Consider the following 224,152-nt stretch of genomic DNA (forward strand, 5'->3'; position numbering starts at 1 on the left):
CCTTCATCGCCATCCTTGAGATGAAGGAGCCGGTCGTAAAGCTCCTTGCGCGCCAGCCCCGTGCGGCGCGCCGCCTCGGTCGCGGCCTTGCCCATCGGCAGGTCGCGGGCGAGTTCCTTGAGCAGTGCGTCGACGTCGGCCGCCTCCGGCTGGGGCTTTGCCTCTGGCGGACCGACCACGAGGACGATCTCGCCTTTCACATTGGCGCTTTCGCCGTAAATCGCCGCGAGTTCGCCGAGCGTTCCGCGGCGGAACTCCTCGAAGGTCTTGGTCAGTTCGCGGCAGACGGCCGCCCTCCTGTCTGCGCCGAGGACCTCGGCCGCAGCAGTGACGGTCGCAGCAATGCGATGCGGGGACTCGAAGAAGATGAGAGTGGCGGGAACGGCCGCGAGTTCGGCGAGCCGGTCGCGCTTCGCCTTGTCCTTCACCGGCAGAAAGCCTGCGAAGAGGAAGGCATCGCTCGGAAGGCCGGAGCCGACGAGGGCCGCAAGCGGCGCCGAGGGGCCAGGTATGGGAACGACCCGGTAGCCCGCCTCGACCGCCTGCTGCGCCAGGCGATAGCCCGGATCGGAGACGAGCGGCGTACCGGCATCGGAGACGAGCGCCACCGATTTCCCATCGCCAAGTGCTGCAAGCAGTCGCGGCCCCGCCTCGGCGGCATTGTGCTCGTGATAGGCGGTGGGCCGATTGACGATGCCGTAGCGGTCCAAAAGCACCCGCGTCACCCGCGTGTCCTCGCAGGCGAGCACATCGGCCCCGGCAAGCGTCTCGAGGGCTCTCAGCGTGATGTCGCCGAGATTGCCGATCGGCGTTGCCACGAGATAAAGGCACGGCTCCAGCGGGCGCGCAGGAATGTTCGTATTGTGCAGGCGAAAACCGCGCTGCCGTTCCTTTTCGGATGCATCCGTCGATTGCTGCTTTTGCAACGCCGCCTTCCCAATCACTCCTGGCCCGATCATTCCGATCGACCATTCCGGCCAGCCGGGTTCGCGCCCTTTATGAGTGAGCGGGGAGCCCGGGGCAAGGGCGGGCCGCGCCTGCAGTCTCGCATTTGGGGAAGAGGGCTCAAAACCCCTTGCTTTTGCGGCTCTCTTTCTGCCATTTTGCCCGTCCACATCCTTCCGGCCGAGCGGCCGGGGCACGCAGTTGACGCCGCGGCGGTCCCCTCGCCCGCGCGGCAATGGTTGAAAGCGGTAGCATCCATGCGTATTACTCTCGAGCGGTCCAACCTTTTGAAATCGCTGAACCATGTCCACCGCGTGGTCGAACGGCGAAACACCATCCCCATCCTTTCGAACGTGCTCCTGCGCTCCGACGGCGCCAGCCTCGAAATGAAGGCGACCGACCTCGACCTGGAGATTACCGAGGCGACGCCGGCGCAGGTGGAACAGGCCGGCGCCACCACCGTTCCGGCGCATCTGCTCTACGACATCGTCCGCAAGCTGCCGGACGGCTCGGAGGTGCGGCTCGCCACCAATGCTGAAGGCACGGCGATGACCGTCGCCTCCGGCCGCTCCAAGTTTTCGCTGCAGTGCCTGCCGCAGTCGGATTTTCCCGATCTGACCGCCGGCACGTTCTCGCACTCCTTCCGCCTGAAGGCGCCCGATCTGAAGATGCTGATCGACCGCACCCAGTTCGCGATCTCGACGGAAGAGACACGCTACTATTTGAACGGCATCTTCGTGCACACGGTCGAGAGCAACGGCGACCTGAAGCTGCGCGCCGTCGCGACCGACGGCCACCGGCTCGCCCGTGCGGATGTCGAAGCGCCGTCGGGCTCCGAGGGCATGCCCGGCATCATCATTCCGCGCAAGACCGTCAGCGAACTGCAGAAACTTCTCGACAGTCCGGACGTGGTGGTGACGGTCGAGGTCTCGGACGCGAAGATCCGCCTGACGATCGGCTCCATCGTCATGACGTCGAAGCTGATCGACGGAACCTTCCCCGACTATCAGCGCGTGATCCCCGCCAGCAACGACAAGGAGCTGCGCGTCGATTGCCAGTCCTTCTCGCAGGCCGTCGACCGTGTCTCCACGATCTCTTCCGAACGCGGCCGCGCCGTGAAGCTCGCGCTTGCCGACGGCCAGATGACGCTGACCGTGAACAACCCGGATTCCGGCAGCGCCACCGAAGAACTGCCGGTCGGCTACGAAAGCGATCCGCTCGAGATCGGGTTCAACGCCAAATATCTTCTCGACATCACCGGCCAACTGACCGGCAGCGAGGCGGTCTTCCTGCTGGCCGATCCCGGTTCGCCGACGCTCGTGCGCGATCTTGCCGCGGAGGATGCGCTCTACGTGCTGATGCCGATGCGCGTGTAACGCATGCCGCAGACTGCGATAAAGGCCCGCCGTTCGGCGGGCTTTTTCATATGTACCCGTCGTGCATCGTTCATGATCTGTCGCTTTTAGACGCAGTCGGACTTGTTTTTGCCGCAGATGGAAGCACATTATGAATAAGCGCTCACGCAGCCACACGAATCACGATAAGAGCGCAACTGCAAATCATACTGCGAGGGGATTCGATGAGCTTGCGCTTGAGGGTGAAGGAAAAATTCGGTCGGAAATTCGACGAAGAGATCCGCTTCTTCAAGGGCTGGATGAGCAATACCCGCGCGGTCGGCGCGATCCTCCCGACTTCCGCCATCACGGCACGCCGCATGGCCAGCGTAGTCGATCCGGAATCCGGTCTGCCGGTCCTCGAGCTTGGCCCCGGCACCGGGGTGATCACCAAGGCGATCCTCGAGCGCGGCATAGAGCCTGAAAAGCTGGTTTCCATCGAATATTCCACCGACTTCTACAATCAGCTCAAGGCGCATTTCGACGGCGTGCATTTCATAAACGGCGACGCCTTCGATCTTTCCCGCACGCTTGGGGCCTTCAAGGATCAGCAGTTCGACAGCGTCATTTCCGCCGTACCGTTGTTGAATTTCCCGATGCATCGCCGCGTCGAACTCATAGAAGACCTGCTCTCGCGCATTCCCTTCGGCCGCCCGGTCGTTCAGATCTCCTACGGTCCGATGTCGCCGGTGGTCGCCATGCCGGACCGCTACCGAATCCAGCATTTCGACTTCGTCGTGCGAAACATTCCGCCGGCGCAGCTGTGGATCTACCGCAAGACGCACTGACGGCGCCAAGTCCGGTGTTCGGCATATATCTCACCCATCCGCAGGTCAGAATCGATCCCGCCGTCTCCGTGCCCCAATGGGGTCTGTCCGAGCTGGGCGAAGAGCGCATGCGCGCCACGGCGAAACAGCCATGGGTCCGTTTGCTCGGACGCATATTGGCCAGTGGCGAGAAGAAGGCGATCGAAACGGCGCGGTTCCTGGCCGACGCTGCCGGCATCCCGGTCGAAACGGACGAGGAGATGGGCGAGAACGACCGTTCGGCGACCGGCTTCCTGCGGCCGGAGGAGTTCGAGAAGGCGGCCGATCAGTTCTTTGCCCGGCCTGAAGAGAGCTTCAAGGGCTGGGAGCGTGCCGTCGACGCCCAGGCGCGAATTTCAAGGACCGTCACCCACATCCTCGACCGGCACGATCCGACCATCCCTATCGCCTTTGTCGGCCATGGCGGCGTCGGTACGCTGCTCAAATGCCGGATGACGGGCACGGCGATCGCCCGTAGCGCCGATCAGCCGCCGGGCGGCGGCAATCTCTTCGCCTTCCGTCTTGCGGATCGCGCCGTCACATGCGACTGGACGCCGATGGAGTTCTGGCAGGGGTGATCTCGATATGAGCACAAGCGCGCGCGACCGGCTGATCGTCGGCCTTGATCTTCCAACGGTGACCGAGGCCGAGAAAATCGTCTCGACGCTCGGCGAGGAAGTCCTCTTCTATAAGATCGGCTATCAACTGGCCTTCGCCGGCGGCCTCGACTTCGCGCGCGATCTCGCCGCGAGCGGCAAGCAGGTCTTCCTCGACATGAAGCTGCTCGACATCGACAACACGGTGGCCAAGGGCGTGGAGAACATCGTCAAGATGGGCGTGTCGATGTTGACGCTGCACGCCTATCCGAAGGCGATGAAGTCGGCGGTCGAAGCGGCCAGGGGCTCGAACCTCTGCCTGCTTGGCGTGACGGTGCTCACCTCGATGGACGAACAGGACGTCATCGATGCCGGTTATGAATATGATCCGCACAGCCTGGTCCTGCGCCGCGCCGAACAGGCCCGCGCCGCAGGCATGGGGGGCATCGTCTGCTCGGCGGAGGAGGCCGCCGCCGTGCGAAAGATCATCGGCGGCGACATGGCGCTGGTGACGCCGGGCATCCGCCCGGCCGGTGCGGAAAAAGGCGACCAGAAGCGGGTGATGACGCCGGCCGACGCGCTTCGCGCCGGCTCGAGCCACCTCGTCGTCGGGCGGCCGATCGTTGCCGCGCCCGACCCTCTCGCAGCAAGCCGCGCGATCCTGGCCGAAATGGAGAGCGCCCTCTCCCGTTGATCCGCCGTATAGCGCTCGGGCGACGTTCGGGCCTGCTTGACCTGGGGCGCATTTTGCCGGAAGTAACCATCTCGTCTGCATTTCGTGAAAGACGAGGAGTTCATCATGGCCAAAGGATACTGGATCGCTCGGGTCGATATAAGGGACCCCGAACGCTATAAGGACTACGTGACAGCGGCGACGCCCGCCTTCGAAAAATACGGAGCGACCTTCCTCGCGCGCGGCGGGCAGTTCCATCGGCTCGAAGGTGCCGCTCGTACCCGCAACGTCGTCATCGAATTCCCCTCGCTGCAGGCGGCCGTCGACTGTTACAATTCGCCCGAATACCAGATTGCCGCGGCCATCCGCCAGGAAGTCGCCGATGCCGAAATGGTCGTCGTAGAGGGTGTTTGAGGCGAGGTTCCGCGACGCATCGGGGCACGCTTCCGAAGCGCGCGGATTGGCCTTCACCTCGCTCGACGCTTGGGCTATGTAGCAAGCAATTCTACCATTGACATCAGGAGTGCGTTTCTCATGACCTTGTCCAACCTTCCGCCGCTGGTGACGATTTTCGGCGGATCCGGATTTGTCGGCCGTCATGTGGTGCGCGCGCTCGCCAAACGCGGCTACCGCATTCGCGTCGCGGTTCGCCGTCCGGATCTCGCCGGCCACCTGCAACCGCTCGGCAATGTCGGGCAAATCTCCTTCGTTCAGGCCAATCTGCGCTACCGTAGGTCGGTCGATCGCGCTGTCGACGGCGCCGACCATGTGATCAACTGCGTCGGCGTGCTCTTCGAAAGCGGCCGCAACACCTTCGAGGCGGTCCAGGATTTCGGCGCGCGGGCGGTCGCCGAGGCGGCCCGGGCGACGGGCGCCACGCTCACCCATATCTCGGCGATTGGCGCCGACGCAAACTCCGAGTCGAGCTATGCCCGGACAAAGGGGCGCGCCGAGGCTGCGATCCTCGAAACGCTTCCGGCCGCGGTGATCCTCCGCCCGTCGATCATCTTCGGCCCCGAAGACGGCTTCTTCAACAAGTTTGCCGAAATGGCCCGGTTCTCGCCGGTCCTGCCGCTCATCGGCGGCGGCAATACCAGGTTTCAGCCGGTTTACGTCACCGACGTTGCCGAGGCCGTGGCCCGCTCCGTCGACGGCAAGCTCACCGGTGGGACGATCTACGAACTCGGCGGGCCGCAGGTGCTCTCGTTCCGCGAATGTCTCGATTTCATGCTGAAGACGATCGACCGCAAGCGCTCCTTCGTGTCGCTACCCTTCGGCATCGCCTCGCTGATGGGCAGCGTCGCCTCGCTCGTGCCGTTCATCACGCCGCCGCTCACCGCCGACCAGGTGGTGTTGCTGAAATCGGACAATGTCGTCTCGGCAAAGGCCGAAGCGGAAGGCCGCACGCTTGCAGGTATCGGCATCGAGCCGACGATGCTCGAGTCGATCCTGCCGACTTATCTCGTACGCTATCGCCCGCATGGGCAATATACGCGCAGCGGCCGCGCCGCCTGAGCCGTCGCATCACTACCGTACGCATTCAAGCCGCCGGCTCCGCCGGCGGCTTTTTTGCGGCCCCCCGCTGTGCCCGTTCGGCAACAGCGTTGCAGTTCTGCCGCAGTTGCAAATCCGAATCCCGTTTACCGCAGATTCAGCCCGCCCTGATATTGATCATGACATGATCGCAGAATAAACACCGCTCGCACTGACCGCTCGGCGAGCGCCGCCGGTGCAGACATCACACTCGAAAGGCATGACGTCCCATGGGCAAGTCGATCGCAATCTTTTTTGCGTCTGCGGCACTGATCATTCTGGCTGGCTCGTTCATGGCACCCGGCACCGTGGCCAGCAGCAACAAGGGCTGCACGCCGGCCTACGGTGTCAACCCTTGCACGACGGCGTCGATCGGGTTTGCCGGCGAGTAAGCCGGACATTTTCGCCTCGGCTTCGAGCCGGGCATGTTGAGTTTTGGCGGGGGCCAGGAGCCGGGTGCGTTTCGAAAGAGACGCATCCGGCTTTATGTTTCCGGACTGCGTTATCCGAGCAGCCACAGGCCGACCAGCCCGGCGGTGCCGACGAGGATGCGCCAGATCGCAAAGGGCGTGAAGCCGCGATGCGAGACGAAGTCGAGCAGCGAACGCACCACGAAAATTCCGGCGATGAATGCGGCGATGAAACCGGCGGCGATCAGTCCGACATCGTCGAAGGAGAGCGCATCCCGGTTCTTGTAGAGGTCGAGCGCAAAGGCTCCGACCATGGTCGGCATGGCCAGGAAAAAGGAAAACTCGGCGGCGGAGCGCTTGTCGGTCCCCATCAGCAGGGCCCCGGCGATGGTCGCGCCGGAACGTGACGTCCCCGGGATCATGGCGAGGCACTGGAAGAGGCCGATCTTCAGCGCGAGCGAAGGCGGATAGTCGAACACGTCGGTGTAGCGGGGCGTTAGAGGGAGCCGGTCGATCGCATAAAGAATGATGCCGCCGACGATCAGCACGACGCATATGAGCATCGGCGTCTCGAAAAGCACCGACTTGATGAACCCATGCGCTGCAGCACCGATAAGCGCCGCCGGCAGGAAGGCGAGGAGAACCGAGAAGACGAAGCGGCGGGCCTTGACGCTCGTGGGCAGGGCGAGCGCGATCGCCAGCAGCTTCTGGAAGTAGACGAGCAGGATCGCCAATATGGCGCCGAGCTGGATCAGAACGGCAAAGGTGTTTCCCGGCGATTTGAATCCGAGGAAGTGTCCGGCAAGCAGCACATGCGCCGTCGACGAGACCGGGATGAACTCCGTCAGCCCTTCGATGAGCCCGAGGACGAGCGCGCTTATGATCGATTGATCCGCCATGTAAAAGCTATTCCTGATATAATTGGATGTGGGAGGAGAAGGTCGATTCTCTTGTGTTTGCCACCGCAACTACCTATAGCTCGTTGTAACGAGCCGTGGCCAGTTGCATATGCCGCGACGCCGATATCCCCGAAAACAGCTGCAATCTGATCATCGATGCCGACATTGTATCATCACCCCATGTCCCCTGCTTCGCGGTTCGTACGCCTTATTCTCTCAGAATATGGCTATCAGACGGAACTGAGCGAAGAACAGCCATGGGAGAACCGGCGCGACTTCCTGACGCTGAATCCCGCCGGCACTCTGCCCGTCTATGTCGATGACAGCATGCGCGCGCTCTGCGGCGCGACGATCATCTCCGAATATCTCGACGAGACCAGCGGCATCATGAAGCGCGACCGCCGCCTTCTTGCCGAGGACCCGTTTCAGCGCGCCGAAATCCGCAGGCTCACCGAATGGTTCCTGCAGAAGATGGAAGCCGACGTGACGCGCCCGCTCGTGCGCGAGCGCATCTTCAAGCTGCAGATGACCCCGGACCAGGGCGGCGGTGCGCCGGATTCGAAAATTCTCCGCACCTCGCGCAGCAATATCCGCCAGCACATGAAGTATCTCTCGTGGCTCGCCGGATCGCGCCCCTGGCTTGCCGGCGATCGCATCTCCTATGGGGATCTCGCCGCAGCTGCGGCGATCTCCGTGCTCGACTATCTCGGAGAGATCGACTGGTCCGATGCGCCGACCGCCAAGGAATGGTACCAGCGGCTGAAGTCGCGCCCATCCTTCCGGCCGCTGCTCGCCGAGCGGGTGCGCGGCGTGACCCCGGTCTCACATTATGCGGATCTCGACTTTTAAGGACCAGATCATGCCCGGCGACGCTGCAAAAGCGGACAACCAGGGCAGGAAACGACGGACCCTCACCGCCTTCCTGAAAGAGGAAGCCGCGGCCAAGGGGTTCGACATCTGTCGCATCACCCATCCGGACGCCATACCCCAGGCGCCCGAGCGGCTGAGGCAGTTCCTGGCTGCCGGCGCCCATGGTACGATGGACTGGCTTGCCGAGACAGCCGAGCGCCGGTCTGATCCGCGGGTCCTCTGGAGCGAAGTACGCTCGATCGTCCTCTTCGGCATGAATTACGCTCCCGAGGACGACCCGCGCGAGGTCCTCGCCAGACGCGATCGCGGCGCGATCTCCGTCTATGCCCGCAATCGCGACTATCACGACGTGGTCAAGGGCCGGCTGAAAGAGATCGCCACGCGCTTTGCCGCCCGGGCGGGCGAGGACGTGAAGGTCTTCGTCGACACCGCCCCTGTCATGGAGAAGCCGCTTGCGGAAAAGGCCGGCATCGGCTGGCAGGGCAAGCACACCAATCTGGTCAGCCGCGAATTCGGCTCCTGGCTCTTTCTCGGCAGCCTCTTCACGACAGCTGAACTGGACCTGGACGAGCCCGAGCGCGACCATTGCGGCTCCTGCCGGGCCTGCCTCGACGCCTGTCCGACCGATGCCTTTCCGGCGCCCTACCGCATCGACGCGCGACGCTGCATCTCCTATCTCACGATCGAGCACAAGGGATCGATTGCGCCTGAGTTGCGGCCGCTGATCGGTAACCGCATCTATGGCTGCGACGACTGTCTCGCCGCCTGTCCCTGGAACAAGTTCGCGCGCTCGGCATCGGAAATGAAACTCCAGCCGCGGGACGATCTCAGGGAACCGGAGCTCTCCTTCCTGCTGACGCTCGACGACCCAGGTTTCCGGGCCTTCTTTTCCGGATCACCGGTAAAGCGCATCGGGCGCGATCGTTTCGTCCGAAATGCCTTGATCGCCGCCGGCAATTCCGGTGAGAAGAGCCTGATAGAGGTCTGCAAGGCGCTGGCGGCCGATGCATCGCCGACCGTCAGGGGGATGGCGGTCTGGGCGCTTTCGCGACTGATTTCATCCGCCGATCTGGCGGTCTTCGCCCGGCAATGCGGGCCTGAAACCGATGACGAGGTTCTTGCGGAATGGCAAATGGCGGGAGTGAACCGATGAATGTCCTGATCCTTGGTGCGGGCTATTCCGGCACGGCGATCGCGAGCGCGCTCGCTCCCCTGGCGATGTCCGTGTCCGGCACCACCCGGTCGGCAGAAAAGCTCGGCCGCCTGCAGGCTGCCGGTATCCGCCCGATCCTCTTCGACGGCGCGGAAATATCGGACGAGCTCAAGGATGTGATGAGGGAAACCACCCACCTCGTTCAGTCGATCGCGCCGGGCCGCGATGGCGACCCGATGTTTCGCGCCGGAACGCCGCCGCTTGCCGAACTTCTGCCGCGGCTGGAGTGGGTGGGCTATCTTTCCACGGTCGGCGTCTATGGCGATCACGGCGGCGCCTGGGTCACCGAGGATACGCCGCTCAACCCGGTCTCCCAGCGCTCGCTGGAGCGTGTGGAAGCCGAAAACGCCTGGCTCGAGCACGGCGCACAGCGCGGCATTCCGGTGGCGGTGCTTCGGCTTGCAGGCATTTACGGCCCGGGTCGCAATGCCTTCCGCAATCTCTCCGAAGGCACGGCGCGCCGCGTCATCAAGCCGAACCAGGTCTTCAACCGTATCCGCGTCGAAGACATCGGCGCGGCGACCACCCTTCTCGCAAAGCGGGGCATGGGCGGCGTCTTCAACGTGACCGACGACGAGCCGGCGCCACCACAGGATGTGGTCCAGGAAGCCGCCCGGCTGATGGGCGTCGAACCGCCGCCCGAGATCCCCTTCGAAACCGCAGATATGTCCCCCATGGCGCGTTCTTTCTACGGCGAGAACAAGCGTGTCTCCAATGCGCGACTGCGCCAGGCGGGCTTCGATCCGGACTTCCCGAACTATCGCGTGTCGCTTGCACAGCTGTGGACATCAGGAACCTGGGACCGGAATTAAGCACCTATTTCCTCAAGGCCGACCAGAATATCGCGCGGGATGTCAAGCAAGTCTAACGCCGTTTTGAAAGTATTGATTTCACGCGAATCGCCTTGACACGATTATGCTGTCATTATTCGGTCTATACTTCGCCATTTTCCACAACCTTGACGCTAGAGCGCGTCCGATGAAAGCGGAATCGGCGTGAGGATTCCTTTTCAGAGCGTTCTGTGATTCCCTCCTCCTGTCTTTGATTTGTCGGAGGGAACATGGCCCGAGCATTGAGTGATGATCTTCGCCACCGGGTTCTGGCTGCGTCGGCTGGTGGGATGTCCGCGCGGTCGGCTGCAGCGCGGTTCGGGATCGGGATTTCGACGGCGATTGCCTGGATCGCGAGCGCCCGGCAGGGTCAGGTGAGCGCTGCCAAGCAGGGTCGACCTGGAGGTTCCCGTCTCGACGATCATGAGGCTTTCATCATCGGCATGATCGAGGCGTCGAAGGACATCACGCTGAACGAGATGGTTTTGCGTCTGGAAGAGGACCGATCCGTCTCTATCGGCCGCAGCACCCTCGACGTCTGGCTGCGCAAGCGCGGCTTCACATTCAAAAAAAGACCGCACATGCATTGGAGCAGGAGCGGCCAGACCTCTTGAAGCGGCGTCAGGACTGGTTCGATGCCCAGCTTGATCTCGATCCAGCCCGCCTCGTCTTCATAGACGAGACGGGTCTTTCCACGAAGATGTCCCGGCTTCGCGGTCGCGCGCCGCGCGGAGAGCGTTGCCGATCGGGCGTTCCGCACGGTCATTGGAAAACCACGACGTTCACCGGGGCGCTCAGGCTCTCCGGCATGACCGCGCCGATGGTCCTTGACGGGGCGATGAATGGAGTGGCTTTCCGGGCCTATGTCGAGCAGGTTCTCGTGCCGACCCTCACGCCCGGCGACATCGTCGTCATGGACAACCTGCCGGCCCACAAGGCAGATGGCATCCGACAGGCCATAGAAACCGCCGGCTGCACGCTGCTCTATCTCCCGCCCTACAGCCCCGACTTCAACCCGATCGAAAACGCCTTCTCAAAGCTCAAGGCGCTTCTGCGGGCACGGGCCGAACGCTCCGTCGACGCCCTGTGGAACACCGTTGGCGACATCGTCAAACTCTTCGAGCCGCAAGAGTGTGCGAACTACTTCGCAGCAGCAGGATATGACCCGGTTTAAAGTGGACGTGCTCTAGTAGCAAGAATTCAACGGTCGCGATTCCCGATTTTTCATGCAAGGCGAAAATTTTAATGATTTTATTTGCGAGAGGCGCCGCTGCGCGGGCCGGCGCGCCGCCAGCAGCGCTTAGTTGCTGATTCCAAAGAACTTCCCTCGCAATTCTAAACTAATTCAATCTGTTGGTTATTTTTAAAATCAACAGGTCTTCAGACATTCCTAATGAGAACTTAACGGTTGAAGCACGTTTTTGCCATGTTTCACCTCAATTAGCTCGATCAACAAAGGGAACTGACGAATTTTTCAAACCGAAGGGGGCATCGCTTGACGCCAGCGAAAATCAAGACTGCTGCCGCGGCAGCACTATTCACCGTCGGGATGGGCTTGGTCACGGCATCCGAGAGTCAGGCAGCAGGCGCTGGTTGCGGGGGAGCATCCTGGTACGCGCTTTCCTCCAAAACGGCCTCCGGCGAAAGAATGAATGCCGCGCACCTGACCGCCGCGCATCGCAAACTGAAATTCGGCACGAAGGTCCAGGTGACCAACAAGCGCAACGGCAAGTCCGTCGTCGTCCGGATCAATGATCGAGGCCCGTTCATTCGCGGCCGGGTGATCGATCTCTCCAAGGCGGCCGCCTCCAAGATCGGCATGATCCGCTCCGGCACCGCCAGCATCTGTTACACGGTCGTCAATTCCTGACGATGCGCAGGATTCGCCCGGTTCATCTCGGGCGAGCCAGACTGCAAGGGCCGGTCGCGCCCCTTACATAATGCGGCCGCCGTCTTGCTCTTCGATGTCATCGCCGCTACCACGGCGAAAAAGGAGTTCATCGAAGATGCGATTGGGCGGAAGGCTCTCCGGAGCCATCGAGGTTCTTGACGATATCGAAAAGCGCAGGCGACCCGTCGCCGATGCCCTCAAGGATTGGGGCCTGTCCCACCGCTTCGCCGGCTCCGGCGATCGCGCCGCCATCGGCAACATCGTCTATGATGCCCTGCGGATGAAACTCTCCCACGCCTACCTCATGGACAGCGACACCCCGGTAGCCCTCGGCCATGCGGTCATGTACCGGCAATGGGGCTTTCGCGCCGACACGCTTGCGGCGGAACTCGCCGACGACAGGTTCGCGCCCGAAGCGCCTTCGGAAGCGATGATGAAGGCCTTCGCTCAGCGACGGCTCGAAGATGCTCCCCTGCATGTGCAGGGCGATATTCCGGAATGGACGCAAGGCTCGTTCGAAGAGAACTTCTCCGACGACTGGCTCGCCGAGGCGAAGGCTCTTGCCGGCCGGCCGACTCTCGACCTGCGCGTCAACACGCTGAAGGCGACGCGCGAAAAGGTGCTGAAGGCGCTGGAGCGCAGCGGCGCCGAGCCCGCGGCGATTGCCCGGCACGGTGTGCGCATTCCCGCCGGCGAGGGCGCATCGCGCCTGCCGAACGTAACGGCGGAAATCTCGTTCCAGAAGGGTTGGTTCGAGGTGCAGGACGAGGGCTCGCAGATTGTCGCAGACCTCGCCTTGCCCGGCGAGGGCGAGCAGGTCCTCGATTACTGCGCCGGCGGCGGCGGCAAGACCCTGGCCATGTCGGCGGCGATGAACAATAAGGGCCAGGTCCACGCTTACGACGCCGACCGCAAACGGCTGGCGCCCATTATCGAGCGTCTGAAGCGTGCCGGCACCCGCAACGTGCAGGTGCACGAGTCGACCGAGTCGCTCACATCGCTCATCGGGCGGGTCGATCGCGTGCTTGTCGATGCGCCATGCACCGGGACCGGAACCTGGCGGCGCCGCCCCGACACGAAATGGCGCCTGACGCAGAAGAACCTCGAGGAACGACTGGCCCAGCAGGAGGAGGCGCTTGCCGGTGCCGCCCAGTTCGTGCGCCCCGGCGGACATCTGATCTACGTCACCTGTTCCGTCCTTCCGGAGGAGAACGAGGCGCAGGTCTACGGCTTCTGCGAGGACAATCCGGAATTCGAGGTCCTCTCGGCCGCCGACAACTGGGCGGCGCTCTTCGGCACCGATAAGCCACAGCCCTGGTCCGCCGATATGAAGACCGTCACGCTGACACCGGCATCGACCGGAACCGACGGATTCTTCTTCTGTCTCATGGGCAGGAAGCGTTAGGCCGCCCGGGGATTCCGGCCGTTCGAGGCGGGCGGCAACTTCAAGCCGTTCTAAACTATACACTTTGACACCAGTTTACTTTTGGTCCATGACTCTTGCGCTTTTCACGGGGTTGGAGCTGTACGCTCTATCGACGAGCAACAAGGAGAGGGTCATGTCCAAGAATTTCATCCGCGCCGCGGCGCTGGCGCTCATGACGGCGACATCGGCGCTGGCGTTGCAGCCGGCGAATGCGGCGACGGACGCAGCCGCGGTCGTCAAGCATTACGCGGCCGTTGCGCACGCCAAATACGAAGATGCACTGGCCACGGCAGAAGCGCTGGAAAAGGCCGTGGATGCACTGATCGCAGGCCCGAGCGAGGAGACCTTGAAGGCCGCGCGGGAGGCCTGGCTGAGGGCACGCAACCCCTATCAGGAAACCGAAGTCTATCGCTTCGGCAACACGATCGTCGACGAATGGGAAGGCAAGGTGAATGCCTGGCCGCTGGATGAGGGCCTCATCGACTATGTCGACGCCAGCTACGGCACCGAGAGCGATGAGAACGCCCTCTTCACCGCCAATGTGATCGCCAACAAGACGATCAAGGTCGACGGACAGGATGTCGATGCCACGAACATCACGCCGGAGCTCCTCTCCGGCACGCTGCAGGAGGCAGGCGGCATCGAGGCGAATGTCGCGACCGGCTATCACGCGATCGAATTCCTGTTGTGGGGGCAGGATCTGAACGGAACGGGCCCGGGCGCCGGCAACCGGCCCTATACGGATTTCGACACCAAGGCCTGCACCAACGGCAATTGCGACCGCCGCGCCGCCTATCTGAAGGCAGCGACGAGCCTGCTCGTCTCCGACCTCGAGGAGATGGTCGCGAACTGGACGCCGGACGGCGCTGCGACCAAGGCGGTCGAGGCGGATCCGAAGGCCGGCCTCGTGGCGATCCTTACCGGCATGGGCTCGCTCTCCTATGGCGAACTCGCGGGCGAGCGCATGAAGCTCGGCCTGCTCCTCCACGATCCGGAAGAGGAGCACGACTGCTTCTCCGACAATACCCACAACTCGCACCTGCACGACGCGATCGGCATCCAGTCGGCCTATAGCGGCGAATATACCCGCGTCGACGGCAGCAAGCTTACCGGCCCTTCGCTTTCCGAGCTCGTCGCGGCCAAGGACGCGGCCCTCGACAAGGAAATGAAGGATGGTCTCGCCACAACGGTCGAGAAGATGCAGGTGATGGCCAAGCGCGCAGAAACGGGCGAAGCCTACGACCAGATGATCGGCGAGGGCAACGCGGAGGGCAATGCGACGGTTCAGGCGGCGATCGACGGGCTGATCGCCCAGGCGAAGACCGTCGAACGCGTCATCGCCGCGCTCGATCTCGGCACGGTGGAACTTGAAGGTTCCGACAGCCTGGATAATCCTGGCGCCGTCTTCCAATAAGCTGAAAAGACGGGCCGCGACGGACAGGTGGCGGCCCGGCCTCCCTCGATGAGAACGATCGCCCGCTTTCTAGCGCTAACCGTTGCCGCGCTCATTGGCTTCGCCCCCGCGGCGTCGTGCGATGGCGGTATCGCGCAAAGGGCGGGTGTCGGGTGCGCGCCTGTTCGCGACGACCTTTCCGCCCATGACCTCGAGCGCGTCCTGACGGTCACGCGCCCAACCACCGATTTTTCCAGACCTGAGCCATTCGAGTCGATGCCGGGCGGCGCTGCGACGACGCCTGCACCTCCCGACCGGAGGGCCTTTTCGCACGCCTCCGCCAATCTCCCTTTCGAGGACGAGCAGGATTTCCACCTCGGCAAGGCGCTCTTCGAAAAACTCTGGGTCTCCTCGCCGTCGTCCACGCAGGCCTCGGACGGGCTTGGGCCGCTCTACAATGCGAGGGCCTGCGAGAGCTGTCATGTCCGCGACGGACGCGGCCGTCCGCCCGAGGGGGCCGTCGACGCGACGTCGATGCTCTTTCGGCTCGCCCGTGCCCCGCGCGACGATGCCGAGCGCGCGGAGTTCGCCTCCCATGCACGGCTCAACTTTCCCGACCCGGTCTATGGTGCTCAGCTTCAGGACAGCGCCGTGCCGGGGCTTGCTGCCGAGGGCCGCCTCGACATCACCTATACGGAAGAACCGGTGACGCTTGCCGGCGGCGAAACGGTCCCGCTCCGCAAGCCGCATTACGCGATCGCCGATCCCGGTTACGGACCGCTCGATGCGGCCACGACGCTGTCGCCGCGCGTCGCCTCGCCGATGATCGGCATCGGTCTCATCGAGGCCATCCACGAGGCCGACATTCTGGCGCGCGCCGATCCGGAGGATCGCGACGGCGACGGCATCAGCGGACGGCCGGCCCTCGTGCGCGAGCGCCGGACCGGCCTCGTCACCCTCGGCCGCTTCGGCTGGAAAGCGCAGAACCCGTCCGTGCGCCAGCAGGTCGCCGATGCCTTTGCCGTCGATATCGGCATCTCCACCTCCGATCTCGACCGCAGTCATGGCGATTGCACGGCTGCCCAGACGGGCTGCCTCGATCTGCCGGACGGCGTGCAGCCGCGGCTCGGAGCGGTCGAAGCGCCCGACCCGGTGCTCGACCTCGTGACGTTCTATTCCTCCAATCTTGCCGTGCCTGCTCGCCGCAAGGCGAGATTTCCGGAAACCTTGAGGGGCAAACGGCTCTTCCATGACGCCGGCTGCGCCGCCTGCCACGCACCTAAATTCGTGACCCGCCGCGACGCCACGCACCAGGCGCAGGCGTTTCAGCTCATCTGGCCCTATTCCGACTTCCTCCTGCACGACATGGGCGAAGGCCTCGCCGACGGCCAGCAGGTCGGCGAGGCCAGTGGCCGCGAATGGCGCACACCCCCGCTTTGGGGCATAGGCTTGACCAAGACCGTCAGTGGGCACAGCTTCCTTCTCCATGACGGACGCGCCCGAAATCTGGCCGAAGCCATACTCTGGCACGGCGGCGAAGCGGCGAAGGCACGCAATGCCTTCGCCGCCATGCCGAAGGACGACCGCAAAGCCCTGATCACATTCCTGGAGTCCCTCTGATGCGCCTTCCCTTCGCGAGCCTTCCCCTCGCCCTTGGCCTGATATTCCTGGGTGCCCCCGCGGCGGCGCAGGAAGGCGGTGCGCTTTCCCCGCGCGTCGTCGAGGAGGCGGCCGTGCCGAGCGTGATGACGCAGGCCGTGGACGGCTTCATCATTCCCGGCTATCGCGATCTCGCGCGGGCGACGAACGCCCTCTCCGAAGCGAGCGCCGCGCTCTGCAAGTCACCTTCCGAGGCCGCGCTCGAAGCCGCGCGGTCGGCCTTCTCCGACGTCGTCGAAACGTGGTCCACAATCGAGATCATCCGCCTCGGTCCGGCCCTCGAGCAGAATCGTTTCGAACGCTTCCTCTTCTATCCCGACCGGAAGAGCACGGGCTTGAAGCAGGTGCAGGCAATCCTCGCCAATAAAGACGAGAGCGCCGCCAGGGCGGAAAATCTCAAGGGGAAGAGCGTCGCGGTCCAGGGGCTCGGGGCGCTCGAATTCGTGCTCTACGGCACCGGTGCGGAAGCCCTCTCCGGCGAAAACGGCGGCTTTCGCTGCCGCTATGGGCTTGCCGTCTCGGAAAACCTGAGGAGCATCGCAGGCGAGTTCCTTGCGGAATGGGAAAAGCCGGACGGCATCCAGGCCGCATGGAAGGAGCCAGGCCCGGGCAATCCGCTCTTTCGCGACAACAAGGAAGCCGCGACCGCGCTTCTGGGCGTCCTCGTCCACAGCGTCGAGATGATAAAGGATCAGAGGCTGCGGCCCTTCTACGCCGGAACGGTCGACGGGAAGCCCGATAAAGGCCATCCGAAGCTTGCGATCTACTGGCGCTCGGCCAACACGATGCCGGCGATCTCCGCCAATTTCAGCGCCCTGCACAGGCTCTTCGATACGGCCGGCATGGAGCGCCTTCTGCCGGCTGACAGCCGTTCGATCGCGGGCTCGATCGACTTCCTCTTCAAAGCTCTGATCGCCGCTGCCGACCGGATCGAAGGGCCTGTCGGCGCAGCGCTTGCCGATGAGAGGCAGCGCGCCACGCTCGATTTCATCGCGCTCAACACGGCCGATCTGCTCGACCGGCTCAATCGCGAATTCGGCGGTTCGATCGGGCTTGGCGCCGGTTTCTCCTTCGCCGACGGGGACTGACACGGGAACGTGAAAACGCTGCGGAACCCGATGGTTGACAAGCAGGGCATTTCGGAGCAAAGCGCACCCATGGCCGCCCGCGCGGACATGTCTCACCAACAAGGATCAACTCAAGATGAACCCCGACAGTCGAAGTCGAGCCTTCATGCTCACGGCCGTCCGGACCTGATTTGATCAGGGCTCCGCCGGTCGGATGACTCGGCCCCATGGAGCCCTGAAATGCTGCGCATCTACAAAAGCCAGAACAGCCGTCTTGTGCTCGTCGACCTCCTCGACGGCCTGGCATGCCAGGAACCGGTGATCTGGTTCGATCTCTTCAATCCGTCGAGCGAGGAAACGCGCCTTGTCGAGGAGCGCCTCGGCATTGCCATCCCGACCCGTGACGAGATGCAGGAAATCGAACTTTCCGACCGGCTGTACCAGGAGGACGGCGCCGAGTTCATGACGATGACGGCGACCGCCAAGCTCGACAGCGATTACCCGGCCAAGGTGCCCGTCACCTTCATCCTCAAAGGCGCGACACTCGTGACCGTCCGCCACGCGGAACCGAAGCCCTTCCAGGTCTATGCCAACCGCATCATGAAGCCGAACGGCGCGGCTTGCGAGACGGGAGAGCTCGTGATGCTCGGCCTGCTGGAGGCGATGATCGACCGTACGGCGGATGCCCTGGAGCGCGCCGGCAACGACGTCGATCAGATCTCGCGGGAGGTCTTCCGCAAGTCGAACGCCAGCGCCACCAAGAAGACGCGCGACCTGCAGTCGCTGATCGAGCAGATCGGCCAGAAGGGCGACCTGTTGACCGTCATCCGCGAAAGCCTCGTCAGCATTGGCAGGCTCGTCGCCTATCACGTCGCCATCGAAGGGAGCACGCCCCGCAAGGCGGCCAAGGAGAGCCGGCAACGGATAAAGCTCGTTCAGCGCGACGCGGCATCCCTTGGAGACCACGCGCTGTTCCTGTCGAACAAGATCAATTTCCTGCTCGACGCGACGCTGGGGCTCATCAACCTCGAGCAGAACCAGATCATCAAGATCTTTTCGGTCGCCGCCGTCGTGTTCCTGCCGCCGACGCTCGTCGCCTCGATCTACGGGATGAACTTCGAGGTGATGCCGGAACTCACCTGGCGGTTCGGCTATCCCTATGCGCTGATACTGATGATCGCCTCGGCCCTGTTGCCGTATGTCTATTTCAAACGCCGAGGTTGGCTGTAAGGTGGAGGTCGAGCCTAAGGTCAAAAGACCCCTCCCCACAAGGGGGAGGGGCCGGCAAGGCCACCCCGCCCCGATCCACCAATCCGTCGCGCCAAGCGCGACGGTGGAAAATGGCTGGGGTCGCCGCGGGGCAAAGCCGCTCCCCCTTGTGGCCTTGTGGGGAGGGGTTTTCGCCTCGTCTCCGCCCGTTGCAGGAAATCGCATGAAGACCAATACCCTCATCGACCGCCGCAGCTTCGTTAAAATGGCGGGTGCCGCCTGGGCGGCGGCGCTTTCCCCCCGGGGCGCCTTTGCCCTGGAAAGGGCCGATGCCGTCTTCGCCTCGGCCTTCATGGCGCCGGACGGCAGCTACGGGGTCGCGACGCTCACGGAAGCGGGCGAGATCGTGGAGCGGAGGCTGCTGCCGGCGCGTGCGCACGGCATGACCTTCTCCCCGGCAAGCCGGCGGGCGGTCGCCTTTGCCCGGCGGCCGGGCACCTATGCCATGATCTTTGCGCCGGACGGCGCCGCCGAGCCGGTCGTCATCACCTCCGCCGAGGGCCGCCACTTCTTCGGGCACGGCTGCTTCTCGGCCGACGGCCGTCTGCTCTATGCGACCGAAAACGACTTCTCCGCCAATCGCGGCATGGTCGGCATCTATGACGGCCGCCGGGGTTTTGCCCGGATCGGCGAATTCCCGACTTACGGTATCGGCCCCCACGACATGACGTTGGCCGCCGACGGACGCACCCTCGCAATCGCCAATGGCGGCATCGAGACCCACCCCGATTTCGGCCGCACCAAGCTCAATCTCGACCGCATGCAGCCGAGCCTCGCCCTCGTAGACGCCGCGACGGGGGCGCTCATCGAGAAGCATGTGCTGCCGCCTGATCTCAACCGCCTTTCGACCCGCCATGTCGACATCGGCGCTGACGGACGTGTCTGGTTCGCCTGCCAATACGAGGGCGCGCGCAACGACCTTCCGCCGCTGGTCGGGCACTTCGCCAAGGGCGAGGACCTGACCTTCGTCGGTCTGCCGGAACGCACCACGGCGGCGCTCGCCAATTATGTCGGTGCCATCGCGGTCAACCGCCGCGACGGACTGGTCGGCCTCACCTCTCCCAAGGGCAACGTCGCCGTCACCCTGGACGCGAAAACGGGCGCCGTCCTCAGGGAGGAACAGGTAACGGACGCAGCAGGCGTTGCCGCGGCGAAGCACGGTTTTGCCGTCTCCACCTATGGCGGCCGGTTCGAGAAGCGCGTGAGTGCCGTCGCCTGGGACCAGCACATCGTCCGGCTCGGCGATCAGGTCGACGCACCGAAGTCCGAGAGCGTCACGAGATCATCCCAGCGATAAGCAACCTGATCCAGGCTTTCTCTGCCGACGCCGACCCGGCCCTCGCCCACCGCGCGGGCACCGAGCCGCTCGTAGAAGGCCCTGTTGGGGTTGTCTTTCAGCACCCAGGCAAAGAGCGACGTGCCCCCCGTCTCGCGGCAATGGGCGGCGACGCTGCGCACCAGGGCGGAACCGAGCCCGGCGCCATGGAACTCCGGCAGGAGATAGAGCTCGTAGAGTTCCCGATCGAAAGCGGGCGGCATGCCCCTGGCCTTGCCGTAATTGGCGAAGCCGATCACCCGCCCTTCGGCCATGTCGGCGGCGGCCATCATGAAGGAGCCCGGAAAGCGCATGCGCCGCGCGTGCCGGATGGCCTGATCTTCAACGGTCATGGCGTCGAGATAGGCATCCGCGATGATGCCGCGAAACGTCGCACGCCAGGTGCTGACCAGGACCGAAGCGATCATCATGAGATCGTCGGGAACGGCCGGCCGGATTTCGATGCGCCGGAAGCTCTTCATAGGCAACATATAGGTGTCGCCGCTTCGCCGCAAAACCATGAACGGCTGGAAATGATCGTCCCCGGTGCGTTTGAATTACGCTTGCCGCGCTGCAACCGGCATGCCAGTGTCCGGAAAACTCGCACAGTGGTGCTCCGAGGAAATCAAGGCCGGCCGACCGATGGATGAGAGCGATCCCCCCGACTTCAAGAAGCGCATCCGGGAAAGCTTCAGGCGACAGGCCGCCATGCGCACGATCGGGGCCGAGCTCACGCGCGTCGAGCCGGGAACGGTCGAGATCGAGCTGCCCTTCGATGCCAAGCTGACGCAGCAACACGGCCTTCTCCATGCCGGTGTGATTTCCGCCGCGCTCGATGCGGCGGGGACCTATGCCGGCTATTCGGTGATCGACCCCGAGGCATCGCTGCTGACGATCGAGTTCAAGGTCAATCTTCTCTCGCCCGGACGCGGCGAGCGGTTCCTGTTTCGCGGCGAGGTGACGAAGCCCGGCACGACCATCATCGTTTCCGACGGGCGGGCCTATGCGGTCAGGCCCGACGGACCCGCCAAGCTCATCGCCTCGATGACCGGAACGATGATGGTGGTGCGGGGACGCGAGGGGATCGAGGGATGAATTTCGAGCTGAAGGCCATAGCGGGGAGAAGCATCCTCTATGCGATGGCCGTGGATGCGGAGTACGGCCCTTGCCTCCGAGCCCGGATGGCGCCGCTGATGACGGGCGTCGGTCCGGTCGAAGCGGCCGTAACCCTGACCCGGGCGCTTGCGGAGCTCGACGCCAAAGGCAGCCTGCCGGACCTCGTCGTGTCGCTCGGCTCGGCCGGCTCCGCGACGCTCGAACAGACCGAAGTCTACCAGGCGATCTCCGTCGCCTATCGCGACATGGATGCCTCTCCGCTCGGCTTCGAGAAGGGCGCAACGCCCTTTCTCGATCTGCCGGCGGTCGTCAAACTGCCGCTCAGCATTCCCGGCGTTAGGAAGGCCCGGCTTTCGACCGGCGCCGATATCGTCTCCGGCAACGCCTATGAGCAGATCGACGCCGACATGGTCGAGATGGAGACCTTCGCAGTCCTGCGCGCCTGCCAGGCTTTCGGCGTTCCGCTCATAGGGCTCCGCGGCATCTCGGACGGCAAGGCGGAACTGAAGCATGTCGGCGACTGGACCGAGTATCTGCACGTCATCGACGAGAAGCTTGCGGCCGCCGTCGACCAGCTGGAGGCGGCGCTGGAGAAAGGCGAGATCCAGCTCTGAGCGTTCTGTAGCGGATGCTTGATTGTCCGGGTGCAATGTTATCGTTGCGCCGGCAGCGGGCTTTCATTAAAGGCTCGCCATGATCAAGCTTGCTTGAAGGCCCGCTATGACCCAGACAGCCCATCCCGATACCGTCCTCATCGTCGATTTCGGCAGCCAGGTGACGCAGCTCATCGCCCGGCGCGTGCGCGAATCCGGCGTCTATTGCGAGATCGTGCCGTTCCAGTCGGCCGAGGAAGGCTTCCATCGTCTGAAGCCGAAGGCGGTGATCCTGTCCGGCAGCCCGGCCTCGACGCTGGATACCGGCTCGCCCCGCGCGCCGTCCGTCATCTTCGACAGCGGCCTGCCGGTCTTCGGCATCTGCTACGGCCAGCAGACCATGTGCGCCCAGCTCGGCGGCAAGGTCGAGAGCGGCCATCACCGGGAATTCGGCCGGGCCTTCCTCGAGGTCGAAAAGGATTGCCCGCTCTTCGACGGCCTCTGGTCGCTCGGTTCGCGCCACCAGGTGTGGATGTCGCATGGCGACCGGGTTACCGCATTGCCCGAGGGCTTCGAAGTCGTCGCCACCTCGTCCAATGCGCCCTTCGCCTTCATCGCCGATGAAAAGCGCAAGTACTATGCCGTCCAGTTCCACCCGGAAGTGGTGCATACGCCTGACGGCGCGAAGCTCATCGCCAACTTCGTCCACAAGATCGCCGGCATTACCGGCGATTGGACCATGTCGGCCTATCGCGCTAAGGCGGTCGAGGCGATCCGCAAGCAGGTCGGCGACAAGAAGGTGATCTGCGCGCTTTCCGGCGGCGTCGATTCATCCGTGGCGGCCCTCCTCATCCACGAAGCGGTCGGGGATCAGCTTACCTGCATCCTCGTCGACCATGGTCTGATGCGCAAGGACGAGGCGGCGAACGTCGTCGCCATGTTCAAGGAGCACTATAACCTCCATCTGCTCCATATCGACGCTTCCGATCGCTTCATCGGCGAGCTCGAAGGCGTCAGCGATCCGGAGACCAAACGCAAGATCATCGGCCGTCTCTTCATCGAGGTCTTCGAGGAAGAGGCCAAGAAGCTCGGCGGCGCCGACTTCCTCGCCCAGGGCACGCTCTATCCTGACGTCATCGAAAGCGTCTCCTTCACCGGCGGCCCCTCGGTGACGATCAAGTCGCACCACAATGTCGGCGGCCTGCCGGAGCGCATGAACATGCAGCTCGTCGAGCCGCTGCGCGAGCTCTTCAAGGACGAAGTCCGCGTGCTCGGCCGCGAACTCGGCCTGCCCGAAAGCTTCATCGGCCGCCATCCCTTCCCCGGCCCCGGCCTTGCGATCCGCTGCCCCGGCGGCATCACGCGCGAGAAGCTGGAAATCCTGCGCGAAGCCGATGCGATCTATCTCGACGAGATCCGCAAGGCCGGCCTCTACGACGCCATCTGGCAGGCCTTCGCCGTGCTGCTTCCCGTGCAGACGGTCGGCGTCATGGGCGACGGGCGCACCTACGAATTCGTCTGCGCGCTGCGCGCCGTCACCTCCGTCGACGGCATGACCGCCGACTTCTACCACTACGACATGGAATTCCTCGGCCGCGCCGCCACCCGCATCATCAACGAGGTCCGCGGCATCAACCGCGTCGTCTACGACGTCACGTCGAAGCCGCCGGGCACGATCGAGTGGGAGTGAGATAAGAGGCTCCCGGCAGTCAGTCGCGATCAAACCATAAGTCGCGTCGGAACGCCGAGCGCTGGCCCCGCCTCGGCAAGTCGACGATCGAGTGTGTGAACCGTAGCGCCATGCTCCGACGCCACGGCAAGATGCAGCGCATCGCCGGCGCGAAGCCCGAGCATGTGTTGATCGGCGAACTTGGCGGCAGCCCGAAACTGTCCGCCCGTCACGGACAGCACGGTCAAGCTCTCGGCGACCAGCTTGTTGAATATCGCAAGCGCCGCGGCGCGCTGCTCCAGGTCGATCTGGCCGGTCCGCAGCTTGATCGCCATGGCCGAGGAAACCTCAGTGACGGTCCAGTCGCTTATCAGCAGTTCAGCCGGATCCTGCTCCGCCAGCCAGCCCTGGACACGCGGCGTCATCGCTTCGTTGGAAAGGGCCGCGACAATCATCGACGTGTCCAGATAGAGCATCAGTAGCGATCGTCATCCCGCATCGAACGCACCAGATCGGCGGCGCTGCCGGACTGTAGCGGCATGGTCGCCGTAAGCGACTGGAGCAGGGCTGCATCGATCCGCTTGCGCGGCCTGGCCACGGCCGTAAGCCGGGCGACAGGCTTTCCGCGCCGGGTGATTTCGATCGAATCCCCCGCCTCGACCCGATCGACAAGCTCACTCAGATGTGCCTTGGCATCCGCTAGATTGATTGCGGCCACGTCATTCTCCTGACCATGTAGATAGTCATATAGCGTATTGAATTTAAGAATTCCAGTGAATGTCGCCGCCAGCGACGCGGAAACTATCGGCGAAGCGCGAATGACGCTGGTAACGTCCACGGCGATCTGCTGCTTGGCCGACCCTGGTGAAGGGATCGTTGGTGCGGGCGTAGTCGTTGAGCGCGCCCGCGCCGCGATCGAGGCGGACTTCCGCTGCCAGCAGCGCACTTTTCCTCATCCAGCTCTTAGCAGATCTTCGCTGAGGATATCCGTGCGACGGCCATTGTCTCGGAAACGCTACTATATAGTCTGGCTTCGCCGATGCCGCCGGAGAGGAGCCCATGGCAAAGCAGGAATGGAAATGGGTGAGGGTGAAAGCGCTATCCGATAACGACAAAGCCGACATCGCCACCGCATGCGAACGGTTCATCGCCGAGACACGAGGAAGCCGCTCGATTGCTCGCGCGCATCGGCGGCTTGCGTGGCGCGGCCGAGCAAGCCATCTATGTGGAATCGCTGAAGACGCGCTGCGGTCGCAAGCGCAATTTCATGAAGCTCTTAGGGTGAACCCGTGCGGCGCTCCGAGATAGACAGCCAGAATCGATATCTTCTCAAGCTGCAGCATGATTACCGCCTGGCGGCGGATATCGTCGCCCGCGCGTGGGCCGAGTTCCCTGAAGTTCAGGCGATCGCCGTCATCGGCTCGGTCGCAAAGCCGCTCTGGAAGGAGGTCCCTCGCTTCAGGGAGTTCCGCCGCAGCGGCATCGAGGTCTGGCACGAATGCGGTGATCTCGACATGGCGCTCTGGCTCGACACGCAAGAGCGGCTCGCCGAACTGCGCAAGGCATGCGCCCGCTCCTTGCGCCAGGCATTCGAAGCCGGAGCCGGTATGAGTGTTCCGGACAACAGGGTCGATACCTTTTTGTTCGAGCCGGGAAGCGATCGCTATCTCGGTCGCCTCTGCCGCTACAACGAGTGTCCCAAGGGCAAACGCGATTGCTTCACGCCCGGTTGCGGTGCGGTTCCTTTCAACCAAATCATCCCCGGATTTGCGCCCCGGGCCGATCTGCTGGCGCCGGCGCGATATGCGATGCTCTACAAGCGCGGCGTCGGCGTGCTGCGCTCGGCTCTCGACCTTCCGACGGTCGAAGAGGATTGAGATCGGCGGCAGCTACGGCCTACAGCCGTTGTCGGGGCTTGCAAGACGACGATGCCAAGCCTCATAACCGGTTTTCCGAATTTGAGGACGAGACGAAGTGGACATTTCCGAGATCATCATCGACGGCGATACCCCGGGTGTCGAATGGAGGCTGCCGGTGTTCCGGTTCAAGGGGGCAAGTGCTGCGGCGCCGCGCACCTATATCCAGGCGGCGCTGCATGCCAACGAACTGCCGGGCACCGCGCTTCTGCATTTCCTGCTTGAGAAGCTCCGCCAGGCGGATGAGGACGGCGCTATTCTCGGCGATATCACCATCGTTCCGCAGGCAAATCCGATCGGCGCCGCGCAAGCGCATTTCGGCGAGCTGCAGGGCCGCTTCGATCTCGGCTCGCGCACCAACTTCAACCGCGACTTCCCGCTGATCTCCCTTGGCGAGCGTGACGGCCTGCTCGATGAGCCGGACCGATATTCGGCCATCGATCGATTGAAGCGGCACCTTCTCGACATGGCGCTCGGCGCCGAGCTGGTGCTCGATCTTCATTGCGACGACGAGGGGCTGCAATATGCCTATATCGACGAGGCCTTCTGGCCGGAGGCCGCCGACCTTGCCGCGGCCCTCGACATGGAGGCGGTGTTCCTCTCCGACGGGCAAAGCTCGGCCTTCGAGGAGGCGGTCGCCCATGCATGGAAGCACGAGAGCGAAGGCGAGCGCAGGACCGCCCTGCCCGGCCGCCTGTCGGTGACCGTGGAACTGCGCGGCACGCGCGACGTCTATCCGGACATTGCGCGCAAGGACTCCGAGGGCATGTTTCGCTTTCTTGCCGGCCGCGGAGTCGTTGCGAGCACCGGCGCCGGCCTTCCGGCTTTCGCCGGCAAGGCCGTGCCGCTCGACAATATCGAGATGATCCGCGCACCGGAGGCCGGTGCTATCCTCTTCCACCGCAATATCGGCGACAGCGTCGAGGCCGGGGAACTGCTGGCGACCATCCTGGTCAGGCCCGGCGTACCGGGGGGCACCGTCGAGGTCCGGGCGCCGCAGGATGGGCTCATCGTCACGCGCGTCTCCACCCGTCTCGCCCGCCGCCGGTCCGACCTGATGAAGATCGCCTGCGCCGAGCCTTCGCGTGCGGCGCGAAAGCCGGGGACGCTGGAGGCCTGAGGCTGTCGTTTCGACCGGTCGCGGCGCGGAACCCGCTTGCCTTTCCGGCTGGGGGAAACGACTATGATCCGATCCACTGCTCCACAAGGAATACCGGATGTTCGACGCCCTCGCCCGCCAAGCCGACGATCCCTTGCTGGCCCTGATCGGCCTGTTCAGGAAGGATGAGCGCCCTGGAAAGGTCGATCTCGGTGTCGGAGTCTATCGCGACGAGACCGGACGCACGCCGATCTTCCGGGCCGTCAAGGCGGCGGAAAAGCAGCTTCTCGAAACACAGGACAGCAAGGCCTATATCGGCCCCGAAGGGGACCTCGTCTTTCTCGATCGGCTCTGGGAACTCGTCGGCGGCGACACGATCGAGCGGAACCATGTTGCGGGCGTCCAGACGCCGGGCGGCTCCGGCGCGCTCCGCTTGGCGGCGGACCTCATCGCGCGCATGGGCGGCCGAGGCATCTGGCTCGGGCTGCCGAGCTGGCCGAACCACGCGCCGATCTTCAAGGCGGCAGGGCTCGATATCGCCACCTACGACTTCTTCGACATTCCGTCGCAGTCGGTCATCTTCGATAACCTGGTGAGCGCGCTGGAAGGCGCCGCATCCGGCGATGCGGTGCTGCTGCATGCAAGCTGCCACAACCCGACCGGCGGCGTCCTGAGCGAAGCACAATGGATGGAGATCGCCGCGCTGGTGGCCGAGCGCGGCCTGCTGCCGCTCGTCGATCTCGCCTATCAGGGGTTCGGCCGCGGCCTCGACCAGGATGTCGCGGGCCTCCGGCATCTTCTCGGCGTGGTCCCGGAAGCGCTCGTCGCGGTTTCCTGCTCGAAGTCCTTCGGGCTTTATCGCGAGCGCACGGGCGCAATCTTCGCGCGGACCAGCTCGTCTGCCTCGGCGGACAGGGTGCGCTCAAACCTCGCGGGCCTCGCACGCACCAGCTATTCCATGCCGCCGGATCACGGCGCAGCCGTCGTGCGGACGATCCTTGACGACCCGGAACTCAGGCGCGACTGGACGGAGGAGCTCGAGACGATGCGGCTCAGGATGACGGGCCTCCGGCGGTCGCTTGCCGAGGGACTCCGCACCCGCTGGCAGAGCCTCGGCGCAGTCGCCGATCAGGAGGGCATGTTCTCCATGCTGCCGCTTTCCGAAGCGGAGGTAATGCGGCTCAGGACCGAGCACGGCATCTATATGCCGGCATCCGGCCGCATCAACATCGCCGGGCTGAAGACGGCGGAAGCCGCCGAGGTTGCCGGCAAGTTCACCAGTCTCTGATCTCTAGATCACGATGCTTTTAGGCCGGGTCGACCTAAAAGCATGAACGTGACCGGTTCCGATAGGTTCGAGCGGGATGCGGGCGGAAAACCGCACACACTTTTCCTCAACCCGCTCCTGTCCTGTCTCCAGGCCTTTTCCGACGCGCGGCGCCCGGCTATGTCTTCCCGCATCTGGAAGAGCGGGAAGATTCGGCATGACGGTTACGATCTACGGCATCAAGAACTGCGACACGATGAAGAAGGCCCTGAACTGGCTCGACAGCCGCGGCATTTCCTACGATTTCCACGACTACAAGGCGGAAGGCATCGATCGTGCGCGACTCGAGCGCTGGTGCGCCGAACTCGGTTGGGAGGCGCTGCTCAACCGCTCGGGCACCACCTTCCGCAAGCTGGATGAGGCCGACAAGCGGGACCTGACGGCCGACAAGGCGGTCGCGCTGATGCTCGAGCAGCCGTCGATGATCAAGCGCCCGGTGCTCGAGGCCCACGGCAGGCTGCTCGTCGGCTTCAAGCCGGAACTCTACGAAGCCGAATTCGGGACGTAGACCATGTCGAAGACGACCCGGGCGACGCAGGCCCTCGCAAAGGCCGGCGTCATTTTCACCGTTCACAGCTATGACTACGATCCCGGCGCCGAACGCGTCGGACTGCAGGCGGCGGAGGCGCTCGGCGAGGACCCTTCCCGTGTGCTGAAGACGCTGATGGCCGAGGTAGACGGCAAGCCGGTCTGCTGCATCGTGCCCTCGGACCGGGAGGTGAGCATGAAGAAGCTCGCCGCAGCCTTCGGCGGCAAGTCGGCGAGCATGATGAAACCGGCGGACGCCGAGCGGCTCACCGGCTATCACGTCGGCGGCATCAGCCCCTTCGCGCAAAGAAAGACGGTCCCGACTGCGATAGAGGAAGCGGCCCTTGCCGAAGCGCTGGTTTTCATCAATGGCGGGCAGCGCGGCCTGCAGGTGCGGCTTGCGCCCAGGGATGCGCAAGCCGCATTGCGTGCGGTTGCCGCATCTCTGATCGCCTGATTTCTTTAAAAAGGACGAGTGCGGGATGAGGAAAAGTGTGTGCGGTTTTCCGCCCGCATCCCGCGTCTCAACTTCTTGGAATCGATCGCGGTCATGTTTTTAGGTCGACCCGACCTAAAGACATCGTGATCCAGGTGTCAGCCGAGCCTTGAAAGCAGAGAGGCAAGCGCGCCTGCCTCTTCTTCGCCGAGCTTTGCGCCGACGTGACGCGCGATCGATGGCCCGTAGGTCTGCCACATGCGCTCCCGCATGGCACGGCCCTTCCCGGTGACGACCACCCAGCAGCCGCGCGCGTCCTCATCGAATGCCTCTCGCTGCACGAGGCCTTCCTTCTCCAGCCGGTCGATCAGGCGGGAGAGGTTGTATTGGGCAAGCAGCGTGCGGGCTTCGATCTCGAAGGGGCGCAAACGGCCGCCTTCGGCCTTCACGAGCTCCCATAGCACGTCGTACCAGCCAAGCGGCGGCAGGCCCGCCGCCTTGAAGTCCCTTTCGATGGCCGAAAGCGCGCGTCGCTGCGCCCGCATCAGACCGATCCATGCCCCCGTCGCGGCCGCGGTCGGCTCGCTGCTATCCGTCCTTTTTACGCTCATAGATGCAATTACATCTATGTTGACGCGTTTGGCAAGCTGCGTTATATGCAGATGCATCTAAATACAGACAGGAAACGACCATGACGGCGCAGCTCACCCTGATCAGCCACCATCTCTGCCCCTATGTGCAACGCGCTGCGATCGCGCTGCACGAAAAAGGCGTACCCTTCGAGCGCGTCGATATCGATCTCGCCAACAAGCCCGACTGGTTCCTGAAGATCTCGCCGCTCGGCAAGGTGCCGCTGCTCCGCATTTCACAGGATGGCGGCGAAGCGATCCTCTTCGAGAGCACCGTCATCTGCGAATATCTGGAGGAAACACAGGCCGGACCGAAGCTGCACCCCGCCGATCCGCTGGCGCGGGCACGCCATCGCGGCTGGATGGAGTTCGGCTCCGCAATCCTCTCCGACCTCTGGGTCTACGAAACAACGCAGGACGCAGGCACGCTCGAAGCCAAACGCAACGTGCTCAAGTCGAAGTTCGCGACCGTCGAGGCGGAACTCGGCAGCGGCCCCTATTTTGCAGGCAGCGCCTTCAGCCTTGTCGACGCCGTCTTCGCGCCGATCTTCCGCTATTTCGACGTGTTCGACACGATTTCCGACAGCGGCGTCTTTCAGGGCCTGCCGCGCGTCACCGCCTGGCGCGAGGCGCTGGCCGGGAGGCCGAGCGTGAAAGCCGCGGTCGGCGAGGACTACCCGCAGCGGCTGATGGCCTTCCTCGAGAAGCACGAGGCAGCGCTGCTCAAGACGGAAAGGGTGGCTGCCTGAAGGAGCTTCTGTTTTCGGCGGAACCGGTCTAAAACCGCTGACATCCGCAAGAAGACGCGCAGGAGCAGCCATGAACGCCCCCCTCCAATCCACAAGGAATCCAATCGATCCGGTCAAGCTCGAAAAGCTCGCCGAGGTCGCCATCAAGGTCGGTCTGCAATTGCAGAAGGGCCAGGATCTGGTGATGACCGCGCCGATCGCGGCGCTGCCGCTCGTGCGCCTCATCACCAAGCACGCCTATATGGCAGGCGCCGGACTGGTGACGACCTTCTATGCCGACGAGGAAGCGACGCTTGCCCGCTATGCCCATGCGCCGGACGAGAGTTTCGACCGCGCCAGCGACTGGCTTTACGAGGGCATGGCCAAGGCCTATGCGGGAGGTGCTGCGCGCCTCGCCATCGCCGGCGACAACCCGATGCTGCTTTCGGCTCAGGATCCGGCGAAGGTCGCCCGCGCCAACAAGGCGAACTCGATCGCCTACAAGCCGGCGCTCGAGAAGATCTCCAACTTCGACATCAACTGGAACATCGTCTCCTATCCGAACCCCTCCTGGGCGAAGCAGATGTTCCCTGACGATCCCGAGGCGGTTGCCGTGGAAAAGCTGGCAAATGCCATCTTCGCCGCCTCGCGCGTCGACGTCGGCGATCCGATCGCCGCCTGGAAAGAGCACAATGCCAATCTGCACCGCCGTTCGGCCTGGCTGAACGAGGAGCGCTTCGCCGCGCTGCATTTCACCGGCCCCGGCACCGACCTCACCGTCGGGCTGGCGGACGGCCACGAATGGCATGGCGGCGCCTCGGTCGCCAAGAACGGCATCACCTGCAATCCGAACATCCCGACGGAAGAGGTCTTCACTACGCCGCATGCGCTGCGCGTCGAAGGCCATGTGTCGAGCACGAAGCCGCTCTCCCATCAGGGCACGCTGATCGACAATATCCAGGTGCGCTTCGAAGCCGGCCGCATCGTCGAGGCCAGGGCGTCACGCGGCGAGGAGGTGCTGAACAAGGTGCTCGACACCGACGAGGGCGCCCGAAGGCTCGGCGAAGTGGCGCTGGTGCCCCATTCCTCGCCGATCTCGGCCAGCGGCGTCCTCTTCTACAACACCCTCTTCGACGAGAACGCCTCCTGCCACATCGCGCTCGGCCAGTGCTATTCGAAGTGCTTCCTCGACGGGGCGAGCCTCAGCCAGGAGCAGATCCGCGCCCAGGGCGGCAATTCGAGCCTGATCCATATCGACTGGATGATCGGCTCGGGCGAGGTGGACATCGACGGGGTTCGTGCGGACGGCGCCCGTGTGCCCGTCATGCGCAAAGGCGAGTGGGCCTGACACTGCGGGCCCGATGAGCCCCTCAACCGCCTGCCGGCAACCTTCTCCCCGCAGGCGGGGAGAAGGGACAAGCGGCCCCAACTGAACCCCGTACTCACCGCCCCGCCCGAGGGAGCGAACGGGCGCGGCATATCCCTTCTTGCTTCCTTGTGTTGGTTACGCCGGCTTGTTGCCGCCAAGCGTGGAAGCGGTTCCCGCCAGAGGAGTATATGTCCCTACTAGCTCGCTCGGGGGAGAGGGTTAGGGGGCGGCTGCCGCGCGGCGAGCGGTCTGTGCGTACTGGCTCATCCACACGCTTGCGAAGACGGTTGCGATCCCAAGCACCTGCACCGCCGTCAGCTGCTGATCGAGCACGCCCCAGCCGATGAGGATCGCGACGACGGGGCTCAAGAAGCCGAGCGGCGAAACCTGGGAGGGTTCGAGCCGCGACAGCCCACGGAACCAGAGAAGGTAGGTGAAGGCGGTGCCGATCAGGCCGAGATAGGTAAAGCCCAAAATATTCGCGGCTGTGAGCGGTGGCAAAGAGGGTTCCAGCAGCAAGGTGACCGGCACCAGAAGCAGCCCGCCGGCCGCCAATTGCCAGGCGGTGAAGGTGAGCGGCGAGACCGGCGGCGTCCAGTGTCGGCTCAGCACGGTGCCGAAAGCCATGGAGACGGCGCCTGCCAAGCCGGCCGCGACGCCCACCGGATCCAGCGCCGCTTTTGGCGTCAGCACCAGGAGCGCGACCCCCGCCATGCCGGCAATGCCGGCAACGACGCTCAACGCCCGGGCCGGCGAGCCGAGAACGATGCGCGACAGGACGATCACGATCAGCGGCTGAATGGCTCCGACGGTTGCGGCTACACCGCCGGGCAGCCGGTAGGCGGATACGAAAAGCATCGTTTGAAAGAACGAGAAGTTGAGCGCGCCGAGCACGAAACTGCGCGCCAACCACACACCCGTCGGCATCTGCCGGACGACAAGCAGCAGCAGCAGTCCTGCCGGAAGCGCCCTCAGCATTGCGACCGTGACCGGGTAACCGGCCGGCAGGAATTCCGTTGTGACCAGATAGGTACTGCCCCATATGGCCGGCGCTATGGCCGTGAGCAGAATATCGGTGCTGCGCGTACCCATCTCTTCACCTCAAGAATCTTTAGATCAAGATAACTCTACTCCAATTTATCTTGACGTCAAGATACATGGAGGCTACGACTTCGGGAAGGTCGAAACGTTCACTCAGGCCGCTGATGCAGACGGATATGGATCACGTTGACAAAATCCTGGCGCAGTGGCGCAGAGAGCGGCCGGAGCTCGATGCGACAGCCATGGGTCTGCTCGGTCGACTGTCGCGGCTCCGGGCTCATCTCGCTCGTGAGGTAGAAAGCACCCTTGCCGATCACGGCTTGAACTCGGCGAGTTTCGACGTGCTCGCAACGCTGCGGCGCTCCGGTCCGCCCTTCCGGCTCTCGCCGGGCGATCTGCTGGGAACGACGATGGTCACCTCCGGCACGATGACCAACCGCATCGACCAGCTCGAGAAAGCCGGGCTGGTCGAACGCCTGGACAATCCGGAAGACCGGCGCGGTGTCCTCATCGCTCTGACACCGGAGGGTCTCAAGCGCGTGGACGCGGCGGTCACTGCCCATGTCGCCAACCAGCAGCGCCTCGTTGCGGGCCTCGAACCCGATGAACGGGAGGCACTGGACGCGCTACTCAGGAAATTCCTCGCGGTCTTCGAATAGGTCGCCGGTCAGATGCGGCTCACCAGAGCCCTCACACGCTCGATATGGCGCTTCCGCTTCGCCTCCGTCACCCGATCCATGTCGTGCAGAGTGATCATGCGGAAGTCGAGGCCCTTGCCGCAGAAGGCGGCGATGCCGCGCTTCAGCAGCCGCCGCACCGGATTTCCCATGTAGAGATGCACGACCCACCAGGGGGACCCGGTACTGGTCAGCGCCCAGAATAGCCTGATGTCGCCGAGGCGAGGAACGATACGGCCGCCTGCCGCATCATGGTCGAAAGCGACCCCGGGCGCGAAGACGCGATCGAAGAAGCCCTTGAGTATCGCCGGGAAATTGAACCACCATTGCGGAAAGACGAGCACGAGTCCGTCCGCAGCCCTCAGCCGCTCGATCCAGGGGGAGACCCCGGAGGCGTCGTAATCTTTATCGAAATAACTGCCCCGCTCGGCCACGGTCAGCCGCGGATCGAAGCCTTCGCGATAAAGGTCGAGCAGATCGACCGTATGGCCCCTGGCCTCGAGCGTTTCCCGGGCAATGCGGGCGACACTCGCAGCGAAGCTCTCCTCGAGCGGATGGGCGAGCACCATCAGGATATGCATCAGAAGAGGCTGCCCTGCTTCGTCGGCTCGCCGGAGCGTGCAGGCCGCTTCTTCGGCGACTGCGGCGCAGTGCCGTCCTCGCCGGCGACCGCCGCGATGCGGCCATCGGCGAATTCCAGCGAAAGCGCCATCCCGGGATGCACGGCAGCCGCCTGTTTAACCGGCTCGCCCGCGGCATCGCGCACCAGCGCGAAGCCGCGCTGCAGGACGCTGTGATAGGAGAGCGACTGCAGCACGCGGTCCTGTGCTGCCAGCGCGCTTTTCATCCTGCGCAGATCGGCGGCGATCGCCGCATCCCCACGCCTGCCCAGGCTGGAAACGCGATCCGATGCGCGATGAATCTGGCCGATCAGCCGCGACGGCAGAACGCGGAGCGAGGCATCGGCGGACGAAATGCGCTGAGCGCCACGTTGAACCTTACGCTCGACGATGCGCTCGGCCCGGTTGACGGCATCCAAGACGCGCTGACGGCGATCGACGATCCTTGCCGTCAGGAGCTCCGGCCGGAGATGGGCCGCATTGCGTTCGAAGCTTCGCCGCTTGTTGGCGGTGTTCATCTGCAGGCCGCGGCCGAGTCCGGCGGCCGCCTCGTCGAAGCGACGCCGAGGCAAGGCGAGCAATTGGTCGAGCGAGGGCAGCGCCCGCGCAAGCGAGCGCAGCGCCTGGCGGCGATTGTCCATCTGCCGCGCCGCGGCGCCCTTGAGCCGGGCTGCGAGACTGGCGAGCTGGGCCTCGAGATCGGCCTTCACCGGCACCGCCATTTCGGCCGCACCGGTCGGCGTCGGCGCCCGCTGGTCGGCCGCATGGTCGATCAGCGTCCAGTCCGTCTCGTGACCGACGGCCGAGATCAGAGGGACGGCGGAAGCCGCCGCGGCGCGCACCATCGCCTCGTCGTTGAAGCACCAGAGATCCTCGAGGCTGCCGCCGCCGCGCGCGACGATCAGCACGTCGGGCCGGGGAATGGAGCCGCCCGGCTGCAGCGCGTTGAAACCCTCGATCGCCGCCACGATCTCCTCGCAGGCGCCGTCGCCCTGCACGCGCACCGGCCAGACGATGACATGGACCGGGAAACGGTCGGCAATGCGGTGCAGGATGTCGCGGATCACAGCTCCGGTCGGCGAGGTCACGACGCCGACGACCCTCGGCATGAAAGGCAGCGGCCGCTTGCGGCCCGCATCGAAAAGGCCCTCCGCCGCAAGCTTGCGCTTGCGTTCCTCGATAAGCGCCATCAGCGCCCCGGCACCGGCCGGCTCAAGCGAGTCGATGACGATCTGATATTTGGACGAGCCGGGGAAGGTCGTGACCCTGCCGGTCGCGATGACCTCCATCCCCTCCTCCGGCCGGAACTTCAGCCGCGCGAAGGTGGTCTTCCAGACGACCGCATCGATGCGGGCGCGATCGTCCTTCAGGGCGAAATAAGCGTGTCCCGAGGAATGCGGGCCGCGGTAGCCGGAAATCTCGCCCCGCACCCGGACATGCTCGAAGGCCTGCTCGACCGTGCGCTTGATCGAGCCGGACAATTCCGACACCGAATATTCGGCGACGTTGGAGGGAGATTCGGAATCAAAGAACGAAGTCATGCGTCACTTGTAGCCGACACCGCGGCGAAGATCAGCAGTGAGGCGTAGCTATCTGCGGATTTTCTGCATCGTTTCACTGTTTCATCGAACCAGCGAAACGATCTTCCGGACGGAAAACCTATTGGACGTCGCGCCCGCCCTGCCCGAAGAAGCGCCGGGTCGCGTCGTCGGCCGGAAAGAAGGATTCGATCAGAACGCCCTCTACAAGCGCGTCCTGAGTCGAGCCGAAGGTCGAGAGAGTCGTGATGAAGCTAAGCGCCGCGTCACCGAGGCGCAGCTCGATGGGCAGCACCGGCAAGCGGTCTGTCGCCGGGAAGTTCTCGATCGCCACCGCCACCGCCGGGTCGGCAACCAGCCTGTTCAGCCTGCGCTGCAAGGGGCTGCGCGGCCCCTGCAGCCACGCCTCCATGCGAACCCGCTGAACGAGATCGGCTGCGGCGGCTTCCCAATTGACCACGAGGCTGCGGACGCTCTCTGCACCGAGAAAGCCGTCGAGGAAGTTCTCCCCCGGCTTGAACGGAACGCCCGTGGCGTCGACGAGCGCCTGGAAAGCCGGATTGGTCAGCAGCACCGTATACTGGTGGTCGAAAACGAGGCCCGGATAGGGATCGTGCCGGTCGAGCATCAGCCGGATGGCATGGGCGACGGCCGGAGGCATTGCATCGAGGCCCGTTGCCGGCCGCGCCGCAACGCGCGGCCGGTAGCCCGCCGCGGTGAAAAGCGTGCCCTGTTCGCGCGCGGGGACGTCGAGAACCGAGGCGAGCCGCAGGATCATTCCCTCGGACGGCTTGGAGCGGCCCGTCTCCAGAAACGATAGATGGCGCGCGGAAATGCCCGCCGCCATCGCGAGATCGAGTTGGCTCATGCGGCGATGTCCTCGCCATTCCTTCAGGCGGCTGCCGAATTCCATTGATATCTTCCCTGTTGCGGGGGGCAGCCTCGCCCGAACGCGGCACAAAATCCATTACCTCGGAGGTAATTGGTTTGATGACCGCTCTGGTCCAGCATCTGCCCATCGACAACCGATGGAGACAGACATGTTCGATCTTTCCACCCGCTCTCTTCTCAACAAGACGTTTCTCGCCGACGGCATCTTTTCGCTGATCGCCGGCTCGGCTCTCCTCGCGGCAGCGCAGCCGCTGGCGGCGGTCGTCAGCCCCGCCCTATCGCCTGCGGTGATCATGGCGCTCGGCGCCGGGCTCCTCGTCTGGGGCGCCTTCCACCTCGCCACGGCCAGAAAAGGAGGGCCGAGCGCCCTCGCAACACGGATCAGCATCACCGGAGACATCCTGTGGCAGGTCGGAAGCCTCGCCATTCTTGCGTCTGCCTATTCCGCCTTGACGGTCGCAGGAATGGCGCTGATCGTCGTTGCCATGGTCGGTGTCGCCGACTTCCTCTTCTTCAAGATGCGGGGCGCGTCTCAGGCGCGGCTGCTCCAGGCCGCATGAATGGATAGGCCCGGCGCAACGTGCGCCGGGCCTATCCTTTAGCCGGCTTCAGACGGGCTCCCAGCCGTCTTTTTCGCTGGCGCGATAGATCGCGTCGATGAACATCTGGTTCAGGCGCGAGTTTTCCAGTGTCACCACGTCCTCCGCTTCACCTTTCGCAGCACGTGCGAAGGCCTCGGCCTCGAGCTTGTACTGACGCGCATCCTGGAAGCGGAAGAGCTGCGACTGGCCGTGGTTCTGGTTGGTCAGTTCCACCTCTTCCCGGCCGTAGCGATCGGCATTGAAGGGCGACTTCACCTCGATGTAGCCCTTGTCGCCGTGGAAGACCATGACCTGGCGGGCGGCGAGCTGTGTCGAGATATAGAAGCTCAGTTCGAAATCTCCGAAGTCGGCACGAACGCTCGAATAGATGTCGGTGCCGAATTCCGGATCGCGCTCGGTATTGGCCTGCACGCGCAGCGGCTCCTTGCCGGTCGAAAACCGGGTCGTGATTGCCGGATAGACGCCGATATCCGGCAGACCTCCGCCGCCGAGCGACGGGACGTTGCGCATGTTGCCGGGATCGCGGTTGTAATAGGTGAAGGCGCCCTGGACATGCCTGAGGCGCCCGATGGCACCTTCCGCGATGAGCGAGCGCACCTTCCGCCAGACGGGGCTGTAGGTCACCATATAGGCTTCCGAGATCAGCACCTTGTTGCGCTCGCGCGCCGCGATCACGGCGTCGATCTCTTCGGCCTTCAGCGCCAGCGGCTTCTCGCAAAGTACATGCTTGCCGGCATCCGCCGCCTTGATCGCCCATTCGACATGTTGCGACGTCGGCAGCGGGATATAGACGGCGTCGACCGTGTCGGAGGCGAGCATCTCCTCATAGGAGCCGAAAGCATGCGGCACGGAGAAACGGTCGGCCATGGCCCTCGCCTTGGCGAGATCGCGGCTCGCGATCGCCGTGACAACGCAGTTCTCGGCGTCCTGGATCGCGGGTACGACGAGCTCGCGGCCGATCTTGGCCGTCGACAAAATTCCGAAACGCAGCATGAGGCAAACTCCTTTTCGTGCGCGGCGCGAAGGACGCGCGACACTCCCCTGGGCACAAGCTGCGCGAGACTATCCCCGAGGTACGTACCTAGCAAGCCGTGGCGAGGTCAGAAAAACCACGAATGCAGGTGTCATTCGATGGCGAGCTGGCCTATGTTTTTGCCGCAATCCTCCCAATCGCAGCTTGTTTTCATCCAACCACATGGAGCGAAACCATGGAAATGCGCAGACTTGGCCGTACCGGCCTCTCGATTGCCCCGCTCGTCTTCGGCGGCAACGTCTTCGGCTGGACCGCGGATGAGAAAACATCGTTCTCGCTTCTCGACGCCTTTTTCGATGCGGGTTTCAATGCCGTCGACACCGCCGACGTCTATTCCTCCTGGGCGCCGGGCAACAGAGGCGGCGAATCGGAAGCGATCATCGGAAAATGGCTGAAGCAATCCGGACGCTCGCGCGATAGCGCCGTCATCGTCACCAAGGTGGGTTCGGAACTCGGACCGGACCGCAAGGGCCTCTCGCGGCGCTGGATCATGCAGGCAGTCGAGGATTCACTGCGACGCCTGCAGACCGACTATATCGACCTCTATCTCTCCCACTGGCCGGACCCCGACATACCCTATGACGAGACGCTTGCCGCCTACGATACGCTTCTCTCCCAGGGCAAGCTGCGGGCGATCGGCGCATCGAATCTCGACGCGCAGCAGATGCGCGATGCTCTCGACGTTGCGGCGGCGAAGGATCTGCCCCGCTACGACGTGCTGCAGCCCGAATACAATCTCTACGACCGCGCTTCCTATGACGGTCCGCTGCGCAATCTCTGCATCGCCGAGGAGATCGGCGTCATCACCTATTTCAGCCTTGCGAGAGGCTTTCTTTCCGGCAAGTACCGCTCGCACAAGGACCTGGAGGGCTCCGCCCGCGGCGGCGGCGTCGAAAAATATCTCGACGGACGCGGCATGCGGATTCTCGGCGTCTTGGATGAAATCGCCGAGGAGACCGGCGCGAAACAGGCGGAGATCGCGCTCGCCTGGATCATCGCCCGCGAGGGCGTCACCGCACCCATCGCCAGCGCCACCAATCCCGACCAGCTGGCAAGCCTGGTGAGATCGGCGGAATTGGCGTTGCCGGAAGAGGCGATAAGGCGGCTGAACGAAGTGAGCGAATAGAGGGACGTTCTCGATTTTCCCGAAGAGGAAGGCCCCTCCCCACAGGGGGGAGGGCTAGGCCGGCGGACCGGGCGGCATCTAAGCCCCTCCCCCTTGTGGGACCCTTGTGGGGAGGGGTTGGGGAGAGGCGAGTGCCCCGAACGCAATCGTCGGAAAGCCTTCGTAAAGATGCGCATGGCTGCCTTCGTGGTTGGCCATGCCGGGCTTGGTCAGCAGCCCGCGCGGCTCGGCATAGCTGCTGATTCTGCGCCGCGGCCTCTCGTGCCACTGGATGTTGACGGCCCAGAGCTTGGGAAAGAAGCAGAGCGAGGCGTAGGGAAGGTGGTCGTGAATCCACCACGCCAGGCTTTGCCAGCCGCCTTCGTGACGCTCCCGGTCCCAGACCCAGGGAATGGCGATGCAGGCGGTGGCCCCCATGCAGCCCTCCGCATCGCGCATGTCCCAGATATGGTCGGCTGCCGTTGCCGCATTGGTCGAGCAGTTGAGCCTGTTGGCGTTGCCGAAGGCGTTCACCGCGCGGTTTCGGTAAGCAGAGCGGATGTGCAGCCGACCGAAGGTCGCCTCGAGCGGCTCCAGAAGTTCCTCGCAAAGTTTCCGTCCGGCCTCGATCGCCAGTTCCGGATCGTCGGGGATATTCGGGATCCGGTAGAACTCCGCGATTTCGGAGTGAAGAAAATCGCGCAGGAAAAAGTTCTTCGAGAGGCGTACGCGCCCGAGGTCTTCGAGCGATTTCATCGACCCGGGTTTCTTCATGCTTCCCCCGCTTCAGAGCACTTCCAGGAAAAGTATGTAACGGTTTTCCGTCCGGAAGTGCGTTAGATCAAACGGTTAGAGCATTTCAGTGTTTCCCTGAAACAGTGAAATGCTCTAGCTCCTGTGCTCACGCTCTGCGCTCACGCCTTCGTCACCGAAGCGCCGCCGTCGGCCAGCAGCGCAGCGCCGGTCACGAAGCTAGCACCGTCCGAGGCGAGATAAAGCGCCGCTTCGGCAATTTCCTCGGGTCGCGCGATGCGCTTCAATGCATGCAGCCCTTCCACGAAACCGCGCGTCTCGGGCGCCGCTCCCGGCAGGTTCGCGAAATTGGCAGGCGTGTCGGTGCCGCCGGGCAGCAGCGCGTTCACGCGAATGCCGCGCGCGCCGAGTTCGACCGCCAGCGCCTGCACCAGCCCGATCAGCCCCGCCTTGCTCGCCGCATAGGGGGCGACCCCGGCAAAGCCGGCCGTGTGGCCGACGAAGCTCGAAGTGAAGGTGAGCGAACCGCCGCCCCGTGCCGCAATTGCCGGAACCTGATATTTCGCAGCCAGGAAGGCGCTCGTCAAATTGGTATCGAGCGTCTCGCGCCAGCCTTCTACGCTGAGCGACGAGATCTCGCCCATCGCACCGAGCGCCCCGGCATTGTTGAAGGCGGTATCGAGACCGCCGAAGCGGCGCATCGCCAGTTCGACCAGCGCCTCATGCAGGGCTTCGTCGCCCACGTCGCCGGCAAGCGCTGCCGCCTCACCGCCCTCTCCGGCGATCTCGTCGGTAAGCTCCGCAAGTGCATTCCCGTTGCGGGCGGTAACGACGACCTTTGCCCCCTCGCGTGCAAAGAGCAGCGCCGCGGCGCGGCCGATACCTGAGCTTGCGCCGGTGACGATCGCGATTTTACCTTCCAGTCTCGACATGGTTCTTCTCCGTCCGATTGCGTTTACGGCGGGACCATTGCCGATGCGCCACGCTGCAACCACCCGATTTCCGCCTGAGGTGAAACGGACACCTATCGCGCAAGCGGCGGAATTGACCCACGCCTCACGCGCTTTTTGCAGTCGCGAGGAACAAATCTTCGCCCTTTGCTGTTGATTGCGGGTCGAAGGCAACACGAAGCAGACGAGGAAGGAAACGGAAATGGCCAAAGAAAAGACGCTGGACGACCTCTTCCACGATACGCTCAAGGACATCTATTATGCCGAGCGGAAAATCCTGAAGGCTTTGCCGAAGATGGCACGCGCCGCCCAGGCCCCTGAGCTCAAGGCCGCGTTCGAGAAGCACAAGGAGCAGACCGAGACCCATGTGGAGCGGCTGCAGCAGGTATTCGAAATGATCGGCAAGCGCGCGCAGGGCAAGACCTGCGAGGCGATCGAGGGCATCGTCGCCGAGGGCGAAGAGATCATGGACGAATTCAAGGGCACCGCCGCGCTCGATGCGGGCCTCATCTCCGCCGCGCAAGCGGTCGAGCATTATGAAATCTCCCGCTACGGCACCCTGAAGACCTGGGCAAAGACCATCGGTCTCAAGGATGCAGTATCGCTGCTCGACGCGACTTTGAAGGAAGAAGTCGTCACCGACGAGGACCTGACGAAACTCGCGATGGCCCAAGTGAACAAGAAGGCCGCGTAAGCTGCCACGACGGCCGGCGCTCCCCGCCGGCCGTCAGCCGCTGTGCCGGAAGAAATCGATGAAGGCCCGGAGCGCCGGACGCATCAGCCGGCGGGTCGGATAATAGAGGAAAGGCCCCGCATAGGGCGCGCACCAGTCCTCGAGCACCCGGACCAATTTGCCCTCAGCCACATATCCGCTGACGCGCGGCTCGAAGAGATAGGCGAGCCCCGCACCGCCGATGGCGGCCTCGATGATCGGCCGGTCCTCGCCCAGAATGAGCGGGCCGTTCACCGAAACGGTCAGTTCCTCCCCCTCTTTCTCGAACTCCCAGCGATATATGGTGCCGTTGGAGAAGCGGCGGCGGATGCAGCGATGGCCCGCCAGATCGCGCGGGTGCCGCGGCCGCTGGAAGCGCTCGAAATAGGAAGGTGCGGCGACGACCGCGCTTTTCAGTTCCGGCCCGACCTTCACCGCCACCATGTCGGCCTCCAGGCTTTCGCCGAGCCTTATGCCGGCGTCGTATCCCTCCTCTACGATATTGGTGAAGCCGTCTTCATTGGCGATTTCGAGGACGATGTCCGGATAGCGCCCGAGAAAGTCGCCAAGGCGCGGCGCAAGAATGAGGTCGGCGGCAAAACGAGGGGCGGTAATGCGCAGTTTCCCGGCCGGACGATCGCGCGCCTCCGCCGCCCGCTGCAGCGCCTCGGCAATGTCGTCGAGCGCCGGACGCAGCCGCTCCAGCAGGCGCTTTCCCTCCTCCGTGGCGGCGACGCTGCGCGTCGTGCGCGCGAGGAGACGAACGCCGAGGCTCGCTTCCAGACTGCCCACGGCGTGACTGACGGCCGATGGGGCGATGCCGAGTTCCTTCGCCGCGCCGCGGAAGCTGCCATGGGCGGCGACGGCGGAAAGGACGGCCAGTTGGGAGAGCTGTGTGCGGTTCATTGATCGAAATAATAGAACAGCCCGTGAGAATTGACAGAGATTTTCAACCGGCCGTGCGGCACCTATCTTCGCCTTGTCGTTGGGCCCGTGGCGAAAGCTTCGGCCCGACAGGCTACTCCATCTTCTTCGCTAACGCCGCAGGCGACCCTAAGCCGCGCGTTCAGCCCGAAAGGACATCCAATGAAGACCCGCAAGCTCGGTAACGAACTCACCGTTTCGGCCGTTGGCCTCGGCTGCATGGGCATGAGCTTCGCCTATGGCGAAGCCGACGAGAGCCAGTCGATCCGCACGCTCCACCGCGCCATCGAACTCGGCGTCGACTTCTTCGATACGGCGGAAGTTTATGGACCTTATGAAAACGAGAAGCTACTCGGTAAGGCGCTGAACGGCCGGCGGGACCGGGTGGTGATCGCCACCAAGTTCGGTTTCCGCATCGACCCGGGCAAGCCCGCCGCCGAGGCGATCAAAGGCGTCGACGGCCGGCCGGAAAATGCGAAGGCCGTCGCCGAGGCCTCCCTCAAGCGACTCGGGACGGACGTCATCGACCTCTATTACCAGCACCGCGTCGATCCCGCCGTGCCGATCGAGGAAACCGTCGGCGCGATGGCGGAACTGGTGAAGGAGGGCAAGGTGCGCGCAATCGGGCTTTCCGAGGCAAGCGCCGCCACCATCCGCCGCGCCCATGCCGTGCATCCGATCGCAGCGATACAGAGCGAGTATTCGCTCTGGTCGCGCGACCCGGAACAGGAGGTGCTCGACACCTGCCGCGAACTCGGCATCGGCTTCGTGCCCTATAGCCCGCTCGGGCGCGGCATGCTGACAGGCACCATCCGCAAGGTCGAAGACCTCGCTGCCGACGATTTTCGCCGGTCGCTGCCGCGCTTCCAAGAGGAGAACTTCGAGGCCAACGCCGCGCTGGTCGCGACGCTCGAAAGGCTCGCCATGGAGAGAGGCGTTACAGCCGCCCAGCTCGCGCTCGCCTGGGTCGTCAACCAGGGCGAGGACATCGTTCCTATCCCCGGCGCGCGCAGGATCGAGCACCTCGAGCAGAACGTCGCCGCCGCCGGGATCGTCCTCACCGGCAGCGAACGCGCCGAACTCGGCGAAGCGCTCTCGCCAACGCTGGTCGCCGGCAATCGCTACACCGATGCATCGCTGGCGCTGACGAACAGGTGAACCGATGAACCGGTGGCTCTAACGGTTGGATGGGGCATCGCAATTTCGTTGCGATGTCCTACCTATGAGGGTGTCCGCCTTCATCGGGACTGGAACGGCCTGGGGGCGGATAGTCACCACAGGCGTCTACCGTTCCGGAAAGGAGGGATCATCCATGTCCGAAGAGCAGGCCATCAGCGCGGTTGTCCATCTCTATGTCGACGGCATGGCCTTCGCCAATGAGGGAGCGTTGCGCAAGGCTTTCCATCCGAGCGCATCGATCGTCGGCAATTCAGGCGATGCCGTCGAGTGGCTGACACGCGACGCCTTCATCGCCTCCATCGTCAGGGAAGGCGCGGCGCCGCCGGATGCGCAGCCGCTCATGGAAGTGGAGATGGTCCACATCACCGGCGACGTCGCCAGCGTGAAGGTAATCGATGAATTCGCCGGCGCGCGCTATTCGGACTATCTGTCGCTCTTGAAGGTCGACGGGCGGTGGCTGATCGTCAACAAGGTCTGGCACCGGCACGGCTAGAGCTGGATGAGGAAAAGTGTGCGCGGTGAACTCCGCCCCTCATCCGCCTGCCGGCACCTTCTTCCCGCAAGCGGGGCGAAGGGACTCGCGGGACCCTCCTGCTCCTCCATCGGCTACCGGATAGCTGCTGGCGCGCCGCTTGCCCCTTCTCCCCGTCAGAACGGGGAGAAGGTCGCGGCAGCGGGATGAGGGGCCGCACACGACGTAAAGCGCACGTCGCGTCTGTCGAAGGGAACTCCGTCACCCTGCCGGCACCTTCTTCCCGCAAGCGGGGCGAAGGGGAATCGTGGCCGCCTTGGCACCGTCCCCCTCCATCCATCAGGCGCGCAGCACGCCGCCTGTGCTCTTCGCCACATTGGCGACGATCCGGGCGGTCAGGGCCTCGAAGTCCTCGTCCGTCAGCGTGCGCTCGACCGGCTGGATCGTTACCTCGATCGCTACCGACTTGCTGCCCTCGCCGAGAGATGCGCCTTCGAAGACGTCGAAGACGTTGACTGCCGTTACCAGTTTCCGGTCGGCGCCGGAGGCGGCCCTGACGATCGCGGCGGCCTCGACCCCCTTGTCTACGACGAAGGCGAAGTCGCGTTTGACTGCCTGGAACGGCGAAAGCTCCAGCGCCGGCTTGGTGCGGGTCGCCTTCTTCTTCGGCTCCGGCATGGCATCGATATAGATCTCGAAGCCTGAAAGCGGTCCGGAGACATCGAGCGCGTCGAGGGTCTTCGGGTGGAACTCCCCGAAAGCGCCGAGGACGATCTTCGGACCGAGCTTGATCGTCCCCGAGCGGCCGGGATGATACCAGGCCGGGCCGCCGGCTTCGAACTGGACATTGGCCATGGGCACGCCGCAGGCCTCGAGCACGGCGATGGCATCGGCCTTCGCGTCGAAGACATCGACCGGCTTGCCGCCGCCCTTTACGGCGTTCGACCAAAGGCGGCCGGTGCCGTTGAGCGACGCTGTGCCGCGGCGCACGCCGCCGGCGACACGCCGCTGCGCCTCGGGCGTATCACCTTCATAGGTGCCGGAAACCTCGAAAATGGCGACATCGCCATAGCCCTTGTCGGCATTGCGCTGCGCCGCGGCCAGAAGACCCGGCAGAAGCGACGGACGCATGTCGGACATGTCGGCGGCGATCGGATTGGCGAGCTTGAGTTCCGGCTGGCCGCCGCCGAAGAGCTTCGCATGCCCTTCCGGGATGAAGGACCAGGTGACGGCTTCGAGCATGCCGCGGGTTGCAAGCGCGCGCCTGGCCTGGCGCGTGCGGATCTGCAGGGTCGTCAGGATCTTGCCGTTGACGGCATTGTGGCTTGCAAGCGGCGCGGCGACGATGTTGTCGACGCCATGGATGCGCATGACCTCCTCTACGAGGTCAGCCTTGCCGTCGATATCCGGCCGCCAGGAGGGAACGGCTACCGTCAGGCGTTCGCCGGAGCCCTCGACGCCGAAGCCGAGCTTCCTGAGGATGGAAACGCTCTCCTCGGAGGAGACCTCGAGGCCGGTCAGGCGCCTGACCTCCGAGACCGGGAAATCGACGGACCTGGGCTCGTGGCCGTCATAGCCGACGACGTCCATCTTGGCCGCGGTGCCGCCGCAGAGCTCCAGCACCAGCTCGGTCGCCCGTTCGAGGCCGGGCGCCATGTATTCCGGATCGACGCCGCGCTCGAAGCGGTAGCGCGCATCGGTGATGATGCCGAGCGTGCGGCCGGTCTTGGCGATATTCATCGGATCCCAGAGCGCCGATTCGATCAGCACGTCGGTGGTGTTCTCGTCACAGCCGGAATGCTCGCCGCCCATGATGCCGCCGATCGACTCGACGCCTTCTTCGTCGGCGATCACCACATTGGCCGGCGACAGCGTATATTCGCGCGTGTCGAGCGCCAGTACCTTTTCGCCTTCCCTTGCACGGCGGACCGTCAGGTTGCCCGCGACCTTCGCCGCGTCGAAGACGTGCAGCGGCCGGCCCTGGTCGAAGGTCAGATAGTTGGTGATATCGACCAGCGCGTTGATCGGGCGGAGGCCGATGGCCGTCAGCCGTTGGCGCATCCAGGCGGGGCTCGGGCCGTTCTTCACGCCGCGCACGAGGCGAAGCGCGAAGCCGGGGCAGAGATGCCTGTCCTCGCCCAGATCGAGTCGAACCTTGACGGGCGTCTCGCCTTCCACGGCGAAGGACGGCGCCGGGCGCGTCTTCAAGGTGCCGAGACCGGATGCCGCGAGATCGCGGGCGATGCCGTGGACGCTGGTGCAATCCGGCCGGTTCGGCGTCAGGTTGATCTCGATGACCGGATCGTCGAGGCCGGCATAGTCCGCATAGCTGGTGCCCAGAGGCGCATCCTCGGGCAGGTCGATGATGCCGGTGTGATCGTCGGAGATCTCCAGCTCCTTTTCCGAGCACATCATGCCGCGGCTCTCGACGCCGCGGATGTTGCCGACGGAGAGCGTCACGCCGATGCCGGGCACGTAGGTGCCGGGCGCGGCGAAGGCGCCGACGAGGCCCTTGCGCGCGTTCGGCGCGCCGCAGACGACCTGCACCGGCTCGCCGGAGCCGGTATCGACCATCAGCACTCTGAGCTTGTCGGCATTTGGGTGCTGCTCGGCGGAGATCACCCTGGCGATGACGAAGGGCTTGAAGGCCGCCTTGTCGTCGACATCCTCGACTTCCAGCCCGATCATCGTCAGGCGGGCGCAGATTTCCTCGAGCGAGGCGTCGGTTTCCAGATGGTCCTTCAGCCAGGAGAGCGTGAACTTCATGATGTCACCTGTGTCCTTGATTTTCTGCGCGGGTCACGCCGAGAGGCCGCCGAAGAGCGTCGGCATGTCGAGCGGGCGGAAGCCGTAATGGGTCATCCAGCGGACATCGGCATTGAAGAAGTCGCGCAGGTCGGGCATGCCGTATTTCAGCATGGCGATGCGGTCGAGGCCCATGCCCCAGGCGAAGCCCTGATATTCGTCCGGATCGAGGCCGCCGGCCCTGAGCACGTTCGGATGCACCATGCCGCAGCCGAGGATCTCCATCCAGTCCTTGCCCTCGCCGAACTTGACGATCGGGCCGGAGCGGTCGCACTGGATGTCGACCTCGAAGGAGGGTTCCGTGAACGGGAAGAAGGACGGGCGGAAGCGCATCGTCACCTGATCGACCTCGAAGAAGGCCTTGCAGAATTCCTCAAGCACCCAGCGCATGTTGGCGACATTCGCCGTCCTGTCGATGACAAGGCCTTCCACCTGGTGGAACATCGGCGAGTGGGTCGCGTCGGAATCCTGGCGATAGGTCTTGCCGGGAATGATGATGCGGATCGGCGGCTGCCCGGCCTCCATCGTGCGTATCTGCACCGGCGAGGTGTGCGTGCGCAGCACCTTGCGCTCACCCTTCTCGTCGGGCGCGAAGAAGAAGGTGTCGTGCATCTCGCGGGCCGGATGACCTTCGGGGAAGTTCAGCGCGGTGAAGTTGTAGTAGTCGGTCTCGATATCCGGTCCCTCGGCAATTGAGAAACCCATGTCGCCGAAGATCGCGGTGATCTCGTCGACGATCTGGCTGATCGGATGGATGCGGCCGCGCTCGGCCGGCGAGGACCGGACGGGCAGGCTGATGTCCACCGTCTCGCGCGCCAGCCGTTCGGCGATCGCCGCATCCTTGAGCGCCGTCTTGCGGGCGGAGATCGCCTCCGTCACCGTGTTCTTCAGCGCATTGATGCGCGCGCCGCGGGTCTGGCGTTCCTCCGGGCTCATCGAACCGAGCGTCTTCAGCAATTCCGAGATCGATCCCTTCTTGCCGAGCGCGCCGACGCGCACCGCCTCGATCGCGCCCTCGTCGGCGGCAGCGTCGATTTCCGCCAGCAAGGTCCGTTCCAATGTTTCCAGTTCGCTCATTCTGTCCTGCCTCGATGCGGTTCGTGTATCGGTTCGACCCTTCGGCGATAGGATCGCGCCGCGAGCCGAACAAGAAAAACCCGCGCCAGCCCTGCCAGCGCGGGTTTCCCAACAATTTCAGAAACGGTCTTGGGAAAACGCTGGCTTAACGGACAGCGCTTTCAAACTCGTTTGCCGTGCCGGCTTCCTTGAGATAGGCGAGCGCCTTCTTGGAAGCTTCGACCAGGGCGCCGAATGCTGCCGGCTCATGGATCGCCATGTCGGACAGAACCTTGCGGTCGACTTCGATGCCGGCCTTGTTCAGACCGTCGATGAAGCGGCCGTAGGTCAGGCCGAACTCGCGGACGGCAGCGTTGATGCGCTGGATCCAGAGTGCGCGGAAATTGCGCTTGTTGACCTTGCGGTCGCGGTAAGCAAACTGCTTGGAACGATCCACCGCTGCCTTGGCGGCGCGGATGGTGTTCTTGCGGCGGCCGTAGAAGCCCTTGGCGGCCTTGAGCGTCTTCTTGTGCTTGGCGTGGGAGGTTACGCCGCGTTTTACACGTGCCATGTCATGATCTCCTTAAAATCCAAATCGCCAGACGTCTTAAAGACCGTTAGGCAGGTAGTTCTTGACGACCTTCTTGCCATCAGGCTCAGCGAGAACCATGGTTCCGCGCGCGTCGCGAATGAACTTGTTGGACCGCTTGATCATGCCGTGGCGCTTGCCAGCAGCAGCAGCTCTAACCTTGCCGGTTGCGGTGATTTTGAACCGCTTTTTGGCAGACGATTTCGTCTTCATCTTGGGCATTTTGCTACTCCATTGTTCTTGATATGCGAAACAGGCAGACGAAGCCCATTTCCAGCGTTAAGAACGGCCACGGCATGCCCTGCCGGACCGTTCGGACGGGGGCTTATAACCGCACATCCCGGAAAAGGCAAGCGGTCCGGAGGCCGCTCGCGCGTAAGCCTTGCCAAAAAGGAAAGCCGCCCCACGAACTCCTCCCGGGGCGGCTTCACCAAGCGTGTCTGGTCTATCAGGCTCCGCCGATCACTTCGGCGCAAGCACCATCATCATCTGGCGGCCTTCGAGCTTGGGTTCGGCTTCCACCTTGGCGATTTCCTGGGTGTCGTCCTTGACCTGCATCAGAAGTTTCATGCCGAGTTCCTGGTGGGCCATTTCGCGGCCGCGGAACTTCAGCGTCACCTTGACCTTGTCGCCTTCCTCGAAGAAGCGGTTCATGGCCTTCATCTTCACCTCATAATCATGGGTGTCGATGTTGGGGCGCATCTTGATTTCCTTGATCTCGACGATCTTCTGCTTCTTGCGCGCCTCGGCGGCTTTCTTCTGGTTCGCGTATTTCAGCTTGCCGAGGTCGAGGATCTTGCACACCGGCGGATCGGAGTTCGGTGCGATCTCTACGAGGTCGAGACCGGCCTCGTCCGCCATGCGGAGCGCCTGGTCGATCGGAATGCTGCCCAAGTTCTGGCCTTCGGCATCGATAAGCTGAACCCGGGGGACCCGGATTTCCTTGTTTGCGCGCGGTCCTTCCTTGACTGGAGCGTCCGCTTTGAAGGGTCTGCGAATGGTCGTACTCTCCTCGAGCTATTGATAGTAAATATTCGGTCAAACGGTCAGCGCGATCTCAAACAGAAGCGCTTGAAACAGTCACTGACGGCAATGTGTGAATTGCGGCTCCAGAGTCAATAGCATGGCCCGCAATGAAAATCATCCTCTGTCGATACCCGAAAGAATCTGTTTTAGAAGGAAATCCGTCATTACCAGGCCTTCAGGAGTTACTCGATGTCGACGACGCCGGCTGAAACCGAGATCACGCGGATCGAAGTAGGAACGGGCGCTGCGGCGAGAAGCATCGCCATGCGTATCTTCCGCACGGGAAATCCGCCGGATATGAAAGACGGGGATCCGCGGCATCCGGCGCTGGTCTGGCTCGGCGGCTACCGATCGGACATGACCGGGACGAAGGCGGTGGAGGTCGAGCGGCACGCGCGCGAGGCCGGCACCGACTGCATTCGCTTCGACTATTCCGGCCACGGCGCGTCGGACGGCGACTACAGGGACGGCACGATCTCGCGCTGGGTCGAGGAGAGTCTCGCCGTGATCGATCACGCCGCGACGGGGCGCATGATCCTGATCGGTTCCTCCATGGGCGCCTGGGTCGCGCTGCGCCTTGCCGAGAAGCTCAAAGGCGGCGCCCATCATGGAGAAGGTGGGGTCGGCCGCCTCTGCGGCCTCGTGCTGATCGCCCCGGCCCCGGACTTCACCGCCGAGCTCATCGAGCCCAATCTTACCGAGGCCGAAAGGACCTCGCTCGCCGAACGGGGTTATTTCGAAGAGCCATCGGAATACAGCCCCGAGCCCAATGTCTTCACCCGCGCGCTGATCGAGGATGGCCGCAACAACCTCGTCATGAAAGGGCCGATCGAAACCGGCTGCCCGGTGCATATCCTCCAGGGCATGCGCGATCCGGACGTCCCCTACACGCATGCCCTCAAGCTGATGGAGCACATGCCGGCCGACGACGTCGTCATGACCCTGATCCGCGACGGCGACCACCGGTTGTCCCGCGAGGAGGACATTGCCAAATTGAAACAGGCGATCGACGCCATGCTGACCAAAGCCTGAGCGCTCGGTTAATCCATCCGGCCTAATCAAAGTTCCCTGAGATCGCTTCGCAAGGCACAGCCAAGCCCTTGCGCTGGCGGGCTTCTGCGTCCGCCTGCCGCGAACCTTAACCATAAAACGGACTAGTCCGAATCAGGCGATTGACTCCGACAAGCGGAGTATATTAACTCTTTATTAACGATTAGAGCAGCGCAGGGGAAATTCCTAATAAAGCTGTCGACAACTTTTGATTGCGCGGATCGATCCGGAAGGTACGGATGCGGGCGCGTTGCAGGGGATCTGTATGGCGTCTTGGACCGGGGTTAAGGCAAGTTTCGCAGCGCTGTGTGCGCTTTTCATTTCAACGAACACGGCAATTCCCGCACAGGCGGGAGCTACTCCCTGGATGCAGACCGGCGCGGTGACCTCGCAGCCGATCGGGCATTACGAGTTCTGTCAGAAGTACAGGGGCGAGTGCAACGTCCGTTCGAAGGCTAAGGTGCCGCCGCGTGTCACCGCCGGCGGCTGGGCCGCCATTCGGCAGGTCAACGCCTCCGTCAACCGGCAGATCGCGCCGGTAACCGACATCGAGCTTACCGGCCGGGACGAGGTGTGGTCCTATCCGGGGAGACAGGGCGATTGCGAGGACTTCGCGCTCGAAAAGCGCAGACGCCTCATGCAGAAGGGCTTCTCCGCCGGCAACCTGCTGATGACTGTCGTGCGCAAGCCCGATGGCGAGGGCCATGCGGTGCTGACGGTCCGCACAGCTCAGGGCGACTTCATTCTCGACAATCTCGACGATGGGGTGAGGCTGTGGACGCACACGCCCTACCGCTTCCTCAAGCGCCAGGCGACGAACCACAGCGGCCGTTGGGTCACCATCGACAATAGCGGGGAAGTGCTCGTCGGTTCCGTCGGAAACTGATCCTGCCGAAACAGCTCCTTTCAAAAAGGCCGCATCCTGCGGCCTTTTTTGTTGCGTGTCGGTGAAATCGCTCGGATACCCGCAAGCGGACGCTGGCGTAACGCGCACGCCTCCACAAAGCTCCTCATTCCTGTGCTCCTTGGGCTGACAGAACGCTTCCCGCGTCACGGACGTGGCGCTGCCGGATCTCTGTGACAAGCACAGAGAATGAGGGAGGAGCGGTTGCGGTCTCTAAGCATTCCCTATGACGATGCCGGCGGCAAGAACCAGCCCGCCACCGAGCACCACCTGGAAGGCGGCCCTCAGGAAGGGCGTTTCCATGTAGCGGTTCTGAATGAAGGCGATTGCCCACAGTTCGAAGAAGACGATTGCCGCCGCCGTCATTGTCGCGGTCCAGAAATGCGGAATGAGATAGGGCAGAGCGTGGCCGAGACCGCCGAGTGCCGTCATGATGCCCGAGGCAAGCCCGCGCTTGACCGGCGAGCCGCGGCCGGAAAGCTTGCCGTCATCATGCGCCGCCTCGGTGAAACCCATCGAGATGCCCGCGCCGACGGAGGCCGACAGGCCGACGAGAAAGGTCTGCCATGTATCCTGCGTGGCGAAGGCTGCGGCGAAGATCGGCGCGAGCGTCGAAACGGAGCCATCCATCAGGCCCGCGAGGCCCGGCTGCACATAGGTGAGTATGAACTGGCGGCGTGAGGTCTCATCTTCCTCGTGGCGCACGTCGACCGGCGTATGCTTTTCGCCGAGCCGGCGGGCGAGCGATTCATGCGACTTCTCGGCAATCGCCAGATCGCCCAAGAGCTTGCGCGTCGCCGCGTCCCGCGTGCGCGCCGCGGCCTCGACGTAAAACCGGTGCGCCGCCTCCTCCATCGCCTCGGCTTCCGCGCGCGCCTTCTCGATCGGCATCTCGGCGATCAGCCAATCGGGCTTGCGCTCCGGGAAATCGCGCACGTGCTCGCGCCTAACGAGCGGGATGCGGTTGCCGAAACGGGCGACATGCAGGTCGATCAAGGCCTGACGGTGATGGCTCTCCTCCTCCGCCATTTCCTCGAAGACCCTTGCGGAATGGGGATATTTTGCGCGCAGAGCGTCGGCATAGGCGAGATAGATGCGCCCATCGTCCTCTTCCGAGGATATGGCGAGGGCAAGGATTTCCTGTTCGCTCAAGGACAGGAACGGTCGTTTGTAACGGGAGAAAAGTCGGGAGAGCATCACGAAGCCTTCTTTAGAATAATTCTAAATAGGCGCCGATTCATGACGCGTCAAGGCGGCGGATCGGCGGCACCGCGTCTTCTTCGACGGTGTCCGAACTATATGATCGGCGTCCGCAACCCCTCCCCAACCCCTCCTCACAAGGGGGCTTCCCCGCGGCACTCTCCGCGCCAAAACGATGGCGACGCGGTGACGGTGAGGCAAGTTAAACCCCTCCCCCTTGTGGGGAGGGGTTGGGGAGGGGTAAGCCTGGGGTTGAGTTAAACCGCCAGATCGAGCGCCTTTTCCTTTTCGATATAGGTGCGCTGCAGATCGGTGACGTAGTCGCGAACGATCGGCGCCGCGTCTCGTGAACGCGACAGCTGCATATGGAAGACGAGCTGGCTGCCGGTGCGGAACATCATTTCCGCGCTGATCAGGTAGAACTCCCACATGCGGGCGAAGCGCTCGTCGTACATCGCCACCACCTTGTCGCGATTCTCATCGAAGCGCGCGCCCCAATGGGCGAGCGTCGTCGCATAGTGCACGCGCAGGAATTCGAGATCGGTCACCCACAGGCTATTGCGTTCGACCACCTCGAACACCTCCGACAGTGCCGGGGAATAGGCGCCGGGGAAGATATATTTCCGCAGCCAGGCGCTTGCCATGCCGGGCGGGCTCATATGGCCGATCGAATGGAGCACGGCCAGCCCGTCATCCGGCATCAGCGCATTCAGTTTCTTGAAGAACTCGTCGTAGTGATGGACGCCGACATGCTCGAACATGCCGACCGAAACGATCCGGTCGAACGGCCCCTCGACATCGCGATAGTCCTTGAGCTCAAAGCGCACGCGGTCGGCCATTCCGGCCGCACGTGCCCGCTCGGAGGCGAGCGCCTGCTGTTCCCTGGAAAGCGTGACACCCAGAACCTCGACGTCTTCGAGCGCGGCCAGATAGAGGGCGAGATCGCCCCAGCCGCAGCCGATGTCGAGCACCCTCATGCCCGGCTTCAGACAGAGCTTTGCCGCAAGCAGCCGCAGCTTGTTGCGCTGCGCAGCCTCCAGCGTCTCGTCCGGCTCGCGGAAATAGGCGCAGGAATAGAGCATGTTCTCGTCGAGGAACAGCTGGTAGAAATCATTGCCCAGATCGTAATGATGCGCGACGTTCTGCTGCGCCTTGCCCTTGGGATTGGCCTGCTGGCGCTTGCGGAAACGCATTTTCACCGCCCGCAACAGCTTCTGGGTCGGATAGGAGCCGAGCGACAGGCGGTTGATCGAAAAGAGCGTCAGGAAGTCCCGCAGCGTCGAGCCTTCCTCGAACCGCATGGTCCCGTCCATATAGGCTTCACCGGCGGCCAGCTCGGCATTGAAGACGAGGCTGCGATAGAGTCGCTTGTCGGTCAGCCGCATCGTCACGCTCGGCCCCGGCTCGCCGGCAAAGACGTGCCTCTTGCCGTCGGCATCGATTACCGTAAGCGTCCCCTTGCGAATGAACGACTTCATCATATGCGATAGTGGAAACATGCAGTGCCGCACCTCTCATCCCGATCCAGAGGGCGGCATCCTAAAGCACATCCAGGAAAAATGTGTAGCGGTTTTCCGTGCGGACGTGCGTCGTTTCAACGTGCTGGAGCGTTTATGAAATGCGGGCCGGATTTGCGGCTACGCACGGGAAACGAAAACGGGGACGGCAGTCAAAGACTGCCGTCCCCGTTTCGACTTCTGCCCGGACCAGATCAGTCCTTGGCGCGCTCGACATAGGAGCCGTCTTCCGTCGCAATGACGACGCGGGTGCCAGCCTGGATGTGCGGCGGCACCAGGGTACGAACCCCGTTCGAAAGCACGGCCGGCTTGTAGGAGGAGGAGGCCGTCTGGCCCTTGACGACCGGCTCGGTCTCGGTGATTTCGAGAGTGACGTGGCGCGGCAGGTCGATGGCGATGGCAATGCCTTCGTGGATCGACAGCATCACGGCCATGCCTTCCTGAAGATAGGCCTTCAGGTCGCCGATGTCTTCGGAGCTCATGACGAGCTGGTCGTAGCTTTCCGGGTTCATGAAGTGGAAGCCTTCGCCATCTTCATAAAGGAAGGTGTGCTCGCGGTCTTCGACGAAGGCGCGCTCGACCTGCTCGGTCGTGCGGTAGCGCTCGGAGACCTTCACGCCGTCGGAGATGCGGCGCATGTCGACCTGCGTGACCGGCGTGCCCTTGCCCGGATGGAAGTTCTGCGCGGTGAGCACGACATAGAGTTTGCCGTCGACGTCGAGAACGTTGCCCTTGCGGACCGAAGAAGCGATGACCTTGACCATTAGTCTTCCTTGTAACAGAGGTATCAGCGACACGAGCGGGCCGGAGATCGGCCCGGAAGGGACGCGAAAATTCAGTTTTCGCGCCGCCACTATCCTAATTTCGCGCAAATAGCCAGCCTGAGCGGGCATTCGCGCGGAAGAAAGCCTGGACCGAACCGACCATGCCGCATGCTTCTCCCTGGTGGACTCCCGACGTCCATGCCGACCGGCGCCCCTTCCTGATCGGGCGCAACCGCATCCAGTCGGCGCTCCGCCGGTTCTTCGACGAACGCGACTTCATCGAGGTCGACACGGCAGCGCTGCAGGTGTCGCCGGGCAACGAGGCGCATCTGCATGCCTTTGCGACCGAGGCGCTTGGGCTCGACGGCTCCGTCCAGCCGCTCTATCTCCACACCTCGCCCGAATTCGCCTGCAAGAAGCTCATCGCCGCCGGCGAGCGGCGCATCGCCTGTTTCGCCCATGTCTACCGCAACCGCGAGCGGGGCCCGCTGCATCATCCGGAATTCACCATGCTCGAATGGTACCGCGCCGAGGAGGGCTACGAGACGCTGATGCACGACTGCGGCGAGATTCTCGCGCTCGCCGCAGAGACAGTCGCCGCTCGGTCCCTCGTCTATCAGGGGCATGAATGCGATCCTTTCGCCGAGCCGGAGCGGCTCTCCGTCGCCGAGGCCTTCGCGCGCTTCGCGGGGCTCGACCTCCTCGCCTCGGTCCGGGAAGACGGCTCCACCGACCGCGAGAGCCTGGCGGCGGCCATGCGGGAGGCGGGCTTGCGTGTCGCCGGAGACGATAGCTGGGCCGATCTCTTCAGCCGCGTGCTCGTCGAAAGGATCGAGCCCAATCTCGGCTTCGGGCGCGCCACGATCCTCGACGAATATCCGGTTGCCGAGGCAGCGCTTGCCCGGCCTGCAGCCGCAGACTCTCGCGTGGCAGAGCGTTTCGAGCTCTATGCCTGCGGCGTCGAACTCGCAAATGCCTTCGGTGAATTGACCGATGCCGCCGAGCAGCGCCGCCGGTTCGAACTGGAAATGGCGGAGAAGGCGCGGGTCTACGGCGAGACCTACCCGATCGACGAGGATTTCCTCGCGGCGCTCGCCGGCATGCCCGAGGCGAGCGGCATCGCACTCGGCTTCGACCGGCTGGTCATGCTGGCAACGGGCGCATCCCGCATCGATCAGGTCCTTTGGGCCCCGGTCGCGGAGGCCACGCCATGACCGCGGAACGCGCCATCAGAACAGCGCGTGAGCTCGCCGACGCCGGTCTGGTCGGTCGAGAGCAGGAAGAGGCGATCTCCCGGGTCGCGTCCCGCTACGCCGTCGCCATCAGCCCGACGATCGCCCGCCTGGTCGACCGGGACGATCCGAACGACCCGATTGCGCGGCAGTTCGTGCCCGACATGGCCGAACTCACGCTCATGCCTGAAGAGCGTGCCGATCCGATCGGCGACGGAGCGCACAGCCCGGTTGCCGGTATCGTCCACCGCTATCCGGACCGGGTGCTCCTGAAGGCGGTTCATGTCTGCCCGGTTTACTGCCGCTTCTGTTTCCGCCGCGAAATGGTCGGCCCCGAGGGTCTCGGCACGCTCACGCCCGCGGAACTCGATGCGGCGCTCGCCTATATCGCCGGGCGCCCGGAAATCTGGGAAGTGATCCTGACCGGCGGCGATCCGCTGGTGCTCTCGCCCCGGCGGCTCGGCGATATCATGGTGCGGCTCGCAGAAATCGACCATGTCAAGGTCGTGCGCTTCCACACGCGCGTGCCGGTGGTCGAGCCGGACCGGGTGGATGCGGGGCTGATCGCCGCTTTGAAGAGCAGCGGCAAGGCGACCTATGTGGCGCTTCATGCCAACCATCCGCGGGAACTCACCGCCGAGGCCCGCGCCGCCGCCGCGCGGCTGATCGATGCGGGCATCGTCATGGTGAGCCAGTCGGTGCTGCTGAAAGGCGTCAATGACGATCCGGACGTGCTCGCCGCACTGATGCGCGCCTTCGTCGAGACACGGATCAAGCCCTATTACCTGCACCATCCGGATCTTGCGCCCGGCACCGGCCATTTCCGGCTGTCCATCGAGGAGGGCCAGGCGCTCGTCGCCTCTCTGCGCGGACGCGTATCCGGCCTCTGCCAGCCCGCCTACATCCTCGACATTCCCGGGGGCCACGGCAAGGCCGTCGTCAGCGCCAGCGCGATCGAGGCGGAGGGCGGCGGCTGCTACACGGTCACCGACTTCCGCGGAAACAGGCACGACTATCCGCCGAAGGGGTGACGCAGCATCGCCCCTCATCCGGCTGCCGCCACCTTCTCCCCGCAAGCGGGGAGAAGGGACAGGGGCACCACCTTCGCCTCCTAGACTGAGACCAGATCACGATGCTTTTAGGTCGGGCCGCCCTATGCGGGCGGAAAACCGCGCACACTTTTCCTCATCCCGTCTAGGTCGATCGAGGGACGGAGACGGCGCCGCGAGTCACCTTCTCCCCGTCAGCGGGGAGAAGGTGGCCGGCAGGCCGGATGAGGGGCATTTCGGAAATTGAAAAGGCCGCCCGGACAATCCGCGCGGCCCTTCGTCATCACGTTGAAGCCGTTCAGCCCTGTTTGATCGGCGCGATCGAGATTTCGACGCGGCGGTTCTGGGCACGGCCGACCTCGGTGGCGTTCGACGCAATCGGCCGCTCCAGGCCGTAGCCTACTGCCGACATGCGCCGCTGGTCGACGCCGCGGCTGGCGAGATAGTTGGCGACCGAGGCCGCGCGCCGCTCCGAAAGTCCCTGGTTGTAGGAGGCGCTGCCGGTCGAGTCGGTGTGACCGTCGACGTCGATCAGCGTCTTGTTGAACTTGCGCAGCACGATCGCAACCGAGTCGAGCGTCGAGTAGAAGGCCGGAATCACCTGGTCGCGGTCGGTCGCGAAGGTGATGTTCGACGGCATGTTCAGGATGATGCGATCGCCGGCGCGGGTGACCGAAACGCCGGTGCCCTGCAACTGCGCCCGCAGTTCGGATTCCTGCTGATCCATGTAGTTTCCGACCAGGCCGCCGCCGAGAGCGCCGATGCCTGCGCCGACAAGAGCGGCATCACGCCGGCCCGCCGCACTGCCGCCCACCAGAAGACCGGTCGCAGCGCCGAGACCCGCGCCGATCAAAGCGCCTCCGGCCGTGTTCGACATCTTCTGTTCTCCCGTATAGGGATCGGTGGTGGTGCATCCGGAAAGATAGACGGCCACGACAGCCAGGATGGCGCATTTCTTGATCATCGAATCAATTGTCCCCATTGGTGCTCAGGATCGGTTCATACTATCGATTGCGGCAGGAAGATGAAGGGGCCTTCTACTTTCCTCTATCGGGAGTATTGCGGTGCACCATTTCTGCCGGACCTCGCCACATTGCTGACCAGAGGGCCCGCTAACCGGAGGTTCATGCGCCTGGCGCTATGGTCTGCCAGGCCCGGTTCGGCGTAAAGAATGCGAGCCGCGGGCACCGCATGGAGCGCCCGCAAACCGTGAAGGGAAAAATTATGGCGGTCGAGTTCGGCGATTCGCAACGCAGCCTCAGCGACACGCTCACCGGCATGATCGCGTCGATCAGAGGCAACACGATCACGCTGCGCGAGCTGATGATCGAGATCGGCGAGCAGGGCTTCCTCCTTCTCTGCGCGCTGCTGACCCTGCCGTTCCTGATCCCGGTTTCCATTCCGGGCGTCAGCACCGTCTTCGGGGCGGCCATCATTCTCATTTCGCTCGCGATCACCCTCAATCGCATGCCCTGGCTGCCGAAGCGCATCCTCGACCGGGAGATCGCCACGGAAAAGCTCGTGCCGACGCTCCGAAAAGGTGCGGCACTGGTCTCGAAGCTCGACCGCTATGTGCGCCCGCGGCTCAATTTCCTGACCGAAGGCGCCCTGATGAACCGTTTCAACGGCCTGATGATCATGGCCGGCGGCGTGCTTCTCATGTTTCCGCTCGGGCTGATTCCGCTGTCGAACACCCTGCCCGGCATCGCCATCCTGCTCCTGTCGCTCGGCATCATCCAGCGCGACGGGCTGATGGTGGCCGGCGGCTATTTCTTCCTGGTCGCGACCACCGTTTATTTCGCAGTTCTCGGCTATGCCGCTTTCGCCGCCGGCCAGGGCCTCTCGCACTTCTTCGTTTCGTGATCGCGGCAGCACCGGATGAGGCCATCCGAGCCGCCCTATGTGGCAAGGTGCTTGTAGAAGAACGTCGTTGCGCAATAGCGGCCGTCCGGCATCAACGCATAGTCGGGAACGATACCGGCGCGCGTCCAGCCAAAGCGCTCGTAGATCGCTTCCGCCGGCTCGCCGGTCGCCGTGTCGAGGACCAGCACTCTTCTGCCGCGCCTGACGGCTTCCGCCTCGGCCGCATCCATCAGGCGACGCGACAGGCCGAGACCGCGGGCGTCGCGGTGGACGAGCAGCTTTCTGACGTCGGCGCGATGCGGCTGGTTCGGCATGGTGCTGACGCCGAGCTGCACGGTGCCGACCATCCGGCCGTCGACTTCGGCCGAGAGGAGCACCGTTTCGCTGCGCCCGACGGCCGCGGCGACGCCCTCCCAGAAGTGAACGGCGTCATTCGGCGAAAACGGTTGCATGAAGCCGACCGAAGCGCCGCCTTCGACGCAATCGGAGAGAATTTCGGCCAGAGCCGGCAGGGCGGCCAAGGTGTCTCCTGCGGTGAGCACGCGGATATCGACGTCGGGCATGTCAGACCTTGTTGCGGCAGAGGATGACGGCGTAATGCGCCGGCTCTTCGTGGGGATTGTGAAAGATGTGGGCCTCTTCAAGCCCCATGAACAGGCAGTCGCCCGGCTCCAGGAGCTGCCGTCCGCTTTCCATCGTCAATTCGAGGCGGCCGGAGAAAAGCCAGAGGTGCTGGGTGATGCCGCGGTCCATGGGCTGTCGCTCGAAGACGACACGAGCACCGGGCGGAAACTCGACCTCGACGATGTCGACCGGCGAACCGACGCCTTCGGGTGAAACCGAACGGCGCAGATAGCCGCTTTCGGGATCGCGCCACAGCCGCTGCTCCGCGTGCCGGGCCAAGGGCGAGGCCTCGCTCCTTTCGGAAGCAAAAAGCGCCGAAAGCGTCGTGCCCAACGCGCTGCAGAGCTTCGCCAGAAGCTGCGCCGTCGGGCTCGCCTCGCCGCGCTCGATGCGCGAAATCATAGCGCGGCTGACGCCGGAGCGGCCGGCCAGGTCGTCAAGCGTCAGGTCCCGCGCCATGCGCAGCTCGCGCAGGCGCATGGCCATGGTCTCTTCGAGAGGGGCAATCGCGTTTTCCATTATCAGAGATTGCATTTCTCATATAGTGGAGTCAAGACGATCGGAGCGAGAAATAAGTTTTGCGCATGCCGCTTTGACGACAGCCCCGGGCCGCGTCCTGGCTTATCGTCCGGATTCTGCGCCGGTTCTGAAAAACATTCAACTTCAATAATTTAGATCAGCTTCAGACGATCGGCAGGAGGACAGGCAGATGCATCGATCTCCTTCGTCGCTGCTGTCGATCGCGAGCATAGTCGCCTCGATGACATCTGTCGCGGTCGGCAACGGCATGATGCTCGCCTATGTGCCCTTCGTGCTGACGCGCTCGGCGGCGCCGGATTGGGTCCCGGGAGCCGCCGTGACGGCGATTGCCTTCGGCGGGCTGATCGGCTGCCTCATGGGCGGCTCGCTCATTCGCCGCGTAGGCCACGCCCGCGCCTTTTCCTGCTCGATGGCGCTGGTCATTCTCGCGGCGCTGATGATCAGCCTCGGCGTCCACCCGCTGCTTTGGGTCGTCGCACGCGGCCTCTACGGCATTGCGGCCAACATGAATTTCATCATCACGCAGAGCTGGCTCAATCATGCCAGCGAGAACCACTGGCGCGGCCGGGCGATGGCGCTCTTCTACATGGCCTATGTCATCGGGCTTGGCGCCGGCGCCTGGCTCTTCGGGCAAATCCCGGTCGAGGGCAATCTCGCCCCGATCGTCACGATCTTCTTCACCGCGGTCGCCATCCTGCCGATCGGCCTCACGCGGCTGCCGACGCCGCCCGCCCCTGCCAGGGTCAGCATCGACATTCCCATGGTCTGGCGGATTTCTCCGGTCGCCTTCATCGGCGTGCTTGCCTCCGGCGGCCTTTCCATGCTGGTGCAAGGCTTTACGCCGATCTACGCCGCCGCCAATTCCGTCAGTCAGAAGGAAGTAGCGGCATTGATGTTCGTCATGCAGTTCGGCCTGCTCTTCATCCAATATCCGATGGGCGCCCTTTCAGACCGCACCGACCGCCGGATCGTCCTCATCGCCACCTGTACGCTCGTCATCGCGGCGGGCATCGCTGCGCTCGCCGTCTCCTTCGACAACCTTCTCCTGCTCATGCTGGTTTTCGCGATGTTCGCGGGGGCGGTCGAGACGGTCTATTCGATCGCCAATGCGCATGCCAACGATCGCACCGATCCGGCAGATTTCGTGCCGCTCGCCAGCACCATGCTGGTCGCCTGGTCGGCGTCGGCGACCCTCGTGCCGATGCTCGTGACCTTGCTGACGCCGGCCTTCGGCCAACGGACCTTCATCTATGCGACGATGACGGTGGCGCTCCTCTACGCCCTTTTCGTGCTCGTTCGCCTCCGCTCGCGCGAACGCGTCCCGCCCGATCTCTGCGACAGCTTCGAATTCAAAAGCGCCCAGGTGCCGAATGCCGTGGCACTCGCAGAGACGGAAGCGCGAGCGGAACGGCCGGTCAGGCGCCCGGATTTATAGTGAACGAAGCCTTCATTTCCCGCTTTGCGCCGCCTGATCGCGCTGCTATATGCGGCCCATGAGCACACCATCTTCCAAGACGCCCCTGTCGCATATCCGCAACTTCTCGATCGTGGCGCATATCGATCACGGCAAATCGACGCTCGCCGACCGGCTGATCCAGTCGACCGGCGGCCTTGCCGAGCGCGAAATGTCCGAGCAGGTCCTGGACAGCATGGATATCGAGCGCGAGCGCGGCATCACCATCAAGGCCCAGACCGTTCGCCTGCACTACAAGGCGAACGACGGCGAAACCTATGTGCTGAACCTCATCGACACGCCCGGCCACGTCGACTTCGCCTACGAGGTCTCGCGCTCGCTTTCGGCCTGCGAAGGTTCGCTGCTCGTCGTCGACGCCAGCCAGGGCGTCGAAGCCCAGACGCTCGCCAATGTCTACCAGGCGATCGACAACAATCACGAGCTCGTCACCGTTCTGAACAAGATCGACCTGCCTGCGGCCGAGCCGGAGCGGATCAAGGAGCAGATCGAGGAAGTGATCGGCATCGACGCCTCCGACGCCGTGCTGATCTCTGCCAAGACCGGTCTCGGCATTCCGGACGTGCTGGAGGCGATCGTCCATAAGCTGCCCGCCCCGAAGAGCGAGGGCGGCGACGCCGCGCCCCTGAAGGCGCTGCTCGTCGACAGCTGGTACGACGCTTATCTCGGCGTCATGGTTCTGGTGCGCGTCATCGACGGAACGCTGAAGAAGGGCATGACCATCCGCATGATGGGGACGGATGCGAAGTACCAGGTGGAGCGCGTCGGCGTGCTGACGCCGAAGATGGTTGCCATGGAGGCGCTCGGACCCGGCGAGATCGGTTTCATCACAGCTTCCATCAAGGAAGTGGCCGACACCCGCGTCGGCGATACGATCACCGAGGACAAGCGACCGACGGCCAAGGCGCTGCCCGGCTTCAAGCCCGCCCAGCCGGTCGTGTTCTGCGGCCTCTTCCCGGTCGACGCCGCCGACTTCGAGGACTTGCGCTCGGCCATGGGCAAGCTGCGCCTCAACGACGCCTCCTTCTCCTTTGAAATGGAGTCCTCCGCCGCACTCGGCTTCGGCTTCCGCTGCGGCTTCCTCGGCCTTCTGCATCTCGAAATCATCCAGGAACGTCTGGAGCGCGAATTCGATCTCGATCTGATCGCGACGGCACCCTCGGTCGTCTACAAGCTGTTCATGACCGATGGCTCGGAGCGCGAGCTTCACAACCCCGCCGACATGCCGGACGTGGTCAAGATCGCCGAAATCCACGAACCGTGGATCCGCGCGACGATCCTGACGCCCGACGAATATCTCGGCGGCATCCTGAAGCTCTGTCAGGATCGTCGCGGCATCCAGATCGAGCTGACCTATGTCGGCACCCGCGCGATGCTCACCTATGACCTGCCGCTCAACGAAGTCGTGTTCGATTTCTACGACCGGCTGAAGTCGATCTCCAAGGGATACGCCTCCTTCGACTACCAGATCACCGAGCACAAGGAAGGCAACCTCGTGAAGATGTCGATCCTCGTCAACGGCGAGCCGGTGGACGCGCTGTCGATGATGGTGCACCGGATGGCGGCGGAAAAGCGCGGCCGTGAAATGTGCGAGAAGCTGAAGGAACTGATCCCGAAGCACATGTTCAAGATCCCGATCCAGGCCGCCATCGGCGGCAACGTGATCGCCCGCGAAACCATCTCGGCGCTGCGCAAGGACGTGACCGCCAAGTGCTACGGCGGCGACGCCACCCGAAAGCGCAAGCTTCTGGAGAAGCAGAAGGCCGGCAAGAAGCGGATGCGCCAGTTCGGCAAGGTGGAAATCCCGCAGGAAGCCTTCATCGCCGCGCTGAAGATGAGCGACGAGTGATTGCTGGTCCGGCGTCGATGCGCGTACAATATGCGCATCGACGTGGAGCAAACATGTCGCGACCGACTGCAAGACGCCCGGCAAATCTCACCCTCGATGGCGATCTGCTTGCGCAGGCGCGCGATCTCAAGATCAATGTTTCACGCGCCGCCGAAGAGGGAATCGCCCAGGCCATCAGAGCCGAAGAGGGAAAACTCTGGCAGATCGAGAACGCCGAGGCGATCGCCGATGCAAATGCCTTTGTCGATAAACGCGGACTGACGCTGGCGAAACGCCGGCAGTTCTAAAGAGCTCGGCACCTTGGTCACCGACTTGTCAGATCAGCGTGACGAAATCGTCGCCGCTACGGACTTTGCGTTTCAAGGCTTCTGATCTTCTTGAGCGACCCGCAATGAATGAACACGGGCGATGCGGCGCTTCAAGTGGTCACGCTGGGCTTGACTTCACGGGTGAAGTTTCCGACCTTCAGTTCATGCCAGTGCTCGCGATCCATTTCCGCTGTTCTTTCCGGGTCTGCCCCATCGCAGGAACCTGACCCCGGCCCGGATGCGTGCGCTCTCCGGGTAAGGGGGCCTACGCATCGGCGAGCGGATGGCCAAGCCTCCACCCCCGAGCGGCGAGCGTAAATCATCCTCGACATTTCACTTTCGGCGCAAGCAGAGCGGTGCGCCCAAGCACAGGTATCATCATGGCGGACAAGACAACCCGCAAGAAGCTTCCCTCGATCGTCATCAATGCCGAAGACCATGCACGTCTGACGGCGATCGCCTCCTCGGCGCTCGACCGTGTCCCGGACGTCGCGGAGGCGCTGCTTTCCGAACTCGACCGCGCGCGAATCGCCGCTCCCGGCAAGCTGCCCAAGGACAGCGTACAGATGGGCTCGACCGTCGCCTTCGACGCCGACAACGGTTTTGCTAAGGAAGTGAGGCTCGTCTATCCGGGGGAGGCTGACATCGAAGCCGGCAAGATTTCCGTGCTGACGCCGATTGGAGCGGCGCTGATCGGCCTTTCCGTCGGACAGTCGATCGACTGGGTCGACAGGGCCGGCAAGGTACACCGTATGACGATCCGCAGCGTGATGCCGCAGGCGGACTGAGCATCGAAGCGGCCGGATCGAACCGGCCGCTTTCAGAGCGCTTTCGGGAAAAGTGTGTCGCCGCCCGGAAGAGCTTTAATTCAAAGCGTGAGATCAGAATTGACGGCCGAGCTTGGCGTCGACGGACTGGCTGTTGGCGCCGCGAATGGCAAAGAAGAGTGTGATCGCCGCCCAGAGGATGGATTTCTCCGCCCCGCCAAGACCCTGCCCCTGGACGATGCCGTGGAAATAGACGGTGACGAGCAGCACGATCGTCGCCGCGAAGGCAGCAGGCCGCGTCAGGAAGCCGATGGCAATGAATATGCCGCCGAAGAACTCGGTCGCCGAAAGCAGGGGCGACCAGAAAACGCCCGGATAGAACCCAAGCCCCTCCACCATGCCGGCCGCGCCGAAGGGGTTGAGAATCTTGCCGTAGCCGTGAGTGACCAGCAGCAGGCCTGCGACGACGCGCAGCAACGTCTCGGCGAAAGTATCGAGCGGCAGATAAATCTTTTCGAGCGCCGGCAGGATCGCGCGCGGTCGATTGTTGGCAGCGGTATCGGTCATGAAATCCCTTTCGCATCCATTGCAAATCAGGGGTTTCTCTTGCCTCTGGCCCTTTGGAAAACAAGGGCTCGACGTCAAAAACTTGACGGCTGAAGCTGACATTTATGTGAGACACCCGTGAAGGCATCGATCGCGGCGCTTGCGCGACGACGCTGCTCGATGTTTCCTGGGGCGCGAAAGCCAAGTGAACAGGACATGCGAGATGAGCGAAAAGCCACGCGTCACCATCCTCTACTGCACCCAGTGCAACTGGCTGCTGCGCGCCGGATGGATGGCGCAGGAATTGCTGTCGACCTTCGCCGATACGCTCGGGGAAGTGGCGCTCATCCCCGGGACCGGCGGCAATTTCGAGATTCGCGTCGATGGCGCGTTGATCTGGGAACGCAAGCGCGACGGCGGCTTTCCCGGACCTAAGGAGCTGAAACAACGCATTCGCGACGTGATCGAGCCCGAGCGCGATCTCGGCCACACGGACAGGAGCTAGAGTCCCGCCCAGGCGCAGCTGACGTGCAGCGCGCAAGACTCACCTTCGATCCTCATTCCTGTGCCTGTCACAGGAATACCGCTGGGCCAAGTCATTGGACTGGAAAGACTCTTCCGCGCCGCAGACGCGGCGCTGCTGAATCCCTGTGACGAGCACAGGGATGAGGGGAGAGAGGGTGCGGTCCCTCAGAATACTTCTCATGGGTGCGCGGATGTCGAGGACCCAGTCCCCAAGCGAAGGTGCCGTAACGCCCGTGCCCTGCCTCCCTCATTCCTGTGCTCGCCACAGGAATCCAGCCAGTCCAAGTCCTTGGGCTGAAAAGACTCACCCGCGCCGCAGACGCGGCGCTGCTGGATCCCTGTGACGAGCACAGGGATGAGGGGAGAGAAGGTCCCGGTCCCTCGGAATAGTTCTCATAGGTGCGCGGATATCGAGGAGATGGCGCGCAGTCCCCAAACGAGGTTGCGGCAGCGCCCGTGCCCTGCCTCCCTCATTCCTGTGCTCGTCACAGGAATCCAGCCAGTCCAAGTCCTTGGGCTGAAAGGACTCTTCCGCGCCGCAGACGCGGCGCTGCCGGATCCCTGTGACGAGCACAGGGATGAGGAAGAGGGCAACATGCATCAGCTATGCGCGAAGATGTCCGTCTCTTCCCAGCCGAGCAGATCGAGCTTGGCACGCGTGGGGAGAAACGAGAAGCAGGCCTCGGCGAGTTCCATCCGGCCATCGCGCAGGAGCCGCGCCGTCAGCTTGTCGCGCAGCGCATGCAGGTGGAGCACGTCGGAGGCGGCATATTCGAGCTGCGCCGGCGAAAGAATGTCGGCGGCCCAATCGGAAGACTGCTGCTGCTTGGAAATGTCGATGTCGAGCAGTTCCTTGAGATTGTCCTTGAGACCGTGCCGGTCCGTATAGGTGCGGGCGAGGCGCGAGGCGATCTTGGTGCAGAAGACCGGCGACGCGGTGACGCCGAAGGTATGGAACAGCACGGCGATGTCGAAGCGGCCGAAATGGAAGATCTTCTGGCGCGTCGGATCGGCGAGCATCGAGACGAGGTTCGGCGCCTGCTTCTGGCCGGCGGAGATGCGGATCACATCGGCAGTCCCGTCGCCCGACGAGAGCTGCACGACGCAAAGGCGGTCGCGACGCGGGACCAGGCCGAGCGTTTCCGTATCGATCGCGATCGCGCCCGTATAGCGGGCGGCGTCGGTCTCGGAAATGTCGCCCTCGTGGAACCTTATTGTATTCGCCATCGAAAATCCCCAGATCGTTACTTGCATGTTTCCCTGAGAACGGCTCAGGAAGCCTGCTGAGATTCAAGTGCTGCAGCGATCCCGGCCTGTCTGATCAGGCTCGCGGGCGCTGTGGAGCGTAGCTGGCCTATAGCGCATGTTGGCCGGCCGCGATACCTTGTCCTTCGGCGGACGTTCCGTTTGCCGTCACCCCGAGAAAGTTCGTATATGACCTGGTTCCGTTTCGCCCTGGCGCCTCCCGTCATCGCCCTGATATTGACCCTCTCGCCCGGTGCCGGCCTCGCCGGCGAGGCGACATTCGAGCTGTCGCAGGCCTTCCACGACCTGCCGGGCGTGCGGCCGGTGGACCCGCTGCGCGACGATAAGAACATCGTTTGCCAGCAGGTTTTCATCGACCGCTACGGTCCTTTCGAGTCGTCTCACGGCCGCCCGCGTTACGATACGACCTATCGCTGCCGCGAGGGCAGCGGACCGATCTTCCAAAGCGGCGAACTGCCGCCGTCGCTGGAACGACAGAAGCGCGGCCTCAACTATTGAGGTCGAGCCAAGAAAAAAGCACGCTTGCATTGCACGCTCGGGAAAGACGAAACTACGCCCGGGACGGCACTGACTGGAGGAAACCATGCCCGAAACCGACAGGCCGCGAACCGACAGGCCACTTGTCATCAGCGCGCCCGCGCCGCGTACGCTCGATCTGATCTTCACGCCCGACGCGCTCGAGCGTCTTCACCGGCGCTACCGCGTGATCGAAGCCGATCCGGAGAACATCGCCGGGCTCGGCTCCGCCGTCCTCTCCGAGGCCCGCTATATCGTCGGACAGCCGCCGCTTTCCGCGGACACGCTCGAGCGCATGCCGCGGCTGCGGGCCGTTCTCAACGTCGAAAGCAATCTCATCGACAACATGCCCTACGACGTGGTTTTCCAGCGCGGCATCCACGTGCTCACCACCGGCCAGGTTTTCGCCGAACCGGTGGCGGAGATGGGGCTCGCCATGGCGCTCAACCTCGCCCGCGGCATCGTCGATGCGGATGTGGATTTCCGCGAGGGGCGCGAGCGCTGGGGCGGTGAGGGCAACAAGTCCGCCCGGCTCCTCTCGGGCTCGGCGATCGGCATCATCGGCTTCGGCGATCTCGGCAAGGCGCTCAACCGCGTCCTGTCGGGATTTCGTGCGAAGATCCGCGTCCATGATCCCTGGCTGCCGGCCTCCGTTCTTCTCGACGCCGGCGTCGAACCGGCGTCGCTCGAGACGGTCCTCGCCGAGAGCGACTTCCTGTTTGTCGTCGCAGCGGTAACCAGCGACAATGAGGGCTTCCTCGGCGCCAAGGCCTTCGCGGCCATGCGTCCGGGCGCCGCCTTCATTCTCCTGAGCCGCGCCGGAGTCGTGGATTTCGATGCATTGATCGCAGCCGTCGAAAGCGGCCATATCCGCGCGGCAAGCGACGTCTTCCCGGAGGAGCCCCTGCCCCTCGGACATCCTGTCCGCCGGCTACCCGGCTTCCTGCGCTCGGCGCACCGGGCCGGTGCGCTCGACATCGCCTTCAAGAGGATGGGCGAGATGGTGCTCGAGGATATGGAACTGATGGACCGCAGCCTGCCGCCGATGCGCTGCAAGCGGGCGGAGCGGGAGACGGTGGCCCGAATGCGCTCAAAGCCCGTCACCGTCAACTGAAGAGTGATGGGCAGCACAACTGCCTTTATCCTAGCCGCGCGGCGCTGTAGCGCAGCTCGTACACGGCCGGTGGTGCTATGAAAATCCGGTGCAATGCTGCAAAGATCGGAATCCGGATTCAAGGACATCGAAAGCATGCAAGATTCCAACGCGGACAAGCCTTCCCGGACCTGGACCAGCTCACTGCGGTCGCTGCTCGGTCTCGTGATGGTTGCTATGCTCATCGTCGTGTCCGCGACGCTGGTGGGGCTTGACTACCGCCGCGCACGCAGCGCTGCGATCGCCGGTGCCGAAGACAATATGGATGCCTTCGTCGGTCGCCTGGTCGATCGGCTCGGCGCCCTCTCCGGGGACACCTCCGCGCTCGTCAGCCTCGTCGCATCCGTCGCCAATTCCTTTCTCGTGCCTCCGCCGGAGCGCATGAACGACAAGGTGGCAGTGCTGCGCGAGGGCATCGCCCGCTCGCCGCACATCGACGGCGTCTATGTCGGTTATCCGAGCGGCGCATTCTTTCATGTGGTCGATCTGGATTCGGCCGCCTGGCGCATGGCCCTGGACGCACCGCGGGGGGCGGCGATCGCCGTGCGCTCGATGGAGAGGAACGACCAGGGCAAGCCGTTCGACCGGATCCTGTTCCTGGACGCGAGCGGCCTGCAGTTTGCCGAACGTCACGCTGCCTCCAACGGCTTCGATCCGAGGACGCGGCCCTGGTACCGCGCGGCCGTCAACGGCAAGGCGCCGGTGGCCATCGGTCCCTATGAGATGGCCACCACAGGCAATCTCGGGATGACCATATCGCAAGCGCACCGCGGCAACCCCCAAATCGTCATCGGCGCCGATGTCGTTCTCGATACGATCACGGATTTTCTGTCCCGCGAGCGGCTGACCGACGACTCGGTTTCCTTCGTGCTCGATGCGGTGGGACGACCGATCATCCACTCCGACTCCACCATGATGCGGCGCATCATGGCATCGAAGGGCCGGGACCGGCCCGTGGCCACGCCGCAGGAGGATGGACTGATCGAGAGCATCCGGCGCAACCCGCCACCGGCCGGAAAGGCAACTCTCGTCGAAGTCGGAAACCGCACCTATCTCGTCACGGTGGCGCCGCTCGAATCGGCATTGCTTCTGTCCGGGCACCGGGTGGTCGTCGCCGCCCCTCTCGACGAGCTGCTGGCGGCCGCAAACGAGACGCTCGTTCAGGGACTTGCCGTCTCGGGCGCCGTGGTGGTGGGCGCCGTTCTCCTGGCCCTCGTGCTTGCGCATCTGATCACGAAGTCGCTCAACCAGCTCACCGACAGCGCCAACCGCCTGCAGGACCTGGATTTCGCCACTCCTATCGACGTTTCGTCGCATGTGGCGGAAATCTCGACGCTCAACGGCGCAATGAACAGGGCTCGCGACGCGATCTTCACCTTCGCGCTCTATGTTCCGAAGGAGCTGGTGCGCAAGGGCATCGAATCCGGCCATTTCGGCGGCCGCGCCGCGTGGCGGCAGGAGGTGACGGCGATGTTCACCGACATCTACGACTTCACCACCATCAGCGAGGGCCGGTCGCCGGAAGAAGTGGTCGCGATGCTCTCGGAGTATTTCGACCTGTTCAGCGAGGTCGTCGCCGCCCACGACGGAACCATCATCCAGTTCCATGGAGACTCGGTCTTTGCCATGTGGAACGCGCCGGTCGCCGATACCAGGCATGCCGAGCATGCCTGTCGATGCGCACTCGCGGTCGAGGAGAGGCTCGAGGCCTTCAATTCTGCGCAACGTGCCAGCGGATTGCCGGAGTTCCGCACCCGCTTCGGCATCCACACCGGAACGGCCGTCGTCGGCAGCGTCGGCGCCAAGGAACGGCTGCAATATACGGCGATGGGCGACACGGTGAACGTCGCCTCGCGGCTCGAGGGCATGAACAAGGATTACGGCACGAGCGTTCTTGCAAGCGGCGCGGTGGTCGCCCAATGCAAGGACATGGTGAAGTTCCGCCCGCTCGGCACCGCCAAGGCAAAGGGCCGTTCGACGGCGCTCGACATTTACGAAGTCGTGGGCGTCGTCCGCGCGGTGAACACTACCGAAGCCGGAACGGCCGCCTGAGGAAAGGCAGATGCCGCGGCGAACGGCGGCCCCGCTGAATTCGCTTCGAAACTCTGAAAGCAAAAAAGCCCGGAAACCCGGGCTTTTTTTGACTTCCGAACCGCAAAAGCGGTTACGGAAATGGAATGGTGCCCAGAAGAGGACTCGAACCTCCACACCCTTTCGAGTACCAGCACCTGAAGCTGGCGCGTCTACCAATTCCGCCATCTGGGCGACGGACCGGCATGTAAAAGGCCGTGACCGAAGTGTCAACAGGCATTTTGAAGTTTTCGTCTCGCATCGCGAAAAAGCGCGGTAAAGCGCGGCCGGGTCCTCGATGATAGGGCAAGAATTCCAGTGACATGAGAGCCGGAGAGGCGCATTCTAGAGCAACGGCGAATGGGCGGAATCCGGAACGCCCGCGTCGATACGTGGAGCACGCGCCCACGAATAGGCATGCGACACCAAACGTCTGCTGCATGTTTCGTTGGTCGGCCGATCACCGCCAAAAAATGCAGCAACTTGAAGAGTTACAGCGGCCTTTGCGCGTCTGATAAGTCGCGCGGCGCTGAAAGGAGCAGGGACAAAAACCGGAAAGCAACGGCTTTCGGAAAGTGAGGAGAAAATGACGAAATTTCGGAATTTCGTTGTCAGCTGCACACTCGCCGCCGCCTCCGCGGTTCCCCCTGTAACGTCCGTTCAGGCCATGCCGCGCCCGGCGCTCGACATTGCGATCAAAGCGCCGGCCGGCGTCGAGAATGCCACGCATCGCGGCCGTTACGGGTGGCGCGGCGGCTATTCTCGCCGCGGCTATTATGGAGGATCCGGCTTCTATCCGGGCTGGAGCCCCTATTACAGGCGGTCCGGGATCAGCTTCTATTTCGGACCCAGCTACCGCTACCGCCCGTATTACGGGAACCGCTATTATTACGGGCCGCGCTTTTATGGCCCCGGCTATTACAGCTATCCCGGGCCCGCATATTACGGTTATCGCTCCTATAGGCCACGCTACTATGGCGGCGGCTACGTCCGGAGCGGCGGCAATAGCCATGTCAGCTGGTGCCTGTCGCGCTATCGGTCCTATAACCCTGCCTCCAACCGGTACCTGACCTATGGCGGGGTCTACCGGGTCTGCTACTCGCCCTATCGGTAGGGGGAGCGTACCCTTGGATTCATCGAGTCCGCGCGTTCCCTCAAACGCGCGGCGCTCCCGTCAGTCAGCGCTTCCTGACGATTCCGACGCGCGCCATGACTTCCTTCGGAATGCCGTAGCGGCGCACGGCATCGCGGCTGTCGCGAAGGCCGCAGATCTCGCGCTGGATGAGGAAGGCCCAAACCGCGTCGGCCGCCTCGTCGAGCAGTCGCTCGCGTTCGGAAGGCGGGTGCCTGTTGCTGTTGAAGGCATTCAGGGCGGCAATTGCCTTCTCGACCTTCAGGCCGTTGCGCCCCAGCGCGTCGGCGCGCTCGGCCATCAGCTCGTATTCGAGGACGTTCACCCCGTTACCGGTGAGACCGAAACTGCGCAGCGATTGCGGCGGGCGAAATGTCATCGGCGGCTCCATCAAGCTCATGCCAGGATGGGCCGTGAATGAGCTTCCCGCAAGGGGGCGGTGCGGCGACTGCCGCGTGGCGCAAAGTCATCGTCATGGTTAACACTCCCTAAACCCGTTTGACCTAAGCTTGCGGATCATGCCCGATCTGCCCGCCTTCATCGCCATCAGGACAGCCGTCGGATCTGCTGAGGAGACGACGCAGGGCCTGCGCCGCTCGCTGCCGGCGGCGGAGCGTAGCGAGGCGATCCGGAAGATCGTCGATGCGCTGTCCCGCCATCTCTCCGGCAAGGAGGTCCTATCCAAGGACGCACTGGTGAAGCTGGTAGAAGACCTGGCGCTCATCCTCAAATTTCCACCCCTGCCGCAGGAGACCGGACGCGCCTTCATTCGGCGGTTGACCGGCTTCATCGAGGCATTGCCAATGCCGGAACGCCTGCTTCTGGAGAAGCAATTGGCCACCCGCAGCCTCGTGCAGCGCGTCGCCGTTGCGGCGACGATCGCGGGAGACCGCCGGGGCGCGGTGCCGCCTGATCGAACCCCGCTCCGCAGCCTGCCCCTGCCGGCACAGGTCCCGCCAGTGCTTCCGGGCGCCAAAAGACCCGTGCCGAGCGATCTCGCGCTGCTTCAAGCGATGCTCAAGAAGACCTACGGCGCCGATGTGGAGGACGTGCGGATCGAGACGACACCCAAGGGCGCGGCAATCGAAGCGGCGCAGGAGGAGGCTCCGGCCCGGCCGCAACGTTCGCCGAAGGCGCCCACGAACGCTCCTGCGGCGCCGCGAGGTGCGGAGATTGCAGCGAGAGATGCTTCGGCAAGCCCGCTTGAGGGGGAGATGGCGGAGATGGCGGATACGGCGGCCATGACGCCGGAAGGCTCCGATGAGCAGCTCCCGGATAGCGAAGCGGATTTGGCGGAACCATCGGCGCCGCGCCGCAGTCAGGCGGCGGGCCTGAACGGGAGTGCGCTCGCCCTGCCGAAAGATGCAAAACCTGCGACAGCCGAGGGCAAAGCTGCAGTCGCCGAAGCCGGCGCTGAAAGCCTCCCTGACGGCGAAGGCTCAGAGGGCACCGACGGCCCCTCGCGCTCCGCGAGGGAGGACAATAGACCACGAGTGCGGATGCAAAGTGCCGCGCGCATGGCGCAACCGCCGGCGGAGGCCTTGAGAGCGGTCATACGCGACAGTCTTGCGCTGCCGGGGACGAGCAAGAGCTGGCAACCTCGCGACATGGAAGACGCAGGACCGGCCGCGCCCCTGCTGCCGCCGGAGAACGAGGCGCCGGCGCGGCCACGGGAGACCACCGGCGCGGTCAGAAGCGCAGCAGCCGCCAGCGAACCGCCGGTGGACGCCGCGTCCGACGCAGGAACCGATGCATCTCTCCCCGACCTGCCCCCTCCTCAGGCAGAGCGCCGGACCGACGAGGACGCGATGGCGCCGCAGGGCTTCGCCCGGGTGCCGGAAAGCGGACTTCCGCGGATGTTTCCCTTCGCACTGGTTCCTTACCCGCCGGCGGAAGAAAGCGATGCCGACGAGGTGGACCGGCGTAAGCGGGAAAGCGAGAGCGAGCCGGAAAAAGACGCAAGGGATGACCGGGGAGAACGGGAAAGCGACGACCAGCAGCAGGGACATGCGGCCGGCGGCGAACAGGATCAGGCCGAAGATCGACCGGCAGCCGACGCCTATGACCTCTACCGAAAGCTCGGCGGCCTGGCCTAGATCACTGTTAGGAAAAGTGCGGAACGGTTTTCGCCCCTGCCCACGAAAAAGCCCGCGGAGATCGCTCTCCGCGGGCTTTTCATTTCAAGTCCGTCAACGATTACTCGTTGTTCTGGCGGTTCTTGAGCGCAGCGCCCAGAATGTCGCCGAGCGAAGCACCAGAGTCGGAAGAGCCGAACTGAGCGACGGCTTCCTTCTCTTCCGCGATTTCCAGAGCCTTGATCGACAGCTGGATCTTGCGGTCCTTCTTGGAGAAGTTGGTGACCCGCGCATCGACGGTCTGGCCGACCGAGAAACGCTCCGGACGCTGTTCGTCGCGATCGCGCGAGAGGTCGGCGCGACGGATGAAGGCGGTGACGTCCTCGTGGTTGACGAGCCGCACTTCGATGCCGCCATCGTTGACGCCGATGACTTCTGCCGAAACGACGGCGTTCTTGCGCAGTTCGCCGGAAGCGGCAGCTTCACCGACCGCATCACGGCCGAGCTGCTTGATGCCGAGCGAGATGCGCTCCTTGTCGACGTCCACATCGAGAACGACAGCACGGACGACGTCGCCCTTGTTGAATTCTTCGATGACCTGCTCGCCCGGGCGGTTCCAGTCGAGGTCGGAGAGGTGGACCATGCCGTCGACATCGCCATCGAGGCCGATGAACAGACCGAATTCGGTCTTGTTCTTGACTTCGCCTTCGACTTCCGTGCCAGCCGGATGGCTATGCGCGAAGGCCTGCCACGGGTTCTCGAGCGTCTGCTTGAGGCCGAGCGAGATGCGGCGCTTGGTCGGGTCGACTTCGAGAACGACCACGTCGACTTCCTGGCTCGTGGACAGGATCTTGCCGGGGTGAACGTTCTTCTTCGTCCAGGACATTTCGGAGATGTGTATCAGGCCTTCGATGCCCGGCTCCAGCTCGACGAACGCACCGTAGTCGGTGATGTTCGTGACGGTACCGGAGATCTTCTTGCCGACCGGATACTTCGCACCGATGCCATCCCACGGATCGGACTCGAGCTGCTTCATGCCGAGCGAGATGCGGTGGGTTTCCTGGTTGATGCGGATGATCTGAACCTTGACCTGCTGGCCGATGTTCAGGATCTCCGACGGATGGTTGACGCGGCGCCATGCCATGTCGGTGACGTGCAGCAGGCCGTCGATGCCGCCGAGGTCGACGAACGCACCGTAATCGGTGATGTTCTTGACGACACCCTCGACAACCTGGCCTTCCTCGAGGTTCTGAACGATTTCAGAACGCTGCTCGGCGCGGGACTCTTCGAGAACCGTGCGGCGCGAAACGACGATGTTGCCGCGGCGCTTGTCCATCTTGAGGATTTCGAAGGGCTGCGGGTTGTGCATCAGCGGCGTCACGTCGCGGATCGGACGGATGTCGACCTGCGAACGCGGCAGGAAGGCTACGGCGCCGTCGAGATCGACGGTGAAGCCGCCCTTGACCTGGTTGAAGATGATGCCTTCGACGCGTTCGCCGGCTTCGAACTTGACTTCCAGGCGCTGCCAGCTCTCTTCGCGGCGGGCCTTCTCGCGCGAGAGGACTGCTTCGCCGAGTGCGTTTTCAATGCGCTCGACATAGACTTCGACTTCGTCGCCGACCTTCAGCGTGCCGTCCTTGGCCTTGGCGCCGAATTCCTTCAGCGGTACGCGGCCTTCGACCTTCAGGCCGACGTCGACGATTGCGACGTCTTTTTCGATCGCCGTGACGATGCCCTTGGCGACATAGCCTTCGGCGAGGTCCGTCTTGGCGAAGGACTCTTCCAGAAGCGCTGCGAAATCATCACGGGTGGGGTTGGTTGCAGACATATAATCTCCTGCTGCATCTCCTGCCGGAGACGCATGTGCGCCGGGGGTTGGTGTTAGACAGGCCTGAACCCAGTCCGCTCCTGTCATGGAGCAATCCGGCGCGTGGACGGAATTTCAGGCTATTTTCAAGAAGGAGACCGGCTGGGCCGGGATCAGGCCTTCTTCAAATCTTCTCTTTCAGGGCGGCGTCGACCAGCGTCTTCGCCGCCTGGAATGCCGCCTCTATACTCATTTCGGAAGTATCAAGCAAGTGCGCGTCCTCGGCAGGTCTCAAAGGACTGTCGGCACGCCCCATGTCGCGCCCGTCGCGCTTCTTCACGTCCTCGAAAATCGCGGTGTAGTCAGCCTTTCCGCCGCCGGCGACGATCTCGTCATGGCGCCGCTTCGCCCGCACTTCGGGGGAAGCGGTCACATAGAGCTTCAGCGCCGCATCAGGGCAGACGACCGTGCCGATGTCGCGCCCGTCGAGGACGGTACCCGGCTCCTTGCGCGCGAAGGCTCGCTGCGCCTCGACCAGTGCCCGGCGCACGGCCGGCATGACGGCGATCTTCGACGCCGCCTCGCCGATCGAATGCTCCGAAAGCACGGCGCGTTCGAGCCCGGAAAGGTCCACCTCGCGCGCCGTCTTCTCGGCCACCGCCTCGTCGTCGAGCGGCAATCCGGCATCCATGAGTGCCTTTGCGGTCGCGCGATAGGTCAGCCCCGTGTCGAGATGGTGGAAGCCGTATTGCTCGGCGATCCGGCGCGAGAGCGTTCCCTTGCCGGCGGCCGCAGGTCCATCGATGGCGATTACGAAGGTCATCAGGCTGCCTTGTTCTCTGCCTCTTCGATCTTCGCGCCCAGTCCCGTCATCAGGCCCATGAATTCGGGGAAGGACGTCGCGATCATCGTCGCATCGTCGACCGTTACCGGATGCTCCGAGGCAAGTCCCATGACAAGGAAGCTCATGGCGATGCGGTGGTCGAGATGGGTCTTTACCTGGCCGACCGAGATATTGCCCAGGCCCTTGCCGCCCGGCCGGCCGCGTACGACCAGCGAGGCCTCGCCCTCGTCGCAATCCACCCCGTTGAGCTTCAGGCCGTCCGCCACGGCGGACAGGCGGTCGGACTCCTTGACGCGGAGCTCCTCCAGTCCGTTCATCACGGTCGTGCCCTCGGCGAAGGCAGCGGCGACGGCGAGCACCGGATATTCGTCGATCATCGACGGCGCGCGGTCCTCCGGCACCGTCACGCCCTTGAGCTCCGAATGGCGCACGCGCAGATCGGCGACATCCTCGCCGCCTGCAAGCCGCTTGTTCATGACTTCGATATTGGCGCCCATTTCCTGCAGGGTCAGGATGAGGCCGGTACGGGTCGGGTTCATCAGCACGTTGAGGATGGTGATGTCCGAGCCCGGAACGATGAGCCCCGCCACCAGCGGAAAGGCTGTGGAGGACGGATCGCCCGGCACGTCGATCACCTGGCCAGTCAGCTTGCCGCGGCCCTCGAGGCGTATGGTGCGCACGCCCTCGGCATCGGTCTCGACTGTCAGATTGGCGCCGAAGCCCTGCAGCATCTTTTCCGTATGGTCGCGGGTCATCACCGGCTCGACGACGGTCGTGATGCCGGGCGTGTTGAGGCCGGCGAGCAGCACGGCAGATTTCACCTGGGCAGACGCCATCGGCACGCGATAGGTGATCGGGTTCGGCGTCTTCGGCCCGCGCAGCGTCACCGGCAGCCGGTCGCCCTCGGCCGACTTCACCTGAACGCCCATTTCGCGGAGCGGATCGAGCACGCGGCCCATCGGGCGCTTGGTCAGCGAGGCGTCGCCGATGAACGTGGAATCGAAATCATAGACGCCGACAAGGCCCATCGTCAGCCGGCAGCCGGTGCCGGCATTGCCGAAGTCGAGCGGTGCCTCGGGCGCGAGCAGCGCGCCGTTCCCGACACCGTCGATGATCCAGGTGTCGCCCTCCTTGCGGATCCTGGCGCCCATCGCCTGCATGGCCTTGCCGGTATTGATCACGTCTTCGCCTTCGAGGAGACCGGTGATGCGCGTCTCGCCCGCGGCAAGACCGCCGAACATGAAGGAGCGGTGCGAGATCGACTTGTCGCCCGGAATGCGCAAGGTGCCCTTGAGGTCGGAAGACTTGCGTGCGGTGGCGGGCCGCGGGTTCGAGCCGTGAGACATCGTGGTTTTCCTCTGACAATCCGGCTGACGGCTGGCGCGGAAGGTGGTGCTTTCCGGCGCGTTGTTGGCGGACCGCCGGTCTCGCCGGCTCCCTAACACAATGCGCGAAAAGGGTCATCCTCCTGCTGCGAAGAAAATGACGGCCGGAGCTCGCGGAAGTTTATCTTTGACAGAACTCGCCAAGATGATTATGGGGACCGGCTAATCATCATAAGCTTGATACTTTTCTAACCGCCGGCTTTCCGGCAAGAGCCGGCTCGCCGGCCATTCAAGAGGCTTTGACTGTGGCAAAACCGGAACTTGGAACAAAGCGCATCGACCCGGAAACGGGGCGCAAATTCTACGATCTGAACCGTGATCCGATCGTCTCCCCCTACACGGGCAAGTCCTATCCGCTGTCCTTCTTCGAGGAGACCTCCGTCGCCAAGGTGCTCGAGAAGGAAGAAGAGGAAGACGTCAAGGAAGTCGATACCGAGAACACGGAAGTCGAACTCGTCTCGCTCGAGGAAGCGGATGACGAGGCCTCGGGCGGCGACGATCTGCCGGATCTCGGCGACGACGATGTCGAGATCGAGGGCGACGACGACGACACCTTCCTCCAGACCGACGACGAAGACGATGACGACGACATGAGCGACATCATCGGCGTTTCCGACGAGGACGACGACGTCTGAACAGACCGGCGACGCGGGCGGATCAGCGCCCGCATGCCTGCCCGCAAGCGTTTCGAAAGGCGCATGAAACCGCCCCATCCATCGAGCGCGATCGGCATCGAAGCATCCGGCCGGAACCGAAAAATAAATCGTCCCGGCCCTCACTTTTCGGCTTGCCATCTGCACCTAGCAGAAGTAATAAGCCGCCACTCGCCGGGCACAACGCGCCTTGCGATCTTCCCGGACCGGCAAAGCCGGACCCTGATGGGGCTATAGCTCAGCTGGGAGAGCGCTTGCATGGCATGCAAGAGGTCAGCGGTTCGATCCCGCTTAGCTCCACCAAATTTTCCGATGAATTTTTAGGACGCGTTCGGGGGTGAAGGCGATGCGCCGCTCATGCGCCCAGCCTTGCATGGCAATCTCCCGCCGCGACTTTACGTCGGCTGATGCCTGCGAAGCGGTGACAGCGGATTTCTGTTTCATCCTTCAATAATAGCCGAATATCCGGCATTTACCTTCGCTGTTCGCGTCGGGCCGGACCGGCCGGCAGACCGAGCAGAAATCGTAGCCACGGTTGATGAAATCTTAACCCGCAGTCGCGGAGAAACTGGACACATGTTTCTCGTCTCGAAAATCTTCTGGCTCGTCGCGCAGCCGCTGTCGCTTGCCTTCCTCGCGCTCCTCGTCGGGGTGCTGCTTATGCTCGGCCGTTTCCGCCGCAGCGGCGGTACTTCGAGCGCCTTCGGGCTCGCCGTCCTCTTCGTCACACTCTTCACCACCGCCGGCTCCTATTTCCTGCAGATCCTCGAGGATCGGTTTCCCCGCCCCACGCCGGAGCCCACGGAGCTTGCCTGCATCATCGTGCTCGGCGGCGCCTTCGAGAATGTGGTGATGGCCAGCCGCGGCGGCATGGAGCTGAACCAGGCGGCCGAGCGGTTCGTCGAGACCTTGAGGCTCGCGCAGGCCTATCCGCAGGCACGCATCCTTGTCTCGGGCGGAGACGGGTCGCTCAGCGGCATCTACGAGGGCGACGCGCATGCCTCGGAAAATTTCTTCGGGACCTTCGGCATCGGATCCGACCGGCTGATCCGCGAGGGAGAATCGCGGACGACCTTCGAAAACGCACGCTATACCAGGGATCTGCTGGCCAAGAACGGGCTTGAGCGTTGCGCACTCGTGACCTCCGCATACCACATGCCGCGCTCTATCGGTCTTTTTCGCGCAAACGGCATGGAGGTCACGCCCTGGCCGACGGATTATCGCACGAGCGGCAAGGTGCGGCTCGGCGTCGATTTCACCCAGCCCTCGCTTAACGCCCAATTGGCGACGACGGCCGCCAAGGAGTGGACCGGGCTCGTTGCCTATTATCTCCTCGGCCGGACGCAGACGCTGCTGCCGCGGTAGTCTACCGCATGTTTTCTTTAATAGGTTACGATTAGAGGAGACTTGCAGCCAAGCGGAGCAGCCATGCCGATCCTCGAATTCCTCGACTATGCGGGCGTCGCAATCTTTGCGGCGACGGGCGCGCTGTCGGCCTCCCGCAAGCAGCTCGACATCATCGGCTATCTGTTTCTCGCTTCCGCGACCGGTATTGGCGGCGGCACCATCCGCGACCTCGTTCTCGGCGCGACGCCGGTGTTCTGGGTGGTGAACCCTAATTTCATCATCGTCTGCGCGGCGGTGGCGGTCGCCGTCTTCCTCACGTCCCATCTGCTCGAATCGCGCTACCGGATGCTCGTATGGCTCGACGCGCTCGGCCTCTCGGCCTATTGCGTGATGGGCGCGGCAAAGGGGCTGGCGGCGACCGGATCGCCCATCGTCGCCCTGGTCACGGGCGCCCTGACGGCAACCTTCGGCGGGGTTCTGCGAGATCTGCTGGCCGGCGAGCCCTCTGTCCTCCTGAGGCCGGAGATCTACGTCAGCGCCGCCCTCATCGGCGCCGGCGCCTTCGTCCTGGCCAGCCTAGCCGGATTGACGCTTGTCGCAACGTCCGCACTCGGCGTCATCACGGCCTTCGCCGTGCGGGGCGGCGCGCTTCGATACGGCTGGACGCTGCCGACGGGCAAGGCCGGTCCCGGCCGCGACCCGGACGACGTGATGTGACGAGACTTCGTGACGCGAGAGATGAGGCGACGGACGCTCAGCGCTCGGTCTTGTGGCGCAGCCGGATTACCACGTCGACATGGGAGATTTCCATGCCTTCCGGCGGTTCGGGGAGATTGTCGATCTGAATATTGCTCACCGGAATGTCGAGGACTTCGTTTTCGCCCTCGATGAAGAAATGGTGGTGATCCGAGACATTCGTATCGAAATAGGTCCTGGCGCTCTCGACGGCGAGGACGCGGATCATGCCGGCTTCGGTGAACTGGTGGAGCGTGTTGTAGACGGTCGCGAGCGAAACGGGAACGCCGGCAGTGACGGCCTCCTCATGCAGTTCCTCCACCGTCAGGTGACGGTCGCCCTTGGCGAAGATCAGATCGGCAAGCGCGACGCGCTGGCGCGTCGGGCGCAAACCCGAACTGCGCAGCCTCTCCTGTGAGGACATGTGCGTTGCTTTCGTCATCGACAACCGTTCCGATATACCTGCGGGATCCGTGGATTATCAATTTGCGATATAACTTCTGGCGCCGCGGCTTTCAATAGATTCCGCACATGCGAAGGCCGCAAAGGCCTGAAAATCGGCCCAAAGCGGGGGAAGGCGGGCATTTAACTCTGGCCGCCGCCACATTCATACTGTAAGCGACGGCGGAATGATGTCACCATTCCGAGCGGTTCGAAGACGATGAGAGAGCTTTCCTTAGCCCGCATGCCGCTCTACTTGGAACGTCACGAGCCGCAGCCCGCATCGCAGCCGCGGATGACAGGTTGCGCTTCAAATCAGACCGGACTTGCACTAAAGCAGGTCGGAGAACACATAATAGATTCGGGAAGCAACCATTCATGACCACCAGACAATCCAGCTTCAGCTATGAGGAAATCCTGATCTGCGGCCGAGGCGAAATGTTTGGCCCCGGCAACGCGCAGCTGCCGCTGCCGCCGATGCTGATGTTCAACCGCATCACCGACATTTCGGAAACGGGCGGGCCAAACGACAAGGGTTATGTCCGCGCCGAATTCGACATCACGCCGGATCTCTGGTTCTTTCCCTGCCACTTCATGGGCGATCCCGTCATGCCCGGATGCCTCGGTCTCGACGCCATGTGGCAATTGACCGGTTTCTTCCTCGGCTGGCTCGGGGAGGCCGGCAAGGGCCGCGCCATCTCCACCGGGGAAGTGAAGTTCACCGGCATGGTGACGCCGAAGACCAAGCTGGTAGAATACGGCATCGACTTCAAGCGCGTCATGCGCGGCCGTCTGGTTCTTGGCATCGCCGACGGCTGGATGAAGGCCGATGGCGAAACGATCTACAAGGCCACCGATCTCAGGGTCGGCCTCTTCCAGGAAAAGGCCGACTGAACTGCGGGCGATCCCCGCACGGTTCCAATCGAAGAAAAGGTCATCTGACATGAGACGGGTTGTTGTAACGGGCCTCGGCATCGTTTCCTCGATCGGCAGCGATGCCGACGAAGTCACCGCGTCGCTGCGCGATGCGCGGTCGGGCATCACGTTTTCTCCGGACTTTGCCGAGCACGGCTTCAAATGCCAGGTCTGGGGAGCGCCGACGCTCGACCCGAGCGACCTCGTCGACCGCCGCGCCATGCGCTTCCTGTCCCAGGGCGGCGCCTGGAACCATGTGGCGATGAAGCAGGCGATCGCCGATTCCGGGCTCGAGGCCGGCGACATCACCAATGAGCGCACCGGCATCATCATGGGCTCGGGCGGCCCTTCTACCCGCGCGATCGTCGAAGCGGCGGAGATCACCCGCAAGAACAACAGCCCGAAGCGGATCGGCCCCTTCGTGGTGCCGAAGGCGATGTCGTCTACGGCTTCGGCGACGCTCGCGACCTGGTTCCAGATCCACGGCGTCAACTACTCGATCTCGTCGGCCTGCTCGACTTCGGCGCATTGCATCGGCAATGCCGCGGAAATGATCCAGTGGGGCAAGCAGGACGTCATGTTCGCGGGCGGCCATGAAGATCTCGACTGGACCATGTCCAATCTTTTCGACGCCATGGGCGCCATGTCGTCGAAGTACAACGACACGCCGTCCGTCGCGTCGCGCGCCTATGACGCGAACCGCGACGGCTTCGTCATCGCCGGCGGTGCCGGCGTTCTCGTTCTGGAAGAGCTGGAGCACGCCAAGGCGCGCGGCGCCAAAATCTATGCGGAAATCGTCGGTTACGGCGCCACTTCGGACGGCTACGACATGGTCGCGCCATCAGGCGAAGGCGCGGTTCGCTGCATGCGCCAGGCGCTGGCCACCGTGAAGGGCGAGGTCGACTACATCAATACCCACGGCACCTCGACGCCGGTCGGCGATCAGAAGGAGATCGGCGCCATCCGCGAGGTCTTCGGCGAGAAGATGCCGCATGTGCAGTCCACGAAATCGCTGACCGGCCACTCGCTCGGCGCGGCCGGCGTGCAGGAATCGATCTACGGTCTCCTGATGATGCAGGCCGGCTTCATCGGCGAAAGCGCCCACATCACCGAGCTTGATCCCGAATTCGAAGGGGTGCCGATCGTCCGCAAGCGCATCGACAATGCCAAGATCGACACGGTTCTTTCGAACTCCTTCGGCTTCGGCGGCACAAACGCGACGCTCGTTTTCCAGCGCTATAACGGATAACACGATGAACGGATTGATGAACGGAAAGCGCGGCCTCATCATGGGCGTCGCCAACAGCCATTCTATTGCCTGGGGAATCGCCAAGTCTCTCGCAGCCCAGGGCGCAGAGCTCGCCTTCACCTATCAGGGCGAAGCCCTCGGCAAGCGCGTCAAGCCGCTGGCTGCAGAGGTCAATTCCGACTTCCTGCTCCCCTGCGACGTCGAGGACATCGGCTCCGTCGACGCTGTCGTCGACGCCATAAAGGAGCGCTGGGGCAAGCTCGATTTCGTCGTCCACGCCATCGGCTTCTCGGACAAGAACGAGCTCAAGGGTCTCTATGCCGACACGACGCGGGACAATTTCAGCCGCACCATGGTGATCTCCTGCTTCTCCTTTACCGAGATTGCCAAGCGTGCAGCGGAGCTGATGAGCGAGGGCGGCACCATGCTGACGCTCACCTATGGCGGCTCGATGCGGGTCATGCCGAACTACAACGTCATGGGTGTCGCCAAGGCCGCGCTCGAGGCTTCGGTGCGCTATCTTGCCGCCGACTACGGAGCGCGCGGAATCCGCGTCAATGCGATCTCGGCCGGTCCGATCCGGACGCTTGCGGGCGCCGGCATTTCCGATGCGCGCGCGATGCTCTCCTGGCAGCAGAAGAACTCGCCCCTGCGCCGGACCGTCACCATAGAAGACGTCGGCAGTTCCGCACTTTATCTGCTCTCGGACCTCTCGCGCGGCGTCACCGGCGAAATTCATTACGTCGACTCCGGCTACAACATCACCTCGATGCCGACGCTCGAAGCATTGCGGGTCGCAGACGCGGATTAAATCGCGTGATTGCCACGCTGCCCACGGCGGTTGGATGAGGCCCCTCCGCAACCCCTCCCCACAAGGGTGAGGGGTTAGGCGCTTGCGGCTGGCGCTTTCCCATTTCGCAAGTTCGCGGATGACGCAAAGGCTGACTTTGGACCGCGAGGTGCGGCAGAAGTAGCCCCTCCCCCTTTTGGGGGTTGGGGAGGGGTCGCATTACGGCAAATAAATCGACTCAGCGCTTCGCCCAGAGCACCTTGAAGCGCGCATTGCGGCAGGTCTCGCCGATTTCCTTGAAGTTCTCCGTCAGGACCGGCTCATAGGGAAGTCCGCGATTGGCGACGAGCATCAGCCGGCCGCCATGCTTCAGCGCCTTGGCGGCCGCCTTGATCATCGCCGCGCCGAGCGCAGGCTCGGCGGCATGGCCCTCGTGGAAGGGCGGGTTCATGACTATAAGGTCGTATTTGTCGCGCGTCTCTTCCGCCGTCAGGTCGTGCCAATAGAAACGGGCCGCCGTCGAAGGCGCATTCGCTGCCATGTTTGCCCGTGCCGCCTCCAGCGCTTCGAAATCCGCTTCGAACAGATCGATGCCCTTGAGGCTGGGCGAAGCCTCGGCAAGCTTGACCGAGAGATAGCCCCAGCCGGCGCCGAAATCCGCCGCGTGGCCGGTGAAATCGCGCGGCAGGCGCGACGCGAGCAGCTCCGAACCGGCATCGACGCGGTCATGCGAGAACATGCCGGGCGATGCCACGAACAGGCCGTCGACGCGCACCGGGACCTTGGCGAGCGCCGAGATGGCCTCGGCGGCGTCCTCCGGCCGCGTGAACCAGAAGGCGACGCCGTGATATTTCGGCATCGAGTCGCCATCCCAGCCGAACTTGTCGATCCTCTTGCGCAGCGACTGAATGCCGTCCTCCTTGCCGCCGGCGACTACGATCAGGGCACCGGCGCGGGTGCGTTCCAAAGCCTGTGCAATGCGGTCTTCGTTCTCGCCCTTGTGCCTGCCGCAGAGAACGAGGGCAGCGTCGTAGCCGTCGCCGGCCGCGACGGGCACCACATCGGCGCGAGCGGCCGTCAGCGCGCGGTAGAGCGGCTTGAGCGGCTGCACGGCGGAGACGTCCGCAGCAAAGCCTTCCGGCAGGCGGTAGCCCGCCTCGGCGCCGAGGAAGAGTACCCGCTCGCCCTCTCCCGGCGGATCGATGATCCCCATTGCGAAGGGATGGAACAGTGTTTTCAGCGCGTCGCGGCTCATGGTTCAATTCCGTTTTCGTCACAAGAAAGGGCGCGAAGCGATCCGCTCCGCGCCCTGAATGGTTTCAGCCGAGGCCGGCTTACTCGGCGGCTTCGCCGCCGTCCTTCTTTTCGCTCTTCTCGGCAACGATTTCCTTGCCGGTCGCCTGGTCTACGACCTTCATGGAGAGACGAACCTTGCCGCGCTCGTCGAAGCCCATCAGCTTGACCCAGACCTTATCGCCTTCCTTGACGACGTCGGTGGTCTTGGCAACGCGCTCGGAAGCGAGCTGCGAGATGTGGACGAGGCCGTCGCGGGCGCCGAAGAAGTTGACGAAGGCGCCGAAATCGGCCGTCTTGACGACAGTGCCTTCATAGACCTGACCGACTTCCGGCTCGGCGACGATCGAGTGGATCCACTTGCGGGCGGCCTCGATCTCCTTGGCGGAAGCCGACGCAATCTTGACGGTGCCGTCGTCGTCGATATTGATCTTGGCGCCGGTCTTTTCGACGATTTCGCGGATGACCTTGCCGCCCGAGCCGATGACTTCACGGATCTTGTCGACCGGAATGTTCATGACTTCGATGCGCGGTGCGAACTCGCCGAGCTGGCCGCGGCTCTCGGAGATGGCCTTGGCCATTTCGCCGAGAATGTGCAGGCGGCCTCCCTTGGCCTGGTTAAGGGCAACACCCATGATTTCTTCGGTGATGCCTTCGATCTTGATGTCCATCTGCAGCGAGGTGATGCCGGCATCCGTGCCCGCGACCTTGAAGTCCATATCGCCGAGGTGGTCTTCATCGCCGAGAATGTCGGAGAGGACGGCGAAACGGTCGTCTTCCTTGATGAGGCCCATGGCAATGCCCGCAACCGGCTTGGCGAGCGGAACGCCCGCGTCCATCAGTGCAAGCGACGTGCCGCAGACGGTTGCCATGGAGGACGAACCGTTGGACTCGGTGATCTCGGAAACGACGCGCAGCGTGTAGGGGAACTGTTCCGCGGTCGGCAGCATCGGATGGATGGCGCGCCAGGCGAGCTTGCCGTGGCCGATTTCGCGGCGGCCCGGAGAACCCATGCGGCCGGTTTCACCGACCGAATAGGGCGGGAAGTTGTAATGCAGCATGAAGTTTTCCTTGTACATGCCAGTCAAGGAATCGACATACTGCTCGTCTTCGCCGGTGCCGAGCGTGGCAACGACGATCGCCTGCGTTTCACCGCGGGTAAAGAGCGCCGAACCGTGCGTGCGCGGCAGGATGCCGACTTCGGCGACGATCGGGCGAACCGTGACGAGGTCGCGGCCATCGATGCGGCTCTTCGTGTCGAGGATGTTCCAGCGAACGATCTTGGCCTGCAGGTGCTTGAAGACAGCGGCGATCTCTTCGGCGGTATGGGCCGGGTTCTCGACGCCTTCCGGCAGGAAATGCTCCTTGACCTTTGCCTTTACCGCATCGACGGCGGCATAGCGCGCGGCCTTCTCGGTGATCTTATAGGCGTTGCGCAGCTCGTCTTCGGCGATCGAGAGCATCGCATTTTCGAGAGCGGAGTGATCTTCCGGATTGAATTCGCGCGGCTCCTTGGCGGCAACTTCCGCAAGCCTGATGACAGCGTCGATCACCGGCTGGAAGCCCTTCTGGCCGAAAACGACGGCGCCGAGCATGACATCTTCCGGCAGCTCTTTCGCTTCCGATTCCACCATCAGCACCGCTTCCTGCGTGCCGGCGACGACGAGGTCGAGGGTGGATTCGTCCATTTCGTCGAGATGCGGGTTGAGAACGTATTCGCCGTTGATGTAGCCGACGCGGGCACCGCCGACCGGACCCATGAAGGGAACGCCGGAAAGCGTCAATGCAGCCGATGCCGCAACCATCGCGACGACGTCCGGGTTGTTCTCGAGGTCATGCTGCATGACCGTGATGATGACCTGGGTGTCGTTCTTGTAGCCGTCCGGGAAGAGCGGACGGATCGGCCGGTCGATCAGACGCGACACCAGCGTCTCGTTTTCGCTGGGGCGGCCCTCACGCTTGAAATAGCCGCCGGGGATCTTGCCCGCAGCGTAGGTCTTTTCCTGATAGTTGACGGTGAGCGGGAAGAAATCCTGGCCTGGCTTCGGTGCCTTCGCCGAAACCACCGTGGCGAGCACGACGGTTTCGCCGTAGGTCGCGAGAACGGCACCATCGGCCTGACGCGCGATTTTTCCGGTTTCGAGCTTGAGCGGACGCCCAGCCCATTCGATTTCTACCTTGTGTGTCTCGAACATGTTCTGTCCTTCGTGTGCGACAGACCTTCCGCGGCTCATAAAGCGCGGGCGATCTCAAAGCCGCCTGGTGGCGCATCACGGGCAAGACAACGGGAGGCTTCAAAGAAAACCGGCCGCATACCGCTTTGCCGCGCTGCGTATAGCAGCCGCTTCGGCAAGCAGGCGCCGAAGCATCCTGCAATCCTGCCCCATGACGGGCCATTGGTTGATCCGCGATCCCGGCCCATCCGGTCCGCTGGACGGTTGCGCGTCCGATAAGACGCGCGGCGCTGTGGCGCCCTTTACAATACCCTAGGCTTTTTGAAGAGCGCACGGGCTGCAGAAAAAAAGCCGGCGGGTTGCCGAGGCAACCCGCCGGACCAGTCGTTTAGCGACGGATGCCCAGGGCACCGATCAGCTTGGTGTAGCGCGCCTCGTCCTTCTTCTTCAGATAGTCGAGGAGCGACCGCCGGCTGGAAACCAGCGCGAGGAGGCCACGTCGGGAGTGATTGTCCTTCTTGTGGTCCTTGAAGTGTTCGGTCAGGTTGTTGATCCGTTCCGTCAGGATGGCAACCTGAACTTCCGGAGAACCGGTGTCGCCTTCTACGGTTGCGAATTCCTTGATGATCTGAGCTTTGCGCTCTGCAGTAACCGACATCGTTTGATCCTTTCGTTCGAGGATTTGAGGGTCGCCGGCAGCCGGGATGTCGTCCAGCTACGGCCGTTCGCACGAAGAGGCGGCGCCTTTCGCTGGCGTGCCTATAACCGAATCCGTTCCAAAAGGAAAGGGTCATGAAAGCGCTGCGCGGCACCGCCTCCCGCGCACCGTCAATTCCGGTTGCGCACGGATGCTCCGGCATCCATCTGAGGTGGTTTGCTGCAGGACGATCCGCCCCTCAACCACCTGCCTCCTGCGAGGAATGATCCTTGCCGCGCGGGATGCGTATCCGCCATTCGATACCATCCGCATGCATCGTCCTTTCCAGCTCCGCACGAAGCGCCAGGCCGAGCATGCGCTCGAGCACGACCGTGCCGAAGCCTCTGCGGGCCTTCTTCCCGGAAGGCGCGACGATATCGGCACCGCTCTCGCGCCAGCGGATATCGATCGCACCCTCCCCAACCGACCACTCGACCTTGATCATCCCGGTCTGGTTGGCGAGCGCACCATGCTTTATGGCGTTGGTAGCCAGTTCATGCAGCGCCATGCCGAGGGTCTGCGCCATCTGCGCGTCCAGCCGCAGGGCAGGTCCGCTGAGCACGACGCGGTCGGACTCGGCCGGCATGAACGGCTGAAGCTGGTTGCGCACGAGCTCGCGGAAGTCGACTCCGGAGGCGGCGTTCGCCACCATGAGGTCGGTCGAGCGCGCGAGGCCCGCAAGGCGCTTGCGAAACGCCTCGACGAAATCCGACGGCTCCTCCGCCGAATTGGCCGACTGCGCCAGCATCGACTGGATGACGGTGAGCTGATTCTTCGCCCGATGCGCGACCTCCCGCATCAGCAGGCGGATTTCGCTTTCGGCCTTGGCGCGGGCCGTAGCAGCGCTTGCGAGGGCGGTGGATACCGCTTCGACTTCAGTGATCATGTAGCGGCGCGGTTCGACCGGCTCGCCCGCCCCCAGCCGCCGGGCATCCATGGCCAACAGCCGGACACCCTGCGTGAGCAGCCGCGCAATGGTCAACGAACCGGCGACCGCGATGCTTGCGAAGATGATCCCACCGAAGGACAGCCAGAGGAACGACCAAAGCATCGGCTGATCGACGATCTCGCTCGGCGCCCAGGCGACGATGCGCCAACCGGTCACCACCGAAAACTCCGACGCGACGCGGTAGTCGACGCCGCCGGCACTGATATTGCCGACACCGATGCTGATCAACGGCAATTCGTCGAGAAAGAACGGGTCGCCGGACTTCACCGAGGAGTCCGAGGAGACGATGACCCTGCCTTTGCCGTCGACGAGCGCGGCATTCCATCCGGGAGAAAGCGTGTCACGATTGACGGCCCTCGTCATCCGCTCGGCATCCTGCCTGAGGCCCAGCAGATACTTCTTTCCGTCGGGCGTCGTCACCGGAAGATAGACGGTGAAGACCCAGCCCCTGCCCACTTCGGATGGAAACACGCCCGAGACAAGCGGCGCCGTACTCTGCAAAGCGAGATCGATCTCCGGATCCGATGCCCGCCCGAGCGGCGTACCGAAAGGAACGCGGGTGCTCAGAAGAAGGTCGTGGTTGCCGTCGACGATGATCAGGTGGGAATCGGTGTCCGCCAATGCCACCGATGCCCGTTCGTAGAGACCTCGCATGTCGGCGAGATCGACGGCGCCGGATTTCGCCAGGACCCGAAGCGTCGTCAGCATGCCGTCGACCTCGCGCTCGACGATGCGTGTGACCGACCCGGTAGAGGCGCGCAGCAGAGAAGTGACTTCCTCTCTCTGCGCGTCCAAATTGCGCTGCAGGATGACAAAGGAAAAGATGAAGGGCGGTATGATGGCTATCAGCAGCAGCGAGATCAGATAGAAGCTGAACGGCCGGCGAAGGTAGTCGCGGACGAAGCCGGCGGCGGCCTGCAGGCTGCCCGATGAAGCATCTTCCCGGCTCTTCTCTGACGCTTCGACCATATTTTACCGCCTCTACCGATCACTACCGCGTTTTGCCGGAGCGGGTACCATGCGCTTCCTGCCCGCCGCCCCCGTTCCAGATTTCCCGAGCGCAGCCGGCAGCCCATGGCAACATGGGCTCCAGCGCACAACGAGTATACGCCGCGTCCGCCGCTCCGCTCGACTTTAGATCACGATGATTCAGTTCGGGTCGACCTGAATCATGAACGTGGCGATTCTAGCAAGTTAGAGCGGGATGCGGGCGGAAAACCGCACGCACTTTCTCATCCCGCTCTAAACGCGTGAGATCGGTTTTTCGACCAGCAGAATTATTGGGTGGCGAAAACTCGCTTCGGCCGGAACTCGCCCTCGGCGATTTCGCCGATCGCCACGAGCTTGCCTTGGGCCGTGGCATAGGCCTCTGGCGTGGGCAGCGGAGCGTCGCGTCCACGCAGGATGATCGGGTTGCCCATCCGCAGCCGGTGCGCCTGGTCGTCGTTGACGGCGATATGCGGCAGGTCGGACAGGGCCTCTCCCGTGTCGATCAGATATGCGTCGAGCGCGGCGAGACGTTCCGCATCGTCCTCGATCGCCTCCAGGGCGACGAGATCGGCGAGCGGCACCATGTCCTCCTCGCCGAAGGGAGCGACGAAGGTTCGGCGCAGCGACGCGATATGGCCGAAGCAGCCGAGATCGCGGCCCATGTCACGGGCGAGCGAACGGACATAGGTGCCCTTGCCGCATTCGATCTCGAAATGAGCGAGATTCGGAGCCGATCCGATGAGCGACAGACGGAAGACCTCCACCTCGCGCGCCGGGATCTCGACGGTTTCGCCGTCGCGGGCGAGATCATAGGCGCGCTCGCCGCCGATCTTGATCGCAGAGAACTGCGGCGGCACCTGCGCGATCACGCCGGTATATTTCGGCAGCAGGGCGCGGATCGCCTCTTCCTCCGGACGCGCGGCGGAAGAGCGGACGGCTTCGCCTTCGAGATCGTCTGTGGAGCGCTCCTCGCCCCAGGCCACCGTGAATTCGTAGATCTTGCGGCCGTCCATGACGTAGGGAACGGTTTTCGTCGCGTCGCCGAGCGCGATCGGCAGCATGCCGGAGGCGAGCGGATCGAGCGTGCCGGCATGGCCCGCCTTCTGCGCCTTGAACAGCCACTTGATCTTGGATACGGCCTCGGTCGAACCGAAATCGAGAGGTTTGTCGAGGATCAGCCATCCCGAAATCGGGCGGCCCTTCGGTTTGCGGGGTCTGGACATTGGTTCTGTCGCTTACTCTTCGTCGTCGGCGTCGCGATCGAGGTCGCGACTGACCTCCGGCGAGCGCAGCAGCGAGTCGATCTTCTGATAGTTGTCGAAGCTGGTATCGTCCCGGAACCGGACGTCCGGCATGTATTTCATCTGCCGCAATTGCGGGCCGAGCCGCCCGCGGATGAATTTCGCATGCTTGTTCAGCGCTTCGATGACCGCCGCGTGGTCGGCGACCCCGAGTGGGGTCACATAGGCCGTGGCGATCTTCAGATCGGGCGACATGCGCACTTCGGAAATGGAAATCACCGTATTTTCGATCAGCGGATCGAGTACTTCACCGCGCTGCAGCACCTGCGTGATCGCTGCGCGCACCTGTTCACCGACGCGCAGCATGCGCTGGGACGGAGCGGAGGATGTGGATTTGGCCATCGTTTCACCCTGGACCGCGCCGATCGGACCGTATCAAGCCCCATCGAAACGCGATCGGTTCCAACATGCGAGAGGCGGGCGGCGTCGCGCGCCTTCTCACTCAAAAAAAAGCGAGCGCCGGAGCCGATCCGGCGCTCGCCAATACCCTGCCGGATCGGATCAGAGCGTCCGCGTGACGTGTTCGACGCGGAAGCACTCGATCGTGTCGCCGGCACGGATGTCCTCGTAGTTCTCGAAGGCCATACCGCATTCCTGGCCGGACTGGACCTCGGAGACTTCGTCCTTGAAGCGCTTGAGCGTCTTGAGCTTGCCTTCGTGGATGACGACGTTGTCGCGTACCAGACGGACGCCGACGCCACGTTCGACCTTGCCCTCGGTGACGCGGCAACCCGCGACCTTGCCGACCTTGGTGATGTTGAACACCTCCAGGATCTCGGCATTGCCGAGGAAGGTCTCGCGCCGCTCCGGCGACAAGAGACCGGACATCGCCGCCTTCACGTCATCCACCAGGTCGTAGATGATGTTGTAGTAGCGGATCTCGATGCCGGCACGCTCGGACGCATCCCGCGCCTGCTTGTTGGCACGGACGTTGAAGCCGATGATGGCAGCGTTCGAAGCTTCCGCAAGCGAGACGTCCGACTCGGTGATGCCGCCGGCACCCGAATGAACGATGCGGGCGCGCACTTCGTCGGTGCCGAGCTTGTCCAGGGCGCCGGAAATCGCTTCGATCGAGCCCTGCACGTCGCCCTTGATGACCAGCGGGAACTCCTTGACGCCGGAGGTCTGGAGCTGGGTCATCATCTGCTCGAGCGAACCGCGCGAACCGGACTGGCGGGCAACCGCCTTCTCGCGGGCGAGCCGCTGGCGATATTCCGAGATCTCGCGCGCCCGGCTCTCGCTCTCGACGACGGCGAAGCGATCGCCCGCAGCCGGCGTTCCGGAGAGACCAAGAACCTCGACGGGTGTCGATGGCCCGGCGGCCTTCACATGTTCGCCCTTGTCGTTGACGAGCGCGCGCACGCGGCCCCACTGGTCGCCCGCAACGATGATCTGGCCCGGAGTGAGGGTACCCTTCTGTACGAGGACGGTCGCGACCGCACCGCGGCCTCGGTCGAGCTCGGCTTCCACCACCGTGCCTTCGGCCGTCCGGTTCGGATTGGCCTTGAGATCGAGGATTTCGGACTGCAGCAGGATCGCCTCGAGCAGCTTGTCGAGGTTGGTCTGGTTCTTCGCCGAAACCTCGACGTCGAGAACCTCACCGCCCATGGATTCGACGAAGACCTCGTGCTGCAGCAGCTCGGTGCGGACCTTCTGCGGATTCGCGGACGGCTTGTCGATCTTGTTGATCGCCACGATGATCGGAACGCCGGCAGCCTTGGCATGGTTGATCGACTCGATCGTCTGCGGCATCACGCTGTCATCGGCCGCGACGACGAGGACGGCGATGTCCGTCGCCTGGGCGCCGCGGGCGCGCATGGCCGTGAAGGCCGCGTGGCCGGGCGTGTCGATGAAGGTGATCTTCTGGCCGTTCTGCTCGACCTGGTAGGCACCGATGTGCTGCGTGATGCCGCCTGCCTCGCCGGCAACCACGTTGGCGTGGCGGATGGCGTCGAGCAGCGACGTCTTGCCGTGGTCGACGTGACCCATGATCGTCACGATCGGCGGCCGCGACTGCATGTCGTCGTCCACGTCGGAGATGTTGAAGATGCCTTCCTCGACGTCCGATTCGGAAACGCGCTTGACCGTGTGGCCGAATTCGCCGGCGATGAGCTCCGCGAGATCGGCGTCGATCAGGTCGCCGGGCTTCATCATCTGGCCTTCCTTCATCAGGAACTTGATGACGTCGACCGCGCGCTCGGACATGCGCTGCGACAGTTCCTGAATCGTGATGGTTTCCGGCAGGACGACTTCGCGGGAGATCTTCTCGCGCGTTTCCTGCATCTGGCTGCGCTTGAACTTCTCCTGGCGGCGGCGCATCGCTGAAAGCGAACGGCCGCGCTGGCTGCCATCCTCGTCGACGGCAGCCGTCGTAAGCGTCAGCTTGCCCTGGCGTCGGCCCTCGTCACCCTTTGCACGGGGAGCAGGCTTTGCCGGCTCCGGACGCACGACCTTGCCGCGGGGAGCACCGGCACCGCTGCGGCGGCGTTCGTCTTCCTCGCTCTCGGTCCCGCGGCGGCCGCGAGGTGCTGCACCGTCCGGCGCCGCCGGCGTTGCAGCCGGAGCCGGGCGTCCCGGCTGCGGGCGCGTCTCGGCACGACGTTCGCCGACGGCGGGACTTGCAGCCTCGACCTTCTCCTCGGTCTTTTCAGCCTCTACTGGCGGACGTGCGGCCTCTTCGGCGGCACGGCGCGCGGCCTCTTCCTTCTCGCGGGCGAGACGCTCTTCCTCTTCGCGACGGCGGCGCACTTCGTCCTCGGCGCGGCGTTTGGCTTCCTCGGCGTCGCGAATCTGGGCTTCCGCCAGGGCGCGACGGCGGGCTTCCATCTCACCGGCAGAGAGATCGTTCAGGACAACACCGCCGCGGGGGCGGTTCTGTTCCTGGCGCGGCTGATGCGGCTGCGGCTGAGGAGCCGGACGACCCGAGGGCTGCGGCGGCATCGGACGCTGCTCGGCCGGGCGGGCGGCAGGCGTCGCGGCAACCGGCGTGATCGGGCGCTCGTCCTTGTGCTTCAGCGGGCCGCGCGTTCTCTTGGTCTCGACCACGACCGCCTTGGTGCGACCGCGGCCCATATCCTGACGCACCGTACCCTGTGTCACCCCGGAGGGCTTCAGGGTCAGCGTCTTCTTGCCCGCTACGCTGAGTGTCTTGTCGTCTTTGTTGTCCGTCATTCCGTTCCGTTCCTAGCGATCAGGGCCGGATACGAAACCCCTGACCCTGTCTTCCAAATTGTCTCAAACAATGCTCGCTATGCCGGCCTCTGCCGGTGACGCGCTTCATTGCTGTGGCTTGCCAGCGCCGCCTTCGGCCCGGACCGGGACGGATCCTCGGTACTTTTCGAGCATGATTGCGCGCTTCACTACACCTTCACCGGCCTGCCCTGCAAGCGCTGCGGCATGGATAAAGGCATTACTTCCCAAAAGTCCCTCCATTTCCGCCCCCGTGAAGGGGCGGAAAGCGGGTATTTCCGTTTCGTCCTCGCTGACGAAGCTCATCGCCTTGCGGGCCTGATCGATCTTGCGGACGCCATCCGCGGCCGCATCGATCGCATGAAAGACGGCTAGCGCGGCAAGGCCGCGCACCGCCTGCTCCGTCTTCGTCGCGCCGGAGATGAACTGGCCCGCCTTGCGCGCCATGTTCATCATGCCCGCGAGCTGCTCGGCGAGAAGTCTCTCGACCTCGTCCGCGAGCCCGGCATTCGCCTTTACTTCGGCGCGAAGAGCGCGGGCGAAGAGCTTCTTCGCCACCGCTTTTTCCACGAGCTGCCGCTCGGACTTGACCCAGCATCCGCGCCCCGGGAGCTGCCGCTTCAGATCCGCGACGACGACGCCGTCGGGTCCGGCGACGAAGCGGATCAACTCTTCAGGAGAGCCGCTCTCACGCGTGACGATGCAGGTCCGGTTGTTGCCGTTCCGGTCCTTCGGACCCTTGTCCGCAGGCAGGCTGTCGGCATCGATCTCGACGATCATCGCGATCAGGCGTCCTGATCCGCGCCTTCGGCGACCTCGATCGTCTCATCCTGCTCCTGCTCCTCCTCCTGCTGCTTGACCAGATCCTCTTCGGTGATCCAGCCGGCGGCCAGACGAGCCTGCACGATCATCGCTTCGGCCTCTTCCCGGGTGACTTCGAACTTCGAGAAGATGCCCTCGAAGCGCTTGGTCTCGCCATCCTTGCGCTCGGTCCAGCCGACCAGGTCGTCGGCGGCGCAGCCGGCGAAGTCCTCGATGGTCTTGATGCCTTCCTCGCCGAGAGCGACCAGCATCTGGCTGGTGAGGCCATCGATCGTGCGCAGCTCGTCGGAAACGCCGAGCTCCTTGCGCTTGGCATCCATTTCCGCCTCGATCTTTTCGAGATATTCGCGGGCGCGGGTCTGGAGCTCGTTTGCCGTATCCTCGTCGAAGCCCTCGATCGAGGAGATTTCGTCGAGTTCGACATAGGCGAGCTCTTCGACCTGGGCAAAGCCCTCGGAGGCGAGCACCTGACCGACCATCTCGTCGACGTCCAGCGCATCCATGAAGAGCTGCGTGCGCTCGTTGAATTCCTTCTGGCGACGCTCGCTCTCCTCCTGCTCGGTGAGGATATCGATGTCCCAGCCGGTCAGCTGCGACGCAAGGCGCACGTTCTGGCCGCGGCGGCCGATGGCGAGCGAAAGCTGCTCGTCCGGAACCACGACCTCGATGCGTTCCGCGTCCTCATCGAGAACCACCTTGGCCACTTCCGCCGGCTGCAGCGCATTGACGATGAAGGAAGCCGGATCCGGCGACCAGGGAATGATATCGATCTTCTCGCCCTGGAGCTCGCCGACCACGGCCTGCACGCGCGAGCCGCGCATGCCGACGCAGGCGCCGACCGGATCGATCGACGAATCGTTGGAGACGACGGCGATCTTGGCGCGCGAGCCCGGGTCGCGGGCAACCGACTTGATCTGGATGATGCCGTCGTAGATTTCCGGCACCTCCATGGTGAAGAGCTTCACCATGAACTGCGGATGCGTGCGCGACAGGAAGATCTGCGGTCCGCGCTGCTCGCGGCGGACGTCGTAGACGAAGGCACGGACGCGGTCGCCATAGCGCATGTTCTCACGCGGGATCATCTCGTCGCGGCGGATGATGCCCTCGCCGCGGCCGAGATCGACGATGACGTTGCCGTATTCGACGCGCTTGACAGTGCCGTTGACGATCTCGCCGACACGATCCTTGAACTCGTCGTACTGACGATCGCGCTCGGCTTCGCGCACCTTCTGCACGATTACCTGCTTGGCGGACTGGGCGGCGATACGGCCGAAGTCCATGGGCGGCAGCGGATCGGCGATGAAATCGCCGAGCTTTGCATCGGGATTGCGGTCGCGGGCGAGCTCGATCGGGATCTGGGTCGAATAGTCCTCGGCCTTCTCGACCACTTCCAGGAGACGCTGCAGACGGATTTCACCGGTCTTCGGATTGATGTCGGCGCGGATGTTCGATTCCGAACCGTAGCGCGAACGAGCCGCCTTCTGGATCGCGTCCGCCATCGCGGCCAGAACGATCTCGCGGTCGATCACCTTTTCGCGTGCCACAGCATCTGCGATCTGCAGAAGTTCGAGCCGGTTAGCACTGACTGCCATGTCTTGTCTCCGTCTGTTGCAGGCGCATCGAAAGCGCACCCAGCCTTATTCGTTATCCGTGTCTTCGTCTTCGAAGTTTTCGTTGGCGGCGCGCGCGGCCTTGGCTTTCTTGTCGGCCGTCAGCGCGTCGCGGATGAGCTCGTCCGTCAGGATCAGCCGCGCCTCCGAAAGCGCCGTGAACGGGATCGCGACTGCCGCCTCTTCGCCATAGGCGGGCTGATCGCGCTCGAGCCGGAAACCATCCTCGTCCACCGAAACGATCTTGCCGCGGAAGCGCTTGCGCCCGTCGACCATGACCGACGTCTCGCACTTCACAAGATGGCCCTGCCAGCGGATGAAGTCGGACCTGCGCACCATGGGGCGATCGATGCCCGGGGACGACACTTCGAGATGATACGCCTTGTCGATCGGATCTTCCACATCGAGAACCGGCGAGATCGCTTTGGAGACCTCCTCGCAATCCTCGACGGTCATGGTGCCGTCGTTGCGTTCGGTCATGACCTGCAGCGTCAGGCCGTTCTGACCGGACATACGCACGCGCACCAGGCGGAAACCCATATCCACGAGCACCGGCTCGATGATGTCGGCAACACGCCGGTCGAGGCCTGTTTCGGTAATCAGCCGGGGTTCATTCGTATTTTCAGCCGTTGTCGTGTCGGACAAACGATCCTCTCCTCGTCGGACCGGCTAATAAAAAAGAGCGGGTCCTCACGGCCCCACTCTTCATCTAACCGATCAAGAATTTGAGGCTCATATACGCTTCATCGCCGTAAATTGCAAGGGTCGCGCAGGCGCCGGGCCGGACCTTTCGGCCCGATCGCAAGTTTCAGCGTCTGGCGCATCGCATTTCGAGGTTTATAACGAAGCAATCCAGAAGCAATCCACATGACGATCAACCGAAAGAGATCAGAGGTGACGAACCGCATATCGCCGTTGGCGCCCTTCAGGCACGACATCTTCCGCACCATCTGGATCGCGAGCCTTGCCTCCAATTTCGGCGGGCTGATCCAGGCCGTGGGTGCGGCCTGGCTCATGACGTCCATTTCGCAATCGGTGAACATGGTGGCGCTGGTGCAGGCGTCGACCTCGCTGCCGATCATGCTCTTCTCGCTGGTTTCCGGCGCACTTGCCGACAATTTCGACCGGCGGCGGATCATGCTCGTCGCGCAGAGCTTCATGCTCGCCGTCTCGGCGCTGCTCACCGTCTGCGCCTATTACGGTATCGTTACGCCGTGGCTCCTGCTCATCTTCACCTTTCTTCTCGGCTGCGGCACGGCTCTCAACAATCCGTCCTGGCAGGCCTCGGTCGGCGACATGGTTCCGCGCGACGACCTGCCGGCGGCGGTGGCGCTGAACAGCATGGGATTCAATCTTACCCGCAGCGTCGGTCCGGCGATCGGCGGCGCCATCGTCGCGGCCGCGGGTGCGGCGGCCGCCTTCGCCGCCAATACGCTCAGCTATTTCGCGATCCTTTTCGCGCTCGCCCGATGGAAACCGGTCGCTCCGGAAAACCGGCTGCCGCGCGAGACGCTCGGGCGCGCCGTTTCTGCAGGGCTGCGCTACGTGGCGATGTCGCCCAATATCGGCAAGGTGCTCGTGCGCGGCTTCGCCTTCGGCCTTTCGGCGAGCGCCATACTTGCACTGCTGCCGCTGGTGGCACGCGACCTCGTCGGCGGCGGCCCGCTCACCTATGGCGTCATGCTCGGCGCCTTCGGCGTCGGCGCGATCGGCGGCGCGCTCCTGAGCGCAAGACTAAGGGAATTCCTCACGAGCGAGGCGATCGTGCGCTATGCCTTCGCCGGCTTCGCCTTCAGCGCCCTGGTCACGGCCATCAGCTCGCAGGCCTGGCTGACCTGCCTCGTGCTCGCCGTTTCCGGCGCCTGCTGGGTGCTGGCGCTGTCGCTCTTCAACACGACGGTACAGCTCTCCACGCCGCGCTGGGTCGTCGGCCGGGCGCTTTCGCTCTACCAGACCATGACCTTCGGCGGGATTGCCGGCGGCAGCTGGCTCTGGGGCGTCACTGCCGAACAATACGGCGCGGCCAACGCGCTCATCGGCTCCTGTCTTCTGATGCTCGCGGGGGCGGCAATCGGACTGCGCTTCGCCCTGCCGGAGTTCAAGTCGCTCAATCTCGACCCGCTCAACCGCTTCAACGAGCCGCTGCTCGAGCTCGACCTGAAGCCGCGCAGCGGCCCCATCGTCGTCATGATCGACTACGAAATCGCCGATGAGGATATCCCCGAATTCCTGAAGACCATGGCGGAGCGGAGGCGTATCCGCATCCGCGACGGAGCCGGCCACTGGGCGCTGATGCGCGACCTCGAGAACCCGACTACCTGGACCGAGACCTACCACGTGCCGACCTGGGTCGAATATGTCCGCCACAATCAGCGGCGCACCCAGGCCGATGCCGCCGTCGGCGACAAGCTGACCGCATTCCATCGCGGCCCGAACCCGCCGCGTGTCCATCGCATGATCGAGCGCCAGACGATCGTCCCCGATCACTACGAGCGCTACAAGCGGTCCGTCGAGATGCATTGAGACCGAGGGGCGTGATCAAGCCCCTCTCCTCGGGTTTAACCCGAGGACTAACCCTCTCCCCGCATGCGGGGAGAGGGAACGTGGCACCGTGAAACGCTGGTGATTATGATGGCCGAGGCGATCGCCGCTTGTGCCTTCGCCCCGCCTGCGGGGAGAAGGTGCCGGCAGGCGGATGAGGGGCGGACGCATGCCGCACCCAACCGAAGATCACCGCAGCTTTGCTTTCAGCGAAACATCCGGAAAGCAGGTCGGCTCGAGGCCGCTCTTCGCCTGCCAGTCGCCGAGCGAGCGGCGCGTCTTGTAGCCCGGCAGCCCGTCGGCCTTGCCGACGTCGTAGCCTTTCGCGACCAGCGCCTTCTGCATGCCGAGAACATCGGATCGCAGCATGCCGCCGACGTCGCCCCATCTGCCGCGGAAGGCACCGCCGCCGGAAGCGATGCGATCGGCCAGATTGCCGATGTAAAGCGCGTAGAGATCGGAATTGTTGTATTCCTTGATCACGTAGAAATTCGGCGTGACGATGAATTGCGGTCCATGGGTCCCCGCCGGGACGAGCATCATGCCTGCGGCGGCACGTTCTGCTGCCGGGAAGGCCTTGCCCGAAATGCGGCCGATCCCCATGCCGGCCCATTCGGCGATCGGGCGGGCAAGGTCCGGGCCCTCCTGGGCGCAGGAGACGCCCGAGGGGATCGCAACCTCGAAACCCCAGTCGCGCCCGCTCTGCCAGCCCTTCTGCGCCAGATAATTGGCAATCGAAGCGAGGCTGTCCGGCACGGAATTCCAGATGTCGCGGCGTCCGTCCCCGTCGAAATCGACCGCATATTTCAGAAAGCTCGAAGGCAGGAACTGCGGCTGGCCCATGGCACCCGCCCAGGAGCCGCGCATCTGCGCCTCCTTGACGTCACCGCTGTCGAGAATGTGCAGCGCCGCGATCAGTTCGCGCCGGAAAAGCTCCGGCCGGGTCGACATGAAAGCCTTGGTCGCCAGCACATCCATGATCGGATGCGGGATCTTCGCCCGACCGAAGCCGGATTCCTTGCCCCATATGGCAAGGACGATCTGACCGGGAACACCATAGGTCCGCTCGATCCGCTTCAAGGTCGAGGCGTGGGCGGAGGCGAGGCTGCGGCCCGTCGCAGCAAGACCCTGCAGGCGCTTTTCCGAGAAATAGGACCCGGGAGAGGAAAACTCGGCCTGGCTCTGCTTGCGCTGCTTCGGTTTCGGGAAGCCGGGCGGCGCGAGGTCGGGCAGATCCCAGTCGAGCCTGACGCCCTTGAAGGCTGCTTCGAAGGCCGCGTTCGATATGCCGGCCTTCTTCGCCTCCGGCCAGAGATCGTTTCGAAGCCACTGCCGGAACTGCGTTTCGACGTCGGCCTTGGAAGCGGCGAAGGAGAAGGTGGCGAAAGACAGGCAGGCCAGGAGCAGAACGGAAAGGAATCTCAGCATCTCTTTTCCTTGAAACTGAAGCTGCGGAGGCGAATGCTCAAATCACCGTTCTCGCCCTAAGCGCGGCGGCCAGCGTTCCCTCGTCGAGATAGTCGAGCTCACCGCCGACGGGCACGCCATGGGCGAGGCGCGTGATCCTCACCTCCATGCCTTCGAGTTGATCGGTGATGTAGTGCGCCGTCGTCTGGCCCTCGACGGTCGCGTTGACGGCGATGATCAGCTCGCGCACGCCACCCTTGGCGACGCGGTCGATGAGGCCCCTTATGTTCAGATCCTCAGGCCCGATGCCGTCGAGCGGCGACAGCGTGCCGCCGAGCACGTGATAGGCGGCATTCATGGCGCCGGCGCGCTCCAGCGCCCAAAGATCGGCGACGTCCTCGACCACGATGATCACCGCCTGGTCGCGCCGTTCGTCGGTGCAGACGGTGCAGGGGTCGATGGTGTCGACATTGCCGCAGCAGGAGCAGATCTTGACCTTGCGATGGGCTTCGCCCATAGCCTCGGCAAGGGGGCCGAGCAACTGCTCCTTCTTCTTGACGAGATGCAGCGCCGCGCGGCGCGCGGAACGGGGCCCGAGGCCCGGGACTTTCGCCAGGAGCTGGATGAGTTTCTCGATTTCCGGACCGGTGACTCGCTTTGCCATGCCCGGCTTTTAGACCAACCGTCTATCGCCGCCAATCGGAATCGTAGCGCTTCAGCGGGTGGCGATAGCCACCGCCGCGCCGGCCATCGTGCCCGCACTGGCACGGTTGACGATCCTGACTGCACGGCGGCTCTTGAGAAACTGCCGTGCCTTTGCGGCCATCAGCACCCAGGCGAGATCGATGACGACGAGGACGACGAACATGGTGGCGACCAGCTCGGCCCAGCCGAAGAGGCCGACCGAGCCGAGATCGATGATTGAGGGCAGCAGCGCCACATAGAACATCATGATCTTGGGATTGCCGAGCGTAACCGTCAGCCCGGCGAAGAACATCTTCGATGCCGATCGCGACTCCGGCAGGCTTTCGCCCGGCATTTGCGGCTCAGCCGACCACATCTTCCAGGCGAGGAAGAGGAGATAGGCGACGCCCGCCCATTTGATTGCGACGAACATCCAATGGAACGTCTCGGCGATCGCCGCGAGACCGGCAACCGCAAAGGAAAGCCAGATCGCCTCGCCGATCCACATCGCCGAGAGGAAAGGCAAGACGTCGCGCGCACCCTTGGACAGCACCCGGGCGACAAGCGCGGCAATGCTCGGCCCCGGCGACCCGGCGGCAATCAGCAGCGCCCCGGCAAAGACGAGCAGCGATGCGACGGTCATGTCATTCCCTCCTCCGGAAAACGGTCCGCAAGATAGCACGCATCCCGGCTGGCGCCAGCCTCTGCGGGGCGAGGATCAGAACGGCAGCTTCATGCCCGGAGGAATCGGCAGCCCGGCCGTCAGTTCGCGGGTCTTTTCCGCCTGCACCGCCTCGGCCTTGTCCTTGGCATCCTTATGGGCCGCGACGATCAGGTCTTCGAGGATCTCGACATCGTCTTCCTTGAAGAGCGAGGGATCGACCTTCAGGCTCTTCATGTGGCCCTTGCCGTCGAGACGGACGGTGACGAGCCCGCCGCCGGAGGTGCCGTCGATTTCGAGCGCGGCGATCTCCGCCTGCATCTTCTCCATCTTGGCCTGCATTTCCTTGACCTTGCCCATCATGCCCATGATGTCGCGCATCGTCGTCTCCTGTTCTCTGGTATTCTTTGTCCCTATGCACTTCCGGACGGAAAACCGTTACACATTTTTCCTGGAAATGCTCTGAAGCGCCGCGTCTGTACGACGCGGCTACTCGATGTCGTCGCCCGGGACGATGTCGCCGTCCTCGGATTCGGCCGCGGCCGGAGCGAGGCTCTCGAGCTCCTCTTCCGCCGCGCGGATGCGCACGTCGGTGATCCTGGCCCCGGGAAAGCGCGCAAGAATGGCAGCGACGTCCGGGTCCTGGCGCGCATCGTTGACGCGCTGCTCCTGCGCGCGCTGCTCTGCCTCGACAAGGGTCGGCTCGCCCTGCTCCCGGCTGTAGCTCACGACCCAATGGATACCCGTCCATTCCTTGAGCTTGACGGCGAGTTCGTTCAGCAGCGTCTTCGGTGCGTCGTCGGGCAGATTGACGTCGAGCCGGCCGGGTTCGATATGCGCGAGCCTCAGGAAACCGCGCACCATCGTCTTCAGCTTGATGTCGCGATTCTTGGCGCAGAGATCGGCGATGTCGCCGATGGAATTGACGGGAACCTTCGGTTCGGGCTTCGCAGCGGCGCTCGCGACCGTGCGCTCTTCGATGCGGCCGACACTGATCGGCTGGGGCGGCGCGGAGCTCGGCACGGCGCGCAGCATGGTCGCGCCATTACCGCTTGGACGCGAGACTGCCGTCTCCACGGCGCGAGCCTCGACGGGGGTGCCTGCAGGCGCCTGCGCACCGCCGCCGCCACCACCGCCGTTCGGGGCCGGGCGACCGCCGCCTTCGCCGCCCGAAAGATCGAGAAGCCGCCGCGCGGCCTCTTCGGGCGAAGGCAGATGGGCGGCATGGGCGAGCCTGATCAGCACCATCTCGGCAGCACCTGCGGGGCGCGCCGAGCTCTCCGCCTCGGGAATGCCCTTGAGCAACATCTGCCAGACGCGCGAAAGCGTCGTCACGGCAACGCTGCCGGCGAATTCGGCCCCGCGCGTGCGCTCGATCTCGCTCAGCGACTGGTCGTTGACCGCGTCCGGCACATATTTCAGCCTTGTCACGAGGTGGGTGAAGTCGGCAAGGTCGGTGAGGACCACGGTCGGATTGGCGCCGGCTTCGTATTGCGCGGCGAACTCGTCGAGCGCGCCGGCGACATCGCCCTTGATGACATGCTCGAACAGGTCGACGATCCGCGCCCGATCGGCAAGGCCGAGCATCGAGCGCACGGTTTCGATCTCGACCGAACCGCCGCCATGGGCGATCGCCTGATCGAGCAGCGACAGGCCGTCGCGCGCCGAGCCTTCCGCTGCCCGCGCCACCATCGCCAGCGCCTCCGGATCGAAGGGCACGCCCTCCTTGCCGAGAATGGTGGAGAAGAGGCCGACCAGATCGGAAGCGCTGATGCGCCGGAGATCGAAGCGCTGGCAGCGCGACAGGACGGTAATCGGAACCTTGCGGATTTCGGTCGTGGCGAAAATGAACTTCACATGCTCCGGCGGCTCTTCGAGCGTCTTCAGCAGGCCATTGAAGGCCTGCGTCGAGAGCATGTGCACTTCGTCGATGATATAGACCTTGTAGCGCGCGGAGACCGGCCGATAGCGTACCTGCTCGATGATCTCGCGGATATCGTCGATCCCGGTATGCGAGGCGGCGTCCATCTCGATCACGTCGACATGGCGGCCGTCCATGATCGCCTGGCAATGTTCGCCGGGGACGCGCAGGTCGATGGTGGGCTTGTCGATCTCGGCGGTCTTGTAGTTCAGCGCCCGTGCCAGGATACGCGCCGTCGTCGTCTTGCCGACGCCGCGAACGCCGGTCAGCATGTAGGCCTGGGCGATGCGGCCGGTTTCGAAGGCGTTGGTGAGCGTGCGCACCATCGGCTCCTGGCCGACCATCAGGTCGGAGAAGTCCTTGGGGCGGTATTTGCGCGCCAGAACACGGTAGGCGGCCGGTTTCTCGATGGGTAAAATCGGGGATGAAGTGGGCGCTTCGTCGCTCATCGACCCTGCCGCTGTTCGAACTCTTGCCCCGACAGGGACAAAGAAAGTGGTGCCCCGACAGGGACGAAGAAGGTGGTGTCCCGACAGGACGGAGAAGGTGGGAGGCTGGCACGATGACCCGTGCCGGGGCTCGTTAGGGCTGCTTCCTTCCGGACCTGACCCGGTTGGCGAGTGGCTCGTCCACCACCAACCTCCCGGCTTTCATATCGGCAATATCCGCAGCAAATGCAAGCCAAGCCTTCAAAAAACTGGTATCGATATGCAAAACAAAGCGAATCCGTTTGATGCCGAGGAGAATTTCTTGACGACCTTCACGCTTGACGAGCGACTTGAGCGCGACGGCATCCCGATCGGCACGCTCGGGCTGTGCCAGATGCGGCTGATGAACGATCGGCGCTGGCCTTGGCTGATCCTCGTACCCCAGCGCGCCGACATAAAGGAGGTCTTCGAACTGACTCCGCTCGACCAGGCGATGCTGACCTTCGAGACCAATCTGGTGGCGGCGGGCCTGAAGAAGGCGACCGGCGCCGAAAAGATCAATATCGGCGCGCTCGGCAACATCGTCCGGCAGCTTCACGTGCATGTCATCGCCCGCCGCGAAGGCGATCCGAACTGGCCGGGCCCGGTCTGGGGCTTCGGCAAGGCCGAGCCGTGGCCGGAGGAGGAGCATAGGACATTCGCAGCACGCATCATGGAAAATCTCTGAGCATGACGAAAACGATCTTCGATCTTCACAGCCCGCACCCCGAGCCGAGCACGCTCGTCGCCTTCGCGGAGAACCACCTGGATCGCAAGTCCGAGCATCGTCCCGACGATTGCATCGAGGCGGCGCTCAAGCATCCCGGCGCGCATTTCCTGGCTTTCTCCGGGGCGAAGCTGATCGTCAAGCACGACGAGAAGATCATCGATCCGCTTTTCGCGCCCTATGAACTGGCGGGGCTCGAGCCGACCATGGACGATGCGGTCCTGCTCGGCTTTCTGCCGAACGGCGAGCCGCGTCTTGCCGTGCCTTCGGGGCTGACGGAGGAGACGGTGCCGGAGCCCTTCAAGATCGCCGATGCCCGCATGCTCTATCGCCAGCAGATGCTGCCGGAGAACCTGCTGGGACAGTTTGCACAAGCGTCGAGCCTGATCGTCTGGAACGCCGGCAACCGGTTCTGCGGCCGCTGCGGCGGCCCGATGGACGGTGCGGCCGGCGGCTACAGGCGCATCTGTACGGCCTGCGGGCACATGGTCTTCCCGCGTACCGATCCGGTCGTCATCATGCTGACGATCGATATCGAGCGCGATCAATGCCTGCTCGGCCGCAGCCCGCATTTTACGCCGGGCATGTATTCCTGCCTCGCCGGTTTCGTCGAACCGGGCGAGACAATCGAAAATGCGGTGCGGCGGGAAACGCTGGAGGAGTCCGGCATCCGGATCGGGCGCGTGCGCTATCATGCGTCGCAGCCCTGGCCGCTTCCCCATTCGCTGATGATCGGCTGCTATGCGGAAGCGAAGTCGACCGCCATCAAGCGCGACGAACAGGAACTGGAAGACGTCCGCTGGTTCACGCGGGCGGAAACCGAGGCGATGCTGGAGCGTGCCACGGGCGTCGCCGACACCGGAGACGAGCACATTCCGCCGCCGAAGGGCGCCATTGCGCACCAGCTCATGCGCGACTGGCTCGCCTGGCCCGAGCGCAGCTGAGGTGCCATGTCCCGATCGGAACGCCTGCTCGATCTCATGCAGGTGCTGAGGCGTTATCGCCAGCCGGTCAGCGGCCGGCGGCTCGCCGAGGAAACCGGCGTCAGTCTCAGAACCCTCTACCGGGACATAGCCAGCCTGCAGGCCCGGGGCGCGCACATAGAAGGCGAGCCCGGCATCGGCTACGTGCTCAGGCCCGGCTTCATGCTTCCCCCCATGATGTTTTCCGAGGAGGAGATCGAGGCGCTGGTGCTAGGGTCACGCTGGGTCGCCAAACGCGGCGATCCAAGGCTCGCGGCCGCAGCCGCCGATGCGCTGGCGAAGATCGGCTCGGTGCTTCCGGCGGACCTGAAAGAGAAACTCGAGCATTCGACCCTACTGGTGGGCCCGCGAAAACCGGGTGGCGAAACGATCGACCTCAGCCTCTTGCGCAAATCGATCCGCAGCGAACACAAGCTCGCACTGCGCTACGTCGACAATGACGGCCGCGATAGCCGCCGGACGGTCTGGCCCTTCGCACTTGGTTTCTTCGAAGAGGTCCGGGTGCTCGCGGCCTGGTGCGAACTGAGGCAGGATTTCCGGCATTTCCGGACGGACCGGATTGCAGAAGCGGCGATGCTCGACGATCGCTATCCGCGCCGCCGCCAAGCCCTGCTCAAGGACTGGCGCGCCGTGAACAGCATCGATCCCGCCGGAATCTGATCCCCGGAGATTTCTTTGCTGCCCCGCACACTGCTGACAGAAACTGGCAGCATGCCGGGCTAGCCTTCAGGTCTCGAAACAAGGAGACCATCATGGCAACACCCAATCTCATCGTCCTCTACGTCATGGACCCACCGGCCAGCGTCGAATTCTACAGGAAGCTTCTGGGCAAAGAGCCGACCGCCACCTTTCCGACCTTCTCATCCTTCGAGATGCAGGACGGTTTCGTTCTCGGCCTGTGGGCAAGGGAGAAAGTGCAGCCTCAGCCTATCGGCGACGGCAGCCGAGCCGAAATCGCCTTCATGGTAAAGGGGGAAGAGGCTGTGCGTGCGCGTTACGAGGAATGGCGCGCAATGGGCCTGCCGATCGCCCAGGAACTGACACGGATGGATTTCGGGCCGACCTTCGTCGCACTCGATCCGGACGGGCATCGCCTGCGTGTCTGCCTTTACGACGAGTAGCCATGCCGCGTGAGAAACGTTGAACGCCCGTAAGCAACCATGCGTATAAAACGCTCACACCCCGCACGGAGGCGGGGTGTGGAAGACTTCGGATGTCGCGCGGTCAAATGCGGCGCGCGGTCATCCCGGTATTAGCGGCCGTAAACGGCAGCCCGAATCTGGGAACGGGAAATACCGATATCGCTCAGGGCGTGATCGTCGAGGGCGTTCAGCTCGCGGACCGCACGGCGCATCTTTACGTATTCCGTAATCTTCTGACGGATTTTCATCTTTTTAGCTCCTTCTTTGTACGAGAGCTAAATAGGCATTTGCCCAAGATTTAAGTAGTTCCATGATTGCAAATTAGGCATGCACTGGACGCGTAGCCGGTTAACGAGTTTTGCCATTTTCTTGTGCCGCCCCGAAGGTGGCGTGGGTCGGTCGAAACCGCACCGCGTGGTCAGAGCACGCCGCGCATCGGATGCGCCGGATAGGTGCCGAGGATGCGCACATTTTCCGAGAAGAAGCGCAGCTCGTCCATCGCGTGGCGCACGCCTATATCGTCCGGATGCCCCTCGATGTCCGCATAGAACTGGGTGGCCACGAACTTGCCGCCGAGCTGGTAGCTCTCGAGCTTGGTCATGTTGATGCCGTTCGTCGCGAAACCGCCCATCGCCTTGTAGAGCGCCGCCGGGATATTGCGCACGTTGAAGACGAAGGTCGTGATGATCAGTTCGTCCTTCGAGGTGCGGGCGACCCTGCTCTCCTCTCTGGACAGCACGACGAAGCGCGTTACGTTGCTGTCGGTATCCTCGACGTTCTCGGCAATGATGTCGAGGCCGTAGAGGTCGGCGGCAAGGCGCGGAGCAAGCGCCGCCATTGAGCGGTCGCCCACTTCCTTGACGAGCTTGGCGGCGCCGGCCGTATCGCCCGCGACCACCGGCTTCCACCCGTTGGCACGCACGATCTTGCGGCACTGGCCGAGCGCGTGGATATGGCTGTGCACGGTGCGGATTTCCTCGCGCCCGACGCCGGGCAGCACCATCAGCTGGAAGCGAATCGGCATGAAATATTCGCCGACGATATGCAGGCGCGATTCCGGCAGGAGGTGATGGATGTCGGCGACGCGTCCGGCAATCGTGTTCTCGATCGGGATCATGGCGAGATCGGCCTCGCCGTTTTCCACCGCCAGGAAAGCGTCCTCGAAGGTCTGGCACGGCAGCGGTTCCATCGACGGGAACATGTCGCGGCAGGCCATGTCGGAATTGGCGCCGTAGTCGCCCTGGAATGAAATCCGGTTGGTCTTGGCGGTCACTTTGGTCCCCTTGCTGTCGGAATGTCAGACGCGGGCGGAAAGGATGCGGCGGGCCTTGTCGAGATCGGCCGGCGTGTCGACCCCGAGCGGCACTGAGTCCACGATCTCGACATCGATGCGCATGCCCGCTTCGAGCGCCCGCAATTGCTCCAGCGATTCGCGCTTCTCGAGCGACGACGGCTTCAGCGAAACGAAAGTCTCCAGCGCCTTGCGACGATAGGCATAAAGCCCGATGTGGTGATAGAGGGGCCCTTCGCCATAGGGCGCGGTGGCGCGGGTGAAATAGAGCGCGCGAAAGCGACTGTCGGAAAGCGGGGAGCCGACGACCTTGACGACGTTGGGATTGGTCTTTTCGTGTTCGTCGGTGATCGCCACGGTCAGTGTGGCGATGTCGGTCGAGGGATTTTCCAGCGGCTTCAGCGCGGCACGAATCGGACCGGGCTCGATGGTCGGAAGATCGCCCTGCACGTTGATGACGATTTCCGCTTCGCCATGCGGATCGGCCTTCAGGAGCGCCTCGTGGATCCGGTCGGAGCCGGACTGGTGATCGACACGCGTCATGATCGCCTCGAAGCCGGCGCCGGTCACGGCCGCGAAGACATCGGGATGATCGACCGCCACCACGATCCGCCCGACCTCGGCTTCCGCCGCCCGCCTTGCCACCTGCACGATCATCGGCAGGCCGCAAATATCGGCAAGCGGCTTGCCGGGAAGGCGCGTCGACGCCATGCGCGCCGGAATGAGTACGAGGGTTTTGCCCGATTGTTCACGATTCATCGTCCGGCCTTCAAAAACCCGGAGAAAGTGTCAAAACGTCTCACTCCGGGGTTGATAATCTCTGTTGCAACGCAGAGCCAAAAGACATAGGTTCCGCGCGATTTCAAGATGGGCCGGCTTTTTGTTTGTGCCGGTGGCTAAGGGAGCGTTTGCAGATGAATCCATATGTGAACATGGGTGTGGGTGCCTTGTTGGGTACGGTCTTCGTTCTGATGTCCGTATCCATTGCGTCGGAAGGCATTTTCCATTCCGAAGCTCCCGAGAAGGAAGGGTTCGCCATCGTCGCCGAGGAAACGGCAGGCGAGGCGGGTGCTGCCGGCGGCGAGGAAGCGAAGTCCGAGCCGATCGGGCCGCTGCTCGCCAGCGCCGATGCCTCCGCCGGCGAGGCCGTGTTCAAGAAATGCGCAAGCTGTCACACCGTGGAGAAGGGCGGACCGAACAAGGTCGGCCCGAATCTCTGGAGCGTCGTCAACCGCCCGGTCGCCTCGCATGAGGGCTTCAGCTATTCCGCAGGCATGCAGACCTTCGCAGAAGGCGGCAAGGTCGTGTGGGACTACGATCATCTGAGCTACTTCCTCGAAGCGCCGAAGAAGCACGTGCCCGGCACGGCGATGGGCTTCGCCGGCATCAAGAAAGTCGACGAGCGCGCCAACCTGATCGTCTGGCTGCGTGAGCAGGCGGACAGCCCGGCCCCGCTGCCGGACGCCGGCGCGGCAGGCTCGACCGAGGCGGCACCGGCTGCTGGTCAGGAGGGACAGGCCCCCGCCGCTGCCGAAGGTGCCGCAGCTCCCGCTCCAGCTGAAGGCGGTGCGGCCCCTGCAGCCACTGAAGCCAGCCCGGCCCCGGCTGAAGGCGGAACAACTCCCGCCCCGGCTGAAGGCGAGGCTGCTCCGGCAGGTCAGACCGGCGCTCCAGCGCCGGCTCCGGCAAACTGATTGCGGCCAGCACACGGCCAGTCTACCTGAAAACCCGGTCGGTCGATCGGGTTTTTTCACATCCCGCAGGTGTGATGAGCCTGGCCGCATCATGATATAGAATGGCCTCCACCATTCGACATATGCAATGCGAGCGACACCAACCGCTCGGAACGAAGGAGCAGACGACAGATGACCGGTAGCGGTGAGCAGACTTTCCTGTTCGAGCAGAACCCGACCAGAGTGGCGACCAGCGAGCGCGATGCGCTGCTTGCGAATCCGGGCTTCGGGCGCGTGTTCACCGATCACATGGCGACGATCCGCTATTCCGAGGGGCGCGGCTGGCACGATGCGAAGATCGGCCCGCGGAAGGCGTTCGATCTCGATCCGTCGACACTGGTGCTGCACTACGCCCAGGAGATCTTCGAGGGTATGAAGGCCTATCGCCTGCCCGACGGCGGCGCCACGCTGTTTCGTCCCGATGCCAATGCGCGCCGTTTCCGCAACTCCGCCCTTCGGCTCGCAATGGCGCCGCTGCCGGAGGAGCTGTTCGTCCAATCCGTGCGCGAACTGGTTCGTATCGACCGCGACTGGATACCCGCCGGCGAAGGAGCCGCGCTCTATCTCCGGCCGTTCATGATCGCCACGGAAGTGCTCCTCGGCGTGAAGCCTTCGGCTGAATATCTCTACTGCGTCATTGCTTCCTCGGTCGGTTCCTACTTCAAGGGCGGCGCCCCGGCCGTTACCATATGGGTTTCGGAGAATTACACCCGGGCAGCGCCCGGCGGCACCGGCGAGGCCAAATGCGGCGGCAACTACGCCGCGAGCCTCGCGGCGCAGGCGGAGGCGATGCAGGAGGGCTGCGAGCAGGTGGTGTTCCTCGACGCGGTGGAACGCCGCTTCGTCGAAGAGCTCGGCGGCATGAACGTCTTCTTCGTTTTCCGCGACGGCTCGCTGCAGACGCCGCCGCTGACGGGCACGATCCTGCCGGGCATCACGCGCGATTCGCTGATCACGCTTGCCCGCGATATGGGGCTTACGGTGCGCGAAGAGCCCTATGCCATCGACCAGTGGCAGGCGGATGCGGAAAGCGGCCGCCTCACCGAGGCCTTCGCCTGCGGGACGGCTGCGGTCGTAACGCCGATCGGCAAGGTCAAGGGCCGCGAACACAGCTTCACCATTGGCGACGGCGGAGCCGGTCCGGTAGCCAGCCGCCTGAAGTCAGCCTTGCTCGACATCCAGAACGGCCGCGCGCCGGACCCGCATGGCTGGCTCGACCGGCTGTTCTGAGCACAGCCTTCGGTCCGGAATGCCGCCCCTATCCGCCTGCCGGCACCTTCTCCCCGCAGGCGGGGAGAAGGGACAAGCGGCGCCAACTGAACCCCGCATTCGCCGCCCGCCCGAGGGAGCGAGCGAGCGCGGCATATCCCTTCTCCCCGCCTGCGGGGAGAAGGTGGCGGCAGCCGGTTGAGGGGCAGGGGCAGAACTCGAGCAGGCGAGTGGGCACCCAGTCACATCAGCAGATAGGCCCATACCGACACGCTGACGACGCCGAGTGCGGTGGTCAGCGTGATGGTCGAGGAGGCGAGTGCGTGCCCGACATTGAAATGGTTGGCGATCAGCCAGGCGTTGACGCCGGTCGGGACGGATGAGGTGAGAACCAGCGCCGCGGTCCAGCTGTCGTTCAGGCCCAGCAGGTGGCAGGCGGCGAAGACGGCGCCCGGCAGCACCAGGAGCTTGAGGGTGCTCGTCACGGCCGCGAGCCCGGTATTGCCGGCAAGGCCGTATTTGTCGAGCGCCATGCCGATCGAAACGAGCGCTGCGGGCGCTGCCACGCCCGCAAGCTGATCGACCACGATCTTCACCGGCCCGCCGAGGGGTTGTCCGAGGAGATGGAAGAGAGCGCCGAAGGCAAGGCCGATCACGAGGGGATTGCGGACGAGATTGCGGGCAACTCCGCCCATGAGCTTCCAGATGCCCTGCCCCGGTGCACCGGTCGTCTGGCGTTCCGCACGCTCCATCATCACCGTTCCGGCAATCATCATGACCGGCAGATGGACGGAGAGCAGGATCGACAGCGCAACGATCCCGTCTTCCCCGACAAGGCGGGAAACAAGGGGCAGGCCTATGAAGACCGTATTGGCGAAGGCTGACGAAACGCCTGCAAGCACGCCCATGCGCGCGTCCCGGCCGAAGCCGAGCGTCGCCGCCAGATGGCCGATGGTCCAGGTCACCGCGACGCCGGAGAAATAGGCGACCCAGAGCGGCCAGGGCGACCCTTCCTTGAAATCCGCCTCGGCGATGGTACGGAAGAGAAGCACCGGCACCGCGACGCGGAAGACGAAATCGCCGAGCGCCTCGCCGACGGCCGGCTTCAGGTAGCCGAGCCGGACGATGAGCCAGCCGGTCAGAATCAGGACGAAGATCGGTAGAACGTTCAGGAAGACGTCGGACATGGAAGAGCCTTGATGGGTTTCCAAGCCATAGCCCTGTTCGAGCCGCGGAAGCAAGGGAGGCGCATGCTGCAGGTCTCCTTGATTCGAGGACAACCCAAGCCAACATGCAGCAATTACAGATGAATCAGCGCGAGCGCGGTCATGCGCGACCGGAACATTCCGGGGCTGCCAAGCGTTGCGATCAAGGACGGGAACGACCAGAAATGCCGAGCGAATACCCGAACTATTCTCACAAGGACGACGATCCTCATCTGACCGATGACGATCTGGCGGAGAAAGTTCTGCACTTCCTTCGCTACGCGACTGCGATCGATACGAGCGATATGGAGGTGATCGCTTTAGGCAACATCGTCGTGCTCTCCGGTACGGTTGGAAGCGAAGCCGACATCGCCTCTGCCGGCGAGGCAGCCGCCTCGGTCATCGGTGTTTCGAGCGTGGAGAACGGCCTAAGGGCGCGCGAAGGTAGAAGTTGAAGCGCGCCGCTTCTCAACTTGCCGAGGCCGGCATGTCTGAGCCTTGCGCAATGCAAACCTCGCGAATGCAGCCGCGCAGCCAGCGATGCGCCGGATCGGCATCGAGCCGCGGATGCCAGAGCAGCGAAACCGTGATCTGCGGTAGGGAGAAGGGCAGCGGAAAGCTGTGCATTCCCTGACGCAGGGCGCTCGTGTGGCGTTCAGGAACGCTGGCGATCAGGTCCGAGGAACGAGCCAGCGCCAGGGCGCTCGAAAAGCCGCCTACGATGGTAACGATCTCGCGCTCCAATCCGATCGACTCCAGGGTATCGTCGATGCCGACAGCCGCCTTCTCCGGCCCCCGCCGTGAAACAAGGATGTGCCTGCCGGCGGCGTAGCGGGCCGGCGTAACCTCGTCCCCGCTCAAAGCGTGGCCATTGCGCACGACGCCGATGAACCGGTCCCGGAACAGAGCCTGCGTCCGCAACTCCGGCCCCGTCGCCTCACCCACCACACCTGTCTCGAGATCGACGCTCCCGTCCCGAAGCGGGCCGCTGCCCTTGTCCGACTTCTGCACGAAGGCCAGGCGTACCCCGGGGGCTTCCGCGCCGAGCCGTGCAAGGAGGCACGGCCCGAAGTTTTCGACGAAGCCGTCGCTGGTTCGCAGCGTGAAGGTCCGGACGAGCCGTCTCAGATCGAGTTTCTCCTGCGGCCGCAGGACGGCTTCCGCCTCCTCCACCAGCCGGCCCACCTTCTCGCGCAGATCGAGGGCACGCGGCGTGGCAACGAGGCCGCGCCCAGCCCGAACCAGAAGCGGGTCGCCGGTCGTCTCGCGCAATCGCTGGAGAGACCGGCTCATTGCCGAGGGACTCAAGCGCAGCCGCTTGGCTGCGCGCGCGACGCTGCCTTCTGCGAGCAGCACGTCGAGGGTGACGAGGAGATTGAGATCGGGCTTCGGCATGCAACGACAGTAGCACAGGTTTCATCCAGGCACGGCGTCAAATGCACGAGTGAAGTGCAAATCGTGCGTGTTCCGCCATGACGGTCGCGCGGCTAGCTTCTCCTCGGAATGCTTCAAGGTCCTCAGGAAGGAATGTTCATGCCGAAACCAGCCGTTGCCGCAGCAGACGATGCCGCCGGTGGAAATCCGCACACGGGCGCCTCGGCCGGATGGGCGCTCGCCAGTCTTTCGCTCTCCATGCTGCTGTCCTCGCTCGGCACCAGCATCGCGAATGTCGGCCTGCCGAGCCTCGCCACGGCGTTCTCCGCCTCGTTCCAGCAAGTCCAGTGGGTCGTCCTCGCCTATCTCCTTGCCATCACCACCCTGATCGTCGGTGTCGGCCGGCTCGGCGACATGGTCGGGCGCCGGCGGCTGCTGCTTGCCGGAATCCTGCTGTTCACGGTGGCTTCGGGGTTGAGCGGCGCTGCACCGAGCCTGCCGCTCCTCATTGCCGCCCGGGCGGTTCAGGGGCTCGGAGCGGCGGTCATGATGGCGCTCGCCATGGCCCTGGTCGGCGAGACCGTGGCGAAGGAAAAGACCGGTGGCGCCATGGGCCTGCTGGGCACCATGTCTGCGATCGGCACCGCGCTGGGGCCGTCGCTCGGTGGCGTTCTGATCGCCGGTCTCGGCTGGCAGGCGATCTTCCTCGTCAACGTGCCGCTCGGCGCCCTGGCCTTTCTTCTCGCTCGTCGCTCGCTGCCAGCCGATCGCCAAGGGTCTGCGGCGGAGCGCGCTGGCTTCGACGTTCCGGGCACGCTGCTGCTCGGCCTGACGCTCGCCGCCTATGCACTCGCCATGACGGTTGCGCACGACAGTTTCGGTCTGCTCAACATGGCGCTCCTGACTGCTGCCGTCGTCGGCGCCGGTCTCTTCGTACTGGCCGAGCGGAGAGCGACCTCCCCCTTGATGCGGCCCGAGGCTCTCCGTGACCCGGTGCTCGGTGCGGGGCTTGCCATGAGCGCACTCGTCTCGACGGTGATGATGGCAACGCTGGTGGTGGGGCCGTTCTACCTCTCGCGCGCGCTCGGGCTCGGCGAGGCGCTCGTCGGGATCGTCATGTCGGCGGGTCCGGTCGTCTCCGCCCTGAGCGGTCTGCCGGCCGGCCGTGCCGTTGACCGCCTGGGAGCCCCGTTCGTGATCGTCACAGGCCTCCTCGCAATGGCCGCCGGCTCATTCGCCCTGTCGGTGCTTCCGGAGATGTTCGGCGTCGCCGGCTACCTGGCCGCGATGCTCGTCCTGACCCCGGGTTACCAGCTGTTCCAGGCAGCCAACAATACGGCCGTGATGGTGGATGTCCGCCCGGATCGGCGCGGCGTCGTCTCCGGCATGCTCAATCTCTCGCGCAATCTCGGGCTCATCACCGGCGCATCGGTCATGGGAGCCGTCTTCGCCTTCGCATCGGCTGCACCCGACATCGCGGCCGCACCAGCCGTGGCCGTTGCCGCCGGCATGCGGATCACTTTCGCAATCGCGGGCGCCCTGATCGTGAGCGCACTCGTCATCGCGCTCCGGAGCCGCGCTCTCTTCATGCGCGCTTGCGCCGGCGCGGCACTACGCGATGAAGGTCGGTGAGGTACGCTTGCCGGCACCATCTTGCTTCCTCCAGAGCGGCATGAAGCGCGTGCGGTTTTCCGCCTTCTTCTCGAACAGCCCGGCACCTATCGCACATCCAGTTCGAGTTCCTCGGCCGACATCCGTCGTGCGAGAAATCCGGCAAACGGCCGCGAAAGAAGGAGCGGGAGGGTCCATGACTGGATGCGCAGGCCGAGCTTGCTTTCCGGTACGAAATGGCCACCGATGCGGCGCGACGTGGCCTGCATCCTCGTGACCATCGGTTTCAGGCGGGATTCGTAGGCCTCGAATGCCTGAGCATGCGGCTTTGCCGCCAACTCCGACGCGAGAATCCAGGCGCCGGCTAATGCGGTGGACGTTCCCTGACCGGACAGAAAGGTCAAACACCAGGCCGCATCTCCCAGAAGCACCACGCGGCCGCTCGACCATCGGGGCACCTCGATTTGTGCAATCGTATCGAAGAAACCCCGCTGCCAGTCGACCGGCGTCGAGAGCGCCAGCGAAACGGGATGAGACCATTGGCCGAAGCGCTCCATCAGCGTCTTCTGCCGCGCCTCCGGAGCCACGCGCCCGGTCGAGGAATCGCGCCAGCAGAACAGGGTCGCGGCAGTTCCGTCGCCAACCTCGTAGAGCCCGCCCTGGTGATCGACGTCCATCATGCCGACGAAGCTGGAGTCGAGCGGAGTGGCTAGCGGCATTCGCCATGCGGCCGCGCGAAAACCCAGAGGCCTCAGAAAGGTCTCATGCGGGCCGAAACACATCTGGCGGATCGCGCTGCGCCAGCCATCCGCTCCCACGACGATGTCGAAGCTTTCCGTCGAGCCTGTCGACAGCACGACATCGACACCGTCTTCCCTGTTTGCGAGCGCGGTCACCGTCGTCCCGTATCTCAGATCGGTGCGATCCCCGACGGCCTCGAGCAGGACGTCCTGTACGGCGTCCCGCATGATGGAAAACATCTTGCCGTTCACCGCCCGCGCCAGAGCATGATAATTATAGGAGAAGAGGCGCCGGCCCTCCGGGCTGCGATATTCCGCCGTGCCCAGGGAAACGGCGCGCGCCCTGAACGCGTCGAGGAGACCCAGCCGTTCCGCCGCATTCCAGCCATTGACGTGAACACCTATCGCATAGCCGGCGGCGCGGTTCTGCTCGGCCCGTTCAACGACCACGGCCGTCATGCCATGTGCCCGCAATGCTGCAGCGAGGGCGAGACCCGCCGGTCCCGCGCCGACGATCAGGATACGCATCGTTTCTGCTTTCAGAACTTGAAGCTCACACGGCCGCCGAAGGCGCGCCCGGTGCCAAGCTGATAGAGATTCCCGTAGGTTGCTTCGGTGAAGCCGTAGACCGCATACGTCTCGTCGAAGACGTTGTTGACGAACACATCGGCGACCACCTGCTCACTCACTTTCCAGCTCAGGCCAAGATCGACCAGGAAGAACCCCTTCTGGCCAATGGTATTGGTTTCGTCGAAGAACACTGATCCGGCATAGGTCATTCCCGCACGAGGAATGAGCTGTCCCCAGCCTTCGGCCAGATCGAATGCGTAGTCCAGCGCGAGATTTGCCGTGAATTCCGGTGCGTAAGGCACCCGATTACCGGTGTAGTCGATGCCAGGATTCACCGAGTTCTCGTATCTGGTGAACGTCGTGCGGTTGAAGCCGAGGCCTCCGGCGATGCCCAGCCGCTCGGTCGGATTGGCGCGGACGGCGAGATTGATGCCCTTCGCGGTGACTTCGCCTGCGTTCTGAAGGTACTTCAGGTACACATCGCCGACGAACAGCTGATAGTCTTTCGTCACATTGTAGTAGGCTGAAAGCGACGCCTCCAGCGATCCGTCGAGCGCTCTGTACTTGATGCCGGTTTCGCCATTGTAGGTGTTCTGCGGATCGTAGGTGAAGGCGATGTTCTCGGGCGTCACATTGCGGGTGAATCCGCCGGCCTTGTAACCCGTCGAGAACAGGCCATGCACGCGCCATTCGTCGTCAAGCGCGTAGCTCGCGCCGAGCTTGGGCGAGACGCCGCCGAAGCTGCGCTCACCGGCGATCGTCACGGCGCCGTCGGCACGCGCCCATGCCTTTTCATAATCGAACCGGAGGCCCGGCGAGATGTCGAGCCTGTCTGTCGCATGCCACGCCAAGTCTCCGAATATTGCATAGGAATCGATCGTCTGCTGCGAAACCTGACCGATCAGCGGGGTCCGCCGCTCGAAATCGAGACGCTGCCCGTATACGCCAACCACATAGTCGAGCGCGTTGCCGAGTTCCGGATCGGAAGCGATACGCAATTCCTGGCTGAATGTCGTCTGGTCCTCGGGCGTCTGAAAACCGAGCGTGGTGCGGTCGAGCTTACGGTCCTGATAGCCGGTCAGCGCCGTGATGGTGGCGAAGTCAAGGTCGTAGGATGCATTGACCCCGAAGCTGGCGGTGTCCAGCCGGTAGCGTGAGTCGATAGGCAGTGCGATGCGGTCGTTGAACATCGATTCCATGACGAATTGCTCTTCGGTAGAATCGACGCGGCCGCGCTGGGTGCTCACCATGACATCCAGCGGGCTGTCATCGGGCGCGTAGCGCAGGCGGATGCGGCCGTTCAGGTCATCGGTTCCGCCGATCTCCTGTCCGCTGCCCAATAAGGTGTACTGGTCGGCCTCCCGTCGGAAGGTCAGGGCCGCGTCACCGTATATCACCCCGTCGATGATCGGCGTATTGAGCAGCAGGCTGGCGTCTCCTCCCTGCGTGTGCAGCGCCCCGGCGGTATCGACACGCAATTCATTGTCAGGCTTGCGCGTCACCACGTTGATGACCCCGCCGATCGCGCCGCGACCATAGAGCGTGCCTTGCGGCCCGTAGAGGAGTTCGACGCTGTCCAGACCGGCAGGGAGCAACTGGCTGAAGATCGAGGGGTCCTGGGGAAGGCCATCGACATAAAGCTGGACGCTCGGCTCATAGTAATCGACCGAGGACTGCCCACGAACGGTGACGTTGGTATAGGCGCGGTTGGAGCGGGACCGGATGTTGGTATCGACAAAAGCCCTGTCCAGTTCGCCGGCGCTGGCAATCCCTCGATCCTGCAATTCCTGCGCCTCGACGATCGCGACCGTGGCCGGCACCTCGAACGCTTCCTGCACGCGCTTCGTGGCCGTGACCGTAATAGGTTCCAGAACGGTGGTCTCCTCTTTCTGCTGCGCGCTGGCAGTGCCGGGCCAGGCGAGAGAGGAAAGCGCCAAGACGGATGCGCTGGCGAGAAGGGTTCGGCTCATGGGCGGGACTCCTGAACGGGTAAGGATGGGACGACGGCCGTCGACGAATGGCGCGGAAGGAGGATGGCGATGGATCGGGCGCGTCTCGGCGAGCGCCACGCGGCAAAAGCCAGGAGCAGGGCCGTTGCCGCGAACACGACGCCATAGCCGGCGTGCTGGGCGATGACGCCGGCAATCACTCCCATCGCAACGGCGAGGGCCGCATCGAGGCTCTGCAGAACCGCAAAATCCGTCGCTGCCTGCTCGGTGTCGGACCAGTTCATCATCATCGCGTAGAGCGCGACAAAGGACATCGCGACGGCGGCGGCCTGGACCAGCAGCAGGACAATGGCGGCGATGTCCCCCTGCCAGATGCCGAAGGCGAACAATGCGAGACCCGCAAATGCAAGAAGATTGACGGCGGCGAACGCAGCAAGCGTTCTTCCTGATCCGAATCGCTGGACGAGGGCGGCGCCGGCCAGCGCCCCGATGAGCCCGACCACAGCGCCACCGGCGCCCCTGACCCAGCCGATCGTCGCCACAGGGAAGCCGATATCCACCATGAACGGGCTGAGCATCGACGTACCGAGGCGTACGCCGCATTGATAGAGGATAAGAAAGCCGATGCCGCCGACCAGCGGCCGGTTGGAAAGGACCGCGCGGAACCCTGGCCGCCCGCGCGGTCGGGACGCATGGCGTCCAATATGGGTAGCGGCGAGCGTCGGCAGCGTAAGCACCGCGATGAAGCTGGCCATTGCCCACATCGAAGCGGCCCATCCGGCATAGGCATAGATCGGCAGCCACAAACCGCTGCCGATCAGGAATCCAAGATAGCCGCCGCCGGTGCTTGCCCCGCTGGCCTTGCCGCGGGTCTCCTGCGTCGTGGCATGAACGGCGAGAGAATCGGTTGCAACGTCTTGGGTCGCGGCAACGAAAGCCATCGCGAGGAGAACAATGGAAAGCGACGGCAGATGGGTCTCAGGGGAAGACGGGCCGCAACGCCGAAAAAGACGATCAGGGCAAGCTGGCAGACCAGGATCCAGTTGCGCTGTGTCCCAAACCTGTCGACAAGCGGAGCCCAGAGAAACTTGAGAACCCAGGGCATTATCAGGATGGCGAGAAAGCCGATCCGGTCGAGCGACACACCGGTATCGCGCAATGCGACGGGGAGCGCCGTCTGCACCATGCTTCCCGTCGCGGACTGGGCAGCGTAAAGCCCGCTCAGCAATCCGAGAACGATGTAGGGCGTGGCCCGTGTGCTCTGTTCGGCTATTCCAGTCAAGTGCAGCATTCCTGTTCGGCGAACGGATTACTGCAGTCGAAAAAACTTGACTATTGCATTCAGGGTTTCCGATAGTGCGATCCGGTCCGTTATTTTTTCGATGACACAGAATCCGGTATGACATTCCATATCCAGCGCCGCACCCTGATCCAGTCCGAGTTGGAATCGGCCGCCTCGATCGGCGTCGATCCCGCCGACGTGGCATCGGCGCAGCCGGTATCGGGCGGCCTTTGCAAGGTGTTCGGGATTCATGCCGGGCTGAATTTGACAGTCTTCGACGTCATCGCAGGAACAGCGCTGGGGGAGCCCGTGCGGAGCGCCCCTTGCTTGGCGATCGACATTCTGTTCAATGCAACCGGACGTGGATGGATATCGCCGCCGGACGGCGGAGAAGACCTGTCCATACCCTACCGGCGGGGAATGATGTATCTCACCTTCGCGCCCCAGGGAGCCACGGGCAGATACGATGTTCCCGCGGGAGCACGGTTTCATGGAATCGACATACGCATTGGGCTCGATTTCCTGGAGCGCTTGGGATGGCTCGGGGCCTTCGCCGTCCTGACCCGAGGGCATCCGCACCATGTCGCTTCCTGCGGCGCCTGCTGGATCGGCGCGCTATCTCTGCCGGAGCGCATCGCAGGACAGGCGAAAAGCCTGCTCGACAGCAGTCTTTTGAACGAGAACGATCTGGCGATGGAGGCGCGTTGCCTCGACATCATCGACGCTGCGATCGCCTGCGTGTCCTCGCCGGCTCCGCTTCCGGCGCCGACCAATCGCGACCGCCGCCGTATCGAGGCCGCTCGCGATATCTTGCTCGATGAGCTTTCCCGGACATGGACCATCGCAGAACTGGCCCGGAGATGCGGTCTCAGCGAAAAGCGGCTCAAGGCAGGATTCCAGAAGGAGTTCGGAAAGCCGGTCTATCGCTATCTTCAACTCGCGCGACTGACCGAAGCCAGGCGCATGTTGGCCGAGACGGACAGAAATGTGACGGAGATATCACTTGAAGTGGGCTACACCAGCACGAGCCATTTTGCGCGTGTATTTTTGAGAGAGTTCGGTGTCCTGCCGTCGGCGATCAAGTCGGAAACCCGTAATTCATCGAAAACTCGGCGCCATCTGATCCAAACAGCGTGGTGATCAGACGAAGTGGGCGTCTTACACCGCCCTCATCAAAGGTGCGGCTGCCAGCGTCCGGAAATGGCTGGACGAACACGGAGTAAAGCCATGAACAATGTCGTCGAAATCAATGGCGAGAAGGCGGTTGTCGCTTTCGACCCCGAGATTCAGATGCTGCGCGGCGAGTTTGTCGGCCTGAATGGCGGTGCCGACTTCTATGCCGAAAGCGTCCACGATCGATCGAGGAAGGCCGTAGGTCACTGGACGTTTATCTCGAAATGTGCCGGGAAAAGGGCATCGAGCCACGCCGGAAATTCTCCGGCAAGTTCAATGTCCGCCTCGATCCCGAAGATCATGCCGCAGCGGCCGTCGCTGCCGCAGCAGCGGGCAAGAGCCTGAATGAATGGGTCATCGGAGCGATCAGGGAAGCCGCCGCTGAATAGCGGAGACGGGCGCTCGGCACAGGCAGATAGGCGTCAAGAATGCTGGTGGCGAATAAAGGACTAACTCAGTGCCCACGCAGTGGACTGAAGTGGCGGACAGAGAGGGATTCGAACCCTCGATACGCTTTCACGTATACACGCGTTCCAGGCGTGCGCCTTCAACCACTCGGCCACCTGTCCATCCTTCTGCAGCCGGCGGTCGATCCGGCTGGATGGGGAAAAGCGAAGCTTCTCCGCGTCACCGGTGAAACCGGGAGACGGGCGCGATATATACCGATGATGCGCGCGGGATCAACTGGTTTCTGACATATTATTGACATGCCTTGAAAGGTGCTGCGGATGACCGGCCATTGCGCTTGCCCGCCCTTGCGCCTATCTCTTGCGCAGGACGAGCCGAAAGGGGGAGCGGATGCGGTTGCTGCTGCGGTTTGCGAGCTTTCTGGCGCTGATGGCTGCGGTCTTTGCAGGGACGATCGATTCCATTCAGTCGGTAGCGGCGTCGGAGCCGGTCATCACTTCGCTTGCCGACGGCATAGCTGCGATCGGATCCGATCAACTGAACTGGGTTCAGTCGCTGCAGCGGACCGGAGCCGGGCCGGCAATGTGGCTCAGGGCGCTGCACTGGGTTCTGGCGCAGCCCGCCTTTGCCGTATTCCTCGCCCTCGCCCTCCTCCTGTGGATGGCCGGATACAGGAAGAAACCCGCCGCCGGGCGCTTTGCCGCCTGAGCGCCGGAGCCGCACGGCTCGCTCCCATGAGCGCTGACGAAAGGAGCCTCAGATGTTTCTGATCGACATGTTCAACAAGAAGACCATCCTGCCCGATGCCGCAACGGCGCTGCCCGGCCGAGAGGAGGAGATCCCGACCGCGACGACGCATTTCGTGTCGGGGCGGCCGCTCAAGGGCCCTTATCCGGAGGGCATGAAGAAGGTCCTCTTCGGTATGGGCTGCTTCTGGGGGGCCGAGCGTCTCCTGTGGGAGATCCCCGGCGTCTACGTGACCGCTGCCGGCTACTCCGGCGGGCTCACGCCCAATCCGACCTATCAGGAGACGACGACAGGGTTGACCGGCCACACGGAGGTGGTGCTGGTGGTCTACGATCCGGCCAAGGTCTCGCTTCAGCGCCTGCTGAAGACATTCTTCGAGGAGCACGACCCCACCCAGGGCATGCGCCAGGGCAACGACGTCGGCACCACCTATCGCTCGGCGATCTACGTCTATGACGAGGAGCAGCTCGCCGAGGCGAATGCTGCGCGCAACGCCTTCCAGAAGGCGCTGCGGGTCTACAACCATGATCGCGAGATCACCACCGAAATCGCGAAGGCGGGGCCATTCTACTTCGCCGAGGACTATCACCAGCAATATCTCGCCAAGAATCCGGACGGCTATTGCGGATTGCGCGGCACCGGCGTCAGCTGCCCGATAGGCGCCTGACCCCTCCGCGGCGCGCGAAGCCGACGCTCTCGACATGCCTACGATCTAATGGGGTGCGGACCTATGTCCGCTCCCCTTTTTTGCGCCGTGAGCCGCCTCCGCCGGCCATTTCAGCGGCCGGACTGCTTTTTTACCATCCGAAAAAATTTGGATGTTTTTTTGCCGAAGCCGTGCAAGGATGCGCCCACCCAAGCCTTAAAGAGAGGGGCGGGTTCCGCGGTGGGGGCCCCGTTCGGGACCGGCGGAAGACCCGAAAAGATCAATAGCGACAACAGGGCTTTACAATGAAAAAAACCATCCTCGGTCTCCTTGCATTCTCGATGATGTCCGCGACGGCACTGGCCGCCGACATCAAGCCGGCGATCATCTACGACCTCGGCGGAAAATTCGACAAATCCTTCAACGAAGCGGCCTTCAACGGGGCCGAAAAGTTCAAGACCGAAACCGGCATCGAATATCGCGAGTTCGAGATCGCCAACGACGCCCAGCGCGAACAGGCGCTGCGCCGCTTCGCCAGCGACGGCAACAGCCCGATCGTCATGGCCGGCTTCAACTGGGCCGCGTCGCTCGAGAAGCTCGCCGGCGAATATCCGGATACGAAGTTCGCGATCATCGACATGGTTGTCGAAAAGCCGAACGTCAAGTCGATCGTATTCAAGGAGCAGGAAGGCTCCTATCTCGTCGGCGTTCTTGCCGGCCTCGCCTCCAAGACCAAGACGGTCAGCTTCGTCGGCGGCATGGACATCCCGCTGATCCACAAATTCGCCTGCGGCTATGTCGGCGGCGCCAAGTCGACCGGCTCGGACGTAAAGGTGCTCGAAGCTTACACCGGCACCACGCCCGATGCATGGAACGACCCGGTCAAGGGCGGCGAAATCGCCAAGTCGCAGATCGATCAGGGCTCCGACGTCGTCTATCATGCTGCCGGCGGCACCGGCGTGGGCGTGCTGCAGGCGGCAGCGGATGCCGGCAAGCTCGGAATCGGCGTCGATTCCAACCAGAACATGCTGCAGCCGGCCAAGGTGCTGACATCCATGCTGAAGCGCGTCGACGTCGCGGTCTACGACTCCTTCATGGCCGCGAAGGACGACAAGTTCGAATTCGGCATCTCCAACCTCGGCCTCAAGGAAGACGGAGTCGGCTACGCGCTCGACGAGCACAACCAGGCGCTGATCACGCCGGAAATGAAGGAAGCGGTCGAGAAGGTGAAGGCCGACATCATCGCCGGCAAGGTCCAGGTTCACGACTATATGACCGACGAGACCTGCCCGTACTGATCGTCGCACATCAGACCGTAATCAAAAGCCTCCGGTTCATGCGACCGGAGGCTTTTTTCGTCGGATCATGAGGCATCAATAATGCGGCGGGCGCGTCACCGGAGTCGCATCTTGCGCCTGTTCTTCGAGGCTCAGGAACCGTTCGGTCAGACGATCGAGCTTGGCGCGCGTCTGCTCGACCACCTTCCATTGCTCCGCCAGTTGGTCCGAAAGCTCCTCGATGGTCTTCAATTGATGGGCCACCGTCTCTTCGAGCCGGGTGATCCGCTCTTCCGCATCGCGCATCATGCTTCTCCGTCGGTCGGGTTCAAAGTCGGGCGCAGAATGTCGGCGCGTGGCCGGGTGTCAAGGGACAGCGGTGCGATCAGCTTCTCGCAGCCGCAGCCGTGCCCGAAAAACCGGTGTCCCGCGCCGAGAGCATCTTGTGCAGGTGCACCATCATGCCGGCGGCAAAGAGCGGCGTCAGCAGGTTGAGCAGAGGCACGGCAAGGAAGGCCGCCAGCACGAGGCCGGCAAGGAACACGGTGGAGCGATGTTTGGCACGGAAGAGCCGCGCCTCCGCAGGCGGACGATGGCGCATGGCGGCGAACTCGAAGAATTCTCGACCGAGCAGATAGCCGTTGACGAGGAAGAAGGCGACAAGATTGACGCCCGGCACCAACAGGAGGAAGAGCGCGACGATGTTGCCGAGAATGACGACGCCGAGGAATTTCGCCGAACCGGTGATCGCCTCGGCGAGAGGCAGCGGCGTGCCGGGCGCCTCGCCGGGATAGTCCCTTTTCTCCACCACCTCGGCGACATCGTCGAGAAAGAAGCCGGCAATCAGCGCCGTCACCGGCGCCAGCAGCAGCGCCAGCGCGAGCGCGAGCCCCAGGCTCGCGAAGATGCCGACGACGAAAGTGAGCCACCCCGCCCAGTCGGGCGTGCCCGGCATCAGCGCATCGATCCAGGGCAGCGCAAGCCAGACGAAGAGCTCGCGCAGCGCGAACCAGAGCGCGACGAGCGCCAGCAGCGTCAGCCCGATGACCTTCCAGAAGACCGTGCGGGTCTCCGTCGCGAAAAGATTGGCGAAGGCAAGGCGCGCCGCATCGAGAATCATGACCGTCTCCCTGGCCGATAAGTGCAACCGGAAGGCATGTAGGCAGAGCGACCGGCAGGGGCAAGCCGGCCGGAGGCGGTTTTTGGGCCTGCTGCTGTTTCCGTCTGTAGCGACAGCCCTCAAGCCGCCGGTTGCCTTACCGTCGGAGAAGAACCCCGCCAACTCTACCGCGACAACGAGGAGGGCATTGTCGTGTGCGTCGAACGAATGCGATATGCTGGAACGGGGTGAGGAAAAGTGTGTGCGGTTTTCCGCCCGCATCCCGCTCCAACTTCTGGGAATCGATCACGTTCATGTTTTTAGGTCGACCCGACCTAAAAACATCGTGATCTAGGGAAAGGAAAATCGTATCCGAGCGCTGGAACGCCAGCCGGAAAAGGTGCCATGATCAACCAACGAACACTTGCGAGCCTCGCCGTTCTCGTGCAGTCCGGCAAGCTCGATCCCGTCGCGCTTGTCGCGGAAACCCTGACGCGGATCGAAGACCACCCCGACCGATCGATCTTCGTCGCGCTCACGCAGGAGCGTGCGGCGCGCGAAGCGAAGGCTGCCTCCGCGCGCATCAAGACCGGCCGCTCCCTCGGGCTGCTCGACGGCTTGCCCGTCGCCTGGAAGGACCTCTTCGATCTTGCCGGCAGCATCACGACCGCAGGTTCCGTCGTTCTGGCTGAAGGGTCGCCGGCCGCCGCCGACGCAACGGTGGTCGCGGACCTCGGCAGCGCCGGCATGGTCAGCATCGGGCGGACCAATATGAGCGAATTCGCCTTCTCCGGCCTCGGTATCAATCCGCATTACGGCACGCCGCGCAATCCGAGGTCCGCGGATGTCCATCGCATCCCCGGCGGCTCCTCCTCCGGTTCCGCCGCTGCGGTCGCGGCCGGCCTCGTACCGCTGGCGATCGGCACCGACACCGGCGGCTCGGTCCGTATCCCGGCCGCAATGACCGGCATCGTCGGCTACAAGGCGACACGCGGCCGCTACGCGATGAAGGGCGTGTTCCCGCTCGCGCAAAGCCTCGATTCGCTTGGCCCCCTTTGCCAGACGGTGCAGGATGCAGTCTGGGCCGACGCCGCCATGCATGGGCTGACCGCGCCGGTGATCCGCCGCGCCGAGATCGCCGATCTTTCCATCGTCGTTCCCGAGACGATCGTCTTCGACGATGCCGAAGCGGAAGTCGTGGCCGCATTCGAGGAAGCGATCAAGCGCCTCGAAGCGGCGGGCGCGAAGGTCCGGCGGCAGGCCTTCCCGAGCTTTGCGGAAATTTTCGAGCTTACCGCCCGCCACGGCGCTCTGGTGACGGCAGAGGCCTATGCGCTGCACCGGGAACGGCTGGCAGGGCCTGAAGCGGAGCGCATGGACCCGCGCGTCGTCGCCCGCACCCGCCTCGGCGAGAAGATCACCGTCAGCGATTACATCGCCCTCCTCGACGCCCGAGACCGGCTGATCCATGAGACCATCGAGACTCTCAAGGCCGGCGAACTGATTGCACATCCGACCTTGCCGCATGTGGCGCCGCCGCTTGATCCGCTTCTTGCCGACGACGATCTCTTCTTCAAGGTCAATGCCAGGACGCTGCGCAATACCTCGATCGGCAACTTCCTGGATTTCTGCGGCGTCTCCATACCCTGCGGGACGGGTGCGGCCGGCATGCCGGTCGGCTTCCAGCTTGCAGCACCTCATCACCAGGACGACCGCCTGCTTTCCGCAGCACTCGCCGCCGAGGCGACCATCCGGGGCGACGCATGATCGTCTGTTTCGACATCGGCGGCTCGGCGATCAAGGGCGCGATCACCCATTCGCCTGAGCGGATATTCCCGCTGCCCCGGCGCGCGACGCCGCTCACGGATTTCGGCCGCTTCGTCGAGGCGATGGAATCCGTGCTCGACGAAGCGGGGGGCCTGCCCGAAAGGGTGGCGATCTCGATCACCGGGGTGATCGATCCGGAGACGCGCCGGATCAAGTGCGCCAACATTCCCTGCATCGACGGGCGTGAGCTCGTCGCCGAACTCGAAGCGGCACTGCACCTGCCGGTGGTGATCGCCAATGACGCCGATTGTTTCGCGCTTGCCGAAGCCGGTGTCGGCGCCGGGCGCGGCCATCGCATCGTCTTCGGTGCCATCCTCGGCACCGGCGTCGGCGGCGGGCTCGTGATCGACGGCCGGCTGATCAATGCCGATGGCGGCTTTGCCGGCGAATGGGGCCACGGCCCGGCCGTCGCGGCCGCGGCCGGACACCCGCCCATTGCCATACCGGCCTTTCCCTGCGGCTGCGGCCAGAGCCGCTGCGTCGATACGGCCGGCGGTGCACGCGGGCTGGAACGGCTTCATGAGACGGTCCACGGCAAGGCGCTCTCCAGTCACGACATAATCGAAGGCTGGCAGAACGGAAACGCCGAGGCGGCGCGGACGATCGACGTCTTCGTCGATCTGGTGAGTTCGCCGCTGGCGCTCGTGATCAACATCACCGGGGCGACGATCGTGCCGGTGGGCGGCGGCCTTTCCAATGCCGAAGCGCTGCTCGCCGAGATCGACCGGGCGGTGCGGGCGCGCATCCTCAGGCGTTTCGACCGGCCGCTCGTCGTGCGTGGCGAGTGCCGGGTGGAGCCCGGCCTGATCGGTGCCGCCCTGCTCGGTTTCGGAGGGAGATCGGCATGAGCCGCATATCGCTGGAGGTCTGCGTCGACGATCCGGATGGCCTGGAGGCAGCCGTTGCCGGCGGCGCCGATCGCATCGAACTCTGTTCGGCACTTGGCGCCGGAGGGCTGACCCCAAGTCCCGGCCTGATGGCCGTCGCCGCTCCGCCGCCGGTGCCGGTCTATGCGATGATCCGGCCGCGGGCGGGCGATTTCATCTATCACAGGGCAGACCTCGAGGTCATGCGACGCGACATCGATGCGGCGCGGCATGCCGGGCTCGCAGGCGTGGTGCTCGGCGCATCGCTCGCCGACGGCCGCCTGGACGCGCGCATGCTGACGAAACTCGCCGGCCACGCGGCAGGGATGGGGCTCACGCTACACCGCGCCTTCGATCTGGTGCCAGATTTCGCCGAAGCGATGGAGATCGCCGTCGATCTCGGCTTCGAACGCATCCTGACCTCGGGCGGCGCGAAAACGGCACCGGAAGCGGTCGATACGCTGGAACGGCTCATCGAACTGGCGGCGGGACGGATCTCGATCATGCCCGGCTCGGGCCTTACCACCGACACGATCGAAGCGCTCGTGCCTCGGCTCGCCATCACCGAGGTCCATTCATCCTGCTCAAGTGCTGAGCCGGCTAATGACATGCGCCTCATCGAGATGGGATTCGCCGCGCCGGAGCGCCGCCGCACGGACGCGGCAAAGATCAGGGCGATGCGGGCGCGGCTCGATGCGCCGGCGGCAAAGGCTTGAGAGCAAAGGTTTCCGCCGGCGTCCGCCCCTCATCCCGCTGCCGCGACCTTCTCCCCGCAGGCGGGGAGAAGGGACAAGCGGCGCCGACTGAACCCCGCATTACCGCCCGCCCGAGGGAGCGAAGCAGGCGCGGCATATCCCTTCTCCCCGCCTGCGGGGAGAAGGTGGCGGCAGCCGGTTGAGGGGCAACCCCGACCGAGCGGGGTTGAGGCGGTTGGGTTCCCGAGGGATCCCGCCAGCGTTCCAGGGGCACGTCCTCTCGCCTGCGAGGAGCCAAAACAGCTCAAACCGCAAAAACCGCCTCCCCGCCGATCCAGGTCGATTTCATTGCGAGTTCCGGCGTGAGCAGCACGAAATCCGCGTCCGTACCCGGCAGGAGCCGGCCCTTGTGCGAGGCGATCCCCATGGCGTCGGCGGGATAGGCGGAGGCCATGCGGACCGCCTCCTCGATCGGCAGGCCAAGCTTTTGGTGGACGAAGCGGACCGACGAAAGCATGTCGATATCGGCGCCGGCAAGCGTGCCGTCGGCAAGCGTCAGGCGCCCGCCCTGGCGCAGGATTTCCCGTCCGTTCAGGAAGAAGCTCGTCTGATCGGTGCCGATCGGCGACATGGCGTCGGTGACCAGAAAGATCTGTCCCGGGCCTTTCTTGCTGCGCAGCGCGATGCCCATCGAGGCCGGGTGAACGTGAAAACCGTCGGCGATCATGCCGGCGTGGAGCGTGCCGGTCGAAAGCGCCGCGCCGACCACGCCAGGCTCGCGATGGCCGAGTCCGCTCATGGCGTTGAAGAGATGCGTGACGGTCCGGGCACCCGCTTTGGCATAGGCGCAGGCGGTGTCGTAATCCACGTCGGTATGGCCGAGGCTCACCACGACGCCGGCATCGGCCAGCGCCCGCACCTGCTCCTTGGTGGCGTTTTCCGGGGCCACGGTGAGCATCAGACGGCTGAGCGCCTTTGCGCAGGCGAGTATCTCGGCAAGGTCGTCATCGCCCATCGGACGGATCAGCGCCGGATCGTGAGCCCCCTTGCGCGCGACGGAAAGATGCGGGCCTTCGAGATGCAGGCCTAGGAAGCCGGGAACCGCCGCGGCTTTCGCCTCGATGCCTGCGGCGATGGCCGCGGTCCTGACCGCGCGCGTGTCGGTGATCAGCGTCGGCAGCAGCGCCGTCGTGCCGAATTGCGCATGCGCCGCGCAGATCTGCCGGATACTTTCGAGGGACGGCTTTTCGTTCAGAAGCGCGCCGCCGCCGCCGTTCACCTGCAGATCGATGAAGCCGGGCACGAGAAGCAGGCCACGCGCGTCGATGGTCTCGCCACTGGCGGGGACGCTTCCCGCCGGCGCAATCGCCTTGACGTGTCCTGCCTCGATCACGAGGGCTGCCCCGTCGTGCCAGTCGATGCCGTCGAAAATCCGCGCTCCGCTGATCGTCTTCTTCGCAGTCATCGTGTCTCCGTCACCTTCTTGAGGTTCTCCGGTGCGTCGGGGTTCAGACCGCGAGAGCGGGACCAGGCCTCGACGAAGCCATAGAACGGCAGGATCAGCGCCAAGGCGTCGGTGAGCGGGTGCCCGGTCTCGACGAAGGGCAGGCGCTTTGCCTTGCCCGCGCGTGCCGAGGTCACGTGCACCACCGCGCCCTTGGCGCTCATGCCGTCCGCGATATCGGCGACCGAGGCCTCGGCAGCATCGCGGGCGGCCAGCACGAGCACCGGGAACCGGGGCCCGACCAGCGCCACCGGTCCGTGCAGCACCTCTGCCGCGGAATAGGCCTCGGCATGCATGCCGGACGTCTCCTTGAACTTCAGCGCCGCTTCGCTGGCGATCGCCAGCGCCGGACCGCGGCCCAGCACATAGAGCGATTCGGCTTCTGCGAGATCGCCGGCGAAATCCTGCCAATCGAGCTTCACGGCCTTGGCAAGCTGGATCGGCAGATCGGCGACCGCGTGCTTGAGCGTCGCGTCGCCGGTCCACTCGCCGAGCACGGCAAGACCCGCGACGATCGAGTTAACATAGGACTTGGTCGCCGCCACGGCAATTTCGGGTCCGGCGAGAATGTCGAGCGGGTGGGTGCAGGCCTCGGCAATCGGCGACGGCAGCGTGTTCGTCAGCGCGATCGAAACGGCGCCGGCGCGCGTCGCGGCTTCGGCCATGGCCACGATGTCCGGGCTCTTGCCGGACTGCGAGATTGCAATCGCCGCCGCACCGCCGAGTTTCAGATCGGCACCGTATATCGACGCCAGCGAGGGTCCGAGCGAGGCGACCGGACGGCCGGTCGTGAGCTCGATCGCGTATTTCAGGAACAGCGCGGCATGGTCGGAAGAGCCCCTGGCGATCGTTACCAGAAAGGCCGGATCCTTGGCGCCCAGCGCCGCGCCGGCTTGCGCCAGCCCCGTGGCCGAGCGCTCCAGCAACCGGGCTGCGGCCTCGGGAATCTCGTCGATTTCTCGCCGCATGTTGGTCTGCATCGTCATATCCTTTCATCAAATAGGCGAGATGCGGGCGGAGAACCGCTTTACACTATTCCTCATCCCGCCCTTCCCTCGACCGGCCACGCCGGCTCAGTTTTCCGGGATCGTCAGCTCCGCAACGAAATCATAGGCATCGCCGCGGTAGAGCGACCGGGTGAATTCGACCACGCGCCCGGAGGCAAGATAGGAGACGCGCTCGATCGAAAGACCGGCGGCGCCGACGGCGACGCCGAGCATGGCCGCGTCCGGTTCCTTGATATTGCAGGCGGAGATCCGCTGCACCGCGCGCACCGGCCGAGCCTGTTTCTTCTCGAGCTCTGAATAGAGCGAGGAGGTGACGGCGAGCGGGTCGGGGACGAATTCCGCCGAAACGCAGGCGCGCTCGATCGCAAGCGGCATGTCGTCGGCAATGCGGAGCCGCCCGAGTCGCGCCACAAGCGCGTCGGCCGCAAGCCCGAGGGTCATCATCTCGTCGGGCGAGGGATGGAAGAGACCGCGCTCCAGCCATTCCGCACGCGTGTTGAGTCCGCGCCGGGCCATGTCCTCGGTGAAGGAGGTCAGGCGCGAGAGCGACTGCTCGACGCGCGAAACCGGCCGGACGACGAAGGTGCCGGAACCGTGGCGGCGCACGAGGAGCCCGTCACGCACGAGATCGTCGACGGCTTTGCGGACGGTGACGCGGCTGACATTGGCGTAATCCGCGAGATCCCGCTCCGGCGGCAGCGCATCTCCGTGATTGAGCTTGCCCGACAGGATCGCCTCCTCGAGCGATTGCCTGAGCTTCAGATAGAGGGGACCGGCGCCCCCGGACTGCAGGGTTTCGAGCGGCAGAATGGCGGCGAGCTGCTGGTTCATGCCGATACCCCGGAATGGGAGCCGAAACGGGCCGCCGCGAGCGCGACGGCGCCGGTCAAAGCGTCGGCCCGCGCCTCGACGAAGCGCGGCTGATGCCGGTCGGCGAGCCAGCGGCGATAAAGCGGCGCCAATCCTCCGAGCAGGCACAGCTTCTCGCTCCCCCTCGAAACCACCACGTCGAGCGCCTCGTCCACCGTCGCGGCGGCAGCCTTCAACAGGCTGATCGCCACAGGGTCGCCGCGCTCGGCAAATTCGAAGACGCGCGGCGCATAGCGGCCGAACTCGCCGGGCTTGGCGAGCCGTGCGAAATCGACGATGTCGCGCGGGTCGTCGTTGAACTCGGCAAGAACGGCATCCGTCACGCCCGAGCCTTGATGTATGCCGTCATAGGCAAGCAAGCTCTCCTGCAGCAGCGCGTGACCGATGCGTGCGCCGCTGCCGTGATCTCCGATCGTGAACCCCCAGCCGCCGACATAGCTGACCTCATCGCCCCGGCGCGCGATATAGATCGTGCCCGTCCCGAGTATCGCGACGGCCCCGTCCCCGTCGCCGAGAGCGCCCTGCAGCGCGATCAGCCCATCGGATTCGATATCGGCCTGAGCAAAGGGAAGCCGCCTCTTCACGTAATGAACGGCATCGCCCACATTGTGGCCGGCGACGCCGACGATCGCGCGCGATGCCCCCATTCCGGCCGGGTCGAGCCCCGCATCCCCGAAGGCGTCGCGCGCCGCATCCGTTATGTTCTGCAATGCTGTTTCCGGATCGGTAAGGATATTCGCGGCGCCCGCTTTGCCGCGGCCGAGAATACGGCCGTCGAGGGCTGCTACAGCCGCACGGCAGCTCGTTCCGCCGCCATCAATTCCGATCAGGTAAAACGTCATGGGCACCTCCGTCGTCATAAGATACCAAAAAAATACCATTAACCAAGCGAGATTTCGAGTACAGATCATTCCCCAGTCTATTTCCTTGAAAAGGCTGAACTTATTTCTGTACGCAGCGGTTTCTTGCGGTAAAAGTTAAATTTCTCCTAGACAAGTGGTATTTTTTTGGCATTAATTCCAGAAGAGGAGAACGACGCCATGCCGCCAGCCAAGACCGAAGAGCGCCGCGACAATGCCAAGGGCCTGGACGTCATGCGTCCGGAGCTCGCCCTTCGCTTGCTCGCAGCCGGCCAGCAGGAGGCGGCAAAGTCGGTGGAACAGGCGATCGAGCCGATTTCAGCGGCAGCCCGCCTTGCTGCGGACAGCCTCGCCTCCGGCGGCCGGCTTGCCTATGCCGGCGCCGGAAGCTCCGGGTTGATGGCGATGGCGGACGCACTCGAACTGCCTGGCACCTACGGCATAGCTCGGGAGCAGGTCGTCATTTTCATTGCCGGCGGCGCCGCAAGCCTCACCGATCTTGCCGGCGGCTATGAGGACGACATGGAACTTGCGCGCGCCGATGTGCGAAGTGCCGGCATCGGGGCGGGCGACTGCCTGATCTCGGTTTCCGCCAGCGGCTCCACGCCCTATGCCATCGCCGCTGCCGACGAGGCGGGGAAACGCGGCGCCCGCGTCATCGGCATGGCCAACAATGCCGGCGCACCGCTCCTTCTGAACGCCGACGTCTCCATCCTCCTGGAGACGCCTCCGGAAGTCGTGTCCGGGTCGACGCGCATGGGTGCCGGGACGGCTCAGAAGATCGCCTTCAACATGTTCTCGACCATGGTCGGCATCCATCTCGGCCACGTGCTCGATGGTCACATGGTCAATCTGCGTGCCGACAACATCAAACTGCGCGGCCGGGCGATCCGGATCGTCTCGGACATTGCCGGTATCGGCGCCGCCGACGCGGACAGGCTGCTCGGCCTTGCCGGCGGGTCGGTCAAGCTGGCGATCCTGCTCGCATCCGGAGCGAGGGACATCACCCATGCCGAAGACGCGCTCGAGCGCGCCGATCAAAATTTGCGCCGGGCGATCGCCATCGTCGGGACGTGAGGGATAAACTGGGAATTCAAAACCGCGCGACACGCGCCTAAAGGGGAGAAACTGCATGACCCGCACTACAATGAAAGGCTTGCTGCTCGCATCGAGCATTCTCGGCTCGGCCGGGCTTGCGCAAGCCCAGGACGCAACGCTGACGATCGAAAGCTGGCGCAATGACGACCTGGCGATCTGGCAGGAAAAGCTGATCCCGGCCTTCGAGGCGAAGAACCCGGGCATCAAGTTGGTATTCGCTCCCTCGGCCCCCACCGAGTATAACGCCGCCCTCAACGCCAAGCTCGACGCCGGCTCCGCGGGTGACCTCATCACCTGCCGCCCCTTCGACGCCTCGCTCGAACTCTATAACAAGAAGCATCTTGCCGACCTGACCGGTCTTTCCGGCATGGAGAATTTCTCCGACGTCGCCAAATCCGCCTGGACGACCGACGACGGCAAGGCGACCTTCTGCGTGCCGATGGCTTCCGTCATTCACGGCTTCATCTACAACAAGGATGCCTTCGACCAGCTCGGCCTTTCCGTTCCGACGACCGAGGAGGAGTTCTTCGCGGTCCTCGAAAAGATCAAGGCGGACGGCAACTACATCCCGATGGCGATGGGCACCAAGGATCTCTGGGAAGCCGCGACGATGGGCTACCAGAACATCGGTCCGAACTACTGGAAGGGCGAGGAAGGCCGTCTGGCTCTTCTGAAAGGCGAGCAGAAACTGACCGACGAGCCGTGGGTCGAGCCTTTCCGCGTACTGGCGAAGTGGAAGGATTATCTCGGCGACGGCTTCGAGGCACAGACCTATCCGGACAGCCAGAACCTCTTCACGCTCGGCCGGGCGGCGATCTATCCGGCCGGCTCCTGGGAAATCTCCGGCTTCAACACGCAGGCCGAATTCAAGATGGGCGCCTTTCCGCCGCCGGTGAAGAAGGCGGGCGATACCTGCTACATCTCCGACCACAACGACATCGGTATCGGACTGAACGCCAAGAGCAAGAATGCGGATGCCGCCAAGACCTTCCTCACCTGGGTGGCCTCGCCGGAGTTCGCGGAAATCTATGCGAACGCCCTGCCCGGCTTCTTCAGCCTGAACTCGACGGCGGTGAAGATGTCCGATCCGCTCGCCCAGGAATTCGTCTCCTGGCGGGAGAAATGCAAGCCGACCATCCGCTCGACCTATCAGATCCTGTCGCGCGGAACCCCTAACCTCGAAAACGAGACCTGGGTCATGTCGGCCAACGTCATCAACGGCACGGACACGCCGGAGGCGGCCGCCAAGAAGCTCCAGGACGGACTCGACAGCTGGTTCAAGCCGGTAAAATAAGACGAACCGGGGTGCGTGGACGCTGTCCGCGCACCCTCCCCGACATGTGCAAACGTGTCGCATGCGGGACGGCGTCATGGATTGCTCGGGCACCGGCGCTACGGCGCCGCGCGCCTGTAACGGGCGGATCGAAGCGGCTTGCCGGCTCTCCGCTCCCGCGGGACGCCTGACGGAAGCACGGTGCACGGCAGGAAGCCGCGCCGCATTTCGAGCGAAATCGAGGCTGCGCCCTGAAGGCCAGCCGGTTTGAGAACGGGCCAGAGGCCGATGAACCCACGTGAAATCACGACCGACGTCACCGAGATCAAGCGCCCGCGGCGCTGGCACATCCTCGTCTTCCTGCTGCCGGCGCTCGTCGTCTACACGGCGGTGATGATCCTTCCGCTTTTCGAGACGCTGCGCCAGTCCTTCTACAACACGGTCGACGGTCAGTTGACCTTCGTGGGCCTGGGCAATTTCAAGGTTCTGTTCGGCGACCCGCGCTGGGCGGCGGATTTCTGGAACGCGCTCAAGAACAATTTCGTCTTCTTCCTGATCCATATGGCCGTGCAGAACCCGATCGGCATCGCGCTCGCCGCCATGCTGTCCGTACCGAAGCTGCGCTTCGGCGCCTTCTACCGCACGGCGATCTTTCTGCCGACGCTGCTCTCCTTCGTCATCGTCGGTTTCATCTGGAAGCTGATCCTGTCGCCGATCTGGGGCGTCGCACCCTATCTTCTCGACACGGTCGGCCTGCGATCGCTGTTCGGGCCCTGGCTCGGCAAGCCCGACACCGCGCTCATCGCAGTCTCGCTGATTTCCGTCTGGCAATATATCGGCATCCCGATGATGCTGATCTATGCGGCGCTCCTCAATATTCCCGACGAGGTGACCGAGGCGGCGGAGCTCGACGGCGTCACCGGCTGGAGCCAGTTCTGGAAGATCAAGCTTCCGCTGATCCTGCCTGCCATCGGCATCGTGTCGATCCTCACCTTCGTCGGCAATTTCAACGCCTTCGACCTGATCTATACGGTGCAGGGGGCGCTGGCCGGCCCGGACAAGTCGACCGACATCCTGGGCACCCTGCTCTATCGCACCTTCTTCGGTTTCCAGCTTCAGCTCGGCGACCGTTCGATGGGCGCGACGATCGCCGCGATCATGTTCCTGATCATTCTCGCCGGCGTCGCGCTCTATCTCTTCGGCATACAGCGCCGCATGCGCCGCTATCAGTTCTAAGGAGGATAGAAGATGTCGAAAGCACGCGCCTCCTTCATGCGCACGGGCGCCGTTCACGCGGCTCTGATCGCCTACACGCTTATCGCACTCTTTCCGGTGTTCCTGACGATCGTCAATTCGTTCAAGAGCCGCAACGCGATCTTCCGGGAACCTCTGGCGGTCCCGACACCCGAGACCTTCAGCCTGATCGGCTACGAAACGGTGCTGAAGCAGGGCGACTTCATCGGCTATTTCCAGAACAGCATCATCGTCACCGTCGTCTCGATCGCGCTCGTCCTGCTGTTCGGCGCCATGGCTGCCTTCGCGCTGTCCGAATACCGCTTCCGCGGCAATACGCTGATGGGGCTCTATCTGGCGCTTGGCATCATGATCCCGATCCGGCTCGGAACGGTGGCGATCCTGCAGGGCATGGTGGCGACCGGTCTCGTCAATACGCTGACCGCGCTGATCCTCGTCTATACGGCGCAAGGCCTGCCGCTCGCGGTATTCATCCTGTCCGAGTTCATGCGCACCGTATCCGACGACCTGAAGAATGCCGGACGCATCGACGGCCTGTCGGAATATGCGATCTTCCTGCGGCTGGTGCTGCCGCTCATCCGCCCGGCCATGGCGACGGTCGCCGTCTTCACCATGATCCCCATCTGGAACGATCTCTGGTTCCCGCTGATCCTCGCCCCCGCCGAGGCGACCAAGACCGTCACCCTCGGCTCGCAGATCTTCATCGGCCAGTTCGTCACCAACTGGAACGCGGTCCTCTCGGCGCTGTCGCTGGCGATCTTCCCGGTCCTCGTCCTCTACGTCATCTTCTCGCGGCAGCTGATCCGCGGCATCACGGCAGGAGCAGTCAAGTGAATTCATCCGCACCCCCGATCCGCGTGCTCAGCGCCGGGCTCGGCAATATGGGCCGCAGCCACGCGCTCGCCTATCATCAGAACCCCGGTTTCGAAATCGCCGGGCTGGTCAACCGCTCGAAGGTGGCGCTGCCCGAGGCTCTTGCAGGATACGAGATTCTGCCGTCCTTTCCGGAGGCGCTCGCCGAACTGGAGCCGGAGCTCTGCTCGATCAACACCTATTCGGACACGCATGCGGACTACGCCGTGATGGCGATGGAGGCGGGAGCCCATGTCTTCGTGGAGAAGCCGCTGGCAACGACGGTCGCCGATGCCGAGCGCGTCGTCGCCTGTGCGCGGGCCAATGGCCGCAAGCTGGTCGTCGGCTATATCCTGCGCCACCACCCGTCCTGGATGCGGCTGATCGCGGAAGCCCGCAAGCTCGGAGGGCCTTACGTCTTCCGCATGAACCTGAACCAGCAATCGAGCGGCCCGACCTGGGCGACGCACAAGTCGCTGATGCAGACGACACCGCCGATCGTCGATTGCGGCGTCCACTATGTCGCCGTCATGTGCCAGATCACCGATGCCAACCCCGTCGAGGTGCGCGGCATGGGCTTGAGGCTCTCGAACGAGATCGCCGCGGATATGTACAATTACGGGCATCTGCAGGTGATCTTCGAGGACGGCTCGGTAGGCTGGTACGAGGCGGGCTGGGGGCCGATGATCTCCGAGACGGCCTTCTTCGTGAAGGACGTGATGTCTCCGAACGGCTCCGTGTCGATCGTCATGGACCAGAACGCCAAGTCCGACGACATCGACGTGCACACGAAAACCTCCGTCATCCGCGTGCACAGCGCCGCTACGGGACCGGACGGCCGGTTCCTGAAATCCGACGAGGACCTGGTGATGGAGGGCGAGCCCGGCCACCAGGAGCTTTGCGACCGCGAGCAGGCCTACGTGCTCAAGGCCATCCGAGAAGACATCGATCTCGGCCGGCACATGGACGATGCGGTGCAGTCGCTGAAGATCTGCCTCGCCGCCGACGACAGTGTGCGCACCGGCAAGCCGGTCAAGCTTTAACCCAAGAGGGCGACACGTGGGATCACTTCAACTCAAAACCATCCGCAAGGCCTTCGGCAGTCATGAGGTGCTGAAGGGCATCGACCTGGACGTGAAGGACGGCGAGTTCGTCATCTTCGTCGGTCCGTCCGGTTGCGGAAAGTCGACGCTTCTGCGCACCATCGCCGGCCTCGAGGACGCGACCTCGGGCAGCGTACAGATCGACGGTGTCGAGGTCGGCCATGTGGCGCCGGCCAAGCGCGGCATCGCCATGGTGTTCCAGTCCTATGCGCTCTATCCGCACCTGACCGTCAAGGACAATATGGGCCTCGGGCTAAAGCAGGCGGGTGTGCCGAAGGCCGAGATCGAAGAAAAGGTCGCCAAGGCGGCCGGCATGCTGTCGCTCGAACCCTATCTCGCCCGCCGTCCGGCCGAGCTATCCGGCGGCCAGCGCCAGCGCGTGGCGATCGGCCGCGCGATCGTGCGCGAGCCGAAGCTCTTCCTCTTCGACGAGCCGCTGTCGAACCTCGACGCGGCGCTGCGCGTCAACACACGGCTCGAGATCGCCCGTCTTCACCGCAGCCTCAAGGCGACGATGATCTACGTCACCCACGATCAGGTCGAGGCGATGACGCTTGCCGACAAGATCGTCGTGCTGAATGCCGGCCGGATCGAACAGGTCGGCTCGCCGATGGAGCTCTACAATCGCCCGGCCAACCTTTTCGTCGCCGGCTTCATCGGCTCGCCGCAGATGAATTTCATCGAAGCCGCAAAGCTCGGCGACGGAGAGGCAAAGACGATCGGGATCCGTCCGGAGCATATCGGCCTCTCCCGTGAAAGCGGCGACTGGAAGGGCAAGGTGATCCATGTCGAGCATCTTGGCGCCGACACGATCATCTACATCGAATCGGAGACCGTCGGCCTGCTGACGGTGCGCCTCTTCGGCGAACACCGCTACGCTCCCGACGACATCGTCCACGCGACGCCGGTAATCGGCAGCATGCACCGCTTCGATGCGGACGGGCGGGTGATCAAGTCGGGACAATAGCGGACGGAGCGCCTATGATTTGGCCCTCCTCGGGTTAACCCCGAGGACCAGCCACCTGCCGGCGCGGGGAATTGCCCCTCACCCTGACCCTCTCCCCGCGCGCGGGGAGAGGGGACTTACGACGCGGAACCCCGAGGCATCGTGCCGCGGGCGGGTCCCACCTGCCCCCTTCTCCCCGCCTGCGGGGAGAAGGTCGCGGCAGCGGGATGAGCGGCCGCTCGCCGAGCGTCCTATAATCCAATTCAAATCTGCGTGACCTCCAGCAAGCCCCAAGGCCGAAAGTACTGCTGCACTTCACTTTTTTGCCTCCCCTGACGGCGCGTCGAAACTCTGTTGCACTGCGGCAGAAATTAACATACATTGGCGTCTGTATATTAGCTTTCCGGTATTTTCCACGCCGATACCGGCTCCGCTTCACCTCACTTTGGGACCGCGCAGCGCTTGCGAAACGCCGCGACTGCGGCCGGTCCTTTGACAATATGGACATTGCGATGCGCATGAACCGACCGATATTGGCCGCCGCGCTGGCATCCGTGATTTTTCTCGCGGGCTGCCAGAAGAATGAAGAACAGCAGGCCGCGGCTGCCGCCCCTCCGCCGTCGCCGGTCGCCGTCTTCACGACGAAGGCGGAACCGCTGCCGATCACCAACGAACTGCCGGGCCGCATCACCGCCACCCGCATCGCCGAAGTCCGCCCGCGCATCTCCGGCATCGTCGTCGAGCGGGTGTTCGAGCAGGGCACCATGGTCAAGGAAGGCGACGTGCTCTACCGCATCGACCCGGCACCGTTTCAGGTCAAGGTCGACAGCGCCGAGGCGACGCTGAAGCGCGCTCAGGCGGTGGTCGATCAGGCCAAGCGGACGGCCGACCGCCAGTCGCGGCTGAAGGAGGCGCAGGTCACCGCGGTGCAGCAGTACGACGATGCGATCGCGGCCCTCGCCCAGGCCGAGGCCGATGTCGGCATCGCCGAGGCGGGCCTCGCCGAGGCCAAGCTCAATCTGCAATATACGAACGTCACGGCTCCGATCAGCGGCCGGATCGGCCGGGCGCTGATCACCGAAGGCGCGCTCGTCAACACCAACGATCCGCAGAACCTTGCGACGATCCAGCAGCTCGACCCGATCTATGCCGACTTCACCCAGTCGGCGACCGACCTGATCCGCCTGCGCAAGGCGCTGAAGGACGGCCAGTGGATGAGTGCCAAGAACGAGGCCGAGGTTCAGTTGATCCTCGACGACGGAACGCCCTACGCGCTCAAGGGCAGGCTGCTCTTCTCCGAAGCCGCCGTCGACGCGACGACAGGCCAGGTGACGCTGCGCGGCGAATTCCCCAACCCGAACAACGATCTGCTGCCGGGCATGTATGTCCGCGTCCAGATCCAGCAGGGTTTGGAAAAGGACGCGATCACCGTGCCGCAGCAGGCCGTGCAGCGCAACAATGCCGGCCAGTCGCAGGTCTATGTGGTGAATGCCGACAACAAGGTTGAATTCCGCAACGTCACGCTCGGACGCACCGTCGGCGAGCGCTGGCAGGTGACCTCCGGCCTCAAGCCCGGCGAAAAGGTCATTGTCGAGGGTTTCCAGAAGGTCGGCCCGGGCGCGCCCGTGCAGCCATCCGACTGGGACCCGAATGCAAAGCCCGCGCCCGAACAGGCCAGCGCTTCGGCAGATGCCGGCGAAAAGCCCGCCACCGAAGTGAAGTGAGACCCATATCATGCCCAGTTTTTTCATAGACAGGCCGATCTTTGCCTGGGTGGTGGCGATCTTCATCATGATCGCCGGCATCATCGCTATCCCGCTCCTGCCGGTTTCGCAGTATCCGGATGTCGCACCGCCGCAGATATCGATCAATACCAACTATCCCGGCGCCTCGTCGCAGGACACCTATCAGAGCGTCACGCGGCTGATCGAGGATGAGTTGAACGGCGTCGAGGGGCTGCTTTACTTCGAATCGTCGACCAGCTCCTCCGGCTCGGTCTCGATCGACGCCACCTTCCAGCCGGGTACCGATCCGAGCCAGGCCTCGGTCGACATCCAGAACCGGGTGCAGCGCGTCGAACCGCGCCTGCCCGATCCCGTCAGGCAGCAAGGCGTACAGGTGGACGAGGCCGGCGCCGGCTTCCTGCTGATCATCTCGCTGACCTCGACCGACGGTTCGATGGACGCGATCGGGCTTGGCGATTATCTCAGCCGCAACGTGCTCAGCGAAATCCAGCGCGTGCCCGGCGTCGGACGCGCCCAGCTCTTTGCGACCGAGCGCTCGATGCGCGTCTGGCTCGATCCCGACAAGATGCTCGGCCTCAACCTGACGGCGGCCGACGTCACGGCGGCGATCCAGGCTCAGAACGCCCAGATCGCCTCGGGTTCGATCGGCGCCCAGCCGAATCCGATCACGCAGCAAGTCACCGCTCCGGTCGTCATCAAGGGTCAGCTTTCGAGCCCGGAGGAATTCGGTGCCATCGTGCTCAGGGCGAATGCCGACGGCTCCGCCGTGCGGCTGCGCGACGTCGCGCGCCTCGAGATCGGCGGCGAAAGCTACACCTTCTCCACCCGCCTCAACGGCAGCCCCTCGGCGGCCATTGCCGTGCAGCTCTCTCCGAGCGGCAATGCGATGTCGACCTCGGCAGCGATCAAGGCGCGCATGGACGAGCTCGCGGAGTTCTTCCCGGAGGGACTCGAATATTCGATCCCCTATGACACCTCGCCCTTCGTCGCGGTGTCGATCGAGAAGGTGCTGCACACCCTCGTCGAGGCCGTCGGCCTCGTCTTCCTGGTGATGTTCCTGTTCCTGCAGAACGTTCGCTATACGCTCATTCCCACCATCGTCGTGCCGGTCGCCCTGCTCGGCACCTGCGCGGTCATGCTGGCGATGGGCTTCTCGATCAACGTGCTCACGATGTTCGGCATGGTGCTGGCGATCGGCATCCTCGTCGACGATGCGATCATCGTCGTCGAGAACGTCGAACGCATCATGTCGGAAGAGGGCCTGACGCCGAAGGATGCCACCCGCAAGGCGATGAAACAGATCACCGGTGCGGTGATCGGCATCACGCTGGTGCTGGCTTCGGTGTTCATTCCGATGGCCTTCTTCCCGGGCGCCGTCGGCGTGATCTACCGCCAGTTCAGCCTGACCATGGTCGTTTCGATCCTGTTCTCGGCGCTGCTTGCGCTCTCGCTGACGCCGGCACTCTGCGCGAGCTTCCTCAAGCAGGTTCCGAAGGGTCACCATCACGCCAAACGCGGCTTCTTCGGTTGGTTCAACCGCGGTTTCGACCGGACGTCGCACGGCTACACGCGCGTTGTCGGAGGCGTCGTCAGGCGCACCGGCCGCTTCATGATCATCTATCTGGCTTTGCTCGCCGCAATGGGCTGGGCATTCCTCAACCTGCCCTCGTCCTTCCTGCCCGACGAGGACCAGGGCTATGTCATCGTCATGATGCAATTGCCCTCGGAAGCGACGGCAAACCGCACCACGGAGGTGATCGAGCAGACCGAGAAGATCTTCGGCCAGGAAAAGGCGGTCGACACGATCGTGGCGATCAACGGCTTCTCCTTCTTCGGCAGCGGACAGAACGCGGGTCTTGCATTCGTGACGCTCAAGGACTGGAGCGAGCGCGACGCCGACAACGCCGCCCAGTCGATCGCAGGCCGTGCGACGATGGCGATGAGCCAGATCAAGGATGCGATCAGCTTCGCTCTGTCGCCTCCGGCAATCCAGGGCCTCGGAACGACGGGCGGTTTCTCCTTCCGCCTGCAGGACCGTGCGGGTCTCGGCGAAGCGGCACTCGCCGAAGCGCGCGACCAGCTTCTCGGCCTCGCTTCCCAGAGCAAGGTCCTGACCGGGGTCCGCTTCGAGGGCATGCCCGACGCGGCGCAGGTCAGCGTCAATATCGACCGCGAGAAGGCCAACACCTTCGGCGTGACCTTTGCCGACATCAACTCGACCATCTCGACCAATCTCGGTTCGTCCTATGTCAACGACTTCCCGAATGCCGGCCGCATGCAGCGCGTGACGGTGCAGGCGGACGAGACGAAGCGCATGCAGACCGCTGACCTCCTGAACCTGAACGTCCGCAACTCCAACGGCGGCATGGTTCCGCTCTCGGCATTCGCGAATGTGGAATGGGTCAAGGCGCCGACGCAGACAGTGGGCTACAACGGTTATCCGGCGGTCCGCATCAGCGGCGAGGCCGCTCCCGGCTACTCTTCCGGCGATGCGATCGCCGAGATGGAGCGTCTGGTGGCTGAGCTTCCCGCGGGCTTCGGCTATGAGTGGACCGGGCAGTCGCTGCAGGAAATCCAGTCGGGCTCGCAGGCGCCGCTCCTGATAGCACTCTCCTGCCTGCTCGTCTTCCTCTGCCTGGCCGCACTCTATGAGAGCTGGTCCATTCCGGTCTCGGTCATCATGGTCGTGCCGCTCGGCGTCATCGGCGCCGTGCTCGCCGTGACGATGCGCGACATGCCGAACGACGTCTACTTCAAGGTCGGCCTGATCGCGATCATCGGGCTTTCGGCGAAGAACGCGATCCTGATCATTGAGTTCGCCAAGGAACTCCGCGAACAGGGCAAATCGCTCATCGACTCGACGCTGGAGGCTGCGCATCTGCGCTTCCGGCCGATCCTGATGACCTCGCTCGCCTTCACCCTCGGCGTTCTGCCGCTGGCGATCGCGACGGGCGCAAGTTCCGGCAGCCAGCGCGCCATCGGCACGGGCGTCATGGGCGGCATGATCTCGGCGACGGTGCTGGCGATCTTCTTCGTCCCGGTCTTCTTCGTGTTCGTCATGAAGATCTTCGAACGCGGAAGAGCGGCGCCGGAGGCGGCTAAGCCCGCATCCGAAACCACCAGCCCGGCCGAGTAATATCGAAGACGGCCCGCCCACCTACGGCGGGCGGGCCGTCGCTCAAGGAGAATTTGAATAAATGCGCCGAACCAAGGCCGACGCCGAGGCTACAAGACAGAAGATCCTGTGTGCCGCCGAGCGGATGTTCTACAAGAAGGGCGTTCCCAACACGACGCTCGAGGAGGTGGCGAAGGAGGCTGGCGTCACCCGCGGCGCCATCTACTGGCATTTCGCCAACAAGACGGATCTTTTCCTCGCCCTTTACGAGGCCGTGCCGCTGCCCCACGAAGACATGATCGCACGCGAGATCGAAACGGAAGCCTTCGACACGCTCGCCATCGTCGAGAGCGCTACCAGCGACTGGCTGACGACCCTGGCCGCGGACGAGCAGCGGCAGCGCATTCTCGCGATCATGCTGCGCTGCGACTACGACAATGACATGTCCGCCGTTCTCGTGCGCCAACGCGAAATCGAGGAGCGCCACGATGCCCTTCTCGAGCTTGCCTTCGCCCGCGCACTGGAAAGGGGTCAGTTGCAGGAGCACTGGGCGCCGCCGACTGCGGCGCGGGCCCTGCGCTGGATGATGATGGGGCTCTGTACCGAATGGCTGCTCTTCGGCCGCCGCTTCGACCTCGTGGCCCAGGGGAGCGAAGCACTCCAGTCTCTCTTTGCGGGCTTCCGGCGGGTGCCGGCTCGCGGCGATACCTCGTCCCGCCTCGGCCCTAACTGAGCACTTTGCGCATCTCGACCGAGGTCGGGCGGGTGAAGCCGGGATGGGCGGTTCGCGCCGTTTCCACGAAGCCCCAGGCCGCGAAAATGGCTTGGTTTCCGGTGAGCTCGATGCGTGTCTGGAGCCTCAGCGCAGGCAGGCCCAGATCGCGCGCCGTTTCCTCGGCGGCGGCGATGAGCATCCGCCCTACTCCCTTTCCCTGGAGGCCGGGAGCGACGGCGAGTTTGCCGATATAGAGACAATCCGCTTCCGGCTTGCAGAAGATGCAGCCCAGTAGCTCACGCCCGGCGACGGCCGCGAAGGCGATCTCGTCTCTTGCTTTCCGGTTGAGGGACGCCGCCGTCAGAGCATGGGCCGACGAGGGCGGATCGATACGGCCGTCCATATAGGCGAAGGACGCACGGATCAGCGACAGCAACTCCTCGTAACGGTCGAAGCCCTCGTCGATGCGGACGGTCTCCATGCCGTCCTCAGCGCGTGCCGCGCCGATAGCGGATCGTGTTGAATTGGGCGGCGAGCGCATCGTAGAGCAGCAGACGGCCGATCAGCGGCTCGCCGATGCCGGTGACGAGCTTGATTGCTTCCATCGCCTGCAGCGTGCCGATGACGCCGGTGAGCGCGCCTAAGACGCCCGCTTCGGCGCAGGTCGGTACGGTGCCCGGCGGCGGCGGCTCCGGGAAGAGATCGCGGTAGGAGGGGTTCGGGTGCCCCTCCGCATCGGTCCCGTAGGGCTTCAGCACGGTGACGGAGCCGTCGAAGCGTCCAACGGCACCGGTGACGAGCGCCACGCCTGCCGCCTCGGCCGTATCGGCGGCGAGATAACGCGTATCGAAATTATCCGACCCGTCGACGACGAGATCGTATTGCCGGAAGAGCGCATCGGCATTTGCGGGGCCGAGCCTGACCGGGTGCGCCACGACCTTCACATGCGGGTTGAGGGCGTCGATCGCCGCTGCGGCGCTCTCGACCTTCGGCCGCCCGATATCGGCGGTGGCATGGATCACCTGACGCTGCAGGTTCGACAACGAGACCACGTCGTCGTCGACGATCCCGAGTGTGCCGACCCCGGCGGCCGCCAGATATTGCAGAGCCGGCGCGCCGAGCCCGCCCGCGCCGATGACGAGCACGCGCGCGGCCTTGAGTTTCTGCTGCCCCGGGCCGCCGATCTCCGGCAGCACGATATGGCGTGCGTAGCGCGCAATCTCCGAAGGAGCGAGCGTCGCATCGGTCGTCATGTGCGTCTCCATGTAATTTTCGCGCAGGGCGCTGCATGTCACCCCGAAACGCGGCCGTTTGCAACGGTCAGATATTGAGCGCGCTCGCCAAGGGCGTTGAACATCGCCCGGTCGGTGCCCGTCATGAAGGACTGGCCGCCGAGCCCATCGACCAGATCGAAGAGGGCGGCGCGGCGTCCCTGATCGAGATGGGCGGCGATTTCGTCGAGCAGCAGCACCGGGGCGTGGCCGGTCATATCCCCGACGAGCCGTGCATGCGCGAGCACCAGGCCGACGAGCAGCGCCTTCTGCTCGCCGGTCGAGCAACGCTCGGCCTCGATGTCCTTTTCCCGGTGGCGGATCAGGAGATCGCTTCGGTGCGGCCCGTCCAGCGTGCGGCCCGCGGCCGCATCGCGGGCACGGCCCTCGGCGAGCATTGCCAGATATCGCTCTTCGAGTTCAAAGGCGGGAATGCCGGAACAATCATCGAGAAAGCCGGCGAGCGACAGGCTTGCGGACGGAAAGGTCCCATCGCTCCGGCTCCGCTCGACGAGGGCCGAGAGCAGGCCGAGCATCTCCTGACGGGCAAGCGCCATGGAGATGCCGAGCCCGGCCATTTCGCGCTCGATGGCCGACAGCCAGGCGGGATCGGGCCGGAATTCCGAGAGAAGCCGGTTGCGGCTGCGCATGGCGCGGTCGAACTCGCTGGCGCGGCGGCCGTGCTCGGGATCGAGCGACAGGACCAGCCGGTCGAGAAAGCGCCTGCGGTCGGCGGAAGGGCCGGTGAAGAGGCCATCCATCGCCGGAGTGAGCCAGAGCACCCTGAGGTGGTCGGTGAGCTCGTCGACGGTGCGGGCCGCAGTGCCGTTGATCCTGAGGCGGCGCGACTGCCCCTCCTCGGTCCCTTGAGTTCCCGTGCCGATCTCCACCGCCCCTTCCATGCCGTCGACGGCGGCGAAGACCGAGAAACCATCGGGGGCGCCGACGCGGGCGACATCCGCATAGGCAGCGCGCCTCAAACCGCGCCCGGGCGAAAGAAAGGAGACCGCCTCCATCAGATTGGTCTTGCCCGCACCGTTCTCGCCGGTCAGCACCACATGGCGCTGGTCGAGGTCGAGCGCCAGCGTCGCATAGTTGCGGAAGTCGCTCAGCTTCAGGCGTGTGAGAAAGACCTTGTGGGGCATTGCAAGTCCGATATCGACGTTGCTGTCAGGTAGGATGAAAGCCCGGCCAAGGCAAGGCGGAAAGGGTGTTCTGTCCGCCTCTCCCCCGCCTGCGGCGATTCCGTATCCGGGCTGCGCATTTCCGCCCCAATCGCCTGTGGGAAAGCCGTTTTTTTCAGCCGCATCGGAACTTTCCCCGAGCGCGCAAGTACAATATGACAACTGCGTGACAATCGACAGTTGGATGGATCGCTGATGCTCGGCCTGTTTCGCAAGCTCCTCCCCCGGGAAGACCGTTTCTTCGACCTCTTCGCCGATCATTCGCGCACCGTCATGGGTGCGGCGGAGGCACTGAACGCGTTGCTTGCCGGCGGCCCGGACATCGAAAGCCATTGCGACCGCATCGTCGCGCTCGAGAACGAGGCCGACGAAATCACCCGCGAGGTTCTGCTGGCCGTCCGCCGCAGCTTCATCACCCCCTTCGACCGCGGCGACATCAAGGATCTCATCCAGTCGATGGACGATGCGATCGACATGATGCACAAGACGGTGAAGACCATCCGTCTCTACGAGCAGAAGAGCTTCGATCCCGGCATGCAGGCCATGGGTGCGGCGGTCGTCGAGGCCGCCCATCTCGTCGCCGAGGCCATTCCGCTCCTCAGCCGGATCGGTGCCAATGCTCATCGCCTCAGCGCCATCGCCGAGGAGGTGACGCATGTCGAGGATAGATCCGACCAGCTGCACGAGCAGGGCCTGAAGGATCTCTTCCAGCGCCATGGCGCTTCCAACCCCATGGCCTATATCATCGGCAGCGAGATCTACGGCGAACTGGAAAAGGTCGTCGACCGCTTCGAGGATGTGGCAAACGAAATCAGCGGCATCGTGATCGAGAACGTCTGATGGATGCGACGCTCGCCTTCCCGCTGCTCGTGGGGCTCATCGCCGTCGCGCTTTTCTTCGACTTCCTCAACGGGTTGCACGACGCGGCCAATTCCATCGCGACCATCGTATCGACGCGCGTGCTCCGGCCGCAATATGCGGTCTTCTGGGCGGCGTTCTTCAACTTCATCGCCTTCCTCTTCTTCGGGCTGCACGTCGCCGAAACGCTCGGAACCGGCATCATCGATCCGGGTATCGTCACGCCGCAGGTGATCTTCGCGGCGCTGATGGGCGCCATCACCTGGAACATCGTTACCTGGGTCTTCGGCATCCCGTCGAGTTCCTCGCACGCGCTCATCGGCGGTCTCGTCGGCGCCGGCCTGGCCAAGACCGGTTTCAGTTCCATCGTCTGGCAAGGCCTGCTGAAGACGGCTGGCGCCATCGTCATGTCGCCGGGCATCGGCTTCGTTCTGGCGCTGCTGTTGGTGCTGATCGTCTCCTGGCTGTTCGTTCGCCAGACACCCTTTGCCGTCGACAGCACCTTCCGGGTGCTGCAATTCGTTTCGGCTTCCCTCTATTCGCTCGGCCATGGCGGCAACGATGCGCAGAAGACCATGGGCATCATTGCCGTGCTTCTCTTCTCGCAGGGCTATCTCGGCTCGGAATTCTACGTGCCCTTCTGGGTGGTCATCACCTGCCAGGCGGCGATCGCGCTCGGCACGCTCTTCGGCGGCTGGAGAATCGTCCACACGATGGGCTCGAAGATCACCAAGCTCAACCCGATGCAGGGATTCTGCGCCGAGACGGGCGGCGCCATCACGCTGTTCGCCGCGACCTGGCTCGGCATTCCGGTTTCGACCACCCACACGATCACCGGCGCGATCATCGGCGTCGGCGCGGCGCGGCGCGTATCGGCGGTGCGGTGGGGGCTTGCCGGCAACATCGTCGTTGCCTGGGTGATCACCATGCCGGCGGCAGCGTTGATCTCGGCGCTCTGCTATTTCGCCGCGGACCTCGTCGCCTGACGCTTTCGCCGGGCACCCCGTTGGCATTGCCGGCGGCGGGGAGTATATTTCCGCGATCTAATGGAATTGCATCCGGAGAAGAGTGAACTTCCATCGTATCTGGGGAGGAAACGATGACGGACGTCGAGTGGACGATCAAGGGCCGCGAATTCATCCATTGCAATTGCGCCTATGGCTGCCCGTGCCAGTTCAACGCACTGCCCACCGAGGGGCATTGCCGCGCGATCGGGATCGTCGACATCGACGAGGGGCACCATGGCGATACCCGGCTCGACGGCCTGAGGTGCGGCATGATCGTATCCTGGCCCGGTGCCATTCACGAGGGCAGGGGCGCGGTGGTTCCGATCATCGACGAGCGTGCCTCCGACGAGCAGCGGGAGGCGCTGCTGCGGATCATGAGCGGCCAGGACACCGAGCCCGGCGCCACCTTCTTCCAGGTGTTCGCGACGACTTTCGAGACCTTCCACGATCCGGTTTTCGCGCCGATCGATTTCGAGATCGACGTCGAAAGACGCTCGGCGCGGGTCAATATTCCGGGATGGATGGAGGCTCGCGGCGAGCCCATCGTCAATCCGGTGACCGGTGAGGAGCATCACGCGCGCATCAACCTTCCGCACGGGTTCGAATATGACCGCTGCGAGGTGGGGCGCGGCTGGGCCGAGACGAGCGGGCCGCTGGCAGTTTCGCTCGCCGATTCGCACGCCCACTTCGCCAGACTGCACATGACCGGAAGCGGCGTGGTTCACTGACGCCATGCCGCCCGACACCGCGCTTGAAAGCTTGCTGCGACGGGATCGGGCAATCGTGGCAGCGTCGCTCGCCGCATTGACGGTGGTCGCCTGGACATACACGCTCTGGCTGGCGGCAGCCATGAACATCGACGGCATGAGCATGTCCGCTCCCGGCATGGAAGCGGACATGAAGATGGACCCTGCCATGGATATGGATGGCATGGAGATGGGATCCGGTGGCGCCCTGTCGCTCGGCACCGTCCTCGGCATCTCGCCGCGTCCCTGGAGTTCCGTGGAAGCCGGCGTCACCCTGACCATGTGGATCGTGATGATGGTCGGCATGATGCTGCCTTCGGCGACGCCGATGATCCTGCTCTACGCCCGGGTCGGCCGGCAAAGCCGGATAGCGGGCAAGCCCTTCGCCGCGACCGGTTTCTTCGCCGGCGGCTATCTCCTTGCCTGGGCGGGATTCGCGCTCGTCGCGACGCTTGGACAATGGCTCATGGAGGGAACCCTCCTGACGCCGGCGCTGGCAAGCGCCAGTCGCATCTTCAGCGGTGTCGTGCTGGTGATCGCGGGTCTTTACCAATGGACGCCGCTCAAGGATGCCTGCCTCAGCCAATGTCAGACGCCGATCGTCTTCCTGCAGCGGCACGGCGGTTTTCGCCGCGATCCCGCGGGAGCCGTCGGACTGGGCCTGCGCCACGGGGTCTATTGCATCGGCTGCTGCTGGGCGCTGATGACGCTTCTTTTCGTCGGCGGCATCATGAATGTGCTCTGGATTGCGGCAATCGCCATCTTCGTGCTCGCGGAGAAGGTGATACCGACCGGCCGCGTTCTCTCACGCGTCGCCGGATCTCTGCTCGCGGCGTTCGGCCTTTGGCAGCTCATTTCGGCTTCGATTTAAGTGATAGCGCCGCGGCTTAGCCCCTCATCCGCCTGCCGGCACCTTCTCCCCGCAAGCGGGGCGAAGGGGACTGGTAGCGCCGCCGCTTGTCCCTTCTCCACGTCAGAACGGGGAGAAGGTCGCGGCAGCGGGATGAGGGGCTGCGCGCGGCGTAATCGCCCAGAGCATTGGCTCACTCGCTCAATGTGTCGAAGAAATCCTTCATCCGGGAGAAGAATCCCGTCGATTCGGGATTGTTCTCCTTGGACGAGATCTGCTCGAACTCCTGCAGCAACTCGCGTTGGCGCTTGGTGAGCTTCTGCGGCGTCTCGATTTGAATCTGGATATAGAGATCGCCGGTCTGGCTGGAGCGCAGCACCGGCATGCCCTTGCCCTTGAGGCGGAACTGCTTGCCGGCCTGCGTGCCTTCCGGCACGGTGACGCGCGATTTGGTGCCGTCGAGGGTGGTGACGTCGAACTTGCCGCCGAGCGCCGCCGTCGTCATAGAGATCGGCACGGCGCAATAGAGATCCGCGCCGTCGCGCTGATAGAATTCGTGCGGCTTCACTGAGAGGAAGATGTAGAGGTCGCCCGCCGGGCCGCCGCGAAGGCCGGCCTCACCCTCGCCGGAAAGCCGGATGCGCGTGCCGTCCTCGATACCGGCCGGAATGTTGACCGAGAGCGTCCGCTCCTCCACGACGCGGCCCTGGCCGTGGCATTTGGTGCAGGGGTCGGCGATCGTCTGGCCGCGGCCGCCGCAGGTCGGGCAGGTCCGCTCGATCGAGAAGAAGCCCTGGGCCGCGCGGACGCGGCCGGTGCCCTGACAGGTGCCGCAGGTCTTCGGGCTGGTACCGGGCTTGGCGCCCGTGCCGGTGCAGACGTCGCAGGTGATGGACGTCGGCACGCGGATCTGCGCCGTCTTGCCGGAATAGGCCTCCTCGAGCGAAATCTCCATGTTATAGCGCAGGTCCGCGCCGCGCTCGCGTCCGCCTGACGAGCGGCGCTGACGGCCACCCATCATCTCGCCGAAGATGTCCTCGAAAATATCGGAGAAGCCGTGCGCTCCGCCGCCGGCGAAGCCGTTGCCGAAGCCTGCGCCCATGCCGCCCTGCTCGAAGGCCGCATGGCCGTAGCGGTCATAGGCCGCGCGTTTCTGCGGATCCTTCAGCGTCTCATAGGCTTCGTTGATTTCCTTGAAAGACTTTTCCGACTCCTGGTCGCCGGGATTCCTGTCCGGGTGATATTTCATCGCGAGTTTGCGAAAGGCGCTCTTCAGCTCCTTTTCGTCCGCGTTTTTTTGAACGCCAAGCGTTTCGTAAAGATCACGTTTCATGCTTCAAAGATCGTCCTGTTATCAGCGACAGGGCTTGCCAGCGCGAAGGATCCGACGGCTGCCTGATTATCTTGCCACAGGATTTAGTAAACCTTTAAGCGCGATACCATAGCCAAGTCGGGGCGGAAGCGGTTTTTTGTCGGAAAACGGCGGTTTCGCAGCCACTTTCCTCCGCAGGGTCGGTTCGCTTCCGCGCCTTGGGACTGCAGCCGGTGAACCATCTATGAAAAAGCCCGGGATCGCTCCCGGGCCCGTTCATCGAAAGGCGAAGCCGTCAGGCCGACCGCTTACGGTCGTCTTCGTCCTTGACTTCCTCGTAGTCGGCGTCGACCACGTCATCGCCGGAGCGCTTGGCGTCGGCGGCGGCATCCGCATGGGCGGCGTCCGTCTGCTGAGCCTCATAGATCGCCTGACCGAGCTTCATGGAGACTTCCATGAGGGTATTGGTCTTGGCCTTGATGTCCTCGGCGTCCGGCTCGGAAACTTCGACGGCGCTCTTGAGCGCTGCGATTGCATCCTCGATCGCCTTGCGGTCCGTCTCGGAAACCTTGTCGCCATGTTCCTGGAGCGACTTCTCCGAAGAATGCACCAGGCTTTCGGCCTGGTTCTTGGCCTCTACGCCTTCGCGACGCTTCTTGTCGGCTTCCGCATTGGCTTCGGCATCCTTGACCATCTTCTCGATCTCGGCGTCGGAAAGACCACCGGAGGCCTGGATGCGAATCTGGTGCTCCTTGCCTGTGCCCTTGTCCTTGGCGGACACCTGCACGATGCCGTTCGCATCGATGTCGAACGTGACCTCGATCTGCGGCACGCCGCGCGGTGCCGGCGGAATGCCGACGAGATCGAACTGGCCGAGCAGCTTGTTGTCGGCCGCCATTTCACGCTCGCCCTGCGAGACGCGGATCGTCACGGCGGACTGGTTGTCGTCGGCCGTCGAGAAGACCTGGCTCTTCTTCGTCGGGATCGTGGTGTTGCGCTCGATCAGGCGGGTGAAGACGCCGCCAAGCGTTTCGATGCCGAGCGATAGCGGGGTGACGTCCAGCAGCAGCACGTCCTTGACGTCGCCCTGCAGAACGCCGGCCTGGATCGCGGCGCCCATGGCAACCACTTCATCCGGGTTGACACCCTTGTGCGGCTCCTTGCCGAAGAGCTGCTTCACCGTCTCCTGAACCTTCGGCATGCGGGTCATGCCGCCGACGAGAACGACTTCGTCGATCTCGGCAGCCGAAACGCCGGCATCCTTGAGCGCGGCCTTGCAGGGCGCGATGGTCTTCTGGATCAGGTCTTCGACCAGGCTCTCGAATTTGGCGCGGGACAGCTTCATCGTCAGGTGCTTCGGACCGGAAGCGTCCGCCGTGATGAACGGCAGGTTGATTTCGGTCTGCTGCGAGGACGAGAGCTCGATCTTCGCCTTTTCGGCAGCTTCCTTCAGGCGCTGCAGCGCGAGCTTGTCGTTCTTGAGGTCGATGCCCTGCTCCTTCTTGAACTCGGAGGCAAGATATTCGACGAGGCGCATGTCGAAGTCTTCACCGCCAAGGAAGGTGTCGCCGTTGGTCGACTTCACTTCGAAGACGCCGTCGCCGATTTCGAGAACCGAGATGTCGAACGTGCCGCCGCCAAGATCGTAGACGGCGATCGTCTTGCCTTCCTTCTTGTCGAGGCCATAGGCAAGTGCCGCTGCGGTCGGCTCGTTGATGATGCGCAGCACGTCGAGACCGGCGATTTTGCCGGCATCCTTCGTGGCCTGGCGCTGTGCGTCGTTGAAGTAGGCCGGAACGGTGATGACGGCCTTTTCGACCTTTTCACCGAGATAGGACTCGGCCGTTTCCTTCATCTTCTGAAGGATCATCGCGGAGATCTGCGACGGAGAGTAGCTGGTGCCGTGGGCTTCGACCCAGGCGTCGCCATTGTCGGCCTTGACGATCTTGTAGGGGACCATCCCCTTGTCCTTCTGGGTCGTGGGATCCTCGAAGGTGCGGCCGATCAGGCGCTTGATCGCAAAAAGCGTGTTTTCTGGATTGGTCACCGCCTGGCGCTTGGCCGGCTGGCCGACGAGACGTTCGCCGTCTTCGGTGAATGCCACCATGGAGGGGGTCGTGCGCGCGCCCTCCGCGTTCTCGATCACCTTCGCGTCCTTGCCGTCCATGACGGAGACGCAGGAGTTGGTCGTTCCCAGGTCAATACCAATAACTTTAGCCATGTCGTTCTCTCCTTGCAGCGGACTGTCGGAACCCGGTCAGGCATTCGTGGGACAGCCCCTAACGGGATGGTCTTTGTGTCTCATCGCAGCCGCGGCTGCATCGATGCGGCGTATATAAGGACCGGCGTTTCGGACTGCAAGGCATTCTGCGGGGGGATCGACGGCAAATGCAAGCCGTCTTCCACAAACACCCGGCGGCGGCCCGCTGCCGCTGGTTCAGCCGCCGGTCAGCAGGTCGAACAGCGTCGTTCGGCGGGTTCCACCGGTGGTCTCTCCGACGCCGGCCGGCGGGATTGGCCCTCCGGCCTGTTCTGCAGGCCGGACCTGATCGACGGCGGCCATGCCGTCCATGCTTTCGACGCCGTCCATGCCTGCCGGACGCTCGGGGAAGACATCGGGACTACCCGCGTCGAAGCCATCGGCCGGCATTTCGCCGGCAGCAGCGATGCCGCCCTCGTCGAAGACCGGCTGCACGCCCGTCGTGCCGAAGAGCGGCGAGGGCGAAAGACCCTCATGCGCCGCAACCATGAAATCGTGCCAGGCCCTGGCGGGAAGGCCGCCGCCGGTGACCTTTTTCATAAATTTTCCGTCGTCGTTGCCGAACCAGATGCCGGTCGCGAGGTTGGAGGTGTAGCCGACGAACAGCGCGTCGCGGAAGGACTGCGTCGTTCCGGTCTTCCCTGCCGCCTCCCAGCCCGGCAGCCGCGCATTTTTGCCGGTGCCGTCCGTCAGCACGCGCACCATCATACGGTTCATCTCGCTGACGATCGCCGGATCGAGCACCCGCGGCGGGTTGTCGTAGGTGTTCTCGTAAAGCACGGTGCCATCGGCGGTGGAGATGCGCCGGATGACGTGCGGCGTCGCCTTGAAGCCGCCATTCATGAAGGGCGCATAGGAGGACGTCAGCTCCACCAGCGTCACTTCCGACGTGCCGAGCGCGATCGATGCATTGGCCTGCATGTCGGAATCTATGCCCAGCCGGTGCGCGAGCTTGACCACGTTCTGCGGCCCGACCTCCATCACGAGCTGGGCGGCGATGGTGTTCAGCGAATTGGCGAGCGCATCGGCGAGCGTCACCTCGCCGCGGTACTTCTGATCGTAGTTCTCAGGTGTCCAGTTGCCGATCCGGACCGGCGCGTCGTTGCGCACGGACATCGGCGTGCGGCCGATCTCGAGCGCCGCCGCATAGACGAAGGGCTTGAAGGCCGAGCCCGGCTGGCGCTTCGCCTTGGAGGCGCGGTCGAACTGGCTTTCGGCATAGTCCCTGCCGCCGACGAGCGCCCGGATGGCGCCTGTGCCGTCGATCGAGACGAGCGCCGCCTGGGAGGCGTTGAGCTTGCCGCCTTCGGTCTCGAGCCTCTCGGCGAGCACCTCCTCCGCCTTCTTCTCGAGCGTAAGGTCGATGGTCGTATCGATGACGAGATCTTGCGTGACTTCGCCGATCATGCCGGGGACCTGGTCCATCACCATGTCGGCGACATAGTGCTCGGCGCCGGACCAGAAGCTCTTTGCCCGTGTCGGTGCCTGCGACATGGCCGTCTTGATCTCGGAATCGCTGATGAAGCCTTCCTCGCGCATTGCGCCGAGCACGAGCTGTGCGCGCTCCTCCGCCGCTTCGGGGTCTCGGGCCGGCGACAGCCGTGAAGGAGCTTTCAGAAGGCCCGCGAGCAGCGCCGCTTCGCCGAGATTGACGTCGCGCGCCGACTTGTTGAAGTAGCGCCGCGAGGCCGCCTCGACGCCATAGGCGTTCGACCCGAAGAAGACGCGGTTGAGATACATCGCCAGGATCTGGTCCTTGGTGTATTTCTGCTCCAGCCAAAAGGCGAGCAGCACCTCCTGCACCTTGCGCTCCAGCGTCCGCTCCGGCGAGAGAAACAGGTTCTTGGCAAGCTGCTGGGTGAGCGTGGAGCCGCCCTGGACCATGCGGCCGCTCATGACGTTCGTGAGCATGGCGCGCGCCAGCCCCAGCGGATCGACTCCGAAGTGCGAATAGAAGCGGCGATCCTCGATGGCGATCACCGCCTGCGGGATATAGGGCGACATGTCTTCGAGAGCGACCGCCTCGCCGCCGGTCGCGCCCCTGTTGGCGATTATGTCGCCATTCGTCGCGAGAATCTTGACGTTGGGCGGCCGTTCGGGGATCGACCAGCTCGTCGCGCTCGGCATGCGCGCGCCGTAATAGAGCACGAGCCCGCCGACGCCGATCGCACCCCATATGCCGAGCACGACGCACCAATAGGCGAGCCGCCGGACGAGGCCGAAGAACCCGCCGCCGGAACCGCTTCTCCCGGAGCCGCGGCCGCCGGCGCGCTTGCCGCGCTTTTCTCGCTTGGCGCCGCGTTCGGGCGACTTGGCGCGCCTCGGCTTGCTGCCGCCGCCCGCGACGCGATCGCTCGCATCGACGCGCAGGTCGCCGCCGTCGCCGTCGTTACCGCCGAAGGAAGGCTCGATCCGCTGTCCTGATTTGCCGCTCGCCATGCCGGAAGGAAATATCCCTTTGGGGCCGGACCGGGTGCCCATCGCCCGCAAGCGATCCCGGCCGTGCCGTTGTCGTGCGGGAGGCTCCACCCCCTCCGCTGGTGCCGATCCGTTGTACTTTAAATGCGGCAATTTAAGGGGGAGTTAAGAGCTCTCTTGCGAAAAAGGCAGATTGTTCAAAACCTTGCATCGGCGCTGGCTTCCCGGGTCCGGACCTTTGGAAGGCTGAACGCCGTCTTGCATCCGGTGCAATGCTGCAATGCAACATTCGCACTATTACCTCAGCGAGAATGATCTATTCTTCTCCTTGTCGAAGCGCTGTACCTCCTCCCACGGCGCCCGGCATTCGGTCGGTTCACTCCTCCTCCCAGAACCGATCAAGTTTAAGACCCCGAGCCACCTCCTCCCGGCTCGGGGTCTTTCTGTATCTGGCGATGCCTAAAACGCGTGGCGTTCGCGCGACGCGCTTCGGGTCAGGCGAGATGCATAGGGCGAAAAACTCGTGGCTGCGGCCGCAAAGCGCGTGTATCACCACCCCATGAGATCCAAGGCAAACGGTTACGTCTTCGCGCTTCTGGCGATCGTCATCTTCTCGATCCAGGACGGCATCTCGAAGCATCTGGGCGCCATCTACCCGCCGGTCTTCGTGGCAATGATCCGCTACTGGGCCTTTGCCGGGTTCGCTGCGGCCATCGCGGCGCGGGCGCCAGGCGGTTTTGCCGCGACCGCGGTGACGAGAAAGCCGCTCATTCAGCTCCTGCGGGGCGTCCTGTTGCCCGTGCAGATCGTCGTGGTGATCACGTCCTTCACCATCGTCGGGCTGGCGCATTCGCAGGCGATCCTCGCCGCCACCCCGCTCTTCGTGGCGCTCCTGTCGATGCCGCTGCTCGGCGAACGGGTCGGATGGCGGCGCTGGTCGGCGATTGCCGTCGGACTCCTCGGCGTTCTTCTGATCCTGAGGCCGGAAGACGGCTCGTTCGACCTGAACTTTCTGCTGCCGCTGGCCGCAGCCGTGATGTTCGCCTTCTATGTCATCACCACCAGGCTTGCCAGCCGTGAGGACTCGGCGATGACCAGCTTCTTCTACACCGGCACCGTCGGTGCCTTCGCGATCAGTCTCGTCGGGCCCTTCTTCTGGGCGACGCTTTCGGGGGCGGACTGGGTCTGGATGGTGCTGCTCTGCATCACCGGCACGTCGAGCCATTATTTTCTGATCCGCGCCTACGACATGCTCGATGCCGCCGCGGTTCAGCCGCTTACCTACCTGCAGCTCGTCCTCGCCTCCATCATGGGGGTGACCATCTTCGGCGAGACGCTGACGACTGGCATGATCATCGGCTCGGTGCTGGTGGTCGCCGCCGGCATCTTCACCCTCTGGCGCGAGCATGTCGTCGGCCGGCAGAAATCCCGTCTGCCGCCGCGGTAAGGTCTTCTCCTTCGACTCAAAATCGTCGGGTTCGTGCCGGACACTCGCGATCGCGCCGGCTTCTCGGCCGGCGGGCTCGTCCGTTCGAAAGGAGAGAGTATGAGGATTCGCTGCACCGCGCTGATTGCCCTTGCCGCCCTTGCCGCGCAGGGTATCGAGGCCAGGGCACAGGAAGAATTCCCCTATGTCGACGACCGCTCCGACGGCGCGGCGCTCGTCCGCTCGCTCTACAACGCGATCAATCGGAAGGAATATGCCAGAGCCTACGGCTACTTCGGCGCGTCGAAGCCCGTCGGCGAATTCAAGGCCTTCGCGGACGGTTACGCGAAGACGGTGTCGGTGGAAGCGAAGTTCGGCAAGGTCCTCACGGAGGGCGCTGCCGGCAGCATCTATTCTGCCGTTCCGGTCGCGATCAAATCCATCGAAGAAGGCGGAAAGGCCCGCTTCTTCTCCGGCTGTTACGTGACGAGGATCATCAATCCGTCGCTGCAGGTGCCGCCCTTCACGCCCTATCAGATCGAGACGGCGCGGCTCGACGAAGCCGAAGGCCCCATCGAGGAGGCGATCCCCGCCACCTGCAACGTCCCCTGATGCCTCGAGCAATTCCGGGAAAAGTGCGTAGCGGTTTGCTGGAGGCGCTCTAGCACAATCGAAACCCTACGGCTCCTTCGCGCCACGCTCGGCCAGAAAGCGGGAATGCTCGAAGACGAGGATGACGACGAGCGCCATCACGAAAGGCACGAGGAGGTAGAGCAGCCGGAAAATGGCAAGCGCGGCCAGAACGTCGGCCGGGTCCATTTCCGGCAGCGCCGCGATGAAGACGAATTCAAGCACACCGAGGCCGCCCGGCGCATGGGAGAGCAGCGCAGCGGAGAAGGATGCGAGAAAGATGCCCAGAATAACCACATAGCCGGGATTGCCGGCTTCCGGCAGCGCGAAATAGATGATGCCGGCAGCGCCCAGGAGCTCGACGGGGGCTATGATCAATTGCCTAAGCACGATCGAGGGCCGCGGGTAATGCAGCTGGAACCAGCGCGTGCGCAGCGGCCGCATGCCGACCAGGCTGCCTAGGACGTAGAGCGCGATGAGCGCGAGAATGAGGCACCCCGTCGTCAAGGACATTTCGATCGGCAGGAACTCCGAAAATCTCTCGATGATATTCGGCCTCAGGAGCAGCACGATGGCCGAGAGCATCAGCGTGCCGAGCGTGAAGGTGAAGGAGCAGAAGGCGACGAGCACGCCCACCTCTCCGGGCGTCAGGCCCTTTGACCGATAGGCGCGGTAGCGCACCACCGCGCCGGAAAAGACAGAGGCGCCGAGATTGTGCGAAAGCGCATAGGTGGTGAACGAGCAGAGGGTGATGAACCACAGCGAGATGCGGTGGCCGAGATGATCGAGCGCCAGCCGGTCATAGGCGGCAAGCGCCGCATAGGCGACAAGCGTCGAACCGATCGCGAGCAGCCAGCTTTCGAGCGATATGGCCTGGAAGCTCGCCAGGAATTCGTTGAGAGACAGGCCGCGCAGTTCATCGACGAGCGCGCGCACCGAAATCAAAATCGCCGCCAGCCCGACGACGGGCCAGAAATATGCCTTGAGCCGTTTCATGCCGGGGCTTCTGCGCGATTCCCCGGCGGAAATCGATTTACAAGCGAAGTGTCGCGGCGATGCGCGTGTCCATCAGCAGCGGCCGGTTGGAGGCACGCCAAGCGCATCGCGGTTCCGCCGAGGTGGCGATGCCCATTCTGCGTATTGAAAGAAACATGCTCGGGACGAGGCGTCCCGATCCTTGCACTTGCCAACAGCCCATTTCCCACTTTGATTTGTTTTCAAAAAGGGAAGCATCCCAAGGCAGGCAGGTCAAGCAAAGTCGACTTGATATCCGTCGAGCCGGTGCGATTTGTCATTCAGGGCTGAAGGCGGTGGACAATGGCCGAACGGTGTTCACCATAGCCCCCCGCCTGCAATGCCTTACCGCGTGCCGAGTGCGTCGAGAATGCGGACCCACGAGCGGATGCCCTTGTGGAAGGACGTGAGCTCGTATTTCTCATTGGGCGAGTGGATGCGGTCGTCGGAAAGACCGAACCCGACGAGCAGCGATTCCATGCCGAGCATCCGCTGGAAATCGCCGACGATCGGTATGGAGCCGCCCATGCCGATCACGACGGCGGGCTTCGGCCATTCATCCGAAAGTGCCGCCTTCGCCGTGGTCAGCAGCGCCGAATCATAGGGCAGATGAATAGCCGGCGAACCGCCATGCGCATGAAATTCGACGGAGCAGTCCGCCGGGATTTTCGAGCGCACATAGGTGCGGAAGCTTTCGCGGATCCTGGCCGGGTCCTGCTTGCCGACGAGGCGGAACGAAACCTTGGCGGAGGCTTCCGCGGCGATCACCGTCTTGAATCCTTCGCCGGTATACCCGCCGGTGATGCCGTTGATCTCCGCGGTCGGCCGCGCCCAGGTGAGTTCGAGCACGGAGCGGCCCCTTTCGCCGGAAGGGATCGAGAGGCCGATCTCGCCGAGGAATTTCTCGGCGGTCTGGCCGAGCGTTTCCCACGTAGCCTTGATCTCCGCCGGCGTCTCCTCGACGCCTTCGTAGAAATCGTCGAGCGTCACGCGGCCGGTCTCGTCGTGAAGGCCGGCGAGAATCTCGGCCAGGATGTGGATCGGGTTCGCCGCCGCGCCACCGAAATAACCGGAGTGCAGGTCGCGGTCCGCCGCCTTGACGACGACCTCCTCGCCGACGAGGCCCCGCAAGCCTGCCGAAATCGCAGGCGTCTCCCGGTCCCACATGCTGGTGTCGCAGACAAGCGCGTATTCGGCCTTGAGTTCCCCGGCATTGGCTTCGAGGAAGGGCTTGAGCGACGGAGAGCCGGATTCCTCTTCGCCCTCGAAGAGAATGGTGATGCGGCAGGGCAAGACACCACGGGCTTCCTTATAGGCGCGCACTGCCTCGACGAAGGTCATCAACTGGCCCTTGTCGTCGGCCGTACCCCGGCCGGTAATGATCTTGCGGCCGGGCTCGACCTCCTTGACGGAGGGCTCGAAAGGCGGCGTCTCCCAGAGGTTGAGGGGATCGACCGGCTGCACATCGTAATGGCCGTAGAAGAGCAGATGCGGAGCGTCCGCCTTCTCGGCAGCGTGATGGGCGACGACCATCGGATGGCCGGGCGTGTCGCGCACCGAGGCTTCGAATCCAAGCGTTCCGAGTTCCGCCACCAGCCACTCGGCAGCCTTGCGGCACTCCGCCTTGAAGGCGGGATCGGTGGAAATCGACTTGATGCGGACGAGGTCGAAGAGCCGCTCGAGGCTCTGCGGGAGATTTGCGTCGGCGCGCTCGAGAACCGGGGTGATATCTGCCATCATGCGAATCCTTTTTGGTTTTCGCGGCAAAACTAGAATCGAAACCCGGCGGCTTTAAGCGAAAACTTTTGATGCAACGATAAATTGTCAGATGAAGAGAATCAGGAGGCGTCGCCGTGGCGCGCCGTATTCGCGAGCGCCATGCGCATATATTGGAGCATGAGTTCTTTCTCGAAGCGGCGAAAGCCGGAAAGCAGCGACTGCTCCGCTGCTGCGGCAGCCTCCTTCGCGGCCGCCTCCATCTTACGGGCTCGTTCCGTCAGGAATATCTGCTGCGAACGCTTGTCGTTCGGATGCTTGCGGCGGACGATAAGGCCGTCGCGCTCCATTCGGGCGAGCGTATTGGCCATGGTTGCCTGCTCGATGTCGAGCCGGTCGAGAAGTTGTCTCTGCGTCAGCCCTTCCTCGGACCATAATTCCAGGAGGACCGGGAACTGCCCGGGGGCAAAGCCGAGTTTCTGACCGCGCTCCTGTAGGGCGCGCGAGAAACCCCTCGCCAACAAGCTGGCCAGGTAAGTCGCAGATTCCATACGATTGAAGGCCATGCCTATGCCTACGCGGGAAGGAGCGCGAAGACAAGTTACAATGCCTGCAATGAAGCCGAACTGCGCCGACTTCACGGGGATTTGAGACTGCGTGGCGAAACGCTTTTGACCGTGGGGCAAAGGCAACAAAAAACCGCCACGGCGCGGAGGCTGCGCCGTGGCGGCTCTTTGAAAGCGGGACAAAGGCCCGGAGAGGGGGATGAGGCCTTTGTCCTCATCTGGTGCGGGCGGGGGACAGGCCAATCACCAGACTCACGGCATTGTATGAGTGCCGCTCGACATGATTTGTGGATTGAAATGTGGCATTTCAAGGATAGGCCGACCGAATCGCGCATTACAAATGCGTAACGTTTGCGTGAGTGTTCGGCGCCGAACTTCAGGGCTCCGGCAAGGCCTTTGCCGCTCGACTTAATAGGGTAGTGCGGGAAAAGCGCAATGGACCTTTCCCCTGCCTCGCGCTATCCATGGCCGCATGAAAAACGGTGATCATCTCTTCCTCGTCGACGGCTCGGGCTTCATCTTCCGGGCGTTCCACGCCATCCCGCCGCTCAACCGCAAGTCGGACGGACTTCCCGTCAATGCGGTCGCGGGATTCTGCAACATGCTCTGGAAGCTTTTGACCGACGCGCGCGACACCTCCGTGGGCGTGACGCCGACACATCTGGCCGTGATCTTCGACTATTCCTCGAAGACCTTCCGCAACGGGCTCTACGACCAGTACAAGGCCAACCGGACAGCGCCGCCGGAGGATCTGATCCCGCAGTTCGGGCTCATCCGCCACGCCACCCGCGCCTTCAACCTGCCCTGCATCGAGAAGGAAGGCTACGAGGCCGACGACCTCATCGCGACATATGCACGGCTTGCCGAGGAGGCGGGCGCCGACGTGACCATCGTTTCCTCCGACAAGGACCTCATGCAGCTCGTCACGCCGAAGGTGTCGATGTACGACAGCATGAAGGACAAGCAGATCACCGTTCCGGACGTGATCGAAAAGTGGGGCGTGCCGCCGGAAAAGATGATCGATCTCCAGGCCATGACCGGCGATTCGACCGACAACGTGCCGGGCATCCCCGGGATAGGGCCGAAGACGGCAGCCCAGCTCCTCGAAGAGTATGGCAATCTGGACACGCTGCTTGCGCGGGCCGGCGAGATCAAACAGCAGAAGCGGCGCGAGTCCATCATCGCCAATGCCGATCTGGCGCGCCTTTCGCGTGAGCTCGTGACGCTGAAGAAAGACACGCCGCTCGACGTTCCGCCCGAGGACTTCAGGCTCGATTCGCAGGACGGCCCGAAGCTCATCGCATTCCTGAAGGCGATGGAATTCACCACGCTCACGCGCCGCGTCGCAGCGGCGACGGATACGGATGCAGAAGCGATCGAACCGGCTCATGTGCCGGTCGAATGGGGCGCGCAAGCGCATGGGCCGGATCTCGACGTCGGCGAGGCCGGCGGCCCGCCGCCGTCGCCGCAATCATCGAGCGCGACGCCGCCTCGGGGAAATGCGGCCAGGGCGGCTGTCTCGTTCCTCTCCTCCGGCCAGGATGCCGGTACGACCGGCGCGACGCCTAACGGCCTCGCCGAGGCGCGTGCGGCCTATTTCCGCAAGGCGCCGTTCGACCATTCCGGATATCTAACCATCCGCGATATCGATACGCTCGAGCGTTGGATCGCAGACGCCCGCGAGGCGGGGCTCGTCGGCTTCGATACCCAGGCTACGTCGCCCGACGCCATGCGTGCCGACCTCGTCGGCTTTTCGCTCGCGGTCGCCGATTACGCGAACGACCCGTCGGGCTCGAGGATCAGGGCTGCCTATGTGCCGCTCGCCCATAAGAGCGGCGTCAGCGACCTCCTGGGGGGTGGACCTGTCGACAGCCAGGTCCCGGTCCGGGAGACCTTAAGCCGGCTAAAGGAGCTGTTGGAGGACCCGTCCGTCCTGAAGGTGGGGCAGAACCTGAAATACGGCTACCTCGTGATGAAGCGGCATGGCATCGCCATGCGAAGCTTCGACGACACGATGCTGATGTCCTATGTGCTCGATGCCGGCAACGGCGCCCACGGCATGGATTCGCTTGCCGAGCGGTGGCTTGGCCACACGCCGATCGCCTATAAGGACGTCACCGGCACCGGCCGGTCTTCGCTCACCTTCGACTTCGTCGACATCGACAAGGCGACGGCCTATGCGGCGGAGGATGCGGATATCGCGCTGAGGCTTTGGCATGTGCTGAAGCCCCGGCTCGCCGCCAAGGGACTGACGCGCGTCTACGAGCGGCTGGAGCGGCCGCTGATCTCCGTCCTTGCCGGGATGGAGGAACGCGGCATAACCGTCGACCGGCAGATTCTGTCACGCCTCTCCGGCGAGCTGGCGCAGGGGGCGGCGGCGCTCGAAGACGAGATCTATCGCCTCGCCGGCGAGACATTCACCATCGGCTCGCCGAAGCAGCTCGGCGACATTCTCTTCGGCAAGATGGGTCTTCCGGGCGGCTCCAAGACCAAGACCGGGCAATGGTCGACCTCCGCGCAGGTGCTCGAGGACCTCGCGGCCGCCGGACACGACTTGCCCCGCAAGATCGTCGACTGGCGGCAGCTGACCAAGTTGAAATCGACCTATACCGACGCCCTGCCCGGCTTCGTGCACCCGGAGACGAAGCGCGTCCACACCTGCTTTGCAATGGCTGCGACGACGACGGGGCGGCTTTCCTCCTCCGATCCGAACCTGCAGAACATTCCGATCAGGACCGGCGAAGGCCGCAAGATCCGCACGGCCTTCGTGGCGACGCCGGGACACAAGCTTGTCTCGGCGGACTATAGCCAGATCGAGCTGAGAGTGCTCGCCCATGTGGCCGACATCCCGCAGCTGCGCCAGGCTTTCGCCGATGGCGTCGACATCCATGCGATGACAGCTTCCGAAATGTTCGGCGTGCCGGTGGACGGCATGCCGAGCGAAATTCGCCGCCGCGCCAAGGCGATCAATTTCGGCATCATCTACGGCATCTCCGCCTTTGGGCTCGCCAACCAGCTTTCGATCGAGCGTTCGGAGGCGGGGGATTACATCAAACGCTATTTCGAGCGCTTCCCCGGCATCCGGGACTATATGGAGAACACCAAGGCCTTTGCCCGCGAGAACGGCTATGTTGAGACGATTTTCGGCCGCCGGGCCCACTACCCGGACATCCGCTCGTCCAATCCGTCGATGCGCGCCTTCAACGAGCGCGCTTCGATCAACGCCCCCATCCAGGGCTCGGCCGCCGACATCATCCGCCGCGCCATGGTCAAGATGGAACCGGCACTCGAAGCGGCGAAGCTCTCCGCGCGAATGCTGCTTCAGGTCCATGACGAGCTGATCTTCGAGGTGGAGGATGGCGAGATCGTGCGGACCATTCCGGTGATCATCTCGGTGATGGAGAACGCCGCGATGCCCGCGCTCGACATGAGGGTGCCGCTCAAGGTCGATGCGCGCGCGGCACACAATTGGGACGAGGCGCATTAAGGCCTGTCGAGATTCGGGATACCCGCAGCGGCTTGTTCGATTACCTCATCCTGCGCTCGTCACAGGGATGAGGTAAGAGGAGACTGCAGTCCTCCGATACCTTTCCGATAGCGCCGCGCGTCCTATCGGACGCGCAAAGGTTTAGTCCCGCCCCGGCAGGACCCTGTCCGGCGGGCGATGGCCGTCGAAGAAGGTGCGGATGTTGATCACCACCTTCTCGCCCATGTCGATGCGGCCTTCGAGCGTCGCCGAGCTCATATGCGGCAGGAGCACGACCTTTCCCTCGCCGGCAAGCTTGATGAGCTTCGGATTGACGGACGGCTCGTTCTCGAAGACGTCGAGCCCGGCGCCGGCGATCTTGCCCTCGCGGAGGCTCTTGATCAGCGCCGCCTCGTCGATGATGCCGCCGCGCGCGGTGTTGACGATGTAGCTGTCGGGCCGCATCAGCGCCAGCCGCCGGGCCGAGAGCAGATGATAGGTCGCCGGAGTCGACGGGCAGTTGACGGAGACGATGTCGACGCGGGCGAGCATCTGATCGAGGCTGTCCCAATAGGTCGCTTCCAGCATCTCCTCGGTTTCCGGTTTGACGCGGTGGCGGTTGTGATAGTGGATCGAAAGCCCGAAGGCCTTGGCACGGCGGGCGACGGCGGTGCCGATTCTCCCCATGCCGACGATGCCTATGCGTTTGCCGGCAATGCGCCGGCCCAGCATCCAGGTGGGAGACCAGCCTGCCCACTCCCCCTTGCGGTCGGTCAGCACCTGCGCACCTTCGGCGAGCCGGCGCGGCACCGCGAGGATCAGCGCCATGGTCATGTCGGCCGTGTCCTCGGTCAGGACGTTCGGCGTGTTGGTGACGGTTATGCCCTTGCGTGCGGCCGCATCCACATCGATGTTGTCGACGCCGTTCGAGAAGGCGGCAATCAGCTTCAGCTGCGGCCCGGCCTGCTCGATCAGCGCCGCATCGATCCGGTCCGTCACCGTCGGCACGAGCACGTCGGCCCGCTTGACCGCGGCGACCAGCTCCGGCTGGCTGCGCGGCGTGTCATCGATGTTCAGCTCCGCGTCGAAGAGCTCACGCATCCTGGTTTCGACGACATCCGGCAGTTTGCGGGTGATGTAGACCGTTGGCTTTTTCTTGCTTGTCATTGCTGTGAGCGGCGCCCTCGTTGACGGGTCCTTAACCAAGTCGGGTGATAGTTCTCCCCATAGCCGCAATTTCTACCAGACCCGGTGGGGAACACAATTGAAAGTCGCCGCCCCGTGCGGGGATTTGAAAAGTGCGGGGATTTGCGAGCGCCTGGCCGGTCAGCACCGCAAGGGCTTTCGCCAAGCCCTGCTTACGTTCGGAAGATGAGCTTCGTCATGCGTCACTTCATTTCACGAGTTTCCACCCTCACGATGGCAGCCTTGCTCGGAGCGGTCTTGACGGCCGGCACCGCCCAGGCGCAGGCGGCGAAGGGGCCGAGCGGCCTTCCCCTCCCCCGCTTCGTCAGCCTGAAGGCGAAAAGCGTGAACTTGAGAATCGGCCCGAGCGTCGACTATGCCGTCGCCTTCCGCTATCTCAAATCCGGCGTGCCGGTCGAGATCATCCAGGAATATGACAATTGGCGCCGGATCCGCGACGCCGACGGAACCGAAGGCTGGGTCAACCAGGCGCTTCTGTCCGGCGACCGCACGGCGCTGGCGGCCCCGTGGATGCGCAGCAAGGGAGAGGGTGTTTTCGTCAACATGCGGCGCGATCCGCAGGGGACGGCGTCGATCGTCGCGCGCGTCGAACCAGGCGTCATGCTGCACATCGGCGAATGCAACGGCGACTGGTGCCACGCCGAAACGCAAGGGGTCGAAGGCTGGATTGCCCAGAGCGAGATCTGGGGAGCCTATCCCGGCGAGGCCTTCAAGTAAGCGTTTCGGGCGGGACGGCGTCAGCTCCCTGGTTTTTGGCGTTCGAGCTTCGAAATGAATTCGGCGACGAGCTCGTCGGGGCTCTTCTTCGCGGTGTCGATGACGAGGGGTCGCAACCCCCAATCTTCGTAAACGCGATTGGTGATCTCTTCCCAGGTTGGTTTCGTCAGACCCGGTACGTCGGAAAGCCGGGTTTCCGCGCGACGGCGATGTTCCGCCTTGTCCGAGCAGACGACCTCCAACTCGACGGCCGGCGCCGCCGACCGGTCTGCTACCGCGAGCCAGGCGGCTCGCGTCACACCCAGGCCATTGACGGAATCCGCGATGACGGTGTGGCCGAGCGTGAGGTTGTCTTCAGCCACCCCGTAGGCCGCTACATATCCTGCGGCGCCGACGACGGAACCCGGTACGCCCGAAGCCCGAATGCATTGCTCGATCGTATCGACGCGCACATGCACCGCGCGTAATCGCTTCGCCAAAGCGCGAGCAATCGTCGTCTTCCCGGATCCGGGCAAGCCTCCCAGGATGATGAGCATCAACGCGTGCTTTCGATTCGCTCGGAAGAGAGCCTCAGACGAGAGCTGCCTGCCTGGCAGCGGTTGCAAGCGAGACCAGCGGCCGCGGGCCGATCTGGCCTATGACGATACCGGCGGCCAGATTGCCGAGCTTGCTGCACTCCTCGAGCGAGCGGCCGCTGGTATAGCCGAAGAGGAAGCCGGCAGCATAGAGATCGCCGGCGCCGGTGGTGTCGACCACCTGCTCCAGAACACTCGCACCGACGCGTACGCGCTCAGCGCCGCGCACCACGACGGAGCCTTCCTCGCTCAGCGTGACCGCCGCAAGCTTGCAGTCCCTGGCCAGCAGCTCGAGCGCGCGATCGAAGTCCTCGGTCTCGTAAAGCGCGAGCGCCTCCTGCCGGTTGGCGAAGACGATATCGACCGTGCCCGAGCGCATGAGCTCGAGAAACTCGCTCCGGTAGCGATGCACGCAGAAACTGTCGGACAGCGTCATCGCCGTTTCCCGCCCATGGGCATGGGCGATGCGCGCCGCTTCGCGGATCGCATCCTTGGCGCGTGGCGGGTCCCAAAGATAGCCTTCGAAATAGGTAACCTTCGACTGGGCAACGACGTCGTCCTCGACATCCTCCGGGCCGAGCTCGACGCAGGCGCCGAGATAGGTGTTCATCGAGCGCTCGCCGTCCTCGGTCACGAAGATCATCGAGCGGGCCGTCGGGGGATGGCCGTCGAGCGGCTTCGTCTGAAAATGGACGCCCTGTGCGCGGATGTCATGGGTGAAGATTTCGCCGAGCTGGTCGTCGGCGACCTTGCCGAAATAGGCGGCGCGGCCGCCGAGGCTCGCGACGCCTGCCGCCGTATTGCCGGCACTGCCGCCGGAGGCTTCGACCGCCGGTCCCATTCTCGAATAGAGCAACTCGGCGCGATCGGCATTGATGAGGTTCATCGCGCCCTTGATGATGCCGTTTTCTTCGAGAAAGCTGTCATCGCAGCGCGCAATGATATCGACGATCGCGTTGCCGATCGTCAGAACGTCGTATTTTGCCATGAACTCCGTCCGGGTTTCCTTAGTGACCGGTGTTCGTTAATAGCGGTTTTCCGGCCATTTGGAAGACGCAACAGCGTTATGCATCTTTTCAAGTGCAGTAAGGCTCCCGCATGCAGCGGAAATTCCGGGGATGCCGACGATCACGTCGGCAACGCCTTTGCGTCATAGGCGGCGGCGAACTCGGCGCTTGGCGGGATCGGCTTGATGATGTCGATCATCACGCCGTTCGGATCGGCCGTGATGAAATGACGCTGGCCGAAGTCTTCGTCGCAGATCGGCTTGAGGATGGGCAGGCCCGCGTCACGCATCTGGGTATAGAGCCGATCGGGATCTTCCACCTCGAAATTCAGGAGCAGGCCCTGCACCGGCGCCCGGTGCCGTTCGGGCACCGTCTCATGACGGTAATCGAGGACCGCGAGCGTCACATGTTCGTTCTCGGTCGACTGGAGGTGCATGTACCAATCGCTTACGAAAAGCGCCTCGAAGCTTAGATGCCTGACGTAGAAGTCCGCCGTCTGCCGAACGTCCTGCGTCATGATCACCGGATAATAGCTTGTCGATTTCATCCTTTCCCTCCGTCGTTCGATCACATACAATCTGCATGTATCCTCCAATAACATACAGGCTGCATGTATGCAACAGAGAGAAACAAGACGCTCCAACCGGGAGCGCTCCGATGCAACCCGCACGGCGATCCTCGATGCCGCACGCGCGCTCTTCGTCTCCAGGGGCTACGCCGAAACCGCGACGCCGGACATCGTTGCCGCAGCCGGGCTTACGCGCGGCGCGCTCTATCATCACTTCGAGGACAAGAAGGCGCTGTTTCGGGCGATCGTAGAACGGGAAGCACGCGAGGTCGCGGCGATGATCGAGCAATTGGCCGGTGCTCCCCTCCCACCCCGCGAGGCACTGCTTGCAGGAGCGGCGGCCTATTTCGACGCCATGGCCGTTCCGGGCAGGGTACGCCTGCTGTTGCTCGACGGGCCGGCCGTGCTGGGCGTCACCGAAATGGCGGCTCTCGACGCCGCCCATGGCGGCAGAACGCTGGAGGAAGGCCTCGCCGCCGCCATGGCTCCGCACCGCCTGGAGGAGAAGACGGTCAAGGCGATGGCATTCCTGTTGTCCGCCGCCTTCGACCGCGCTGCGCTCGAGATCGATGCGGGCGCTGCACGGGCCGACTATGCCTACGCCATCGACAGGCTGATCGACCGCCTGATCGCTCAATGAGGAAAGTGATTGAGATCGGATGAGGAAAAGTGTGTGCGGTTTTCCGCCCGTGATTTTAGGTCGACCCGACCTGAAATCATCGTGATCTGGCGGCGACGGAGATCGCCTGCGGCGGCAATTCCACCAGCGGGGCCGGGGTATCGCAGGTCTTTTCCGGCGATTTGCAGAGGTCCGCTATCACGCAGCGCTCGCATTCCGGCCGGCGCGCCTTGCAGACATAACGGCCGTGCAGGATCAGCCAGTGATGGGCATGGAACAGATAGTGCTCGGGGATCACCCGCAGGAGGTGCGCTTCCACCTCGTCCGGCGTCTTGCCCGGCGCAAGACGGATGCGGTTGGCAATGCGGAAGATATGGGTGTCGACGGCCATCGTCGGCTGACCGAAGGCCATGGAGAGCACGACATTGGCGGTCTTTCGCCCGACGCCGGGCAGCGTCACGAGCTCCTCGCGCGTGCGCGGCACCTCGCCGCCGAAGTCGGTGATGAGCTTCTCGGAGAGGGCGATGACGTTTTTCGCCTTGTTGCGGTAGAGGCCGATCGTTTTGATATAGTCGCGAACCCGTTCCTCGCCGAGCGCCAGCATCTTCTCCGGCGTATCGGCGACAGCGAAGAGCTGCCGGGTCGCCTTGTTGACGCCGGCATCCGTCGCCTGCGCCGAGAGAGCGACCGCCACGACGAGCGTGAACGGATTGACGTGCTCGAGCTCGCCCTCCGGCTCCGGACGCTGCACCGAAAAGCGGCGGAAGATTTCCTCGACTTCCGCGGTGCGGTAGGCACTGCGTGGCCCCGTGCGGCCTCCCGTGCGGCGCGTTGTCGCTTTCGCCGGCTTTGGCTCTTGTGGTGGCGATTTGAGCTTCACGTTTTTCATGCTGCATCTATAGTCAAGGGTCATGATCAAAGGCAACGCCGCGCCAAACATCGATGACGAGCCGATCTTTGCGGCCGAACTCACCCCCTACCGCTCGCTGGGATACAGGGGCTTCAAGATTTTACTGATGATCGCCGGCATCATGAGCCTGATGCACATCGTCGTGTTTCTGGTCATCGGCGCCTGGCCGATCGTCTTTTTCTTCGGCCTCGATTTGATCCTGCTCTTCGGTGCCTTCTGGCTCAACTACCACGCTGCGCGGGCCCGCGAGGAGGTCAGCGTTTCGCGCACCGACGTTTCGGTCAGGAAGTTCGCGCCGTCGGGGAGGATGATCGAACACCGCTTCAACACCTTCTGGGCGCGCTTCAGCATCAAGCGTCATCAGGAGATCGGCATCGTGTCGATGAAGATAAGTGGCGGCGGCCGGCAGACCGATATCGGCTCCTTCCTCAACCGCGATGACCGCGAAACCTTCGCCGCCGCCTTCGCACGGGCGCTGGCGACCGCCAGGTCGCGCTGAGCCGGCCGGCCGGCCGACAAGAATCGGGTGGTTATAGGATCGCCCGCATGATTATCTGTGGCACAAGGAGATGATCATGAACGTCGTTACATCCATTCCCACCGACATCACCCCGGAAGGCACCGACTACGACACGGTCCGGCGTGTGATCGCGATGCTGACCGAAGATTATCGCGAGCAGCCGTCGCTCGAGTCGCTCGCCCGGCGCCTCGGCCAGTCGCCGACGCAGCTCCAGAAGGTCTTCACCCGTTGGGCCGGCCTTTCGCCGAAGGCCTTCCTGCAGGCGGTCACCCTCGATCACGCCAAGCGCCTCCTGCGCCAGGAGGACATGCCGTTGCTCGAGACCAGCATCGAGGTCGGCCTTTCAGGTCCGAGCCGGCTGCACGATCTCTTCGTCACCCATGAGGCCATGTCGCCCGGCGAATGGAAGGCGCGCGGCGCCGGCCTCACCATCCGCTACGGCTTTCACCCCTCGCCCTTCGGCACGGCCCTGGTGATGGTGACCGATCGCGGCCTCGCCGGCCTTGCCTTCGCCGATTCGGGCGAGGAGCGCGCGAGCTTCGAAGACATGGCCGCCCGGTGGCCGAACGCCACCTATGTGGAGGACAGCGCGGCGACGGCGCGCTATGCGGCACGCATTTTCGACCCCGACCGCTGGTGCGCGGAAGAGCCGCTCCGGATTTTCCTGATCGGTTCGGATTTCCAGATCCGCGTATGGCAGACCCTGCTGCAGATTCCGCTCGGCAAGGCCACGACCTATTCCAGGATCGCCGACAACCTCGGCCAGCCGACGGCCTCGCGTGCGGTCGGCGCCGCGGTCGGGCGCAACCCGATCTCCTTCGTCGTGCCCTGCCATCGTGCGCTCGGCAAGACCGGCGATCTCACCGGCTATCACTGGGGATTGACGCGCAAGCGCGCGATCCTCGGCTGGGAGGCGGGGAAGGCTTGAGGGGTTGCCCTACAGCGCCGCGCGTCTTATCAGACGCGCAAAGGTCGCTGTGGCACTTTGATCTGCTGCATGTTTTTGTCCTTTAATCGGATAGGATTAAAGGACACATGCAGTAGATTGCCCCTCATCCGCCTGCCGGCACCTTCTCCCCGCAAGCGGGGCGAAGGGACAAGCGGCGCCGACTGAACCTCGCATTCACCGCCCGCCCGAGGGAGCGAGCGGGCGCGGCATATCCCTTCTCCCCGCCTGCGGGGAGAAGGTGGCGGCAGCCGGTTGAGGGGCAATCCCTTCCCTCGAACCCGCCAGGTCTGCAAAGGGCAGATCTCGAGGATGACGACCGAGGGCGGTTGAGGCGGTTGGGTTCCCGAGGGATCCCGGGATCCATTCATCAGCAGTATCCGCCGCACCAGCCCGCAAGAGATGTGTGCCTCAATGCGCCCCGGACATATCCCCGAGCACTTCCTTCGAAGCGACGGTCGAATCCGCGTTCAGCTTGTAGACCATCGGCACTCCGGTCGCGAGGTTGAGCTTGAGGATCTGCTCCTTGGTCAGCTTGTCCAGCACCATGACGAGGGAGCGCAGCGAGTTGCCATGGGCGGCGACGAGCACCTTCTCGCCCGAAAGCACGCGCGGCAGGATGTCGGTCAGGTAATAGGGCCAGACGCGCGCGCCGGTGTCGCGCAGGCTCTCGCCGCCGGGCGGCGGCACGTCGTAGGAGCGGCGCCAGATATGGACCTGCTCTTCGCCCCATTTCGCCCGCGCATCGTCCTTGTTGAGACCGGAGAGGTCGCCGTAGTCGCGCTCGTTCAGGGCCTGATCGCGGATCGTTTCGAGCGACGACTGGCCGACGGCGTCGAGGACGAGCTGGCAGGTACGCTGGGCCCGGATGAGGACGGAGGTGAAGGCGATGTCGAATTTGATGCCGTAATCGGCAAGCTCCTTGCCGCCGGCCTTTGCCTCCTCGATGCCGAGTTCGGTGAGGTCGGGATCGCGCCAGCCGGTGAAGAGGTTCTTCAGGTTCCAGTCGCTCTGGCCGTGCCGGACAAGGACGAGGGTGCCGCTCATTTCGATTTCCTCTTTTTGAATTATCGGATGTCAGTCGAGCCCGAGAACGTCGAGCATGGAGTAGAAGCCTGGCTTCCGGCTCCGCCCCCAGAGGGCGGCAGCGACGGCGCCGCGGGCGAAGATGGAGCGGTCGGTCGCACTGTGCGAAAGGGTGACCATTTCACCCTCTCCGGCAATCACAACCGAGTGCTCGCCGATGACGGAGCCGCCGCGGAGCGTCGCAAAGCCGATTGACCCTTCGGGCCGCGCACCGGTGTGGCCGTCGCGGACCCGCACGGAGTGATCCGCAAGATCGATGCCGCGCCCCCTGGCCGCCGCTTCGCCGAGAAGCAGCGCCGTGCCCGAGGGCGCATCGACCTTGTGTTTGTGGTGCATTTCGAGGATCTCTATGTCCCACCCCCCGGCCGGAAGCGCACGCGCCGCCTTTTCCGTGAGCACGCCGAGCAGGTTGACGCCAAGGCTCATATTGCCCGACTTGATGACGCGGGCGTGACGGGCGGCGGCGCGGATCCTCGCCTCGTCATCCGCCGAGCAGCCGGTCGTGCCGACGACGTGCACGATGCGCGCCTGCGCCGCAAGGCCGGCGAATTCCACCGTGGCGGCGGGCGCCGTGAAATCGAGCACGCCTTCGGCCTCGACGAAGGCTTCGAGCGGCTTGTCGGTAACGGCGACACCCATCGGGCCGGCACCGGCAAGCTCGCCGGCATCGCGGCCGATAAACGGCGAGCCGGTCCGCTCGATCGCGGCATGAAGGCGCACGCCGGCGGTCTCGTGAATGATCCGGATCAATGTCTGGCCCATACGGCCGGCCGCGCCGACCACAACGAGCTTCATGTCCGTTTCGTTCATCGTGCAATTCCCTTGTGCTACAGGATCTGTGCCTCTGCGACCGTATCCGCTCCGCTGCCCTGGAGATTGTGGAGGCGAGCGTAAAGACCGTCCGGACGCCGCGCAAGCTCCTCATGGGAGCCTTCCTCGACGACGATGCCTTCCTTCATGACGACGATCTTGTCGGCATTCACGACGGTGGAGAGCCTGTGCGCGATGACGATCACGGTGCGGCCGCTCATCGCCTCTTCGAGTGCCTTCTGAACGGCCGCTTCCGACTCGGTGTCGAGCGCCGAGGTAGCCTCGTCCAGAAGCAGGACGGGCGCGTTGCGGACGAGCGCCCGGGCGATCGAAAGACGCTGACGCTGGCCGCCGGAAAGCGTCACGCCATGCTCGCCGACGGGCGTGTCATAGCCCTGCGGCTGCGCCAGGATGAAATCATGCGCGTAGGCCAGCCGCGCCGCTTCCTCGATCTCGGCATCGGTCGCATCGGGCCGGCCGTAGCGGATGTTGTCGCGGATCGAGCCTTCGAAGAGATAGGGCTGCTGCGAGACATAGGCGAGGCCGGCACGGAGCGACTGCTTGGTGACGCCGGCGATATTCTGGCCGTCGATCAGGATCTCGCCGGACAGGGGATCGTAGAAGCGCGGGATCAGGCTGATGATCGTCGACTTGCCGGCACCCGAGGGGCCGACGAGCGCAGTGGTCTTGCCGCCCTCCGCACGGAAGCTGACGCCTTTGAGGATCTCCTCGCCGGTGCCATAGGCGAAGCGCACGTCGCGCAATTCGACGGTCGCCTCGCCGAGCCTCAGCTCGGTGGCGTCCGGACGGTCGCGCTGGTGCGGCACCGTGTCGAGAATCTCGTAGATCATGCGGGCATTGACGGCCGCGCGCTCCATCGAAACCTGCAGGCGCGCGAGACGCCGAGCCGGATCATAGGCCATGAGCAGGGCGGTGACGAAGGCGAAGAACGCTCCGGGCGGCACGTTGTGATAGATCGTGCGGAAGGCCGCATAGGCAAGCACGCTGGAGATCGCCAGTCCCGCGAAGGTTTCGGTCATCGGCGCCGTGCGCTCGCTCAGGCGCGCGATGCGGTTTGCCCGGTTCTCGGCACGATCGATGATAGACTCGACCTTGCGCCGCAATTCGTTCTCCATCGTGAAGGCCTTGACGATGGTGATGCCCTGGATGGTCTCCTGCATGGCCCCGAGAACCCGGCTGTTGACCTCGACGGCCTCGCGCGTCGCCAGGCGCAGGCGCCTGGAAATGTAGCGGAGCCCGAGGAGCAATGGCGGTGCGACGAAGAAGACGATCAACGACAGGAGCCAGTCCTTGCTGAACATGACCACGACCAGGCCGATCAGTGTCAGGAGGTCGCGGGCGATAGACGTGACCGTCATGTTGAGCACGTCGCGGATGCCGCTGACGTTCTGGCTGACTTTGGCGGCGAGCTGGGCCGAGCGGTGCTCGTGGAAATAGCCGACGCTGAGCGCCATCAGATGCGCATAAAGCCGGCGCTGATAGCGCGCCACGATGTTGTTGCCGATCTTGGAAAGGGCGACCGCCTGCCCGTAGGTCGCAAGCCCCCTGAGGACGAAGGCGGCGAAGATCGCACCGCAGATCAGGAGCACGATGTCGGCGCGCCTGTTGGCGAAAGCCTCGTTGACGACCGCCTCCATGATCCAGGCGGTGAAGCCGGTCGTCGCCGCCACCACGACAAGGCATGCGATTGCGAAAGCATAGCCGCGGATGTGGTCGCGGCCGTTTTCGGCGATGACGCGCTTGAGGATTCCCGTGATCGTCTCGGAATCGACTGCGCGCTTGTTTCTATCCTTGGCGTTCAATAAGCCCGTCTTCCCTGAGCCCGCTCGCGTACCGCACCCCGGCATCGCTTTCGGGGGCTCTATAGTGCTTTGCTGCCGTTTTGGCGAGTCTCTGCGCCGGCCGCAGCGTCACCTTCTCCAACGGCGTCCCTCCATTGCAACACCGAAGTCCCTCGGCGTGCGGGCAAAGGCCGCGAGGCCGGAGAGCGCCGCCATGGGGTGAATGACGGCGAAGGTCGGAATCGTCCGCATCAATGCCGAATGCGGCGCCTTGTCCTCGAACGCCGCGCGAAATTCGGGCTTCGTCAGTGCCGGCAGTATCTTCTGCGAAATGCCGCCGGCAAGGAATACGCCGCCGCGCGCCATGAAGATCAGCGCCATGTCGCCGGCAACGCGCCCGAGATAGGTCGCAAAGAGCGACACGGTTTCGACCGCCGCCGCATCGACGCCGGAGAGCGCGCTCGTCGTCACTGCCGCCTGATCCGCAAGAGCCGCTTCCTCGCCATTGGCCGCGCAGACCGCGCGATAGAGATTCATGATGCCGCGGCCACACAGGATCTGCTCGCCGGCCATGCGTCCCTCGATCGGTTCGAGGAAGGGCCAGATCCGGAAGTCGCGCTCCGTCCGGGGACCTATATCGACATGACCGCCCTCGCCGGGCACGGGTATCCAGGTATGCTGCGCATAGACCAGTCCGGCGACGCCCAGACCTGTTCCCGGGCCGAGCACGACGCGCGAATGGAAGGGCCGGACGGCGCCGCCGCCGATCTGAACGACATCCTGATCGGCCGGCGCGGCGATGGCGAGCGCCTGGGCCTCGAAGTCGTTGATGACCAGCACGTCCTCCAGCCCGAGGCTCGCCAGCATGTCCTTCGGGCGAATCACCCAGCCGGCATTCGTCAGCGGTATCTCGTCGCCCTTGATCGGCCCGGCCACGGCGAGGATCGCCGAGCGCGGCTGGACGGAGGTCTTGTCGAGGATGCTTTTCTGCATCGCCTCCTCGATCGTGGCGAAATCGCCCGTTCTGATCGGGGCCAACTGCTTCGGTTCGCCGTAGGCGTCGGTGAGCAGTGCGAAGCGGGCATTGGTGCCGCCGATGTCGCCGATCAGGATCGGGAAGGGAAAGCTGTGTTCACTCGCATTGGGCATGGAAGAAGTCCGTCCTGGTCGCGGTGTGCGTGTCGCGGCGTGAAGGTCCCGGGATTATGTATCAGTTGCGCCTGAAGTCGATCAACTGCTCGGCAGTCGCGCGGTTGAGCGCCATCGGGATGTCATAGACGATCGCCAGGCGCATCAGTGCCTTGACGTCGACGTCGTGCGGCATGGCCGTCAACGGATCGACGAAGAAGATCAGGCAGTCCACGTCGCCCGTGGCGATCAGCGCGCCTATCTGCTGGTCGCCGCCGAGCGGACCGCTCTTCAACCGGACGATGTCGAGCGCCGGACACACGTCGAGAACACGGCCGCCGGTGGTCCCCGTGGCGACGATCTTCCACTTGGACAGGACCGCCTCGTTCGCCTTTGCAAAAGCCGCGAGGTCATCCTTCTTCTGATCATGGGCGATCAGGGCGAGACATTTCCGATCTGCCATGCGAGAGCCCCCCGGCGAAAGATCATGGAGCGGTTCAGGGCGCGGCTCGACTGGCGCGCGCAAACGAACCGTTTAAATCGATTTGAAGGGCCTATACATGAGCACCGGGAATTTGCAAAGGCGCTATTGCAGCCCGGGCCGCGGCGAGGGTACCGGAATGTTTGCGAGCGGCGCTTCGCCGGCCGCCTCGATCACGGCCTCTATGCTGGTCGCGGCAGCGGGAATTGCGGCAGGGGCGCGATAGGCGGTGCCGTAGGTAGCCTCCTGTTCGGAAGCGGGTGCGGGGCCGTTCAGCACCAAAGCGCAGGCCTTCGGCAGATCGGCAAGCTTTGCGAATTTCGGCTTCGGCGGCTTCGCTCCGGGTTTCTGCTTCGGCTTTGCCCAGGGCTCGTCCGTGAACCACCAGGCGAGCGACTTGTCGCAGCCGTCACCCGCCGGAACCACGGCCTGGTCCTTGCAGCCCTTGGAACCTGGAGGGCATTTGATCCGGATGTGGAAATGATAGTCGTGGCCGTAGATCGGCCGGACCTTGCCGAGTGCGGCGCGGTCGCCGCGCCAGGTGTCGCAGAGCTTCTTCTTGATGGCGGGATTGACGAAGACCCGTTCGACCTGCGGATAGCTCGCCGCCATCATGATCAGCCGGGCGTGAGAGGGTGTCCAGATGGAGGGATCGACCGTCAGGAACTTGCTCTTGTCGAGCATGGACGTCGCGGAAATCGTCTCGCGTTCCTGGTAGCTCAGCGTTCTTTGCGGCATCGGCGTCAGCCAGATATCGGCATCGAGCCCGATCTGATGCGAAGCGTGACCCGAAAGCATCGGACCGCCGCGCGGCTGCGAGATATCGCCGAGCAGAAGGCCGGGCCAGCCGATCTTCTCGACGGCATCGTGGGAGAACCGCTCGATCAGCGCGATCATCGCTGGATGCCCCCAGCGGCGGTTTCGCGACAGACGCATCGCCTGCCATGTCGGGCCGTCGGTAGGGATAGCGACGCCACCGGCAAGGCAGCCCTTGGAGTAGAACCCGAACGAAGCCGGCGCCGCCTGCATCGGCAGGTCCTTGGCGCCGAAGAGCTCCTTGGCCGGGGGAGCGTCGTTCGCAGCCGCCTCGGCGGAGACGAGGCTCACCCCCATGATCAGAGCCAGGACGGTCGAACCGCAGCGCCGAAGCGCAGCACGCGCATCAAATTTCATTCCATTCCCCATGACCTTGCTTGCTGCGTGTTTTCAGCAACCTGAAGCGTTGCAGCGACCTCTGCGCGTCTGACAGGACGCGCGGCGCCCTCAGTCCGCTGCCCTCTCCTATCCTGATTCGCCGCGGTTGCAGCAGCCTTGCGACTCACCGGGATGTGACCGAAGAATTTCGCCTGATTTTGGGCAAGTCCTGTCAATTGCCCTGATTTCGCCTATGTTCGTTAAAAAAGAACATTGAGACAAAAAAGGGGTACCGGCCGGATGCCAAACTTCTGCAGGACCGTGAAGCCTGGCCTCGCGGCCTCGCTTCTGACAGCAGCGCTTCTCCTCCTTCCTCCTGCGTCCAATGCCGAGGAACAACCCGTCTGGCACCACGCTACGTCGTCGATCGGAGAACCTAAATACAAGGACGGCTTCGCGCGCTTCGATTACGTCAACCCGGATGCTCCAAAGGGCGGAGAGCTACGGCTCTCGGAGAACGGGACATTCGACTCGTTCAACCCGATCCTCGCCAAGGGCGAGGTGGCGACGGGCGTTTCTTCGCTGGTCTTCGAAACACTCCTGAAATCCGCCGAGGACGAGATCACCACCTCCTACGGCCTGCTCGCAGAGGGCATCTCATATCCGGACGATATTTCCTCCGCCACTTTTCGCCTGCGGGCAGAGGCCAAGTGGGCAGACGGCAAACCGGTGACGCCGGAGGATGTCGTCTTCTCCTTCGATATGGTGAAAGAGCACAATCCGCTTTTTTCCAACTACTACCGCCACGTGATTTCGGCGGAAAAGACAGGCGAGCGCGACGTCACCTTCCGTTTCGACGAGAAGAATAACCACGAACTGCCGAACATTCTCGGCCAGTTTCCGATTCTGCCGAAGCACTGGTGGGAAGGGCAGGACGCCAAGGGCAGCAAGCGCGATATCAGCCGCACGACGCTGGAGCCGGTCATGGGCTCCGGCCCCTATAAGATCGCCTCGTTCCAGGCGGGCGGCTCGATCCGCTTCGAATTGCGGGACGACTATTGGGGCAAGGATCTCAACGTGAATGTCGGCCGATATAATTTCCGCACCATCAATTACGCCTTCTTCAGCGACAGGAGCGTGCAGTTCGAGGCCTTCCGTGCCGGCAATGTCGATTTCTATCAGGACAACAGCGCAAGCCATTGGGCCACGGCCTACGACTTTCCGGCAATGAAGGACGGCCGGGTGATCCGAGAGGAAATCGAAAACCCGCTGCGTGCTACCGGCATAATGCAGGCCTTCGTGCCCAATATGCGCCGCGAAAAATTCCAGGACCAGCGGGTGCGCCAGGCGTTGAACTATGCCTTCGACTTCGAGGATCTGAATCGCAGCCTCGCACACAATGCGTTTCAGCGCGTCGACAGTTATTTCTGGGGCACGGAGCTTGCCTCCTCCGGCTTGCCCGAAGGGCGCGAGAAAGAAATCCTTGAAGAACTGAAAGACAAGGTTCCTGCCGCCGTTTTCACCACGCCCTACAAGAACCCTGTCAACGGCGATCCGCAAAAGGTGCGCGACAACTTGCGCAAGGCGCTCGCACTCTTCAAGGAGGCGGGTTACGAACTGAAGGGCAGCCGATTGGTGAACGCGAAGACCGGCGAGCCGTTCAGCTTCGAGATCCTTCTGTCCAATCCTACCTTCGAGCGTACGGTCACACCGTTCGTGAACAGCGTGAGGAAGATCGGGATAGATGCTCGCATCCGCACCGTCGACGACTCGCAATACACCAACCGCGTCAGAAGTTATGACTATGACATGATCTACGGCATCTGGGCGCAAACGCTCGTGCCCGGCAACGAACAGAGCGACTATTGGGGTTCGGCCTCAGTCAACCAGCCGGGATCAAGGAACTATGCCGGCATCGCTGATCCGGCGATCGACGAACTTATCCGGAGAATTGTCTTCGCGCCGAACCGCGAAGAACTGGTCGCGACGACACGGGCACTCGACCGCGTCCTTCTCGCGCATCACTACGTCGTGCCGCTCTTCTACTCGAAGGCCTTGCGCGTTGCCTACTGGAACCACCTGGCCCGCCCGAAGGAGCTTCCCTATTACGGGATGGATTTCCCGGATGCGTGGTGGTCGAAAAACACGGCTGCAAAATGAAGCTCTTGCGCTCAGGCGCTCTCTCGATTCCAAATGCGGGAAACGAATCACGAAACACGAACGGCTCCGCAGAGGCCGCAGCCGCTGGGAGATGCAGGATTTGAGGCACATTAGAGCAATTCCAGTCGACGCTGCGCCGGTCTGCTTCGCCGGCAATTCGTCGATCCAGAGGTTCGCCTGATGGGTGCCTATATCCTGCGCCGGCTCCTGCTGATGATCCCGACGATCGTCGGCATCATGGCGATCTCCTTCGCCGTCGTGCAGTTTGCGCCGGGGGGGCCGGTGGAACAGGTGATCTCCGACCTCACCAACGCGGCAGGCTCTGACAGGCTTTCCGGCAATGCCGGCGACCTCATGCCTGTCGGCGGTGGCGACGGCGGGCAGTACCGCGGGGCGCAAGGGCTCGATCCCGATTTCATCGCCAAGCTCGAAAAACAGTTCGGCTTCGACAAGCCGCCGCTCGAGCGCTTCGTCACCATGATGTGGGACTATATGCGCTTCGACTTCGGCGAGAGCTTCTTCCGCAATACGCCGGTCATCGACCTCATCATTCAGAAAATGCCGGTTTCGATCTCGCTCGGGGTCTGGATCCTCATATTTTCCTATGCCATCTCGATCCCGCTCGGCATCAAGAAAGCGGTCTCCGACGGTTCGACCTTCGACGTCTGGACCTCGGGCGTCATCATCGTCGGCTATGCGGTGCCGAGTTTCCTCTTCGGCATTCTCCTGATCGTGCTTTTTGCGGGCGGATCCTTCTTCGACTGGTTCCCCTTGCGCGGCCTGGTCTCGGACAATTTCGACCAGCTTTCCTGGTACGAGAAGATAATCGATTATTTCTGGCACATGACGCTGCCGCTGATCACGCTTCTGCTCTCCGCCTTCGCGACCACCACGCTGCTCACGAAGAATTCCTTCATCGACGAGATCAAGAAGCAATATGTGACGACGGCGCGAGCCAAGGGCCTGACGGAGCGGCGCGTTCTCTACGGACATGTGTTCCGCAACGCGATGCTGATCATCATTGCGGGCTTTCCCGGCGCCTTCATCTCCGCCTTCTTCACCGGCTCGCTGCTCATCGAATACATCTTCTCGCTCGATGGGCTGGGGCGGCTCGGCTATGACGCGGTCGTCAAGCGCGACTATCCGATCGTCTTCGCGACCCTCTTCATCTACTCGCTGATGGGGCTTGTCGTGAGCCTCGTCTCCGACCTCATCTATACTTGGGTCGACCCGCGCATCGATTTCGAGCGGAGGGACGTCTGATGAGCACCGCTACCGCCTATGCCGGCGCGCCGGAAAAGGGCTGGCTTACGCCGATCGGGCGCCGTCGCTGGCAGAACTTCAAGGCCAACCGCCGCGGCTACTGGTCCCTCTGGCTCTTCCTCCTCCTCTTCGGCCTCAGCCTGTTTGCCGAGTTCATCGCCAACGACAAGCCGATCCTCGCCTCCTATAAGGGCGAGATCCTGGTGCCGGTGCTGTTCGATTATCCGGAAGAGAAATTCGGCGGCTTCCTCGCCGAAACCGACTATCGCTCCGACTTCATCCGCGACGAGATCGGGGCGAACGGCTGGATGGTCTGGCCGCCGATCCGCTATTCCTACCAGACGGTCAACTCCAGCATCCCCCATTCGGCGCCCACGCCGCCCTTCTGGCTGATGAGCGAGGAGGAGCGCTGCTCCGCCTACCCGCAAGGGGCCGACGACCCCGGATGCATAGCCGGCAACCTGAACTGGCTCGGTACCGACGACCAGGCGCGCGACGTGATGGCGCGGATGATCTACGGGTTTCGCATCTCGGTACTTTTCGGTCTCGCGCTGACAATCGCCTCGGCGGTCATCGGCGTTTCGGCCGGTGCCGTGCAGGGCTATTTCGGCGGCTGGACGGATCTGCTCATGCAGCGTTTCATCGAGATCTGGTCCTCGATGCCGGTGCTCTACATCCTGCTCATCATCGCCGCCATCCTGCCGCCGGGCTTCTTCATCCTGCTCGGCATCATGCTGCTCTTTTCCTGGGTCGGCTTCGTCGGCGTCGTCAGGGCCGAATTCCTGCGCGCCCGCAATTTCGAATATGTCAACGCGGCGCGCGCGCTAGGCGTCGGCAACGGCACCATCATGTACCGGCACCTGCTGCCGAACGCGATGGTGGCGACGCTCACCTTCCTGCCCTTCATTCTTTCGGGCTCGATCACCACGCTGACCTCGCTCGACTTTCTCGGCTTCGGCATGCCTCCGGGTTCCCCGTCGCTCGGCGAGATGATCGCGCAGGGCAAGTCCAACCTGCAGGCGCCCTGGCTGGGGCTGACCGCCTTCTTCGCCATGTCGATCATGCTGTCGCTTTTGATCTTCGTCGGCGAAGCGACGCGCGACGCCTTCGACCCGAGAAAGACGTTCCGGTGAGCGCGACGATGACAGATACCCTCCTCTCCGTGCGCGACCTCTCCGTCGCCTTTCACCAGGGCGGCGAAACGTCGCTTGCGGTCGACCGCATCTCCTTCGACATCAAGCGCGGCGAGACCGTGGCGCTGGTAGGGGAGTCCGGCTCGGGCAAATCGGTCTCCGCCAACTCGATCCTGAAGCTCCTGCCCTACCCCGCCGCAAGCCATCCGAGCGGCGAAATCCTCTTCAACGGGAAGGACCTCCTGAAGGCGAGCGACGACGAGCTCAGGCATGTTCGCGGCAACGACGTCACGATGATCTTCCAGGAGCCGATGACGTCGCTCAATCCGTTGCACACGATCGAGCAGCAGATCGGCGAAATCCTGGAGATCCATCAGGACCTCAAGGGTGCGGCCGCCCGCGCGAGAACGCTGGAGCTCCTGGAACAGGTCGGCATCCGCGAGGCGGAAAAGCGCCTCGGGGCCTACCCGCATCAGCTCTCGGGCGGCCAGCGCCAGCGCGTGATGATAGCCATGGCGCTTGCCAACCGTCCGGAGCTCCTGATCGCCGACGAGCCGACCACGGCGCTCGACGTCACGGTGCAGGCGCAGATCCTCGAGCTTTTGAAGTCGCTCAAGGACGAGCACGGCATGTCCATGCTGTTCATCACCCACGACCTCGGCATCGTCCGCAAGATCGCCGATCGGGTCTGCGTGATGACAAAGGGCAAGATCGTCGAGACCGGGCCGACCGCCGAGATCTTCGCCAATCCGCAGCACGCCTACACCCGCCACCTGCTTGCCTCCGAGCCGCGGGGCGAACCGCCGCCCTCGGATGCCTCGAGGCCGATCGTGATCGAAGCCAAGGACATGAAGGTCTGGTTTCCCATCAAGGCGGGCTTCCTGCGCCGGGTGGTCGACCACGTCAAGGCGGTGGACGGCATCGACCTGACGCTCCGCGCCGGTCAGACGCTGGGCGTGGTCGGCGAGTCCGGTTCCGGCAAGACGACGCTTGGCCTTGCGCTGACGCGGCTGATCTCGTCCAAGGGCCGCATCGCCTTCGTCGGGGAAGACATCGACGCCTACAGTTTCCGCGAGATGCGGCCGCTCAGAAACCGGATGCAGGTGGTCTTCCAGGATCCTTACGGATCGCTGAGCCCGCGCATGTCGATCGCCGACATTATCGGCGAGGGTTTGAAGATCCACGAGAAGGCGCTGACGGACGGCGAGCGCGACCAGCGCGTCGCCGCAGCACTGGAAGAGGTCGGCCTCGATCCCGCCACGCGCTGGCGCTATCCGCACGAATTTTCCGGCGGTCAGCGCCAGCGCATCGCGATCGCCCGGGCGATGGTGCTGAAACCTCAGTTCGTCATGCTCGACGAGCCGACCTCCGCCCTCGACATGAGCGTGCAGGCCCAGGTGGTCGATCTCCTGCGCGATCTCCAGCGCAAGCACAATCTCGCCTATCTCTTTATCAGCCATGATCTCAAGGTCGTGCGCGCGCTCGCCAACGAGGTGATCGTCATGCGGCTCGGCAAGGTCGTGGAACAGGGACCCGCCGAGCGCATCTTCCAGGCACCGACGGAAGACTATACCAAGGCGCTGATGGCCGCCGCTTTCAACCTCGAAGCGGTCAATCTCGCCGCCGTTCATCAGTAGAGTTTCTCCCATGCCCGCCAAGAGCCCCGTGATCGTCGACCTGAAATTCATTCCCGAGGAGGTCGAAGCCGCGCTTGCGGGCGCCTTTCCCGGCCGCGAGGTGATCGATCTCGCCGACCCGGCGCATCAGGAGCGTGACCTCTCCGGCATCGACTATGCGGTGGTCTGGAAATCCGCGCCCGACCTCTTCTCACGCGCACCGGACCTCAAGGTGGTCTTTTCCGGCGGCGCCGGCGTCGACCACGTGCTGACGCTGCCGGGCCTGCCTGACGTGCCGCTGGTGCGCTTCGTCGACCGGACGCTGACGACGCGGATGAGCGAGTGGGTGGTGATGCAGTGCCTCCTGCATCTTCGCCAGCACCGCGCCTACGAGGCGCTGGCAAAGAAGCACGAATGGCGCGACCTCAGCCAGCCGGAAGCAGCCGACGTGACCGTCGGCATCATGGGCATGGGCGTGCTTGGCCAGGACGCCGCCCGTAAGCTCGCCGCGATGGGCTTCAAGGTGATCGGCTGGTCGCGAAGCAAGCGGGTGATCGAGGGTGTTGAGACCTACGACGCCGCCGGACTGGATGCATTTCTCGGCAGGACGGATTTTCTCGTCGGCCTGCTGCCGCTGACGCCGGATACCAGGGGTATCTTCAACGCCGCTCTCTTGGCCAAGCTCAGCCGGAACGGGCCGTTCGGCGCGCCCGTTTTCATCAATGCCGGTCGAGGCGGCAGCCAGGTCGAGGCCGACATCCTGGAGTGCCTCGATTCGGGTGTCCTGGGAGGCGCCTCGCTCGATGTCTTCGAACGGGAGCCGCTCTCCCCGGAAAGCCGCTTCTGGGACATGCCGAACGTCTATGTGACGCCGCATGTCGCCGCCTCGTCCGACGTCAGGGCGCTCTTCGTGCATGTGGAGCACCAGATCGCGCGCTTCGAGAGCGGGCTGCCCCTGGAGCATGTAGTGGATAAGGTAGCCGGCTACTGATTAGGCGCGCAGCGATCGCCGCTCACCCTAACCTTCTCCCCGCGCGCGGGGACGACCGCCCCTCACCGTAACCTTCTCCCCGCATGCGGGGAGAGGGGACGTACGCCACGGCGCGCCTGCGTGTGGAGATGGTGCGAAGGCGAACCCGCGATTCCCTTCTCCCCGCATGCGGGGAGAAGGTGCCGGCAGGCGGATGAGGGGCGGCTGCGGCTCAAGAAAGCCGCAAAATCCGGGGATCAAGGCCGCCGGTACCCCGTCGGCTGCGCATACAGCCAGCCGATGCGCTGGATCGCGTCTTCGAGGCCTTCGCGCGCCACCGTCATCGTGTGTCCGTTGGCATGCACCAGGGTCTTCTCGTCCTCCATGATCGCCACATGGCCCTTCCAGAAGACGAGGTCGCCGCGCGTGAGTTCCTCGCGCTCGATGGCGCGGCCGAGGCCGCTTGCCTGCATGTCGGAATCGCGCGGCGCGTTGCGTCCGGCCATCTGCATCGCGAGCTGCACGAGGCCGGAACAGTCTATACCGAAGCCGGAGCGGCCGCCCCAGAGATAAGGCGTTTCAAGAAAGCGGGCCGCGATTGCGACATAGTCTTCCGTGAGCGCGCCGGCTGCGGGAATGCAATGATCGGCGACGATCGCCAGCCCGCCATCCAGCAGAAAATAGCGCGTGCCGCGCGTTTCGGCCTCGCCGACGACGGCAATCCGGCTTCCCATGGAAAGGGCAAAGGCCTGGGGAAAGCGCAGATCCGCGCCGCGATAGACGAATGTCCGCGGCACCGCCACGAGATGCGTCGCCGGCGCTTGCGGCGGCTGCACGACATCCTCCGGTACGTAGCCGACATAGCCATCGAGGTCGGACCTGACCCACGCCCATCCGTCGGCGACGTCGAGCACGCGCACCGTCTCGCCATAGAGAAGCTCCGTATCCGTGCCGCAGCCGGCCTCCGGCCTCGCCCGCAGCGGCGTCACCGGAACGGATACGGCCGCCGGCTTTCCTTCCACGAAGCGCTTTGCCTCGACGAGACCGCGCAGACGTGCCTCGGCGATATCCTCGCGATAGGCATTGAGTCGGCGGTCGAGGACTTCTGGCATGGATAAGCTCACATTTTCCGGCCCTGATTGATGATCAGATCGCCGAATTTTTCAAGATAAAGCGCGCCTTCGACGGTGCGCTTTATGATGACGTTGCGCCTGTCGCGCTCGTCGCGGATCCGGTCGACCAGGCCGAGCGCACCCATGGTGTCGAGCGCGCGCGTGATCACCGGCTTCGTCACGCCGAGCGACGCTGCGAGGCCGCGCACCGTATGGGGCGGCGGCACGAGGTAGATCTGTAACAGGATCGCCATCTGGCGCAAGGTCAGATCGCGGCTGTCGACGCGCACCTGTTCGAGCGACACGGCATGCCAGAGCCCCAGCGCCTGAGAAGGGGTAAGTTCGACCGGCAAAGGAAACTCCTGCGTGGATCACTGGTCCGGGAGCATAGCCGGCGACCGTTACGCAAGCGTTTCTTTTGCAGCTCGATTGCGCGAATAGCTACCCCGCGATCCTCCCGATGTGATGATAAAGCGCCCGGATCGCCTGAGCTTCACCGCCGATCGGCGAATGCGGGCGCTCGGACTGCGCCCAGCCGAAGATGTCGAAATGGACCCAGCTTTTCGCGTTCGTGACGAAACGCTTGAGGAACAGCGCCGCCGTGATCGAGCCGGCCATGCCGCCCGAGGGCGCGTTGGTGAGATCGGCGATGCGGGCGGAAACATCCTTGTCGTAGCCCCTGTAGAGCGGCATCCGCCAGACCGGATCGTCCACCGTCAGGCTCGCCTCGGCGAGATCGCGGGCGAGGTCATCGTCATCGGTGAAGAAGGGCGGCAGGTCCGGGCCCAGCGCCACGCGGGCGGCGCCCGTCAGGGTCGCCATGTCGACGACGAGGTCCGTCTTCTCCTCGTCCGCATAGGCGAGCGCATCGGCGAGGATCAGCCGTCCCTCCGCGTCGGTGTTGTCGATCTGAACCGTCAGGCCCTTGCGGCTCTTGTAGATGTCGCCGGGACGGAAGGCATTCGCCGAGATCGAGTTCTCGACCACGGGAATGATGACGCGCAGGTCCACCTTGAGCTTCGCATCCATGATCATCAGCGCGAGCCCCATGACGTTGGCAGCGCCGCCCATGTCCTTCTTCATGAGCAGCATCGACGCGGCCGGCTTGATGTCCAGCCCTCCGGTATCGAAGCAGACGCCCTTGCCGACGAGCGTCACCTTGCGGTGGCCCTTCCTGCCCCAGCGCATTTCAAGAAGCCGCGGCGCTTCGGCGCTGGCGCGGCCGACCGTGTGAACGAGCGGGAAGTTCTCGGCCAGCAGGGCTTCGCCGGAGATAACCGATACGTCGGCCTTGTAATGGGCGGCCAGCGCCCGGAATGCGGCCTCCAGCGCTTCCGGTCCCATATCGTTGGTCGGCGTGTTGATGAGGTCGCGGGCCAGGAACACGCCGGCGAGCTGCCGCTTGATATCGGTCGCATCCGAATCGGCCGGAATGAGCAGCGTCGGCGCGTCCGTCTTCGCCGATTTGTAGCGTTCGAAACGGTAGGAACCGAGGCCGTAGCCGAGAGCCAGCCGATTGGCGGTGAGCGGCGCCGTCTCGATATGCCATTTGCCGGCCGGAAGCGCCCGGGCGAGCTTGCCGGTGAGGAAAGGCGCGTCGGAAGGGTTGGCACCGAGCCCGAACAGCGCGCCGCCGAGATGACCATCGGCCGAGGGGATGAGCAGCACCGCGCCGGATTCCGCCTTGAAACCGGCTTTCTTCGCCCAGTCGAGCGCGATCGGATCGATGCTCCCCGTTTCGATATGCGCCGGCGTCACCGCAAAGATAGGCAGCGTCTTGCCGTTGCTGGTGTTGAACGGCGATTGCCGCTCGATGAACTGAAAGGGGGCCATGGGAATCCTCGACTGGCGGATACGAACAGGTGCGATTAACGCTCCGTTAGGGTTAACAGATTATTGCTGGAGTGAAAGTTGCGCCGCTTTTGTCTGGAGTTCCGGTGCAGGACTGGATGCTGGGGCTTCGATGACGATGCAAGACAATTTCTCCTCCTCTTTGCGCCGGCTCGCAACGGGAACTGCCGTTGCGATGGTGACGCTGTCGCTCTCCGCCTGCGCCGGACAACAGGGCAGGAAGGAGCTGACGACCGGATCCATCCCGAAGCTCACGAGGCCGGTGCAGTCGATGAACGCGACTGAACTGGCTGCCGCCGCCGAACGCATCGGCCAGGCCTATGAGCGCAACCCGAAGGACCGGGAGGCCGGGCTCAACTACGCCAATCTCCTGCGCATGACGGGCCGCAACGAACAGGCGCTTGCCGTCATGCAGCAGGTGGCGATCTACCATCCGGCGGACCGCGAGGTGCTCGGAGCCTACGGCAAGGCCCAGGCCGCAGCCGGTCAGCTGGAACAGGCGCTCGCCACGATCAGCCGCGCCCAGACGCCGGACCGGCCCGACTGGAAGCTGAAATCCGCGGAAGGCGCCATTCTCGACCAGCTCGGCCGTTCCGCCGAGGCACGGCTGCGCTATCGCGAGGCTCTGGACCTCAAGCCCAACGAGCCTTCGGTCCTCTCCAATCTCGGCATGTCCTATCTGCTGACGAAGGATTTGCGAACCGCCGAGACCTACCTCAAATCCGCGGCGAGCCAACCGGATGCCGGCAGCAGCGTGCGCCAGAACCTCGCGCTTGCCGTCGGCCTGCAGGGCCGCTTCCAGGAAGCGGAAACCATCGCCCGCCAGGAACTGACATCCGAGCAGGCCGAGGCCAATGTCGCCTATCTGCGCTCCATGCTGTCGCAGCAGGGCGCGTGGAAGCAGCTGGCGAAGGCGGATGAGGCGAAGGCGGATTGAAGGTTGATCGGCCGGCACTGCCACCCCGCACCGGACGGCGGCACCCGCCCCTCATCCCGCTGCCGCGACCTTCTCCCCGCAAGCGGGGAGAAGGGATATGCCGCCCTCTCTACAGCGCCGCGCGTCTTATCAGACGCGCAAAGGTCGCTGTAGCACTTTGATCTGCTGCATGTTTTTGTCCTTTAATCGGATAGGATTAAAGGACACATGCAGTAGGTCCCCTCTCCCCGCCTGCGGGGAGAGGGCTAGTCCTCGGGTTAAACCCGAGGAGAGGGGCCAGCACAGCCGGCAAGAGGCGGCAATACCTTCAAGGGCGGGTAAACCACCCTCGCCTTTCACCCTAAAACTTGTCCGCCACCTGTATCCCCGCGGGGCCGAGGATGACGGCGACGAGGACCGGCAGGAAGAACAGGATCATCGGCACCGTCAGCTTCGGCGGCAGTGCGGCCGCCTTTTTCTCTGCGGCGGTCATCCGCTGGTCGCGGCTTTCCTGCGCCAGCACGCGCAGCGCCTGGGCGACGGGCGTGCCGTAGCGGTCGGCCTGGATCAGCGCCTGCGTCACCGATTTCACCTCGTCGAGGCCGGTGCGCAGGCCGAGATTTTCGAGCGCGATGCGCCTTTCGGGCAGGAAGGAGAGTTCCGCGGTCGTCAGCACCAGTTCCTCCGCCAGCGGCGGCGACTGCACGGCTATCTCGTCGGCGACGCGGCGCATGGCGAGCTCCATCGAGACGCCCGATTCGACGCAGATGAGCAGGAGATCGAGCGCATCCGGCCAGGCGCGGCGAATGGACTGCTGGCGCTTGGAGATCGCATTGGCGATGAAGATGTTCGGCGCGTAGAAGCCGACATAGGCAAATCCGATGGCGAAGGACACCCTGACCATGATCGGCTTGTCGGCGAAACTCCCGAGCACGAAAATATAGAGAACCGCAACGGTCAGAAACAGGAACGGCAGGCAGAAGCGGGCGAAGAGGAAGGTGTTGAGCGCGTTTTGCGAGCGGTAGCCGGCCGTCTTCAGGCGGTTGACGGTGTTGTCGTCCACCAGAGCCTTTCTGAGGTTCAGCCGCTCGACGATCTCCCGGACGGAGGTGTTGTGCTGTGCCCTGAGGCTTGCCCTGCCGGTCGTCGCCTCGGCATTGAGCCGGGCGCGCTCGCGGGCGCGAATCTGCTCCCGTTCGGTGGCGACCGATTTCATCCGCTTCGCGAGGTCTCCCCGCTCGAGCAAGGGCGCCACGAGCGAGTAGAACGTGGCGAGCACGGCCATCGAGACGAGCGCCGCGACGAGGATGTTCGGATCGGTAAGCGTCTCTATCCAGCCGGCCACGGGATCCTCAGATGTCGAAGTTGATCATGTTGCGCATCACCCAGATGCCGATGCTCATCCAGACGGCGGAAGCGCCCATGATGATGTGGCCGCGCGGGTCGGTGAAGAGAACCATCATGTAATCGGGCGAAGTCAGATAGACGAGGGTTGCGACGATGAAGGGCAGCGCGCCGATGATGCAGGCGGACGCCTTGGCCTCCATCGACAGCGCGCTGACCTTCGCCTTCATCTTCCTGCGTTCGCGCAGCACCTTGGAGAGATTGCCGAGCGCTTCGGACAGATTGCCGCCCGCCTGCGCCTGAATGGCGATGACGATCGCGAAGAAGTTCACTTCCGGCAGCGGGATGCTGTGAATCATGCGGGCGCAGGCTTCGGGAACGTTGAGACCCACCTGCTGGGACTCGACGACACGGCGGAACTCCGTCCGGACCGGCTCCTGCCCGTCGCTGGCGATCAGCCGCAAGGCGTCGTTCAGCGGCAGCCCCGACTTGATCGAACGGACCATGACATCGAGCGAATTCGGAAACTCGTCGAGAAACTTTCTGCAACGGCGTTTGACCATGGAGCCGACGATCCATCGCGGCAGGCCGGCCGCGCCTATCAGGGCAACGCCCGCGGCAATGAGCAGCCCCGCCCCTGCCAGGAGGACGACAAGAAAAGCGAACAGTCCGAAAAGCGCGCTGAACAGGTAGAACTGCGCGAGCGATATCGAAAGACCGGCCTGCAGCAGGCGCTTCTTCATCGAAGGCGCCGTATTGACGGATTTTTCCTGCTGCTTTTTCTCGAGTTCCTTCAGCGAATCCTGAACGGATTTGCGCCGCTTCGACATCTCGTTGACGCGGTCGCGCGCCGCCTTGATCTTGGTGCGGTCCGTCTCGGAGGCGCTGACCCGGCGCAGGCGGCCCTCCGCCTTCTTCTCGGTCTCGATCTGGGGGTAGAGCACACCATAGGCGAGTGCCGCCGCCGCCAGGGCGACGAGGCCGGCCAATCCCAGGACGGTGATGTCTATGCCGAACATCGCTCGGTCTGTCCCTTCGCGTCGAAGGCATGCGGAACCGCAGCCTGCCTGTACCGCTCTATTGTTGCTTTTCCATCGCGTCGAGGGTCGCTGCGAGCCGCTTGTCCTCGTTGAAATAACGGGCCCGGTCCCAGAAATGCGGCCGGCCGATGCCGGTCGAGACATGGCGGCCGACGATCCGGCCATTGGCGTCCTCGCCGTCGATCTCGTAGCGCATCAGGTCCTGGGTGATGATCACGTCGCCTTCCATGCCGGTGACCTCGGTGATGTGGGTGATCCGGCGCGATCCGTCACGCAGGCGCGAGGCCTGGATGATCACGTCCACCGAGCCGGAGATGATCTCGCGAACGGTCCTGGCCGGCAGGGTATAGCCGCCCATGGCGATCATCGATTCCATGCGGCTCAGGCATTCGCGCGGGGTATTTGCGTGGATCGTTCCCATCGAACCGTCATGGCCGGTGTTCATCGCCTGCAGCAGGTCGAAGACTTCCGGGCCGCGCACTTCGCCGACGATGATGCGCTCCGGACGCATGCGCAGGCAGTTCTTCACGAGGTCGCGCATGGTGATCTCGCCCTCGCCCTCGATGTTCGGCGGGCGCGTCTCGAGCCGGACGACATGCGGCTGCTGCAGTTGCAATTCGGCCGAGTCCTCGCAGGTAATGATCCGCTCGGTGCTGTCGATATAGCGCGTCAGGCAGTTGAGCAGCGTCGTCTTGCCGGAGCCGGTGCCGCCGGAAATGACGATGTTGCAGCGGACGCGGCCGATGATCTGCAGCAGGACGGCGGCCTCGGGCGTGATCGAGCCGAAGCGCACCAGCTGCTCCAGCGTCAGCTTGTCCTTCTTGAACTTGCGGATGGTGAGCGCCGTACCGTCGATCGCGAGCGGCGGCGCGATGACGTTGACGCGTGACCCGTCCGGCAGACGCGCATCGCAGATCGGGCTCGATTCGTCGACGCGGCGGCCCACCTGGCTGACGATACGCTGGCAGATCGACAGCAGTTGCCCGTTGTCGCGGAACCGGATCTCCGATTCCTCGACCTTGCCACCCACTTCGATGAAGGTTTGCCCGGCGCCGTTCACCATGATGTCGGCGATGTCGTCGCGCGCGAGCAATGGCTCCAGCGGTCCGTAGCCAAGCACGTCGTTGCAGATGTCGTCGAGCAGTTCCTCCTGCTCGGAGATCGACATGGCGAAGTTCTTGATGGTGATGATATCGTTGACGATGTCGCGGATTTCCTCGCGCGCGCTCTCGATATCGAGCTTGGAGAGCTGCGACAGGTCGATCGTGTCGATCAGCGCGGAGAAGACCTGCGATTTCGTGTCGTAATAATCTTCCGCCCTCGGCGCACGGCGCCGCTGGGGCGGCGCTTGCGGGCGGGATGGCGCAGCGACCGTCTCGCCGAGGACGGGCGCGGCGGAACGCTCCACCGGCACCGGCTGGACGGCGGGCATCGGGGGCGCAGGCGAGAAGCCGCGCGCACCACCCTTGCCAGGACCTTCATTTCCGCGTTTGCCAAACATCACTTCATTCCAGTTGCTTCATCGATCCCCGCCCTGCGGGTGCAGGATCGGAAATATTCCGCTACCGCCTGCCGAGCTTCGCCAGAACCTTGCCGAGACCCCCCCGGCGCGCCTTCTTTATGGCGGTGCGCCCGGTCAAGAGGTGGGACAGCTGCGAGAAGGTCTCGGCGGCCGGCGACTTCCGGTCGATCTCCGCGATCATGCGGCCGCTGTTGGAGGCATTGCCGAAGAGGACCGCATCGAACGGAATGATCGCGGCGGCCTCGATCTCCAGCGACGCGCAGAACTCGTCGGGAGCGATCTCCGGACGCTTGGGCACGCCCACCTGGTTGAGCACGAGATGCGGCACCTTGTCGTTCGGCCTCAGTTTCTTCAAGGCATCGAGCAGGTTCTTCGCGTTCCTGAGGCTTGCCAGATCCGGGGCGGCGGTGATGACCACCTCGTCGGCCGCCGAAAGCACCGAGCGGGTCCAGTCGGTCCAGCCATGCGGCAGGTCCAGGACGGATACCGGCGCACTGCGCTGGAGGATTTCCAGGATCGGCTGAAAGGCACCCGTCTCGAAATCATAGGCGCGGTCGAGCATGGAGGGCGCCGCCAGCAGCGACAGATGCTCCGAGCACCTGGTCAGGAGCCGGTCGAGAAAGACCTCGTCCAGCCGCTCCGGCGCGAATACGGCCTCGGCGATCCCCTGTGGCGGGTCCTGGTCGAAGTCGATATTGGCGGTTCCGTAGGGCAGATCGAGATCGGCAAGGATCGTCTCGGTCGAGAAAAGATTGGAAATGCCCCAGGCGCAATTATGGGCGATCACCGACGAGCCACAGCCGCCCTTTGCGCCGATGAAGGCGAGGCTGCGTCCGAGCGGCTCCGCCTCCGGATCCACGAAGATCGCCGAGACGGCGCTCAGCATATCGGCCATCCCGACCGGCGCGACCATATATTCGGAAATGCCGTTGCGGATCAGCTCGCGATAGAGCGCGATGTCGTTGTGGCGGCCGATGACGATGACCTTCGTGCTCGGGTCGCAGACTTCCGCAAGCGGCGCCAGTTCCGAAAGCAGCGAGCCGGGCTCGGTGGCGGTTTCGAGAATGATCAGATTGGGCGTCGAGACGCCCGCGAAGGTATTCGCGGCGGCTGCGATGCCGCCGCCGGTAACCCGCAGGCTCACCTTCGCCATGCGGCGGTCCTGGCCGCAGCGCTCCATGAGCCGCTGCACGGCTTCGCTCTCGCAGAAGGCATGGATCGAGATGCGCGGCAGGGGCCGGAGCTGCTCGAGGTCGCCGGGGCGCGTTCCGTCCGCGGGCCAATCGCCGGTTCCGCCGCTGTCGATCGTGTATTCAATGGCGTTCATCGTTTTTCCTTGAAAGCCCGTATCAGTTGAAGACGATCGTGGTTCCGCCGTCGCCCTTATCCGTGCCGCGCCAGCTATCGATCACCTGGCCCCGCTGCTCGGCATCGATCGGCGACATCTGGCGCGGGCCGACGAGGTCCGTCGGATTGGCGATCTGTGCCGCGAGATTGGACTGGGTGGCGCAGCCGAAATTGTAGTAGTTGCGGTTTTCCAGCGTGTTCAGCGCCAGATCTTCCGGCCACGCGCCGCAGGGTGCGGTCTGCGCAGTTATCGCGACATAGCTCAGGCGGATCGGTGCGGCGTCGCCCGTCACGGAGGCGTCATAGGTGGTTTCGATCATCTTCTTCGGCGATACGCCGCCTGCGGCCAGCACGCGACGGATGTCCTTGCGGACGATCTGCGCGGCATGGCCGTTCACCGATCCGCGCGGCAGCATGATCTGAATGACGCCGCTCGAGGCATTGCGATATTCGGCGGCAAAGCCGCGAATGACGTCGCGCGTCCCCTGGGTGAGCCGCGTATCGCCCGAGGCGACGGGAATGTCGATCGTCCGCTCGCCTTCCGTCAGCACGATCGGATGCCGGGTGCGGTAATCGTCCGGAAGAGCACCGGTCGCGAGCTTGTCCTTGCTGGCGCAGCCTGCCATAAGGGCGGCGACGATCGCATACAGGGCCACACGATGCGGCAAGCGGTTCAGGGCCATCGGGGGCTGCCTTTCAAGACTGTTTCGAGCTGCGCTTCGCTTCTGCATGGCCCTGCCTATTTGTAGATGAAGCCGACATTGCCGTGGTAGCGGCCGGCGGGCGGCTGCGCCTCGGGGCGCCCATAAATCCGGTTGACCCGGCCGAGGAAAAAGCTTTCGAGATCGTTCGCCGGGTTGAAGTTGTCGTCCGGGCGCGAGATCGCACTGCGGGCGACGGGCCGCACGAGATAAGGCGTTGCGATGATGACGAGCTCCGTCTCGCTGCGCTGGAAGTCCTTGCTGCGGAAGAGCGTGCCGAGGATCGGGATCTTCGAGGCGGCGGGAAGGCCCGACATCGCCTGGCGGACATTGTCCTGGACGAGGCCGGCGATCACGATCGAGCCGCCGGACGGCAGTTCGACGCTGGTCGAGGCTTCGCGCCGGCGGATGCCGAGGAAGGTGTTGCCGGGAATGGCGGTCATGCTGTTGCCCGTGACCACCGAGCCCTCATAGGTCGGCTCCGAGACATCGGTTTCGATCTGCAGGCTGATGCGGCCGGGGCCGAGAACGACCGGCTTGAAATTCAGCCGGATGCCGTATTCCACGTCGTTGACCTCACGCTCTACCGTGGTTTGGCCGGTCTCGTCGTCCGTCGAGACCTCCTGCACGCCGGCAAGCCGGAACTCGCCGCCGACGTAGAACTTCGCCTCCTGGCCGGAAATCGCCGTCAGGCTCGGCTCGGCGAGCGTGCGCATGACGCCGGCCTGTTCCATTGCGTTGATATAGCTCGAAATGGTTGTGGGGCCGATCGAACCCTTGATGAGGGCATTCGTGCCGACGGCGATCGCGTCGCCGAGATTGGCCGGGTTACGGAAGCTGATGCCGCTTTCGCCATCGGAGACGCGGCCGTTGAAGCCGAGCTGCTTCAACACCTGCCGGCTGACCTCGGCCACGGTGACTTTCAGCGTCACCTGATCGTCGCCCTCGATCGTCAGCAGATTGACGATCTGCGAGTTCTGCCGGTCCTCGGCGAAAATATCGGCATCGCCGTTATTGCCCTGCGCGGTGATGTTGCGCGTGGTCGCCTCGCCGCCCTTCAGGAAGGCGCGTGCGAGATCGACGGCCCTGGTCGAGTCGAGGGGCGTGCGGACCGTGCCTGTCAGCACCACGTTGTCCGAGATGATTTCGACATTGATATCAGCATCGGGAATGAAGCGACGCAAATTGGATTCGAGACCGGCGACGTCGCGCTCGACGGCGACCTCCAGGCTGACGATCTCCTCACCTCCCGGGCCGAAGACGAAGATGTTCGTCTGGCCGACCGACTTGCCGAAAAGATAGATACGGCGCGAGGTGCGGGTGATCGCGTCGGCGAGCGAGGGATCCGCAACGAGAATGTCGTGAGCGTCGCTCGGCAGGTCCACGACGACCGCCTTGTTGAGACCGAGATTGATGGTCTTCCGGGCGCCCGGACCGCTATCGACAATCCTCACGACCGAGGAGGAGGCGGCCTCTGCGACCGGCACGGTCGGCGACGTCATGCCCGAAAAGGCCAGACAGAAGGAGAGGCCGGCTGCGAGGGACGACCGAAACTTTTTTGCGATCCGTTTCACCTTGCGCCCCGTCCTACTTCTGGTTCTGGAGGGCCACACCGTCGCCCTTGACGATGGAGCCCGACTTGATGACCTGAATGCTCGGCCGGCCGTCGCCGTTGAGAAGGTAGTCGGCAGCCATAGTGTCCGGCTCCTGCGCGTCGGCAACGCTGCGCAGCGCCAGCGAGATGCGGTCCGCCACCTGCTGCGCGACCGTCATGACCTTCGATTGATCCGGCGTCAGCTCCAGCGTCGCGGTCGTACCGACGACCGCTTTCGAGCCGTCTTCCTTCTCCTCGATCTGCTGGTCGATCGCCAGCACGCGGACATTGCTCAGCACGGTTTCGGTCAGATAGAGATCGCCGTCGGACTTGCGCACCATGATCACGTCGACGCGATCGTTCGGCAGGATGAAGCCGCCGGCGCCGGTCGCGACCGTGATCTCCGTGGCGACGGCGCGCTTTCCGGCCGGCAGCAGCGACGACATGATCCGGTTCGATGCGTCGGCGATCTTTTCCTGACGCACCGGCTCGCCGGTAAAGATCGGCAGGCGGACGACCGCGCCGGCAAGATCTTCGACGGCAGCGGGACGGTTTTCCTCTGTTATCATGCCCTCGGCGACACCGTCTTCCGGCCAGGCTTTCCAATGGATGGAATCGGCGCCGAGACGGGAGCCGACCGGCAGGCTCTTGCCGGCGACGAGCACGTTGATGGTCGGGGCCTGCTCTATGACGGGTTCCGCCGTCTGCGGGGCGGGCGCACGGGTAAGCTTCATCGCCAGCAGCCCGGCCATGGCAGCCGAGCCGACGGCCACCGCCAGAATGATAATGCGCACCGGTCTCATGATCGCCCCAAATCCCCGAGAATTGCCCAGGATCAGGTTGATCAGGAATTGGTGTAATTATGGTTAACAGGTCGGATACGGGTATGGTTAAAGAATAGTTGCGCGGACGCGTGGCGCCGACGTTTTATGAAAGCTGCGCGAGCGCGGCCTGCATCAGGGGTGAAGAAGGATAGGCCGCGAGGCCGCCAAGAGCGATTGCGATGCCGTAGGGGATTTTCTTGGCGGTCAGCAACAGATGCGGCACCGGAATGCCAGTGGCGAGGATCGTGTTCTCCTGTTTGCGCAGGAACAGAATAGCGCACGTCAATATGCCACCAAAAATGGACACGTAAACAAGGAATACCGGGAGCGATGCGTTGAAACCAAACCAAATGGCGCTTGCGGTCAGGAGCTTGGCATCGCCACCCCCCATTACATTTGTTGCGAAAAGGCAAAAGCAGATAGTGAAAACCACTACTGCAGCAACGATGTGAAGGCAAATCTGGACCACATCAAGCCCAGCCAACGGCGCAACAATGGCAAAGGCACCCAACAGAATCGCCGAAACCCGATTCGGTATCGTCATCGTGAAGAGGTCCGTCAGCGCCGCAAATGCCAAGCAAAGTGGTAGAACTACAAGTATGGCAGCTTCAGTCATATTCTCGTATCCCTATCCAGTGCTGGTGCGCGGTACACCTTCGTACTTGGACGTAAAAGGCCGCGTGCTTATCTTTGCGCGTCTGGGTGGAAAGAAAAAAGCCGCCCCAGGCGGGGGCGGCTCATCCAGCTACGGGACAGCAACGTCCAAGCCTTTCACCGTGTGGTCTCGTTTACTTATTCACTTCAGTTGTCAGTTTATCGCCCAGCTTATCGAATGTTTCGTTGAGCGAGGTACCAAGTGCTCCCGCACCGGTGATCAGCGCCACCGAGATCAGAGCTGCGATCAGGCCGTATTCGATTGCGGTTGCGCCGGACTCGTCCTTCATCAGGCGTGCAAAAATGGTCTTCATGACTATTCTCCTCAAACTTCACTTGTTGCTCAGCACGTCCGTCAAACTGTTGCCGTTGATCGGATACCCTGAATTTAGCGGGGGCTAATTGCTTTCCGCTTAAGGAATCCGGTTACCGTGACGTTAAGGGAAACTCGCTTTTTCCTGGGTAAACGTGCGGAAAATGGACGCCTTAAATTGCGCCGCATCGACGTAACCATTCTTTCACCAAAACGCGCCAAGATGCGGCAGATAGACCGTCAGGACGCGCCATGAACATGCCCTCAGCGGCCCCGCGGGCCGCACTGCTTGCAACCACTGCACTCCTGGCGATCGCCGCACCGGGCGGAGCCCGCGCGGCTGAAGAAATGATGCGCGTCTATATGGACCACGCCCGCGTGCTGAAGCTCGACCGGCCGGTCAGCAAGGTGATCATCGGTAATGCGGAGGTTGCCGACGCGACCGTGGCGGATGCGAAGACCATCGTGCTGACCGGGCGCAATTTCGGCACCACCAATCTCGTCATCCTCGACCAGGACGGCAACGCCATGGTCGACGAGCGCATCCTGGTATCGATCGACGAGGGCAACACCGTACGCGTCTACAAGCAGACCGTGCGCACCGTTCTCTCCTGCACGCCCAATTGCGAGCGTGCGGAACGGCAGGCCTCCGCTTCGAGCGGCAATTAAGACCGGGAAATTCGCCCTGCCCCTCACCCTAACCCTCTCCCCGCAAGCGGCAGGGCTGTCCGGGGAAAGTTCCGGGTGAATCGAAATGTCGCAGGCGCATGCCCCGTCAGACGGCGTTTTTCCGTCTATTTTCTGGTTGTCGAGACTCAGAAAAGGAGACGGAGCATGCGGTTCACCCCTAGCATTTTCGCCCAGCTGCTGAAAGCGATTGATCGCCGCAGCTTTCAGGCGATTGTGGATCGTCATGCCGGGGATGCCTACGACAAGTGCTTTACCAGCTGGGATCATCTGGTGGCACTGATCTATGCCCAGTTGAGCGCCACGACCAGCCTGCGCGGGTTGGAGGCGAGCTTCAACGCCAACAGTCAGCATCATTACCATCTCGGCAGTGGCCGGCTGATGCGCTCGACGCTGTCGGACGCCAACCGCCGCCGCCCGGTCGCCGTCTTCGCCGAGACCTTCGCGCTTCTGGCCGGTCAGCTCGACCGGCAGACGCGCCGGGAGGGCACCAAGATGCTGCGGCTGATCGATTCGACCCCGATCCCGCTGGGTAAGCTGTACGATTGGGCCAAGTCGAACGGCCGCATCCGCGGCATGAAGCTGCATGTCGTCTATGATCCCAAGGCCGATTGTCCAGGCATCCTCGACATCACCGACGCCAACGTCAACGACGCCCAGATCGGCCGCACGATCACCATCGAAAAGGGCGCAACCTATGTCTTCGACAAGGGCTACTGCCATTACGGCTGGTGGACGGCGATCGCCGAAGCCGGCGCCAGTTTCGTCACCCGGCCGAAGACCAACATGGGACTGGCTTTGGTCGCTGAACGCCCCGTTGAGCAACCTCAAGGCGATGGCTTCCTGGTCCTCGAAGACAGCCAGGTCAGCCTCGCCAGCAAGGGCGATTCCAAGCTGCCGATCGGCTTGCGCCGGGTAATCGTCAAGCGCCAGGACGGCGATACGATCACGCTTCTGACCAACGACCTCGAGCGCTCCGCCGTCGAGATCGGCCAGCTCTATAAGGATCGCTGGCAGATCGAGCTTCTGTTCCGCTGGATCAAACAGCACCTCAAGATCCGCAAGTTCCTCGGCAACAACGACAACGCCATCCGCCTGCAGATCTTCGCGGCGATGATCGCCTATGCACTGTTGCGCATCGCCGCCCGCCTCGCCCGCGTCCCTCTACCGATCCTGCGCTTCACCGACCTCGTCACCCAGTGCCTGTTCCAGCGCAAAAGCATCGCCGAAATCCACAAGCCGCCGCAGGTCAATCCAAGCCGACCAAAACCCCGGACCATCCCAAACCAAATGGTCTTCCACTATGCATGAATTTTCCCCGGACAGCCCTGCGCAAGCGGGGAGAGGGGACTTGAGCCGCAAAGCGAGCCGCTTGTCCCTTCTCCCCGCTTGCGGGGAGAAGGTCGCGGCGGCGGGATGAGGGGCCCTTCCGACCTCTGCTTCAGAACCACTAAAATTCTTCGGGTCCTCGAAAACGAATCTTCAACAGTCGCCGTGTATTTTTGCGCCAACCAGTTGACATGACGGAACGGCGCGATGTCGATCGACGAGAAAGCATCCACTCCCCGGGCGCCCTTGCCGCGCGGCCTGTTTCGGCGCCTCATCGGCGACCGGAAGGGCGCGACGGCGATCGAATTCGCGATCCTTGCGCTGCCCTTCTTCATCGTCGTTTTCGCCTCGATCGAGACATTCATCGCTTTTGCCGGCGAGCAATTGCTGGCCAATGCGACGGATACGCTGGCGCGGAAAATCCGCACGGGTGAGATCACCACCGATATCGGCAAGCCCGGCTTCACGACAGAAACCCAGTTCCGTCAGGCTTTCTGCGACGAAATCGCGATCATGATGACCTGTTCGGCGACCGAGGCGGAGCAAGCCTCGAAACTCCATCTCGATGTCCGCAAGCTTCCCGCCGATCTCAGCGCGTTTCCGAAAGCGGTGCCGCGGAACGGCTCGGATCTCGACACCAGCGGCTTCACTTTCGCTCCCGGCGGCCCGAACGACTACACCATGGTGCGCGCCTATTACCGCTGGACCGTGATCACCGATCTCGTTCGTCCCCTGGTGACCAAACTCAGACCCGCCGGCGACAGCATGCCGCGCGACTATCTGATGGTCTCCACCGCCACCTTCCGCAACGAAAACTATTGAGGCTGCCATGGACCGCCTTCACACGCGCAAACAGCACCTGTGGGGAGCCTTCCACGGCCTGTTACGGGACCGCCGCGGCGCCGGTGCCGTCGAATTCGCCATTGTCGCGCCGCTTCTGATCGCGGCCTATGTCGGCGCTTTCGAGCTTTCGCTCGGCTTCACCGTCGCGCGCAAGGTCGGGCGGGCCTCGAGTGCGGTGAGCGATATCGTCACCCAGGAGCAGCAGGTGAACAAGGCCTTTCTCGACGGCATGCGAAACGTCGCGAGAAACATGCTCGTCCCCTATGACGGCTCCGACTACGACCTCAAGATCACCGGCATCCAGGTGAACGGCACGACGGAAGGCAAGGTCGCCTGGTCCCGAGGCTGGTCGGACGGGAGCGACGGTGCGACGGTTCCCTATGCGGTCAATTCCGTCGTCAGCGTTCCGGCCGATCTCGACGCGGTGAATGCCTTCGTCGTGCGCACCGAACTCGTCGTCAACCACCAGCTTTCCCTGTTCGGCTCGGACGCCGGCGGCACGATCCCGCTCTCCAGGACCTCCTATTACCGCCAGCGCTTCGGGACGACCATCAACTGCACGGATTGCTGACCGGTCTGGAGCGGGATGAGGAAAGTGTGCGCGGCCTTCCGCCCGGGGTGCGCCTCCGACGACATGCATCAATTGCAATGGACAAGGCGGCGCGCTATTTCTGCCGGATTGTGCGGCGACGGCCGCGAAAGTCTTAATGGCACCGGCTCGCCGCTTATCGCGCTCGCGCCCGGGATCAGTCAGGGTGTTTCATGGCGCGTGCGTTTCTTTTCGTCCTCGATTCCTTCGGCATCGGCAATGCGCCGGATGCGGAGGCTTTCGGCGATCTCGGCGCCGATACGCTCGGACACATTGCGGAGTTCTGCGCGGCGGGAGCCGCCGACCGGGCGGGCCTCCGGGAAGGGCCGCTCCATCTGCCCAACATGTCGGCGCTCGGTCTCATGCATGCGGCGCGGCTCGCCACCGGGCGGCTTCCCGCCGGCATGGCGCTGCCGGAACGCGTTTATGGTATCTACGGCGCGGCAAGCGAAGTCTCGCGCGGCAAGGACACGCCTTCCGGCCATTGGGAAATCGCCGGCACGCCGGTGACCTTCGACTGGGGCTATTTTCCGGCCGAAGGCGACGCCTTCCCTCCCGAACTCGTCGAAGCGATCTGTCGCGAGGGCGATGTGCCCGGCATTCTCGGCAATTGTCATGCCTCGGGTACCGACATCATCGCCCGCCACGGCGAAGAGCATATGCGGAGCGGCAAGCCGATCTGCTACACCTCGTCCGATTCCGTCTTTCAGATCGCCGCGCACGAACAGACCTTCGGGCTGGAGCGCCTGCTGAACCTCTGCGAGACCGTCCGCCGGCTCGTCGACGACTACAATATCGGCCGCGTGATCGCACGGCCCTTCGTCGGCAGCGACCCGGGCAGCTTCACGCGCACCGGCAACCGTCGCGACTATTCGGTGCTGCCGCCGGAGCCGACCGTTCTCGACCGGCTGCAGGAGGCCGGGCGCACGGTGCACGCGATCGGCAAGATCGGCGATATCTTCGCGCATCAGGGTGTGACCAGGCTCACCAAGGCCAACGGCAACATGGCCCTGTTCGACGCCAGCCTCGAAGCCATCGAAGAGGCCGAAGACGGGGCGCTCGTCTTCACCAATTTCGTCGACTTCGACATGCTTTACGGCCATCGCCGCGACGTGCCCGGCTATGCCGCCGCGCTCGAAGCCTTCGACGCACGCCTGCCCGATCTCGACCGCCGGCTGAAACCGGGCGACATGGTGATCCTGACCGCCGACCACGGCTGCGATCCGACCTGGCGCGGCACCGACCACACGCGCGAGCGCGTGCCGGTCCTGATGTTCGGCCCGACGCTTCGCAGCCGCTCCTTCGGCATCGCCGACAGCTTCGCCCATATCGGCGAAACCGTCGCAAGACATCTCGGCATTGGCGCCGGCCCACATGGGAGAAGCCTCATTTGACCGCTCATCTGAAGAAAGCCGAACTGCATTGCCATATCGAAGGCGCGACGCCGCCGGAACTGGCGCTGAGGCAGGCCCGCAAATACGGCGTCGACACCAGCGCGATCATCCGCGACCGGGCCTATGTCTGGGAGGATTTCACCAGCTTCGTAAGGTGTTACGACGCCGTCGCCTCGCTTTTTCGCACCGAGGGTGATTATGCGCTTCTCGCCGAGACCTATCTGACGGAGCTTGCCGAAGCGGGTACGATCTACAGCGAGATCATCGTCTCGCCCGACCACGGCGAAACGATCGGACTCGGCGCCGATGCCTATATCGAGGGCCTCGCCGCCGGCATGGAGGCGGCGAGGGTGAAGACCGGCATCGAATCCCGCATGCTGATCACCGGCATCCGCCATCTCGGTCCCGACTCGGTCATCAGGACCGCCGAATATGCAGCGATGCGCCGGCATCCGCTCGTGACCGGTTTCAATCTGGCCGGCGAGGAGCGCATGCACAGCGTCGCGGAATTCTCCCGCGCCTTCGACATCGTCCGCGATGCCGGCCTCGGCCTGACCATCCACGCCGGCGAGCTTTCCGGCGCATTCAGCGTGCGCGATGCGCTGGACCATGTCCGCCCGGCCCGCATCAGTCACGGGGTCCGGGCGATCGAGGACGACGATCTCGTGAAGCGCCTTGCCGACGAGGGCGTCGTGCTCGAAGTCTGCCCGGGCTCGAATGTCGCGCTTCAGGTGTTCCCGGACTTCGCCTCGCATCCGCTGCGGCGGCTTTACGAAGCCGGCGTCCGCGTGACGCTCAATTCCGACGATCCTCCCTTCTTCCACACGTCGCTCGCGCAGGAATACGAAATCGCCTTCCACGCGATGGGCTTCTCGGACAGCGAGATCGACCGGATGACGAAGACCGCGATTGAAGCCGCCTTCGTGGACGAGCCGACGCGAGAGAAGTTGCTGGCTGCGTTACATATCTAGTTGCGCGGAGAGGGCGCAGCTGCACAAGTTCCACCTACACCCTTGCGGCCCCCGCCCTTTCCATGGAAAAGAGGGTGGATAGCCAATTTTCCCGGGGAAGATGAGCCATGGACGGCGTAACGGTGATCGGTCATCCGCTGGTGCAGCACAAGCTGACCATCATGCGCAAGAAGGAAACGTCGACTGCGGGCTTCCGCCGGCTGATCAAGGAAATCTCGACGCTGCTCTGCTACGAGGTCACGCGCGACCTGGAGCTGACGACCGAACGGATCGAGACGCCTCTCGTGGAAACCGACGCGCCGGTGCTCGAGGGCAAGAAGCTCGTCTTCGCTTCCATCCTGCGCGCCGGCAACGGCCTGCTCGAGGGCATGCTCGAACTGGTACCCTCGGCGCGCGTTGCGCATATCGGCGTCTACCGGGATCACGAGACTCTGCAGGCGGTCGAATATTTCTTCAAGGCGCCGGACAACATCAACGAACGCCTCGTCATCGTCGTCGACCCGATGCTCGCTACCGGCAATTCCGCGATCGCGGCCATCGAGAAGCTCAAGGAGCGCGGTGCGCGGAACATCCGCTTCCTCTGCCTGCTTGCCGCTCCGGAGGGTATCCGCAACTTCCAGGGCGCCCATCCGGACGTGCCGATCTTCACGGCCTCGATCGACAGCCATCTCAACGAGAAGGGCTATATCGTGCCGGGCCTCGGCGATGCGGGCGACCGCATGTACGGAACGAAGTAGGGCTATCGGCCTGCCGTCCTGTCGCCTCGGAAAACCGCACACGCTTTTCCTCAACCGGCTCTGAGCTTCGAAACGATCACCGGCCGTCGCGCCGGCTCCTCGTCCGAGATCGCGTAGAGCGTCGCAACCCTCTTTGCGATGGCCTCGGCCCGGCTTCGGTCGGCAGCATGGACGAAGGCGATCGGCTCGCCCTTTTCGACTTTCGCCCCGAGCGGCCTCAGGCCGGTAAGACCGACGCGGTGATCGATCCGGTCATCCGGGCGGATGCGCCCGCCGCCGAGCTCGATGACCGCCATTCCCAGTTCGCGCGTCTCGCAGGACGTGAGATAACCATGCCGGCCCGCCGGCACGGCAAGGATCGCAGGTGCCTTGGCAAGATGAGCGCCCGGGCGATCGACAAAATCGGCAGGGCCGCCGAGCCGATGCACCATGAGGCCGAAGCGCTCCATCGCCTCCCCGCTCCCCAAAACGCGCCGCGCCATGGCTTCGGCTTCGGTTTCGTGAGCCGCAATACCCGCTGCAACGAGCATCTCCGCAGCCAAGGCCATCACGACCTGATCGAGGCGGGTTCCCGCTTTCTCGCCGCGCAGATAAGCCAGGCAGTTCTCGATTTCGAGCGCGTTGCCAGCCGCGTCCGCCAGCGGCTCGTTCATGTCGGTGATCAGCGCAGAGGTGCGCACGCCCGCACCATTGGCGACCTCGACAAGCGAACGCGCCAGGACTTCGGTTTCGGCAGGATCGGTCATGAAGGAGCCGTTGCCGAGCTTGACGTCGAGCACCAGCGACCGTAGCCCTGCGGCGAGCTTTTTCGACAGGATCGATGCGGTGATCAGCGGCACCGAATCGACCGTCGCCGTCACGTCGCGGATCGCATAGAGGCGCTTGTCGGCCGGCGCCAGATCGGCCGTCTGGCCGATGATCGCGCAGCCGACCTCGTCGGCCACGCGGCGGAACAGTTCCGGCGAAGGCTGGATGTCATAGCCGGGGATCGATTCGAGCTTGTCGAGCGTCCCGCCGGTGTGGCCGAGCCCCCGGCCCGAAATCATCGGCACGGCCGCACCGCAGGCGGCGACGATCGGCGCCAGCATCAGCGAGACATTGTCGCCGACGCCGCCCGTCGAGTGCTTGTCGACAATGGGGCGTGCGAGATCGCTCCAGTCGAGCGTTTCCCCGGAATCGCGCATCGCCAGCGTCAGCGCCACGCATTCGTCGCGATTCATGCCGGAGAACCAGACCGCCATGGCGAAGGCGGCCGCCTGCCCTTCCGAAACCGAGCCATCGGTCACGCCCGCGACGAAACCGGCGATCTCCGCCGGATCGAGCCGATCGCCGTCCCTTTTCTTTCGTATGATTTCCTGCGGAAGCATGGCCATTCAGCCTTCGCTCGAGATCATCTCTTTCAGGATTGCCGCCAGCCGCGTGCCGCCGAGCGGCGCCATTTGCTTGGTTTCTTCATGGCTGAGTTCCGACCCGGTCATGCCGGCGGCGAAATTGGTGACGACGGAGGCAGCGGCGACCTTGAGCCCGAAGAACCGGGCGAGAATGACCTCCGGCACCGTGGACATGCCGACCGCATCGGCGCCGAGGATACGGGCCATGCGGATTTCGGCCGGCGTCTCGAAGCTCGGTCCGGTGAACCACATATAGACGCCGCGCGCGAGCGGGATGCCGAGGCGTTCGGCGGCCTCCTCCATCCCTATGGCCAGCGCCGCGTCATAGGCATTTGTCATGCCGACGAAGCGCTCATCGCTTTCGACGCCGATCAGCGGATTGGCGCCGGCAAAGGCGATGTGATCGGCAATGCGCATGACCGAGCCCGGCGGCATGTCTTCGCGCAGCGACCCGGCGGAATTGGTGAGGATCAGGTTCTCGACGCCGATCCGCTTCAGCGTTTCGATCGGCACGCGCATGGCATTGGCGTCGCCGCGTTCGTAATAATGGGCACGGCCGGAAAGCACGGCGACGGGAGTGTCGCCGATCCTGCCCGCCACGAACTCGCCGGCATGGCCGGAAACGCTGCTCACCGGAAAGCCCGGTATGTCCGCATAGGGGATGCGCAGCGGCTCCGCCACCGCGTCGACGAGAGAGCCGAGGCCGGAACCGAGCACGATCCCGTAGCGGGGCGCAAGCGCTCCGAGCCTGCCCTTGAGGAAGTCCGCCGCCGCCGTCATCCGAGAATCTCCGTCTCGAAGCTGTGCGGCAGCAGGTCGGAGAGCGCCAGCGTCTTCCTGATCCCCGTTTCGTCGCAAAGATAGATGCGGGTGCTCGCACCGGAAAATTCCGCCAGCCGCTGGCGGCAGCCGCCGCAGGGCGGGCAGAGCGCGAGTTTCTCGGCCACCACCGCGACTTCCGTGATCTTGCGCTGGCCGGCCATCACCATATGGCTGATCGCCGTCGTCTCGGCGCACCAGCCCTCCGGAAAGGACAGGTTCTCGATGTTTGCGCCCGTATAGATCCTGCCGTCCTCGGCGCGAATGGCGGCGCCGACCGGAAACTTGGAATAGGGCGCATGCGCCTTTGCCATGGCTTCACGCGCCGCGACAAAGAGTTCGTCCTTGGACATGGGTTTTTCCTTATAGTTATGCATATCGTTATCCCGAAACCGCTGCGCACTTTCGGGCGACATGCATTAGCGCTCCTTCACATAGGGTACGCCGCCCGCCTTCGGCGGAATGGCCTTGCCGATGAAGCCGGCAAGCAGGATGACGGTGAGGATATAGGGCAGCGCCTGCATGAGCTGCACCGGAACCTGGCCGACAAGCGGCAAGGGCGTGCCCTGCAGACGGATGGCGAGCGCGTCGAGGAAGCCGAAGAGCAGGCAGGCAAACATGATATTGAGCGGGCGCCATTTGGCGAAGATGAGCGCCGCGAGCGCGATATAGCCCTTGCCCGCCGTCATGCCCTTGACGAAGCCCGCCGTCATCGCCAGCGACAGATAGGCGCCGGCAAAGCCGCAGAGAATGCCGCAGCAGATGACCGCGCGATATCTGAGCCAGATCACCGAGATGCCGGCGGTATCGACCGCGCCCGGATTCTCGCCGACGGCGCGCAGCCTCAGGCCGAAACGGGTGCGGTAGAGAATCCACCAGCTGATCGGCACCATCGCGAAGGCGAGATAGGTGAGCAGGAAATGGCCGGACAGAAGGTCCGCATAGACCGGCCCGAGGACGGGGATCTCGCGGATCATGTCCGCGTCGGGGAAGTTGATCGTCTGGAATCGCGCGCCTTCGGCGAGCGCCGGCGTGCGGCCGCCCTGCCGGAACCAGGCCTCCCCCAGGATCACGGTGGAACCGGCGACGATGAAGTTGATCGCCACACCCGAGACGATCTGGTTGCCGCGCTGGGTGATCGAAGCATAGCCGTGGACGAGCGACAGGGCCACGGAAACGAGGATCGCCGCACCGAGCCCCACCCAGACGGACTGCGTGACGGCTGCCGCCGCACCGGCGGCAAAGGCCGCACCGAGCATCTTGCCCTCGAGGCCGATGTCGAAGACGCCGGCGCGTTCGGTGAAGAGGCCGGCAAGGGCTGCGAAGACCAGCGGCACGGAGACGCGGATCGTCGATTCCAGGAGCACGACGAGAACGTGGAAGAAATCCATGGTTTCAGGCTCCCTTGGTCTGCACGACGGCGGCCGCGCGCTGGCCCCGCGCCGCGAAGGCGCGCGTGATCGCCGGCCGGAACATGTTCTCGAGCGCCCCGGCAAAAAGGATCACGAGACCCTGGATGATGACGATCATGTCCCGGGAGATCGAAGGCATCTCGAAGGCGATCTCGGCGCCGCCCTGATAGAGCACGCCGAAAAGGATCGCGGCGGGAATGATGCCGCCCGGATGCGAGCGCCCCATCAGCGCGACCGCGATGCCGACGAAGCCGGCGCCTTGCACGAAATCGAGCTGCATGCGGAACTGCTCGCCCATGATCGGGTTCAGCGCCATCATGCCGGCAAGACCGCCTGATATCATCATGGCGACGACGGTGATGCGGCTTTCGCTGATACCGGCATAGCGCGCGGCAGACGGGCTATGGCCCATGGTGCGCATCTCGTAGCCGAGCCTGGTGCGCCAGATCAGCACCCAGACCGCGAAGGCGGCCGCCAGCGCCAGGAGGAAGGAGATGTTGAACGGCGCCGTGCCGATATTGAGGCCGAAGATCGACAGCAGCCAGTCGAGCTTCGGCAATTGCCCGCCCTCAGCGAAGGTCCGCGTCTGCGGCGCCATGGAGCCGAGCGGCTTCAGCACGCGGGTCAGCAGATAGACCATCAGGCTCGAGGCAATGAAATTGAACATGATGGTGGTGATGACGATATGGCTGCCGCGTTTGGCCTGCAGCCAGCCGGGCAGGAACGCCCAGAGCGCGCCGAAGAAGGCGGACCCGACGATGGCGAGCGGGAAGACCACGTACCAGGGCATCGTCTGGTCGAGCCAGAGGCAGGCGAGCGCCACGCCGATGCCGCCGACATAGGCCTGGCCCTCGCCGCCGATGTTGAAAAGACCGGCATGAAAGGCGACCGCCACCGCGAGTCCGGTGAAGATGAAGGTCGTCGCGTAATAGAGCGTGAAGCCGATATATTCGCCGCGGCCGAAGGCACCGTTGATGAGATGATAGGCGGCTTCGAGCGGGTTTTCGCCGACGAGGAGAACGACGAGGCCGGCGACGAGGAAGGCGACGGCAAGATTGATCAGCGGGATGAGGCCATATTCCACCCATCCCGGCAGTTTCGCATAGGGCGTACTCATTCTGCGGCCTCCTTGCGGCCTTCGACGCCGGCCATCAGGAGGCCGAGCTCGCCCTCGGTCGCCTCGGGGCTGCGTTCGCCGACGACGCGTCCGGCAAACATCACGAGGATGCGGTCGGAAAGGGAACGGATCTCGTCGAGTTCGACCGAGACCAGCAGAACGGCCTTGCCCTGATCGCGCATCTCTATGATCCGCTTGTGGATGAATTCGATCGCGCCGACATCGACGCCGCGGGTCGGCTGGCCGATGATGAGGACGTCCGGATCCCGCTCCATCTCGCGCGCAAGCACGACCTTTTGCTGGTTGCCGCCGGAGAAGTTGGCAGTCCTCAGCCGCGCATTCGGCGGGCGAATATCATATTTGGCAATCTTCTCCTCGGCATCCTTGCGGATCGCATCGATGTTCAGGAACATGCCGTTGGCGAAGCGCGGGTCATGGTGGTAACCGAGGATCGCGTTTTCGCACTCCTCGAATTTGAGCACGAGCCCGACGTGATGCCGGTCTTCCGGCACATGCGCCAGTCCGCGACCCCTGAGTTCGGCCGCGTCTGCGTTGCCCGTCACGTCCACCGGCCTGCCGTTGAGGAGAACCGTCCCGGAGGCGGCCTTGCGGATGCCGGCGATCGCTTCGAGCAGTTCCGACTGACCGTTGCCGGCCACGCCGGCGATGCCGACGATCTCGCCTGCACGAACATCGAAGGAGACGTTGTCGACCATGGTCACGCCGCGGCTGTCCTTGACCGTCAGCCCCTGGACGGCGAGCTTCACGTCACCGGGATTGCTCTCGCCCTTCTCGACACGAAGCAGCACGCGCCGGCCGACCATCAGCTCGGCCAGCTCCTCGACCGAGGTTTCACGCGTCGTGCGCGTCGCCACCATCTCGCCGCGGCGCATGACCGAGACCTCGTCGGTGATCGCCATGATCTCGCGCAGCTTATGGGTGATGAGGATGATCGTCTTTCCCTGAGCCTTGAGCTGGCCGAGGATGCGGAACAGGTGGTCCGCCTCGGCCGGCGTCAGGACGCCGGTCGGCTCGTCGAGGATCAGGATATCGGCCCGGCGATAAAGCGCCTTCAGGATCTCCACGCGCTGCTGCAGGCCGACCGGCAGCTCCTCGATCAGGGCGTCCGGATTGACCTCGAGGGCATATTCCTTCTCGAGCCGTTTCAGCTCCTGCCGCGCCTTGGCGATACCCTTGTTGAGGATCTGGCTGTCTTCGGCGCCCAACATGACGTTTTCGAGCACGGTGAAGTTCTCGACCAGCATGAAGTGCTGGTGGACCATGCCGATCCCCACGGAGATCGCCGCATTCGGATCGCGAATGGAAACAGGCTTGCCGTCGACCAGGATCTCGCCGTTGTCGGCCTGATAGAAGCCATAAAGGATCGACATCAGCGTCGACTTGCCGGCACCGTTTTCCCCGATGATGCCGTGGATCGTGCCCTTGCGAACCCTGAGATTGATGTTCCTGTTGGCGTGGACCAGCCCGAAGCTCTTGTCTATTCCACGCAATTCGATGGCAATATTGTTCATATTGGCCTGCGATCCCCTTTTTGCCCGCTTCGGCTCATCGCAGAAACCGTGCCGACAATTTTTTTACCATTTGGTATAAGTTTATCATCGATTTTCAGGCGCGAAAGCCTGGGCGACGAGATCTCCTTATACTTTCATAGGATCGCTGGTGAGAGTCCAGCGCGAATATACACAGGGGAGATTGCAGCCGATGGGCACGGTTGCATGGCGTGTCTCGCGCTTCCCCTGCCGCAAGGGCGGCAGGGAGGGGTCTTGTCAGCGCTTGGACAACTAGCGCAGCAGCCTCAATGCGTTGATCGTCACCAGGACAGTCGCGCCGGTATCGGCGAGGATCGCCGGCCAGAGACCCGTCACGCCGGCAATCGTCGTCGCCAGGAACACGGCCTTGAGGCCGAGCGCGATCGCGATGTTCTGGTGAATGTTGCGCATCGTCACCCGCGACAGCTTCACCATCGCGGCGACGTCCGAGACGCGGGCATGGAGGCTGGCGGCATCGGCCGTTTCCAGCGCCACATCGGTGCCGCCGCCAACGGCGATGCCGACATCCGCCGCCGCCAGAGCCGGCGCGTCGTTGATGCCGTCGCCGACCTTCGCCACCACGAGACCCTCGGCCCTGAGCCTGCTTACGATGCGCTGTTTGTCCTCCGGCAGAAGCCCGGCATGCGCCTCGATGCCCCCGATCCGGCCGGCGATCGCCTCGGCCGTCGCCCGATTGTCGCCGGTGAGCATCACCACGCGCAAACCCTGATCGGCGAGCGCCCTCAGGCCCGCCGCGGCATCCGCACGCGGCTCGTCGCGCATGGCAAGCGCTCCGGCTGCCCTCCCGCCGACGACGAGCACGGAGGCGGTCCTCCCCTCACCCTGCAGGGTTTCGATCCGAGCCAGGTCTTCCGCCGCCAGCGGCGCGCGCTCCCGGGCCGCCTCGGGCGAGCCGAGGAAAAGCTCGACGCCGTCTGCGGAGGCGGCAACACCCTTGCCGCCGATGGCCTTGGCGCCTTCGACGGGAAGGAGCGCCAAACCATCGGCTTCGGCACGCGACAGGACGGCACGGGCCAGCGGATGGCTGGATCCCTGTTCGAGCGCAGCGGCGTAGCCGAGGATCTCCGCCTCCGATCTGCCGAAGCCGACGATGTCGGTCAGCTTCGGCCTGCCTTCGGTGAGCGTTCCGGTCTTGTCGAAGGCGACGGCTGTGATCCTGCCGAGATTTTCGAGGACGGCGCCGCCCTTGATCAGAAGACCGCGGCGTGCACCTGCCGAAAGGCTCGCGGCGATCGCGGCCGGCGTGGAGATGACGAGGGCGCAGGGGCAACCGATCAGGAGAAGCGCGAGCCCTTTATAAATCCAATCCTGCCACAGGCCGCCGAAGAAGAGCGGCGGGATGACCGCAACCAATGCCGCGACGAGCACCACGCCCGGCGTGTAATAGCGGGAGAAGCGATCGATGAAACGCTCCGTCGGCGCCTTCTTCTCCTGCGCCTCTTCGACAAGCCTGATGACGCGCGCGATGGTATTGTCGGCCGCCGCAGCGGTGACGCGCACCCGCAGCGCGCCGTCACCATTGACGGTTCCGGCAAAGACATTCGCGCCGGCTTCCTTCAGGACGGGCGTGCTCTCGCCGGTCACCGGCGCCTCGTCGACGCTGCTCTCGCCGGAGACGATGATGCCATCGGCCGGGAGCCGGTCGCCGGGACGGACGAGGACGATGGCGCCAGGGGCCAGGCTTTCGGCGGGAACCTCCACGGTCCTGCCGTTTTCTTCGAGGAGCGCCGATTTCGGCACGAGCGCCGTCAGCGCCTGTATGCTCGCCCGCGCCTTGCCCGCGGCAACGCCCTCCAGCAGTTCCCCGATCAGGAAGAGGAAGACGACCATGGCCGCTTCCTCGCCGGCGCCGATGAAGACGGCACCGGCGGCCGCAATGGTCATCAGCATCTCGATCGAGAAAGGTGTGCCGGAAAGTGCTGCCATGAGCGCACGTCTTGCGATCGGCAACAGGCCGACGAGCATGGCGAGGGTGAAAATCCAGGGCTCGGTGGCGGGAACGAACTGGCCGATCGCATAGGCTGAGGCAAGGGCAACGCCACAGGCGAGCGTGAGCTTGCCTTTTGCCGTTCGCCACCATGGCAACGGCGCCGTGAAACGGGAGGACGGCTTCGTGCTTGCCGGAAGGGCGGTTGAATGCCCGTGATCGTGGCTCGCTTCGCCATGCGCAGAGCCCGCGGCATGGTCGTGGCCGCAGCAGGCGTGCTCGCTCTGAGCCGGCTGCCGTTCCGCCGCAACGTCAAGCGGCGAAAGACCGTAGCCGAGGACACCGACCTTCCGCATCACCTGCGCGCCGATATCGTCGCGCGCCGCATGCCGGACGGTCATGGTGCCGGCGGCCACCGAGACATTGACGTCCTCGACCCCTGCAACCCGCCTTACGGCCGTGTCGATCTTGGCAGCGCAGGATGCGCAATCCATCCCATCGACGCGAAATCTCGTTTCCCGAAATATGCCTGTCATTCCATGCTCCTTACGAAACCGGAAGCAGGCTAAGTCCTCTAGCGGCTAGAGGTTCAAGAGGGAAAATGTGCAGGTCAAACATCTGACTTTGACGCGGGTTAGCGCCTACTGCATGTTTCCTTTAATCGTATCCGATTAAAGGACAAAAACATGCAGCAGATCAAAGTGATCTAACGCACTTCCGGACGGAAAACCGTTACACACTTTTCCTGGAAGTACTCTAACCCCGACTACGCCCTACCCGGCATTCGCCGCGAGCTTGCGCATCGGCTGCGCCCCGTCGGTGAACAATTCCGGCATCAGATCGGCCAGGCGGACGATCTCGCCGGTACGCGAACTCTGGAGCGCCGCAATGCCGCAAAGGACCGACATGGCACCGGCCCGCGCGCCGGCGCGCTGTCCCAGCGGATCCTTTGCGTCCGGCTCGAAGAGCGTATTCCGCAGCCGGTCGTCGCCGCCATAGTGCCCGCCGGGAAAATGCGGCACCGTGATCCGTTCCATCGCCGGCTTGCCCTTCGGAAAGTTGCGGACGAGCAGGATCACGTCCTCGGGCGGCGTCTCCCAGGGCTGATCCTCGTACTGGCGAAGCTCGATCCTGCCCTTCGTACCGTTGAAGGCGATGTGATGGCCCTCGATCGGCTGGAAGGTATTGAGCGAATAGGAGACGTGGACGTCGTTGCGGTAGCGGATATTCGCGACCATCGTGTCGGGGATGTCGATGTCCTCGCGGAAGACGCAGCCGTCGCGGAAATAGCCGTCGATTTCGGAAGGTTCCTCATAGAGCGAGTCGAGAAACGGATCGGCTTCGAGATCGAGGTAGAAGTCGCACTCGCTCTTGTGAGGACAGAGCTTGCAGCGCGGCCCGCGAAACGGTCCCCTGCGGCCGTACATCTGCAGGTCGGCAAAGGCGCTGACCGCCTCCGGATCGCTGTCGAGATACCAGTTCAGGAGATCGAAATGGTGTGTCGCCTTATGCACGAAGAGGCTGCCCGAGTGTTCCGCATAGGCGTGCCAGCGGCGGAAATAATCGGCGCCGTGGCGCGTATCGAGATACCAGTGGAAGTCGACCGAGGTGACGCGGCCGATCTCGCCGGCATTGAGGAGTTCCTTGATGCGCGCTGCGGTCGGCGCGAAGCGGTAGTTGAAGGAAACGTCCACCCGCCGCCCGGTCCGCTTCTCCGCGTCGAGAATGCGGCGGATCTTCTCGACCGTGGTCGACATCGGCTTTTCGGTGATGACGTCGGCGCCGGACTCCAATGCGCGCACGACGATATCGTCATGCGTGTCGTCCGGCGTGCAGACGATGACGAGATCGGGGCGCGTTTCGGCAAGCATCGCATCGACATTGCCGTAAACAGGCGCATTGGTGGCGATCATCGTGCGGGCGCGCTCGGCCCGCAGCGCGTTCGTATCGGCAATGGCGACGAGATCGACGAGGCCGCGCCAGCCGGCCAGAAGATCCCTGCCCCACATGGTGGTTCCGCGGTTGCCGGTGCCGACCAGCGCAAAGCGACGCTTGTTGTCCATCATACCCTCACGCAATCCCTGTCATATCTTGTAGGAGAAACATCCTGCCCCAGCATATCAGCAGCAATTCCGGTAGCGTTCCACACAGGTCGCGATCACCTCGTCGGCCGGGCGCTTCCACCAGTTGTCTGCGGAGAAGATCTCGACCTCCTGCGCCCCGTGGAAGCCGGCCGCCTCGATCCGCCGCCGGATGCCCTTGAGATCGATGACGCCGTCGCCCATCATGCCGCGATCCGTCAGCATGTCCTTCGTGGGCACGAGCCAATCGCAGATGTGGTGAGCGAGGATCGCCTTCATTTTGCCGGCCCGCGCGATCTGATTGGCCAGATCGGGGTCCCACCAGACGTGATAGACGTCGATCGCCACGCCGACGCCCGGGCCAAGGGTCTCGCAGATGTCGAGAGCCTGGCCGAGCGTGTTCACGCAGGCGCGGTCGGCGGCATACATCGGATGCAGCGGCTCGATCGCAAGCGGCACGCCGGCCGCGCGCGCATGCGGCAGCACTGCCGCGATCCCTTCCACAACCATCCGGCGGGCCGCGTCGATGTTCTTCGAGCCGCCCGGCAGGCCGCCGGCGACCAGCACCAGACAGTCGGCGCCGAGCTCCGCTGCCTCGTCCACCGCGCGCCTGTTGTCATCGATCGCCTTCTCCCTGCCTGACGCGTCCGGCGCCGGAAAGAAGCCGCCGCGGCAGAGCCCGGTCAGCTTCAGCCCGTTGGCCCGGACGATACGCCCGGCCTCGCCGAGGCCGATCGCCGCCACCTGGTCGCGCCAGGGCGCGATCGCCGTGATGCCGTGCTTCAGACAGATATCCACGGCTTCGGCGAAGCCGCATTGCTCCCGGATCGTCGCCAGATTGATGGAAAGCCCCTCGACCTGCATATGTTCTCCTCCCGATTTCAGGATACCATCGCCGCCCAGTCCGGCTCGACGGATGAGCCGAGGCCGACGGACCGCAAGACGGTGGAAAAAGTGATTTCACCGCCCCGGATCGCCAGCCGCGCCCGCCCGGAACCGCTTTCGTAGAGATCGCCATGATGGGCGAGATAGGCGGCCTGCTCCGCCGCCGGGGCGCCGGCCATGCCGTCGACATAGTGGTGGCCGTTGCGTTCGACGTGGCCGGCGCCGACAAGCGCTGCCAGCACGAGGTCCTGCTGGAGCGCCAGGCCCGACTGCGTCGTCAGGTCCTCGGCGGACATGAAATAGCGCGCGGCCCCGGCCTCGGCGTTCCACATCTCCACGCGAGCGCGGTTGACGAGTGCCCGGTAGAAGCCTTTGCAGGACTTCGAGGAGATGCCGGCATAACCGAGCGCGCGGGCACGGAGAAATGCGCCGATATCGCCATCGGACTCGTCGATTTCGAGCGGCATCCGCCGGGCGACCTCCGTGACCGGCCTCGACAGCGCCTCGGCGCGAGCGATCGGCTGCTCGAAGAAGAGCGCCGAGGCGCGCAATTTTTCGAGACGCGGCTCTTCGGCGATCCGGTCGAGAAGATCGGCAACGGCATCGGCATTTTCGAACTGCTCGTTGCCGTCGAGCGTCACCCGATACGCATCGACGCGCTGGTCGAGGACCGCGGCGATGGCGAGCAGACGCCGGGTGTCCTCGGCCGGGCGCCCCGAAACCTTGATCTTGAAATAACGATGGCCATAGGCGGCGATCACCTCTTCCAGCGTCTGCGGCAGTCCGTCCTCCAGCCGCTGCCCAGGCGCTAGATCGGCCGCCGTCAACGCGTCGGCAAGGCCGATCGTGTGGCGAACGGCCAGCCTCGGGCCGGGTTCGAGGCGCGAAAGGAACCGCGCAAGGTCGAAGCCTTCCAGATCGGGCGCGGTGGCGCCGGTGATGCCCGGCAGGTTGGCTCTGACCGCCCCGGGGGCGCTTGCTCCGGTCATGCGGCACAGCGCATCGAGGATGGCGCGGTCAAGAAGCGCGAGGCCGTAGGAGGCGACAAGGGCTGGCAGACCATGCCCGGCTGCCGCCCGGTGGTGATCACCCTCGGCAGCCGCATGCAGGCCAAAGGGGGTCTGCGCCTGCAGCGATGTCAGTCCTTCGATCGCCAGCCGCAAGGAGGCACGAAGCTGCTCGACATTATCCTCCGGCGAAAGGCCCGGGTTCTTGTCGAACCATTTCGGCATCATCATCTCGGCCGACCAGCCGATGGCGGACCGGCCGCGCGCATCCTCGACCCGCACCCGGACGAAGGCCTGCGGCGCGGTCGCAACGCGCGCCGATCCGAAGCGGAAGGGAAAACGGAATTCGACCGGCCGCTCGAAAACCTCCGCTTCGGCCAGCCTGACGCGCGGGGCTTCCGTCATCGCAAAGGCCTCACTCGACGCCGTGCACGGCGAGCACGCGCCGCATGCGCGCGGTCGCAAGCTCCGGATCGGCGAGGGCCCCCGCCTTGTCCGCCAGGCGGAAAAGCTCGGCGAGATGGACGAGCGATCGGGCGCTCTGCTGCCCTCCGATCAGGACGAAATGGTCCTGTAGACCGTTCAGATAGGCAAGGAAGACGACGCCGGTCTTGTAGAAACGCGTCGGGGCCTTGAAGATGTGGCGCGACAGCGGCACCGTCGGCTCCAGCAATTCGAAGAATTCGCCGTTCCGCCCGCTACCCAGCGCTTCCAGCGCCGCCGAAGCCACCGGCGCGATAGCGTCGAAGATGCCGAGCAGCGCGTCCGAATGCCCTTCCTCGTCGCCGGCGATGAGCTCGGCATAATTGAAGTCGTCGCCGGTATACATGCGCACGCCTTTCGGCAGTTGCCGCCGCATCACGATCTCCTTCTCCTTGGAAAGGAGCGAAATCTTGATGCCGTCGACCTTGGCGGCGTGCGCCTCGAGGACGTCGAGGCAGGTCTTCATCGCCGCCATGTGGTCGGCATTGCCCCAATAGCCTTCGAGCGCCGGATCGAACATCTCGCCGAGCCAATGGATGATCACCGGCTCCTTCACCTGGGAGAGAACGCGGTCGTAGACGCGGATATAGTCCTCCGGGCCCTTTGCCGCGGCGGCAAGCGCCCGGCTCGCCATCAGGATGATCCGACCTCCTTCTGCCTCGATCGCCTCGATCTGGCTCTCATAGGCCGCGAGAATATCGTCGATCGACACGTCCGGCCCCGGCGCCAGATGGTCGGTGCCGGCGCCGCAGGCGATCAGCGCGTCCGGGCGGCCGCGCGCTTCGGCAAGCGAGCGGCGGATGAGTTCGCGCGCTTCCGGCCAGCCGAGGCCCATGCCGCGCTGGGCTGTATCCATCGATTCGGCGACGCCGAGACCGAGATCCCAGAGGCGGTGACGAAAGGCGAGCGTGCGCTCCCAGTCGATCGCCGGCGCCAGCCAGGGATCGTTGTCGGCGAGCGGGTCGGCGACCACATGGGCGGCGGCGAAGGCGACCCTGGAAAAGGCATTGGCATCGCGGCTGTTGAAAGGCACCGGCCGCCCCGCGAGGTCGTAGCGGGCAAGCCTGCCTTCGATTGGAAGATCGATGCTGACCATGGCTCAGAGCTCCAATTCCGGAACGTCGAGCCAGCGGCGCTCCGCCCAGGATTTGAGGCCGAGTTCCGCAAGCTGCACGCCCTTGGCGCCGGCCTCGAGCCCGTAGGGCCAGGGACCGTCCTCCGCCACGTGGCGCAGGAACATTTCCCACTGCGCCTTGAAGCCGTTGTCGAAGGCCTGCGTATCCGGCACCTCGTCCCAGGTCCTGTAGAAATCGATCGTCTGCGGCTGATCGGGATTCCAGACCGGTTTCGGGGTATTGACGCGGTGCTGCGTCCAGCACTTCGTGAGCCCGGCGACAGCGGAACCATGGGTTCCGTCGACCTGAAACGTCACCAGATCGTCGCGCCGCACGCGCACCGCCCAGGAGGAATTGATATGCGCGACGATGCCGCCCTCGAGTTCGAAGGTGGCATAGGCCGCGTCGTCGGTGTCGCAGTCGTAGGCGCGACCCTGTTCGTCGATGCGGCTTGGGATATGGGTCGCGCCGAGGCAGGAGACCGCCTTCACTTCCCCGAAGAGATTGTCGAGCACGTAGCGCCAGTGGCAGAGCATGTCGAGGATGATGCCGCCGCCGTCCTTTTTCCGGTAGTTCCATGAGGGCCGCTGGGCCGGAACGCCCCAATCGCCTTCGAACACCCAGTAGCCGAACTCGCCACGCACCGAGAGGATCTTGCCGAAGAAGCCTGAATCCCTCAGCAGGGCCAGCTTGCGAAGGCCCGGCAGGAACAGCTTGTCCTGAACGACCCCATGCTTGAGCCCGGAGGCGCGCGCCTTCCGCGCCAGTTTGACCGCCGTCCTCAGATCATCGGAGATCGGCTTCTCGCAATAGACGTGCTTGCCGGCGTCGAGCGCGCGGCCGATGAGCTCGGCACGCATCAGCGTCGTGCCGGCATCGAAGAAGATCTGGTCGTTCGGATCGGCAAGCGCCGCGTCGAGATCGGTCGACCAGCGGGCAATATCATGGCGCTTGGCCAATTGCTCCATCTTGTCGCGATTGCGGCCGACGATGATCGGATCGATCTCCAGCCTTTCGCCCGACTGGAGCGTGATCCCGCCCTGATCACGGATGGCCAGGATCGAGCGCACCAGGTGCTGGTTGTATCCCATGCGGCCGGTGACACCGTGCAATATTATACCCAAACGCGGCATGCCGTTCCTCCCTGAGAGGCCCGTGAGGGGAAAGAACCAGCCCTCCCAAGCCAGTAACTAATCGGTTACTTTGTGGCAGAGGAGAATCACACTTGTCAACAAAAAAAACGACATGTGCCTGGATCAGCGCCGGATCGATGCCAGCGTGACATGGACGATATGGCGCTGCCAGACGTCGAGATTGCTCTTGTCCATGAGGTCGCGGCCGAAGATCGTCGAGAGCGTGTATTGGTTGGAAAGGTAAAAATAGCCGAGGGCGGCGATCGTCAGATAGAGGTTCAGCGGGTCGACATCGGGCCGAAAGAGGCCACCGGCCTTGCCGCGCTGGAGAAGGTCGGAGAGCTTGTCTATGAAGCTCGAATGCAGTTCCTTTAGACGCGTCGACTGACGCAGCCAGCGGGCCCGGTGCAGGTTTTCGGTGCCGAGGAGACTGAGGAACTCCGGATGCTCCAGGAAGTAGCCCCAGGTGAACATGGCGAGCTCGGCAATTCCCTGTTCAGGTTCCAAGTCGCTGAGGTTTAAGGATTTTTCCGCCGTTCTTATGCCGACATAGGCCTCTTCCAGGACCGCGAGATAAAGCTGCTCCTTGTCGCCGAAGTAGTGGTAGAGCATGCGCTTGTTGATGCCCGCCCTCTCGGCGATGGCATCGACGCGGGCGCCGCCTATGCCGTTTTCGGCGAACTCCCGGGTCGCAGCGGCGAGGATCGATGCGCGCGTGCGCTCGGGGTCGCGCTGCAGCGTCCGTTCCGCCCGCCCCCCGGACCCGTTCCTCCCCTTCGCTCCGTCTCGCATCTTCTCCATCACACGCGACCTCCGCATCCCCTTGCCTTTAGCGGCATTCGGGTGCAACTTTGTCATAATAATTTACAAGTCAATGATAGTTCCGCACACAACTGCTTGACAGGATCATTGCTTGTCCATAACTTGTAACCAAATAGTTATTTGTTGCAAGAGGCCGGAACGTTGTGGAGGCGTTCCGAAGGGAGGAGGAACAGATGACGCATAAGATCAGCAGGCGAAATGTACTCGCGGGAGGGGCGGCACTTCTTTCGATGTCCGCACTGGCGCCCGCCTTTGCGCAGGAGGCGCGGCTGCGGGTGCTCTGGTGGGGTTCGCAGGCCCGTGCCGACCGCACGAACAAGGTCAATCAGCTCTTTCAGGAGCAGAACGCGGGCGTCGCCATCAATGGCGAATTCCTCGGCTGGAGCGACTACTGGCCACGGCTTGCGACCCAGGTCGCCGGGCGCAATGCGCCCGACATCATCCAGATGGACTATCGCTACATCGTCGAATATGCCCGGCGCGGCGCGCTCGCGCCCCTCGACGACTATCTCGGCTCCGTGCTCAAGGTCGAGGATTTCGACCAGGTGCAGATCAAGGGCGGCAGCGTCGAAGGCAAGCTCTACGGCATCAGCCTCGGCGCCAACTCGGCAGCGATGATGGTCAATGCCGCCGCTTTCGAGGAAGCCGGCATTGAACTTCCGACGCCGTCAACGACCTGGGATGAGATGGCGCGAATCGGCGCCGAGATCACCAAGGCAGGCAAGCGCAAGGGCTTCTATGGCCTCTCCGACGGCAGCGCGGTCGAGCCGCTTTTCGAAAACTGGCTGCGCCAGCGCGGCAAGGCCCTGTTCACCGCGGACGGCAAGATCGCCTATGATGCGAACGATGCGGCCGAATGGTTCGCCATGTGGCAGAAGATGCGCGAGGACAAGGCCTGCGTCCCGCCGGACATCCAGGCGCTCGACCAGTACAATGTGGAGACGAGCCCGCTGTCGCTCGGCAAGGCGGCCGCTTCCTTCGCGCACTCCAACCAGTTCGTCGCCTATCAGGGCATAAACAAGGACAAGCTGGCGCTGAGAAGCCATCCGCTGATCGGCAAGGATGCGAAGGGCGGCCATTACCGCAAGCCGTCGATGTTCTTCTCGGTCTCGGCCCAGACCAAGGACCCGGAACTCGGCGCCAAATACGTCAACTTCTTCGTCAAGGATCCGAAAGCCGCCGAAATCCTGGGCGTCGAGCGCGGCGTACCGGAATCGGCAGCCGTGCGCGAAAAACTGGCGTCGACGCTCGACGAGCTCGGCCGCGCCATGCTCGACTATGTCTCGGGCCTCGGAGCGCTTGCCGGCGATCTGCCGCCGCCGCCGCCCAGCGGTGCCGGCGAGGCGGAATTCGCTCTGCGCAACGTCGCCGAACAGGTCGGCTTCGGTCAGCTCGACGCCAAGCAAGGGGGCGAGACGCTGGTGAACGAGGTCAGCCAGATCCTCGCGCGGGGTTAAGGAGGATGGCGGCCGTGCAGGACACCGC

General features: G+C 63.9%; 214 protein-coding genes, 3 tRNA genes, 1 other RNA gene and 3 pseudogenes (3 of these 221 only partly in view). 109 read left to right on the forward strand and 112 right to left on the reverse strand.

The window, feature by feature from the left end; all coding sequences use genetic code 11:
- Positions 1-7, reverse strand: the 5' end (the start) of a protein-coding gene (locus M1D34_RS13935; RefSeq protein WP_003529772.1) for a YraN family protein. The gene continues 362 nt to the left of window position 1, outside the view; the window shows 7 of its 369 coding nt (coding positions 1-7); its start codon is at positions 5-7; its stop codon lies beyond the left edge, outside the window.
- Positions 1-959 carry the 5' portion of a 16S rRNA (cytidine(1402)-2'-O)-methyltransferase gene (gene rsmI / locus M1D34_RS13940; protein ID WP_498779527.1) on the reverse strand. 4 nt of this gene lie to the left of the window's left edge, so only the first 959 of its 963 coding nucleotides appear in the window; it begins with the start codon at positions 957-959; the stop codon falls past the left edge of the window. Before rsmI ends, M1D34_RS13935 begins: the two co-directional genes overlap by 11 nt.
- Before the next feature lie 243 nt (positions 960-1,202).
- Between rsmI and dnaN the strand changes: the two genes are divergently transcribed.
- From dnaN to M1D34_RS13975, 7 genes are all read left to right on the forward strand, one after another.
- On the forward strand, positions 1,203-2,321 hold the full coding sequence (gene dnaN / locus M1D34_RS13945) for a DNA polymerase III subunit beta (protein WP_003529776.1): 1,119 nt from the start codon (positions 1,203-1,205) through the stop codon (positions 2,319-2,321).
- A 203-nt stretch (positions 2,322-2,524) separates the two neighbouring features.
- Positions 2,525-3,127, forward strand: coding sequence for a phospholipid N-methyltransferase PmtA (pmtA, locus tag M1D34_RS13950; RefSeq protein WP_027989545.1), 603 nt, complete (start codon positions 2,525-2,527; stop codon positions 3,125-3,127).
- Between the two features lie 14 nt (positions 3,128-3,141).
- Entirely contained in the window at positions 3,142-3,723 is a 582-nt protein-coding gene (locus tag M1D34_RS13955; protein ID WP_498781729.1) for a histidine phosphatase family protein, read from the forward strand.
- Positions 3,724-3,730: 7 nt separating this feature from the next.
- On the forward strand, positions 3,731-4,435 hold the full coding sequence (gene pyrF, locus M1D34_RS13960) for an orotidine-5'-phosphate decarboxylase (RefSeq protein ID WP_010968510.1): 705 nt from the start codon (positions 3,731-3,733) through the stop codon (positions 4,433-4,435).
- A 105-nt stretch (positions 4,436-4,540) separates the two neighbouring features.
- On the forward strand, positions 4,541-4,828 hold the full coding sequence (locus tag M1D34_RS13965; protein ID WP_003529780.1) for a DUF1330 domain-containing protein: 288 nt from the start codon (positions 4,541-4,543) through the stop codon (positions 4,826-4,828).
- 120 nt (positions 4,829-4,948) lie between these two features.
- Positions 4,949-5,929 (forward strand): complex I NDUFA9 subunit family protein, encoded by a 981-nt coding sequence (locus M1D34_RS13970; protein WP_027989547.1) that lies wholly within the window; start codon positions 4,949-4,951, stop codon positions 5,927-5,929.
- A gap of 248 nt (positions 5,930-6,177) precedes the next feature.
- Complete coding sequence (locus M1D34_RS13975) at positions 6,178-6,339, forward strand: hypothetical protein (RefSeq protein WP_003529782.1); 162 nt, start codon at positions 6,178-6,180, stop codon at positions 6,337-6,339.
- 110 nt (positions 6,340-6,449) lie between these two features.
- Here M1D34_RS13975 and M1D34_RS13980 read toward each other — a convergent pair whose 3' ends face one another.
- Positions 6,450-7,256, reverse strand: a complete 807-nt coding sequence (locus M1D34_RS13980) for an undecaprenyl-diphosphate phosphatase (protein ID WP_010968508.1) — start codon at positions 7,254-7,256, stop codon at positions 6,450-6,452.
- A gap of 156 nt (positions 7,257-7,412) precedes the next feature.
- On the opposite strand from M1D34_RS13980, the gene M1D34_RS13985 reads away from it, so the two are divergent.
- The 11 genes from M1D34_RS13985 to M1D34_RS14035 all read left to right on the forward strand — a co-directional run bounded on the left by M1D34_RS13985 (position 7,413) and on the right by M1D34_RS14035 (position 20,171).
- A complete protein-coding gene (locus tag M1D34_RS13985) occupies positions 7,413-8,105 on the forward strand; it encodes a glutathione S-transferase family protein (RefSeq protein ID WP_003529784.1) in 693 nt (230 codons plus the stop codon).
- A 10-nt stretch (positions 8,106-8,115) separates the two neighbouring features.
- Complete coding sequence (gene queG, locus M1D34_RS13990; protein WP_498779533.1) at positions 8,116-9,279, forward strand: tRNA epoxyqueuosine(34) reductase QueG; 1,164 nt, start codon at positions 8,116-8,118, stop codon at positions 9,277-9,279.
- Complete coding sequence (locus M1D34_RS13995; RefSeq protein ID WP_498779535.1) at positions 9,276-10,151, forward strand: SDR family oxidoreductase; 876 nt, start codon at positions 9,276-9,278, stop codon at positions 10,149-10,151. Before queG ends, M1D34_RS13995 begins: the two co-directional genes overlap by 4 nt.
- A gap of 248 nt (positions 10,152-10,399) precedes the next feature.
- A protein-coding gene (locus M1D34_RS14000) for an IS630 family transposase (RefSeq protein ID WP_498779537.1) occupies positions 10,400-11,343 on the forward strand; the annotation gives its coding sequence in 2 pieces (ribosomal slippage) (positions 10,400-10,736 and positions 10,736-11,343; 945 coding nt in all).
- A gap of 321 nt (positions 11,344-11,664) precedes the next feature.
- On the forward strand, positions 11,665-12,039 hold the full coding sequence (locus M1D34_RS14005) for a septal ring lytic transglycosylase RlpA family protein (RefSeq protein ID WP_498779539.1): 375 nt from the start codon (positions 11,665-11,667) through the stop codon (positions 12,037-12,039).
- 136 nt (positions 12,040-12,175) lie between these two features.
- Complete coding sequence (locus M1D34_RS14010) at positions 12,176-13,465, forward strand: RsmB/NOP family class I SAM-dependent RNA methyltransferase (protein WP_248448743.1); 1,290 nt, start codon at positions 12,176-12,178, stop codon at positions 13,463-13,465.
- A gap of 154 nt (positions 13,466-13,619) precedes the next feature.
- Positions 13,620-14,900 (forward strand): imelysin family protein, encoded by a 1,281-nt coding sequence (locus M1D34_RS14015; RefSeq protein WP_498779541.1) that lies wholly within the window; start codon positions 13,620-13,622, stop codon positions 14,898-14,900.
- 48 nt (positions 14,901-14,948) lie between these two features.
- A complete protein-coding gene (locus M1D34_RS14020; RefSeq protein ID WP_010968504.1) occupies positions 14,949-16,499 on the forward strand; it encodes a di-heme oxidoreductase family protein in 1,551 nt (516 codons plus the stop codon).
- Positions 16,499-17,626 (forward strand): imelysin family protein, encoded by a 1,128-nt coding sequence (locus M1D34_RS14025; protein ID WP_010968503.1) that lies wholly within the window; start codon positions 16,499-16,501, stop codon positions 17,624-17,626. The genes M1D34_RS14020 and M1D34_RS14025 overlap by 1 nt, the downstream gene beginning before the upstream one ends.
- 219 nt (positions 17,627-17,845) lie before the next feature.
- Entirely contained in the window at positions 17,846-18,835 is a 990-nt protein-coding gene (gene corA, locus M1D34_RS14030) for a magnesium/cobalt transporter CorA (protein ID WP_010968502.1), read from the forward strand.
- Between the two features lie 202 nt (positions 18,836-19,037).
- Positions 19,038-20,171, forward strand: coding sequence for a DUF1513 domain-containing protein (locus M1D34_RS14035; protein ID WP_010968501.1), 1,134 nt, complete (start codon positions 19,038-19,040; stop codon positions 20,169-20,171).
- Here the strand turns inward: M1D34_RS14035 and M1D34_RS14040 are convergent.
- Positions 20,120-20,671, reverse strand: a complete 552-nt coding sequence (locus tag M1D34_RS14040) for a GNAT family N-acetyltransferase (protein ID WP_015445544.1) — start codon at positions 20,669-20,671, stop codon at positions 20,120-20,122. The two genes, M1D34_RS14035 and M1D34_RS14040, sit on opposite strands and share 52 nt — an antisense overlap.
- A 160-nt stretch (positions 20,672-20,831) precedes the next feature.
- Between M1D34_RS14040 and M1D34_RS14045 the strand changes: the two genes are divergently transcribed.
- From M1D34_RS14045 to guaA, 3 genes are all read left to right on the forward strand, one after another.
- Entirely contained in the window at positions 20,832-21,284 is a 453-nt protein-coding gene (locus tag M1D34_RS14045) for a PaaI family thioesterase (protein ID WP_010968499.1), read from the forward strand.
- Positions 21,281-21,919: a 5'-methylthioadenosine/S-adenosylhomocysteine nucleosidase gene (locus M1D34_RS14050; RefSeq protein ID WP_498779546.1), complete on the forward strand. Its 639-nt coding sequence runs from the start codon at positions 21,281-21,283 to the stop codon at positions 21,917-21,919. The genes M1D34_RS14045 and M1D34_RS14050 overlap by 4 nt, the downstream gene beginning before the upstream one ends.
- 106 nt (positions 21,920-22,025) lie before the next feature.
- Complete coding sequence (gene guaA, locus M1D34_RS14055; protein WP_010968497.1) at positions 22,026-23,588, forward strand: glutamine-hydrolyzing GMP synthase; 1,563 nt, start codon at positions 22,026-22,028, stop codon at positions 23,586-23,588.
- 29 nt (positions 23,589-23,617) lie between these two features.
- Here the strand turns inward: guaA and M1D34_RS14060 are convergent, their stop codons facing one another.
- The 3 genes and pseudogenes from M1D34_RS14060 to M1D34_RS14070 all read right to left on the reverse strand — a co-directional run.
- Complete coding sequence (locus M1D34_RS14060) at positions 23,618-24,043, reverse strand: type II toxin-antitoxin system VapC family toxin (protein ID WP_003529815.1); 426 nt, start codon at positions 24,041-24,043, stop codon at positions 23,618-23,620.
- A complete protein-coding gene (locus M1D34_RS14065) occupies positions 24,043-24,285 on the reverse strand; it encodes a type II toxin-antitoxin system Phd/YefM family antitoxin (protein WP_107607943.1) in 243 nt (80 codons plus the stop codon). The genes M1D34_RS14060 and M1D34_RS14065 overlap by 1 nt, the downstream gene beginning before the upstream one ends.
- Before the next feature lie 46 nt (positions 24,286-24,331).
- Positions 24,332-24,523 (reverse strand): annotated as a pseudogene (locus M1D34_RS14070) (VirB8/TrbF family protein); the annotation flags it as partial.
- 103 nt (positions 24,524-24,626) lie between these two features.
- On the opposite strand from M1D34_RS14070, the pseudogene M1D34_RS14075 reads away from it, so the two are divergent.
- The 6 genes and pseudogenes from M1D34_RS14075 to ybaK all read left to right on the forward strand — a co-directional run bounded on the left by M1D34_RS14075 (position 24,627) and on the right by ybaK (position 28,894).
- Positions 24,627-24,852, forward strand: a pseudogene (locus tag M1D34_RS14075) (hypothetical protein).
- A 4-nt stretch (positions 24,853-24,856) separates the two neighbouring features.
- Positions 24,857-25,444: a hypothetical protein gene (locus M1D34_RS14080; protein WP_028011540.1), complete on the forward strand. Its 588-nt coding sequence runs from the start codon at positions 24,857-24,859 to the stop codon at positions 25,442-25,444.
- Between the two features lie 97 nt (positions 25,445-25,541).
- Complete coding sequence (locus M1D34_RS14085) at positions 25,542-26,603, forward strand: peptidase M14 (RefSeq protein ID WP_498779549.1); 1,062 nt, start codon at positions 25,542-25,544, stop codon at positions 26,601-26,603.
- A 97-nt stretch (positions 26,604-26,700) separates the two neighbouring features.
- Positions 26,701-27,870: a tyrosine aminotransferase gene (gene tatA, locus M1D34_RS14090; protein ID WP_498779551.1), complete on the forward strand. Its 1,170-nt coding sequence runs from the start codon at positions 26,701-26,703 to the stop codon at positions 27,868-27,870.
- A gap of 196 nt (positions 27,871-28,066) precedes the next feature.
- Positions 28,067-28,417 carry an ArsC family reductase gene (locus tag M1D34_RS14095; protein ID WP_498779553.1) on the forward strand — a complete coding sequence of 117 codons (351 nt, stop codon included), beginning with the start codon at positions 28,067-28,069 and terminating at the stop codon, positions 28,415-28,417.
- Positions 28,418-28,420: 3 nt separating this feature from the next.
- Positions 28,421-28,894 (forward strand): Cys-tRNA(Pro) deacylase, encoded by a 474-nt coding sequence (gene ybaK / locus M1D34_RS14100; protein WP_498779555.1) that lies wholly within the window; start codon positions 28,421-28,423, stop codon positions 28,892-28,894.
- 137 nt (positions 28,895-29,031) lie between these two features.
- On the opposite strand, the gene M1D34_RS14105 is transcribed toward ybaK, so the two are convergent.
- Complete coding sequence (locus M1D34_RS14105) at positions 29,032-29,484, reverse strand: MarR family winged helix-turn-helix transcriptional regulator (protein ID WP_164819204.1); 453 nt, start codon at positions 29,482-29,484, stop codon at positions 29,032-29,034.
- A gap of 80 nt (positions 29,485-29,564) precedes the next feature.
- Between M1D34_RS14105 and M1D34_RS14110 the strand changes: the two genes are divergently transcribed.
- Positions 29,565-30,251 carry a glutathione S-transferase family protein gene (locus M1D34_RS14110; protein WP_498779557.1) on the forward strand — a complete coding sequence of 229 codons (687 nt, stop codon included), beginning with the start codon at positions 29,565-29,567 and terminating at the stop codon, positions 30,249-30,251.
- A 70-nt stretch (positions 30,252-30,321) separates the two neighbouring features.
- Positions 30,322-31,578 carry an aminopeptidase gene (locus tag M1D34_RS14115; protein WP_004435431.1) on the forward strand — a complete coding sequence of 419 codons (1,257 nt, stop codon included), beginning with the start codon at positions 30,322-30,324 and terminating at the stop codon, positions 31,576-31,578.
- Between the two features lie 240 nt (positions 31,579-31,818).
- Here M1D34_RS14115 and M1D34_RS14120 read toward each other — a convergent pair whose 3' ends face one another.
- Positions 31,819-32,691, reverse strand: coding sequence for an EamA family transporter (locus tag M1D34_RS14120; RefSeq protein ID WP_027990461.1), 873 nt, complete (start codon positions 32,689-32,691; stop codon positions 31,819-31,821).
- A 113-nt stretch (positions 32,692-32,804) separates the two neighbouring features.
- On the opposite strand from M1D34_RS14120, the gene M1D34_RS14125 reads away from it, so the two are divergent.
- Entirely contained in the window at positions 32,805-33,299 is a 495-nt protein-coding gene (locus M1D34_RS14125; RefSeq protein ID WP_010968485.1) for a MarR family winged helix-turn-helix transcriptional regulator, read from the forward strand.
- Between the two features lie 8 nt (positions 33,300-33,307).
- Here the strand turns inward: M1D34_RS14125 and M1D34_RS14130 are convergent, their stop codons facing one another.
- From M1D34_RS14130 to M1D34_RS14140, 3 genes are all read right to left on the reverse strand, one after another.
- The gene (locus M1D34_RS14130) at positions 33,308-33,898 is read right to left on the reverse strand and encodes an NAD(P)H-dependent oxidoreductase (RefSeq protein ID WP_153314270.1); all 591 of its coding nucleotides are present in this window, start codon (positions 33,896-33,898) and stop codon (positions 33,308-33,310) included.
- On the reverse strand, positions 33,898-35,478 hold the full coding sequence (gene xseA, locus M1D34_RS14135) for an exodeoxyribonuclease VII large subunit (RefSeq protein WP_498779561.1): 1,581 nt from the start codon (positions 35,476-35,478) through the stop codon (positions 33,898-33,900). Before xseA ends, M1D34_RS14130 begins: the two co-directional genes overlap by 1 nt.
- Before the next feature lie 118 nt (positions 35,479-35,596).
- Positions 35,597-36,388 (reverse strand): helix-turn-helix domain-containing protein, encoded by a 792-nt coding sequence (locus M1D34_RS14140; protein WP_004435442.1) that lies wholly within the window; start codon positions 36,386-36,388, stop codon positions 35,597-35,599.
- Positions 36,389-36,515: 127 nt separating this feature from the next.
- On the opposite strand from M1D34_RS14140, the gene M1D34_RS14145 reads away from it, so the two are divergent.
- The gene (locus M1D34_RS14145) at positions 36,516-36,926 is read left to right on the forward strand and encodes a hypothetical protein (protein WP_004435446.1); all 411 of its coding nucleotides are present in this window, start codon (positions 36,516-36,518) and stop codon (positions 36,924-36,926) included.
- Positions 36,927-36,974: 48 nt separating this feature from the next.
- On the opposite strand, the gene M1D34_RS14150 is transcribed toward M1D34_RS14145, so the two are convergent.
- Positions 36,975-37,961 carry a Gfo/Idh/MocA family protein gene (locus M1D34_RS14150; protein ID WP_027992935.1) on the reverse strand — a complete coding sequence of 329 codons (987 nt, stop codon included), beginning with the start codon at positions 37,959-37,961 and terminating at the stop codon, positions 36,975-36,977.
- 215 nt (positions 37,962-38,176) lie between these two features.
- Here M1D34_RS14150 and M1D34_RS14155 point away from each other — a divergent pair, with 215 nt between their 5' ends.
- Positions 38,177-39,127, forward strand: coding sequence for an aldo/keto reductase (locus tag M1D34_RS14155; RefSeq protein WP_153319020.1), 951 nt, complete (start codon positions 38,177-38,179; stop codon positions 39,125-39,127).
- Between the two features lie 78 nt (positions 39,128-39,205).
- On the opposite strand, the gene M1D34_RS14160 is transcribed toward M1D34_RS14155, so the two are convergent.
- Positions 39,206-39,880, reverse strand: coding sequence for a hypothetical protein (locus M1D34_RS14160; protein ID WP_498779564.1), 675 nt, complete (start codon positions 39,878-39,880; stop codon positions 39,206-39,208).
- Between the two features lie 140 nt (positions 39,881-40,020).
- Positions 40,021-40,791, reverse strand: a complete 771-nt coding sequence (locus tag M1D34_RS14165; RefSeq protein ID WP_248448730.1) for an SDR family oxidoreductase — start codon at positions 40,789-40,791, stop codon at positions 40,021-40,023.
- A 220-nt stretch (positions 40,792-41,011) separates the two neighbouring features.
- Here M1D34_RS14165 and M1D34_RS14170 point away from each other — a divergent pair, with 220 nt between their 5' ends.
- The gene (locus M1D34_RS14170) at positions 41,012-41,503 is read left to right on the forward strand and encodes a YciE/YciF ferroxidase family protein (protein ID WP_004435461.1); all 492 of its coding nucleotides are present in this window, start codon (positions 41,012-41,014) and stop codon (positions 41,501-41,503) included.
- 33 nt (positions 41,504-41,536) lie between these two features.
- Here M1D34_RS14170 and M1D34_RS14175 read toward each other — a convergent pair whose 3' ends face one another.
- Positions 41,537-42,427 carry a LysR family transcriptional regulator gene (locus tag M1D34_RS14175; RefSeq protein ID WP_004435466.1) on the reverse strand — a complete coding sequence of 297 codons (891 nt, stop codon included), beginning with the start codon at positions 42,425-42,427 and terminating at the stop codon, positions 41,537-41,539.
- A gap of 180 nt (positions 42,428-42,607) precedes the next feature.
- Between M1D34_RS14175 and M1D34_RS14180 the strand changes: the two genes are divergently transcribed.
- Positions 42,608-43,603 carry an aldo/keto reductase gene (locus tag M1D34_RS14180; RefSeq protein WP_498779567.1) on the forward strand — a complete coding sequence of 332 codons (996 nt, stop codon included), beginning with the start codon at positions 42,608-42,610 and terminating at the stop codon, positions 43,601-43,603.
- Positions 43,604-43,757: 154 nt separating this feature from the next.
- The gene (locus M1D34_RS14185) at positions 43,758-44,117 is read left to right on the forward strand and encodes a nuclear transport factor 2 family protein (RefSeq protein ID WP_004435473.1); all 360 of its coding nucleotides are present in this window, start codon (positions 43,758-43,760) and stop codon (positions 44,115-44,117) included.
- 318 nt (positions 44,118-44,435) lie between these two features.
- Here M1D34_RS14185 and pheT read toward each other — a convergent pair whose 3' ends face one another.
- From pheT to infC, 5 genes are all read right to left on the reverse strand, one after another.
- Positions 44,436-46,862, reverse strand: coding sequence for a phenylalanine--tRNA ligase subunit beta (gene pheT / locus M1D34_RS14190; RefSeq protein ID WP_498779570.1), 2,427 nt, complete (start codon positions 46,860-46,862; stop codon positions 44,436-44,438).
- A gap of 33 nt (positions 46,863-46,895) precedes the next feature.
- Positions 46,896-47,978: a phenylalanine--tRNA ligase subunit alpha gene (gene pheS, locus M1D34_RS14195; protein ID WP_004435478.1), complete on the reverse strand. Its 1,083-nt coding sequence runs from the start codon at positions 47,976-47,978 to the stop codon at positions 46,896-46,898.
- Positions 47,979-48,123: 145 nt separating this feature from the next.
- Entirely contained in the window at positions 48,124-48,528 is a 405-nt protein-coding gene (gene rplT, locus M1D34_RS14200; protein WP_004435481.1) for a 50S ribosomal protein L20, read from the reverse strand.
- Between the two features lie 36 nt (positions 48,529-48,564).
- On the reverse strand, positions 48,565-48,768 hold the full coding sequence (gene rpmI, locus M1D34_RS14205; RefSeq protein ID WP_004435490.1) for a 50S ribosomal protein L35: 204 nt from the start codon (positions 48,766-48,768) through the stop codon (positions 48,565-48,567).
- A 240-nt stretch (positions 48,769-49,008) separates the two neighbouring features.
- Positions 49,009-49,545 carry a translation initiation factor IF-3 gene (gene infC, locus M1D34_RS14210; RefSeq protein ID WP_014527030.1) on the reverse strand — a complete coding sequence of 179 codons (537 nt, stop codon included), beginning with the start codon at positions 49,543-49,545 and terminating at the stop codon, positions 49,009-49,011.
- Positions 49,546-49,761: 216 nt separating this feature from the next.
- Here infC and M1D34_RS14215 point away from each other — a divergent pair, with 216 nt between their 5' ends.
- Both M1D34_RS14215 and M1D34_RS14220 read left to right on the forward strand, forming a co-directional pair.
- Positions 49,762-50,604 (forward strand): alpha/beta hydrolase, encoded by an 843-nt coding sequence (locus tag M1D34_RS14215; protein ID WP_027990452.1) that lies wholly within the window; start codon positions 49,762-49,764, stop codon positions 50,602-50,604.
- Between the two features lie 283 nt (positions 50,605-50,887).
- Positions 50,888-51,508: a transglutaminase-like cysteine peptidase gene (locus tag M1D34_RS14220; RefSeq protein WP_010968472.1), complete on the forward strand. Its 621-nt coding sequence runs from the start codon at positions 50,888-50,890 to the stop codon at positions 51,506-51,508.
- A 231-nt stretch (positions 51,509-51,739) separates the two neighbouring features.
- Here the strand turns inward: M1D34_RS14220 and mbfA are convergent, their stop codons facing one another.
- The 3 genes from mbfA to efp all read right to left on the reverse strand — a co-directional run bounded on the left by mbfA (position 51,740) and on the right by efp (position 55,007).
- Positions 51,740-52,723: an iron exporter MbfA gene (gene mbfA / locus M1D34_RS14225; protein ID WP_010968471.1), complete on the reverse strand. Its 984-nt coding sequence runs from the start codon at positions 52,721-52,723 to the stop codon at positions 51,740-51,742.
- A gap of 260 nt (positions 52,724-52,983) precedes the next feature.
- Entirely contained in the window at positions 52,984-54,225 is a 1,242-nt protein-coding gene (gene cfa1 / locus M1D34_RS14230) for a cyclopropane-fatty-acyl-phospholipid synthase (protein WP_498779573.1), read from the reverse strand.
- Positions 54,226-54,437: 212 nt separating this feature from the next.
- A complete protein-coding gene (efp, locus tag M1D34_RS14235; RefSeq protein ID WP_004435501.1) occupies positions 54,438-55,007 on the reverse strand; it encodes an elongation factor P in 570 nt (189 codons plus the stop codon).
- Positions 55,008-55,168: 161 nt separating this feature from the next.
- On the opposite strand from efp, the gene epmA reads away from it, so the two are divergent.
- Both epmA and M1D34_RS14245 read left to right on the forward strand, forming a co-directional pair.
- Positions 55,169-56,221, forward strand: a complete 1,053-nt coding sequence (gene epmA / locus M1D34_RS14240) for an EF-P lysine aminoacylase EpmA (protein WP_127598476.1) — start codon at positions 55,169-55,171, stop codon at positions 56,219-56,221.
- Positions 56,218-57,270 carry a lysine-2,3-aminomutase-like protein gene (locus M1D34_RS14245; protein ID WP_027990449.1) on the forward strand — a complete coding sequence of 351 codons (1,053 nt, stop codon included), beginning with the start codon at positions 56,218-56,220 and terminating at the stop codon, positions 57,268-57,270. Before epmA ends, M1D34_RS14245 begins: the two co-directional genes overlap by 4 nt.
- Before the next feature lie 316 nt (positions 57,271-57,586).
- Here M1D34_RS14245 and M1D34_RS14250 read toward each other — a convergent pair whose 3' ends face one another.
- Complete coding sequence (locus tag M1D34_RS14250) at positions 57,587-58,252, reverse strand: YiaD family glycine zipper/OmpA-like lipoprotein (RefSeq protein ID WP_004435511.1); 666 nt, start codon at positions 58,250-58,252, stop codon at positions 57,587-57,589.
- A gap of 260 nt (positions 58,253-58,512) precedes the next feature.
- Between M1D34_RS14250 and M1D34_RS14255 the strand changes: the two genes are divergently transcribed.
- Positions 58,513-59,151, forward strand: a complete 639-nt coding sequence (locus M1D34_RS14255; protein ID WP_014530016.1) for an exopolysaccharide biosynthesis protein — start codon at positions 58,513-58,515, stop codon at positions 59,149-59,151.
- A gap of 35 nt (positions 59,152-59,186) precedes the next feature.
- Here M1D34_RS14255 and M1D34_RS14260 read toward each other — a convergent pair whose 3' ends face one another.
- Together M1D34_RS14260 and M1D34_RS14265 are read right to left on the reverse strand one after the other, a co-directional pair.
- The gene (locus tag M1D34_RS14260) at positions 59,187-59,714 is read right to left on the reverse strand and encodes a GNAT family N-acetyltransferase (protein ID WP_498779577.1); all 528 of its coding nucleotides are present in this window, start codon (positions 59,712-59,714) and stop codon (positions 59,187-59,189) included.
- A 1-nt stretch (position 59,715) separates the two neighbouring features.
- Positions 59,716-60,294, reverse strand: coding sequence for a helix-turn-helix domain-containing protein (locus M1D34_RS14265; protein WP_013845005.1), 579 nt, complete (start codon positions 60,292-60,294; stop codon positions 59,716-59,718).
- A gap of 190 nt (positions 60,295-60,484) precedes the next feature.
- Between M1D34_RS14265 and M1D34_RS14270 the strand changes: the two genes are divergently transcribed.
- The 4 genes from M1D34_RS14270 (at position 60,485) to rnk (ending at position 64,731) form a co-directional block, all read left to right on the forward strand.
- Positions 60,485-61,750 carry an MFS transporter gene (locus M1D34_RS14270; RefSeq protein ID WP_107607924.1) on the forward strand — a complete coding sequence of 422 codons (1,266 nt, stop codon included), beginning with the start codon at positions 60,485-60,487 and terminating at the stop codon, positions 61,748-61,750.
- A 49-nt stretch (positions 61,751-61,799) separates the two neighbouring features.
- On the forward strand, positions 61,800-63,635 hold the full coding sequence (lepA, locus tag M1D34_RS14275; protein ID WP_027990447.1) for a translation elongation factor 4: 1,836 nt from the start codon (positions 61,800-61,802) through the stop codon (positions 63,633-63,635).
- 53 nt (positions 63,636-63,688) lie between these two features.
- Positions 63,689-63,922, forward strand: a complete 234-nt coding sequence (locus tag M1D34_RS14280) for a type II toxin-antitoxin system CcdA family antitoxin (RefSeq protein WP_107607922.1) — start codon at positions 63,689-63,691, stop codon at positions 63,920-63,922.
- A gap of 401 nt (positions 63,923-64,323) precedes the next feature.
- Positions 64,324-64,731 (forward strand): nucleoside diphosphate kinase regulator, encoded by a 408-nt coding sequence (gene rnk, locus M1D34_RS14285; RefSeq protein ID WP_010968462.1) that lies wholly within the window; start codon positions 64,324-64,326, stop codon positions 64,729-64,731.
- A 93-nt stretch (positions 64,732-64,824) separates the two neighbouring features.
- On the opposite strand, the gene M1D34_RS14290 is transcribed toward rnk, so the two are convergent.
- Positions 64,825-65,277: a DoxX family protein gene (locus tag M1D34_RS14290; protein WP_010968461.1), complete on the reverse strand. Its 453-nt coding sequence runs from the start codon at positions 65,275-65,277 to the stop codon at positions 64,825-64,827.
- A gap of 202 nt (positions 65,278-65,479) precedes the next feature.
- Here M1D34_RS14290 and M1D34_RS14295 point away from each other — a divergent pair, with 202 nt between their 5' ends.
- Positions 65,480-65,761 carry an Rdx family protein gene (locus M1D34_RS14295; protein ID WP_004435540.1) on the forward strand — a complete coding sequence of 94 codons (282 nt, stop codon included), beginning with the start codon at positions 65,480-65,482 and terminating at the stop codon, positions 65,759-65,761.
- A gap of 620 nt (positions 65,762-66,381) precedes the next feature.
- Here the strand turns inward: M1D34_RS14295 and M1D34_RS14300 are convergent.
- Complete coding sequence (locus tag M1D34_RS14300) at positions 66,382-67,008, reverse strand: ribonuclease D (RefSeq protein WP_003534411.1); 627 nt, start codon at positions 67,006-67,008, stop codon at positions 66,382-66,384.
- Positions 67,009-67,215: 207 nt separating this feature from the next.
- Here M1D34_RS14300 and M1D34_RS14305 point away from each other — a divergent pair, with 207 nt between their 5' ends.
- The 3 genes from M1D34_RS14305 (at position 67,216) to cya1 (ending at position 70,768) form a co-directional block, all read left to right on the forward strand.
- On the forward strand, positions 67,216-67,545 hold the full coding sequence (locus M1D34_RS14305; RefSeq protein ID WP_107607920.1) for a hypothetical protein: 330 nt from the start codon (positions 67,216-67,218) through the stop codon (positions 67,543-67,545).
- Positions 67,546-67,630: 85 nt separating this feature from the next.
- Positions 67,631-68,677, forward strand: coding sequence for a hydroxyacid dehydrogenase (locus M1D34_RS14310; RefSeq protein WP_498779582.1), 1,047 nt, complete (start codon positions 67,631-67,633; stop codon positions 68,675-68,677).
- A 93-nt stretch (positions 68,678-68,770) separates the two neighbouring features.
- Positions 68,771-70,768, forward strand: coding sequence for an adenylate cyclase Cya1 (cya1, locus tag M1D34_RS14315; RefSeq protein ID WP_498779584.1), 1,998 nt, complete (start codon positions 68,771-68,773; stop codon positions 70,766-70,768).
- A gap of 126 nt (positions 70,769-70,894) precedes the next feature.
- On the opposite strand, the gene M1D34_RS14320 is transcribed toward cya1, so the two are convergent.
- Positions 70,895-70,981 (reverse strand) — tRNA-Leu (locus M1D34_RS14320).
- A gap of 391 nt (positions 70,982-71,372) precedes the next feature.
- Here M1D34_RS14320 and M1D34_RS14325 point away from each other — a divergent pair.
- The gene (locus tag M1D34_RS14325) at positions 71,373-71,900 is read left to right on the forward strand and encodes a BA14K family protein (protein WP_127598464.1); all 528 of its coding nucleotides are present in this window, start codon (positions 71,373-71,375) and stop codon (positions 71,898-71,900) included.
- 64 nt (positions 71,901-71,964) lie between these two features.
- Here M1D34_RS14325 and M1D34_RS14330 read toward each other — a convergent pair whose 3' ends face one another.
- Positions 71,965-72,297, reverse strand: coding sequence for a DUF6665 family protein (locus tag M1D34_RS14330; RefSeq protein WP_003534402.1), 333 nt, complete (start codon positions 72,295-72,297; stop codon positions 71,965-71,967).
- A 139-nt stretch (positions 72,298-72,436) separates the two neighbouring features.
- Between M1D34_RS14330 and M1D34_RS14335 the strand changes: the two genes are divergently transcribed.
- On the forward strand, positions 72,437-74,014 hold the full coding sequence (locus tag M1D34_RS14335; RefSeq protein WP_498779587.1) for a hypothetical protein: 1,578 nt from the start codon (positions 72,437-72,439) through the stop codon (positions 74,012-74,014).
- A gap of 100 nt (positions 74,015-74,114) precedes the next feature.
- On the opposite strand, the gene rpsA is transcribed toward M1D34_RS14335, so the two are convergent.
- The 3 genes from rpsA to aroA all read right to left on the reverse strand — a co-directional run bounded on the left by rpsA (position 74,115) and on the right by aroA (position 77,990).
- Positions 74,115-75,821, reverse strand: a complete 1,707-nt coding sequence (gene rpsA, locus M1D34_RS14340; protein ID WP_003534399.1) for a 30S ribosomal protein S1 — start codon at positions 75,819-75,821, stop codon at positions 74,115-74,117.
- A 163-nt stretch (positions 75,822-75,984) separates the two neighbouring features.
- Positions 75,985-76,623, reverse strand: coding sequence for a (d)CMP kinase (gene cmk / locus M1D34_RS14345; RefSeq protein WP_003534397.1), 639 nt, complete (start codon positions 76,621-76,623; stop codon positions 75,985-75,987).
- On the reverse strand, positions 76,623-77,990 hold the full coding sequence (aroA, locus tag M1D34_RS14350) for a 3-phosphoshikimate 1-carboxyvinyltransferase (RefSeq protein ID WP_248448719.1): 1,368 nt from the start codon (positions 77,988-77,990) through the stop codon (positions 76,623-76,625). The genes cmk and aroA overlap by 1 nt, the downstream gene beginning before the upstream one ends.
- Positions 77,991-78,274: 284 nt before the next feature.
- Between aroA and M1D34_RS14355 the strand changes: the two genes are divergently transcribed.
- The 4 genes from M1D34_RS14355 to M1D34_RS14370 all read left to right on the forward strand — a co-directional run bounded on the left by M1D34_RS14355 (position 78,275) and on the right by M1D34_RS14370 (position 80,746).
- Positions 78,275-78,664: a TIGR02300 family protein gene (locus M1D34_RS14355; protein ID WP_003534381.1), complete on the forward strand. Its 390-nt coding sequence runs from the start codon at positions 78,275-78,277 to the stop codon at positions 78,662-78,664.
- A 245-nt stretch (positions 78,665-78,909) separates the two neighbouring features.
- Positions 78,910-78,985 (forward strand) — tRNA-Ala (locus M1D34_RS14360).
- 273 nt (positions 78,986-79,258) lie between these two features.
- The gene (locus tag M1D34_RS14365; protein WP_153319011.1) at positions 79,259-80,047 is read left to right on the forward strand and encodes a YdcF family protein; all 789 of its coding nucleotides are present in this window, start codon (positions 79,259-79,261) and stop codon (positions 80,045-80,047) included.
- Positions 80,048-80,110: 63 nt separating this feature from the next.
- On the forward strand, positions 80,111-80,746 hold the full coding sequence (locus tag M1D34_RS14370; RefSeq protein ID WP_498779591.1) for a trimeric intracellular cation channel family protein: 636 nt from the start codon (positions 80,111-80,113) through the stop codon (positions 80,744-80,746).
- Positions 80,747-80,783: 37 nt separating this feature from the next.
- Here M1D34_RS14370 and irrA read toward each other — a convergent pair whose 3' ends face one another.
- The gene (irrA, locus tag M1D34_RS14375) at positions 80,784-81,206 is read right to left on the reverse strand and encodes an iron response transcriptional regulator IrrA (protein WP_010968450.1); all 423 of its coding nucleotides are present in this window, start codon (positions 81,204-81,206) and stop codon (positions 80,784-80,786) included.
- A gap of 377 nt (positions 81,207-81,583) precedes the next feature.
- Here irrA and fabA point away from each other — a divergent pair, with 377 nt between their 5' ends.
- From fabA to fabI, 3 genes are read left to right on the forward strand one after another with little or no spacing between them, the layout of a single operon-like run.
- Positions 81,584-82,099, forward strand: a complete 516-nt coding sequence (gene fabA, locus M1D34_RS14380) for a 3-hydroxyacyl-[acyl-carrier-protein] dehydratase FabA (protein ID WP_003534377.1) — start codon at positions 81,584-81,586, stop codon at positions 82,097-82,099.
- 49 nt (positions 82,100-82,148) lie between these two features.
- Complete coding sequence (fabB, locus tag M1D34_RS14385) at positions 82,149-83,369, forward strand: beta-ketoacyl-ACP synthase I (RefSeq protein ID WP_003534376.1); 1,221 nt, start codon at positions 82,149-82,151, stop codon at positions 83,367-83,369.
- Positions 83,370-83,373: 4 nt separating this feature from the next.
- Positions 83,374-84,180, forward strand: a complete 807-nt coding sequence (gene fabI / locus M1D34_RS14390) for an enoyl-ACP reductase FabI (protein WP_028011148.1) — start codon at positions 83,374-83,376, stop codon at positions 84,178-84,180.
- A gap of 217 nt (positions 84,181-84,397) precedes the next feature.
- On the opposite strand, the gene M1D34_RS14395 is transcribed toward fabI, so the two are convergent.
- The 10 genes from M1D34_RS14395 to rimP all read right to left on the reverse strand — a co-directional run bounded on the left by M1D34_RS14395 (position 84,398) and on the right by rimP (position 97,829).
- The gene (locus M1D34_RS14395) at positions 84,398-85,414 is read right to left on the reverse strand and encodes a class I SAM-dependent methyltransferase (protein ID WP_027990438.1); all 1,017 of its coding nucleotides are present in this window, start codon (positions 85,412-85,414) and stop codon (positions 84,398-84,400) included.
- 79 nt (positions 85,415-85,493) lie between these two features.
- Positions 85,494-87,647 carry a polyribonucleotide nucleotidyltransferase gene (pnp, locus tag M1D34_RS14400; protein ID WP_003534371.1) on the reverse strand — a complete coding sequence of 718 codons (2,154 nt, stop codon included), beginning with the start codon at positions 87,645-87,647 and terminating at the stop codon, positions 85,494-85,496.
- A gap of 367 nt (positions 87,648-88,014) precedes the next feature.
- Entirely contained in the window at positions 88,015-88,284 is a 270-nt protein-coding gene (gene rpsO, locus M1D34_RS14405) for a 30S ribosomal protein S15 (RefSeq protein WP_003534369.1), read from the reverse strand.
- Between the two features lie 238 nt (positions 88,285-88,522).
- Positions 88,523-90,241, reverse strand: coding sequence for a sensor histidine kinase (locus M1D34_RS14410; protein ID WP_010968446.1), 1,719 nt, complete (start codon positions 90,239-90,241; stop codon positions 88,523-88,525).
- A gap of 308 nt (positions 90,242-90,549) precedes the next feature.
- Positions 90,550-91,485, reverse strand: a complete 936-nt coding sequence (gene truB, locus M1D34_RS14415; protein WP_003534367.1) for a tRNA pseudouridine(55) synthase TruB — start codon at positions 91,483-91,485, stop codon at positions 90,550-90,552.
- A gap of 12 nt (positions 91,486-91,497) precedes the next feature.
- The gene (gene rbfA, locus M1D34_RS14420) at positions 91,498-91,905 is read right to left on the reverse strand and encodes a 30S ribosome-binding factor RbfA (protein ID WP_003534366.1); all 408 of its coding nucleotides are present in this window, start codon (positions 91,903-91,905) and stop codon (positions 91,498-91,500) included.
- Positions 91,906-92,064: 159 nt separating this feature from the next.
- Positions 92,065-94,734, reverse strand: a complete 2,670-nt coding sequence (infB, locus tag M1D34_RS14425; RefSeq protein WP_498779598.1) for a translation initiation factor IF-2 — start codon at positions 94,732-94,734, stop codon at positions 92,065-92,067.
- Between the two features lie 105 nt (positions 94,735-94,839).
- Positions 94,840-95,532: an RNA-binding protein gene (locus tag M1D34_RS14430; protein WP_003534364.1), complete on the reverse strand. Its 693-nt coding sequence runs from the start codon at positions 95,530-95,532 to the stop codon at positions 94,840-94,842.
- A gap of 5 nt (positions 95,533-95,537) precedes the next feature.
- The gene (nusA, locus tag M1D34_RS14435; protein WP_127517227.1) at positions 95,538-97,166 is read right to left on the reverse strand and encodes a transcription termination factor NusA; all 1,629 of its coding nucleotides are present in this window, start codon (positions 97,164-97,166) and stop codon (positions 95,538-95,540) included.
- Positions 97,167-97,211: 45 nt separating this feature from the next.
- Positions 97,212-97,829: a ribosome maturation factor RimP gene (rimP, locus tag M1D34_RS14440; RefSeq protein ID WP_003534362.1), complete on the reverse strand. Its 618-nt coding sequence runs from the start codon at positions 97,827-97,829 to the stop codon at positions 97,212-97,214.
- A 222-nt stretch (positions 97,830-98,051) separates the two neighbouring features.
- Here rimP and M1D34_RS14445 point away from each other — a divergent pair, with 222 nt between their 5' ends.
- Positions 98,052-99,707: an MFS transporter gene (locus M1D34_RS14445; protein WP_003534361.1), complete on the forward strand. Its 1,656-nt coding sequence runs from the start codon at positions 98,052-98,054 to the stop codon at positions 99,705-99,707.
- A 207-nt stretch (positions 99,708-99,914) separates the two neighbouring features.
- On the opposite strand, the gene M1D34_RS14450 is transcribed toward M1D34_RS14445, so the two are convergent.
- From M1D34_RS14450 to ffs, 6 genes are all read right to left on the reverse strand, one after another.
- Positions 99,915-101,153, reverse strand: a complete 1,239-nt coding sequence (locus tag M1D34_RS14450; protein ID WP_003533407.1) for a lytic murein transglycosylase — start codon at positions 101,151-101,153, stop codon at positions 99,915-99,917.
- A gap of 37 nt (positions 101,154-101,190) precedes the next feature.
- Positions 101,191-101,796 (reverse strand): recombination mediator RecR, encoded by a 606-nt coding sequence (gene recR, locus M1D34_RS14455; RefSeq protein ID WP_003533410.1) that lies wholly within the window; start codon positions 101,794-101,796, stop codon positions 101,191-101,193.
- A gap of 51 nt (positions 101,797-101,847) precedes the next feature.
- Positions 101,848-102,459, reverse strand: coding sequence for a LysE family translocator (locus M1D34_RS14460; RefSeq protein ID WP_003533411.1), 612 nt, complete (start codon positions 102,457-102,459; stop codon positions 101,848-101,850).
- 75 nt (positions 102,460-102,534) lie between these two features.
- Positions 102,535-102,858, reverse strand: a complete 324-nt coding sequence (locus tag M1D34_RS14465) for a YbaB/EbfC family nucleoid-associated protein (RefSeq protein WP_003533413.1) — start codon at positions 102,856-102,858, stop codon at positions 102,535-102,537.
- 108 nt (positions 102,859-102,966) lie between these two features.
- Positions 102,967-104,847 (reverse strand): DNA polymerase III subunit gamma/tau, encoded by a 1,881-nt coding sequence (locus M1D34_RS14470; RefSeq protein ID WP_498779603.1) that lies wholly within the window; start codon positions 104,845-104,847, stop codon positions 102,967-102,969.
- 97 nt (positions 104,848-104,944) lie between these two features.
- An RNA gene (gene ffs, locus M1D34_RS14475) (signal recognition particle sRNA small type) lies at positions 104,945-105,042 on the reverse strand.
- A gap of 64 nt (positions 105,043-105,106) precedes the next feature.
- On the opposite strand from ffs, the gene M1D34_RS14480 reads away from it, so the two are divergent.
- The 4 genes from M1D34_RS14480 to M1D34_RS14495 all read left to right on the forward strand — a co-directional run bounded on the left by M1D34_RS14480 (position 105,107) and on the right by M1D34_RS14495 (position 107,696).
- A complete protein-coding gene (locus M1D34_RS14480; protein ID WP_013844995.1) occupies positions 105,107-105,553 on the forward strand; it encodes an HIT domain-containing protein in 447 nt (148 codons plus the stop codon).
- A gap of 2 nt (positions 105,554-105,555) precedes the next feature.
- On the forward strand, positions 105,556-106,536 hold the full coding sequence (nudC, locus tag M1D34_RS14485; RefSeq protein ID WP_003533418.1) for an NAD(+) diphosphatase: 981 nt from the start codon (positions 105,556-105,558) through the stop codon (positions 106,534-106,536).
- A gap of 6 nt (positions 106,537-106,542) precedes the next feature.
- Positions 106,543-107,235, forward strand: a complete 693-nt coding sequence (locus M1D34_RS14490; protein WP_027990396.1) for a helix-turn-helix transcriptional regulator — start codon at positions 106,543-106,545, stop codon at positions 107,233-107,235.
- 92 nt (positions 107,236-107,327) lie between these two features.
- A complete protein-coding gene (locus M1D34_RS14495; RefSeq protein ID WP_027990397.1) occupies positions 107,328-107,696 on the forward strand; it encodes a VOC family protein in 369 nt (122 codons plus the stop codon).
- Between the two features lie 131 nt (positions 107,697-107,827).
- On the opposite strand, the gene M1D34_RS14500 is transcribed toward M1D34_RS14495, so the two are convergent.
- The 3 genes from M1D34_RS14500 to M1D34_RS14510 all read right to left on the reverse strand — a co-directional run bounded on the left by M1D34_RS14500 (position 107,828) and on the right by M1D34_RS14510 (position 109,767).
- Positions 107,828-107,965, reverse strand: a complete 138-nt coding sequence (locus M1D34_RS14500) for a DUF1127 domain-containing protein (RefSeq protein WP_498779607.1) — start codon at positions 107,963-107,965, stop codon at positions 107,828-107,830.
- Between the two features lie 170 nt (positions 107,966-108,135).
- Complete coding sequence (locus tag M1D34_RS14505; RefSeq protein WP_003533422.1) at positions 108,136-108,990, reverse strand: prephenate dehydratase; 855 nt, start codon at positions 108,988-108,990, stop codon at positions 108,136-108,138.
- A 24-nt stretch (positions 108,991-109,014) separates the two neighbouring features.
- On the reverse strand, positions 109,015-109,767 hold the full coding sequence (locus tag M1D34_RS14510) for a 3-deoxy-manno-octulosonate cytidylyltransferase (protein ID WP_107607897.1): 753 nt from the start codon (positions 109,765-109,767) through the stop codon (positions 109,015-109,017).
- A gap of 155 nt (positions 109,768-109,922) precedes the next feature.
- Here M1D34_RS14510 and M1D34_RS14515 point away from each other — a divergent pair, with 155 nt between their 5' ends.
- Together M1D34_RS14515 and M1D34_RS14520 are read left to right on the forward strand one after the other, a co-directional pair.
- Positions 109,923-110,702, forward strand: coding sequence for a c-type cytochrome (locus tag M1D34_RS14515; protein ID WP_498779610.1), 780 nt, complete (start codon positions 109,923-109,925; stop codon positions 110,700-110,702).
- Positions 110,703-110,873: 171 nt separating this feature from the next.
- A complete protein-coding gene (locus tag M1D34_RS14520) occupies positions 110,874-111,971 on the forward strand; it encodes a branched-chain amino acid aminotransferase (protein ID WP_028011506.1) in 1,098 nt (365 codons plus the stop codon).
- A 221-nt stretch (positions 111,972-112,192) separates the two neighbouring features.
- On the opposite strand, the gene M1D34_RS14525 is transcribed toward M1D34_RS14520, so the two are convergent.
- Complete coding sequence (locus tag M1D34_RS14525) at positions 112,193-113,137, reverse strand: AEC family transporter (RefSeq protein WP_003533430.1); 945 nt, start codon at positions 113,135-113,137, stop codon at positions 112,193-112,195.
- 203 nt (positions 113,138-113,340) lie between these two features.
- Here M1D34_RS14525 and M1D34_RS14530 point away from each other — a divergent pair, with 203 nt between their 5' ends.
- A complete protein-coding gene (locus tag M1D34_RS14530; RefSeq protein ID WP_010968434.1) occupies positions 113,341-113,610 on the forward strand; it encodes a BON domain-containing protein in 270 nt (89 codons plus the stop codon).
- Positions 113,611-113,623: 13 nt separating this feature from the next.
- On the opposite strand, the gene M1D34_RS14535 is transcribed toward M1D34_RS14530, so the two are convergent.
- Complete coding sequence (locus tag M1D34_RS14535) at positions 113,624-114,550, reverse strand: LysR family transcriptional regulator (RefSeq protein ID WP_153313213.1); 927 nt, start codon at positions 114,548-114,550, stop codon at positions 113,624-113,626.
- Positions 114,551-114,682: 132 nt separating this feature from the next.
- On the opposite strand from M1D34_RS14535, the gene M1D34_RS14540 reads away from it, so the two are divergent.
- On the forward strand, positions 114,683-116,161 hold the full coding sequence (locus M1D34_RS14540; protein ID WP_498779613.1) for an MFS transporter: 1,479 nt from the start codon (positions 114,683-114,685) through the stop codon (positions 116,159-116,161).
- A gap of 86 nt (positions 116,162-116,247) precedes the next feature.
- Here M1D34_RS14540 and M1D34_RS14545 read toward each other — a convergent pair whose 3' ends face one another.
- The 3 genes and pseudogenes from M1D34_RS14545 to M1D34_RS14555 all read right to left on the reverse strand — a co-directional run bounded on the left by M1D34_RS14545 (position 116,248) and on the right by M1D34_RS14555 (position 120,690).
- Entirely contained in the window at positions 116,248-117,408 is a 1,161-nt protein-coding gene (locus M1D34_RS14545; protein WP_498779615.1) for an FAD-dependent monooxygenase, read from the reverse strand.
- A gap of 11 nt (positions 117,409-117,419) precedes the next feature.
- Positions 117,420-119,420 carry a TonB-dependent receptor gene (locus tag M1D34_RS14550; RefSeq protein WP_498779617.1) on the reverse strand — a complete coding sequence of 667 codons (2,001 nt, stop codon included), beginning with the start codon at positions 119,418-119,420 and terminating at the stop codon, positions 117,420-117,422.
- Positions 119,417-120,690: pseudogene (locus M1D34_RS14555) on the reverse strand (MFS transporter). Before M1D34_RS14555 ends, M1D34_RS14550 begins: the two are co-directional and overlap by 4 nt.
- 108 nt (positions 120,691-120,798) lie before the next feature.
- On the opposite strand from M1D34_RS14555, the gene M1D34_RS14560 reads away from it, so the two are divergent.
- Entirely contained in the window at positions 120,799-121,821 is a 1,023-nt protein-coding gene (locus M1D34_RS14560; protein WP_153317975.1) for a helix-turn-helix domain-containing protein, read from the forward strand.
- A gap of 18 nt (positions 121,822-121,839) precedes the next feature.
- Here the strand turns inward: M1D34_RS14560 and M1D34_RS14565 are convergent, their stop codons facing one another.
- Entirely contained in the window at positions 121,840-122,061 is a 222-nt protein-coding gene (locus tag M1D34_RS14565) for a hypothetical protein (RefSeq protein WP_017264514.1), read from the reverse strand.
- A 17-nt stretch (positions 122,062-122,078) separates the two neighbouring features.
- Here M1D34_RS14565 and M1D34_RS14570 point away from each other — a divergent pair, with 17 nt between their 5' ends.
- Positions 122,079-122,243 (forward strand): type II toxin-antitoxin system HicB family antitoxin, encoded by a 165-nt coding sequence (locus tag M1D34_RS14570; protein WP_010968426.1) that lies wholly within the window; start codon positions 122,079-122,081, stop codon positions 122,241-122,243.
- 90 nt (positions 122,244-122,333) lie between these two features.
- Here M1D34_RS14570 and M1D34_RS14575 read toward each other — a convergent pair.
- Positions 122,334-122,423, reverse strand: a tRNA-Ser gene (locus M1D34_RS14575).
- A 229-nt stretch (positions 122,424-122,652) separates the two neighbouring features.
- Between M1D34_RS14575 and M1D34_RS14580 the strand changes: the two genes are divergently transcribed.
- The 3 genes from M1D34_RS14580 (at position 122,653) to M1D34_RS14590 (ending at position 124,953) form a co-directional block, all read left to right on the forward strand.
- Positions 122,653-122,970 (forward strand): membrane protein, encoded by a 318-nt coding sequence (locus M1D34_RS14580; protein ID WP_003533439.1) that lies wholly within the window; start codon positions 122,653-122,655, stop codon positions 122,968-122,970.
- 52 nt (positions 122,971-123,022) lie between these two features.
- Complete coding sequence (msrA, locus tag M1D34_RS14585; RefSeq protein ID WP_003533440.1) at positions 123,023-123,676, forward strand: peptide-methionine (S)-S-oxide reductase MsrA; 654 nt, start codon at positions 123,023-123,025, stop codon at positions 123,674-123,676.
- A gap of 284 nt (positions 123,677-123,960) precedes the next feature.
- Complete coding sequence (locus M1D34_RS14590; RefSeq protein WP_498779621.1) at positions 123,961-124,953, forward strand: BMP family lipoprotein; 993 nt, start codon at positions 123,961-123,963, stop codon at positions 124,951-124,953.
- A gap of 75 nt (positions 124,954-125,028) precedes the next feature.
- Here M1D34_RS14590 and M1D34_RS14595 read toward each other — a convergent pair whose 3' ends face one another.
- Positions 125,029-125,238, reverse strand: a complete 210-nt coding sequence (locus M1D34_RS14595; RefSeq protein ID WP_003533442.1) for a SlyX family protein — start codon at positions 125,236-125,238, stop codon at positions 125,029-125,031.
- Positions 125,239-125,317: 79 nt separating this feature from the next.
- Entirely contained in the window at positions 125,318-126,052 is a 735-nt protein-coding gene (locus M1D34_RS14600; protein ID WP_498779623.1) for a sulfate transporter family protein, read from the reverse strand.
- A 384-nt stretch (positions 126,053-126,436) separates the two neighbouring features.
- Between M1D34_RS14600 and M1D34_RS14605 the strand changes: the two genes are divergently transcribed.
- The 3 genes from M1D34_RS14605 to M1D34_RS14615 are packed head-to-tail and all read left to right on the forward strand — an operon-like array spanning position 126,437 to position 129,440.
- Complete coding sequence (locus M1D34_RS14605) at positions 126,437-127,798, forward strand: amidase (protein WP_498779625.1); 1,362 nt, start codon at positions 126,437-126,439, stop codon at positions 127,796-127,798.
- On the forward strand, positions 127,795-128,706 hold the full coding sequence (locus tag M1D34_RS14610; RefSeq protein WP_498779627.1) for an ROK family protein: 912 nt from the start codon (positions 127,795-127,797) through the stop codon (positions 128,704-128,706). The genes M1D34_RS14605 and M1D34_RS14610 overlap by 4 nt, the downstream gene beginning before the upstream one ends.
- Positions 128,703-129,440: a copper homeostasis protein CutC gene (locus M1D34_RS14615; protein ID WP_028011523.1), complete on the forward strand. Its 738-nt coding sequence runs from the start codon at positions 128,703-128,705 to the stop codon at positions 129,438-129,440. The genes M1D34_RS14610 and M1D34_RS14615 overlap by 4 nt, the downstream gene beginning before the upstream one ends.
- Before the next feature lie 283 nt (positions 129,441-129,723).
- On the opposite strand, the gene nagA is transcribed toward M1D34_RS14615, so the two are convergent.
- The 4 genes from nagA to M1D34_RS14635 all read right to left on the reverse strand — a co-directional run bounded on the left by nagA (position 129,724) and on the right by M1D34_RS14635 (position 133,642).
- A complete protein-coding gene (gene nagA / locus M1D34_RS14620) occupies positions 129,724-130,884 on the reverse strand; it encodes an N-acetylglucosamine-6-phosphate deacetylase (RefSeq protein WP_498779629.1) in 1,161 nt (386 codons plus the stop codon).
- Complete coding sequence (locus tag M1D34_RS14625) at positions 130,881-131,903, reverse strand: SIS domain-containing protein (RefSeq protein WP_033052056.1); 1,023 nt, start codon at positions 131,901-131,903, stop codon at positions 130,881-130,883. Before M1D34_RS14625 ends, nagA begins: the two co-directional genes overlap by 4 nt.
- Positions 131,904-131,996: 93 nt before the next feature.
- Positions 131,997-132,761 (reverse strand): GntR family transcriptional regulator, encoded by a 765-nt coding sequence (locus tag M1D34_RS14630; RefSeq protein ID WP_003533454.1) that lies wholly within the window; start codon positions 132,759-132,761, stop codon positions 131,997-131,999.
- A complete protein-coding gene (locus M1D34_RS14635) occupies positions 132,758-133,642 on the reverse strand; it encodes a glucosamine kinase nucleotide-binding domain-containing protein (RefSeq protein ID WP_027990413.1) in 885 nt (294 codons plus the stop codon). The genes M1D34_RS14630 and M1D34_RS14635 overlap by 4 nt, the downstream gene beginning before the upstream one ends.
- A 198-nt stretch (positions 133,643-133,840) precedes the next feature.
- Between M1D34_RS14635 and M1D34_RS14640 the strand changes: the two genes are divergently transcribed.
- From M1D34_RS14640 to M1D34_RS14680, 9 genes are all read left to right on the forward strand, one after another.
- Positions 133,841-134,737: an N-acetylmuramic acid 6-phosphate etherase gene (locus M1D34_RS14640; protein ID WP_107607884.1), complete on the forward strand. Its 897-nt coding sequence runs from the start codon at positions 133,841-133,843 to the stop codon at positions 134,735-134,737.
- A 55-nt stretch (positions 134,738-134,792) separates the two neighbouring features.
- Positions 134,793-136,052 (forward strand): ABC transporter substrate-binding protein, encoded by a 1,260-nt coding sequence (locus tag M1D34_RS14645; protein WP_498779632.1) that lies wholly within the window; start codon positions 134,793-134,795, stop codon positions 136,050-136,052.
- Positions 136,053-136,319: 267 nt separating this feature from the next.
- Positions 136,320-137,267: a carbohydrate ABC transporter permease gene (locus M1D34_RS14650; protein WP_027990416.1), complete on the forward strand. Its 948-nt coding sequence runs from the start codon at positions 136,320-136,322 to the stop codon at positions 137,265-137,267.
- A 12-nt stretch (positions 137,268-137,279) separates the two neighbouring features.
- Positions 137,280-138,119 (forward strand): carbohydrate ABC transporter permease, encoded by an 840-nt coding sequence (locus M1D34_RS14655; RefSeq protein ID WP_003533465.1) that lies wholly within the window; start codon positions 137,280-137,282, stop codon positions 138,117-138,119.
- Positions 138,116-139,180, forward strand: a complete 1,065-nt coding sequence (locus M1D34_RS14660; RefSeq protein ID WP_498779635.1) for a Gfo/Idh/MocA family protein — start codon at positions 138,116-138,118, stop codon at positions 139,178-139,180. The genes M1D34_RS14655 and M1D34_RS14660 overlap by 4 nt, the downstream gene beginning before the upstream one ends.
- 16 nt (positions 139,181-139,196) lie before the next feature.
- Positions 139,197-140,207 (forward strand): ABC transporter ATP-binding protein, encoded by a 1,011-nt coding sequence (locus M1D34_RS14665; protein WP_107607882.1) that lies wholly within the window; start codon positions 139,197-139,199, stop codon positions 140,205-140,207.
- A 491-nt stretch (positions 140,208-140,698) separates the two neighbouring features.
- Positions 140,699-141,910, forward strand: coding sequence for an efflux RND transporter periplasmic adaptor subunit (locus M1D34_RS14670; protein ID WP_481133378.1), 1,212 nt, complete (start codon positions 140,699-140,701; stop codon positions 141,908-141,910).
- Positions 141,911-141,920: 10 nt separating this feature from the next.
- On the forward strand, positions 141,921-145,067 hold the full coding sequence (locus M1D34_RS14675) for a multidrug efflux RND transporter permease subunit (protein WP_127597090.1): 3,147 nt from the start codon (positions 141,921-141,923) through the stop codon (positions 145,065-145,067).
- 61 nt (positions 145,068-145,128) lie between these two features.
- Positions 145,129-145,779 carry a TetR family transcriptional regulator gene (locus tag M1D34_RS14680; protein ID WP_003531892.1) on the forward strand — a complete coding sequence of 217 codons (651 nt, stop codon included), beginning with the start codon at positions 145,129-145,131 and terminating at the stop codon, positions 145,777-145,779.
- Here M1D34_RS14680 and M1D34_RS14685 read toward each other — a convergent pair.
- From M1D34_RS14685 to recF, 3 genes are read right to left on the reverse strand one after another with little or no spacing between them, the layout of a single operon-like run.
- On the reverse strand, positions 145,772-146,242 hold the full coding sequence (locus tag M1D34_RS14685) for a GNAT family N-acetyltransferase (protein WP_498779638.1): 471 nt from the start codon (positions 146,240-146,242) through the stop codon (positions 145,772-145,774). The two genes, M1D34_RS14680 and M1D34_RS14685, sit on opposite strands and share 8 nt — an antisense overlap.
- 7 nt (positions 146,243-146,249) lie before the next feature.
- Positions 146,250-147,026, reverse strand: a complete 777-nt coding sequence (locus M1D34_RS14690) for a molybdopterin-synthase adenylyltransferase MoeB (protein WP_003531896.1) — start codon at positions 147,024-147,026, stop codon at positions 146,250-146,252.
- A gap of 26 nt (positions 147,027-147,052) precedes the next feature.
- Entirely contained in the window at positions 147,053-148,177 is a 1,125-nt protein-coding gene (gene recF, locus M1D34_RS14695) for a DNA replication/repair protein RecF (RefSeq protein WP_498779641.1), read from the reverse strand.
- Positions 148,178-148,411: 234 nt separating this feature from the next.
- On the opposite strand from recF, the gene M1D34_RS14700 reads away from it, so the two are divergent.
- From M1D34_RS14700 to M1D34_RS14715, 4 genes are all read left to right on the forward strand, one after another.
- Entirely contained in the window at positions 148,412-149,056 is a 645-nt protein-coding gene (locus tag M1D34_RS14700) for a DUF47 domain-containing protein (RefSeq protein ID WP_010968411.1), read from the forward strand.
- Positions 149,056-150,060 carry an inorganic phosphate transporter gene (locus tag M1D34_RS14705; protein WP_003531901.1) on the forward strand — a complete coding sequence of 335 codons (1,005 nt, stop codon included), beginning with the start codon at positions 149,056-149,058 and terminating at the stop codon, positions 150,058-150,060. Before M1D34_RS14700 ends, M1D34_RS14705 begins: the two co-directional genes overlap by 1 nt.
- A 113-nt stretch (positions 150,061-150,173) precedes the next feature.
- Positions 150,174-150,809, forward strand: a complete 636-nt coding sequence (locus tag M1D34_RS14710) for a DUF1326 domain-containing protein (protein ID WP_003531903.1) — start codon at positions 150,174-150,176, stop codon at positions 150,807-150,809.
- Between the two features lie 4 nt (positions 150,810-150,813).
- Positions 150,814-151,698 (forward strand): DUF2182 domain-containing protein, encoded by an 885-nt coding sequence (locus tag M1D34_RS14715; protein ID WP_498779644.1) that lies wholly within the window; start codon positions 150,814-150,816, stop codon positions 151,696-151,698.
- A 172-nt stretch (positions 151,699-151,870) separates the two neighbouring features.
- Here M1D34_RS14715 and dnaJ read toward each other — a convergent pair whose 3' ends face one another.
- The 3 genes from dnaJ to M1D34_RS14730 all read right to left on the reverse strand — a co-directional run bounded on the left by dnaJ (position 151,871) and on the right by M1D34_RS14730 (position 157,688).
- Complete coding sequence (gene dnaJ, locus M1D34_RS14720; RefSeq protein ID WP_003531907.1) at positions 151,871-153,010, reverse strand: molecular chaperone DnaJ; 1,140 nt, start codon at positions 153,008-153,010, stop codon at positions 151,871-151,873.
- 274 nt (positions 153,011-153,284) lie between these two features.
- Complete coding sequence (gene dnaK, locus M1D34_RS14725; RefSeq protein ID WP_003531910.1) at positions 153,285-155,210, reverse strand: molecular chaperone DnaK; 1,926 nt, start codon at positions 155,208-155,210, stop codon at positions 153,285-153,287.
- Between the two features lie 216 nt (positions 155,211-155,426).
- The gene (locus M1D34_RS14730) at positions 155,427-157,688 is read right to left on the reverse strand and encodes a transglycosylase domain-containing protein (protein WP_027990423.1); all 2,262 of its coding nucleotides are present in this window, start codon (positions 157,686-157,688) and stop codon (positions 155,427-155,429) included.
- Between the two features lie 502 nt (positions 157,689-158,190).
- Here M1D34_RS14730 and M1D34_RS14735 point away from each other — a divergent pair.
- Together M1D34_RS14735 and M1D34_RS14740 are read left to right on the forward strand one after the other, a co-directional pair.
- Positions 158,191-159,114, forward strand: coding sequence for a DMT family transporter (locus M1D34_RS14735; protein ID WP_498779647.1), 924 nt, complete (start codon positions 158,191-158,193; stop codon positions 159,112-159,114).
- A gap of 99 nt (positions 159,115-159,213) precedes the next feature.
- Positions 159,214-159,705, forward strand: coding sequence for a hypothetical protein (locus M1D34_RS14740; RefSeq protein WP_028011097.1), 492 nt, complete (start codon positions 159,214-159,216; stop codon positions 159,703-159,705).
- Between the two features lie 66 nt (positions 159,706-159,771).
- On the opposite strand, the gene M1D34_RS14745 is transcribed toward M1D34_RS14740, so the two are convergent.
- The 3 genes from M1D34_RS14745 to M1D34_RS14755 form a co-directional block, all read right to left on the reverse strand.
- Complete coding sequence (locus M1D34_RS14745; RefSeq protein ID WP_153314034.1) at positions 159,772-160,719, reverse strand: lysylphosphatidylglycerol synthase transmembrane domain-containing protein; 948 nt, start codon at positions 160,717-160,719, stop codon at positions 159,772-159,774.
- Positions 160,720-161,082: 363 nt separating this feature from the next.
- Positions 161,083-162,477, reverse strand: a complete 1,395-nt coding sequence (locus tag M1D34_RS14750) for a M20/M25/M40 family metallo-hydrolase (RefSeq protein ID WP_498779650.1) — start codon at positions 162,475-162,477, stop codon at positions 161,083-161,085.
- Between the two features lie 98 nt (positions 162,478-162,575).
- The gene (locus M1D34_RS14755) at positions 162,576-163,019 is read right to left on the reverse strand and encodes a MarR family winged helix-turn-helix transcriptional regulator (protein WP_003531925.1); all 444 of its coding nucleotides are present in this window, start codon (positions 163,017-163,019) and stop codon (positions 162,576-162,578) included.
- Positions 163,020-163,491: 472 nt separating this feature from the next.
- On the opposite strand from M1D34_RS14755, the gene polA reads away from it, so the two are divergent.
- Positions 163,492-166,506, forward strand: a complete 3,015-nt coding sequence (polA, locus tag M1D34_RS14760; RefSeq protein ID WP_498779652.1) for a DNA polymerase I — start codon at positions 163,492-163,494, stop codon at positions 166,504-166,506.
- 141 nt (positions 166,507-166,647) lie between these two features.
- Here the strand turns inward: polA and M1D34_RS14765 are convergent, their stop codons facing one another.
- Positions 166,648-167,652 (reverse strand): 2-hydroxyacid dehydrogenase, encoded by a 1,005-nt coding sequence (locus M1D34_RS14765; protein WP_003531928.1) that lies wholly within the window; start codon positions 167,650-167,652, stop codon positions 166,648-166,650.
- 252 nt (positions 167,653-167,904) lie between these two features.
- Between M1D34_RS14765 and M1D34_RS14770 the strand changes: the two genes are divergently transcribed.
- Positions 167,905-168,408, forward strand: a complete 504-nt coding sequence (locus M1D34_RS14770; protein WP_050577706.1) for an SH3 domain-containing protein — start codon at positions 167,905-167,907, stop codon at positions 168,406-168,408.
- Positions 168,409-168,428: 20 nt separating this feature from the next.
- On the opposite strand, the gene M1D34_RS14775 is transcribed toward M1D34_RS14770, so the two are convergent.
- The 3 genes from M1D34_RS14775 to M1D34_RS14785 all read right to left on the reverse strand — a co-directional run bounded on the left by M1D34_RS14775 (position 168,429) and on the right by M1D34_RS14785 (position 170,537).
- Positions 168,429-168,944, reverse strand: coding sequence for a P-loop nucleotide/nucleoside kinase family protein (locus tag M1D34_RS14775; RefSeq protein WP_164835173.1), 516 nt, complete (start codon positions 168,942-168,944; stop codon positions 168,429-168,431).
- Positions 168,945-168,978: 34 nt separating this feature from the next.
- Positions 168,979-169,971: an adenosine kinase gene (locus M1D34_RS14780; RefSeq protein ID WP_010968402.1), complete on the reverse strand. Its 993-nt coding sequence runs from the start codon at positions 169,969-169,971 to the stop codon at positions 168,979-168,981.
- Between the two features lie 140 nt (positions 169,972-170,111).
- Positions 170,112-170,537, reverse strand: a complete 426-nt coding sequence (locus M1D34_RS14785; RefSeq protein ID WP_028011102.1) for a VOC family protein — start codon at positions 170,535-170,537, stop codon at positions 170,112-170,114.
- Positions 170,538-170,604: 67 nt separating this feature from the next.
- Here M1D34_RS14785 and M1D34_RS14790 point away from each other — a divergent pair, with 67 nt between their 5' ends.
- Positions 170,605-171,198 carry a TetR/AcrR family transcriptional regulator gene (locus tag M1D34_RS14790; protein WP_003531933.1) on the forward strand — a complete coding sequence of 198 codons (594 nt, stop codon included), beginning with the start codon at positions 170,605-170,607 and terminating at the stop codon, positions 171,196-171,198.
- 76 nt (positions 171,199-171,274) lie between these two features.
- On the opposite strand, the gene nth is transcribed toward M1D34_RS14790, so the two are convergent.
- Positions 171,275-172,066, reverse strand: coding sequence for an endonuclease III (gene nth / locus M1D34_RS14795; RefSeq protein ID WP_498779655.1), 792 nt, complete (start codon positions 172,064-172,066; stop codon positions 171,275-171,277).
- Between the two features lie 22 nt (positions 172,067-172,088).
- Here nth and M1D34_RS14800 point away from each other — a divergent pair, with 22 nt between their 5' ends.
- Positions 172,089-172,586, forward strand: coding sequence for a DUF2244 domain-containing protein (locus M1D34_RS14800; RefSeq protein WP_003531937.1), 498 nt, complete (start codon positions 172,089-172,091; stop codon positions 172,584-172,586).
- 76 nt (positions 172,587-172,662) lie between these two features.
- On the forward strand, positions 172,663-173,535 hold the full coding sequence (locus M1D34_RS14805) for a methylated-DNA--[protein]-cysteine S-methyltransferase (protein ID WP_498779657.1): 873 nt from the start codon (positions 172,663-172,665) through the stop codon (positions 173,533-173,535).
- Positions 173,536-173,964: 429 nt separating this feature from the next.
- Here M1D34_RS14805 and M1D34_RS14810 read toward each other — a convergent pair whose 3' ends face one another.
- The 6 genes from M1D34_RS14810 to mepA form a co-directional block, all read right to left on the reverse strand.
- On the reverse strand, positions 173,965-174,600 hold the full coding sequence (locus M1D34_RS14810) for a 2,3-bisphosphoglycerate-dependent phosphoglycerate mutase (RefSeq protein ID WP_498779659.1): 636 nt from the start codon (positions 174,598-174,600) through the stop codon (positions 173,965-173,967).
- A 30-nt stretch (positions 174,601-174,630) separates the two neighbouring features.
- Positions 174,631-175,449: a 4-hydroxy-tetrahydrodipicolinate reductase gene (dapB, locus tag M1D34_RS14815; protein WP_010968395.1), complete on the reverse strand. Its 819-nt coding sequence runs from the start codon at positions 175,447-175,449 to the stop codon at positions 174,631-174,633.
- Positions 175,450-175,466: 17 nt separating this feature from the next.
- Entirely contained in the window at positions 175,467-177,272 is a 1,806-nt protein-coding gene (locus tag M1D34_RS14820) for an ABC transporter ATP-binding protein (protein WP_010968394.1), read from the reverse strand.
- A gap of 108 nt (positions 177,273-177,380) precedes the next feature.
- Positions 177,381-178,400, reverse strand: a complete 1,020-nt coding sequence (locus M1D34_RS14825) for a glucokinase (protein ID WP_003531954.1) — start codon at positions 178,398-178,400, stop codon at positions 177,381-177,383.
- Between the two features lie 61 nt (positions 178,401-178,461).
- Complete coding sequence (locus M1D34_RS14830) at positions 178,462-178,842, reverse strand: methylglyoxal synthase (protein WP_003531955.1); 381 nt, start codon at positions 178,840-178,842, stop codon at positions 178,462-178,464.
- Between the two features lie 123 nt (positions 178,843-178,965).
- Entirely contained in the window at positions 178,966-180,033 is a 1,068-nt protein-coding gene (mepA, locus tag M1D34_RS14835; protein ID WP_010968392.1) for a penicillin-insensitive murein endopeptidase, read from the reverse strand.
- A 261-nt stretch (positions 180,034-180,294) separates the two neighbouring features.
- On the opposite strand from mepA, the gene M1D34_RS14840 reads away from it, so the two are divergent.
- The 5 genes from M1D34_RS14840 (at position 180,295) to M1D34_RS14860 (ending at position 187,157) form a co-directional block, all read left to right on the forward strand.
- Complete coding sequence (locus tag M1D34_RS14840) at positions 180,295-182,154, forward strand: extracellular solute-binding protein (RefSeq protein WP_498779663.1); 1,860 nt, start codon at positions 180,295-180,297, stop codon at positions 182,152-182,154.
- A 180-nt stretch (positions 182,155-182,334) separates the two neighbouring features.
- Complete coding sequence (locus M1D34_RS14845; RefSeq protein WP_003531958.1) at positions 182,335-183,417, forward strand: microcin C ABC transporter permease YejB; 1,083 nt, start codon at positions 182,335-182,337, stop codon at positions 183,415-183,417.
- Complete coding sequence (locus M1D34_RS14850) at positions 183,417-184,550, forward strand: ABC transporter permease (protein ID WP_027991132.1); 1,134 nt, start codon at positions 183,417-183,419, stop codon at positions 184,548-184,550. The genes M1D34_RS14845 and M1D34_RS14850 overlap by 1 nt, the downstream gene beginning before the upstream one ends.
- Before the next feature lie 8 nt (positions 184,551-184,558).
- The gene (locus tag M1D34_RS14855; protein WP_498779665.1) at positions 184,559-186,187 is read left to right on the forward strand and encodes an ABC transporter ATP-binding protein; all 1,629 of its coding nucleotides are present in this window, start codon (positions 184,559-184,561) and stop codon (positions 186,185-186,187) included.
- A 10-nt stretch (positions 186,188-186,197) separates the two neighbouring features.
- On the forward strand, positions 186,198-187,157 hold the full coding sequence (locus M1D34_RS14860; RefSeq protein WP_127597123.1) for a 2-hydroxyacid dehydrogenase: 960 nt from the start codon (positions 186,198-186,200) through the stop codon (positions 187,155-187,157).
- 236 nt (positions 187,158-187,393) lie between these two features.
- Here M1D34_RS14860 and M1D34_RS14865 read toward each other — a convergent pair whose 3' ends face one another.
- The 3 genes from M1D34_RS14865 to M1D34_RS14875 all read right to left on the reverse strand — a co-directional run bounded on the left by M1D34_RS14865 (position 187,394) and on the right by M1D34_RS14875 (position 190,081).
- Positions 187,394-188,248, reverse strand: a complete 855-nt coding sequence (locus M1D34_RS14865; RefSeq protein ID WP_498779667.1) for a C40 family peptidase — start codon at positions 188,246-188,248, stop codon at positions 187,394-187,396.
- Between the two features lie 8 nt (positions 188,249-188,256).
- On the reverse strand, positions 188,257-188,601 hold the full coding sequence (locus M1D34_RS14870; RefSeq protein ID WP_003537743.1) for a MarR family transcriptional regulator: 345 nt from the start codon (positions 188,599-188,601) through the stop codon (positions 188,257-188,259).
- A gap of 88 nt (positions 188,602-188,689) precedes the next feature.
- Positions 188,690-190,081, reverse strand: coding sequence for a leucyl aminopeptidase family protein (locus M1D34_RS14875; protein ID WP_498779670.1), 1,392 nt, complete (start codon positions 190,079-190,081; stop codon positions 188,690-188,692).
- A gap of 130 nt (positions 190,082-190,211) precedes the next feature.
- On the opposite strand from M1D34_RS14875, the gene M1D34_RS14880 reads away from it, so the two are divergent.
- Positions 190,212-191,036, forward strand: a complete 825-nt coding sequence (locus M1D34_RS14880; protein WP_498779672.1) for a tetratricopeptide repeat protein — start codon at positions 190,212-190,214, stop codon at positions 191,034-191,036.
- A gap of 340 nt (positions 191,037-191,376) precedes the next feature.
- On the opposite strand, the gene M1D34_RS14885 is transcribed toward M1D34_RS14880, so the two are convergent.
- From M1D34_RS14885 to M1D34_RS14925, 9 genes are all read right to left on the reverse strand, one after another.
- Positions 191,377-192,360, reverse strand: a complete 984-nt coding sequence (locus tag M1D34_RS14885) for a type II secretion system F family protein (protein WP_498779674.1) — start codon at positions 192,358-192,360, stop codon at positions 191,377-191,379.
- 7 nt (positions 192,361-192,367) lie between these two features.
- Positions 192,368-193,378: a type II secretion system F family protein gene (locus M1D34_RS14890; RefSeq protein WP_498779676.1), complete on the reverse strand. Its 1,011-nt coding sequence runs from the start codon at positions 193,376-193,378 to the stop codon at positions 192,368-192,370.
- 58 nt (positions 193,379-193,436) lie between these two features.
- Entirely contained in the window at positions 193,437-194,900 is a 1,464-nt protein-coding gene (locus M1D34_RS14895; protein ID WP_498779678.1) for a TadA family conjugal transfer-associated ATPase, read from the reverse strand.
- Positions 194,901-194,961: 61 nt separating this feature from the next.
- Positions 194,962-196,248: a CpaE/TadZ family protein gene (locus M1D34_RS14900; RefSeq protein ID WP_498779680.1), complete on the reverse strand. Its 1,287-nt coding sequence runs from the start codon at positions 196,246-196,248 to the stop codon at positions 194,962-194,964.
- A 22-nt stretch (positions 196,249-196,270) separates the two neighbouring features.
- On the reverse strand, positions 196,271-196,951 hold the full coding sequence (locus tag M1D34_RS14905; protein WP_017269040.1) for a CpaD family pilus assembly protein: 681 nt from the start codon (positions 196,949-196,951) through the stop codon (positions 196,271-196,273).
- Between the two features lie 56 nt (positions 196,952-197,007).
- Positions 197,008-198,543, reverse strand: a complete 1,536-nt coding sequence (locus tag M1D34_RS14910) for a type II and III secretion system protein family protein (RefSeq protein ID WP_498779682.1) — start codon at positions 198,541-198,543, stop codon at positions 197,008-197,010.
- Between the two features lie 13 nt (positions 198,544-198,556).
- Entirely contained in the window at positions 198,557-199,366 is an 810-nt protein-coding gene (gene cpaB, locus M1D34_RS14915) for a Flp pilus assembly protein CpaB (RefSeq protein ID WP_498779684.1), read from the reverse strand.
- A 124-nt stretch (positions 199,367-199,490) separates the two neighbouring features.
- On the reverse strand, positions 199,491-200,003 hold the full coding sequence (locus tag M1D34_RS14920) for an A24 family peptidase (protein ID WP_498779686.1): 513 nt from the start codon (positions 200,001-200,003) through the stop codon (positions 199,491-199,493).
- A 172-nt stretch (positions 200,004-200,175) separates the two neighbouring features.
- Positions 200,176-200,355: a Flp family type IVb pilin gene (locus tag M1D34_RS14925; protein ID WP_498779688.1), complete on the reverse strand. Its 180-nt coding sequence runs from the start codon at positions 200,353-200,355 to the stop codon at positions 200,176-200,178.
- Positions 200,356-200,606: 251 nt separating this feature from the next.
- On the opposite strand from M1D34_RS14925, the gene M1D34_RS14930 reads away from it, so the two are divergent.
- The 7 genes from M1D34_RS14930 to upp all read left to right on the forward strand — a co-directional run bounded on the left by M1D34_RS14930 (position 200,607) and on the right by upp (position 206,904).
- Positions 200,607-201,023, forward strand: a complete 417-nt coding sequence (locus tag M1D34_RS14930; RefSeq protein ID WP_003536154.1) for a pilus assembly protein N-terminal domain-containing protein — start codon at positions 200,607-200,609, stop codon at positions 201,021-201,023.
- A gap of 165 nt (positions 201,024-201,188) precedes the next feature.
- Positions 201,189-202,352: an IS4-like element ISRm16 family transposase gene (locus M1D34_RS14935; RefSeq protein ID WP_498779691.1), complete on the forward strand. Its 1,164-nt coding sequence runs from the start codon at positions 201,189-201,191 to the stop codon at positions 202,350-202,352.
- Positions 202,353-202,577: 225 nt separating this feature from the next.
- Positions 202,578-203,192 carry a TadE/TadG family type IV pilus assembly protein gene (locus M1D34_RS14940; protein ID WP_010968377.1) on the forward strand — a complete coding sequence of 205 codons (615 nt, stop codon included), beginning with the start codon at positions 202,578-202,580 and terminating at the stop codon, positions 203,190-203,192.
- Between the two features lie 7 nt (positions 203,193-203,199).
- Entirely contained in the window at positions 203,200-203,784 is a 585-nt protein-coding gene (locus M1D34_RS14945) for a TadE/TadG family type IV pilus assembly protein (RefSeq protein ID WP_498779693.1), read from the forward strand.
- Positions 203,785-203,975: 191 nt separating this feature from the next.
- Positions 203,976-205,196, forward strand: coding sequence for a phosphopentomutase (locus M1D34_RS14950; RefSeq protein WP_027990561.1), 1,221 nt, complete (start codon positions 203,976-203,978; stop codon positions 205,194-205,196).
- Entirely contained in the window at positions 205,193-206,167 is a 975-nt protein-coding gene (locus M1D34_RS14955) for an adenosine deaminase (protein ID WP_107607855.1), read from the forward strand. The genes M1D34_RS14950 and M1D34_RS14955 overlap by 4 nt, the downstream gene beginning before the upstream one ends.
- Positions 206,168-206,274: 107 nt before the next feature.
- On the forward strand, positions 206,275-206,904 hold the full coding sequence (gene upp / locus M1D34_RS14960; RefSeq protein WP_498779696.1) for a uracil phosphoribosyltransferase: 630 nt from the start codon (positions 206,275-206,277) through the stop codon (positions 206,902-206,904).
- A gap of 50 nt (positions 206,905-206,954) precedes the next feature.
- On the opposite strand, the gene deoA is transcribed toward upp, so the two are convergent.
- From deoA to M1D34_RS15025, 13 genes are all read right to left on the reverse strand, one after another.
- Positions 206,955-208,277: a thymidine phosphorylase gene (gene deoA, locus M1D34_RS14965; protein WP_498779698.1), complete on the reverse strand. Its 1,323-nt coding sequence runs from the start codon at positions 208,275-208,277 to the stop codon at positions 206,955-206,957.
- Positions 208,278-209,075, reverse strand: coding sequence for a purine-nucleoside phosphorylase (locus tag M1D34_RS14970; RefSeq protein WP_498779700.1), 798 nt, complete (start codon positions 209,073-209,075; stop codon positions 208,278-208,280).
- Positions 209,072-209,467, reverse strand: coding sequence for a cytidine deaminase (locus tag M1D34_RS14975; protein WP_003536146.1), 396 nt, complete (start codon positions 209,465-209,467; stop codon positions 209,072-209,074). The genes M1D34_RS14970 and M1D34_RS14975 overlap by 4 nt, the downstream gene beginning before the upstream one ends.
- Positions 209,468-209,533: 66 nt before the next feature.
- Positions 209,534-210,505: an ABC transporter permease gene (locus M1D34_RS14980; RefSeq protein WP_003536145.1), complete on the reverse strand. Its 972-nt coding sequence runs from the start codon at positions 210,503-210,505 to the stop codon at positions 209,534-209,536.
- A gap of 4 nt (positions 210,506-210,509) precedes the next feature.
- Positions 210,510-211,643, reverse strand: coding sequence for an ABC transporter permease (locus M1D34_RS14985; RefSeq protein ID WP_003536144.1), 1,134 nt, complete (start codon positions 211,641-211,643; stop codon positions 210,510-210,512).
- A complete protein-coding gene (locus M1D34_RS14990; protein WP_010968369.1) occupies positions 211,640-213,175 on the reverse strand; it encodes an ABC transporter ATP-binding protein in 1,536 nt (511 codons plus the stop codon). The genes M1D34_RS14985 and M1D34_RS14990 overlap by 4 nt, the downstream gene beginning before the upstream one ends.
- A 270-nt stretch (positions 213,176-213,445) precedes the next feature.
- Positions 213,446-215,677, reverse strand: coding sequence for a heavy metal translocating P-type ATPase (locus M1D34_RS14995; protein ID WP_498779703.1), 2,232 nt, complete (start codon positions 215,675-215,677; stop codon positions 213,446-213,448).
- Positions 215,678-215,914: 237 nt separating this feature from the next.
- Positions 215,915-217,204 carry a Gfo/Idh/MocA family protein gene (locus M1D34_RS15000; protein ID WP_498779705.1) on the reverse strand — a complete coding sequence of 430 codons (1,290 nt, stop codon included), beginning with the start codon at positions 217,202-217,204 and terminating at the stop codon, positions 215,915-215,917.
- Between the two features lie 57 nt (positions 217,205-217,261).
- Positions 217,262-218,086 (reverse strand): sugar phosphate isomerase/epimerase family protein, encoded by an 825-nt coding sequence (locus tag M1D34_RS15005; RefSeq protein WP_003532465.1) that lies wholly within the window; start codon positions 218,084-218,086, stop codon positions 217,262-217,264.
- 17 nt (positions 218,087-218,103) lie between these two features.
- Positions 218,104-219,519 (reverse strand): enolase C-terminal domain-like protein, encoded by a 1,416-nt coding sequence (locus M1D34_RS15010; RefSeq protein ID WP_498779707.1) that lies wholly within the window; start codon positions 219,517-219,519, stop codon positions 218,104-218,106.
- Positions 219,520-219,529: 10 nt separating this feature from the next.
- Entirely contained in the window at positions 219,530-220,693 is a 1,164-nt protein-coding gene (locus M1D34_RS15015; RefSeq protein ID WP_498779709.1) for a dihydrodipicolinate synthase family protein, read from the reverse strand.
- Between the two features lie 3 nt (positions 220,694-220,696).
- Positions 220,697-221,845, reverse strand: a complete 1,149-nt coding sequence (locus tag M1D34_RS15020) for a Gfo/Idh/MocA family protein (RefSeq protein ID WP_027990572.1) — start codon at positions 221,843-221,845, stop codon at positions 220,697-220,699.
- Between the two features lie 123 nt (positions 221,846-221,968).
- On the reverse strand, positions 221,969-222,646 hold the full coding sequence (locus tag M1D34_RS15025; RefSeq protein ID WP_003532480.1) for a TetR/AcrR family transcriptional regulator: 678 nt from the start codon (positions 222,644-222,646) through the stop codon (positions 221,969-221,971).
- 194 nt (positions 222,647-222,840) lie between these two features.
- On the opposite strand from M1D34_RS15025, the gene M1D34_RS15030 reads away from it, so the two are divergent.
- Both M1D34_RS15030 and M1D34_RS15035 read left to right on the forward strand, forming a co-directional pair.
- Positions 222,841-224,124 (forward strand): ABC transporter substrate-binding protein, encoded by a 1,284-nt coding sequence (locus M1D34_RS15030; protein ID WP_003532482.1) that lies wholly within the window; start codon positions 222,841-222,843, stop codon positions 224,122-224,124.
- Between the two features lie 5 nt (positions 224,125-224,129).
- Positions 224,130-224,152 carry the start of a carbohydrate ABC transporter permease gene (locus tag M1D34_RS15035; protein ID WP_014529984.1) on the forward strand. Its footprint extends 934 nt past the window's final position, so only the first 23 of its 957 coding nucleotides appear in the window; it begins with the start codon at positions 224,130-224,132; the stop codon falls past the right edge of the window.

Source organism: Ensifer sp. D2-11, from assembly GCF_054161295.1.

Excerpts from the sequence above, each read along its gene's own strand:
- dnaN (WP_003529776.1), top strand. The coding sequence starts at position 1,203 with ATGCGTATTACTCTCGAGCGGTCCAACCTTTTGAAATCGCTGAACCAT.
- pmtA (WP_027989545.1), top strand. The coding sequence starts at position 2,525 with ATGAGCTTGCGCTTGAGGGTGAAGGAAAAATTCGGTCGGAAATTCGAC.
- pyrF (WP_010968510.1), top strand. The coding sequence starts at position 3,731 with ATGAGCACAAGCGCGCGCGACCGGCTGATCGTCGGCCTTGATCTTCCA.
- M1D34_RS13965 (WP_003529780.1), top strand. The coding sequence starts at position 4,541 with ATGGCCAAAGGATACTGGATCGCTCGGGTCGATATAAGGGACCCCGAA.
- M1D34_RS13970 (WP_027989547.1), top strand. The coding sequence starts at position 4,949 with ATGACCTTGTCCAACCTTCCGCCGCTGGTGACGATTTTCGGCGGATCC.
- M1D34_RS13975 (WP_003529782.1), top strand. The coding sequence starts at position 6,178 with ATGGGCAAGTCGATCGCAATCTTTTTTGCGTCTGCGGCACTGATCATT.
- M1D34_RS13980 (WP_010968508.1), bottom strand. The coding sequence starts at position 7,256 with ATGGCGGATCAATCGATCATAAGCGCGCTCGTCCTCGGGCTCATCGAA.
- M1D34_RS13985 (WP_003529784.1), top strand. The coding sequence starts at position 7,413 with ATGCCGACATTGTATCATCACCCCATGTCCCCTGCTTCGCGGTTCGTA.
- queG (WP_498779533.1), top strand. The coding sequence starts at position 8,116 with ATGCCCGGCGACGCTGCAAAAGCGGACAACCAGGGCAGGAAACGACGG.
- M1D34_RS13995 (WP_498779535.1), top strand. The coding sequence starts at position 9,276 with ATGAATGTCCTGATCCTTGGTGCGGGCTATTCCGGCACGGCGATCGCG.
- M1D34_RS14010 (WP_248448743.1), top strand. The coding sequence starts at position 12,176 with ATGCGATTGGGCGGAAGGCTCTCCGGAGCCATCGAGGTTCTTGACGAT.
- M1D34_RS14015 (WP_498779541.1), top strand. The coding sequence starts at position 13,620 with ATGTCCAAGAATTTCATCCGCGCCGCGGCGCTGGCGCTCATGACGGCG.
- M1D34_RS14020 (WP_010968504.1), top strand. The coding sequence starts at position 14,949 with ATGAGAACGATCGCCCGCTTTCTAGCGCTAACCGTTGCCGCGCTCATT.
- M1D34_RS14025 (WP_010968503.1), top strand. The coding sequence starts at position 16,499 with ATGCGCCTTCCCTTCGCGAGCCTTCCCCTCGCCCTTGGCCTGATATTC.
- corA (WP_010968502.1), top strand. The coding sequence starts at position 17,846 with ATGCTGCGCATCTACAAAAGCCAGAACAGCCGTCTTGTGCTCGTCGAC.
- M1D34_RS14035 (WP_010968501.1), top strand. The coding sequence starts at position 19,038 with ATGAAGACCAATACCCTCATCGACCGCCGCAGCTTCGTTAAAATGGCG.
- M1D34_RS14040 (WP_015445544.1), bottom strand. The coding sequence starts at position 20,671 with ATGAAGAGCTTCCGGCGCATCGAAATCCGGCCGGCCGTTCCCGACGAT.
- M1D34_RS14045 (WP_010968499.1), top strand. The coding sequence starts at position 20,832 with ATGGATGAGAGCGATCCCCCCGACTTCAAGAAGCGCATCCGGGAAAGC.
- M1D34_RS14050 (WP_498779546.1), top strand. The coding sequence starts at position 21,281 with ATGAATTTCGAGCTGAAGGCCATAGCGGGGAGAAGCATCCTCTATGCG.
- guaA (WP_010968497.1), top strand. The coding sequence starts at position 22,026 with ATGACCCAGACAGCCCATCCCGATACCGTCCTCATCGTCGATTTCGGC.
- M1D34_RS14060 (WP_003529815.1), bottom strand. The coding sequence starts at position 24,043 with ATGCTCTATCTGGACACGTCGATGATTGTCGCGGCCCTTTCCAACGAA.
- tatA (WP_498779551.1), top strand. The coding sequence starts at position 26,701 with ATGTTCGACGCCCTCGCCCGCCAAGCCGACGATCCCTTGCTGGCCCTG.
- M1D34_RS14095 (WP_498779553.1), top strand. The coding sequence starts at position 28,067 with ATGACGGTTACGATCTACGGCATCAAGAACTGCGACACGATGAAGAAG.
- ybaK (WP_498779555.1), top strand. The coding sequence starts at position 28,421 with ATGTCGAAGACGACCCGGGCGACGCAGGCCCTCGCAAAGGCCGGCGTC.
- M1D34_RS14105 (WP_164819204.1), bottom strand. The coding sequence starts at position 29,484 with ATGAGCGTAAAAAGGACGGATAGCAGCGAGCCGACCGCGGCCGCGACG.
- M1D34_RS14110 (WP_498779557.1), top strand. The coding sequence starts at position 29,565 with ATGACGGCGCAGCTCACCCTGATCAGCCACCATCTCTGCCCCTATGTG.
- M1D34_RS14115 (WP_004435431.1), top strand. The coding sequence starts at position 30,322 with ATGAACGCCCCCCTCCAATCCACAAGGAATCCAATCGATCCGGTCAAG.
- M1D34_RS14120 (WP_027990461.1), bottom strand. The coding sequence starts at position 32,691 with ATGGGTACGCGCAGCACCGATATTCTGCTCACGGCCATAGCGCCGGCC.
- M1D34_RS14125 (WP_010968485.1), top strand. The coding sequence starts at position 32,805 with ATGCAGACGGATATGGATCACGTTGACAAAATCCTGGCGCAGTGGCGC.
- M1D34_RS14130 (WP_153314270.1), bottom strand. The coding sequence starts at position 33,898 with ATGCATATCCTGATGGTGCTCGCCCATCCGCTCGAGGAGAGCTTCGCT.
- xseA (WP_498779561.1), bottom strand. The coding sequence starts at position 35,478 with ATGACTTCGTTCTTTGATTCCGAATCTCCCTCCAACGTCGCCGAATAT.
- M1D34_RS14140 (WP_004435442.1), bottom strand. The coding sequence starts at position 36,388 with ATGGAATTCGGCAGCCGCCTGAAGGAATGGCGAGGACATCGCCGCATG.
- M1D34_RS14145 (WP_004435446.1), top strand. The coding sequence starts at position 36,516 with ATGTTCGATCTTTCCACCCGCTCTCTTCTCAACAAGACGTTTCTCGCC.
- M1D34_RS14150 (WP_027992935.1), bottom strand. The coding sequence starts at position 37,961 with ATGCTGCGTTTCGGAATTTTGTCGACGGCCAAGATCGGCCGCGAGCTC.
- M1D34_RS14155 (WP_153319020.1), top strand. The coding sequence starts at position 38,177 with ATGGAAATGCGCAGACTTGGCCGTACCGGCCTCTCGATTGCCCCGCTC.
- M1D34_RS14160 (WP_498779564.1), bottom strand. The coding sequence starts at position 39,880 with ATGAAGAAACCCGGGTCGATGAAATCGCTCGAAGACCTCGGGCGCGTA.
- M1D34_RS14165 (WP_248448730.1), bottom strand. The coding sequence starts at position 40,791 with ATGTCGAGACTGGAAGGTAAAATCGCGATCGTCACCGGCGCAAGCTCA.
- M1D34_RS14170 (WP_004435461.1), top strand. The coding sequence starts at position 41,012 with ATGGCCAAAGAAAAGACGCTGGACGACCTCTTCCACGATACGCTCAAG.
- M1D34_RS14175 (WP_004435466.1), bottom strand. The coding sequence starts at position 42,427 with ATGAACCGCACACAGCTCTCCCAACTGGCCGTCCTTTCCGCCGTCGCC.
- M1D34_RS14180 (WP_498779567.1), top strand. The coding sequence starts at position 42,608 with ATGAAGACCCGCAAGCTCGGTAACGAACTCACCGTTTCGGCCGTTGGC.
- M1D34_RS14185 (WP_004435473.1), top strand. The coding sequence starts at position 43,758 with ATGTCCGAAGAGCAGGCCATCAGCGCGGTTGTCCATCTCTATGTCGAC.
- pheT (WP_498779570.1), bottom strand. The coding sequence starts at position 46,862 with ATGAAGTTCACGCTCTCCTGGCTGAAGGACCATCTGGAAACCGACGCC.
- pheS (WP_004435478.1), bottom strand. The coding sequence starts at position 47,978 with ATGAGCGAACTGGAAACATTGGAACGGACCTTGCTGGCGGAAATCGAC.
- rplT (WP_004435481.1), bottom strand. The coding sequence starts at position 48,528 with ATGGCACGTGTAAAACGCGGCGTAACCTCCCACGCCAAGCACAAGAAG.
- rpmI (WP_004435490.1), bottom strand. The coding sequence starts at position 48,768 with ATGCCCAAGATGAAGACGAAATCGTCTGCCAAAAAGCGGTTCAAAATC.
- M1D34_RS14215 (WP_027990452.1), top strand. The coding sequence starts at position 49,762 with ATGTCGACGACGCCGGCTGAAACCGAGATCACGCGGATCGAAGTAGGA.
- M1D34_RS14220 (WP_010968472.1), top strand. The coding sequence starts at position 50,888 with ATGGCGTCTTGGACCGGGGTTAAGGCAAGTTTCGCAGCGCTGTGTGCG.
- mbfA (WP_010968471.1), bottom strand. The coding sequence starts at position 52,723 with ATGCTCTCCCGACTTTTCTCCCGTTACAAACGACCGTTCCTGTCCTTG.
- cfa1 (WP_498779573.1), bottom strand. The coding sequence starts at position 54,225 with ATGTTTCCACTATCGCATATGATGAAGTCGTTCATTCGCAAGGGGACG.
- efp (WP_004435501.1), bottom strand. The coding sequence starts at position 55,007 with ATGGTCAAGGTCATCGCTTCTTCGGTCCGCAAGGGCAACGTTCTCGAC.
- epmA (WP_127598476.1), top strand. The coding sequence starts at position 55,169 with ATGCCGCATGCTTCTCCCTGGTGGACTCCCGACGTCCATGCCGACCGG.
- M1D34_RS14245 (WP_027990449.1), top strand. The coding sequence starts at position 56,218 with ATGACCGCGGAACGCGCCATCAGAACAGCGCGTGAGCTCGCCGACGCC.
- M1D34_RS14250 (WP_004435511.1), bottom strand. The coding sequence starts at position 58,252 with ATGATCAAGAAATGCGCCATCCTGGCTGTCGTGGCCGTCTATCTTTCC.
- M1D34_RS14255 (WP_014530016.1), top strand. The coding sequence starts at position 58,513 with ATGGCGGTCGAGTTCGGCGATTCGCAACGCAGCCTCAGCGACACGCTC.
- M1D34_RS14260 (WP_498779577.1), bottom strand. The coding sequence starts at position 59,714 with ATGCCCGACGTCGATATCCGCGTGCTCACCGCAGGAGACACCTTGGCC.
- M1D34_RS14265 (WP_013845005.1), bottom strand. The coding sequence starts at position 60,294 with ATGGAAAACGCGATTGCCCCTCTCGAAGAGACCATGGCCATGCGCCTG.
- M1D34_RS14270 (WP_107607924.1), top strand. The coding sequence starts at position 60,485 with ATGCATCGATCTCCTTCGTCGCTGCTGTCGATCGCGAGCATAGTCGCC.
- lepA (WP_027990447.1), top strand. The coding sequence starts at position 61,800 with ATGCGGCCCATGAGCACACCATCTTCCAAGACGCCCCTGTCGCATATC.
- M1D34_RS14280 (WP_107607922.1), top strand. The coding sequence starts at position 63,689 with ATGTCGCGACCGACTGCAAGACGCCCGGCAAATCTCACCCTCGATGGC.
- rnk (WP_010968462.1), top strand. The coding sequence starts at position 64,324 with ATGGCGGACAAGACAACCCGCAAGAAGCTTCCCTCGATCGTCATCAAT.
- M1D34_RS14290 (WP_010968461.1), bottom strand. The coding sequence starts at position 65,277 with ATGACCGATACCGCTGCCAACAATCGACCGCGCGCGATCCTGCCGGCG.
- M1D34_RS14295 (WP_004435540.1), top strand. The coding sequence starts at position 65,480 with ATGAGCGAAAAGCCACGCGTCACCATCCTCTACTGCACCCAGTGCAAC.
- M1D34_RS14300 (WP_003534411.1), bottom strand. The coding sequence starts at position 67,008 with ATGGCGAATACAATAAGGTTCCACGAGGGCGACATTTCCGAGACCGAC.
- M1D34_RS14305 (WP_107607920.1), top strand. The coding sequence starts at position 67,216 with ATGACCTGGTTCCGTTTCGCCCTGGCGCCTCCCGTCATCGCCCTGATA.
- M1D34_RS14310 (WP_498779582.1), top strand. The coding sequence starts at position 67,631 with ATGCCCGAAACCGACAGGCCGCGAACCGACAGGCCACTTGTCATCAGC.
- cya1 (WP_498779584.1), top strand. The coding sequence starts at position 68,771 with ATGCTGCAAAGATCGGAATCCGGATTCAAGGACATCGAAAGCATGCAA.
- M1D34_RS14325 (WP_127598464.1), top strand. The coding sequence starts at position 71,373 with ATGACGAAATTTCGGAATTTCGTTGTCAGCTGCACACTCGCCGCCGCC.
- M1D34_RS14330 (WP_003534402.1), bottom strand. The coding sequence starts at position 72,297 with ATGACATTTCGCCCGCCGCAATCGCTGCGCAGTTTCGGTCTCACCGGT.
- M1D34_RS14335 (WP_498779587.1), top strand. The coding sequence starts at position 72,437 with ATGCCCGATCTGCCCGCCTTCATCGCCATCAGGACAGCCGTCGGATCT.
- rpsA (WP_003534399.1), bottom strand. The coding sequence starts at position 75,821 with ATGTCTGCAACCAACCCCACCCGTGATGATTTCGCAGCGCTTCTGGAA.
- cmk (WP_003534397.1), bottom strand. The coding sequence starts at position 76,623 with ATGACCTTCGTAATCGCCATCGATGGACCTGCGGCCGCCGGCAAGGGA.
- aroA (WP_248448719.1), bottom strand. The coding sequence starts at position 77,990 with ATGTCTCACGGCTCGAACCCGCGGCCCGCCACCGCACGCAAGTCTTCC.
- M1D34_RS14365 (WP_153319011.1), top strand. The coding sequence starts at position 79,259 with ATGTTTCTCGTCTCGAAAATCTTCTGGCTCGTCGCGCAGCCGCTGTCG.
- M1D34_RS14370 (WP_498779591.1), top strand. The coding sequence starts at position 80,111 with ATGCCGATCCTCGAATTCCTCGACTATGCGGGCGTCGCAATCTTTGCG.
- irrA (WP_010968450.1), bottom strand. The coding sequence starts at position 81,206 with ATGACGAAAGCAACGCACATGTCCTCACAGGAGAGGCTGCGCAGTTCG.
- fabA (WP_003534377.1), top strand. The coding sequence starts at position 81,584 with ATGACCACCAGACAATCCAGCTTCAGCTATGAGGAAATCCTGATCTGC.
- fabB (WP_003534376.1), top strand. The coding sequence starts at position 82,149 with ATGAGACGGGTTGTTGTAACGGGCCTCGGCATCGTTTCCTCGATCGGC.
- fabI (WP_028011148.1), top strand. The coding sequence starts at position 83,374 with ATGAACGGATTGATGAACGGAAAGCGCGGCCTCATCATGGGCGTCGCC.
- M1D34_RS14395 (WP_027990438.1), bottom strand. The coding sequence starts at position 85,414 with ATGAGCCGCGACGCGCTGAAAACACTGTTCCATCCCTTCGCAATGGGG.
- pnp (WP_003534371.1), bottom strand. The coding sequence starts at position 87,647 with ATGTTCGAGACACACAAGGTAGAAATCGAATGGGCTGGGCGTCCGCTC.
- rpsO (WP_003534369.1), bottom strand. The coding sequence starts at position 88,284 with ATGTCGGTTACTGCAGAGCGCAAAGCTCAGATCATCAAGGAATTCGCA.
- M1D34_RS14410 (WP_010968446.1), bottom strand. The coding sequence starts at position 90,241 with ATGGTCGAAGCGTCAGAGAAGAGCCGGGAAGATGCTTCATCGGGCAGC.
- truB (WP_003534367.1), bottom strand. The coding sequence starts at position 91,485 with ATGTCCAGACCCCGCAAACCGAAGGGCCGCCCGATTTCGGGATGGCTG.
- rbfA (WP_003534366.1), bottom strand. The coding sequence starts at position 91,905 with ATGGCCAAATCCACATCCTCCGCTCCGTCCCAGCGCATGCTGCGCGTC.
- infB (WP_498779598.1), bottom strand. The coding sequence starts at position 94,734 with ATGACGGACAACAAAGACGACAAGACACTCAGCGTAGCGGGCAAGAAG.
- M1D34_RS14430 (WP_003534364.1), bottom strand. The coding sequence starts at position 95,532 with ATGATCGTCGAGATCGATGCCGACAGCCTGCCTGCGGACAAGGGTCCG.
- nusA (WP_127517227.1), bottom strand. The coding sequence starts at position 97,166 with ATGGCAGTCAGTGCTAACCGGCTCGAACTTCTGCAGATCGCAGATGCT.
- M1D34_RS14445 (WP_003534361.1), top strand. The coding sequence starts at position 98,052 with ATGACGATCAACCGAAAGAGATCAGAGGTGACGAACCGCATATCGCCG.
- M1D34_RS14450 (WP_003533407.1), bottom strand. The coding sequence starts at position 101,153 with ATGCTGAGATTCCTTTCCGTTCTGCTCCTGGCCTGCCTGTCTTTCGCC.
- recR (WP_003533410.1), bottom strand. The coding sequence starts at position 101,796 with ATGGCAAAGCGAGTCACCGGTCCGGAAATCGAGAAACTCATCCAGCTC.
- M1D34_RS14460 (WP_003533411.1), bottom strand. The coding sequence starts at position 102,459 with ATGACCGTCGCATCGCTGCTCGTCTTTGCCGGGGCGCTGCTGATTGCC.
- M1D34_RS14465 (WP_003533413.1), bottom strand. The coding sequence starts at position 102,858 with ATGCGCGACATCATGGGCATGATGGGCAAGGTCAAGGAAATGCAGGCC.
- M1D34_RS14470 (WP_498779603.1), bottom strand. The coding sequence starts at position 104,847 with ATGAGCGACGAAGCGCCCACTTCATCCCCGATTTTACCCATCGAGAAA.
- M1D34_RS14480 (WP_013844995.1), top strand. The coding sequence starts at position 105,107 with ATGCAAAACAAAGCGAATCCGTTTGATGCCGAGGAGAATTTCTTGACG.
- nudC (WP_003533418.1), top strand. The coding sequence starts at position 105,556 with ATGACGAAAACGATCTTCGATCTTCACAGCCCGCACCCCGAGCCGAGC.
- M1D34_RS14490 (WP_027990396.1), top strand. The coding sequence starts at position 106,543 with ATGTCCCGATCGGAACGCCTGCTCGATCTCATGCAGGTGCTGAGGCGT.
- M1D34_RS14495 (WP_027990397.1), top strand. The coding sequence starts at position 107,328 with ATGGCAACACCCAATCTCATCGTCCTCTACGTCATGGACCCACCGGCC.
- M1D34_RS14500 (WP_498779607.1), bottom strand. The coding sequence starts at position 107,965 with ATGAAAATCCGTCAGAAGATTACGGAATACGTAAAGATGCGCCGTGCG.
- M1D34_RS14510 (WP_107607897.1), bottom strand. The coding sequence starts at position 109,767 with ATGAATCGTGAACAATCGGGCAAAACCCTCGTACTCATTCCGGCGCGC.
- M1D34_RS14515 (WP_498779610.1), top strand. The coding sequence starts at position 109,923 with ATGAATCCATATGTGAACATGGGTGTGGGTGCCTTGTTGGGTACGGTC.
- M1D34_RS14520 (WP_028011506.1), top strand. The coding sequence starts at position 110,874 with ATGACCGGTAGCGGTGAGCAGACTTTCCTGTTCGAGCAGAACCCGACC.
- M1D34_RS14525 (WP_003533430.1), bottom strand. The coding sequence starts at position 113,137 with ATGTCCGACGTCTTCCTGAACGTTCTACCGATCTTCGTCCTGATTCTG.
- M1D34_RS14530 (WP_010968434.1), top strand. The coding sequence starts at position 113,341 with ATGCCGAGCGAATACCCGAACTATTCTCACAAGGACGACGATCCTCAT.
- M1D34_RS14535 (WP_153313213.1), bottom strand. The coding sequence starts at position 114,550 with ATGCCGAAGCCCGATCTCAATCTCCTCGTCACCCTCGACGTGCTGCTC.
- M1D34_RS14540 (WP_498779613.1), top strand. The coding sequence starts at position 114,683 with ATGTTCATGCCGAAACCAGCCGTTGCCGCAGCAGACGATGCCGCCGGT.
- M1D34_RS14545 (WP_498779615.1), bottom strand. The coding sequence starts at position 117,408 with ATGCGTATCCTGATCGTCGGCGCGGGACCGGCGGGTCTCGCCCTCGCT.
- M1D34_RS14550 (WP_498779617.1), bottom strand. The coding sequence starts at position 119,420 with ATGAGCCGAACCCTTCTCGCCAGCGCATCCGTCTTGGCGCTTTCCTCT.
- M1D34_RS14560 (WP_153317975.1), top strand. The coding sequence starts at position 120,799 with ATGACATTCCATATCCAGCGCCGCACCCTGATCCAGTCCGAGTTGGAA.
- M1D34_RS14570 (WP_010968426.1), top strand. The coding sequence starts at position 122,079 with ATGTGCCGGGAAAAGGGCATCGAGCCACGCCGGAAATTCTCCGGCAAG.
- M1D34_RS14580 (WP_003533439.1), top strand. The coding sequence starts at position 122,653 with ATGCGGTTGCTGCTGCGGTTTGCGAGCTTTCTGGCGCTGATGGCTGCG.
- msrA (WP_003533440.1), top strand. The coding sequence starts at position 123,023 with ATGTTTCTGATCGACATGTTCAACAAGAAGACCATCCTGCCCGATGCC.
- M1D34_RS14590 (WP_498779621.1), top strand. The coding sequence starts at position 123,961 with ATGAAAAAAACCATCCTCGGTCTCCTTGCATTCTCGATGATGTCCGCG.
- M1D34_RS14595 (WP_003533442.1), bottom strand. The coding sequence starts at position 125,238 with ATGCGCGATGCGGAAGAGCGGATCACCCGGCTCGAAGAGACGGTGGCC.
- M1D34_RS14600 (WP_498779623.1), bottom strand. The coding sequence starts at position 126,052 with ATGATTCTCGATGCGGCGCGCCTTGCCTTCGCCAATCTTTTCGCGACG.
- M1D34_RS14605 (WP_498779625.1), top strand. The coding sequence starts at position 126,437 with ATGATCAACCAACGAACACTTGCGAGCCTCGCCGTTCTCGTGCAGTCC.
- M1D34_RS14610 (WP_498779627.1), top strand. The coding sequence starts at position 127,795 with ATGATCGTCTGTTTCGACATCGGCGGCTCGGCGATCAAGGGCGCGATC.
- M1D34_RS14615 (WP_028011523.1), top strand. The coding sequence starts at position 128,703 with ATGAGCCGCATATCGCTGGAGGTCTGCGTCGACGATCCGGATGGCCTG.
- nagA (WP_498779629.1), bottom strand. The coding sequence starts at position 130,884 with ATGACTGCGAAGAAGACGATCAGCGGAGCGCGGATTTTCGACGGCATC.
- M1D34_RS14625 (WP_033052056.1), bottom strand. The coding sequence starts at position 131,903 with ATGCAGACCAACATGCGGCGAGAAATCGACGAGATTCCCGAGGCCGCA.
- M1D34_RS14630 (WP_003533454.1), bottom strand. The coding sequence starts at position 132,761 with ATGAACCAGCAGCTCGCCGCCATTCTGCCGCTCGAAACCCTGCAGTCC.
- M1D34_RS14635 (WP_027990413.1), bottom strand. The coding sequence starts at position 133,642 with ATGACGTTTTACCTGATCGGAATTGATGGCGGCGGAACGAGCTGCCGT.
- M1D34_RS14640 (WP_107607884.1), top strand. The coding sequence starts at position 133,841 with ATGCCGCCAGCCAAGACCGAAGAGCGCCGCGACAATGCCAAGGGCCTG.
- M1D34_RS14645 (WP_498779632.1), top strand. The coding sequence starts at position 134,793 with ATGACCCGCACTACAATGAAAGGCTTGCTGCTCGCATCGAGCATTCTC.
- M1D34_RS14650 (WP_027990416.1), top strand. The coding sequence starts at position 136,320 with ATGAACCCACGTGAAATCACGACCGACGTCACCGAGATCAAGCGCCCG.
- M1D34_RS14655 (WP_003533465.1), top strand. The coding sequence starts at position 137,280 with ATGTCGAAAGCACGCGCCTCCTTCATGCGCACGGGCGCCGTTCACGCG.
- M1D34_RS14670 (WP_481133378.1), top strand. The coding sequence starts at position 140,699 with ATGCGCATGAACCGACCGATATTGGCCGCCGCGCTGGCATCCGTGATT.
- M1D34_RS14675 (WP_127597090.1), top strand. The coding sequence starts at position 141,921 with ATGCCCAGTTTTTTCATAGACAGGCCGATCTTTGCCTGGGTGGTGGCG.
- M1D34_RS14680 (WP_003531892.1), top strand. The coding sequence starts at position 145,129 with ATGCGCCGAACCAAGGCCGACGCCGAGGCTACAAGACAGAAGATCCTG.
- M1D34_RS14685 (WP_498779638.1), bottom strand. The coding sequence starts at position 146,242 with ATGGAGACCGTCCGCATCGACGAGGGCTTCGACCGTTACGAGGAGTTG.
- M1D34_RS14690 (WP_003531896.1), bottom strand. The coding sequence starts at position 147,026 with ATGGAGACGCACATGACGACCGATGCGACGCTCGCTCCTTCGGAGATT.
- recF (WP_498779641.1), bottom strand. The coding sequence starts at position 148,177 with ATGCCCCACAAGGTCTTTCTCACACGCCTGAAGCTGAGCGACTTCCGC.
- M1D34_RS14700 (WP_010968411.1), top strand. The coding sequence starts at position 148,412 with ATGCTCGGCCTGTTTCGCAAGCTCCTCCCCCGGGAAGACCGTTTCTTC.
- M1D34_RS14705 (WP_003531901.1), top strand. The coding sequence starts at position 149,056 with ATGGATGCGACGCTCGCCTTCCCGCTGCTCGTGGGGCTCATCGCCGTC.
- M1D34_RS14710 (WP_003531903.1), top strand. The coding sequence starts at position 150,174 with ATGACGGACGTCGAGTGGACGATCAAGGGCCGCGAATTCATCCATTGC.
- M1D34_RS14715 (WP_498779644.1), top strand. The coding sequence starts at position 150,814 with ATGCCGCCCGACACCGCGCTTGAAAGCTTGCTGCGACGGGATCGGGCA.
- dnaJ (WP_003531907.1), bottom strand. The coding sequence starts at position 153,010 with ATGAAACGTGATCTTTACGAAACGCTTGGCGTTCAAAAAAACGCGGAC.
- dnaK (WP_003531910.1), bottom strand. The coding sequence starts at position 155,210 with ATGGCTAAAGTTATTGGTATTGACCTGGGAACGACCAACTCCTGCGTC.
- M1D34_RS14730 (WP_027990423.1), bottom strand. The coding sequence starts at position 157,688 with ATGGCGAGCGGCAAATCAGGACAGCGGATCGAGCCTTCCTTCGGCGGT.
- M1D34_RS14740 (WP_028011097.1), top strand. The coding sequence starts at position 159,214 with ATGAGGATTCGCTGCACCGCGCTGATTGCCCTTGCCGCCCTTGCCGCG.
- M1D34_RS14745 (WP_153314034.1), bottom strand. The coding sequence starts at position 160,719 with ATGAAACGGCTCAAGGCATATTTCTGGCCCGTCGTCGGGCTGGCGGCG.
- M1D34_RS14750 (WP_498779650.1), bottom strand. The coding sequence starts at position 162,477 with ATGATGGCAGATATCACCCCGGTTCTCGAGCGCGCCGACGCAAATCTC.
- M1D34_RS14755 (WP_003531925.1), bottom strand. The coding sequence starts at position 163,019 with ATGGCCTTCAATCGTATGGAATCTGCGACTTACCTGGCCAGCTTGTTG.
- polA (WP_498779652.1), top strand. The coding sequence starts at position 163,492 with ATGAAAAACGGTGATCATCTCTTCCTCGTCGACGGCTCGGGCTTCATC.
- M1D34_RS14765 (WP_003531928.1), bottom strand. The coding sequence starts at position 167,652 with ATGACAAGCAAGAAAAAGCCAACGGTCTACATCACCCGCAAACTGCCG.
- M1D34_RS14770 (WP_050577706.1), top strand. The coding sequence starts at position 167,905 with ATGGCAGCCTTGCTCGGAGCGGTCTTGACGGCCGGCACCGCCCAGGCG.
- M1D34_RS14775 (WP_164835173.1), bottom strand. The coding sequence starts at position 168,944 with ATGCTCATCATCCTGGGAGGCTTGCCCGGATCCGGGAAGACGACGATT.
- M1D34_RS14780 (WP_010968402.1), bottom strand. The coding sequence starts at position 169,971 with ATGGCAAAATACGACGTTCTGACGATCGGCAACGCGATCGTCGATATC.
- M1D34_RS14785 (WP_028011102.1), bottom strand. The coding sequence starts at position 170,537 with ATGAAATCGACAAGCTATTATCCGGTGATCATGACGCAGGACGTTCGG.
- M1D34_RS14790 (WP_003531933.1), top strand. The coding sequence starts at position 170,605 with ATGCAACAGAGAGAAACAAGACGCTCCAACCGGGAGCGCTCCGATGCA.
- nth (WP_498779655.1), bottom strand. The coding sequence starts at position 172,066 with ATGAAAAACGTGAAGCTCAAATCGCCACCACAAGAGCCAAAGCCGGCG.
- M1D34_RS14800 (WP_003531937.1), top strand. The coding sequence starts at position 172,089 with ATGATCAAAGGCAACGCCGCGCCAAACATCGATGACGAGCCGATCTTT.
- M1D34_RS14805 (WP_498779657.1), top strand. The coding sequence starts at position 172,663 with ATGAACGTCGTTACATCCATTCCCACCGACATCACCCCGGAAGGCACC.
- M1D34_RS14810 (WP_498779659.1), bottom strand. The coding sequence starts at position 174,600 with ATGAGCGGCACCCTCGTCCTTGTCCGGCACGGCCAGAGCGACTGGAAC.
- dapB (WP_010968395.1), bottom strand. The coding sequence starts at position 175,449 with ATGAACGAAACGGACATGAAGCTCGTTGTGGTCGGCGCGGCCGGCCGT.
- M1D34_RS14825 (WP_003531954.1), bottom strand. The coding sequence starts at position 178,400 with ATGCCCAATGCGAGTGAACACAGCTTTCCCTTCCCGATCCTGATCGGC.
- M1D34_RS14830 (WP_003531955.1), bottom strand. The coding sequence starts at position 178,842 with ATGGCAGATCGGAAATGTCTCGCCCTGATCGCCCATGATCAGAAGAAG.
- mepA (WP_010968392.1), bottom strand. The coding sequence starts at position 180,033 with ATGAAATTTGATGCGCGTGCTGCGCTTCGGCGCTGCGGTTCGACCGTC.
- M1D34_RS14840 (WP_498779663.1), top strand. The coding sequence starts at position 180,295 with ATGCCAAACTTCTGCAGGACCGTGAAGCCTGGCCTCGCGGCCTCGCTT.
- M1D34_RS14845 (WP_003531958.1), top strand. The coding sequence starts at position 182,335 with ATGGGTGCCTATATCCTGCGCCGGCTCCTGCTGATGATCCCGACGATC.
- M1D34_RS14850 (WP_027991132.1), top strand. The coding sequence starts at position 183,417 with ATGAGCACCGCTACCGCCTATGCCGGCGCGCCGGAAAAGGGCTGGCTT.
- M1D34_RS14855 (WP_498779665.1), top strand. The coding sequence starts at position 184,559 with ATGACAGATACCCTCCTCTCCGTGCGCGACCTCTCCGTCGCCTTTCAC.
- M1D34_RS14860 (WP_127597123.1), top strand. The coding sequence starts at position 186,198 with ATGCCCGCCAAGAGCCCCGTGATCGTCGACCTGAAATTCATTCCCGAG.
- M1D34_RS14865 (WP_498779667.1), bottom strand. The coding sequence starts at position 188,248 with ATGCCAGAAGTCCTCGACCGCCGACTCAATGCCTATCGCGAGGATATC.
- M1D34_RS14875 (WP_498779670.1), bottom strand. The coding sequence starts at position 190,081 with ATGGCCCCCTTTCAGTTCATCGAGCGGCAATCGCCGTTCAACACCAGC.
- M1D34_RS14880 (WP_498779672.1), top strand. The coding sequence starts at position 190,212 with ATGACGATGCAAGACAATTTCTCCTCCTCTTTGCGCCGGCTCGCAACG.
- M1D34_RS14890 (WP_498779676.1), bottom strand. The coding sequence starts at position 193,378 with ATGTTCGGCATAGACATCACCGTCCTGGGATTGGCCGGCCTCGTCGCC.
- M1D34_RS14895 (WP_498779678.1), bottom strand. The coding sequence starts at position 194,900 with ATGTTTGGCAAACGCGGAAATGAAGGTCCTGGCAAGGGTGGTGCGCGC.
- M1D34_RS14900 (WP_498779680.1), bottom strand. The coding sequence starts at position 196,248 with ATGAACGCCATTGAATACACGATCGACAGCGGCGGAACCGGCGATTGG.
- M1D34_RS14905 (WP_017269040.1), bottom strand. The coding sequence starts at position 196,951 with ATGGCCCTGAACCGCTTGCCGCATCGTGTGGCCCTGTATGCGATCGTC.
- cpaB (WP_498779684.1), bottom strand. The coding sequence starts at position 199,366 with ATGAGACCGGTGCGCATTATCATTCTGGCGGTGGCCGTCGGCTCGGCT.
- M1D34_RS14920 (WP_498779686.1), bottom strand. The coding sequence starts at position 200,003 with ATGACTGAAGCTGCCATACTTGTAGTTCTACCACTTTGCTTGGCATTT.
- M1D34_RS14925 (WP_498779688.1), bottom strand. The coding sequence starts at position 200,355 with ATGAAGACCATTTTTGCACGCCTGATGAAGGACGAGTCCGGCGCAACC.
- M1D34_RS14930 (WP_003536154.1), top strand. The coding sequence starts at position 200,607 with ATGAACATGCCCTCAGCGGCCCCGCGGGCCGCACTGCTTGCAACCACT.
- M1D34_RS14935 (WP_498779691.1), top strand. The coding sequence starts at position 201,189 with ATGCGGTTCACCCCTAGCATTTTCGCCCAGCTGCTGAAAGCGATTGAT.
- M1D34_RS14940 (WP_010968377.1), top strand. The coding sequence starts at position 202,578 with ATGTCGATCGACGAGAAAGCATCCACTCCCCGGGCGCCCTTGCCGCGC.
- M1D34_RS14945 (WP_498779693.1), top strand. The coding sequence starts at position 203,200 with ATGGACCGCCTTCACACGCGCAAACAGCACCTGTGGGGAGCCTTCCAC.
- M1D34_RS14950 (WP_027990561.1), top strand. The coding sequence starts at position 203,976 with ATGGCGCGTGCGTTTCTTTTCGTCCTCGATTCCTTCGGCATCGGCAAT.
- upp (WP_498779696.1), top strand. The coding sequence starts at position 206,275 with ATGGACGGCGTAACGGTGATCGGTCATCCGCTGGTGCAGCACAAGCTG.
- deoA (WP_498779698.1), bottom strand. The coding sequence starts at position 208,277 with ATGGCCATGCTTCCGCAGGAAATCATACGAAAGAAAAGGGACGGCGAT.
- M1D34_RS14970 (WP_498779700.1), bottom strand. The coding sequence starts at position 209,075 with ATGACGGCGGCGGCGGACTTCCTCAAGGGCAGGCTCGGAGCGCTTGCG.
- M1D34_RS14975 (WP_003536146.1), bottom strand. The coding sequence starts at position 209,467 with ATGTCCAAGGACGAACTCTTTGTCGCGGCGCGTGAAGCCATGGCAAAG.
- M1D34_RS14980 (WP_003536145.1), bottom strand. The coding sequence starts at position 210,505 with ATGGATTTCTTCCACGTTCTCGTCGTGCTCCTGGAATCGACGATCCGC.
- M1D34_RS14985 (WP_003536144.1), bottom strand. The coding sequence starts at position 211,643 with ATGAGTACGCCCTATGCGAAACTGCCGGGATGGGTGGAATATGGCCTC.
- M1D34_RS14990 (WP_010968369.1), bottom strand. The coding sequence starts at position 213,175 with ATGAACAATATTGCCATCGAATTGCGTGGAATAGACAAGAGCTTCGGG.
- M1D34_RS14995 (WP_498779703.1), bottom strand. The coding sequence starts at position 215,677 with ATGACAGGCATATTTCGGGAAACGAGATTTCGCGTCGATGGGATGGAT.
- M1D34_RS15000 (WP_498779705.1), bottom strand. The coding sequence starts at position 217,204 with ATGGACAACAAGCGTCGCTTTGCGCTGGTCGGCACCGGCAACCGCGGA.
- M1D34_RS15005 (WP_003532465.1), bottom strand. The coding sequence starts at position 218,086 with ATGCAGGTCGAGGGGCTTTCCATCAATCTGGCGACGATCCGGGAGCAA.
- M1D34_RS15010 (WP_498779707.1), bottom strand. The coding sequence starts at position 219,519 with ATGACGGAAGCCCCGCGCGTCAGGCTGGCCGAAGCGGAGGTTTTCGAG.
- M1D34_RS15015 (WP_498779709.1), bottom strand. The coding sequence starts at position 220,693 with ATGGTCAGCATCGATCTTCCAATCGAAGGCAGGCTTGCCCGCTACGAC.
- M1D34_RS15020 (WP_027990572.1), bottom strand. The coding sequence starts at position 221,845 with ATGCCGCGTTTGGGTATAATATTGCACGGTGTCACCGGCCGCATGGGA.
- M1D34_RS15025 (WP_003532480.1), bottom strand. The coding sequence starts at position 222,646 with ATGGAGAAGATGCGAGACGGAGCGAAGGGGAGGAACGGGTCCGGGGGG.
- M1D34_RS15030 (WP_003532482.1), top strand. The coding sequence starts at position 222,841 with ATGACGCATAAGATCAGCAGGCGAAATGTACTCGCGGGAGGGGCGGCA.